Annotated in this window: 204 protein-coding genes and 3 tRNA genes; 69 read left to right on the top strand and 138 right to left on the bottom strand. The window is 31.7% G+C overall.

Annotated features, from left to right (window positions below; all coding sequences use genetic code 11):
• Positions 1-124: 124 nt before the first annotated feature.
• The 10 genes from K8Z87_RS01035 to K8Z87_RS00990 all read right to left on the bottom strand — a co-directional run bounded on the left by K8Z87_RS01035 (position 125) and on the right by K8Z87_RS00990 (position 8,549).
• Positions 125-1,813 carry an FG-GAP repeat domain-containing protein gene (locus tag K8Z87_RS01035; protein ID WP_227475579.1) on the bottom strand — a complete coding sequence of 563 codons (1,689 nt, stop codon included), beginning with the start codon at positions 1,811-1,813 and terminating at the stop codon, positions 125-127.
• Positions 1,813-2,472 (bottom strand): DUF6796 family protein, encoded by a 660-nt coding sequence (locus K8Z87_RS01030; RefSeq protein ID WP_227475578.1) that lies wholly within the window; start codon positions 2,470-2,472, stop codon positions 1,813-1,815. Before K8Z87_RS01030 ends, K8Z87_RS01035 begins: the two co-directional genes overlap by 1 nt.
• Positions 2,469-2,948 (bottom strand): DUF2062 domain-containing protein, encoded by a 480-nt coding sequence (locus K8Z87_RS01025; RefSeq protein WP_227475577.1) that lies wholly within the window; start codon positions 2,946-2,948, stop codon positions 2,469-2,471. The genes K8Z87_RS01030 and K8Z87_RS01025 overlap by 4 nt, the downstream gene beginning before the upstream one ends.
• 93 nt (positions 2,949-3,041) lie before the next feature.
• Complete coding sequence (locus K8Z87_RS01020; RefSeq protein ID WP_227475576.1) at positions 3,042-3,605, bottom strand: TetR/AcrR family transcriptional regulator; 564 nt, start codon at positions 3,603-3,605, stop codon at positions 3,042-3,044.
• A gap of 69 nt (positions 3,606-3,674) precedes the next feature.
• Positions 3,675-4,337 carry a Crp/Fnr family transcriptional regulator gene (locus K8Z87_RS01015; RefSeq protein ID WP_227475575.1) on the bottom strand — a complete coding sequence of 221 codons (663 nt, stop codon included), beginning with the start codon at positions 4,335-4,337 and terminating at the stop codon, positions 3,675-3,677.
• Between the two features lie 295 nt (positions 4,338-4,632).
• Positions 4,633-5,148 (bottom strand): PepSY domain-containing protein, encoded by a 516-nt coding sequence (locus K8Z87_RS01010; protein ID WP_227475574.1) that lies wholly within the window; start codon positions 5,146-5,148, stop codon positions 4,633-4,635.
• A gap of 125 nt (positions 5,149-5,273) precedes the next feature.
• Positions 5,274-6,227 (bottom strand): hypothetical protein, encoded by a 954-nt coding sequence (locus tag K8Z87_RS01005; RefSeq protein ID WP_227475573.1) that lies wholly within the window; start codon positions 6,225-6,227, stop codon positions 5,274-5,276.
• Between the two features lie 12 nt (positions 6,228-6,239).
• Positions 6,240-6,848, bottom strand: coding sequence for a HEAT repeat domain-containing protein (locus tag K8Z87_RS01000; RefSeq protein WP_227475572.1), 609 nt, complete (start codon positions 6,846-6,848; stop codon positions 6,240-6,242).
• On the bottom strand, positions 6,845-7,327 hold the full coding sequence (locus K8Z87_RS00995; protein WP_227475571.1) for an RNA polymerase sigma factor: 483 nt from the start codon (positions 7,325-7,327) through the stop codon (positions 6,845-6,847). Before K8Z87_RS00995 ends, K8Z87_RS01000 begins: the two co-directional genes overlap by 4 nt.
• Before the next feature lie 208 nt (positions 7,328-7,535).
• A complete protein-coding gene (locus K8Z87_RS00990; RefSeq protein ID WP_227475570.1) occupies positions 7,536-8,549 on the bottom strand; it encodes a VPGUxxT family thioredoxin-like (seleno)protein, type 2 in 1,014 nt (337 codons plus the stop codon).
• Between the two features lie 220 nt (positions 8,550-8,769).
• Between K8Z87_RS00990 and K8Z87_RS00985 the strand changes: the two genes are divergently transcribed.
• From K8Z87_RS00985 to K8Z87_RS00935, 11 genes are all read left to right on the top strand, one after another.
• Positions 8,770-9,105, top strand: coding sequence for an arsenosugar biosynthesis-associated peroxidase-like protein (locus K8Z87_RS00985; protein ID WP_227475569.1), 336 nt, complete (start codon positions 8,770-8,772; stop codon positions 9,103-9,105).
• A gap of 33 nt (positions 9,106-9,138) precedes the next feature.
• Entirely contained in the window at positions 9,139-10,203 is a 1,065-nt protein-coding gene (gene arsS / locus K8Z87_RS00980) for an arsenosugar biosynthesis radical SAM (seleno)protein ArsS (RefSeq protein WP_227475568.1), read from the top strand.
• Between the two features lie 82 nt (positions 10,204-10,285).
• Positions 10,286-10,957: a TIGR04282 family arsenosugar biosynthesis glycosyltransferase gene (locus tag K8Z87_RS00975; RefSeq protein WP_227475567.1), complete on the top strand. Its 672-nt coding sequence runs from the start codon at positions 10,286-10,288 to the stop codon at positions 10,955-10,957.
• Positions 10,958-11,106: 149 nt separating this feature from the next.
• Positions 11,107-11,616, top strand: coding sequence for a rhodanese-like domain-containing protein (locus tag K8Z87_RS00970; protein WP_227475566.1), 510 nt, complete (start codon positions 11,107-11,109; stop codon positions 11,614-11,616).
• A 2-nt stretch (positions 11,617-11,618) separates the two neighbouring features.
• Entirely contained in the window at positions 11,619-12,242 is a 624-nt protein-coding gene (locus tag K8Z87_RS00965; RefSeq protein WP_227475565.1) for a TIGR04282 family arsenosugar biosynthesis glycosyltransferase, read from the top strand.
• 22 nt (positions 12,243-12,264) lie between these two features.
• Complete coding sequence (locus K8Z87_RS00960; protein ID WP_227475564.1) at positions 12,265-13,077, top strand: purine-nucleoside phosphorylase; 813 nt, start codon at positions 12,265-12,267, stop codon at positions 13,075-13,077.
• Positions 13,078-13,110: 33 nt separating this feature from the next.
• Positions 13,111-14,079, top strand: a complete 969-nt coding sequence (arsM, locus tag K8Z87_RS00955; RefSeq protein ID WP_227475562.1) for an arsenosugar biosynthesis arsenite methyltransferase ArsM — start codon at positions 13,111-13,113, stop codon at positions 14,077-14,079.
• A gap of 235 nt (positions 14,080-14,314) precedes the next feature.
• Positions 14,315-15,208, top strand: coding sequence for a sterol desaturase family protein (locus K8Z87_RS00950; protein WP_227475561.1), 894 nt, complete (start codon positions 14,315-14,317; stop codon positions 15,206-15,208).
• An 18-nt stretch (positions 15,209-15,226) separates the two neighbouring features.
• Positions 15,227-16,186: a DUF547 domain-containing protein gene (locus tag K8Z87_RS00945; protein WP_227475560.1), complete on the top strand. Its 960-nt coding sequence runs from the start codon at positions 15,227-15,229 to the stop codon at positions 16,184-16,186.
• A 66-nt stretch (positions 16,187-16,252) separates the two neighbouring features.
• A complete protein-coding gene (locus K8Z87_RS00940; RefSeq protein WP_227475559.1) occupies positions 16,253-16,966 on the top strand; it encodes a TIGR04283 family arsenosugar biosynthesis glycosyltransferase in 714 nt (237 codons plus the stop codon).
• A 183-nt stretch (positions 16,967-17,149) separates the two neighbouring features.
• Positions 17,150-18,673, top strand: coding sequence for a carboxypeptidase-like regulatory domain-containing protein (locus K8Z87_RS00935; RefSeq protein ID WP_227475558.1), 1,524 nt, complete (start codon positions 17,150-17,152; stop codon positions 18,671-18,673).
• Positions 18,674-18,683: 10 nt separating this feature from the next.
• Here the strand turns inward: K8Z87_RS00935 and K8Z87_RS00930 are convergent, their stop codons facing one another.
• The 6 genes from K8Z87_RS00930 to K8Z87_RS00905 form a co-directional block, all read right to left on the bottom strand.
• Positions 18,684-19,964: a BamA/TamA family outer membrane protein gene (locus tag K8Z87_RS00930; protein WP_227475557.1), complete on the bottom strand. Its 1,281-nt coding sequence runs from the start codon at positions 19,962-19,964 to the stop codon at positions 18,684-18,686.
• Positions 19,965-20,009: 45 nt separating this feature from the next.
• Complete coding sequence (locus K8Z87_RS00925) at positions 20,010-21,296, bottom strand: POTRA domain-containing protein (RefSeq protein WP_227475556.1); 1,287 nt, start codon at positions 21,294-21,296, stop codon at positions 20,010-20,012.
• Positions 21,297-21,327: 31 nt separating this feature from the next.
• On the bottom strand, positions 21,328-22,068 hold the full coding sequence (locus tag K8Z87_RS00920; protein WP_227475555.1) for a hypothetical protein: 741 nt from the start codon (positions 22,066-22,068) through the stop codon (positions 21,328-21,330).
• Entirely contained in the window at positions 22,065-23,027 is a 963-nt protein-coding gene (locus tag K8Z87_RS00915) for a glycoside hydrolase family 113 (protein WP_227475554.1), read from the bottom strand. Before K8Z87_RS00915 ends, K8Z87_RS00920 begins: the two co-directional genes overlap by 4 nt.
• A gap of 84 nt (positions 23,028-23,111) precedes the next feature.
• Positions 23,112-24,029, bottom strand: coding sequence for a hypothetical protein (locus tag K8Z87_RS00910; RefSeq protein WP_227475553.1), 918 nt, complete (start codon positions 24,027-24,029; stop codon positions 23,112-23,114).
• Between the two features lie 35 nt (positions 24,030-24,064).
• Positions 24,065-24,775 carry a DUF547 domain-containing protein gene (locus tag K8Z87_RS00905; RefSeq protein WP_227475552.1) on the bottom strand — a complete coding sequence of 237 codons (711 nt, stop codon included), beginning with the start codon at positions 24,773-24,775 and terminating at the stop codon, positions 24,065-24,067.
• Between the two features lie 202 nt (positions 24,776-24,977).
• Here K8Z87_RS00905 and K8Z87_RS00900 point away from each other — a divergent pair, with 202 nt between their 5' ends.
• The 5 genes from K8Z87_RS00900 to K8Z87_RS00880 are packed head-to-tail and all read left to right on the top strand — an operon-like array spanning position 24,978 to position 30,819.
• Positions 24,978-26,276 carry an NAD(P)/FAD-dependent oxidoreductase gene (locus K8Z87_RS00900; protein ID WP_227475551.1) on the top strand — a complete coding sequence of 433 codons (1,299 nt, stop codon included), beginning with the start codon at positions 24,978-24,980 and terminating at the stop codon, positions 26,274-26,276.
• An 11-nt stretch (positions 26,277-26,287) separates the two neighbouring features.
• Positions 26,288-27,880, top strand: coding sequence for a 4Fe-4S binding protein (locus tag K8Z87_RS00895; protein WP_227475549.1), 1,593 nt, complete (start codon positions 26,288-26,290; stop codon positions 27,878-27,880).
• A gap of 1 nt (position 27,881) precedes the next feature.
• Positions 27,882-28,643 carry a toxin-antitoxin system YwqK family antitoxin gene (locus K8Z87_RS00890; protein ID WP_227475547.1) on the top strand — a complete coding sequence of 254 codons (762 nt, stop codon included), beginning with the start codon at positions 27,882-27,884 and terminating at the stop codon, positions 28,641-28,643.
• Entirely contained in the window at positions 28,640-29,332 is a 693-nt protein-coding gene (locus tag K8Z87_RS00885; RefSeq protein WP_227475546.1) for a glycosyltransferase family 2 protein, read from the top strand. The genes K8Z87_RS00890 and K8Z87_RS00885 overlap by 4 nt, the downstream gene beginning before the upstream one ends.
• Positions 29,329-30,819 carry a cellulose synthase family protein gene (locus K8Z87_RS00880; protein WP_227475545.1) on the top strand — a complete coding sequence of 497 codons (1,491 nt, stop codon included), beginning with the start codon at positions 29,329-29,331 and terminating at the stop codon, positions 30,817-30,819. Before K8Z87_RS00885 ends, K8Z87_RS00880 begins: the two co-directional genes overlap by 4 nt.
• 3 nt (positions 30,820-30,822) lie before the next feature.
• On the opposite strand, the gene K8Z87_RS00875 is transcribed toward K8Z87_RS00880, so the two are convergent.
• The gene (locus K8Z87_RS00875; protein ID WP_227475544.1) at positions 30,823-31,251 is read right to left on the bottom strand and encodes an SRPBCC family protein; all 429 of its coding nucleotides are present in this window, start codon (positions 31,249-31,251) and stop codon (positions 30,823-30,825) included.
• Between the two features lie 86 nt (positions 31,252-31,337).
• On the opposite strand from K8Z87_RS00875, the gene K8Z87_RS00870 reads away from it, so the two are divergent.
• Together K8Z87_RS00870 and K8Z87_RS00865 are read left to right on the top strand one after the other, a co-directional pair.
• Positions 31,338-32,702: a glycosyltransferase family 58 protein gene (locus K8Z87_RS00870; RefSeq protein ID WP_227475543.1), complete on the top strand. Its 1,365-nt coding sequence runs from the start codon at positions 31,338-31,340 to the stop codon at positions 32,700-32,702.
• A gap of 89 nt (positions 32,703-32,791) precedes the next feature.
• Positions 32,792-33,502 (top strand): membrane or secreted protein, encoded by a 711-nt coding sequence (locus tag K8Z87_RS00865; protein ID WP_227475542.1) that lies wholly within the window; start codon positions 32,792-32,794, stop codon positions 33,500-33,502.
• A gap of 45 nt (positions 33,503-33,547) precedes the next feature.
• Here the strand turns inward: K8Z87_RS00865 and K8Z87_RS00860 are convergent, their stop codons facing one another.
• Positions 33,548-33,844 carry a hypothetical protein gene (locus tag K8Z87_RS00860; RefSeq protein WP_227475541.1) on the bottom strand — a complete coding sequence of 99 codons (297 nt, stop codon included), beginning with the start codon at positions 33,842-33,844 and terminating at the stop codon, positions 33,548-33,550.
• Positions 33,845-34,112: 268 nt separating this feature from the next.
• Here K8Z87_RS00860 and K8Z87_RS00855 point away from each other — a divergent pair, with 268 nt between their 5' ends.
• Together K8Z87_RS00855 and K8Z87_RS00850 are read left to right on the top strand one after the other, a co-directional pair.
• A complete protein-coding gene (locus K8Z87_RS00855) occupies positions 34,113-34,535 on the top strand; it encodes a carboxypeptidase-like regulatory domain-containing protein (RefSeq protein ID WP_227475540.1) in 423 nt (140 codons plus the stop codon).
• 59 nt (positions 34,536-34,594) lie between these two features.
• A complete protein-coding gene (locus tag K8Z87_RS00850; RefSeq protein WP_227475539.1) occupies positions 34,595-35,611 on the top strand; it encodes a transglutaminase domain-containing protein in 1,017 nt (338 codons plus the stop codon).
• Here K8Z87_RS00850 and K8Z87_RS00845 read toward each other — a convergent pair.
• The 9 genes from K8Z87_RS00845 to K8Z87_RS00805 all read right to left on the bottom strand — a co-directional run bounded on the left by K8Z87_RS00845 (position 35,608) and on the right by K8Z87_RS00805 (position 42,915).
• Positions 35,608-36,444 (bottom strand): pseudouridine synthase, encoded by an 837-nt coding sequence (locus tag K8Z87_RS00845; RefSeq protein WP_227475538.1) that lies wholly within the window; start codon positions 36,442-36,444, stop codon positions 35,608-35,610. The two genes, K8Z87_RS00850 and K8Z87_RS00845, sit on opposite strands and share 4 nt — an antisense overlap.
• Positions 36,445-36,643: 199 nt before the next feature.
• Complete coding sequence (locus K8Z87_RS00840; RefSeq protein ID WP_227475537.1) at positions 36,644-37,591, bottom strand: carbon-nitrogen hydrolase family protein; 948 nt, start codon at positions 37,589-37,591, stop codon at positions 36,644-36,646.
• Positions 37,591-38,493 carry a geranylgeranylglycerol-phosphate geranylgeranyltransferase gene (locus K8Z87_RS00835; RefSeq protein WP_227475536.1) on the bottom strand — a complete coding sequence of 301 codons (903 nt, stop codon included), beginning with the start codon at positions 38,491-38,493 and terminating at the stop codon, positions 37,591-37,593. Before K8Z87_RS00835 ends, K8Z87_RS00840 begins: the two co-directional genes overlap by 1 nt.
• A 51-nt stretch (positions 38,494-38,544) precedes the next feature.
• Complete coding sequence (locus K8Z87_RS00830; protein ID WP_227475535.1) at positions 38,545-39,474, bottom strand: mevalonate kinase family protein; 930 nt, start codon at positions 39,472-39,474, stop codon at positions 38,545-38,547.
• A gap of 62 nt (positions 39,475-39,536) precedes the next feature.
• Positions 39,537-40,616 carry a diphosphomevalonate decarboxylase gene (gene mvaD / locus K8Z87_RS00825; RefSeq protein ID WP_227475534.1) on the bottom strand — a complete coding sequence of 360 codons (1,080 nt, stop codon included), beginning with the start codon at positions 40,614-40,616 and terminating at the stop codon, positions 39,537-39,539.
• Between the two features lie 4 nt (positions 40,617-40,620).
• Positions 40,621-41,151, bottom strand: a complete 531-nt coding sequence (locus tag K8Z87_RS00820; protein ID WP_227475533.1) for a DUF1697 domain-containing protein — start codon at positions 41,149-41,151, stop codon at positions 40,621-40,623.
• 3 nt (positions 41,152-41,154) lie between these two features.
• Positions 41,155-41,427: a hypothetical protein gene (locus K8Z87_RS00815; protein WP_227475532.1), complete on the bottom strand. Its 273-nt coding sequence runs from the start codon at positions 41,425-41,427 to the stop codon at positions 41,155-41,157.
• A complete protein-coding gene (locus K8Z87_RS00810) occupies positions 41,417-41,662 on the bottom strand; it encodes a hypothetical protein (protein WP_227475531.1) in 246 nt (81 codons plus the stop codon). Before K8Z87_RS00810 ends, K8Z87_RS00815 begins: the two co-directional genes overlap by 11 nt.
• Before the next feature lie 44 nt (positions 41,663-41,706).
• Positions 41,707-42,915: a BaiN/RdsA family NAD(P)/FAD-dependent oxidoreductase gene (locus K8Z87_RS00805; protein WP_227475530.1), complete on the bottom strand. Its 1,209-nt coding sequence runs from the start codon at positions 42,913-42,915 to the stop codon at positions 41,707-41,709.
• A gap of 277 nt (positions 42,916-43,192) precedes the next feature.
• Between K8Z87_RS00805 and K8Z87_RS00800 the strand changes: the two genes are divergently transcribed.
• Entirely contained in the window at positions 43,193-43,957 is a 765-nt protein-coding gene (locus K8Z87_RS00800) for a hypothetical protein (protein WP_227475529.1), read from the top strand.
• Between the two features lies 1 nt (position 43,958).
• On the opposite strand, the gene K8Z87_RS00795 is transcribed toward K8Z87_RS00800, so the two are convergent.
• The 8 genes from K8Z87_RS00795 to msrB form a co-directional block, all read right to left on the bottom strand.
• Positions 43,959-47,657 carry a metallophosphoesterase gene (locus tag K8Z87_RS00795; RefSeq protein ID WP_227475528.1) on the bottom strand — a complete coding sequence of 1,233 codons (3,699 nt, stop codon included), beginning with the start codon at positions 47,655-47,657 and terminating at the stop codon, positions 43,959-43,961.
• A 46-nt stretch (positions 47,658-47,703) separates the two neighbouring features.
• Positions 47,704-48,642 carry an L-histidine N(alpha)-methyltransferase gene (locus tag K8Z87_RS00790; RefSeq protein ID WP_227475527.1) on the bottom strand — a complete coding sequence of 313 codons (939 nt, stop codon included), beginning with the start codon at positions 48,640-48,642 and terminating at the stop codon, positions 47,704-47,706.
• Between the two features lie 3 nt (positions 48,643-48,645).
• A complete protein-coding gene (gene egtB / locus K8Z87_RS00785; protein WP_227475526.1) occupies positions 48,646-49,815 on the bottom strand; it encodes an ergothioneine biosynthesis protein EgtB in 1,170 nt (389 codons plus the stop codon).
• A 2-nt stretch (positions 49,816-49,817) separates the two neighbouring features.
• The gene (locus tag K8Z87_RS00780; protein WP_227475525.1) at positions 49,818-51,041 is read right to left on the bottom strand and encodes a bifunctional alpha/beta hydrolase/OsmC family protein; all 1,224 of its coding nucleotides are present in this window, start codon (positions 51,039-51,041) and stop codon (positions 49,818-49,820) included.
• A complete protein-coding gene (locus K8Z87_RS00775; RefSeq protein ID WP_227475524.1) occupies positions 51,038-51,571 on the bottom strand; it encodes a peptide-methionine (S)-S-oxide reductase in 534 nt (177 codons plus the stop codon). The genes K8Z87_RS00780 and K8Z87_RS00775 overlap by 4 nt, the downstream gene beginning before the upstream one ends.
• 146 nt (positions 51,572-51,717) lie before the next feature.
• Positions 51,718-53,280: a protein adenylyltransferase SelO gene (locus K8Z87_RS00770; protein ID WP_227475523.1), complete on the bottom strand. Its 1,563-nt coding sequence runs from the start codon at positions 53,278-53,280 to the stop codon at positions 51,718-51,720.
• A gap of 15 nt (positions 53,281-53,295) precedes the next feature.
• Positions 53,296-53,838, bottom strand: coding sequence for a peptide-methionine (S)-S-oxide reductase MsrA (gene msrA / locus K8Z87_RS00765; RefSeq protein WP_227475522.1), 543 nt, complete (start codon positions 53,836-53,838; stop codon positions 53,296-53,298).
• Entirely contained in the window at positions 53,831-54,283 is a 453-nt protein-coding gene (gene msrB, locus K8Z87_RS00760) for a peptide-methionine (R)-S-oxide reductase MsrB (RefSeq protein ID WP_227475521.1), read from the bottom strand. The genes msrA and msrB overlap by 8 nt, the downstream gene beginning before the upstream one ends.
• 149 nt (positions 54,284-54,432) lie before the next feature.
• On the opposite strand from msrB, the gene K8Z87_RS00755 reads away from it, so the two are divergent.
• The gene (locus K8Z87_RS00755) at positions 54,433-55,632 is read left to right on the top strand and encodes a Pycsar system effector family protein (RefSeq protein WP_227475520.1); all 1,200 of its coding nucleotides are present in this window, start codon (positions 54,433-54,435) and stop codon (positions 55,630-55,632) included.
• A gap of 3 nt (positions 55,633-55,635) precedes the next feature.
• On the opposite strand, the gene K8Z87_RS00750 is transcribed toward K8Z87_RS00755, so the two are convergent.
• Both K8Z87_RS00750 and K8Z87_RS00745 read right to left on the bottom strand, forming a co-directional pair.
• Positions 55,636-58,011: a GAF domain-containing protein gene (locus tag K8Z87_RS00750; RefSeq protein ID WP_227475519.1), complete on the bottom strand. Its 2,376-nt coding sequence runs from the start codon at positions 58,009-58,011 to the stop codon at positions 55,636-55,638.
• A gap of 338 nt (positions 58,012-58,349) precedes the next feature.
• Positions 58,350-58,431 (bottom strand) — tRNA-Leu (locus K8Z87_RS00745).
• 190 nt (positions 58,432-58,621) lie between these two features.
• On the opposite strand from K8Z87_RS00745, the gene K8Z87_RS00740 reads away from it, so the two are divergent.
• Together K8Z87_RS00740 and K8Z87_RS00735 are read left to right on the top strand one after the other, a co-directional pair.
• On the top strand, positions 58,622-60,010 hold the full coding sequence (locus tag K8Z87_RS00740) for a dipeptidase (RefSeq protein ID WP_227475518.1): 1,389 nt from the start codon (positions 58,622-58,624) through the stop codon (positions 60,008-60,010).
• 4 nt (positions 60,011-60,014) lie between these two features.
• Positions 60,015-61,265, top strand: a complete 1,251-nt coding sequence (locus tag K8Z87_RS00735; protein WP_227475517.1) for a DoxX family protein — start codon at positions 60,015-60,017, stop codon at positions 61,263-61,265.
• 133 nt (positions 61,266-61,398) lie between these two features.
• Here the strand turns inward: K8Z87_RS00735 and K8Z87_RS00730 are convergent, their stop codons facing one another.
• Both K8Z87_RS00730 and K8Z87_RS00725 read right to left on the bottom strand, forming a co-directional pair.
• Positions 61,399-62,028: a peptidylprolyl isomerase gene (locus K8Z87_RS00730; protein ID WP_227475516.1), complete on the bottom strand. Its 630-nt coding sequence runs from the start codon at positions 62,026-62,028 to the stop codon at positions 61,399-61,401.
• A gap of 111 nt (positions 62,029-62,139) precedes the next feature.
• Complete coding sequence (locus K8Z87_RS00725; protein WP_227475515.1) at positions 62,140-63,060, bottom strand: carboxypeptidase-like regulatory domain-containing protein; 921 nt, start codon at positions 63,058-63,060, stop codon at positions 62,140-62,142.
• A 197-nt stretch (positions 63,061-63,257) separates the two neighbouring features.
• Between K8Z87_RS00725 and K8Z87_RS00720 the strand changes: the two genes are divergently transcribed.
• The 7 genes from K8Z87_RS00720 (at position 63,258) to K8Z87_RS00690 (ending at position 71,467) form a co-directional block, all read left to right on the top strand.
• Complete coding sequence (locus K8Z87_RS00720) at positions 63,258-63,623, top strand: BlaI/MecI/CopY family transcriptional regulator (protein WP_227475514.1); 366 nt, start codon at positions 63,258-63,260, stop codon at positions 63,621-63,623.
• A 55-nt stretch (positions 63,624-63,678) separates the two neighbouring features.
• The gene (locus K8Z87_RS00715) at positions 63,679-67,512 is read left to right on the top strand and encodes a T9SS type B sorting domain-containing protein (protein WP_227475513.1); all 3,834 of its coding nucleotides are present in this window, start codon (positions 63,679-63,681) and stop codon (positions 67,510-67,512) included.
• A gap of 244 nt (positions 67,513-67,756) precedes the next feature.
• The gene (locus tag K8Z87_RS00710) at positions 67,757-68,059 is read left to right on the top strand and encodes a hypothetical protein (RefSeq protein ID WP_227475512.1); all 303 of its coding nucleotides are present in this window, start codon (positions 67,757-67,759) and stop codon (positions 68,057-68,059) included.
• A 12-nt stretch (positions 68,060-68,071) separates the two neighbouring features.
• The gene (locus tag K8Z87_RS00705; RefSeq protein WP_227475511.1) at positions 68,072-69,130 is read left to right on the top strand and encodes a TlpA family protein disulfide reductase; all 1,059 of its coding nucleotides are present in this window, start codon (positions 68,072-68,074) and stop codon (positions 69,128-69,130) included.
• Positions 69,131-69,272: 142 nt separating this feature from the next.
• Positions 69,273-70,373 (top strand): DUF4407 domain-containing protein, encoded by a 1,101-nt coding sequence (locus K8Z87_RS00700; protein ID WP_227475510.1) that lies wholly within the window; start codon positions 69,273-69,275, stop codon positions 70,371-70,373.
• A 35-nt stretch (positions 70,374-70,408) separates the two neighbouring features.
• Positions 70,409-70,876, top strand: a complete 468-nt coding sequence (locus K8Z87_RS00695; RefSeq protein WP_227475509.1) for a YybH family protein — start codon at positions 70,409-70,411, stop codon at positions 70,874-70,876.
• A gap of 180 nt (positions 70,877-71,056) precedes the next feature.
• Entirely contained in the window at positions 71,057-71,467 is a 411-nt protein-coding gene (locus K8Z87_RS00690; protein ID WP_227475508.1) for a hypothetical protein, read from the top strand.
• A 108-nt stretch (positions 71,468-71,575) separates the two neighbouring features.
• Here the strand turns inward: K8Z87_RS00690 and K8Z87_RS00685 are convergent, their stop codons facing one another.
• From K8Z87_RS00685 to K8Z87_RS00665, 5 genes are read right to left on the bottom strand one after another with little or no spacing between them, the layout of a single operon-like run.
• Positions 71,576-72,139 (bottom strand): PhnA domain-containing protein, encoded by a 564-nt coding sequence (locus K8Z87_RS00685; protein WP_227475507.1) that lies wholly within the window; start codon positions 72,137-72,139, stop codon positions 71,576-71,578.
• Between the two features lie 34 nt (positions 72,140-72,173).
• Positions 72,174-73,424: an NAD(P)/FAD-dependent oxidoreductase gene (locus tag K8Z87_RS00680; RefSeq protein WP_227475506.1), complete on the bottom strand. Its 1,251-nt coding sequence runs from the start codon at positions 73,422-73,424 to the stop codon at positions 72,174-72,176.
• Positions 73,425-73,429: 5 nt separating this feature from the next.
• Positions 73,430-74,437 (bottom strand): 4-hydroxyproline epimerase, encoded by a 1,008-nt coding sequence (locus K8Z87_RS00675; protein WP_227475505.1) that lies wholly within the window; start codon positions 74,435-74,437, stop codon positions 73,430-73,432.
• 10 nt (positions 74,438-74,447) lie between these two features.
• Positions 74,448-76,031: an aldehyde dehydrogenase (NADP(+)) gene (locus K8Z87_RS00670; protein WP_227475504.1), complete on the bottom strand. Its 1,584-nt coding sequence runs from the start codon at positions 76,029-76,031 to the stop codon at positions 74,448-74,450.
• A gap of 41 nt (positions 76,032-76,072) precedes the next feature.
• Positions 76,073-77,029 (bottom strand): dihydrodipicolinate synthase family protein, encoded by a 957-nt coding sequence (locus K8Z87_RS00665; protein WP_227475503.1) that lies wholly within the window; start codon positions 77,027-77,029, stop codon positions 76,073-76,075.
• A 153-nt stretch (positions 77,030-77,182) separates the two neighbouring features.
• Here K8Z87_RS00665 and K8Z87_RS00660 point away from each other — a divergent pair, with 153 nt between their 5' ends.
• Positions 77,183-78,034, top strand: a complete 852-nt coding sequence (locus K8Z87_RS00660; RefSeq protein WP_227475502.1) for an AraC family transcriptional regulator — start codon at positions 77,183-77,185, stop codon at positions 78,032-78,034.
• Between the two features lie 11 nt (positions 78,035-78,045).
• Here the strand turns inward: K8Z87_RS00660 and K8Z87_RS00655 are convergent, their stop codons facing one another.
• Genes K8Z87_RS00655 through hemW form a run of 3 tightly spaced genes read right to left on the bottom strand, consistent with a single transcriptional unit; the run spans position 78,046 to position 80,348 of the window.
• Entirely contained in the window at positions 78,046-78,411 is a 366-nt protein-coding gene (locus K8Z87_RS00655; RefSeq protein ID WP_227475501.1) for an MmcQ/YjbR family DNA-binding protein, read from the bottom strand.
• Positions 78,412-78,441: 30 nt separating this feature from the next.
• Entirely contained in the window at positions 78,442-79,191 is a 750-nt protein-coding gene (locus K8Z87_RS00650; RefSeq protein WP_227475500.1) for a cyclase family protein, read from the bottom strand.
• A gap of 29 nt (positions 79,192-79,220) precedes the next feature.
• Positions 79,221-80,348: a radical SAM family heme chaperone HemW gene (gene hemW / locus K8Z87_RS00645; protein ID WP_227475499.1), complete on the bottom strand. Its 1,128-nt coding sequence runs from the start codon at positions 80,346-80,348 to the stop codon at positions 79,221-79,223.
• 104 nt (positions 80,349-80,452) lie between these two features.
• Here hemW and K8Z87_RS00640 point away from each other — a divergent pair, with 104 nt between their 5' ends.
• Positions 80,453-80,863 (top strand): DM13 domain-containing protein, encoded by a 411-nt coding sequence (locus K8Z87_RS00640; RefSeq protein WP_227475498.1) that lies wholly within the window; start codon positions 80,453-80,455, stop codon positions 80,861-80,863.
• 61 nt (positions 80,864-80,924) lie between these two features.
• Here the strand turns inward: K8Z87_RS00640 and ruvC are convergent, their stop codons facing one another.
• Positions 80,925-81,479, bottom strand: coding sequence for a crossover junction endodeoxyribonuclease RuvC (ruvC, locus tag K8Z87_RS00635; protein WP_227475497.1), 555 nt, complete (start codon positions 81,477-81,479; stop codon positions 80,925-80,927).
• A gap of 68 nt (positions 81,480-81,547) precedes the next feature.
• On the opposite strand from ruvC, the gene K8Z87_RS00630 reads away from it, so the two are divergent.
• Genes K8Z87_RS00630 through K8Z87_RS00620 form a run of 3 tightly spaced genes read left to right on the top strand, consistent with a single transcriptional unit; the run spans position 81,548 to position 84,549 of the window.
• The gene (locus tag K8Z87_RS00630; protein WP_227475496.1) at positions 81,548-82,519 is read left to right on the top strand and encodes a flippase-like domain-containing protein; all 972 of its coding nucleotides are present in this window, start codon (positions 81,548-81,550) and stop codon (positions 82,517-82,519) included.
• Between the two features lie 47 nt (positions 82,520-82,566).
• On the top strand, positions 82,567-83,655 hold the full coding sequence (locus K8Z87_RS00625; protein ID WP_227475495.1) for a glycosyltransferase: 1,089 nt from the start codon (positions 82,567-82,569) through the stop codon (positions 83,653-83,655).
• A 42-nt stretch (positions 83,656-83,697) separates the two neighbouring features.
• Positions 83,698-84,549 carry a hypothetical protein gene (locus K8Z87_RS00620; RefSeq protein ID WP_227475494.1) on the top strand — a complete coding sequence of 284 codons (852 nt, stop codon included), beginning with the start codon at positions 83,698-83,700 and terminating at the stop codon, positions 84,547-84,549.
• 4 nt (positions 84,550-84,553) lie between these two features.
• On the opposite strand, the gene K8Z87_RS00615 is transcribed toward K8Z87_RS00620, so the two are convergent.
• From K8Z87_RS00615 to K8Z87_RS00595, 5 genes are all read right to left on the bottom strand, one after another.
• A complete protein-coding gene (locus K8Z87_RS00615; protein WP_227475493.1) occupies positions 84,554-85,030 on the bottom strand; it encodes a hypothetical protein in 477 nt (158 codons plus the stop codon).
• Between the two features lie 95 nt (positions 85,031-85,125).
• Positions 85,126-86,280, bottom strand: a complete 1,155-nt coding sequence (locus K8Z87_RS00610) for a tetratricopeptide repeat protein (protein WP_227475492.1) — start codon at positions 86,278-86,280, stop codon at positions 85,126-85,128.
• A complete protein-coding gene (locus K8Z87_RS00605; protein WP_227475491.1) occupies positions 86,264-86,761 on the bottom strand; it encodes an energy transducer TonB in 498 nt (165 codons plus the stop codon). Before K8Z87_RS00605 ends, K8Z87_RS00610 begins: the two co-directional genes overlap by 17 nt.
• Positions 86,762-86,889: 128 nt before the next feature.
• Complete coding sequence (locus tag K8Z87_RS00600) at positions 86,890-88,491, bottom strand: M56 family metallopeptidase (protein WP_227475490.1); 1,602 nt, start codon at positions 88,489-88,491, stop codon at positions 86,890-86,892.
• Positions 88,492-88,493: 2 nt separating this feature from the next.
• Complete coding sequence (locus tag K8Z87_RS00595) at positions 88,494-88,853, bottom strand: BlaI/MecI/CopY family transcriptional regulator (RefSeq protein WP_227475489.1); 360 nt, start codon at positions 88,851-88,853, stop codon at positions 88,494-88,496.
• Between the two features lie 132 nt (positions 88,854-88,985).
• Here K8Z87_RS00595 and K8Z87_RS00590 point away from each other — a divergent pair, with 132 nt between their 5' ends.
• Positions 88,986-89,483 (top strand): DUF456 domain-containing protein, encoded by a 498-nt coding sequence (locus K8Z87_RS00590; protein ID WP_227475488.1) that lies wholly within the window; start codon positions 88,986-88,988, stop codon positions 89,481-89,483.
• 221 nt (positions 89,484-89,704) lie between these two features.
• On the opposite strand, the gene K8Z87_RS00585 is transcribed toward K8Z87_RS00590, so the two are convergent.
• From K8Z87_RS00585 to K8Z87_RS00540, 10 genes are all read right to left on the bottom strand, one after another.
• Positions 89,705-90,373: a response regulator gene (locus tag K8Z87_RS00585; RefSeq protein WP_227475487.1), complete on the bottom strand. Its 669-nt coding sequence runs from the start codon at positions 90,371-90,373 to the stop codon at positions 89,705-89,707.
• 89 nt (positions 90,374-90,462) lie between these two features.
• Positions 90,463-92,487 (bottom strand): tetratricopeptide repeat-containing sensor histidine kinase, encoded by a 2,025-nt coding sequence (locus tag K8Z87_RS00580; protein WP_227475486.1) that lies wholly within the window; start codon positions 92,485-92,487, stop codon positions 90,463-90,465.
• A 106-nt stretch (positions 92,488-92,593) separates the two neighbouring features.
• Positions 92,594-92,818, bottom strand: coding sequence for a hypothetical protein (locus K8Z87_RS00575; RefSeq protein ID WP_227475485.1), 225 nt, complete (start codon positions 92,816-92,818; stop codon positions 92,594-92,596).
• Positions 92,819-93,478: 660 nt separating this feature from the next.
• A tRNA-Asp gene (locus K8Z87_RS00570) sits at positions 93,479-93,552 on the bottom strand.
• A gap of 76 nt (positions 93,553-93,628) precedes the next feature.
• Entirely contained in the window at positions 93,629-94,558 is a 930-nt protein-coding gene (locus K8Z87_RS00565; RefSeq protein WP_227475484.1) for a DUF58 domain-containing protein, read from the bottom strand.
• Positions 94,558-97,107: a M1 family metallopeptidase gene (locus tag K8Z87_RS00560; protein ID WP_317207414.1), complete on the bottom strand. Its 2,550-nt coding sequence runs from the start codon at positions 97,105-97,107 to the stop codon at positions 94,558-94,560. The genes K8Z87_RS00565 and K8Z87_RS00560 overlap by 1 nt, the downstream gene beginning before the upstream one ends.
• Positions 97,108-97,231: 124 nt before the next feature.
• Positions 97,232-97,549 (bottom strand): thioredoxin, encoded by a 318-nt coding sequence (gene trxA, locus K8Z87_RS00555; protein WP_227475482.1) that lies wholly within the window; start codon positions 97,547-97,549, stop codon positions 97,232-97,234.
• Between the two features lie 118 nt (positions 97,550-97,667).
• Positions 97,668-102,053: a DNA polymerase III subunit alpha gene (dnaE, locus tag K8Z87_RS00550; protein ID WP_227475481.1), complete on the bottom strand. Its 4,386-nt coding sequence runs from the start codon at positions 102,051-102,053 to the stop codon at positions 97,668-97,670.
• 137 nt (positions 102,054-102,190) lie between these two features.
• Positions 102,191-102,688: a DUF6252 domain-containing protein gene (locus K8Z87_RS00545; protein ID WP_227475480.1), complete on the bottom strand. Its 498-nt coding sequence runs from the start codon at positions 102,686-102,688 to the stop codon at positions 102,191-102,193.
• 53 nt (positions 102,689-102,741) lie between these two features.
• Complete coding sequence (locus tag K8Z87_RS00540; RefSeq protein ID WP_227475479.1) at positions 102,742-103,203, bottom strand: hypothetical protein; 462 nt, start codon at positions 103,201-103,203, stop codon at positions 102,742-102,744.
• Positions 103,204-103,337: 134 nt separating this feature from the next.
• On the opposite strand from K8Z87_RS00540, the gene K8Z87_RS00535 reads away from it, so the two are divergent.
• The 5 genes from K8Z87_RS00535 (at position 103,338) to K8Z87_RS00515 (ending at position 107,405) form a co-directional block, all read left to right on the top strand.
• A complete protein-coding gene (locus K8Z87_RS00535; protein ID WP_227475478.1) occupies positions 103,338-103,823 on the top strand; it encodes a 30S ribosomal protein S16 in 486 nt (161 codons plus the stop codon).
• A gap of 100 nt (positions 103,824-103,923) precedes the next feature.
• Positions 103,924-104,457 carry a ribosome maturation factor RimM gene (gene rimM, locus K8Z87_RS00530; RefSeq protein WP_227475477.1) on the top strand — a complete coding sequence of 178 codons (534 nt, stop codon included), beginning with the start codon at positions 103,924-103,926 and terminating at the stop codon, positions 104,455-104,457.
• 33 nt (positions 104,458-104,490) lie between these two features.
• The gene (locus K8Z87_RS00525; RefSeq protein WP_227475476.1) at positions 104,491-105,204 is read left to right on the top strand and encodes a tRNA1(Val) (adenine(37)-N6)-methyltransferase; all 714 of its coding nucleotides are present in this window, start codon (positions 104,491-104,493) and stop codon (positions 105,202-105,204) included.
• Between the two features lie 59 nt (positions 105,205-105,263).
• Positions 105,264-106,442 carry an acyl-CoA dehydrogenase family protein gene (locus tag K8Z87_RS00520; protein ID WP_227475475.1) on the top strand — a complete coding sequence of 393 codons (1,179 nt, stop codon included), beginning with the start codon at positions 105,264-105,266 and terminating at the stop codon, positions 106,440-106,442.
• A 66-nt stretch (positions 106,443-106,508) separates the two neighbouring features.
• Positions 106,509-107,405 carry a metallophosphoesterase family protein gene (locus K8Z87_RS00515; RefSeq protein ID WP_227475474.1) on the top strand — a complete coding sequence of 299 codons (897 nt, stop codon included), beginning with the start codon at positions 106,509-106,511 and terminating at the stop codon, positions 107,403-107,405.
• Positions 107,406-107,408: 3 nt separating this feature from the next.
• Here K8Z87_RS00515 and K8Z87_RS00510 read toward each other — a convergent pair whose 3' ends face one another.
• The 8 genes from K8Z87_RS00510 to trmB form a co-directional block, all read right to left on the bottom strand.
• Positions 107,409-107,747, bottom strand: a complete 339-nt coding sequence (locus K8Z87_RS00510) for a hypothetical protein (RefSeq protein WP_227475473.1) — start codon at positions 107,745-107,747, stop codon at positions 107,409-107,411.
• A 55-nt stretch (positions 107,748-107,802) separates the two neighbouring features.
• On the bottom strand, positions 107,803-108,138 hold the full coding sequence (locus K8Z87_RS00505) for a 2Fe-2S iron-sulfur cluster-binding family protein (protein ID WP_227475472.1): 336 nt from the start codon (positions 108,136-108,138) through the stop codon (positions 107,803-107,805).
• 50 nt (positions 108,139-108,188) lie between these two features.
• Positions 108,189-109,244, bottom strand: a complete 1,056-nt coding sequence (locus tag K8Z87_RS00500) for an NAD(P)/FAD-dependent oxidoreductase (RefSeq protein WP_227475471.1) — start codon at positions 109,242-109,244, stop codon at positions 108,189-108,191.
• Between the two features lie 66 nt (positions 109,245-109,310).
• Positions 109,311-109,553 (bottom strand): NifU family protein, encoded by a 243-nt coding sequence (locus tag K8Z87_RS00495; protein ID WP_227475470.1) that lies wholly within the window; start codon positions 109,551-109,553, stop codon positions 109,311-109,313.
• Positions 109,554-109,561: 8 nt separating this feature from the next.
• Complete coding sequence (locus K8Z87_RS00490; RefSeq protein WP_227475469.1) at positions 109,562-110,698, bottom strand: Mrp/NBP35 family ATP-binding protein; 1,137 nt, start codon at positions 110,696-110,698, stop codon at positions 109,562-109,564.
• A gap of 126 nt (positions 110,699-110,824) precedes the next feature.
• The gene (locus K8Z87_RS00485; protein ID WP_227475468.1) at positions 110,825-111,166 is read right to left on the bottom strand and encodes an MGMT family protein; all 342 of its coding nucleotides are present in this window, start codon (positions 111,164-111,166) and stop codon (positions 110,825-110,827) included.
• On the bottom strand, positions 111,166-111,795 hold the full coding sequence (locus K8Z87_RS00480; protein ID WP_227475467.1) for a LysE family transporter: 630 nt from the start codon (positions 111,793-111,795) through the stop codon (positions 111,166-111,168). Before K8Z87_RS00480 ends, K8Z87_RS00485 begins: the two co-directional genes overlap by 1 nt.
• A 3-nt stretch (positions 111,796-111,798) precedes the next feature.
• On the bottom strand, positions 111,799-112,473 hold the full coding sequence (trmB, locus tag K8Z87_RS00475; RefSeq protein ID WP_227475466.1) for a tRNA (guanosine(46)-N7)-methyltransferase TrmB: 675 nt from the start codon (positions 112,471-112,473) through the stop codon (positions 111,799-111,801).
• Positions 112,474-112,586: 113 nt separating this feature from the next.
• On the opposite strand from trmB, the gene K8Z87_RS00470 reads away from it, so the two are divergent.
• Entirely contained in the window at positions 112,587-113,663 is a 1,077-nt protein-coding gene (locus tag K8Z87_RS00470; RefSeq protein ID WP_227475465.1) for a glycosyltransferase, read from the top strand.
• Here the strand turns inward: K8Z87_RS00470 and K8Z87_RS00465 are convergent.
• Both K8Z87_RS00465 and K8Z87_RS00460 read right to left on the bottom strand, forming a co-directional pair.
• Positions 113,646-114,686, bottom strand: coding sequence for a sensor histidine kinase (locus K8Z87_RS00465; protein WP_227475464.1), 1,041 nt, complete (start codon positions 114,684-114,686; stop codon positions 113,646-113,648). The genes K8Z87_RS00470 and K8Z87_RS00465 overlap by 18 nt on opposite strands.
• Positions 114,686-115,372 carry a response regulator transcription factor gene (locus K8Z87_RS00460; RefSeq protein WP_227475463.1) on the bottom strand — a complete coding sequence of 229 codons (687 nt, stop codon included), beginning with the start codon at positions 115,370-115,372 and terminating at the stop codon, positions 114,686-114,688. The genes K8Z87_RS00465 and K8Z87_RS00460 overlap by 1 nt, the downstream gene beginning before the upstream one ends.
• A 229-nt stretch (positions 115,373-115,601) precedes the next feature.
• On the opposite strand from K8Z87_RS00460, the gene K8Z87_RS00455 reads away from it, so the two are divergent.
• From K8Z87_RS00455 to K8Z87_RS00445, 3 genes are all read left to right on the top strand, one after another.
• On the top strand, positions 115,602-117,320 hold the full coding sequence (locus K8Z87_RS00455; protein ID WP_227475462.1) for a T9SS type A sorting domain-containing protein: 1,719 nt from the start codon (positions 115,602-115,604) through the stop codon (positions 117,318-117,320).
• Between the two features lie 86 nt (positions 117,321-117,406).
• Entirely contained in the window at positions 117,407-118,387 is a 981-nt protein-coding gene (locus K8Z87_RS00450) for a long-chain-fatty-acid--protein ligase (RefSeq protein ID WP_227475461.1), read from the top strand.
• A gap of 45 nt (positions 118,388-118,432) precedes the next feature.
• Positions 118,433-118,882 (top strand): YHS domain-containing (seleno)protein, encoded by a 450-nt coding sequence (locus K8Z87_RS00445; RefSeq protein WP_227475460.1) that lies wholly within the window; start codon positions 118,433-118,435, stop codon positions 118,880-118,882.
• 88 nt (positions 118,883-118,970) lie between these two features.
• Here K8Z87_RS00445 and tyrS read toward each other — a convergent pair whose 3' ends face one another.
• The gene (tyrS, locus tag K8Z87_RS00440; protein WP_227475459.1) at positions 118,971-120,281 is read right to left on the bottom strand and encodes a tyrosine--tRNA ligase; all 1,311 of its coding nucleotides are present in this window, start codon (positions 120,279-120,281) and stop codon (positions 118,971-118,973) included.
• 131 nt (positions 120,282-120,412) lie between these two features.
• On the opposite strand from tyrS, the gene K8Z87_RS00435 reads away from it, so the two are divergent.
• Positions 120,413-121,426, top strand: coding sequence for an NAD-dependent epimerase/dehydratase family protein (locus K8Z87_RS00435; protein ID WP_227475458.1), 1,014 nt, complete (start codon positions 120,413-120,415; stop codon positions 121,424-121,426).
• Positions 121,427-121,428: 2 nt separating this feature from the next.
• Here the strand turns inward: K8Z87_RS00435 and K8Z87_RS00430 are convergent, their stop codons facing one another.
• The 3 genes from K8Z87_RS00430 to K8Z87_RS00420 are packed head-to-tail and all read right to left on the bottom strand — an operon-like array spanning position 121,429 to position 123,962.
• Complete coding sequence (locus K8Z87_RS00430) at positions 121,429-121,884, bottom strand: DUF4296 domain-containing protein (protein ID WP_227475457.1); 456 nt, start codon at positions 121,882-121,884, stop codon at positions 121,429-121,431.
• A 3-nt stretch (positions 121,885-121,887) separates the two neighbouring features.
• Positions 121,888-123,231: a dihydroorotase gene (locus K8Z87_RS00425; RefSeq protein WP_227475456.1), complete on the bottom strand. Its 1,344-nt coding sequence runs from the start codon at positions 123,229-123,231 to the stop codon at positions 121,888-121,890.
• Between the two features lie 8 nt (positions 123,232-123,239).
• The gene (locus K8Z87_RS00420; RefSeq protein WP_227475455.1) at positions 123,240-123,962 is read right to left on the bottom strand and encodes a polyprenol monophosphomannose synthase; all 723 of its coding nucleotides are present in this window, start codon (positions 123,960-123,962) and stop codon (positions 123,240-123,242) included.
• Between the two features lie 117 nt (positions 123,963-124,079).
• Here K8Z87_RS00420 and K8Z87_RS00415 point away from each other — a divergent pair, with 117 nt between their 5' ends.
• The 4 genes from K8Z87_RS00415 to K8Z87_RS00400 all read left to right on the top strand — a co-directional run bounded on the left by K8Z87_RS00415 (position 124,080) and on the right by K8Z87_RS00400 (position 126,834).
• The gene (locus K8Z87_RS00415) at positions 124,080-124,733 is read left to right on the top strand and encodes a DUF4271 domain-containing protein (RefSeq protein WP_227475454.1); all 654 of its coding nucleotides are present in this window, start codon (positions 124,080-124,082) and stop codon (positions 124,731-124,733) included.
• A gap of 15 nt (positions 124,734-124,748) precedes the next feature.
• On the top strand, positions 124,749-125,498 hold the full coding sequence (locus tag K8Z87_RS00410; RefSeq protein ID WP_227475453.1) for a uroporphyrinogen-III synthase: 750 nt from the start codon (positions 124,749-124,751) through the stop codon (positions 125,496-125,498).
• 156 nt (positions 125,499-125,654) lie between these two features.
• On the top strand, positions 125,655-126,434 hold the full coding sequence (murI, locus tag K8Z87_RS00405; protein ID WP_227475452.1) for a glutamate racemase: 780 nt from the start codon (positions 125,655-125,657) through the stop codon (positions 126,432-126,434).
• A 37-nt stretch (positions 126,435-126,471) separates the two neighbouring features.
• Entirely contained in the window at positions 126,472-126,834 is a 363-nt protein-coding gene (locus K8Z87_RS00400) for a GTPase (protein ID WP_227475451.1), read from the top strand.
• Here the strand turns inward: K8Z87_RS00400 and K8Z87_RS00395 are convergent.
• The 4 genes from K8Z87_RS00395 to K8Z87_RS00380 form a co-directional block, all read right to left on the bottom strand.
• Positions 126,814-127,329 (bottom strand): gamma carbonic anhydrase family protein, encoded by a 516-nt coding sequence (locus K8Z87_RS00395; RefSeq protein WP_227475450.1) that lies wholly within the window; start codon positions 127,327-127,329, stop codon positions 126,814-126,816. The two genes, K8Z87_RS00400 and K8Z87_RS00395, sit on opposite strands and share 21 nt — an antisense overlap.
• Positions 127,330-127,428: 99 nt before the next feature.
• The gene (locus K8Z87_RS00390; protein WP_227475449.1) at positions 127,429-128,163 is read right to left on the bottom strand and encodes a LytR/AlgR family response regulator transcription factor; all 735 of its coding nucleotides are present in this window, start codon (positions 128,161-128,163) and stop codon (positions 127,429-127,431) included.
• 1 nt (position 128,164) lies between these two features.
• Positions 128,165-130,324, bottom strand: coding sequence for a tetratricopeptide repeat-containing sensor histidine kinase (locus K8Z87_RS00385; RefSeq protein ID WP_227475448.1), 2,160 nt, complete (start codon positions 130,322-130,324; stop codon positions 128,165-128,167).
• Between the two features lie 219 nt (positions 130,325-130,543).
• Positions 130,544-131,554: a PorP/SprF family type IX secretion system membrane protein gene (locus K8Z87_RS00380; protein ID WP_227475447.1), complete on the bottom strand. Its 1,011-nt coding sequence runs from the start codon at positions 131,552-131,554 to the stop codon at positions 130,544-130,546.
• Between the two features lie 240 nt (positions 131,555-131,794).
• Here K8Z87_RS00380 and K8Z87_RS00375 point away from each other — a divergent pair, with 240 nt between their 5' ends.
• The 4 genes from K8Z87_RS00375 (at position 131,795) to K8Z87_RS00360 (ending at position 135,307) form a co-directional block, all read left to right on the top strand.
• Complete coding sequence (locus tag K8Z87_RS00375; protein ID WP_227475446.1) at positions 131,795-132,697, top strand: NifU family protein; 903 nt, start codon at positions 131,795-131,797, stop codon at positions 132,695-132,697.
• Between the two features lie 159 nt (positions 132,698-132,856).
• Positions 132,857-133,540, top strand: a complete 684-nt coding sequence (locus tag K8Z87_RS00370) for a hypothetical protein (protein WP_227475445.1) — start codon at positions 132,857-132,859, stop codon at positions 133,538-133,540.
• Positions 133,541-133,621: 81 nt separating this feature from the next.
• Positions 133,622-134,434: a mechanosensitive ion channel family protein gene (locus K8Z87_RS00365; protein WP_227475444.1), complete on the top strand. Its 813-nt coding sequence runs from the start codon at positions 133,622-133,624 to the stop codon at positions 134,432-134,434.
• A gap of 192 nt (positions 134,435-134,626) precedes the next feature.
• Complete coding sequence (locus K8Z87_RS00360) at positions 134,627-135,307, top strand: hypothetical protein (protein WP_227475443.1); 681 nt, start codon at positions 134,627-134,629, stop codon at positions 135,305-135,307.
• A gap of 4 nt (positions 135,308-135,311) precedes the next feature.
• Here the strand turns inward: K8Z87_RS00360 and tsaB are convergent, their stop codons facing one another.
• The 15 genes from tsaB to cyoE all read right to left on the bottom strand — a co-directional run bounded on the left by tsaB (position 135,312) and on the right by cyoE (position 148,534).
• Positions 135,312-135,983: a tRNA (adenosine(37)-N6)-threonylcarbamoyltransferase complex dimerization subunit type 1 TsaB gene (gene tsaB, locus K8Z87_RS00355; protein ID WP_227475442.1), complete on the bottom strand. Its 672-nt coding sequence runs from the start codon at positions 135,981-135,983 to the stop codon at positions 135,312-135,314.
• Positions 135,984-136,005: 22 nt separating this feature from the next.
• A complete protein-coding gene (locus K8Z87_RS00350) occupies positions 136,006-137,322 on the bottom strand; it encodes an efflux RND transporter periplasmic adaptor subunit (protein ID WP_227475441.1) in 1,317 nt (438 codons plus the stop codon).
• A gap of 2 nt (positions 137,323-137,324) precedes the next feature.
• The gene (locus K8Z87_RS00345) at positions 137,325-138,647 is read right to left on the bottom strand and encodes a TolC family protein (protein ID WP_227475440.1); all 1,323 of its coding nucleotides are present in this window, start codon (positions 138,645-138,647) and stop codon (positions 137,325-137,327) included.
• Between the two features lie 52 nt (positions 138,648-138,699).
• Positions 138,700-139,863 (bottom strand): efflux RND transporter periplasmic adaptor subunit, encoded by a 1,164-nt coding sequence (locus tag K8Z87_RS00340; protein WP_227475439.1) that lies wholly within the window; start codon positions 139,861-139,863, stop codon positions 138,700-138,702.
• 22 nt (positions 139,864-139,885) lie between these two features.
• The gene (locus K8Z87_RS00335) at positions 139,886-141,145 is read right to left on the bottom strand and encodes an ABC transporter permease (RefSeq protein WP_227475438.1); all 1,260 of its coding nucleotides are present in this window, start codon (positions 141,143-141,145) and stop codon (positions 139,886-139,888) included.
• Between the two features lie 2 nt (positions 141,146-141,147).
• On the bottom strand, positions 141,148-142,392 hold the full coding sequence (locus tag K8Z87_RS00330; RefSeq protein WP_227475437.1) for an ABC transporter permease: 1,245 nt from the start codon (positions 142,390-142,392) through the stop codon (positions 141,148-141,150).
• Positions 142,385-143,086 (bottom strand): ABC transporter ATP-binding protein, encoded by a 702-nt coding sequence (locus tag K8Z87_RS00325; protein ID WP_227475436.1) that lies wholly within the window; start codon positions 143,084-143,086, stop codon positions 142,385-142,387. The genes K8Z87_RS00330 and K8Z87_RS00325 overlap by 8 nt, the downstream gene beginning before the upstream one ends.
• 132 nt (positions 143,087-143,218) lie before the next feature.
• Positions 143,219-143,446 carry a hypothetical protein gene (locus tag K8Z87_RS00320; RefSeq protein ID WP_227475435.1) on the bottom strand — a complete coding sequence of 76 codons (228 nt, stop codon included), beginning with the start codon at positions 143,444-143,446 and terminating at the stop codon, positions 143,219-143,221.
• 2 nt (positions 143,447-143,448) lie between these two features.
• Positions 143,449-143,988 (bottom strand): DUF420 domain-containing protein, encoded by a 540-nt coding sequence (locus K8Z87_RS00315; protein WP_227475434.1) that lies wholly within the window; start codon positions 143,986-143,988, stop codon positions 143,449-143,451.
• 54 nt (positions 143,989-144,042) lie between these two features.
• Complete coding sequence (locus tag K8Z87_RS00310) at positions 144,043-144,798, bottom strand: SCO family protein (protein ID WP_227475433.1); 756 nt, start codon at positions 144,796-144,798, stop codon at positions 144,043-144,045.
• The gene (locus K8Z87_RS00305) at positions 144,791-145,507 is read right to left on the bottom strand and encodes a hypothetical protein (RefSeq protein ID WP_227475432.1); all 717 of its coding nucleotides are present in this window, start codon (positions 145,505-145,507) and stop codon (positions 144,791-144,793) included. Before K8Z87_RS00305 ends, K8Z87_RS00310 begins: the two co-directional genes overlap by 8 nt.
• A gap of 68 nt (positions 145,508-145,575) precedes the next feature.
• Positions 145,576-146,022, bottom strand: a complete 447-nt coding sequence (locus K8Z87_RS00300) for a cytochrome C oxidase subunit IV family protein (protein ID WP_227475431.1) — start codon at positions 146,020-146,022, stop codon at positions 145,576-145,578.
• A gap of 22 nt (positions 146,023-146,044) precedes the next feature.
• Entirely contained in the window at positions 146,045-147,046 is a 1,002-nt protein-coding gene (locus K8Z87_RS00295; protein WP_227475430.1) for a cytochrome c oxidase subunit 3, read from the bottom strand.
• A gap of 37 nt (positions 147,047-147,083) precedes the next feature.
• A complete protein-coding gene (locus K8Z87_RS00290; RefSeq protein WP_227475429.1) occupies positions 147,084-147,674 on the bottom strand; it encodes a cytochrome c oxidase subunit 3 in 591 nt (196 codons plus the stop codon).
• A gap of 2 nt (positions 147,675-147,676) precedes the next feature.
• Positions 147,677-148,534 carry a heme o synthase gene (gene cyoE, locus K8Z87_RS00285; protein ID WP_227475708.1) on the bottom strand — a complete coding sequence of 286 codons (858 nt, stop codon included), beginning with the start codon at positions 148,532-148,534 and terminating at the stop codon, positions 147,677-147,679.
• 195 nt (positions 148,535-148,729) lie between these two features.
• Between cyoE and K8Z87_RS00280 the strand changes: the two genes are divergently transcribed.
• Positions 148,730-149,605 (top strand): MBL fold metallo-hydrolase, encoded by an 876-nt coding sequence (locus K8Z87_RS00280; RefSeq protein WP_227475428.1) that lies wholly within the window; start codon positions 148,730-148,732, stop codon positions 149,603-149,605.
• Positions 149,606-149,672: 67 nt separating this feature from the next.
• Here K8Z87_RS00280 and K8Z87_RS00275 read toward each other — a convergent pair whose 3' ends face one another.
• The 8 genes from K8Z87_RS00275 to K8Z87_RS00240 form a co-directional block, all read right to left on the bottom strand.
• Positions 149,673-151,793: a gliding motility protein RemB gene (locus K8Z87_RS00275; RefSeq protein ID WP_227475427.1), complete on the bottom strand. Its 2,121-nt coding sequence runs from the start codon at positions 151,791-151,793 to the stop codon at positions 149,673-149,675.
• A 116-nt stretch (positions 151,794-151,909) separates the two neighbouring features.
• Positions 151,910-152,695, bottom strand: coding sequence for an energy transducer TonB (locus K8Z87_RS00270; protein WP_227475426.1), 786 nt, complete (start codon positions 152,693-152,695; stop codon positions 151,910-151,912).
• A 116-nt stretch (positions 152,696-152,811) separates the two neighbouring features.
• A complete protein-coding gene (locus tag K8Z87_RS00265; protein ID WP_227475425.1) occupies positions 152,812-153,534 on the bottom strand; it encodes an energy transducer TonB in 723 nt (240 codons plus the stop codon).
• A gap of 56 nt (positions 153,535-153,590) precedes the next feature.
• Positions 153,591-153,914: a VanZ family protein gene (locus K8Z87_RS00260; protein ID WP_227475424.1), complete on the bottom strand. Its 324-nt coding sequence runs from the start codon at positions 153,912-153,914 to the stop codon at positions 153,591-153,593.
• 49 nt (positions 153,915-153,963) lie between these two features.
• A complete protein-coding gene (gene gcvH / locus K8Z87_RS00255) occupies positions 153,964-154,344 on the bottom strand; it encodes a glycine cleavage system protein GcvH (protein ID WP_227475423.1) in 381 nt (126 codons plus the stop codon).
• A 60-nt stretch (positions 154,345-154,404) separates the two neighbouring features.
• Positions 154,405-161,673 (bottom strand): T9SS outer membrane translocon Sov/SprA, encoded by a 7,269-nt coding sequence (gene sov, locus K8Z87_RS00250; protein WP_227475422.1) that lies wholly within the window; start codon positions 161,671-161,673, stop codon positions 154,405-154,407.
• A gap of 5 nt (positions 161,674-161,678) precedes the next feature.
• A complete protein-coding gene (ruvA, locus tag K8Z87_RS00245; RefSeq protein ID WP_227475421.1) occupies positions 161,679-162,260 on the bottom strand; it encodes a Holliday junction branch migration protein RuvA in 582 nt (193 codons plus the stop codon).
• Positions 162,261-162,338: 78 nt separating this feature from the next.
• Entirely contained in the window at positions 162,339-164,618 is a 2,280-nt protein-coding gene (locus tag K8Z87_RS00240) for an NADP-dependent malic enzyme (protein ID WP_227475420.1), read from the bottom strand.
• Positions 164,619-164,788: 170 nt separating this feature from the next.
• Between K8Z87_RS00240 and K8Z87_RS00235 the strand changes: the two genes are divergently transcribed.
• Positions 164,789-165,691, top strand: a complete 903-nt coding sequence (locus K8Z87_RS00235) for a DUF6268 family outer membrane beta-barrel protein (RefSeq protein WP_227475419.1) — start codon at positions 164,789-164,791, stop codon at positions 165,689-165,691.
• A gap of 5 nt (positions 165,692-165,696) precedes the next feature.
• On the opposite strand, the gene queG is transcribed toward K8Z87_RS00235, so the two are convergent.
• From queG to K8Z87_RS00165, 14 genes are all read right to left on the bottom strand, one after another.
• Complete coding sequence (gene queG / locus K8Z87_RS00230; protein WP_227475418.1) at positions 165,697-166,623, bottom strand: tRNA epoxyqueuosine(34) reductase QueG; 927 nt, start codon at positions 166,621-166,623, stop codon at positions 165,697-165,699.
• A gap of 31 nt (positions 166,624-166,654) precedes the next feature.
• The gene (locus K8Z87_RS00225) at positions 166,655-166,966 is read right to left on the bottom strand and encodes a GIY-YIG nuclease family protein (RefSeq protein WP_227475417.1); all 312 of its coding nucleotides are present in this window, start codon (positions 166,964-166,966) and stop codon (positions 166,655-166,657) included.
• A gap of 115 nt (positions 166,967-167,081) precedes the next feature.
• A complete protein-coding gene (gene ruvB, locus K8Z87_RS00220; RefSeq protein ID WP_227475416.1) occupies positions 167,082-168,104 on the bottom strand; it encodes a Holliday junction branch migration DNA helicase RuvB in 1,023 nt (340 codons plus the stop codon).
• A gap of 187 nt (positions 168,105-168,291) precedes the next feature.
• On the bottom strand, positions 168,292-170,268 hold the full coding sequence (locus tag K8Z87_RS00215; RefSeq protein ID WP_227475415.1) for an OmpA family protein: 1,977 nt from the start codon (positions 170,266-170,268) through the stop codon (positions 168,292-168,294).
• 18 nt (positions 170,269-170,286) lie between these two features.
• Positions 170,287-171,243 carry a PorP/SprF family type IX secretion system membrane protein gene (locus K8Z87_RS00210; RefSeq protein ID WP_227475414.1) on the bottom strand — a complete coding sequence of 319 codons (957 nt, stop codon included), beginning with the start codon at positions 171,241-171,243 and terminating at the stop codon, positions 170,287-170,289.
• A gap of 31 nt (positions 171,244-171,274) precedes the next feature.
• On the bottom strand, positions 171,275-175,429 hold the full coding sequence (locus K8Z87_RS00205; protein WP_227475413.1) for a gliding motility-associated C-terminal domain-containing protein: 4,155 nt from the start codon (positions 175,427-175,429) through the stop codon (positions 171,275-171,277).
• A gap of 290 nt (positions 175,430-175,719) precedes the next feature.
• Positions 175,720-177,513 carry a cytochrome c oxidase subunit I gene (locus K8Z87_RS00200; RefSeq protein ID WP_227475412.1) on the bottom strand — a complete coding sequence of 598 codons (1,794 nt, stop codon included), beginning with the start codon at positions 177,511-177,513 and terminating at the stop codon, positions 175,720-175,722.
• 27 nt (positions 177,514-177,540) lie between these two features.
• Positions 177,541-178,602, bottom strand: a complete 1,062-nt coding sequence (locus K8Z87_RS00195) for a cytochrome c oxidase subunit II (RefSeq protein ID WP_227475411.1) — start codon at positions 178,600-178,602, stop codon at positions 177,541-177,543.
• Positions 178,603-178,626: 24 nt separating this feature from the next.
• Positions 178,627-180,051, bottom strand: coding sequence for a quinol:cytochrome C oxidoreductase (locus K8Z87_RS00190; RefSeq protein ID WP_227475410.1), 1,425 nt, complete (start codon positions 180,049-180,051; stop codon positions 178,627-178,629).
• A 22-nt stretch (positions 180,052-180,073) separates the two neighbouring features.
• Positions 180,074-180,628 (bottom strand): c-type cytochrome, encoded by a 555-nt coding sequence (locus K8Z87_RS00185; RefSeq protein ID WP_227475409.1) that lies wholly within the window; start codon positions 180,626-180,628, stop codon positions 180,074-180,076.
• A gap of 1 nt (position 180,629) precedes the next feature.
• Complete coding sequence (locus K8Z87_RS00180) at positions 180,630-181,169, bottom strand: DUF3341 domain-containing protein (protein WP_227475408.1); 540 nt, start codon at positions 181,167-181,169, stop codon at positions 180,630-180,632.
• An 8-nt stretch (positions 181,170-181,177) separates the two neighbouring features.
• The gene (nrfD, locus tag K8Z87_RS00175; RefSeq protein ID WP_227475407.1) at positions 181,178-182,920 is read right to left on the bottom strand and encodes an NrfD/PsrC family molybdoenzyme membrane anchor subunit; all 1,743 of its coding nucleotides are present in this window, start codon (positions 182,918-182,920) and stop codon (positions 181,178-181,180) included.
• Between the two features lie 28 nt (positions 182,921-182,948).
• The gene (locus K8Z87_RS00170) at positions 182,949-186,071 is read right to left on the bottom strand and encodes a TAT-variant-translocated molybdopterin oxidoreductase (RefSeq protein WP_227475406.1); all 3,123 of its coding nucleotides are present in this window, start codon (positions 186,069-186,071) and stop codon (positions 182,949-182,951) included.
• Positions 186,072-186,158: 87 nt separating this feature from the next.
• Positions 186,159-187,463, bottom strand: coding sequence for a cytochrome c3 family protein (locus K8Z87_RS00165; RefSeq protein ID WP_227475405.1), 1,305 nt, complete (start codon positions 187,461-187,463; stop codon positions 186,159-186,161).
• A 212-nt stretch (positions 187,464-187,675) separates the two neighbouring features.
• On the opposite strand from K8Z87_RS00165, the gene K8Z87_RS00160 reads away from it, so the two are divergent.
• Entirely contained in the window at positions 187,676-188,065 is a 390-nt protein-coding gene (locus tag K8Z87_RS00160) for an SPOR domain-containing protein (protein WP_227475404.1), read from the top strand.
• A 63-nt stretch (positions 188,066-188,128) separates the two neighbouring features.
• Here the strand turns inward: K8Z87_RS00160 and infB are convergent, their stop codons facing one another.
• From infB to K8Z87_RS00140, 4 genes are all read right to left on the bottom strand, one after another.
• Positions 188,129-190,894: a translation initiation factor IF-2 gene (gene infB / locus K8Z87_RS00155; RefSeq protein ID WP_227475403.1), complete on the bottom strand. Its 2,766-nt coding sequence runs from the start codon at positions 190,892-190,894 to the stop codon at positions 188,129-188,131.
• A gap of 59 nt (positions 190,895-190,953) precedes the next feature.
• A complete protein-coding gene (gene nusA, locus K8Z87_RS00150) occupies positions 190,954-192,186 on the bottom strand; it encodes a transcription termination factor NusA (RefSeq protein ID WP_227475402.1) in 1,233 nt (410 codons plus the stop codon).
• 12 nt (positions 192,187-192,198) lie between these two features.
• Positions 192,199-192,663, bottom strand: coding sequence for a ribosome assembly cofactor RimP (gene rimP / locus K8Z87_RS00145; RefSeq protein ID WP_227475401.1), 465 nt, complete (start codon positions 192,661-192,663; stop codon positions 192,199-192,201).
• Positions 192,664-193,008: 345 nt separating this feature from the next.
• Positions 193,009-193,081, bottom strand: a tRNA-Gln gene (locus K8Z87_RS00140).
• Between the two features lie 153 nt (positions 193,082-193,234).
• Between K8Z87_RS00140 and K8Z87_RS00135 the strand changes: the two genes are divergently transcribed.
• Positions 193,235-196,654: a glycosyltransferase family 117 protein gene (locus K8Z87_RS00135; protein WP_227475400.1), complete on the top strand. Its 3,420-nt coding sequence runs from the start codon at positions 193,235-193,237 to the stop codon at positions 196,652-196,654.
• Positions 196,654-197,307 (top strand): polysaccharide deacetylase family protein, encoded by a 654-nt coding sequence (locus K8Z87_RS00130; RefSeq protein WP_227475399.1) that lies wholly within the window; start codon positions 196,654-196,656, stop codon positions 197,305-197,307. The genes K8Z87_RS00135 and K8Z87_RS00130 overlap by 1 nt, the downstream gene beginning before the upstream one ends.
• A 33-nt stretch (positions 197,308-197,340) precedes the next feature.
• Here the strand turns inward: K8Z87_RS00130 and K8Z87_RS00125 are convergent, their stop codons facing one another.
• The 5 genes from K8Z87_RS00125 to K8Z87_RS00105 all read right to left on the bottom strand — a co-directional run bounded on the left by K8Z87_RS00125 (position 197,341) and on the right by K8Z87_RS00105 (position 204,499).
• Positions 197,341-197,637 carry a thioredoxin family protein gene (locus tag K8Z87_RS00125; protein WP_227475398.1) on the bottom strand — a complete coding sequence of 99 codons (297 nt, stop codon included), beginning with the start codon at positions 197,635-197,637 and terminating at the stop codon, positions 197,341-197,343.
• Between the two features lie 143 nt (positions 197,638-197,780).
• Positions 197,781-199,016, bottom strand: a complete 1,236-nt coding sequence (locus K8Z87_RS00120) for a metallophosphoesterase (RefSeq protein WP_227475397.1) — start codon at positions 199,014-199,016, stop codon at positions 197,781-197,783.
• Positions 199,017-199,058: 42 nt separating this feature from the next.
• A complete protein-coding gene (locus tag K8Z87_RS00115) occupies positions 199,059-201,527 on the bottom strand; it encodes a beta-mannosidase (RefSeq protein WP_227475396.1) in 2,469 nt (822 codons plus the stop codon).
• On the bottom strand, positions 201,517-202,206 hold the full coding sequence (locus K8Z87_RS00110) for a copper homeostasis protein CutC (protein WP_227475395.1): 690 nt from the start codon (positions 202,204-202,206) through the stop codon (positions 201,517-201,519). The genes K8Z87_RS00115 and K8Z87_RS00110 overlap by 11 nt, the downstream gene beginning before the upstream one ends.
• Before the next feature lies 1 nt (position 202,207).
• Positions 202,208-204,499, bottom strand: a complete 2,292-nt coding sequence (locus K8Z87_RS00105) for a beta-N-acetylhexosaminidase (RefSeq protein ID WP_227475394.1) — start codon at positions 204,497-204,499, stop codon at positions 202,208-202,210.
• A gap of 40 nt (positions 204,500-204,539) precedes the next feature.
• Here K8Z87_RS00105 and K8Z87_RS00100 point away from each other — a divergent pair, with 40 nt between their 5' ends.
• From K8Z87_RS00100 to K8Z87_RS00090, 3 genes are all read left to right on the top strand, one after another.
• Positions 204,540-207,467, top strand: coding sequence for a GH92 family glycosyl hydrolase (locus K8Z87_RS00100; RefSeq protein ID WP_227475393.1), 2,928 nt, complete (start codon positions 204,540-204,542; stop codon positions 207,465-207,467).
• 22 nt (positions 207,468-207,489) lie between these two features.
• Positions 207,490-209,163, top strand: coding sequence for an MFS transporter (locus K8Z87_RS00095; RefSeq protein ID WP_227475392.1), 1,674 nt, complete (start codon positions 207,490-207,492; stop codon positions 209,161-209,163).
• Between the two features lie 61 nt (positions 209,164-209,224).
• Entirely contained in the window at positions 209,225-210,238 is a 1,014-nt protein-coding gene (locus K8Z87_RS00090) for an isoaspartyl peptidase/L-asparaginase family protein (RefSeq protein WP_227475391.1), read from the top strand.
• A gap of 39 nt (positions 210,239-210,277) precedes the next feature.
• Here K8Z87_RS00090 and K8Z87_RS00085 read toward each other — a convergent pair whose 3' ends face one another.
• Positions 210,278-211,690 (bottom strand): aldehyde dehydrogenase family protein, encoded by a 1,413-nt coding sequence (locus tag K8Z87_RS00085; RefSeq protein ID WP_227475390.1) that lies wholly within the window; start codon positions 211,688-211,690, stop codon positions 210,278-210,280.
• Positions 211,691-211,863: 173 nt separating this feature from the next.
• Between K8Z87_RS00085 and K8Z87_RS00080 the strand changes: the two genes are divergently transcribed.
• On the top strand, positions 211,864-212,121 hold the full coding sequence (locus K8Z87_RS00080) for a hypothetical protein (protein WP_227475389.1): 258 nt from the start codon (positions 211,864-211,866) through the stop codon (positions 212,119-212,121).
• 128 nt (positions 212,122-212,249) lie between these two features.
• On the opposite strand, the gene K8Z87_RS00075 is transcribed toward K8Z87_RS00080, so the two are convergent.
• Positions 212,250-213,791, bottom strand: a complete 1,542-nt coding sequence (locus K8Z87_RS00075; RefSeq protein WP_227475388.1) for an Rne/Rng family ribonuclease — start codon at positions 213,789-213,791, stop codon at positions 212,250-212,252.
• A 317-nt stretch (positions 213,792-214,108) separates the two neighbouring features.
• Complete coding sequence (locus tag K8Z87_RS00070) at positions 214,109-214,399, bottom strand: HU family DNA-binding protein (protein WP_227475387.1); 291 nt, start codon at positions 214,397-214,399, stop codon at positions 214,109-214,111.
• 134 nt (positions 214,400-214,533) lie between these two features.
• Between K8Z87_RS00070 and mutY the strand changes: the two genes are divergently transcribed.
• The 4 genes from mutY (at position 214,534) to gldD (ending at position 218,026) form a co-directional block, all read left to right on the top strand.
• Positions 214,534-215,574 (top strand): A/G-specific adenine glycosylase, encoded by a 1,041-nt coding sequence (gene mutY / locus K8Z87_RS00065; protein WP_227475386.1) that lies wholly within the window; start codon positions 214,534-214,536, stop codon positions 215,572-215,574.
• An 84-nt stretch (positions 215,575-215,658) separates the two neighbouring features.
• Entirely contained in the window at positions 215,659-216,093 is a 435-nt protein-coding gene (locus tag K8Z87_RS00060) for a single-stranded DNA-binding protein (protein ID WP_227475385.1), read from the top strand.
• Positions 216,094-216,117: 24 nt separating this feature from the next.
• On the top strand, positions 216,118-217,449 hold the full coding sequence (gldE, locus tag K8Z87_RS00055) for a gliding motility-associated protein GldE (protein ID WP_227475384.1): 1,332 nt from the start codon (positions 216,118-216,120) through the stop codon (positions 217,447-217,449).
• A gap of 1 nt (position 217,450) precedes the next feature.
• Positions 217,451-218,026, top strand: coding sequence for a gliding motility lipoprotein GldD (gene gldD / locus K8Z87_RS00050; RefSeq protein WP_227475383.1), 576 nt, complete (start codon positions 217,451-217,453; stop codon positions 218,024-218,026).
• Positions 218,027-218,107: 81 nt separating this feature from the next.
• On the opposite strand, the gene K8Z87_RS00045 is transcribed toward gldD, so the two are convergent.
• The 8 genes from K8Z87_RS00045 to K8Z87_RS00010 form a co-directional block, all read right to left on the bottom strand.
• The gene (locus tag K8Z87_RS00045; RefSeq protein WP_227475382.1) at positions 218,108-221,305 is read right to left on the bottom strand and encodes a TonB-dependent receptor; all 3,198 of its coding nucleotides are present in this window, start codon (positions 221,303-221,305) and stop codon (positions 218,108-218,110) included.
• 163 nt (positions 221,306-221,468) lie between these two features.
• Positions 221,469-223,109, bottom strand: a complete 1,641-nt coding sequence (pgi, locus tag K8Z87_RS00040; RefSeq protein WP_227475381.1) for a glucose-6-phosphate isomerase — start codon at positions 223,107-223,109, stop codon at positions 221,469-221,471.
• Positions 223,109-224,407: a M23 family metallopeptidase gene (locus tag K8Z87_RS00035; protein ID WP_227475380.1), complete on the bottom strand. Its 1,299-nt coding sequence runs from the start codon at positions 224,405-224,407 to the stop codon at positions 223,109-223,111. The genes pgi and K8Z87_RS00035 overlap by 1 nt, the downstream gene beginning before the upstream one ends.
• A 9-nt stretch (positions 224,408-224,416) precedes the next feature.
• The gene (locus K8Z87_RS00030; protein WP_227475379.1) at positions 224,417-225,349 is read right to left on the bottom strand and encodes a tryptophan 2,3-dioxygenase family protein; all 933 of its coding nucleotides are present in this window, start codon (positions 225,347-225,349) and stop codon (positions 224,417-224,419) included.
• A gap of 35 nt (positions 225,350-225,384) precedes the next feature.
• Positions 225,385-226,167 (bottom strand): DUF3108 domain-containing protein, encoded by a 783-nt coding sequence (locus K8Z87_RS00025; RefSeq protein ID WP_227475378.1) that lies wholly within the window; start codon positions 226,165-226,167, stop codon positions 225,385-225,387.
• Between the two features lie 131 nt (positions 226,168-226,298).
• Positions 226,299-227,459 (bottom strand): 4-hydroxyphenylpyruvate dioxygenase, encoded by a 1,161-nt coding sequence (gene hppD / locus K8Z87_RS00020; RefSeq protein WP_227475377.1) that lies wholly within the window; start codon positions 227,457-227,459, stop codon positions 226,299-226,301.
• Positions 227,460-227,502: 43 nt separating this feature from the next.
• On the bottom strand, positions 227,503-227,853 hold the full coding sequence (locus K8Z87_RS00015; RefSeq protein WP_227475376.1) for a four helix bundle protein: 351 nt from the start codon (positions 227,851-227,853) through the stop codon (positions 227,503-227,505).
• Between the two features lie 118 nt (positions 227,854-227,971).
• Positions 227,972-229,129, bottom strand: coding sequence for a homogentisate 1,2-dioxygenase (locus K8Z87_RS00010; RefSeq protein ID WP_227475375.1), 1,158 nt, complete (start codon positions 229,127-229,129; stop codon positions 227,972-227,974).
• Positions 229,130-229,543: 414 nt separating this feature from the next.
• Here K8Z87_RS00010 and K8Z87_RS00005 point away from each other — a divergent pair, with 414 nt between their 5' ends.
• Complete coding sequence (locus tag K8Z87_RS00005) at positions 229,544-230,257, top strand: GLPGLI family protein (RefSeq protein ID WP_227475374.1); 714 nt, start codon at positions 229,544-229,546, stop codon at positions 230,255-230,257.
• Positions 230,258-230,686: the final 429 nt, after the last annotated feature.

The raw sequence follows: 230,686 nt of genomic DNA, 5'->3' as shown, positions 1-230,686 counted from the left end.
TACTATAATTTTATTACTTGTAGATTAAGAGACAAGTTAATGTCTTATATTATTTGGGGAAAGCTTTATTTTATCAATAGTTACTTAATACGACACTTATAAAAAGTTCCTATATCCTTTAATTTTACTGTGTGTTTTCTTCAAAAGTATTAATAATTATTTTATGTTTTTCAACTTCAACTTTTAAATCAATAATAGTATTGATTTTTGGGTTATCAATACTAATTTCTTTGTCATTTGTTAACCAGATTTTAATGTTTGAAACACTAGTTTCTTCACCCAATCCAAATTGTAGTAATGCGGTTTGATCGCTGGCCAAACCTTCGCCTGTCACCAACCATTCTGTTAACGTCTTGGTTGGTGTAGTCACGGTTACTTTTGCTCCTTGGGCATGTACATATTCCCCTAAATCTACTTGAAGGTAGTTGTTAGCTCCACCTTTATTTATATAGGCTAATGATGGTGTATCTATATTTACCCAAATCATATCTAGATAGCCGTCTTGATTAAAATCACTTACTAAAGAAGTAATCGCATAATGCGGATTTACAACACCACTTTTCTCTTCAGTTGGCGCAAACGTGCCATCTTCTTTTTGAACTAAAAATCTACTTTTTAATCTAAATAATTTATTAGGTGCTAGATCTACATAGTTTTCCGCAACCATTAAATCTTGTAAGCCATCATTATTCATATCGGCAAAGGTACAACCCCAAGAAAATTCGTAATCTGCTATTTTAGTTTCTTCAGCAGTATCAGTAAATTTAAAATCGCCATCGTTTCTAAATAAAATCCATTTTTCATTAAATAAGGATGCATCTTTTATATCTCCTTTTGCTAATGCTCTTGGTAGTGTGCTTCCTGTATTTGAGAACATAAAATCTACCAAGCCATCATTATTATAGTCACCAACTGCTAATCCCATTGGGTAGGCAAATTTTTTGGTTAATGGGTTTGGTTTCATTGTATACGTTAAATCTCCATTATTTTTATAAGTTCTCGCTTCTCCTGTATCGTGTACCACCACTAGATCTAACCAAGAGTCATTATCAATATCTACTAATGCGCCTTGAAATGTATTGTGTATATAATCTAATCCAGCAGATTTGGTAATACTTATGTAATTTTCATCTCCCGTATTTAAAAGCAACTCACTTGTAGATCCATAGGTGTAATCTTCAAAAATGGTTTGACCTTCCATTAATTCTTTTTTAATATATGTAGACATGAAAATATCTAAGTCACCATCTTTATCAATATCACCAACGGTTAATCCGGCTGGTGTTGATTTTTCATTCATTGGCGTGTCAATAATCTTTTCTGTGAATTTTCCGTTTGTATTATAATAGATACGTAAACCATCTTCTCTTCCTAAAATAATATCGGTAAAGCCATTATTATCAAAATCTGCAGAAACAACACCTACTGTTGTTGTTGTACTACCTTTTCTAGGCAGATTCACTTCTGAAGAGATATCGACAAATTTGTTATCTCTAAAAGCGAAAACAGCATCTTCTTGATCCATTCCTCCTCCAAAAAACACTTCGTCTACATTATCATTGTTAATATCAATTAAAGCTGCAGGTGCTATAGGTAGCGATTTTTCACCATTGTACTGGTGATCAAATTCTAACGCAACTTTCTCAAATACAGGGATTTTTTCTTCATCTATTGTTATGTCGTATTTTTCTGAATTAGCATCATCCCAGAAAAACCAAATAACCAATGCTACTAATGCGACTATTATTAGTCCTAAAACAATAAAGGTTTTTTTGAATAGACTTAAAAGGTTTCTTGTGTTTTTACTTAACATTATTCTTGACTTTTAGTTAGTTTATTTAGTTGATATAGCGATAATACAAAAAGAATAAAATGAGTGACGTTCATTAAAATTGGCAACATGTGTTTTCCTATGGAAGGAATTAATCTTCCTAAAACAACTAGTAATATAAGTATAACGATGGGGTTGAAAATAGCCATCCATTTTTTATAATAGGTGCCTCCTTTTATAATAGTGATAGCGAAAACAACAGATAGTGTTGCTATAACTATGCGAAGCGCTTTTACCAATATTTCCATATGGTCTGTGTAATGTGCTAATAGGTTTTGGTAAGTTGATGTATCCATTGCATCTTTTAAATGCACAATATTACCAATAGATGCGCGCGAACCAATCCAAATACCACCTACTGCAAAAGCGATAAAACCAATGCCAAGTACTATCCTTGCTAAGGTTTCATTCCCTGATTTTAGCATTCTGTAAATGTGTATGTATCCTGCAAAATAAAATGGCAAGCCAATAACAGCTAAGAAATGTCCTGTGGTAAGATTCTTTAATGGTACAAACTGGAAAAATTCATAATTTTCAGAATGACCTAATATATTAACCGAGTAGTGTAAAAAGTATTCGCCTAATCCTACAAGAATAGAAGCTATAAGACCTAAATAGCCTAGCGTTTTGGTTAGTTTCATTTTGTTGTTAGTCGGTTAATTTTCAGTTTGTCGAAATGTGTTAAAATACCTTTCAAAATAAAATAAAGTCCTATACCTAATGGGATTGCTGTTAGCAACCAACCTACAGTTCCGCAAAGCAATTCGTAAGACAATGCTTTAGCGGTATCAAAAAAACTAGTTTCGTAACTTGTTTTAATAGCTTCAAAAGTGAGTAATGTATGTTCAGTACCAAATACATATGCACCTATATTAATAAAAGGTATAAGTACTAAAAATTTAATTGGACCAACAATGTAACTAAATGCAATCATTATTGGTAAGTTGAGTCTAAATGGTAATGCTATGCAGGTTAAAGCTATCGTTGTTATTCCAAATATTGGAAAAATAGAAACCAATGTTGAAACTACTAAACTTATTGCCAATTGTTTGGGAGTTAAGCCTTGTTTAAGTAACGCCTTAAATTTATTCCAAATTTTAATAAATTTAGATTTCATTATCCAGTTTTATTTTAAATAGTGCATACCTTGTATACAATTTAGCATAATTTCAATTAAACTAAACAATCGTTTAGTATTGAGGTAAAAAAATTATATATTATTAAATGTATTTTCTATATAGTTCACCATCAGGTCGTTATTATACACTTTGGATGCCGATGATAAACCAATCATAGAAATCACTAAATAATCTGCTTGTTTTTCTACAAACTTTGAGACTTTACCTTTTTCAAAGATAAGCTTTTTTAAAAACACTTGCCTTATATCATCACTAAACTCTTCTATTTGCTCTCTTACTCTAACGTCTGTTTTATTATCTATTTCATTCATGGTATTTGATATAAAGCAACCTTTACTAAAGCCTTTTCCTGCTGACAGTTTTAAAAATTTATAGAAATATTGTTTTATAGCTAAAATTCCGTCTGAAGACGCTTCGAGTTCCTTAGTTATAGCACTTACCTTTTTTCTGTAAAGTTTTAAGCTTTCTATAAAAAGTTCGTTTTTACTTCCAAAACTTGAGTAAATAGAAAATTTATTAATCCCCATTTCTTTTTCAAGCATTTGCATTGAAGTGTTTTCATAGCCTTTTACCCAGAATAAATGCATCGCTTTTTCAACTACTACCTCTTCATTATATTGTTTTTTTCTTGACATTTTCAGAATATAAACTTCAAATTTAGGCAATCCGTTAGTTAACCGCAATATTTTTTATAACGCTAATGTTTATTTAGTATCTGAAATAAAAAACTTAACATTATAATCTATTACTCCTTCTTTTCGCATAGTACTCAATACATTGCTAACGGTTTGCCTTGAGGTATTGGTGAGATTTGCAATTTCTTTATGCGACAATAAGTTTTTAGCAATTGATTTTCCGGCCTCATTTGTCTCTCCAAACTCATCTAGATATTCTGAAATAAACTCTCTAATTCTCGTTGAGCTATCTTTATATAACAAATCGTGAAGTCTTCGTTCTAACTTCTGAATACGTAATCCATAAACTTTAAGCACCCCGTTTTTAAGTGACTTATGTTTTTCCATAAGTTGCTCCATTTGCTCTGGTTCTATGTAACAGATTATACAATCTTCTAATGCATAAGCAATCTCTTTAGTTGCAGCTTCTTGATCATAAAGTGCAAGTTCCCCAAAAATATTACCGTGTTTTACAATATACTTGACACTATCATTTGTAGTGTTTACAATTTTTACACTACCTCTTTTTAGAAAAAAGATACTATTTCTATGTGCTTCATTAAGGGCAATAGGGTTTCCTTTTTCAATATTATCCATCTCTAGAAGCTCACATATTTTCATCATATTGAGCCTTCCTATTTTTTTAAAAAGGTTAAACCCTTCTAAAAACCAGTACTTTGTAATTGCTTTCAAAATGCTTGTTTTATTAAAACGAAATCAAAGATAGATAAATTAACATTTGAGTGATTGTGTTAAATTTATAATAGTTCCTCTAGGCGACAGTTTTAGTTATTAAAGAGGTTTGTAATCTAAATGCTCTAAATTAAAACTATTGTATATCTATATGTATATCTATATGTATATCGGCGTAAATGTCTTCAGTTTGTTATCTCCTTTAAAATACAAATACATTACTATTAGTGATCAAAATAAATCAAAAAACCCAATGCAAATGCATTGGGTTTTTTGGTTTATTCTAGCTTACTTATTAAATAAATAATAGTATTAACGTTAATAGCATACCTGCTAAGGTGAAATACAATCCTTTTTTAAAAATTGGCGTTTTTGGCAAGTACATCCAAAATGCGGATATCACAAAGAATAACAACGATAGTCCAAAAAATATATTTAAGAAAAATAGAGGCTCTGCAGATTTAGATTTGTGCAAATGTGTCATTTTATCTAAAACATAAGGCAATCGTTTTATTGTGTAATTAGCCTCACCAGTATCTGCATTGTATGTCCCGTTTTTGAAATGATAGATATTCCCTTCTACACGATCAACTTTAAGTCTTCTTATTTTTAATGCAGCACCTATCTCTGAGGCATCAAGCTGAATGGCTATTTGTTTTTCAACAGTTATGGTTTTCTTAAAAATATCAGTATCTCTAAAAATTAGTACAATTCCACTTAACGCATACATTGCCATAATCCCTACCAGAAAGAATCCTAAATACCTGTGCATTATACGCATACTTGCAGAAGTCGATTTTTTGCGTGCCATATATAAATTTTACGACTGCAAAACTGACTAACATTTATATAATTTCAAAGTATTTTAAGTTTTTATTTAGAAAAAGTCTAAATAAGAATGTACCTGAATCTTATAGCATTGATTATGAATAGCTATTATTTCTTTCTAAGATACACATTGCCTGAACCTGCATCAATTTTCATTCTTGTATTGCCAGAATTTAATCGCAATTCCATCCCTTTTGTGCCATTGACAATGGTTTCATTTAAAATTATAAAATCAATATCACTTAAAATACGTTTTCCTATAGCACCTACATTTATATTAGCGCTTTGTGGTATGGTTATATCAATATAACCATCATTACTGATTAAAGAATAAAGTTGATTCGGAGATTCTTTATCAAAAATCACTTTTATATCACCTCCAAGTGTGTTAACTATTACTGGCCCAGAAACATCAATTAGTGATAAACTAGAATACGATGAAGATATTTCTACTTCTCCTTTAAAATTTGATAATTGCCACGGGTTACCTGAAGAATTCACGAAGAAGGTGTTCTTTTTTGTTTTTTGACAATTTTCAACATTCCATAATAACTTCAATGCATTTGGAATTAGCAGTTCGTACTTATTTGATTGATCTAAAATCCAAGCATCTATTTGTTGCCCTTTTGGTTTATAATCTCTAATAATTAATTCCCCTGATTTTTCTTCAATATCTAAATATAAATTATCTCTTGGATCTGTTGACTTATTCCCTAATGGTTTTAAACCCTTTTCTAATTTTTTTTCGTTTCTACTATTCACTATATATCCAAATACATTTTGAGACGTAGAATCAAGCAATCTTGTTCCTGTTTCAGTATCTACATTAAAATTAACTCTATCAGTTGTACCTAATGATTGTAATGAGCTTCTTAATAATTGATAATTACTATTAAGACTTTTAATAATCACCTCATCACCATCATATCCTGTAATTTTCATATGAGATGAAGAGCATATTTTTAAAGTGCCTTTATTAAATTTAATTCGTTTTTCTTTGTCTTGCGAATAACCAATCCCTACGATTAAAAGGATAGTTATCAATGTTGTTATTTTTTTCATTTTGTTCGTTTTTTAATTATTTAACATGGCTAATAAAGCAGATGCATTACCTTTAACTAAAGGCAAAGATTCATCGTCTTCAATAATAGTTTTTAAAGATTTTTTTGCGCGTTGTTCTCTTAGAATAGCCACAGATTTTATGAGCTTTAATTGCACTAAAGGCTCTTTTTCATTACCAAGCGCTTCAATAAGGTTATCTCTTACCTGTTGATTGTTAGGGAATTTTAAAAGTGCATCTATAATTGCTATTTTAGAATTACTATTTGATTTCGCTTTTAAGATTTTAAAATAGGCATTCAGTATTTTTTCATCTTCCGCTTTATACTCATCTTCAATAGTATAAATTGCTTCTAATTGACTACTGTTTGTTTCTTCACCTAAAGCAAGGACTAAACTATCTCTAAATTCTAATTGTTGTTTTCGATTTTCGTTATATAAATATCCAAGAGTAACCAATAGCGTAAAGCTAGCTGCTATAGATAAATTTCTAATAATCTTAAAGCGTTTTGGCTTGCCCAATTCTTGTTTTAAACGGTTTTCAAAATTAAAATCGATATCACTTGGCATACGTTTGTCATCGAATTCCGTTTTGTTATCTTTTATAAACTTTTCTATACTCATACTACTAACTTACTTTGCAATTTTTGTTTTAAAAGTTGTTTACCTCTTATGTATTGGTTACGCACTGTTCCTTCTTTTAGAGACAATTGCTCTGCAATTTCTTTATGCGTATAATCTTCTATAAGATATAATACTAATACAATTCGGTACTTTTCTTTTAATGCATTAATTGCCTGTTTTACATCTTTAGCATTTAAAGGAAAATCTACTAACTCTTCTGTTTCTTGTTCACTAATCTGAACATCTTCTACGTTTTGCAACCAACCTAATCTCTTTTTTTGTCTTAAAAAGTCAAAAGATTGATTGATTGTTATACGTTTTAACCAGGCGCCTAGGTTAAGGTCATTATCTAACTTAGATATATTTTGAAATGCTTTAATAAATGCATCTTGAACCACATCTTGCGCATCGTGTTCATTTTTTACAATTCTACAGCTTGTATTGTAAAGTATATCCTTGTACAATTGATATACTTTCATCTGAGCTTTTAAATTATTTTTTTTACATGCTTTTATTAATTCCGGATGCTCCAAAAAAATATCTTATCATTAGTTTATATAATAACTCACGTTTCTGTAAAGTGTCACAAAAAATGTAATAAAAAATACTAAAATTAATTTTGAAAGTTTATTCCATAAAAAACCCGATGGTAATGCATCGGGTTTTAATCTTATATTTTTAATCGTATTATTTTGAAGCTAATTTATTTTTTGACTTCCAAGCCATAACAAAATCCTTATTAAATAACACTTCATTCCTTACACTAGAATTATTTAATGACTTTAACCATTTTAGTTGTTTAGGACTCAGATATTGTTCTGCCCGTTTCCCAGTCCCTAAAGCACTATTAATCTTAGTTTTCTGAACTTCTGTTAATGGCAAATATTTATAATTGGTATGCTCTAAATAATATTGAATATCATTTTTAGCCGTTCTATAATTACTTTTAGCTATTGGTGTAAAATTAACTTGACGCACATATTTAGCTATTTTACTTTTATCAATAACTTCATCATCATATTTTACTTTTACCACTTCATGACCTCCCATAAAACCTGCTTCGGTACCCAATACACCTTCAATCTTTCCAAGTTCTTTTTCTCCTGTCCAGAAGCAATACATTTTAAAATACGTTTCTTTAGCTGACTTGTTATTTGAAGCAAATAACTCATCACCTAATAATTTAAAATATCCAGGAATGGGTTTGTTTGCGTTAAACAAGGATTCATTCATAGCTTTATATAATGCAATAGCAGAATAGTTTCCTGAGATTCGATTTACTGTATTGTCACCATCTTTATTTACAATTCTAACCACAGGATTATTCCAACTCGGTTCTTTATATTTTTGAAGAATTTGCTTGTCTTTTCCTCCTTTGTTATTGTATATAGCTAACGGTATAAATAAATCTTCTATAGCTTCAACCATTAATGGATGACTCAATACATTATGCCCATAATTTCTACATGTTGCACAGCCTGGCACTTCCTGAAATAATATTAAAACCTCTTTACCTTGTTGTTCCGCAAGTTCTAATGCCGTATCGTAATCTCTATACCAACTGACTTCTCCTAATTCTTCACTTTGATTACCAGGTGTCGTTTTTTCTTGAGCACTTATAAAAGTTACTGACATTAGTATTGTAATAATGAATAGTATTTGATGATTGATGGTTCTATTTTTACGAGCATTATTTTTCATAAAAAACTTATTTATATTTGAGTTACACTTATATACTAGTCTAAGTAATATACTATACATTTCATTGATTTCTGTTAAATTTTTTGGAAGCATCATTTTTGTATCATAAAAAAATCGGTAATTTGTTCTTTATAACCTTTATAAACGTTTATATGTTTTAACTTATTTTTTGTAAGCAACACATATTTTTACGTCTATTAAATTTATCAACAATTACATTATGTCTAAAACATATTACGATCCTGCTGATTTAAGAAAATTTGGAAAAATAACAGAATGGAGTGAAGAATTAGGTAATAAGTTCTTTGAGTACTATGGAAAAGTATTTGAAGAAGGTGCACTTACTGCTAGAGAAAAATCCTTGATTGCATTAGCCGTCGCTCATACTGAACAGTGTCCATATTGTATTGATGCTTATTCTAAAGATGGACTTCAGCGTGGTGTTACTAAAGAAGAAATGATGGAAGCTATACATGTTGGTGCAGCAATTAAGAGTGGTGCAACTTTGGTGCATGGTGTACAAATGATGAATAAGGTAAATAAATTAGACGGTTAATAAAAAAGATTCTCGTTTTTGCGAGAAATGAATATGGGTAAACTAAAAACACAATCGCTACAGAAAAGACATAGCGATTTAGCAAATACAAATAAACAATTAGAAATTTTATCTGGAGGCATTTTTGCCGATGGAGAACTTCCTACATTTAAGAGTAAAATCTCTGAAACCAGTCAATTTCCATTAACAGCAAAGAAATTAGAAATTTTACAAGTTAATGTTGGTTATATGTGTAATCAAGTTTGTGAGCATTGCCATGTAGATGCTGGACCTGATAGAAAAGAAATAATGACACAAGAGACTATGCAACAAATCTTAGATGTCATTAAAATTACTGGTGCACATACTCTCGATTTAACTGGTGGAGCTCCAGAGATGAACCCTAATTTTAGATGGTTTGTTGAAGAAGCTTCCAAAATAGGAGTTAAAGATTTTATTGTACGTTCTAACCTAACCATTATTAGAGCCAATAAAAAATATTACGATTTACCTGATTTCTTTAAAAAGCATAATATCCATGTTGTTTCTTCTATGCCACACTGGACAAGAGGAAAAACAGACAAACAACGTGGAGAAGGAGTTTTTGATATGTCTATAAAAGCATTACAAGAACTTAATGCACGTGGTTATGGCATGCCTGGAAATGATTTAAGGTTAGATTTAGTTTACAATCCATCTGGTGCATTTTTGCCAGGTGATCAAATGGCTATGGAAAAAGATTTTAAAAAGGCTTTAATGGAAGATTTTGGCATTGAATTCCATAACCTTTTTGCAATTACCAATTTACCGATAGCACGTTTTTTAGATTACTTAATCGCTTCAGAAAATTATGAAGACTATATGTATGCTTTAGTTGAAGCCTATAATCCTTCTGCGGTTGCAAATGTAATGTGTACCAATACACTATCTATAAGTTGGGATGGTTATTTGTTTGATTGTGACTTTAATCAAATGTTAGAATTACCTGTTAATAGTAAAGCTAAGCATATTTCAGAATATAATAAAGACCTTTTAGAAGGTAGAAATATAGTAATATCACAACATTGTTACGGATGTACTGCTGGCGCAGGAAGTAGCTGCCAAGGTGTTGTGGCATAAACTTTTAAAAAAATAAAACAGAATAGTTTAGCGAATTTCTATTAAAAAATATTCGCATATTTGTAAAAGAACAAGATAAATTTTGAATAAAAATACGGCCATATTAATTTTTGCAAATTCAGCTGAAAAAGATGCTGCGCTTAAACCGTTGCAATCTCGGTCTTTATTTAAAACACTTAACAGTGATGTTATTTCTTGTGCTCAAAAAACTGGGCTCCCTTATTTTCATTATTCTGAAGATGAACAAGTAGGTCTTACTTTTGGAGATCGGTTTACTAATGCTATTCAATCTATTTTCGACAAAGGCTTTAAATCTGTTATTGCTATTGGTAATGATACACCTCATTTAAAAGCGAAGCATATTCTTAAAACGAAGCAAAAATTAGAAACACATCAGTGTGTTTTAGGACCTTCAAAAGATGGTGGCTTTTATTTAATGGGACTAAACAGATCGCATTTTAATACTGAAGCTTTCTTAAAACTACCTTGGCAAACTAAACATTTAAGCCGCAGTGTTTTTAAAATACTTCAATCTAATAATACATCAACTTATTTTTTAGAACAACTTGTAGATATTGACTCTAAAAAAGATATTAAGTATATTCTTGATAGTTTTAAATCGTTTTCAAAAACATTAAAAACACTTTTAATTGCTTTAATTGGTTTAGACAAAACCATCTATAGCAATTATATATTATCTCTTCAAAGAGTTACAATACAAAATCCCCATAATAAAGGTTCTCCTTTTATTTAATTACACCTCAATACTTAAAATTCTGATTTTTTTCAGAGTATTTTAAATCTGTATCAATTCATGAACTGTCATTTTTGTGTGTAACACTGAAATTTCATTTTTCTTATACAGACAGTAATTATTAAAATTTTCAACATTTAAAATAAAATATGAAACAGCTACTATTAATAGTTTTTTCTATTATAGCATTTAAAGCTTCTTCTCAAGAATCATTATCTGAATTGCTCAAAAAAAGCAATACAGAAAGTGTCCCTTATATTTCTGTACAAGAACTCGCAATGCCAAAAACGAAAGCTGTTTTATTAGATGCTAGAGAATTTGCAGAATATAAAGTAAGTCATCTAGAAAATGCTATCCATGTAGGGTATGACTTTTTTGACATCAATTCTACTCAAAAAAAGTTAACTGATAAATCTGCTACAATTGTAGTCTACTGCTCACTTGGCATTAGGTCTGAAGATGTTGCGGAACAACTTAAAAAATCAGGCTACACCAATGTATTTAATTTATACGGAGGCATTTTTGAATGGAAAAATAAAAACAGAAAAGTCTATAGTTCTGAAGGAAAACCTACTGAAAAAGTCCATGTGTTCTCTGAAGAATGGGGAAAATGGTTAACCAAAGGCGAAAAAATATACAACTCAAATCCAAAAAATTAATTTTGAAAACTAAAAATCTCATTATTGTTTTAACTCGAAATCCTGAACTGGGCAAAGTAAAATCTCGCCTAGCTAAAAGTATTGGTAAAGAAGCTGCTTTAGAGGTTTACATTCAACTTATAGCACATACCGAAAAAACAATAAGACATATAGATGCAGATAAAGCGATATACTATTCAGAAACCATAGGTATTAATGACATTTGGGATGAATCGATCTATCAAAAATATTTACAGACAGATGGCGATTTAGGTGAACGTATAGAAAAAGCTTTTAAAAATGGTTTTGAAGCTGGCTATCAAAATATTATCATAGTAGGCAGTGACTTATACGATTTAGCACCTAACCATATTGAAACTGCATTTGAAGCCTTAAAAACATATGACACAGTTATTGGTCCTGCTGATGACGGAGGTTTCTATCTTTTAGGTATGAAGACACTACATTCTGCTATTTTTAAAAATAAAGAATGGGGTACTGAAACCGTTTTTGAAGCCACTATAACAGACCTAGAACAGTACAGCACGTATGTTTTAGAATCATTAAATGATATCGATTATGTTGAAGACCTTAAACCTCATAAAGAATTTAACTATCTCTTTTCAACTAAAGATCAATTTATATAAGATACTAATTACTTAAAATCGCATGATAAAATATATTAAAGAAAGTACAGAATATTTACAAAACAAAGGTTTTGACAACCCTGAAATTGGCATCATATTAGGTACAGGCTTAGGACAATTAACTAATGAAATAGAAATAATTTCTGAAGTAAGTTATAACCATATTCCTAACTTTCCTACGGCAACCGTAGAGTTTCATAAAGGAAAACTTATTTATGGCATTTTAGCTGGTAAAAAAGTTGTTGTTATGCAAGGTCGGTTTCATGTTTATGAAGGCTACACATTACAAGATGTTACGTTCCCTGTTCGTATTATGAAACAATTAGGCATTAAAACCCTATTAGTTTCTAATGCTGCAGGCGCTATAAATTTAGATTTCAAAAAGGGAGAATTAATGCTTATTGATGATCATATTAATTTACAAGGCAGTTCTCCTCTCGCATTCAAAGGCGTAGAAGAATTAGGAGAACGTTTTACAGACATGAGCGCTCCATATGATACCGAGATTAATTTAAAATTTAAAGCTATAGCAGCTGAAAAAAATATTCAGTTACACAAGGGAGTTTATGCCTCTGTTGTTGGTCCTCAATTAGAAACTAGAGCAGAATATCGTATGTTAAAAATTATTGGTGCAGATGCTGTTGGTATGAGCACTGTTCCAGAAATAATTGTTGCCAACCATTTAGGGTTGAGAGTTGCAGCAGTATCTGTTTTAACTGACGAATGCGATCCAGAGCATCTTAAACCTGTTAACATTGCAGATATTATTGACATGGCTGCAAAAGCAGAACCTAATATGATTACACTATTTAAAGAATTAATACAAAATATTTAACGTCATTAAAATGACACTATTTACACTAAAATTATGAGTTATTTAGAAGCTACAAACGATTTATACAAAGAAGCAGCCTTAACACCAGATGTTGGCTTATGCTGTACCACTAATCCTATTTGGGAGTTACCTGGTTTAAAAATTCCTAAAATAATGCAAGAGATGAATTATGGTTGCGGAAGCACTGTAAACGCTCGCGACTTAACCAATAATCCAAAAATGTTATACGTAGGAGTTGGCGGTGGTATGGAATTATTGCAATTCTCTTACTTTAACCGTCAAAAAGGCGGTGTTGTTGGTGTTGATGTTGTAGATGAAATGTTAGAAGCCTCTCGTAAAAATTTCATTGAAGCCGAAGCACAAAACGATTGGTTTAAAAGCGAGTTTGTAGATCTTAAAAAAGGAGATGCGCTAAACTTACCTGTTGAAGATAATAGTATTGATGTTGCAGCGCAAAATTGCCTTTTTAATATTTTTAAAGCAGAAGATTTAAAGAAAGCCATTGAAGAGATGTATCGTGTATTAAAACCACACGGACGTTTGGTAATGAGTGATCCTACTTGCGAGCAACCAATGAATGATACGTTACGTAATGACGATCGTTTACGTGCATTATGTCTTAGCGGAAGTTTACCAATTGATGAATATGTAAAAGCATTAACTGATGCTGGTTTTGGAACCATAGAAATTAGAGCTCGTAAACCTTACAGAATTCTAGATCCTAAAAATTATCCTACAGAAGAATTAATCTATATAGAATCTATAGAAGTTGCTGCAATTAAAGACCCAATGCCAGAGGATGGCCCATGTGTATTTACGGGCAAAGCTGCTATTTACTATGGAGATGAAGATTATTTCGATGATAAGAAAGGACATGTATTATTAAAGAATCAACCAATTGCAGTATGCGACAAAACTGCTGGTGCTTTAGCTGATTTAGGCAGGAATGATATTCATATTAGCGGTTCTACTTTCCACTATGATGGAGGTGGTTGTTGTTAATTTGTTTTAGAGATAGATTTAAAATAGCCTCTTATTAAAGAGGCTATTTTTATATTAAATTTTAATTTTTAATCTGTCATACAAATGGCTCATAATCCAAGCAGGACCAATCATTAAAAATTGTACATCTTTTAAAAAGGATGGTTTTTCACCTTTGTGACTATGAATCATTCCGAGATAAAAAATTATTTAATTATCTTATTTTTACTTTAGAATTATTAGCTTATTTAATATCATGGAAAAATACATAGACACCTTTATAAGTTCATATTCAAACTACTGGAATTACTTAAAATACGAACTTATTGATCTTAATCACTGGGATAATTTTTTTTATGGTTTAATCGTAATTTCTATCCTAGTGTGGATCTTAGAAATTGCATTTCCTTGGCGAAAAGAACAATCTGTTTTTAGAAAAGATTTTTGGTTAGACACCTTTTATATGTTCTTTAATTTTTTCTTATTAAACCTTATTATACTCATTGCACTTTCTAATACTGTTTCAGAGTTTTTTAACGACCTATTAAAAAGTATCGGTATTTCTATTACAAACTTTCAAATGTTTGATGTTGATGATTTACCGAAGTGGTTAGGTCTACTCGTTTTCTTTTTAATATCCGATTTTGTACAATGGAATACACATCGTTTATTACACCGTGTTCCTTTTCTATGGAATTTTCACAAAGTTCACCATTCGGTTAAAGAAATGGGGTTTGCAGCGCATCTGCGTTACCATTGGATGGAACCTGTAGTCTACAAATCGTTATTATACATTCCTTTAGCTATAATTGGTGGGTTTGATGCTCAAGATGTTGCTATTATATATTTCTTTAGTATAGCGGTTGGTCACCTAAACCACGCTAACTTAGGTTGGGACTATGGAATTTTAAAATACATTTTTAACAATCCTAAAATGCACATATGGCACCATGCTAAAGTATTGCCAAAACATGTAAGGTATGGCATAAATTTTGGACTTACCTTGAGTCTTTGGGACTATCTTTTTAAAACCAATTACGTGCCACATAATGGACGTGATATTGAATTAGGTTTTGAAGGAGACGAAACATTTCCTAAAGATTTTATACATCAGGAGTTATACCCGTTAAAAAAAAATAAATACAATTAACGAAATAACATCTGAGTAATGAATAATAACAAAAGAATTATACAGATGAAAAATTTAAGCATAGTAATCATAGTTGTCTTATTAGCTTCTTGTGGTTCCTCTAAGGGCGCAATAAAGAACAACTCTAGCACAAACAAAGACATCGCTCAGGTTAAACAACCTGAATCGACTAAAGTAGATACTCCTACAAAAATTGTTGATGCCGTTTCAAAGGATGAAATGACCAAAGAAGATATCATGATCAAAGAAGGTACCATGACTAAAGAAGAAGTTATGGTTAAACCTGAAAGAGCAGAATCTGTAAAAGATGTTATGGTTAAAGAAACATCACCTGAAGCTTTTAATCACGCCAGTTTTAACGATTTACTACAAAATTATGTATCTAATGAGGGCAATGTTGATTACGATGGTATTAAGACCCAACGTGCTGTTTTAAAAAACTACATCACTTCATTAAGTGATAATATGCCTACAGATGCTTGGTCTAATGAAGATAAATTAGCATATTGGATGAATGCATACAATGCATTAACCATAGATCTTATACTAAGAAATTATCCGGTAAACAGTATAAAAGATATTAAAAATCCATGGGATCAGCGTTTGTGGAAATTAGGAGACAAATGGTATAACCTCAACCAGATTGAGCACGATATTTTACGTAAAATGAATGAACCGCGTATACATTTCGGAATTGTTTGTGCATCGTTCTCTTGCCCTAAACTTCAAAACAAAGCATTTACGGCTACTAACTTAGACGCGCAATTAACTGCTGCAACACGAGAATTTTTAGCAGATGAGAAACGCAACTCTATCTCTGAAGATAATTTAAAGCTTTCAAAGATCTTTAAATGGTTCTCTTCAGATTTTACCAAAAATGGTAAGTTAGTAGATTTTATAAATACTTATACTGATGTGGATATCTCTTCAAAAGCTAAAAAAAGTTATAGAGAATACAACTGGGATTTAAATAACTAATTTAAATTTGTAGCATTTAAAACTAAAGCAGATATACTTACATATTTGATTATGTAAGTTAAGACTATGAATCACCAATTATCTATCATTATTCCAATATTTAATGAAGCTGAGATCATTGGTGATTTACTTAAACATCTTATTACACATTCCGAAACAAATTTAATTAAAGAGATTCTTGTTGTTGATGGTGGAAGTACAGACACATCTTCTTCTATAGTTAACCATTTTATTTCTGAAAGTAAAGAAATACCTGTTCGTATTTTAACTTCTGAGAAAGGAAGAGCCAAACAAATGAATTTTGGTGCTCAACATGCTAAAGGAGAGATTCTTTATTTTTTACATGCCGATTCGTTTCCTCCGAAAGGTTATGATCAATATATTATTAATGAAATAAAAAAAAGGAATTTTGCAGGTTGTTTCCGTCTTCAATTTGACCATAAGCATTGGTGGCTACGCATAGCCAGTTGGTTTACACAATTTAGTTGGCGCGCTTGCCGTGGTGGAGATCAAAGTCAATTCATTACAAAATCACTTTTTAAAGATATTGGTGGTTTTGACGAAGCTTATATTATCTACGAAGACAATATACTTATCAACGAACTTTACAGTAGAAAAGAATTTGTGGTTATTAATAAAAAAATTAGAACCTCAGCACGACTTTACAAAAAACATGGCATATGGAAACTACAGTATCATTTCTTGGCTATCTATGTTAAACGCTGGCTTGGAGCTTCTGCTGAAGAATTATATGCTTATTATAAAAAAAACATTTGTTAACGACACCTATAATGGCTGTTTTTGATTTTAAATCTATTAATATTACGTTAAGGTGAAACATTTTCTATCTTAAATAGTCTTAAAATTGTTAAGCTTAAGATAAATGTTACTTAATAAAATTTTAAAATGAGTAATCGATTTTTTTCAAACCTATACTTTGGCATCAAATATCAATCAAAAACCATGAAAACAAAATTAACCATCATCACACTTTTTTTATCACTGTTTACTTTACATGCGCAAAACACGTATACTTCTAAAGTCTTAGATTCATTATCACAAAAACCCATTGAATATGCTTCTATATTTTTTAATTCAAAAAATGGAGTTATCACAAATGCCAATGGCGAATTTAATATCACTATTAAGCAAACTATAAAACCAACAGATTCTTTAGTTATAAGTTGTTTGGGCTATGAGGAAAAAAGAATTGCTTTATTAAACTTTAACGAAGACATTATTTACTTACAACAGAAAGTTGTTGACTTAAGCGAAGTTGTAATTACTAATAAAGAATATACTGTAGATGAAATTATTGAAAAAATAAAAGAAGGCTTTGCTACTAATTATCATACAAATTATGCAAAACGCAAGCTTTTCTTTAGAGAATCTTATTATACAGAGTTAGATAAAGGTGAAGTTAATCTTAAAAAATCTACAATTCCAGAATTTAACCAAAAACTTATAGATAGTTTAATTGATTTAGCACCAAAAAACACAAGTAGCCATACCGAGTTATTAGGAGAGCTCTATGGTAAAGTTGAAGCCAATCAACCTCAAAAAATGGAGGTTTTAAAAGCGGCACGTTTGTATGATAAAACTGCTGATATAAATTTTGAAAACTACGAAAAGCGATTTAATGAAATCTTTAGAAAGTATATAAAACGAGATTCTTATTTTAAAATAAAATCGGGTTGGTTTAGTACTAAAGAAGAAATTGATTCTTCTTTATTTGGAGATGAAAAGAAACAAGAAAATAAAGCTACTGAAGTTTTAGTTGCACAACAGAAAAAAAGAGATTCTATCCGTAAAGTTAACTTTTTAAAATATAGAAAAGCTAACATACATAAGCTAGAGAATGATAATTTTATTGATGAAGATAATGACCTTAATTTTATACATAAATCTAACAGGTATGAATTTGAAATATTAGATTATGCCTTTATTAATGACAACTTTGCCTATGTTATAGCGTTTAAACCAAAACGTCGTGAGGATTGGTCAGGAACTATGTATGTCGACACTGAAGATTTTGCTATTGTAAGGTTAGATTATAAAAATGTAAAGCCTCTAAGAAAATTTGGGTTGCTAGGAATTTCTTTAAAAGAATACTTAAAAGAAGGAACAATGATTTTTCAGAAAAACGATAATGAAAAATATTCTCTAAAGTATATGGATGAAACTTTTGGTCAGCAAGTTGGTATTAAGCGTCCTATAAAAATTGTTGAAAAAAATAAGAATGTAAAAGGTCGTCGTAAACAAAATGAACTCAATGGTGATTTTCATTTTATCGTAAAAAATATTGAAAAAATTGAACTTATCGTTTTTGAAACTAATCTTATTGCAGAAACAGATTTTAAAAACTTTAAGGAAAATCCAAAAGTAAAACCAACTTATCTTAGTAAATACGACCCAGAATTTTGGAAAGGTTATAACATTATTGAACCTAATCAAATAATAAGAGATTTTAAAGCAATTGAAAATTGAGACGTATTAATTAAAAATACTGTCCAATACCAAAGACAAATCCATTTGTAGAGTCTCGTGTTACACCATAACCATAATCGATTCTAAACGTAGCATTAAATATTTTTTTATGAATAAAACGCAAACCTACTCCTGGATAGATACGTATGTTCTGAGAATCACCAAAATCACCAAAATCACCGCCAGGATTTCGCCAACTGCCTCCATCTACAAACACATTGCTCTGCATAACAAACCAGTCGTTATCTGCTAAAGTATGTCGATATTCTGTATTTAAAAGAATAACACCTGTACCTCTATCAATAGTATTACCGACTCCTCTTACATTAAGATTGTTATCCACAGAAAATGGCGCAAAAGGAGAGTTAGGGTTGGAGGCTAAACCTATTCGTAAACGATTTGCCCAATTTCCCTTTTCCCCTATTCTTTGAAAATATAAAAAATCATTCCAAAAAATAAAGAAATCTGGAAGTACACTACCATTTTCTTGCCCACTAGTTACAGTTACATACTGCGTATTAAGTGTACTCTTATAGCCTTCTACATATTGGTAATAATAATCAAGGTTATTATACTCATAAACTAGTTTAAGAAGCATTTTATCTAAGGCAAAATCTAAAGGTATTGAGGCTTCAGTTGCTCCCGATATAAATTTATAATCCTCGTTAAAGAAAGTAACTCCTGCTTCAATACGATGATGAAAATTAAAGGTATACAATCCTAAAACTTCAAAAGACGTATTATTGTATTTATAATCTGCACTACCACTATCTAAAAAAACAGGTTCTTGAGTTGTCAGGTCTTGATAGTTTAAAGCCAATCCTATTTTATTACTAAACAAAAAAGGAGCTCTAAAATTAATGCCGAATGAATCAAAAATATCGTGTTGAAAAAACCCTCCAAATGTAATATTACGGCCTAAAGTATTAAACTCATACAATCCTGCTCTAAAAGCAAATTCATCATCATTAGTCGTATAAACATTTAATTGCGGGTTTAATGTAAAATTCTCTTCAATATCAAAGAAAACATTGTATTTGTTTTCATGAGAGTAGTATACTAAGTAATATGCATGAGAAACTGCAGGTAAACGTTTTAAACGAATTATATCTTGCTCTAAACTTGCAGAGTCTAATTTTGCTCCAATTTTAGTTTCGCTTAATAATCTAATAAAAGACGTTTTAAGTCTTTTGTTTCCTCTAATCGTAAAATCTGCAACTGTAGCTTCTTCTTGTGTATAACCGAAGAAACATGTTATACATAATAAAAATAAAAGAAGCTTTTTTAACATTTATACACAATCATTCATATCCGTGCTGTAAATGTAAGATTTTTATTAGAAAAACTGACCTATTCCAAAAACTAGTCCATTAGTAGAGTCATTGCCTATTCCAAAGCCATAGTCTAAACGAATTACTGCATTAAAAATACGTTTATGAATAAATCGAATTCCTACTCCCGGAAAGAAACGTATTGCATCTCCATCAAACAATTGACTAAAATCATTACCAGGTGTACGCCAGGTACCTGTATCTATAAATGTATTACTCTGTATAACAAACCAATCTTTTTCGTAAAGCGTATGTCTATACTCTGTATTTATTACAATTGAAGCTGTACCACGATCGACCTTATTACCAACACCTCTAATATTAACTTGGTTATCTAACGAGAAAGGTGCAAAAGGAGAATCATCATTTGAGGTAAATGACAAACGCAATCTATTAGCCCAGTTTCCTCGTTTACCTACACGTTTAAAATATTCTAAATCGTTTGTTAATACTATGGCATCTTCTAAAAAACCTTCGCCTCCAGAATTGAAAACATACTGAATATTACTTTGGTTTCTATACCCTGATGTGTATTGATAAAAAATATCTAAGTCATTATACTCATACTCACCTGTTATACTAAAATTAGTTGCTTCTAATTGATTTGGTAATTCTGGAATATCAATTTGATCTTCTTGTAAATCGTAGGATTGATCACCTATTAAAAATCCTAATTCAGCTCTGTTATGAAAATTAAACTCGTAGCTTAAAAAGGCTTGAAATGTTTTATTTTGAAATCTATAGTCATTTCCATTATCTAAATCATCATTAATAAAGATCGGTTCAAATGTTATATTATCTTGATAATTTATACCAAATCCAAACTTATTAGAAAACAAAAAAGGTGCTTCCCAAAATAGTCCAAAAGAATCAAAGACATCTCTAGCATAAAACCCACCTATAATTTGATTTCTTCCAAAGAGGTTAAACTCAAATACGGATAGCCTAAACGCTACATCGTCATCATTATTAGCGGTAGATAATCTAACTCCTGGTATAATAGTGAAATTTTCTACTATTGTATATGTTAATGTATATTCTGAAGGCGCGTTTTCTTCTAACTTAGAAGTAGCATTAGCAATGCCTGCAATTCGATTTAAACGATCTACATCAGTTGCTATTTTTATAGAATCATACGTGCTTCCTTCTTTAACTTTAATTAATCGACGTAAAAATGATTCTTTTGTTTTTTTTAACCCTTCAATATTTATTTTTGATATGGTTTTCTCTTGGGCATAGCCATTAAAACCTATTGCTAGTATTAAAATTAGTATTGATATTGTCTTCTTCATATTTTTTATTTTTTTATAATTGAATTTTATCTTATTCAACTATAAAGCTTTCGTTTAGAGTTAACACATTAACCCAATTATCTTCGCTAACGTCCATTAATGTAAAATTATAAGCTTCATTTACCATAAAATCTGGTGGAATTCCTTCTGTAACATTAAGCACAACGTTAGACGTATTATAATATTGAAAATTACTTTCAAATGTATATGTTGCTGATAAAACTGTATCATTTATATCTGAAACAATTTGAAAGTATATTGCATTATCACCTACAAGGTCATTTTCCCAAGAAAAAAGAGGCATTGTAGATGTATTTTGATTTATTGTAATTGTTTGATTAAAAACAGATGCTTTAGAAAATTGTTTGCTTCTTATAGGATTAGAAATTTTAATGTCTTCGCCTAAATTATAGGTGACAATAAGCCATTTTTCGGTATCTATAACTCTAGAATATTGCCTTAAAAATCCATTAAAAAATGAAGTATCAATAATATCAACTAATGTATAATTTGAAAAATCATTTGGGTTTACATCTACTGATACAGTTTCATACAATTTAAAATTAGTAGCATTGTTTTCTGGGTAGAAATAAACATTAACTTGACTTACTGTATTTACATCACTTGCAGCACAGGCTATAACTGCACCGACTTCAAAAGCACTGCCTTCTATAACTTCGGACAAAATATTACTCTCTATAGGTTCTGGCGTATCATCAGATCCACAAGACACCAATAAAAATAATATACTCAATGCTTTTACTAATTTCATTTAGAATATTGTTTATAGTATTGTTTTATAACAGCTTCTACAGGTTTATTCTGAGGTGTAAATTGAGAATTACTCTCACCTCCACTTGTTGAATAATTGTAAAACCATTTCCATATAAATCCGCCTGCAAACCAATCCTCATCCCAAAACGTTTCATAAAGTGCTTTTGTGGTGTTAACTTGAGCCTGCATATTAACCTGATTTAATTCTCTATCTGATCTCCAAGGCTCTTTTCCTGAAAAATCTACACTTCTATAACCATATTCTGTAAATAAAATAGGCTTATTATATTTTAAAGCATATTCTTTTATTACGGCTTTATGGGTTTTCCATCCTTCAATACAAGCTTCTATTGTAGGTGTTTGCTCTTCACTAACTGGAAAATAAGCATCAATACCAATATAATCGAGTTCGCTCCAAAATGGTGTTCGCTTAAACTCGTCCCAATTAGCAGCATAAGTTAGTTGCCCTTTATAGATCGTTTTAATTTTTTTAATTAACGATGTCCAATATGCTGGACGCATTTTCACAAAATTTTCTAACTCTGTACCTATACAAAATAATGGGGCATTGATCTCTTGTGCTAATTCAGCATACTCTAAAATAAATGCTGTATAAGAAGTTTCAAACTTAGACCAATCGTCTTCAGTAGTCATATTTATAAAACCGGTATACTGACCACGAGCAATCCATAATTGCGGTTTAATCATTATCTTAAGGTTCTGTTCTCGTAATGCTAAAGCATATTGTTTTGCTCCAGCTCTTCGCTCACCAACCCATTGACGTCGTCCATTAAATGCTATTTCTGGGGTACTTATAGTGCTTACAAACCCAAAAGGCATAACCGTTGCATAATTGGCACCTAATGTCGTAACTACAGGTTTAGTATGCGTACTATCAATTTTTACTCTTGAAGACACAAAGCTAACCCCGTTAATCTTAGAATTCTGCCCCGACATTATTTCAATCAGGAGCAGAATACTAAAAAACATTGCGTTTTTTAAAACGCTTTTATATGTTTCTAAACTTATATTCAATTAAAACTATTTTGAAGTAACATATCTAAGTCCTATATTATAAGACTCACCTAATCCTGTATCATTACCTCTTGCAAAATAAGATCCTAATACTTCAATGTTAAGTTGTTTTGTTATTTGATATTTTGCGCCTAAACCAACAGCTGTTAGATCTTGCTCAAAATCATTTCCTAAATCTATAAGTTGAAAATGTTGAACAAATCCTTGAACTGTAAATTTTGATGTTGGAAAATAACTTAGAAAAACTCCTGGAGTTAAACGTAAGCTTTCATTAGCAAAACTACCTTCAGATCTACCATCTGATCCAAAAGAAAGCTCATCACCAAAATTATATTCTGTATTTAAATCAAAAAACAATTGCCATTCATTACTACTTCCTAATGGTAAATCGTAAAAGAATCTATTTTGAATTGTAAATCCATCTTGGTCAAAGAAAACTCCATCATCAAATTCACTCTCTATAATTGGAATAACTATAGACGATTGAATTGAAAAATTACTTACACTTTTAAATGGCACAAATTTAATACTAGGCGCTATACTTGTAAGACCACTTCTTGCTGTACCTGATTCACCATCAAATTGAAAAACATCAAAAGCTCCTCTTCCGCCTATTGTATTAGATCTAAATTCAAATAAAAGACCTAAGTTAACTCTTTTATTCTCTGAAGCGCCAATAAACACATCTAATGTTGATGTAAAAAAGTTTTCTCTTGGCGCTGTAGATACATCTCCGCTTCCATCTGCAATTCTAGTTTGAGTAAACAAATTATTAAACCACTTAGCATCTATTTGCCCTTTTGCTATTAATTTAGATGGTGTTAGGTTTTGGATTACAGATCCTGAATCATCTTGATCATCATCTTGAGAAAATCCTGTAAAAGAAATGGCTAATGCTATAATTCCTATAATTAACTTTTTCATTATTTTTTGGTTGTTTTAGTTTTTATTCGTTTTTGTTATTGTTTGTTTAAACTCCAGTTATAAGTAAAGTAGCTTAACTTATAATCACTTGGGATTTTTTCTGTTCTATATTTATTGATAAAATCAAATTCTTTAGTACCATTCATAGTAAAATCTCCTTTATACCATTTTAATATTTCAGAGCCTTCAACACGTTTTTTCTTTGTATTTACTTTTAAAAATGTACCATTTAATGCAATCTTAGTCTGTTTCTCTAATTGTGCTTCTAATGTATTTGGTAAATAAGCTTTACTGATTAACGGTGGACAACCTACAGCACCACAAACCAAAACAAAATGGAATCGTGCATCATTAAATTTTGCTCTAAGTAGTTTATTTTCTATATCATTTAGAGTGATTTGTTTTCCTCCTAAACTGTATGTCGTTTTATCAAAAAAACCAGCGTTGTCTAATGGAGATTTTGTTGGATAATTATCTACAATACCTTTTATTACAGAAAGGTTATAAGCGTTAATCCAAAAGGCTTGATAATTATTTGCATCACTTTCTGACACAGAAATACCTTTTGCCAGTTCTAAAAGTGAATTTAAGTCTCCTTGATTTTTATGAATTGTTGAATATGCAACTCTTCCATTTTTAACGTTAGCTTTAAAAAAAGCATCAGACTTGCTGAAGAATGAGTTTAAATCTTGTGCCTGTATGGTTACAGAAATTAATACTGTTACTATTAATATATATTTTTTCATAATTTTTAAAATGTTAAATCTTTGTAATGGCAATTAGGTCGAGCTCAAAACCATCTACTTACATAAAATGCAAAAGATTTTTAACGTCTCTGCTTTTATAAATTCATTACAACTCCTCTTTAATTTAAATTCTTTCTAAATTAAATATTCTATTTAAGTTATTACCTTTATCGGCGACATATCAACTAAATACTTAAAATATATGGAGCATATCGTTATTATCGGTAATGGAATTTCTGGGGTAACTGTTGCAAGGCACGTCCGAAAACTATCTGATAAAAAAATTACTATTGTTTCTGCTGAAACCGATTATTTCTTTTCACGTACAGCACTTATGTATGTATATATGGGGCACATGAAATTTGAACACACTCAACCTTATGAAGATTGGTTTTGGAAAAAAAACAGAATAGAGCTCAAAAAAGGATATGTAAAAAACATAGAAACAAAATCTAAAACACTTCATTTTGCTGAAGGTGACACTTTACAATACGATAAGTTAGTTATCGCTACAGGCAGTAAACCAAACAAATTTGGTTGGCCAGGGCAAGATTTAGACGGAGTTATGGGCATGTACCACAAACAAGATCTAGAAAATCTTGAGCGTCATGCACCTAATAATAAAGTTTGTAAACATGCTGTTATTGTTGGTGGTGGTTTAATTGGTATTGAATTAGCAGAAATGCTAAACTCTAGAAACATACCTGTAACTTTTTTAGTAAGAGAAAATAGTTTTTGGAATGGTGTTTTACCAGAAGGTGAAAGCGCTATGATAAATAGACATATAAAGAATCATCATATAGATTTAAGACTCTCTACAAATCTAAAAGAAATAAAATCTGATGAAAATGGTAAAGTAAAATCTATAATCATAGAAGAAACAGGCGAAGAAATTCCTTGTAACGTTGTAGGTTTAACTGCTGGTGTTTCACCTAATATCGCTTTTATTAAAGATTCAGAAATAGAAACAGGTAGAGGCGTAAAAGTTAATCGCCTTTTAGAAACTAATATAAAAGACATTTATGCCATTGGTGATTGTGCAGAACAGCATGAAGCTATAGGAGATAGAAGGCCTATTGAAGCTGTTTGGTATACAGGTCGTATGATGGGAGAAACTTTAGCACACACGTTATGTGGAAATCCTAAAGAATACAAACCTGGTCACTGGTTTAATTCTGCTAAGTTCCTAGATATAGAATACCAAACGTATGGTTGGGTTTTTTCTAAACCTAGAGAAAATGAAACTCATTTTCATTGGAAACATAGTGATGATACTAAGTGTATTACAATTAACTATAATCAAACAACAAATGCTTTTATAGGCATAAATACTTTTGGCATTAGAATGCGACATGAAACTTTTGATCGATGGATAACAGAACAAAGAGATGTTGATTATGTAGTTCATAATCTAGCAGAAGCAAACTTCGATCCTGAATTTTACAAAACTTTTGAAAAAGAAATTCAATCCGCATTTAAAAATCAATTACAAACAGCATAACATTATATATAATGAGTAATAAGTTAAATCATAGCATGTCTTTGGCAAAACCAGATCCACAAGACATATCAAATACACAAAAGATAGCTTTAGCCTTAGGAATTGTAGGTCTATTTATCCTAGTATTAGCATTAGCTAATGTTAATCTTCCTAACCAAGCTTTATTTTTAACTGCATCTTTAGGTTTAATTACTATAGGAACCGTAATCTATTCTAGAGACATGTATCTTGCCAAATTAGAAGGTATTAAAAATGATGGGCTTTGGTTTAAATCTATTTCTTCTCGTGGTGTATGGGGTTGGGTTTCTGGCATTTTATTAACCGCATTTTATATTGTATTATATTTTAAAGCAGAATTACTAGGTTTAGGCCAAGGTGTAGATGGAGCAAATACGGGTCTCGTCTCTTTATTTGATCCTTTGAGTCAGCTTTTAGCAGGTAGAGATGCAAGTCAATGGTTTGTATATGGAGTACTATATACTTTAGCCATTTTTGCCTTTGGTTATAAATTTATGCTTAAATATAAGCATAATAGATACCAGCAATTACGTACGGCTTCTGTGATGTTTTTTCAATTAGGTTTTGCTTTTTTAATTCCAGAATTTATGTATCGCCTAAATTCAGATTTACCGTATAACAATTTAGCAAACATGTGGCCGCTTAATTATTATAATTTTGATCAATATAGAATTGATGGATTTATAAATAATGGGTCAATAGGTATGGCATTCTTAATTTTTGGAATCGTTTCAATCTTTGTCATCTCTCCATTTTTAACATACAAATACGGAAAACGTTGGTATTGTTCTTGGGTTTGTGGTTGTGGTGGTTTAGCCGAAACTGCTGGAGACTCATTCAGACAACTATCTTCTAAGAAAATGTCTGCTTGGAAATTAGAACGTTGGTTAATACATACTGTTTTAGTATTCTCTGTAGTAATGACAATTGCTTTAGTTTATACATATTTAGGATATGACCCAAATAAATATTGGTTGACTAAAGGTATGTTTTTATTACTTTCAGGTATATTTTTAACTGCTGTCTTTGCCGTAGTAATGATTTTTAAACGACAAGAATTAGGTAAAGATGCACGCTATGGTGCTATTGGTTATTTTGTTGTAATGGCATTATTAGTAGCATTACATCTTACAGGGACAACCAATGAAGTATTTTTTATTAACAACGGTGCTCTAAGATCTACTTACGGAGTCTATATAGGCTCAATATTTTCTGGTGTTATTGGTACAGGTTTCTACCCAATTTTAGGAAATAGAACTTGGTGTAGAATGGGTTGTCCTATGGCTGCTATTCTAGGATTCCAGCAACGTATGTTTTCTAAGTTTAGAATAACCACTAATGGAGGGCAATGTATCTCATGCGGTAATTGTTCTAATACCTGTGAAATGGGTATCGATGTACGTGCTTATGCACAAAAAGGTGAAAATATTATACGTTCTAGTTGTGTAGGCTGTGGCATTTGTGCAGCAGTTTGCCCAAGAGGTGTTTTAAAATTAGAAAACGGACCTTTAGAAGGGCGTATAAACCCTACTGATGTATTGTTAGGTAACGATGTAGATCTAATAGATTTAGTAAATCAAAAATAGAATGCGCTTTTTAACCATCTTATTTTTATGTTTTAGTTTTTCTGCATTTGGGCAGAAAACATACCATAGGACATATTACGATGATGGTAAAGTAAAATCCGAAGGTTGGTTAGAGAATAATCAAAAAATTGACTATTGGATTTTCTATCATAACAATGGCGAAAAACAAAAAAAAGGGCATTTCATAAAGGATAAAAAAGAAGCCTATTGGGAGTTTTATAATACCAGTGGTGCTGTTATAGAAAAAGGAAATTTTAAAGCTGATCAAAAAGCAGAACATTGGGTATCCTTTTATGATAATGGTAAAGTAAAATCTAAAGGCAATTATAATGCTAATAAAAAAACTGGCTTTTGGAAATTCTTCTATAAAAATAGTGTTGTAGAAAAACAAGGGAATTTTAAAGCAGGTCTAGAAAATAGGTACTGGGAATTTTATTACGATAACGGAAAACTATATAAGTCTGGATTATTTTCTAAAGGAAAAGAAACAGATTATTGGAAATTGTTTAACAGTAACGGCACTAAACAGAGCGAAGGCCGATTTGTTAATGGTGTTAAGGATAATTGGTGGTTGTTTTATGACAATATGAATATTGTTAACCACAAATGCCAAATAAAAGGGGATCAAAAAAACGGATATTGTTTACGTTACGAAAACAAAAAATTAGTAAAAGCAGAAAAATACCAAAATGGCAAAAAAATAAAAGAGTGGACAGATTACGCAACATTTAAAAAAGAAAATAAATTCTCAGACCTTAAATGACCAAAATAAAAGTAATCATCCCTGCTTATAATGAGGCCGATTCTATAACACATGTCATCAATGATATTCCAAAAATTGTTGAAGAAGTTATTGTAGTTAATAATAACTCTAATGATAATACCGAAATTAACGCAAAAAATGCTGGCGCAACAGTTTTAACTGAAACAAATCGCGGCTATGGTTTTGCGTGTTTAAAAGGCATGACATACGTTGCTGAACAAAAAGAACTGCCAGATATTATTGTGTTTTTAGATGGCGATTATAGCGATTACCCAGAGGAGTTAACCAAAATAGTAAAACCTATTATTGAAGACGATATTAATTTTGTTATCGGAGCTAGAGATAAAAAATTAAGAGAAAATGGCTCTATGACTGGACCACAAGTCTTTGGGAACTGGTTAGCCACTACATTAATGAAGATAATGTTTAGATCTACATTTACAGATTTAGGGCCGTTTAGAGCTATTAAATACAATTCCCTTTTAGATCTAAAAATGGAAGACAAAACTTATGGTTGGACTGTAGAAATGCAACTCAAAGCATTGAAGCAAAAATTAAGTTATGTTGAAGTGCCTGTAAATTACAGAAATAGAATTGGTGTCTCAAAAGTTTCAGGAACCGTAAAAGGTGCTATCTTTGCAGGCGTAAAAATTCTAACATGGATTTTTAAATATAGTTTTAAGAAATGATTTTTGAGTCAATTATAATTATTGTTTACACTGTAGCCATCATACTTATTTTTATGTATGCATTAGCACAGTTAAACCTGTTAGTCAACTACTTGTCTTCTAAAAAGAAATCCGAAAATTGTAAAACTTTTGATCTATCTAACCCTGAAGAAATTCCATACGTTACCATACAATTACCTGTCTATAATGAAATGTATGTTATGGAACGTCTTTTAGAGAATATAGCACGTATTGATTATCCTAAAAATAAATTAGAAATTCAAGTCTTAGACGATTCTACAGATGAAACTGTAAATTCTACGCGTGAGCATGTTAAAAAACTTGCTGCAACAGGATTAGATATTACACATATTACTCGCACAGATCGTACAGGTTTTAAAGCTGGTGCCTTAAAAGAAGGCTTAGAAATTGCAAAAGGAGAATTCATTGCTATTTTTGATGCAGATTTTTTACCGCAACCCAATTGGTTAAAACGCACTATCCCATTTTTTAAAAATGAAAAAATTGGTGTTGTACAAACACGTTGGGGCCATATTAATAGAAATTATTCGCTTTTAACTAAAATACAAGCTTTTGCTTTAGATGCGCATTTCACTTTAGAACAAGTAGGGAGAAACTGTAAAGGCCATTTTATAAACTTTAATGGAACTGCTGGTGTTTGGAGAAAAGAATGCATAATAGATGCAGGTAATTGGGAAGGTGATACGCTTACCGAAGATTTAGACTTAAGTTACAGAGCACAACTAAAAAACTGGGAATTTAAATATCTAGAAGATGTTGAAACTCCTGCTGAACTTCCTGTAGTGATTAGTGCAGCAAGATCTCAACAATTCCGTTGGAATAAAGGAGGTGCAGAAAATTTTAGAAAAATGCTTTGGAAAGTTATAAAATCTAAAAACATTTCTGCAAAAACTAAAATTCACGGTCTACTGCATTTACTAAATAGTACTATGTTTTTAAGCATATTTACTGTAGCTATTCTAAGCATTCCAATGTTGTATATTAAAAATGAATACGCACACCTTAGAATGTACTTTTACTTTATGAGTTTCTTTGTTGTAAGTACTATTATATTCTTTGTATGCTATTGGTTTATGTATCGCCAAATCTATGGTAGTGGTTTTAAAAAATTCTTCAACTACATTGGCATGTTTTTTACTTTTTTCTCTATAGCTATGGGCTTTTCTCTACATAATTCTATAGCAGTTATTGAAGGACATATTGGTAAACGTAGTGAGTTTGTACGTACACCAAAATTTAATATTAGTACTTTAAAAGATTCTTGGAAAGGCAATAAATACTTACGTAAAAAACTATCACTTAACGTTATTGTTGAAGGTATTTTAATGGTTTATTTTGCATTTGGTTTGTATAGCGCATTTATTGTTGGTGATCAAGGTGGTGACTTTGGGTTATTCCCTTTTCACCTTATGTTATTTATAGGCTTTGGTTATGTGTTCTTTAAATCTTTAGCCTCTAAAGTTTAGATCTTATTCACGATTTTCAAACGAAATAACAGTTCCTTTTTCTAAATAATTTTTTAACTCTTGAAGTAATATTGCCCAGCAATAAGATGATTGCTTAAATTCAGCATTACATGTTTGCCAATCCTTATGCCAAAATTCTATAGTAATAGTATTGTTTTCTGCCTTTAAATCAAACCCAAACGTGGTTGTGTTCCAATCTTTGTCAGATGCTTTCATCTTATAATAAATATGATTGTTGGTTTCACAACTTATTACTTCAGCAAACCAATTATAAGTATCTGTAAAATTAAAGTTATAGATTTCTCCTTTTTCAGGAATTCCTTTACAATACAAAGGCCACCAGTTTATTAAATGCTTAGGTTGTGAAATTGCGTTATAAACGTCAGTTATTTTAGCCTTTACGACTAAGTTATGGTAAATAGAAAAACTCATTTACAAGGATTAATATCCATTAAATTTATTGAATCTTTTTCTGTTTTCTACAATTCATCAACTTTAAATAATAGTACCTTTGATTTATGTCTTCAGAATCTACGTTTTTGAAATACCATAAAATGCCATTACTTTTTATGGCATTAAGCAGTGTATTGTATCTGTCTTTTGCATATGACCTTGTCCGAACGGATATTACTAAATTAATACTTCTCTATATCGCATTATTTGCATTTGCATTTCAATTAAAAAAAATAGCTGGTTTTAATTTTAGCATATTAGCATTATCCGCAATACTCTTTAGATTCCTTTTTATTAATGCTATACCTAATCTGTCTCAAGATTTTTATCGCTTTATATGGGATGGTCGTATGATTTTTGAAGGTTTTAATCCTTATCTCTATACACCCGATTCTTTTATTAATAACGGGCAATTCCCAGTACATGAAGCTCAAGAACTTTATAATGGTATGGGCAGCTTAAGTTCTGGTCATTTTACCAATTATCCGCCATTAAATCAATTGTGCTTTTTCATTGCCGCTTTATTTGGTGGCAAAAGTATTATGAGTGCAGCTATTGTAATGCGACTTATTATTATTTCAGCAGATATAGGTACATTATATTTTGGAAAAAAACTTTTAGAACGTCTACGTTTACCATCTAGCAGAATTTGGTGGTACATTTTAAATCCTTTTATAATTATAGAGCTTACTGGTAATCTTCATTTTGAAGGTGTTATGGTTTTCTTTTTAGTATGGAGTCTCTATCTGTTACATAAAGGTTATTTTAAATGGGCAGCTGTTGTTTTAGCGTGTTCAATATCTGTAAAACTTATACCACTGATGTTTTTACCTGTATTCTTTTGGTGGTTTTTGTCTAAGAGTAATACCGTTAAAGGTGGACTTTTAAATTTAATTATTTTTTATAGCATAGTTGGTGCCACCATATTAGCATTATTCCTTCCATTCTTCTCTATGGAATTTATAAATAACTACTCTAAAACTGTTGGACTTTGGTTTGGTAATTTTGAATTTAATGCCAGTATCTATTATTTAGCGCGGGAAATAGGCTATGCAATTACCGGTTATAATGAAATTGCTATTATAGGTAAAATCCTTCCTGTTATTAGCTTAATATGTATTCTTAGCTTTTCATTTTTCAGAAAAAACAAAGAACTTACTACACTGACTTCATCACTAGTTTTAGCTTTTGGCATCTATTTGTTTTTAAGCACAACTGTGCATCCATGGTATATTGCCACGTTATTAGTTTTGAGTCTTTTTACTAACTACCGTTTTCCACTAATATGGAGTGTTGTGATTATCTTAAGTTATTTGGCCTATTCTAATTCTAGCAATTCTGAAAACTTATGGATTATTGCTCTAGAATATATCATTGTTTTTAGTGCTTTTATATGGGAAGTCTTTCTAAAAAAGAAGATTAAAATATAAACCCCGTTTTTGGTTCTCTAAACTAAAATCATAGTAATTCAGTATATTAGTGTGTGATTAATATATCTCTTAAACCAAATTATAACGCTATGAAAAATGTCATTTTTTTACTCATCTTTATTCTTTCTTGTTTAACTATTAACGCACAAAGTGTTATTGGTGGCTGGGAACGCTATCATACTTCTGAAACGGGCGAACCTTTAAAAAGCGTTGTTATTTTTTCTGAAGGTTATCAGGTACTCACCACCTATAATGCTAAAACAGGAAAATTTATACATAGTAATGGAGGCACATGGAAATTAGAAGGAGACATGATGACTGAGAAAGTAGAATTCCATACAGATAATGCTGAGCGTGTTGGTACAGAAGTACGTTTTAAAGTTATTATTACTGATAATACTATTGAAGTTGTTGGTAGTGATTTAAAGCTAACCAGAATAGATAATGGTACTCCTGGAGAACTACAAGGTGCTTGGTTAATCTCTGGACGAAAGCGTAATGGAGAAATACAAGAGATGGATACTAATCGTCCAAGAAAAACTATGAAAATCTTATCTGGAACTCGATTTCAATGGATTGCCTATAATACCGAAACCAAACAATTTATGGGAACAGGAGGCGGAACTTACACAACAGTGAATGGAGATTATACAGAACATATAGAATTCTTTTCTAGAGACGAGTCTAGAGTTGGTGCAAGCCTAGCTTTTAATTTTGAATTAGTAGATGGACATTGGCATCATAAAGGATTATCTAGTAAAGGTCAACCCATTCATGAAATTTGGAGTATTAGAAAATAGAACCTAATAACATACTTACACAAGATTCATAGAATCAATACCTTTTTAATCCTCAAGCGCTTCAGGTGCTTGTTCTGATTCTGTAACATCAATTCCGAAATCTTCATGATTATCTTCATCATAATTAGACATTGTCGCAGCTAATTTAGAGCTTATTTTTACTAAATACTTTGTGTCTTCGGTAACGACTTCTACGGCTTCAATTAATTCGTTTTTGGCATTTTTAAATGATATGATATTGTTATCATCATAACCATCTGGGTATTTAGCTACAAGTAAAGCTAAAATCTCTGGAGTCAGTTTTTTAAAATCTACTATAACGCGTTTAAGAGCATCTTTCATATCTTAAATTATGTTAGTTAATTGTATGACTAAGATACAAATGAAAATAAATTTCTAAAAAAATTAATTAATAAATTCGACTTATTTAAATCTATAAATAAGAATTATTAAATGTTAAGTATTGCTTTTTGTTTGAATAACTATTTTTTAATTATTACTTTAACTCACTGAAACATACATCTTACGTATTAAAAAGCAGTGTTAACTCATTTTCTGTTTTAAAATAATGCGTTTGCTAATAGATTTGATAGAAACAAAATATATTATTATGAACACACAAGTAACACAAGCTCAAAAAAAATCTAGCCGAGTTATTGGCTTTATTGGATTATTTATGATAGCATTAATTGCTTTTAATCCTATCTACGGACAATCGACACAATCTAGAACAATTAAAGGTACTACTAGTGATGAAGCTGGCCCATTAGCTGGTGTAACGATTGTATTAAAAGGTACTAACGTTGGAACTTCTTCTAATGAAGATGGTCTATTTACATTTCCAAGAGCATTAAGTAACGGAGATACTTTAGTTTTCACTTTTATTGGTTATGAAACACAAGAATTTAAAATTCAACCAAGTACAACATCTGTAAAAGTAGTTATGCTAGAAGATTTAATTGAAATTGTTGGTGCTTTAAATACCGAAAAGCCATATAAATCTAAACGTCCTAAGACTAAGAAAAAACAATAAATATAGGTGCATATAACTCACCATACGTATTCTTATAAAAAAGCAATATATAGAAACACATGAAAAACGTGTTACATATATTGCTTTTTCTTATTGCATTACAGACTGATGCACAAATCTCTGATTTTAAATCTATAGATTTTAAAAAAGCAGATCTCAATGCTTTAGAATGTGATATTAAAAGTTTAGATAACTTACCTAAATTAGTAGAACAACTAACTTTAAACCTAACCACAGATGTTGAGCGTTTTAGAGCAATCTACATGTGGGTATCTACAAACATAGCCAATGATTATTCTCTCTATAACAAAAACATGTATAATAGAAGACGTTTTAAAGACAAAGCTCAAAAGCTTGAATCTTGGAACAAACGATTTAATAAAACCCTTTTTAATACGCTTACAGAAGATAAAAAAACCATATGTACAGGTTATGCCTACATCATTAGAGAACTCGCCAAAGTTGCTAATTTAGACTGTAGAATTGTTAACGGTTATGGAAAAGTCAGCACCACCATAGATCAACTAGATACTCCTAATCATTCTTGGAATGTAGTTAAGCTTAATGGCAAATGGTATTTCTGTGATGCTACATGGGCTAGTGGTATACCTGATCCTGAAACTAACTTCTTTACATTTAATTTTAATAGCGGTTATTTTTTAACAGATCCAAAGCTGTTTGCAATCAGTCATTATCCTATAGACAAGAAATGGTTACTCTTAGAAGATACAGATTATTCGTTTGAAGAATTTACTGAATCTCCGTTAATTTATAATAATGCTTATAAACATTTACAAGTGCATATTTTACCAGAGAAGATGCATAATATTATTCTTAAAAATCAAAAAATAGTCTTTGATTATGTATTGAAAAGTTCTTTAAGTGCTAATGATGTGCATTTTTTAATTGATGATGGTTTTGGCTCTTTAAAAACCAAACCGACATCAATTTCTATTAAAGAACAACAATTAACATTAGAACATATTTTTGAAAGAACAGGGTTTTATGATGTCCATCTCTATATTAAAGATGATTTAATATCAACGTATACTTTTAAAGTAAAAAGTAAAATTTAAAGCATTTTAAGCGTGTTAACTTCTTGCTCGGTTAAATGCTTCCAATGTCCTCGTGGAATATCTTTTTTAGTCAAATGACCAATAGTTACACAATCTAATTTTAAAATATCGTATTTTAATTCGTCAAAAATAGTTCTAAGAATAGTGTTTCCTGTGTTCTTTATTTTAATTCCGATTTCATTTTTAGAAGCTCCTTCAATATAACTCGCTTCTTCAACAGCAATAAGCTTTCCATCTACTTTAAAGCCATCTCTAATTTTTTTAAAGTCTTCAAACTTTAAATTCTTATCCAGTTCAACATGAAACAATCGTGCTACACCATTTTTAGAATTAGTGAATTTTTGAACAATATCATCATCATTAGTAAACAATAATAACCCTGTTGAGTTTCTTCCTAAACGGCCAATAGGTTTTATATTAGCAGTAGTAGCATTAGCTACTAAATCCATAACTGTTCTTCCTTTTCCTTCAGATGTTGTTGTCGCAAAACCTTTTGGTTTATTAAGCAATACATAGGTTTTTGCTTCAGGTATAATTCGGGCTCCATCAAAACGGACTTCATCTGTACGTTTTACTTTATAACCCATTTCTGTAATGACTTTGCCATTAACAGTAACCAAACCTATAGCAATATTCTCATCAGCTTCTCGACGAGAGCATATCCCAGAATTAGCTATATACTTGTTTAAACGAATCTCATCTGAGTTAGATGTTTTCTTAGTTGCAGATTTCTTTTTAAAAGCTGTATTTCGTTTTGCAAAAGGTGCTTTACGTGCATCGCCTCCTTGCTTTCTCAACTTACCATTACCTTTATGCCCTTGCTGCTTAGCCATCACTTATTTTTTTGCAAAGGTAGAAGAATAGTTTACATTAACTATTTAAATTCCACAGTAGTTTATCACTCTCTATTTACGGTTAACTTAGAGTAAATTTATATCCTGCAAGGTCTTACCGACTTTGTAGGTATAGAATCTTTTTAAATACTATACCTACAAGGTTTTAGAAACCTTGCAGGATTATTTGATTATATTTCTATTTAAACTCAACGGTACTTTGACGTTCAGTATTTACAGTAAGTTTAGTTACATCTGGACGAGAATAATGACCTACAGCATCAAAATTTTGACGTTCTCTTAATACATTATTAAAATCTATGGTCTGATATATTAAACCTTCTTCATTAATTATAGGCTCAACAACCCATTCTCCATCAGGACCAGCAATACAACTACCACCATTAGCTAATGTCTCTGGAGCATTTTTAAGAATAGCATCTAAATGCGGTGTATGCGATGGAAAATCTGATGTGGTCATTAAACTCGATACAGAAACAACGTAAGATCTCGATTCTCTTGCAATGAAACGTGTAATATCTTTTGTATTTACCAAATTACCTGGCCAAACTGCAATATGCAAATTTTCTCCCAATCCATATAACGCTGTTCTTGGTAATGGCATCCAGTTTTCCCAACAATTTAGTCCTCCTGCCGTAAATGCTTTTAAAGGATGTACTTTTAGTCCGTTTCCATCTCCAGGAGCCCAAGTTAATCGTTCGTCGTATGTAGGCTGTAATTTTCGATGTACAGATTTTACCTCTCCATTTTCATTGATATAAACTAAAGAAGCATAGATACTATGACCACCACGATCTGTTGGACGTTCCATAATACCTAAGTAAACAGCTATTTTATGTGTTTTAGCAAGTTCGCAAACCGAAGTTAAATCTCCTTTTTCTATACAAACCGAATTACTCACATAATGTGCATGGATGTCTTTATTTACATCTTTATTCCATTCTGCACCTCCTGTTAGTGCCAACCAAAACGGATAACCTGGCAATAGAGCTTCTCCAAAAACGATGAGTTCTGCATTTTCTCTTGCGGCATCAATGATTGAGTTTTCAATTTTTTTTAAAGTCTCTTTTTTGTCTAACCATACAGGTGAGATTTGTGCCATTGCAATCTTTAAAGTGGTATCCATTATATTCGGTTTAATACAAGATTAATATCAATTAATAATATTGAAAAAACTCCTGCCACAATAATAAATTTAAGCATATTATGTAGTAAGAGGTATTGTGTTTTGGTTTTAGATTTACTGAGTAATAGTAGAAAAATCAGTAATAACATTACACTGAGATAAAAGAAGTAATACATATGACCGATCTCGTAATAGAAAATTAAAATAAAACCAGAAATTATAGTTGTAAAACTTAAAACAACAAGCATTAATTTTGAAAGTTTTACTCCATAAACTACAGGTATAGTTCTATAATTGAGTGCTAAATCTCCTTTAATATTCTCTAAATCTTTGGTAAGTTCTCTCATAGAAATTAGAAGAAATAAAAATAACGCATGCATAAAAATAACAGCTTCAAAATTTTTATAATAAATAAAGATGGCAAAAAATGGAGTTACTGTTAAGATCGCAGAAACTAAATTTCCTGTTATTGGTTGTTTTTTCAATTTGTGAGAATACAACCAAATCGCAAAAATATATACTGCAAAAAACAGCACTGCTCTAAATGACACATAACTTGCAAAAATGACTGCTAAAAAATTTAAGCTAAAATAAAAGGACAACTTGGTATTCTGACTTACCAAACGATCTAGCATTGTTTTATTTGGTCTATTAATAAGATCTTTTTCAGAATCGTAAAAATTATTAATAATATAACCTGCTGCTATAGTTGCCGAAGATGCCAAAACAAGCATTAATAGGTTTATATCAAACAATACAGATTTTAGTTGTATGTCGTGAGCAAAAATGTATACCGAAGCTAAATATTGCGCAATAACGACAATAAGTATATTGTAGCCTCTAACGACAGAAAACAAACTAAAAAACTTTAGTGCAATATGTTTCTGTTGTCTCGATAACATAAACTAAATTTTAATGAAATCTATTCTAAAATGAACTTAGAATAATTAAAGCTAAAAATTATAAACCACTTCTAATTTGTGGTTTTTTAAAGCCTCTTGTGCTTTATCTATATTTTCGGTAAAACCTAAAATATAACCTCCACCACCAGAGCCACATAACTTTAAATAATAGTCATTGGTTTCTATACCGTTTTTCCAAAGTTCATGAAATTGCGAGGGAATCATTGGTTTAAAATGATTTAAAACCACTTTAGATAATTGCTTTGTATTTTTAAATAACGATTTAATATCTCCTTTAAGAAAATCTTCTACACAAGCATCTGTATGTTTAATAAACTGATCTTTAAGCATACTTCTAAAGCCTTCTTGCTTCATGTTTTCCATAAAAATACGAACCATTGGCGCTGTTTCTCCAATAATTCCACTATCTAATAAAAATACAGCTCTTTTCCCTTCTGTTCCTTGAGATGGAATACCAGTTGCTTCAATATTATCTTTTGAATTGATTAAAATAGGAAGACTTAAATAACTATTTAATGGATCTAATCCTGAAGATTTACCATGGAAAAACGATTCCATTTCAGAAAAAATTGCTTTTAACTTCAGTAGTTTTTCTCTGGTTAAATTTTCTAAAACTGTAATTTTACTTGATGCATATTTATCATAAATAGCAGCAACTAAAGCTCCGCTACTACCAACACCATAACCTTGAGGTATACAAGAATCAAAATACATCCCTGAATTAACATCACGTAGTAAGCACTCTATATCAAAAGTCACTAAGTTTTTATCGATAGTTTGTAGATATTCAGCAAAGCGCTTTAAACTCTCATTAGATTTTAAGGCTTCATCTGATACATTTTCATCTAACTTTAAGGCGCCATTATAAGAATTATATGGAATGGAAAGGCCTTTAGAATCTTTGATTATTCCGTACTCTCCAAATAATAATATTTTTGAATAAAAAAGTGGTCCTTTCATACTTTGCTCTACTATTTCAGTTAACTATTTACAGTTAGTTATTATACAAATATACGTATTATTTATAGGATTTGGTTTGCTCCAAAACCAATTTGATCACAAATAAAATGTTGATTTTGGCAATATTCTACCAATTCTGTTTTTATAAATTGTAACACACTATTTGTTTCGCTTTTTGGGTATAGCACATGTACATTAGCTCCAGCATCTAATGTAAAGCAAACATTAGATGCTGTTTGCTTTCTATACTCCCATATTTTATTAATAATTTGTAGTGTATTGGGTTTCATTAAAATAAAATAAGGATTACTTGTCATCATCATGGCATGAAGTGTTAACGCTTCGCTTTCAACGACACTTATAAATGTTTTAAAATCTCCCATTGTCAATGCATTTTTCAATACATCAAGATTAGTATGCGCTTGCTTAAAACGTTCTTCGGCAAATGGATGTCCATACATTAAATTATGACCTACTGTACTACTCACCTGCTTTTCTCCTTTATCAACTAACAAGATGGTGTCTTGGTAGTTTTTAAAATTAGAATGAATTTCACCTTCATACTTTACACCATATAAATCAGAACTATCCGTACTTTCATTTTGTCCCCAAACCACAAGTTCACCTTCTATACTTCTACATGCGCTACCAGAACCTAAACGTGCCAAAAATGATGCTTTTTGATTGAAATAAGGTTTTTCAATTTTACTTGAAGAGAGTTCTTGTTCTATACTCATTAGGCACAATGCCAAAGCACTCATGCCAGAGGCTGAAGAAGCAATACCTGAACTGTGCGGAAATGTATTAGAAGTCTCTATCTTAAAATGATAATCTCTTAAAAAAGGCATATAGACTTCAATACGCTCAAAAAACGTTTGAATTTTTGGTTTAAACGCTTCATTATTTTCACCTTCAAAAATAACATCAAAACTAAAGTTAGCATTCTCTTTCTTAGAAAATGTAACTTCTGTAATCGTTTTACATTCACTTAGCGTAAAACTAATTGAAGGATTTTCAGGAATTTGATTTTTCTTTTTTCCCCAATATTTCACTAAAGCAATATTACTTGGAGAAGCCCATTTTACTGAACCTTTTTCTAAATTGGCATTGTAATTTTTTATGATAAAATCTGACTCTGTCATAGCTTTAATTCTCGGACAAAGATAATAACTTCAACATTGTTTTATAGTTTCTGGCTGTAGCATTTACATTCAACGTTTTTTCAAACCAGTTCAAATTAAACTTTGCATTTCCATAGCCTTTTTCCGCGTAGAAATAAATACAATCATTTAATATTTGGTATTCTTCGTTAGGGTACGTTTTTTCTGAGGCTATTTTCACTAAATCAATATCTGGTTGGTGACTTAACAATGTGTAATAACTGTTTGTTTTTTTAGTTTCAGGAAACGGACAATTATCAAAAATTGTTTTTATATCTGCTCTCGTTTTTACTATAACAGGCACATCAAACCCAAAACGATTTGCAATTGCTTGTTTAATTGTTATCTCTAACGTTTTAGTGTCTTTAGAAGATTGAAAGATTACATTACCACTTTGAATATAAGTTTGCACATTATTAAAACCCATTTTTGTAAGCAAACCGCGTAAATCTGCCATAGGTATTTTTCTATGACCACCGACATTTATTCCTCTTAACAAAGCTATGTATATCTCCATCTTCTAAAACTCTTGGGATTTTTGTAAAAATCTATAAACAACTATTCCTTTTGATTTTATTGTGTAATGAATTGAATAATCAAATTTTTTAAGAAATACGATTCTTATCATTTTGTAACGAACTTGAAAAGCTTCTGGATATTGTCTAATATATTCAATTTGCTGGTTGACTTCTTTCCAAAATTCTTCAGATTTTCCGATATAATCCATATAGCATTTTACTTTATGAAATTCTAATTCTGCTTCATTCGAAAACTCGACAAATCTATCTTCCATATTTCGCTTTTATACTCTCCCATGATGTTGTTTCTAGAGTACCATTTTCGTCGCGTTTAATCATGTCATCCATCATCTTTTTATAGGCTTCTGAAGGTTCACTAAAACGCAAAGCTTCGTCTTCTAAAGTATATTCTATATAGTTTTTAAGAGAACGTTTCTGAAGTTTTGCTTGTTTTTCTAAAATAGCGATAGCCCTATCGTCTAATTCTATAAGTTTTTTTGTTTTTCCCATGTTATATAGATTTTATATAACTAATATATATAAAATATATTAAATTAACAAATATGTTTTGCTACTATATATGCTCCTGTCCAAGCATTCTGAAAATTAAATCCACCTGTCACTGCATCTACATTAATCACTTCTCCTGCAAAATACAGGTTAGGTATTAACTTGCTTTCAAACGTTTTAAAATTAATCTCCTTTAAGTTTACACCGCCAGCAGTTACAAATTCTTCTTTAAATGTACTCTTTCCATCAATCTTAAAAACAGCCTTTGTTAATTGTTTTGCTAAAGTCTCCATCTCTATTTTATTTACCTCAGCCCATCGCATATCTTCTTCTAATCCTGTTGCCAAAACTAATTGTTGCCACAAACGTTTTGGTAATTGAAACTGAGGAAATTTATAAATGGTTTTTTTAGCTAATTCTTGCTTATGATTTTTTAAGTCATCTAAACAACTTTTGTAATCTCGATCGATAAAATTAATTTCAATATCAAATTTATAATTGCGTTTTGCTAATTCTATAGCTCCAAAAGCTGATAGCTTTAAAATAGATGGTGCACTAAAACCTACATGTGTTATTAATAATGGTCCTTTAGAAATTAAATTGGTGCCCAACACTTTTACGGTAACTTGTTTTGCAACTACTCCTGGTATGGCTTTAATTCGTTTATCATCACAATTAAATGTAAATAAAGATGGTACAGGTGGCACAATACTATGACCTATAGTTTCTAATAATTTCCATAGTTTTGGGCTACTTCCTGTTGCTATAATTACCTTATCTGACTTAAAAACAGATTGTGTAGTTTCTATATTAAAACCTGAAGTGTTGGGCTTAATTGTTTTTACATTTTCACTGTATAATACATCTACATTATGTTTTTGTGCTTCTTGTAAAAAACAATCAATAATGGTTTGAGAAGAATTAGATTCAGGAAAAATTCTACCATCTTCTTCTATCTTTAATGGCACACCTCGCGCTTCAAACCAAGCCATAGTATCACCAGTCATAAACGTATGAAAAGGACCTAATAATTCTTTTTCGCCTCTTGGATAGTTCTGAGTTAGTTCTGAAGGTATAAACTCAGCATGTGTTACGTTACATCGACCTCCTCCAGAAATTTTAACTTTCTGCAAACCTTCTTTTCCGCGTTCTAAAATAGCAACTTTAAGTAATGGATTTAATTCTGCTGTATTAATTGCTGCAAAAAAACCTGCAGCTCCTCCTCCAATAATTATAACATTATATTGCTTCATCTATAAGATCCCTGATTTCAAAGGAATGACAAATGTATTGAAATCTCAATGCATAAACATTGAGAAGAATTAACTTTAATCGTAAATTTCTTCTGTAAGAAACAAAATTTAATTTATAAATGTATATGAAATTTTATTTCAAATCAGCAACTGCTTTACTAGTCTATATAATCTTTTATTTTTATAAATTTTCAAATGAAAAAAATCATGTACTTTTAACATTAATTAAGCGCTTTATATGATGTACAGGTTATTGTCTATTTTATTATTGGCCACCATGAGTTGCGACACTGGAAATTTAACAGTTGTAGCAGATTTACCTAAAACATTAAATGAAGTTTCTGGGATTGAAACGGTTTCTAATTCAGATCTAATATGGATGTTAAATGATAGTGGTAATGCATCAACGTTATATGGTTTAAATACCATTGGTAAAATTGAAAAAGAAATTAATATTAATGCTAAAAATAAAGATTGGGAAGATTTAACATCTGATACTAAAGGCAATCTATATATTGGTGATTTTGGAAACAATGCTAAAAAACGAAAACAGTTTTCAATTATAAAAATCAATGTATTAGAAGAGCAATCACCTCAATCTGTTATACCAAAAGTTATCCATTTTAAACTTCCTGAGAATATGTCTCCAAAAGATTTTGAGGCCTTCTTTTTATTTCAAAATCACTTTTATGTATTTAGTAAAGAATCTAAAAAATTCAAGGTTTTAAAAATTCCGAATAAAGCTGGAGAACATATTGCTGAAATTGTATCGGAATACAATTTTAAAGAAAAGAAAAGTTTAATAACTGCTGCTGATATAAGTGATGATGGTAAAACTATTATGCTATTAAACCATAATAAAGTCTGGGTATTACGTGATTTTAAAAATGATAATTTTTTCTCTGGAAGTATTGAAAAACTATCTTTCGAGCACTCATCTCAAAAAGAAAGTATTTGTTTTAAAAACAATACGGAAGTCTATATTGCTGATGAAAAAACCAAACATGGTGGCGGAAATCTTTATAGTTTTATATTAAAATAAACTAGAACCCAAATCCTAAAGCAAAGGCTAATCGTAATTCGTCATCACTACTAAATGCTGAGATATTTCCTGTTATTTTATTTGCTGCATTGATAAAAATTCCACCGCCGACAGATGTGTTCCAAGTATCAGAATTAAAAAGTGGGTTGGCTACAAACTCATCATCGATCCATACACGCCCGTAATCAAAACCTCCATAAACACCAATGTTTAAAGGTAATATTCCTGTTTTAGTTTTCCTTAGATTTAAACGGACATCTGTAGTTTGATAAAATGCTCTTTTACCTGTAAAACGTTCATTTCTATAACCACGCAAACCGTTATTAGCGCCAATAGAAGCTGCTTGATAAAACTCAAAATCGTCTCCTATATTAATGTGACCTTTAACTTTTGTTGCTAATACCAATTGACCACTAGGTATTAACTTGTAATCGAAACCAAGCGAAGGTATAACATAGCCGTAACTATTAGACTCGTCTATATTTGCTTTATAACCTGCTTCTAAATTAAATTCCATTCCTAACGTAGGAAAGGCTTCGTTATCCTTATTTCTATATGAATATATTGCATTAACTCCTAAGAAATCTTGTCCATCAAAGATTCTTGCTGGTAACATACTTGCTGTTTCTATAAATCGGCCTTGTGTATTTTCTATTTCAATAGATTCATAACTAGCACCTACTTTAAATGCAGCTCCTGATCGTCCTCTCCAAATCAATGCTGGAGATACATTAAAATTTCTAATCCTAACACGATTAAAATCTAAATTAACAACGTCATCGGGTTCAAAATTAGGTGTACTATTACCTAAACCAAAAAAGTTTCTGCTAAAATTAGGACTTGTATAAGCGACTTTAACACCTAAACTCCAATTTCCTTTAATTCTAGAAAACTCACTATTAAGTGCAAAATCATAACCGCTTGTAGCAAAATAATATGCTCCAGACAACGTGTGTTTAGAAATAAATGGATTACGCTGAAAATTGTAAGTGGATACGGTGTACGTATTTACAAAACCTAATCTAAATCCATCATCTGGATTGGCTCCAATAGTTGGTATAAACTGATTTGAGTTGTTTTTAAATTTAGTATAATCATAGGTGTTAACCTCATAATCATCAGTCAACTTTTTTATCCCTTTATTGGTTGTAAACTTACTTTCCTTAGATTTATAATCATAGAGTTTTACGCGTTTTCCGTTTACAATATTATAAGTATCTTTATTTTGCCCTCCTATTAATCGTAATCGAATTACCTTGTCTCCATCTCCTTTTACATTAAAAATATCTTTATCATCTAATGCATAAATCCATATTTCTTTAGTTTGATCTTTTATAAAGGTTCTATCAAAAAACAATTCGCCTTTTTCTCCTTTTATATTTCGGTATGCTAACACTCTAGTTTTACCATTTGGCAAACGCTCAACATCAAATATGTCATCTTTATTTGTTCCTTTTATGATGGCATATTTATTTATATGGTTATAATAAGAGTCTGAAATTTTTTGAAGGTTTGAACGTCTTCCTTTTAATTTTCTTTTTATTTCGCCAATAGTTTCATCATTAACCTCCTTTGGCATATTTGCAAATGCTTCATCAATAACTTCATCCGTTACATTATCTATAATGCGTTTTACCTGATCATTCCATATACCTTGATCTGACTTATTTATTAAAGCAATGTCTAATGGATAAGGCTCTAAATTAAACCATTTAACACTTTTAATATCTTCTTTATAAGATCTAAGTAATCTAATATCTGGAATTATTGTGGTAGCAAAACTCAACAATGCACCATCGGACATAACTGAAAATGCTTGATCTCTGTCTCTTGGTACTGGTCTATATATTGTTTTACCATCTTCTTTAAATATTGCCCAACGCCATTGATCTTGATGTCTATCCCAATCGCCAATAAGCATATCAAATAAACGCGCACGTATATATGAGACTTCATCTAGTACATGATCTTCATTTTTTTGAAGCTTCTTTAACATGTCATTAGTACTTATAAGCTCATTAGAAAACCCAAAGCTTGCTTTGTCTCCATGATTATCCGCTGCTCGTTCTTCGAGCATATACAATTCATCTCCAAAATCTTCATTAAATTCTCCTAATGCATTTTGTTTAGGCACATAATACAAAACAGGGTTTGTGTGGTATACGCCTGCAGCATCTGCTAATCTACCAACTGCCAATGGTGCATATGGATGCGAGCCCGTAAAAACATCTAGTAATAATCCTTCTGTGTAAGTGTTGTTAAACTGACCTTCAATATATTGATCTTTAAATACAACTGCCTGAAGGTATTGTACTGCGTTTTTACGTAAGGCACGCATTACGTACTCTCGCCCTTTAGCATCTTCTAATCGTAAAGATTTAGATTGATGACCGCCTCCTTTTCTAACAGGTTTTAAACCACCAAATAGTGTATCTAAACTTATCGTAGGCACTTCTACATTTGTGCTAAAATATTCTCTATAGCGTTTACCCCAAAGTTTTTTGTAGAATCTGCTTTTGCTCGTTTCTTCTTCACTATAAATCGATGTCGTTTTAGTTGGCGCAAACGATGAATTATAATTTGTAGATGTAATGTCTTTATCAGGGTTTAATACTTGAGTCTGAAAAACAATACTCTTATCTTCTGCATTATAAAATCTTACATGAGATGATCCGTCTGAGAAAACATCTAATCTTGCATATCCTTGGTGACTTGCCAAAAACAACCCATTAGCTGTCATTTTTGTAGGGTTTTCTTTTGAGCCAGATCCACTTACAATTTGCGGTAAATTATCTTGAACGATATATTGTAAACTATGTTCATGGCCCGAAACAAAGATGACCTTATCATTTTCTTGAGATAATGTAATTACACGTTTTTTAAATGTATTATATATTTTATTCTGTATATCTTGAGGTGAAACTCCACCTGATTTTCTTATTACATTTTTAAGAGTTCCTAAAACTGGTAGAGGAGTCATATGTTGCGAAAACGAAAATTGCCCTCCATGAGGTCCATTAGAAAACATTGGATGATGCATTGCTATCAGAGTCGTCTTTCCTCTAGCTTTTTTTATCAATCCTTCTAACTCATCGAAAAAACCATTTCGCGTTATAATTTCACAATCATCATTAATTTTAGGATGCTTATTCCAATCTGCTAAATACCACTCGGAGTCCACTATTATCATAACAACATCATCACTAATATCTACCTTTTCAATTGGGCAACCATTTTCTGGTAAAAATGTGTTTTTTCCTAATGCTGCTTCAACAAATTTTTCTTGACGTTTTAAACCATCTAATCCACTATACCAATCGTGATTTCCTGGAATGAAAATAGTATTACCTTTAAAATCCTTAACCGCGTCTACTTGTACTTGAAGACGGTGCTCTGCTAGAGCTCTATCTTCGTTGTTCTTTTCTGGAAAACCATTATCGTAAATATTGTCTCCTAAAAAAATAGCTGTGCTTTGTTTTGGAGCGTTACTTAATGCGGACTTAAATTGTTGTATGGCACTTGTACTATTCTCTATAGATGAGTTTCCGGCATCTCCTAAAAGATAAAATGAATGTACTAACTCTTTTTCTTCTGGATAGCTCTTAACCGCAGAATCGTTGACTTTTACTTTTAGTGTTGCACAAGATGTGACTATAAATATTAACGCCACTAAAACAATTGGTTTATAATACTTTTTCATTGGGTTAATTTTAATTACTTAATAAAAGTACATAATATGATTGACTTTATTTTTTCCAAAGACTGTCTGTGAAGTAATGCTTAGTATCTAAAAAATTCTGAACAATAGAAAACTTAGATTCTGAGGCTAAATTATTTATTTCGTTAAAATCATATTTCTTAGAAAGTTCTGTCCAAATAAGTTCGTTATAATTAAAATGAACAGAGAGACCTATCTTTTTAATATCAACTTGCTGCTGTTTTAAACTTACTATATAACTATTTAGTTCTCCATTGTCTGGATTATAATAGCAATAAAAATCGAAATTATTTATATTAAAGTTAGCTCCTAATTCTCTATTAATTCTTAATAACAAATTTAAATTAAAACGTCTTGTTATGCCATGAACATCTAAATAAGCATTATGAATAGTTATTGGATTTTTCTTTAAGTCTATACCTATCAAAAGTTTATCCCCTTTTTTCATGTTATCGTTAAATAACTTTAAAAGTTCTATTGCATTTTTATCTGAATAGTTACCAATATTGGCACCTAAAAACAATAACAAACTTGGGTGATTATCTTTTTTAAATGCTTTTAGTATCTCGAAATAGTCGCCAATTTTTGGGATAACATTAAGACTTGGAAGTCTTTTTTTTAGTTGAGCTATTAACATATCCATGGCTTCTTGAGAAATGTCAATAGGCACATAATTTACTTCGATACGTTCTTTTACTAAATACTCTAAAAGTTTAAATGTTTTAAAACCATCGCCAGCACCAAGTTCTACAATATTAAATGGTCTAGAAAAGTCTAATGCTTCTATAATTTGTTTAGCTTGTATGGATAGAATTTCAAATTCAGCATCTGTAAGGTAATACTCAGGCATATTCATAATCTCCTGAAAAATACGACTCCCATTATCGTCGTAAAAGTACTTTGATAATAAGTATTTTTTTTCAGCAGTTAACCCAGAACGCACATCTTCTGCAAAGCTGCAATCCATATATTATTTAGCCAATCTAATACCCGAGAATTGCCACTGACTTTCTGGAGTAAAAAAGTTTCTATATGTAGGTCTACTATGATTAGATGCTGTAGCTAAACAAGATCCTCGTAATACCATTGTATTAACCATAAATTTACCGTTATATTCTCCAATAGCTCCATCAGCTTTGGCATATTTTGGATATGGTAAGTAAGCACTATTTGTCCACTCCCATAGCTGACCATAATTTAGTTGACTTGAAGCGATTTCCCATTCAAATTCTGTTGGTAGACGCAAATCTTTCCATTCTGCATATGCCCATGCTTCATAAAAGCTAACATGGTTAACAGGTAAATTGGCATCTATTTCTTTAAGTCCTTTTAAGGTATAATACATCCATTTACCATCTTGCTTATGCCAATACATTGGTGAGGTAATATTATTTTCATTAATGTGTGTCCAGCCATCTGCATGCCAATAGTTAAAATTACTATAACCTCCAGCTTCAATAAACTCAATATATTCAGCATTTGTAACTAGTCGATTTGCAATTTTATAATCATTAAGGTAAACTTTATGTACTCCTAACTCATTATCAAAACAGAATGTTTCATTACATTTATGACCTATCTCATAAATACCTTCTTTAACTGAAATAAATTCTATATCATCTTCTTCTGACTTTAACTGAATTTCTGTGTCTAATACAGGAAATAAAGGTTGATGTCCGAAAATATATTTTATATCATAAACTAGTAACTCTTGGTGTTGCTCTTCATGCTGCAGTCCCATTTCTACTAAACCTTTAATCTCTTCAGAAATTTCAGTTTCTAAAAATTCAGCCAGATGAGAACTGACATAGCTTCTATAATTATATATTTCGTCAACTGTTGGACGCGTCATATTACTTCGATTAACTCTTAGTATACGACTACCAACATTATTATAATAACTATTAAAACAATAGGAAAAATCTTTATGGAAATTTTTATAACCTGGTTTAAATTGTGACAATACAAATTGTTCAAAAAACCAAGTTGTATGTCCTAGGTGCCATTTAGGCGGAGATACTGATGCTTCTGGTTGTACCGAATAATCATCTCTTTCTAAGGATTTACAAATAGTTTCTGTTGTATATCTAACCGCTAAAAATCGATCTTTTAATGTCTGTTGAGTAATTAAAGTTTGCAATTTTAATGTTGTATTATTTGTGTGTTAAAAATAACGTTACTTTCTATTGTTTTATGAACTGGGCAACGAGATGCTATTTCTTTTAATCTTTCTTTTTGCGAAGCGTCTAAGTTACCAACAAATTTCAATTTCTTACTGATATGGTCTAAATATTTTGGTTGATCTACTTCTATTTCTAAATCGTTACTATGAACACGGGAGTGTGATATGTAAACAAATACTTCTTCTAAATCCCATTTTTTACGTGCAGCATACATTTTTAATGTCATTACGGTACATGCTGCTAATGCTGCGTTTAAGTACTCGTAAGGAGATGGTCCAAAATCACTTCCGCCTACAGAAGCAGGCTCATCAGCAATCATTGTATGCTTTTTTGTCTGTATGGATGTTGTAAAATTATCTTCTAAAATATTAAGATGACCAACTAATTGTTCTCCTTCAGTACTGATCATTCTATGGTCTACACTAGGGAAATAACGTTTTACCCATGTTCCTATTACTGATCCTACATAATTACTATCCGTATCTCTAGTTAATAAATGATCTGCTCCATCTAAACTTACAAAACTTTTTGGGTGATGCGCATTATGATATAACTCTTGTGCATTGTTTACACCAACTGTAGTATCGGTTGGTGAATGTAAAATTAAAAGTGGTTTTCTTAATCCCTTTACCGTTTGAGGCAAATCCGTTTTATCAAAAGCTTCGACAAAATCTTGATTAATTACAAATGGTCTCCCTCCAATATTTACCTCTACTTCTCCCTTTTCTTTAACTTCTTCAATACCATGAGAAAATAAGTGTTTTACATGGCTTACAGTTGCAGGCGCTCCTACTGTAGCTACTGCTCTTACAGCTTCAATTTGTGATGCGGCTACTAAGACTGCAGCACCACCTAAAGAATGCCCTACCAATAGCGAAGGAGCATTAAAATTAGAAGACATATAGCTATGAACATCAATTAAATCTTCAACATTAGCTGAAAAATGACTGTCAGCAAATTTACCTTCACTACGTCCTAAACCTGTAAAATCGAAACGCACAACAGCAAAACCATCTTTAGTTAATGCTCTACTTACATTACGCACAGCACTTAAGCTACTACTACATGTAAAACAATGCGCAAAAATAGCATAGTAATTAGGTTTTTGATTTGCAGGTAATTCTAATTGTGCATTTAAAACTAAACCTTTTCTATTTGTTATTTTTAATTTAGTACTTTTCATATGTTGATATGTTGATCATTTAAATGCGCTACTTTTTCCTTATTAAGCGCAATTGAGTATTTATCTATCAAAAATCGAAGTTTTGGATTAATAAATGTCTCACAAAATGGTTTGTTTGGATTTTTTTGATAATAATTTTGAATGGCTTCTCTAGAGGCTTTAAATTCCGAAAACGGTATTACTTGTGTTATTAATTTATTTTCAAATTTATTTTGAAAATCATTTATTACTAATTTTGATTCTTGTTCTTGTTCTAACGAAAACGTATAAACTGCTGAACGGTACTTAGCTCTCATTGAATGATTACTGGTACTTTTATGCGTGTGTAAATGAATTTCTATTAACATCTGCAATGTAATCATTTGCGCGTTAAAATACACAATAACCGCTTCTGAAAATGTATTGTTTTTGTCTATTGAGGCTACATAACCTTGTTCTACAAACTCAACACCTTTTAATGATTGAAAGATTGCCTCAGTGCACCAATGACAACCACCTCCTAATGCTATTTTATCTATTCTATTTTTCAATTTTAACTTCTCACCAAAAGGCTACTCTATTTTTTATACTTGTAGCTAATTCTAATACTTCTGGACAAAACCAAGCTGTATCTATATTTTGTTTTCCGCTTTCTCATTATAATTCCTTCAATTCATATAGCGATTTAAACAAAACTTTAAGAACTACACGATAGCATTGAACAGCCTACCTTATGCCTTGCCCAATCTGGTCGTTTTGCAAACCAATGTTGATATTCTGGTTGTTCCTTATATGGGTTTTGTAACATATTAAAAAACGTTTCTATTAAGCTATAATCTTCTTCGTCTGCTTTATCTATAGCCAACTGAGCCATATAATTTCTAAGAACATATTTAGGGTTTACAGCATTCATTTTTTGTAAACGCTCTTCATCTAAAATTGTTTCTTTCCCTAATCTTGAGTCGTAAGCACTAAACCAACCTTTCCATTTTTCTTGTATGACTTCTGAAAATTCTTCGGGCTTATAAAATGCATCTTTTATACATTCAATCCCTTTTTCTGAATTCCCTTTTTTGTAGTTAGACAATAATCTAAAAAAGATAGTCATATCGGTTTCTAAAAGTAAAAGACAATCTTCTAAATCTGAAATCAGTTGCTTATCGGAATTCTCTTTTAACTCTAACCCTAATTTAGAACGCATCATTTGTAGCGATTCTATATCAAAATTTGTTTTATATGTGTTTAATATATCTTCTAGAGGAGTTGTATCTTCAATTAATGGATACAATGCATTTGCCAATTGGTATAAATTCCATAATCCAATATTAGGTTGATTACCATATCTGTATCTTTTATTTTGTGCATCCGTAGTATTTGGCGTCCAACCAAAATCAAAACCTTCTAACCAACCGTATGGCCCATAATCTATGGTTAAACCTAGAATAGACATATTATCGGTATTCATTACTCCATGCACAAAACCTACACGTTGCCAATCTACAATCATTTTTAAAGTACGTTCCGAAACCGTTTTAAAAAAAGCGATATAAGTAGCTTTTGAAGGCTTACCCAATTCAGGGTAGAAATGTTTAATTGTATAATCTGTTAATACTTTTAAATTTTTTAGCTCTTTACGAGCTGCAAATAATTCGAAATTTCCAAAACGTATAAAACTCGGAGCTAAGCGTGTAACTATTGCACCTTTTTCATAATTAGCATTACCATCATAAAGGATATCTCTAAGTACTTTATTACCAGATAACATTAAACTTAATGCGCGAGTTGTTGGTACGCCTAAATGATGCATAGCTTCACTGCATAAATATTCTCTAATCGAAGATCTTAGTACTGCCAAACCATCTCCCTGTCTTGAATACGGTGTTGCTCCTGCTCCTTTTAATTGTAATGCCCAACGTTTTTTGTTATGACTAACCTCAAATAGATTTATAGCTCTTCCGTCTCCCAATTGCCCTGCCCAATTACCAAATTGATGACCTGCATAAGCCATAGCATAGGGTTTAGTTTGCGGGTATACCTTTTTACCAGAAAATATATTAAAAAAATCTTCAGACGTCATGCTTTTTTCATCTAAACCTATGTCGTTTAGCATGTCTTTTGATACATGAACAATCTTTGGATCTAGTGGTATTTGAGGAGTTACATAAGAATGTGTTGCCTCAAAAACCTTTCTCCGTGTATTTTCCATAACAGGATCTGCTGGCAGTTCTTTATTAAAAGTATCACTGATATTTAATTGCATCTTGTCATTTTTTGCTTAAGACGTTTTTAGTTTATCAGCATGCAACTTTCGTAATTTTTGCAGTTTTGGCGTAATTACAAAACTACAATAACCTTGAGTTTGGTTTTGATTATAGTAATTATGATGCTCTTTCTCTGCTTCATAAAACACATCTAAAGCACTAACTTCAGTAACTATTTTATTTTCAAAATGAGAGCTTAATTCATTTACTACAATCTCAGCAATATTTTTCTGACCATCATTATGATAAAAAATGACTGAACGATATTGCGTACCTCTATCCGCACCTTGACGATTTAATGTTGTAGGATCGTGTGTTGTCATAAAAATGATAAGAATGTCTTCATAAGAAATAATATCCGCATCAAATGTAATTTGTATTACCTCCGCATGCCCAGTTAAGCCTGAACAAACCTCACGATATGTTGGATGCCCAGGAACATTTCCTCCTGAATATCCTGAAATTACTTTCTCTACTCCATTAACCTCTAAAAAGACCGCTTCTGTGCACCAAAAACAACCTCCACCAACTGTTGCTATTTGAATATTTTTAGTCATTTATTTTTTCAATTTTAATAGACTCTGAATTTACACAATAACGCAGACCACTTGGTTCTGGTCCGTCCGGAAAAATATGTCCTAAATGAGCGTCACAAGTATTACACATCACCTCAACGCGTATCATCCCATATGAGGTATCTTTTTTATATTTAATGGCATTCTCTTTTATGGGTTGTGTAAAACTAGGCCAACCTGATTTACTTTCGTATTTTATTGTAGAATCAAAGAGTTTTGTATCACAGCAAATACAACTATATATACCTGCATCATGTGTGCTACATAATGCTCCTGAATGTGGTGCCTCCGTTCCTTTTAATCTTGTTATTCTATATTGTTCTGGTGTTAATTGATTCTTCCATTCTACTTCAGATTTTTCTACTCTTCTATCTGGTTTTGGATTACCGTTTACCGTAAAATCCATGATATGTTTCCAATTTAGCATAAAGTTTAGTCATTTTTTTAAGTGTTGTGACCTGAATTTTGTCGAAAAACCTTCTTATAAATTCCATCAAAACAAATTGTTAGCTAAGTTACTGCATTACCGACTGATTAGGTAATAAATTATTCTTAAATTAGTCTATTATTTTTTTTATGGAAAACATTATATCAAAAGCAGAGAAACATGTCGTCAGTCTTTTAAATGACGAATTAGACACTCCATTTATATATCATAATTTACCGCATACACAACGTGTAGTTTCTAAATCAATAGAGCTTGCTGAACTGTCTAATATTGATGATAAAGACAAGGAATATTTAATACTTGCGGCTTGGTTTCATGATACTGGATATACTAAAACTATAGATAAACATGAAAAAGCTAGTATTGCTATAGCTGAAGCATTTTTAAATACACATAATTATAATGCTGATGGTATTAAAATGGTTTCTAAAATAATTTTAGCTACTGAAATACATCATTCTCCAGCAGATCTATTAGAAAAGATTATCAAAGATGCCGATTGTTCTCATATTGGCAGTAAAAATTATTTTGAAATCTCAGATCTTTTAAGGAAAGAATGGGAATTGACCTGCAAACGAAAACTATCTGAATCTGATTGGTTGAATGAAAATATTGACTTTTTAGCTACTAAGCATCGATTTTACTCGGATGCGGCTTCTTCTATTTGGGACAAAACCAAAGGCAAAAATTTATCGCAATTAATAAAATTAGAAAAGAAAACTAAAGACGATAAAAAGAAACTAACTCAAAAAAAAGAAGAACTAACTTTTAAGAAAAACAAGCTTGGTTTACCAGAACGTGGTATAGAAACCATGTTTAGAGTCACTCTAAAAAACCATATTACACTGAGTGACATTGCTGATACAAAGGCCAATATTTTACTTTCGGTTAATGCTATTATTGTATCTTTAGTTCTCTCTAATTTAGTTTCTAAATTAGATAATGCTTCTAATACATACTTAATTTGGCCTACTGTTATTTTTGTATTGTTTACAGTAGCATCTATGATTTTATCTGTTTTAGCAACACGACCTAACGTTACTAGCGGAAAATTTACTAAAGAAGATGTTGCCAATAAAAAAGTGAATTTATTATTCTTTGGAAATTTCCACAAAATGAAATTAGATGAATTTGAATGGGCTATGGGAGAAATGATGCAAGACAAGGACTATCTCTATTCTTCTATGAAAAAAGATTTATACTTTTTAGGACTAGTATTAAACCGAAAATATAATATTCTTAGAATAACCTACACTGTATTTATTGTAGGTATAATTGTTAGTGTTGCTGCTTTTGCTATTGCATTTCAGTTCTCAGGTGCCGTTTAAATCTTAAGCATTAATCTCTTTCATTAAATCATCATAAGTATAGAATTCTTTATCATTATCATCTCTATGATAAAGCACACTTACTCGCAATGCTTTAAGTCCTGTTACCGCCTGTAAATCTTGTAGCTCTACTATTTCTACATCTGTATCTAATAAGTGCTTAGATTGTAAAAACTTAATATATCTTATATATTCTTTCTCATCTTCTTTCTGAGAATAGATAATACTTATTTTCCCTTTTTGAGTAACACGTTCGGTTGTCCCTTTTATGTAGGCTTTATCTACACGTTTTTTCACAATTTCGTAACGCGCATTATATGTACCATCAACATCAAACTGTTTCTCGTCCATTCTAAAACTAACAGATAATGGTTGATTAAACACTAATATCATTGAAGCTACATCTAATGCTACAGGGAAATTAGAACGCATATTATAATAGGCATTCTCCATCTCGCACATAACTTGCAATTGCCAAAGTCTTAAATTATAAAGGTACATTAAATTAAAACTTTCTTCCTTAGTAATAGACTCACCAACATACATATTGTGTTCTACACCATCCGTTTTATAACGTTCAAAGTAATGCGGATACATTAATTGTGCATCTTGCTGCTTTTTATCTAAAAGCGAAGCCATTTCTTTATTTATATATGCAATAGTATCGTCGTATTTTTTTCTATGATGATAGACTGCATTTACCTTAGTGTGAATATTTTCAAAATAAATAGCTATTTCAGAAGCCATGATATTAGATTTACCAATATGTCTTAAAATAGGATGAATATCATTATTAAAAAAGAGAGAGATTTGTTGTTCGCTATCTACCTGAAAATGTAAATCAATTTCGTTTAAGTACTCATCGATTTGATATATATATTGCTCATAAATTGGCAATTGTTGTACCTGATTAACTTCTTCTAAAATATCTTTTGCAGCAGTTAATTGTGTTTTTATATCTTGTTGTGTTGCCCAATTTCTAGCATTAGAAGATCCTTTAATATCTATCTGCCCGTATAACGGATACACATCGTCAAATGCTATTTTATTAAAACTAGGTTTTTGACCTTTTAATTGATCTTTAATGAAATTACGAGCTTCTTTTTCGAACTTCCAATGTACACTTGGATGAATCGATGTACATTCTTTTTGTATAATCGCTTCAATAAGGTTGACTTCTTCGTTTTTAGAACGTTCTACCGCAGATACAATAAAAGGCATTACATCAACCAACTTATTGGCGTTAATACTATTTAGTACTTTAGGCTCATGAGATACTATTTCTAAAATCCCCATTAAGCCTTCATCATTAGCTATTGGTGCTAAAATGGCACTTTTTATATTTTGATCTTGCAATGTTTTATACTGAGGTGCTTTACCTTTAGAAATCTTATAATACTTATCTACGTCAGATACAGTATAGAACTTCTTTTCCTTTAACAATGTATTATAAGATCTTCCACATAATGCGCCTGTACAACGATTAGCATCTAATTGATTTAGTAAATAGCTATTCATCCCTGCACCATAAACACGCTCAAAAGTATCTTCTTCTTTATTATATATAGAAAAGCCTACTTTAATATCTTTTAAATCTAATAGAGATCTGAAAATTTCATGGAAATCTTCCATAAAACTTTCATCATTTCTTTTTTCTTCACCAATAAGTGTAGACTTAACATTTGATATGGATTGATCGTCTGTAACATCAAAAATATTAGAAATTACAAATCCCTTAACTATGTAACTGTTTTGAGGGAACTTTTCTTTCCAAAGTTCAATGTTTTCAAAATTATCTAAAAGCGTATCAAAATCTTCTTCTGTTATTTTAGGAGTTCCTTCTTTAGGGATTATTTCTATAAAATCTGCATTAAGTAGAATTTTATAGTAATGCATTATACCTTTAGCATCTGGTATTTCGTAAAAGAATGGTCGTTTTATATTAATATTATAACCATAACATCTGCTAAGAATAATCGTACACATAATAATGTACATATCATCTTTTGGCATGTTTTTTATTTCGAGCTCAAAATCTTTTCCAGCTACATTTATAATATTATCAAAACGTTCGGTAGAATTAAAAATAACCTGATGAAAAGGAGCCGAAGCTGTCTTAATTTCATTAAGTGTTAATAGTGGATTAAAAACATCTTGAAGAATTTCTTGTATCTCTTCTTTATAGGTTTTTAAATATGATAAATCACTAAACCCATCTCTAAGTATTGGGTTTTGCTTTGCAATATCTAACTTACGGCGCGCATTAACCCTAACTATTTCATTATCAGATTGTATTAATTTTTCAAACTGATTGAGATACTTATTAAAGCTCAACTTTAGAAAAAAAGGAGATTCTAAATTATCGTTTAAGTCCACCATTGTTAATTTATGATATTGCAAAGATAATAATAATTGATTTATTTTATACTTATAAGACTGAATAACATCTAGTTTTGTTACAAAAAACTCAAAATAAATAAAATGTTATTTGTAAGGTTTTTCTAATATAGAATATTGGGTTAAATTAAATTTAGGAATACACATTGTAGAATCATATAAAAAAAGACCCTTCAAATTAATGAAGAGTCTTAACTCTCTGTGCGGGCGGGGAGACTCCCTTCGACTTCGCTCAGGGTAAACTTCTCGTCTCCTCTTCATCTCATAATTTTATATAAAAAAAAAGACCCTTCAAATTAATGAAGAGTCTTAACTCTCTGTGCGGGCGGGGAGACTCGAACTCCCACACCTCGCGGCACTAGATCCTAAGTCTAGCGTGTCTACCAATTCCACCACGCCCGCATTCTTTTTAGTATTGCGTGTCTATCATCCCGATAGCTATCGGGACCACCACGCTAGCAATACATTTTCGATTATATCTATTAATAATCGGGATGCAAATATAAACAATAGTTTCAATATTCAAATTGATTTTAATTAAGAAATAATACCGCTTGTTTTTATTATTTTTGTTTCAAACAGAAACCATATTATGAAATCTATTGAAGCCTATATTCAAGCAAATAAAACACGTTTTATTAACGAGCTGATTGATCTATTAAAAATTCCTTCAGTAAGTGCAGATTCCGCTTATGCAAATGATGTACTTAAAACTGCTGAAGCTATAAAATCTAGACTCGAAGAAGCAGGTTGTGATCTCGTTGAGATTACTCCAACAGATGGACATCCTATTGTTTATGGCGAAAAGATTATAGACACCAATCTTCCTACGGTTTTGGTTTATGGACATTACGATGTTCAACCTGCTGATCCTATTGAACTATGGGATTCACCACCATTTGAGCCTATCATAAAATCTACTGAACTGCATCCTGATGGCGCAATTTTTGCAAGAGGTGCTTGCGATGATAAAGGTCAAATGTACATGCATGTTAAAGCTTTAGAATTTATGGTCTCGCAAAATGAGTTACCATGTAATGTAAAGTTTATGATTGAAGGCGAAGAAGAAGTTGGAAGTGTTAATCTTGCAAAATATGTAGCAGAAAACAAAACGAAATTAAGTAACGATATTATACTTATTTCTGATACCGGTATGATTGCTAATGACGTACCATCCATTACAACAGGATTAAGAGGATTAAGTTATGTTGAAGTAGAAGTTACAGGACCAAACCGTGATCTCCATTCTGGTTTATATGGAGGTGCTGTTGCCAACCCTATTAATATACTTACTAAGATGATTGCTTCACTCCATGATGAAAATAATCATATTACCATACCAGGGTTTTACGGTAAAGTAGAAGAACTTTCTAGTGCAGAACGTGCGCAAATGGCAAAAGCACCATTTTCATTAGACGCTTATAAAGAAGCTTTAAATATAGAGGCTGTATATGGCGAAAAAGGATATAGTACTAATGAGCGTAATTCTATAAGACCAACTCTTGACGTTAACGGTATTTGGGGAGGCTATACTGGCGAAGGAGCTAAAACAGTAATTGCAAGTAAAGCATATGCAAAAATCTCTATGCGTTTAGTACCAAATCAAGATTGGAAGGAGATTACTCAGTTGTTTAAAACTCATTTTGAAACTATTGCTCCAAAAGGAGTGACAGTAAACGTTACACCTCATCATGGTGGGCAAGGTTATGTAACACCTATAAATACTGTTGCTTATCAGGCAGCTTCTAATGCTTATGAGACTACTTTTGGACAAACCCCAATACCTCAACGTAGCGGAGGTAGTATTCCTATTGTATCTTTATTTGAAGAAGAATTAGGGAGCAAAACTATTTTAATGGGCTTTGGTTTAGATAGTGATGCTATTCACTCTCCTAACGAACATTTTGGCATTTGGAATTATCTTAAAGGCATTGAAACTATTCCTTATTTTTATAAATATTTTACAGATTTAAAACAGTAAATAAATGTTATTACATCAAACTTATAAAGAACAATGGACTGAGAAAAGCAAACTCATATTTCGGTTTATTTTTTCTTATGTCGTTCTGTATATCGTTTTAATGTTTACGAGCGGGCTACTTGAAACTCCTTTTCGTTGGATAGGTAAGGCTATTCTTGGTTTTAACTACAACTTTGATGTTAGTGGCTACGGAAGTGGCGATAACACTTATGCCTATATTACACTCTTTGTCAATTTCGCTCTTGCTATATTATTAACTATAATCTGGTCTTTTTTTCAGCGCCATATAAAAGATTATAACAAAGCGTTTTATTGGCTAATCGTTATCTTAAGAGTATTCATATTTGCAGCAATGTTACTCTATGGAGTTGTAAAAGTATTTCAGATTCAATTTGGGCCTCCATCTTTTGTAAGACTATTACAACCTTTAGGTGAATTTTCACCAATGGGCCTCGCATGGACTTACATGGGTTACTCTAAAGGTTTTGGTATGTTTGCTGGTGTTATGGAAATTTTAGGCGGAGTACTTCTTGTCTCTAGACGTACCTCTACGCTTGGAGCTTTTATTGTTATGGGAGTGATGACACAAGTGGCTATGATGAATTTAATGTTTGACATTCCTGTTAAACTGTTTTCAATTCACCTTATCTTTATGGCCTTAATTATTTTTATGACGGACATTAGTCGCTTTACTAATGTTTTTATAAAAAATAAAGCTGTTGAACACTCTAATTTTTACCATCCTAATACCTCTAAAGATTATCATAGAATTATAGGCAATGTTAAAAAAATACTAGTTCCTATTATTTTAGTTGCTAGCTGTATTTTAGGATGTTTAGGCGAATTAAACATTAGTGATAAAAACCATCGCCCGCATCTTTATGGCATATGGGAAACCGAAACTTTTATAAAAAACAATGATACGCTTCCTCCTATAATTACAGAAGCCGAACGCTGGAGATATCTCTTAATAGAAAATAAAGGAGGCGCCGTAATTAAGTCTATGAATGATGATTTATCTGGTTATATTTTTGTTACAGATACCATAGCAAATAAAATTACGATGTATGACGATAGCGTTTCTAAAGATAGTCTTAATCTAGAATTCAGCTATATAAAACCCAACTACCTTAAGTTAAGCGGAACTCTAGAAAATGATAGTATCACTGTAGTGTTATCTAAAAAAGAATTAGATAGTATAACGCTTATCTCTCGGAAATTTCGTTGGATTAATGAACGCCCATATAATAGATAAAAATTAATCTCTCTATCAGGTTCTGTTTAAAATAAGAAAGCTTTAATGACCTTTCGACTGCGCTCAAGGTGACAAATCCTGTTTTTTATTTAAATCTTGTGGCTAAATATTGAATTTTTAAGCCAAATTCACATTATTTAATGATATATGCTTTTTTAATAAAATCTATTTCAGGATAATTTTTTCTTATAAACGCATTTCCATACCTGTGAATTGAGTCTTGTCGTCTACCTAATTTATCTCCATATTCACCATAAAACTTTAAAACATTGTCCATGCCAGAAGTAATTTTGGCAATAGCAGGAAACCCAACAACTCCTCCCGAGGATATGTCATCTAAGCGGTTATTATCTTTAAGGTTAATAAATATTTGTGTACCCCGAGTTCGTCTTCCTCCTCTTGCAAAAGATATAGTTAGAGAATCGTTTTTTAAAACTACAGGTTCATCATTTAACTTATAACTATCCCAACTTTTATTGACTTCATCATTATCATGAATTCCAAATTGTGCTACAAAATTTGGCACAACTCTAAACACAGCAATGTCATCATAAAACCCTTTTTTAATTAAAGTATATAATCGGTCCACACCTTCTGGAGACCACTCTCGTTTTGAGATAATATCAAAGTTACCTTGAGTCGTTTCAAAACGTGCTTTAAATTCTTCTGGTGCTTCTTGTTTTGTCCATTTCTCGCTAAATAGTTTTTTACTACAGGAAACTAAAACAACAAGAACTAAAAGGTAGATAAATCTCTTCTTCATGAGGTATAATGATTTTAAAGACTCAAAAATAATAAAGAATTAGTTAAATCTACAAACAAAGAAATTAAGTTGAAATTTATAGCTTCTAATGAAGCTTAATTTACTCTCAATTTAAAATTCAGCTTCTCTGGCATGAACTTTTATAGCAACAGTATGCGGCTCATTTACTACCCAATTATCTTGATTATGTTGCCGTATATAACACCCAGAATTAAAAGGCGTAGATATATATTTTTCATCCTTTATATCAATACCTTGCTCAACCATTTCTTTAAGCATCTGATTCTTTGTTTTGCTGAAAGAATACTCTCCTTGAAGTGTAAATTGGCCTTCGCCGACTTTATCAATAGCTTCAAAAGTGATCAAAAAATGGTGATCTATTTTTAGATTATAATCCGAAACATCAATGGTAAACTTGCCTTTTTTATTAATATCTACAATGATTGGCTGGTCTAACTCTATTCGTTCAGTAGGTTGTCTATACTTATTCAACTCATAAAAATTTAATCTAACTTTTATAGATGTAAATGTGTTTTCTTTTATAAAAAGGTCAATTTTTTCAATTAGAATGGGTGTTTCAACTTCAATTCGCCTCCCTATTTCATTCCCTTTTTGGTAATTATTAAAATTATATTCTAACTTATTATGTACAACATCTAAACCTAATTTTACTTTCTTCTTGTATATATAATTATCTAGAACTACAGCATCTAACTCCAGATTAGCAGGAGTCATTAAAAATTCTTTAAATTCAATTTGTGATGTAATAGGTAGTTGTATTGATTTATAACCCAAATAGGATATGATTAATGTATCGTTTTTAATTTGTGATTTGGTTTCAATTAAAAACTCTCCCTTTTCATTTGATATGGCCCCTTCTTTAGACAATTTCAATCCAATATTAGCATAAGCTAAAGGCTGTTTTGTTTCTTTATCTTTTACTATACCTTTTATAGTTATTTGGCTAAAGCTAAAACAACTATAAAACAAAAGTGCATAGAACAAGTATTTGCATTTTATAAGTAAAATCATTTTCGTATTTCTGATTTAAATATATAATTGGGTGATTCTCTGAGCAACTATTTAACAACTTATCTTAAAACGAAAAAGTACGTAAAAGCATATTCTTATGAGCCTCCTAGTTTCATTATCCTAAATTTAACACTTCTACATTTGTAGAATTATAATTATTGTTCTACATTTGTAGAGTTAATTCTAAAAACGTAGAGATGCAACTATCTAAAACCGAAGAACAATTGATGCAGTATTTATGGAAGCTAGAAAAAGCTTTTATGAAAGATTTACTCGACGCTTACCCTGAACCTAAGCCAGCAACAACCACTACAGCAACACTATTAAAACGAATGATAGATAAAGGTTTTGTAGCGTATGTAACTTATGGAAAGTCTCGTGAGTATTTTCCTTTAGTTAAAAAGGAAGATTATTTTTCTAAACATGTTAATGGGTTGATTAAAACTTTTTTTAACGATAGCGCATCGCAATTTGCATCATTCTTTACCACAAAAACAGATTTATCTAAATCTGAATTAGAGGATTTAAAAGCCTTAATAGATAAAGAAATAAAGAAGAAGTAAATTATCTATAGCTCTATTAAAACTTTTCAAAAACATATAAACGAAACATAAAATTATGGGTTTATACATCTTAAAACTAACGGCCATATTAATCATCTTCTGGCTTATCTACGTTTTTGTTTTAGAACGTGAACAGATGCATACATTTAAGCGGTTTTATTTAATTACCTCAATATTAGCAGCTATAATTATTCCTTTATTGCGTCTTACAGAATATGTATATGTTGCCCCAATAGACGATAGTTTTGAGTTTTCATCATATACACTTCCGCTAATACAAGAAACTATTATAGAGGAAACTCCGTTTTTTACTTTAGATAGAATATTGTGGACGATTTATATAATTGGAGTGGTTATTTTTGGATTACGTTTTCTAAAAAACTTAGGAACTTTGTTCTTTACTATTAGGCAAAATGAAAAAATTAAACAGTGGTCTTTTACCTATGTTCTACTAAAAAAAGCCATAAATCCGCACACGTTTTTCAACTATATCTTTTTTAATAAATCGACTTTTGAAAACAAGTCATTGCCAAAAGCGGTAATACTCCATGAAGAAACTCATGCCAAACAAAAACACAGCATCGATGTGCTTTTTATTGAGTTATTTCAAGTGATTTTTTGGTTTCATCCTTTGGCTTATTTATATAAGAAGAATATAAAATTGAATCACGAGTTTTTAGCAGACCAAGCCGTATTAAATAAAGGTATTGAAGCCACTAATTATCAAAATATATTACTAACATTTTCATCACAAAATGAGAATTATCAGTTAGCTAATGCCATAAATTATTCATCCATCAAAAAACGATTTACAGTTATGAAAACAACAACATCAAAAACAAAAACTTGGATTACAAGCTTGCTTGTATTGCCATTATTAGCTGTTTTATTTTACAGTTTTAGCTCTAGAGAAATTATAGAGATAGAAAAAGAACCAGAGTTAATTGTAGAAGAAGTTAGTGGACCAAATACAGTATTGTCAGATTCAGTTGATTTAAACAAAATTGCAGAAATTAACTATTATGTAAAAAATAATTTTAATGTTACAGATGAAAATGGAAACTCTGTTATTAAAAAGTTTTATGATTTAACCGAGCAACTAAAAAAAGAAAAACTGTATGTGGCTCCTATACCATTTGAAAGAAAAAAACTAACACCAAAAACTCTGAATGACTTTAAAAATGAAGCTATATATGTTCTTAAAATAAATGATCGGGTCATTAATAAAAATGAGTTAAACAATTATAGTGCATCTGATTTTACAACTTACTCATTAACACCAATATCAGAACTTGCTAAAATGCAACAAAGTTATGTTTGTCATTTAGTACGGGAAGAAGCTTTCTTATCTAATATAGAAGATAATATTTCTCATTATCAAAACATATATACTCATTATGAAGAAGAAAGAAGTACATTTAAAAATAAAAATGATTCTGCTAGCTTACATAAATTTGTAACTACTTACGATTATCTAAAAAATCTTTATGATAGATTTACACCAGAACTTATCTCTAGGTATGAGCTATCAGCTCCTACTGTAATAGATAAAGACATTATCAAATCTGTATATGATGAAATTTTAGATACTAGTCTAAACACCCCAACATTATATATAGACGAATTCGATAATTTGTTTTTAAATAATAAACCGACTTCATTAAAAACCATTAAAGATGATTTTAATGCCCTAACCAACTCTAAAGCGTCTGGCTTAAATTTAGAAACTAAAGATTTAGTCAGCGAAACATTTGTAAATCAAATATGGAAAGCGATAGGGAGTAATTTAAAAGGTATTGCCTTACGAGATGCTAAAGTTTTTGTTGAAGACTATCCTGGTAAAGATTTAATCCCATCCATACTAATAAATGGTACACCATGCCAACAATGCACTTTACCTATAGAGGTTGTTAAACAATTAGAATTAACATCTAAAAGTGGTAACCCTGTAACTTCATTTTCTGCAAAAACACCAGGACATCCAACACAGACAATAATAGGAAATACTTTAAATAACAATATAAAATCTTATTTAAATGATCATCCTGAAGCAAAGAGCATACAATTATTAAATATTAAAGTAAAAGGTAATGAAAAAATTAGCCCTGCTTTAATTACAATTACTCAAGAAAAAGCTACCGCCAAACAAATTGCAGAATATAATACCTGGGCTAAAAAAGTTAACGAGGGTTTAAAAGCACCAGAGGATAGCCCTAAGAAATTAAACACAATGATTAAATCTAAAGATTTAAAAAAATATAACCATATATACAGCATAATGACTGCTGAGCAAAAGAAAAATGCTGAGCCATTTCCAAATATTCCGCCACCGCAACCGCCTGCTAGACCCAAAGTCATTGAAGTAAAGGAAAACAAAAAAACAAAAAAGAAGGCAAATGAGACTCCTGAAATTGAAGAAGTTAAATTGCAAGATGGAATAGAACATGGTCCTATAGAAATTAAGGGTAAAGACCATTATTATTACAAGGAGAATGGTGAAATTAAATTTTACAATAAATATGGTAAAGTTGTTAGCACAAATACACTTTTTCCATCAACTGAAGCTGCAAAAAAGTTTGTGAAGAAGTATGAAAAAGAGATAATAAAAACACATCAAATATATGTAAAAGCCAATCCAAAAAGCATCAATAAAGGTAAGATAGAAGGCTCTGATAAAGAAATTGAAATTTATGAGATTCCTTCAGACTTAGCAGGCTATATAGAGGTCAACGGCGAACAATATTATTACACTAAAGAAAATGGCAAAAAAACATATTACAACAAATTTGGCAAAGCAGTAGATATCACAAAAATTAAAAAAGCTTCTGGTAATAAAACTTCTAAAGGAGGTCCAAATGCCGACCCTATAGAAATCGTTTTTATAGATAAAAAACCAGAGAAACTAATCAAGGAAGGTTCTGTAGATTATAAAATTAGACAGTTAATACTAAGAGCAAGTAAAAATCAGACTCAACCATTAATTTATATGCTTAACAATAAAGTTAGTGATATTACCTCGATAGAAAACTATCTTAAAAATAATCAAGAAGCCAATGTAAACTTTAAACAGGGTGATAAAAATACATTATATTTTTATGATAAACGTATTTCTAAAATGAGCCGTGAAGCTTTGCAAAAAGTCTACTCACAGCTTTTTAAAACACATACTCAACCAGGTAATGTTGTTTATGCCTGGAAGTTATCTGAGGCAGAAAAATCTAAGAATTGCCTACAAATCCCAACTTCTTTTTTAATACAAAATAATAATACATTTAAAATTAAATGTATAGATGAATTCTCTAAAAATAAATTTAGGGTATATAATAAATGGGGAGCACTTATTTACTCTAAGGAGAATTATAATAATAATTGGGATGGTACCGTAGATGAATCTTTTGCTGTAAAAGGGACTAACAAAATTAAAGCTGGCACATATTACTATGTGTTCGATCATTCTAAATTAGAAAAACAGATGGCTGGCCCTTTATTAATAAACACTAAAAAGTCTGATGCTGTAGAAATTAAAAAAGTAAACTCATCAAAAAAAGGAAAAGGTGGACCTAATCCTATCAATCAACAAGCATCTATTAATTATACAAAAGGCATTAATACAAAAAATAGCGAAATAAAAGGGAAGTCTATAAAAGATATATTAAGAGAAGTTGCTATGAAAGAACGTCTTAAACGTCTTAAAAATATATATGATTACGTTCCTGCAGAGAAATCTAAGGTCTCAAAAGAGCAAATTGCTAAAAGTCTTAAAGCTTTAAATGACTATGCTACGACTAATACTTTCGAAAAAGTGATCAACCTGGATTCTAAAGAAAAACTAATAATGAAAACACATCTTGAAATTATAAATGAATACGCTGCGACTAATTCATTATAAATAATGTGAGTTTGATATAACTATTTAATTTTAGGATTGACTATCAATTAATTTAAAAAAAGATCTGGTTGAGCGCAGTCGAAACCTATTTGAAAAGTGGAATTTTAAAAACCTTTCGACTGCACTCAAGGTAACACTCCATTTTTATTGTTATAAACAGCCAATTACTGAATCCTTACATCGAACTCATGTTAACTAATAATGTAATCTTATTTTAAATCTAATATTCATCAAAATCAAAACTATGAAAAGAAAAATCATTACATTAACACTAGCAAGTATGGCATTCTATACTTGCTCAGAAACTACCGAAGTCACAATAGAAGAAAATTTAATTATAGAAGAACTTGAAACTATTGTTGAACAAGAAGATCAATATAAAAATAATATTAACGTTAGAGAAATTGTAGAAATCGTCGAAACTATAGAAAGCAATCCTCTTTTAGAAATTAAAGGCTCTGAAGTTGAAATTATCGAAGTGATTGAATACATAATAGAAAAAGAAGAATCTATTGTAGAAATTATCGAAGACGTTAGCAACAATTAACAACACCATTATATGTCAACTATTCATTTTAGAAAAAGCCGTATCGTAATGGTTATGGCTTTTATATGTTTATTCTCTTGCCAACAAAAAGAAAGCGAATCTTCTAAATTAGGGGATTTAAATATTTATATTAAAACCGATCAAGTCATAGATAGTGTCTTTGTCTCTAATATTACACAAGATCGAGAGTTTCAATTTTTACCGTATTCCGATACGCTTCATATTAAGTTTAACGATAGTATTAATGACCTCTATAACATCTGGTTTTACTCAAAAGGCAAACAACATGCCGGACTTGATGGGCAATTATGGTTAAAAGGTAAAAACATCATCGTTAAAGGCACTTTTAATGATGGCTTTAAATTAGATACTATAATCGGAACTGACTTACATTATAAAGCACAAGAATTTAGAGCTAAATTAAGTGAGCTCTATAAAAATAAAACGGATAGTACTACCATTGACAATTTTCTTTTAAGCGAATTAAAGAAGAACATTAACAGTCCTTTATCTATAGAAATGTCTCAAAACTATTTCTTCAGAAATCAAGGAAACAGAGAAAAAATACAAACAATATATGATGTTACTAAAACACAAAGCGATGCCATAAAAACCCACCTATTTAATTATTTTGATAAGTTTGAAAACATCTTAACTGTAAATAAAATTGATATATCACAGTTTCAATTTTTAAACATTAAAAATGAGCTGTCAAACATTACATTAGATTCCAATAAAAAGCATCTCATAGATTTTTGGTTTGTAAACTGTCCGCCATGTATTAAAGATCATAAACTGATTAAGAAAGAAAAATTAGATCTCCTAAAAAAACATAATGTTGAACTTGTTGGTATTTCAACAGATTCTGATCAATATTTATGGAGTAATTATTTAAAAAACGCTGATTATCCTTGGAAAAATTACAGAGAAACTAACGATTATGATAATCGTTTGTCTGAAAACATGCTAATCTCAGTATTTCCGACATACCTATTAGTCGACCATGAAGGTAACATTTTAAAACGCTCTAATGCCTTTTATGAAATTGAAAATTTCCTAGTTTATAACTGATACCTTTATAAAATACAGTAAGGTATTTTTGAAATTTTGTAACAAATAACAACTTTTAGCGTTCTAATAGTCAACCAATCCTAAGCGTTACACTAAGTTTATAGAAGTGTATTGTCTAAGGGTCAATCAAAAAACAATCATTATGTTAAAGCAATTCTTCATTATTTGCTCTGGCGCTGACACCGATATACTTAAAAAATGTTCTGTAGGTGAGCAAAATAAATTTGCTGGTATTGGCGCTACTGTTTTCTTTACTGCTGTTATGGCTACTATAGCTTCAAGCTATGCGTTATACACCGTTTTTGACAATTTGTATTCTGCTATTTTCTTTGGCTTAATATGGGGTTTACTCATATTTAATCTCGATCGTTATATTGTATCTACTATAAAAAAACGCGATAGTGTCATGGATGAGATTCTACAAGCTACTCCTCGTATTTTCCTCGCTATAATTATTGCTATAGTTATTTCTAAGCCTTTAGAATTAAAGATTTTTGAAAAAGAAATCAATCAGGTTTTATTAGAACAAAAAAATGATTTAACCTTAGCCAATCAAAATCAGATTGCAGAACAATACACACCTAAAATTGAAGAATTACAAAATAATATTACGACACTACAAACTGAAATAGCTACCAAAGAGACTGAAGTCAATACTTTATATGACACATACATTTCAGAAGCTGAAGGTACAGCCGGCACTAAACTTTTAGGAAAAGGTCCTGTATATAAAGAAAAGCGAGAAAAACACGATGCGGCTTTAGCCGAACTACAACAGCTTAAAGCTGATAATAACACTAAAATTGAAGCTATAGAAACTGAGATTGTAAATCTTCAAACTACTCAAAAAACCAATGTTGCCGATTCACAACCTATTATTGACAATTTTGATGGTTTAATGGCACGTGTTAATGCATTGGGCGAACTACCTTGGCTGCCGTCTTTCTTTATTTTTCTTTTGTTTTTAGCCATTGAAACGTCTCCTATCTTTGCTAAACTTTTATCCCCAAAAGGTGAATTTGATTATCGCTTACAAGACCAAGAAACAACAATTAAAACGTGGACTACTCAAAAAGTTAATGAACGTCAACTCCTTTTAAAAACAGATAACGCCATTAACAATAAAGTATATAATGAAATTGCTGATGAAGAAGAAGTTATGAATTATAAGCGTAAAAAAGCAAAAGAGCTAATGCAATTACAAGCAGACGCCTTTTTTAAGAATCAGAAAAGTGCACTTTAATTAGTATTTTTAGACTAAATTTTAAATTTAGTCTCATGAAAAAAGTTTATGTTTTAGTTATAGCAACTATACTATCTTTTGGATGCATTAGCATCAAAGCAGATATTGACACCGATTCGCATTCCTCTTCGTCTTACGAAAATGACAAGGCTAATATTCTTAAAGTATTAGAAGTTCAAGAAACCGCATGGAACAATGGAGATCTTGAAGCGTTTATGGATGGTTACTGGAAAAGTGACGAGCTTAAATTTTATGGTGCTAATGGCTTAACCAAAGGTTGGCAAAATACACTAGATAATTACAAAAGAAATTACCCAACTAAAGCCGATACAGGCACGCTAAATTTTGTGCTCAACGATATTTCTAAAATTGAAGGCAACAACTATTGGGTTATGGGCGAATATCATCTAAAACGGGAAGTTGGAGATGCTGATGGTGTGTTCATTATCATTTTTAAGAAGATCGATGGAGAGTGGAAGATTATAGCAGATATGTCTTGTTAGGTGTTAGGCACTTCGACAAGCTCAGTGTGACATATTAGGTGTTTGGTGTTTGGCACTTCGACAAGCTCAGTGTGACATGTTTGGTGTTTGGTGTTTGGTGTTTGGTGTTTGGTGTTAATCAATAAAAATTATAATTTTAGTTATTATTAAATAATCATCTTTGATATTAAATCGAGTTTTATGAAAAAAATCATTTTAATCATATTTTCTATTCTAACTATATCTTGTGCTAAAACAAAAAATGAGAAACAGATTACATTAAACGGAAAGTATTCTATAGTTGATTTTCGAATGACTCCAGAGTCTTCAAAAGATGCTATAGATCAAAAAGAATTAATAGTAATTTTAGAAGGTAGTGATTATAAATTTGATTTTTCACCAATAGATGGTATAGTAAGAATTGATTCAGCATTTGGAATGGAGTACTTTGGAGATTCAATTTTTGAATATAAAATAGACAGTAAATTTATTGCCCTAAGTAATCCTGATAAAAAAATACACTTGCCTTACAGAAATGACGATGGCATTTTAAGATTATTAATTGATAAGAAAGGGATTGAATTATTTACAATTACACCTACAAAAAAATAAAACAAATTTGTGTTTAAGATCATTAGCAATTGTTATTCACTCATGTTAACTATAATTGCACATTAATTAGGTCGTAAGACATAGACAATTACATCTGAATTAGAAGTCCTAAATCTTCTTTACATATTTAGTAATAATTACAGTTAATGTTGGACCAACTTTACCTTCAATATACTCTGCATTATCTCTGTCTAATCTAATATTTCTTACAGCAGTACCTTGTTTAGCTACCATGCTTGAACCCTTAATTTTTAAATCTTTGATTAAAACCACAGAATCTCCATGATTTAAAACAACACCATTTACATCTTTATGTACAATTTCATTTTCATCTGCTTCTCCATCTCCTGCAGCTTTTGCTAATTCTAAAATTTCATTTTCTAGATACATCATACCTATTAAATCTTGTGGCCAATCTGCATCAATTCTATTAAGCATTCTCCAAGCCATAATCTTTACAGCATCATATTCACTCCACATACTATCGTTAAGACAACGCCAATGATTTACATCAATTTTATCTTCATCATTCATCTGTTCTATACAATTTGCGCAAGCATACAACATTAGCTCGTTTGCTTTTGGCACTATATAAATTAATAAGTCTTCAGCTGAACTGCATAATTCGCATTGATTACGACTGCGCTGTTTTAATTCTTTTTCTGTTATCATTTTTAGCTATTCTATGTAATACGCAATAATAACACTAATTAAACTTTCTGTCAGGATGAAAGGGTTTTATGTCTAAAGATGTTTGTTTTTCTGAAATAATTTCCGAAACCAATTTCCCTGTTGCTGGCCCAAGACTCCAACCCATCATGGCATGACCTGAAGCTATCGTTAAATTTTTATACGCTTTTGATTTTCCTATATAAGGCAATCCATCAGGAGAACACGGTCTTAGCCCACATGCCGCATTGGTAATCTCCGAAGATTTTATTTTTAAATCTTTATAATACGATTCTGCTGCATTAGCAATTGCTTCTACTCTATTTGTTCTAATTTTATGATTAATACCTCCTAATTCCATAGTGCCTGCAAATCGAGTAAACCCTTGCATAGGTGTCACAGCAACTTTACGTTCTATAAGTATTGCTGGCATGGTAATTCCTGTAGGTCTTTCTACATTGATACGATAACCTTTACCTGCCTGAATAGATAATTTTAGATTTAATTTTTTAGCCAATAATCCACTCCAAGAGCCAGCAGCCAATATAAATTCATCAGCCTTTAGTGTTCTCTTAGAGCTTTTAATTTCAGTAATCTTATTTCCAGAAATTATAATATCCTCTACACTTTCGTTAGTGTAAAATGTAACGCCTTGAGATTTCAAGAATGCATGTATTTTTCTCATAAATTCTTGTGGTGTCATATGCGCATCACACCCATAATATATGGCGCCTTTTATGTTTAAATCTAAATCAGGCTCATAAGCTTTGACTTCATCTTTAGACAGATGCTTCACATCAAAACCTTCTAAAATTCCTCTTTGTCCAACAATCCATTCTTCTTCTCCAGCCTTTTCAGTTTGATAATACATCAGCAAACCTTTATGTTCATAATGAAAATCAAACGCATCCGAAGTCTTAATATCTTCATATAATTTTCTTCCTAAAAGATTAATATCTTTAATTACAGGAATGGCTTTTTCAACTTTAAAAGCTGTAGCAGATCTTTTAAATGCCCAAGCCCATTTTAAAAAATCCATGTCTAAACGTGGTTTCACATAGAATGGACTCGAAGAATTAAACATCCATTTTAAGCCTTTAGTAATCATTCCAGGAGATGAAAGTGGAATAAGGTGACTTGGGGTAATATAACCTGCATTTACAAAAGAAGCTCCTTTAGTGATATCGGATTTATCAATAACGGTAACTTTATGACCTTCTTTATGAAGGTAATATGCTGAACATAACCCTATAATTCCACCTCCTATGATTACTATTTCTTTATTCATAGTTTTTAAATAACTTGAAAGCCATGTGCATAAGGATCGTCTTCATCATCAATAATAATAGTATTATAACCATAAATTTTAGCCCAACCTTTAATGCTTGGTATCACAGCTACTTTTCCATCTAAAGTCGTTACTTTTTCTACACAACCTATAAATTTACTCCCTATAAAACTCTCATGAATATACGCTTCTTTTTCCTTTAGCATACCTTTAGCATACAATTGTGCTAACCGTGCAGAAGTACCTGTTCCGCATGGCGAACGATCTATAGCCTTATCTCCATAAAACACAGCATTTCTCCCTGACGATGTTGAATCTATCGGATCTCCACTCCATAACATGTGAGATACATCTCGTATGGTGTTATCTTCTGGATGAATAAACATGTCTGGGTATTTTTCATTGATTCTACCTCTAACCACCTGAGAATATTGCACAATTTTACTTGCTGTAAAATTATGTACACCAGAGAAATTGTTTTGTGGGTCTACAATAGCGTAATAGTTACCGCCATAAGCGACATCAAATATAATTTCACCTAATTCAGGACAATCTACCGTTAAACCTTCAGCCGCTAAATAGCTTTTTACATTAGTCAATTTTACCCAATCTACTTTTTTATCGGTTTGTTGGTAATCAATTAATACTAATCCGGCTGGTGTTTCCATTTTTATTTTTCCAGGTGTTTTTGGCAACACTAAACCTTCTTCAATAGCAATAGTAATGGTACCAATGGTACCATGACCACACATAGGCAAACACCCTGATGTTTCTATAAACAAGACGGCAAAATCATTTTCTGGATTATGAGGCTCATATAAAATAGAGCCACTCATCATATCATGCCCACGAGGCTCAAACATTAATCCTTTTCTAATCCAATCGTATTCTTTTAAAAAGTGTTGGCGTTTTTCGCTCATGGTATCACCTTTTAAATTTGGGCCGCCACCAGAAACAACTCTTACCGGGTTTCCACAGGTATGGGCGTCAATACAAAAAAATGTTTTTCTCATTGATTTGTATTTATAATTTAACTCTAGTTTTTACATTATCCACTAACCTTAAAATCTCTAAAGGGTTTTCATTTTTAAGTGCATCTGGCAAAATACTATTTGGCCAGTTTTGAAATGTAAATGGACGCACCCAACGTTTTATTGAATCTACACCAACTGCTGTAAATCTTGAATCTGTTGATGCAGGATACGGACCTCCATGCTGCATCGATGGGCAAACTTCTACGCCAGTAGGAACACCATTAAAAATAATGCGTCCTACTCTATTTTGTAATGCAGAAACTATTTTTTTATTTGAAGTAATATCGGTATTGTTTCCTATAATAGTTCCTGTAAGTTGACCTTCTAATTGATTTAAAATATCTTCTAATTCTTCATCATCTTCACATTCAACGATTATTGAAAATGGCCCAAATACTTCTTGATGCAGTGTTTTATTCTCTAAAAATGTGGATCCTTTTACCTTTAAAACTACTTGCTGTGCAAAATTAGATTGTACTTCGTCACCGTATTCGGCTAGTACGTTTAACTCTGGTTGTTGTAACACCTTAGCTTTATTAGATTGATATGCATTACTAATGTTAGGGTGCAACATACAAGTAGGTTTAATTTTAGATATTTCTTCAGCTAATTCTGAAGTAAACACATCTAGATCTTCACCTTTAAGACCTATAATTAATCCTGGATTGGTACAAAATTGGCCAGAACCTAAAGTAATAGATCCTGCATAGGTTTTTGCCCAATCTTTTCCTTTTTCTTTTAAAGCTTCAGGCAATAGAACTACCGGGTTTATGCTTCCCATTTCTGCAAAAACAGGAATAGGTTCTTTGCGCTGTGCTGCTATATCAAAGAGTGCACGACCACCTCTAATACTGCCCGTAAATCCGACCCCTTTAATTTGAGGATGCTTTACTAATTGCTGACCTACTTCTATACCGCTACTGTTTATATTAGAAAACACTCCGTTAGGCATTTCTGTTTTCTGAGCAGCTTTTACCACTGCAGAAGCAACCAGCTCACCTGTGCCGGCATGCATTGGGTGAGATTTAACTATTACTGGACATCCTGCTGCTAATGCCGCAACTGTATCTCCACCAGCCGTTGAAAATGCTAATGGAAAATTAGAAGCACCAAACACAACTATTGGCCCTAATGGAATTAACATTTTACGCAAATCTACTTTTGGTAAAGGTTGACGTTCTGGTTGGGCTTTATCAATACTAGCTTCTACCCAAGAGCCTTCTGAAATATGTGCTGCAAAAGCACGTAACTGACCAATTGTTCTTCCTCGTTCTCCTTTGGCTCTGCCTTCTGGCAACCCACTTTCTGATCGGTACGTTTCTATCAATTCATCACCTAAAGCTTCTATCTCATCAGCGATAGCATTTAAAAATTCTGCTTTCTTTTGCCCCGAAATATCACGATATGTTTTAAATGCTTTAGATGCTAACTGTACTGCTTGATCTATTTCATTTAAAGTCGCCTCAGTAAACACCGTTGTATTTTCAATATTTAATTGAGGATTAAAAGTTTTGTATGTTTTATTGCCTTCAGCTATAAGTTGATTGCCTATATAATTTTTTCCTGTAATCATTCTTACTTATTTTTTAAATGTTTTTTTAATATTTGAAAGGCTTAACCTATTAAGTCAAGAACTTCAAGTCTTTCTTTTGCCAGAATATATCTTGCTCGGACATCATCAATTTGCTGTTGAGTTAATTTCTTACCAAAAGTACGAAGACCTCCAGCAATATCATTATGATGAATTCCCATAGCAAGCTTAAGATATTCCATAAGCAACGGCTGAGCATCAAGATATGATAATGAATTTAAAGCCTGAGAAATTTTGTTTGCCTCAGCCCATTCTCCATTTAAAATATACTCCTGCATAGTAACACTTGCTTTTGGAAAGATACAACCTACACCTGTAATTCCGCCACTAGCTCCAGCGAGTCCTGCATGTACAGTGACTGTATCTACTCCTGCCAAAATTTTTAAATCTTTGTTAGCTAACATCATCGTTTCAATAATTGAAACATCGATAGTTGATATTTTTAGTGCAGTTACATTAGGAAGCTTAGCAAGCTTTAGAAGGAGCTCAGTTGAGAGCGCATGATAACCAGCTGCATCAGGGTTGTTGTAAGGCATAATTGTTATGCCTACATCTTTTGCAGTTGCTTCAGAAAATGTATAGTACTCATACATTTCTTTTTCAGAAGGAACCTCCTTAGTTTTTGGTGGCATAACCATGACTGTATCAACTCCAACTGTTGCAAGTCCTTCAACGATTTTAGCAAGTTCTTCCTTAGTTTCTGCTGCTGCTCCGCTAATCAACGGGACATTGTATTCTTTAGCAACCTCAGAAAGGGATTTAAGTAACGAAAGACGCTGCTTGGTGCTTAGGTAGCTATTCTCACCAAGAGTTCCAGAACCGACAAGTCCGCTCATTCTGCTTCCTCCCTTTCCTTGAGTTTTTAAAATACTTGCTGCTTGTTTTTGTGTTGCATCAAGGTCAATTTCAAGAGCGCCTGATTTTGATTCTTTCAACCATGTAAACACGGCTGGCATTACGCCATTCCATTGTAAACTCATCGTTTTATTTTTTTGTAAAGTTACCTTAAGAAATATTCATTTTTATAATCTCTTTTTATCCATTAATTATACTATATTATCCTATTATGCTATTTTTTTTATTTCTATGAATAGTATTTGCGTATTTTTATATAGCTGATAGTTTATAAACACATGAAAGTATTACCTTTTATAATTCCTAAACCCGAACAAACTGCTCTTATTTATCAAGAGGATTACGAGTTTGTATTTTATGATAAATTTCATCAGCATGAAGAAATTCAGATCAGTTTAATTGTTGAAGGCGAAGGCACTTTAATTGTTGGTGATACTATTAATTATTACAAATCTGGCGATATATTAGTGATTGGAAGTAATTTACCTCACGTCTTTAAAAGTGATATTAAAACCAATAAAAAATCGCATATGCTGAGTTTGTTTTTTACCGAAGATGCTTTTGGTAGTGATTTTTTTAGCCTCGAAGAATTAAAAACACTCCGCCCATTTTTTAAACGTGCGTCTCACGGTTTTAAAGTTAATACGTCTAAAAAGAAGCTTCGTAATTTATTTTTAAAGCTTCAAAAAGCTTCAAGACTATCTCAATTTATCTCACTATTAAACATTTTACAAATAGTTTCTAAAGCTTCTTATCAGAATTTATCGTCGTTTATATATAACAAAAAATATAGTGATACAGAAGGCAAACGTATGCGTGCTATTATGGAATATACCATGAATAATTTCAATGAAAACATTACGCTAGATAACGTCGCCACGATTGCTTCAATGACTAAAAATGCATTTTGCAAATACTTTAAAAAACGAACCAATAAAACCTATTTTCAATTTTTAAATGAATTGAAAATTGAGAACGCCTGTAAGTTATTATTAACTAACCAAGATTATACTATCTCTGAAATTGCAGAACAATCTGGGTTCAATAATATTTCAAATTTTAATAGGCAGTTTAAATCTTTAAAACAGATGAGCCCAAATGCATTTAAAAAGCGTACGCTCAGCAATTAGTAAAATGATTATCACTTATTTAATGTTTCTCTCACCTTTTTAGGTAATCCTTTTACTACCATATCATAGGAATGATCAATTAACTTAGTAATTAATTGTATTGAAAGTTCACCTGTATGAATATAAACACTATTCCATTGTTGTTTATGCATATGGTAACCTGGTTGTATACTTTCGTGTTCAGCACGAAGTTCTTGTGCATACTCTGGGTCGCATTTAAGATTGATAAACGCATTACCTTCTTCCCATTTTTTAAGTGATGCTAACGCAAACATTTTATTGCAAACTTTAAAAACCAACGTATCATTATCAAAAGGAAAATGCTCGGTTACCTGTTTTTTATTCATGCAATAATTTCTGTAATCTTCGATATTCATATTTTCTTTCTTAAGAAAGTAGGATTTCTATCATTCTATTATTTTATACAAAATAGGTTTACTCGGTGAAGCATCGTTTTCAAAAGGTGCTATCTGTAAATTTAACATATAGTGACCATCTTCTACTTTATTAGGCACATATATAAATTCTGTAATGGTAGCATCTAAACGTAAGTTGCCTTTAGTATTCCAAAACGCATTATGGGATAACAATTCTCCATTATCTTTTTCTTTGTCTACACTTGGTAAATCTATGAGCAAATGTTTTACTCCTTTTTCTCTAAGATGGATAGCGGATTCCTCTAATAAATAAGTAGGATTGGTGTTAGAATATTGCCTACTTTTTTTGTCTTTTGTATTAGGAATAGTACGTATAATAATCGCTTCTCGTTTTTTATTTCCGATAGCAAATTGTAGCTGTTTTTTAGAAATGACATAATCATCACCTAATTTTTCTGGCGCTACCGTTATCACCTCAGCCTGAAAAAAAAATTGCTTTAAATGTTTATTAATGGAATGTACTTCTTTTGTTATATGACCTGCCGTCTCTGTATGGGTTCCATGAGAATGCGGATTAAACGTAATAGAGTTAAAATTAACTACAGCACCTTCAGCAACGCTTACAATATCATTATCAATACGTTCTGGTGTTATTTTAGGTGGATCTATATACCAGGCATTAACATTTTTGTTGCCATCTTGGATAGGAATAGAAATATCTAAAGGTTTTGATAAATCTATTTTTACTTTTTTAGTTTTTAATTCTATTGTTGCTATCAAGATTAATTAAATTTATAAAGGTGTTGAAACTAGTTCAGCATAAACAATTCACTAGCAATACCATCACTTAAAAATTGTCCTTTTTTAGTAACGTGTAAATGCTCAGCATCAAGATACAACAAATCTTGATTTATAAAAGACTGTGAAGCTTCTAAAAGGTGTTTTTTATACGATTGACCAAAATCTGCTTCCACTTTACCCAAAGACACTCCCCACATAGTTCGTAAACCTGTCATTATATATTCGTTATATCTATCGATATTAGTTAAAGTTTCTATTTCTATCGGCAACTTATTCTCTGTAATTGTTTTTATATATTTTGAATTGTTACGTAAATTCCATCCGCGTTGAGTGCCATTAAATGAATGCGCAGAAGGCCCAATTCCCATATATGGTTTACCTTGCCAATAGGCTGAATTATTTTTACTATAATAATTAGGTTTTCCAAAATTAGAAAGCTCGTAATGCGTATATCCTGAAGCTTCTAATTTATCTTTTAGAATGTGGAATTGGTCGTGAGCTTGCTCATCATCTACATCTGTAATTATACCTTTTTGGATAAATGTAGCTAGTGCTGTTTTTGGCTCTACGGTTAAAGCATAGCTAGAAATATGAGGCACATTATAATTTAATGCCATCTTAATATTTTCGATCCATTGTGTATTGGTCGCTCCAGGAATACCATAAATTAAGTCGATAGATATATTACTAAAATATTGCGTAGCTACTGACAAACAATCTTTTGCTTCTTGTGCATTATGCGCACGATTCATCAATTTTAAATCAGCTTCAAAAAAGGATTGAATACCAACCGAAAGGCGATTTATTGGACTGCTTGATAATTGGATGATACGATCTTTAGACAAATCATCTGGGTTAGCCTCTAAGGTAATTTCTGGATCTTTTGAGACGTTATAATTTTTATATATGGTGTTTAATATTAACTGTAGTTCTTCATTTGTTAATATTGAAGGTGTGCCGCCTCCAAAATAAATGGTTTCTACAGTTATATTGTTAAATTCATTTTTTCTTAATTCTAGTTCGCCTACTAATGCATTAATAAGTTTATCTTTCTTTTTTAAAGACGTAGAGAAGTGAAAATCACAATAATGGCAAGCTTGTTTACAAAATGGGATATGGATATAGATGCCGCTCATTAAATGTCTAATATATAATTATTAAATATATAAATGTAAGTTGTATTTTTTTATTAGTAATGATGTATTTTTGTTATCGACTAATGATTTAAATAAAATGTATCATGAAAAACACAATATTATTATTCGCTTTATTAATTACAGGAATTGCTTCTTTAAATGCTCAAACTACTCATAGTGGCAAATGGGAAGCTGACAGCTATTTTGTTTCTTTTAAAGGCTCTTGGAAAATTGTAAAAGAAGATGCTAAAACATATGTGGTAATGGGAGATGATTTTTCAGCTAAGAAAGGGCCAGATTTAAAGATATTTCTTTCTAAACTAAACTTAAAAGATATTGATGGAGACAATGCCAGCGCAAAGGGTCAGTCTGTATTTATAGCCGAACTAAAATCTTTTAAAGGCACCAATAAATACTTAATTCCATCTAATATTAATGTTAGTGATTACAAAACTATACTTGTGCACTGTGAGAAATACGCAAAGTTCTGGGGTGGTGCTCCTTTAAATAAATAAGAATTTTATTAAACAAAGTCTTATTGACTTTACCCTTAAATTATAAAATGAAGATGGAGTTTTATTTCTTTACTCTATCTTCATTTTGTTTTACAAAAGCAGACCAGCCTGTATAACTTTTACCTATTTCAACTCTACCTTGATTATAGAAATGACATACCGCTGCTGCTAAACCATCGGTGGAATCTAAATTTTTTGGCAGTTCTTTTAGCTGCAACAGGCTTTGAAGCATTTTTGCCACTTGCTCTTTACTGGCATTTCCGTTACCTGTAATCGCCATTTTTATTTTTTTTGGAGAATATTCTGTAATAGGTACTTCTCGAGATAAACCTGCTGCCATAGCTACACCTTGAGCTCGACCCAATTTTAACATACTCTGTACATTTTTCCCAAAGAAAGGAGCTTCAATTGCAATTTCATCTGGGTGATGCGTATCTATAAGTTCTATAGTACGTTCAAAAATGAGTTTTAACTTTAGATAATGATCATCGTATTTTTTAAGTTGTAATTCATTAAGTTGAAGAAACTCCATTTTTTTTCCTATCACTTTAATAAGTCCAAAACCCATAATAGTGGTTCCCGGGTCTATACCTAAAATAATTTTTTCTACACTCATTAATAAATTGCTATATCACCAATAATAATCTTAATTTGTAAAGTCTTTAAAATTTAAGATCAGATTATATGTTTGATAGTCGTTATCACAAATCTAAACAATTCTTTTTTGTAATAATTAAACTCAGTATTGTATTCGGAGTTGGTTATTTCATTTATTTAAAATTGCTTAAAAATGAACATTTAGATTTTGACACATTTATAACGATTTTAAACAAAAATGGGCTGTTTTCGTTCGAAAACGTCTTTTTTTTAATCTTTTTAAGCTGTTTTAATTGGTTTTTTGAAATTTTAAAATGGCAAAATTTGGTAAAATCCATTAAACCAATTTCGTTTTTCAGTGCTTTAGAGCAAAGTTTAGGAGGTTTAACTGCTTCATTAATTACACCAAACCGAATTGGAGAATATGGAGCTAAAGCTATTTATTTTAAAAAATCATATAGAAAACAAATTGTACTCTTAAATTTTATTGGTAATACTGCACAAATGACCGTAACCACAATCTTTGGAAGTTTGGCTTTTATTCTCTTTATAAATAATTATAATATTGGCATTAGCACTTATAAATTAATACTATTTAGTATAATTATTGTCTCTATTGGTATATTTGCCTTTTTAAGTTTAAAACGAATACCAATACATATAAAAGGGTTTTCTATAACTCGTATTATTACCTTTATTAAAAAAGAGGTTTCCGTAGAAATACATCTAAAAAATTTTAGTTTTTCACTTATCCGATATGTTATTTTCTCTTTTCAATTTTATTATCTACTCTTATTTTTTAATATAGATATCGATTATTTTACGGCAATGACAGCCATATGCAGCATGTATATTTTGGCATCCATTATTCCTTCTTTAGCCTTATTTGATGTGGTTATAAAATCTGGAGCTGCCGTTTTTATATTTAGCTACTTAGGAATTGATGAGTTTATTATACTCTCTATAACCACATTAATGTGGCTACTAAATTTTATACTCCCTAGTGTATTTGGCAGCTATTTTGTGATTAATTTTAACCTTCCAAAATCTAAAAGATAATGCTCTCTATATGTATCATTACAATTATTATTATATACTTGAGTCTTATGATTTGGTTAAATATTGGTTTTAATAAAGTAGAGTCATTTTCACTCCAAGATTTATCTAATGAAACTAAGTTTTCAATTGTTATTCCGTTTAGAAATGAAGCTGAAATGTTACCTCAATTATTACAATCTATAGTAAATTTAAATTATAAAAAAACATATTTCGAAATCGTATTTGTTGATGATGATTCAAATGATTCCTCGATAAGATTAATCAATGAATCTCTAAAAAACACCACTATCGATTTTAACATCATTAATAACATAAGGTCATCTAATTCACCTAAAAAAGATGCAATTACTACTGCTATTAAATACGCAAAATACGATTGGATAATAACAACTGATGCTGATTGTATACTGCCAAAATACTGGCTAGATTGTTATGATGAGTTTATACAAACACAAACATGTATTGCTATTGCCGGACCTGTTAAATTTATTGGATCGTCTTCGTTTTTTACTCGTTTTCAAATTATGGATACTTTGAGTTTACAAGCTGCTACTATAGGAGGTTTTGGACAAAAAAAGCCATTTTTATGTAATGGAGCTAATTTTGCCTACCAGATATCTGCATTTAACACTGTAAATGGCTTTGATGGAAATACTAGTATTGCTAGTGGAGATGATATTTTTCTTTTAGAAAAATTTATCAAATTCCAAAAAGAAAATGTGCATTACCTAAAGTCTGATAAAGCCATTGTCACCACTGCTGTCAATACTAATTTAAAAGCCTTAATCAATCAACGTTTACGTTGGGCTTCTAAAACGGTAAATTACAAAGCATGGTTGCCAAGAATTATTGGTTTAATTGTTTTTATCACTAATTTCTCTATTATAACTTTAATCCCTTTAACTCTATTTTATCTTATATCGCTTAAAACAGCATTACTCATTTTTTTAATAAAGGCAAGTATAGACCTCTTACTTTTATTTAAAGCATCACGCTTTTTTAAGCAAGAGCCTATTTTATTATCTTATGTCTTTGCAAGCTTGCTTTATCCTTTTTTTAATAGTTATATTGCTATAACTTCTAGTTTTACATCTTATCAATGGAAAGGAAGAACATTTAAAACTGTAAAACGATAACAGATATTTTTGTAGTTTTACTAAAACCAAATCTTAACGCTCATGAAAAAAGTTGTTTTAATTTTCTTATTGTTATTTGTAACTAACAGTATTTATAGCCAAGAAACCTATACTATTAATAGCGAAACTTTAGAGTTGAAAACAGCAACTAAAGGAACTTTAGGATTACTTTGGTCCTCAGAAAATGGCAATTACCGCTACTTTGTTAGAACACAAGAAAATACCTATATAGAATTAAAAGAAGACGATTACAAAACCATTTTAAAAGAGCTGACTAGTGATGCTGATGTTTCATTACATCGTGTGAAATTTACAAAACGTAGCTTCAAAAATTTTATTAGCTTTTATAATTACAAAAAAAGTATTGAAACCGAAGATGGTAACAAAACATACCCTGTGAATTTTAGATTAGGTTTTTCTGGTGGCGTTACAAATAACCCTTTTATTATTAATCCTGAAAATTCCACATCACTCTTAGCTGGAGCTGAGTTAGAATTGTATGGAGACACAGATAATCCTAGACACTCTGGTTTTTTACAAGCACGTCACAGTTTTTCATCAGATGAATTTGATTTTTCTACCACAGAATTCTCATTAGGCTACCGCTATAGAGTTATTAAAAAATCTAAGTTTAACCTATATATCCAAACTAAATTTGCCACATATAATTTTAGAGATAATCTACTTCCTGAAGAGATGAATGGTATTATTGAGTTAACAAATATTAAAGAAAATGAATTTGATATTCCTCTTATTTTTGGAGTTGGTGCAGATTTTAAAGTTTCTAAAAACGGTTATATTACTTTTATTTATGGTGAATTGTTTGGTTTAAACAGAGAAAATAATGGTAATTTTTCCACAGATATTTCTATAGGTTATAAATTTAATTTGTAAAAAGTTATTCTATTAAAATCGCTACAGGCAATACAAACTCTGTATCTACTTGTTGCCCTCTTTTTATCGCTGGAAATATTTTAGGCAATGTTGTTATACTATAGCGTAATAAGCTATCAATTTTAGGTATAGCAGATCGTGTCTCTGTTTTAGCCTTTACATCTAAAATCTTAATTACTCCTTTTTTATCTATAGCTAACTTTAAAGCTATTGTATCTTCAATATCTTGAGATACCACTATCTTTTGTAAGGCTAAATATTGATTAACATGTTTTAGTAAAGTTGTTGTAAAACACGTTTTTCGTTCAACTTTTGCTGAAAGTGAATCACACAATGAAAAGCTCGGATATTCATCTACTGAATTCCAATCTATGGTCTGCAACTCCTCATTAAGCAAATCTTCAGAATAGATTTTCTTATTTTCAAAATAATTGCAAGAATATAGGACAACAACACAAAAGAGATAGAGTAAGCGTTTCATCTATATAATTATGAAACCGAAAAGTACGATATTTTTAGATTATTATTACTATAGTTATTGGTCTGTAAAAATACGCGTCTTCTGTTAATACACTATCAATCTTTTTTTAAGAATTCTTCTTCTTTCAGTTCTTTAATTCGTCCTTCGGCAAATGGCTTAAAAGGATTTTTTTCGTGCTTATCAACAAAATCTTCATAGAGTTTTATTACGGCTAATTTATCTGCATAATATTCATCTTTTGTACGAATGATAAAAAATTCGGCAAATAGATCAGAAGGATCTTCTTTTAACGCTTTTTTAAATGCTTTTATCGCTTCTTCTCGTTTCTCTAAACGATTTAAAACGACACCTAATGTTCTATATTCTACATTTAATGGCGCATCCATTAATTCTAACGCAGCAGAAATAAACTTTTCAGCATTTTCAAAATCATTTAAAATCTCGTAGTACTTACCAATAACATACATAGCAATACTATCTGTTGGGTTAAACGCTAAAGCCAATTTTCTATGTTTAATTGCAGGTACATAATCTGAATTTTGACTGTAGCAAAGGCTTAATTTTTCATGAATAAACTCAGAGTTCTCTCCTAAATCTAAAAGTTTTTGAAACCATGGAATTGCAATTGTATAATATTCTTGATGGTAATAATTTTGTGCTTTAAGGCTTATTAATTCTAAGTTATTAGCATACGTTTTTAAACCTGTATCTATATAACTGTGTGAGGTTTCAAAATTACGTTTTTGAAGATGGTGTTTGGCGATTTTAAAAATTGCTTTTTGATGACTATTATCCAACTCATATGCAGTTAAATAGCGTTGTAAGGCTAGAGTATCTCTTTGTTTTTCTAATATAATTCCTGCTTCATAATGATAGTTGGGGTTTGTATCATCTTTAAGAATAAGCTCATTAAAAATCTTGGATGCATCCTCATACTTTTTTGCTCTACTTAATAATTTGGCATAATCAAATTTTAACAACGCATCATTAGGATTTGTTTCTACACTTAATTTGTAATGTTCTAAAGCTGCATCATAATTACCAATGGCTATATAAGCCTTAGCTATTTTATGATATACTTCTTTCTTATTATTATATGTTTTGTATGCCGTTATTGCCTTTGTGTAATTTCCATGAGCATATAAACTGTCTGCAACTAATAATGCCGAAGACTGTGCCTCGGCATTAAATTGTATAAATACTAATAGTACTAAAAGTTTACTTATTACTCTATTAATTTTTGTTTTCATCTTTATTTTCGTCTTCTGGCAAGACATTAAACATTATAGGTAATGTATAGATAACTTCTACATTTCTACGTTTATGCCTGCCTGGTGTAAATTCTGGCAATAATTTTACAACACGCTCTGCTTCTGCTTTTAAAGCTGGATGCGGTGCGCTAACCTGTATATCTTTAACACCTCTATATTTTCCAAATTTAAATAATACAACAACACGTTGATGGCCTTTTAAATTTAACTCATTACATAAATTAAAATTAAAATTGCCATGTACTACCTTATCAATCTCAGCTCTTACACATTCTTTACGTTCTTCTTCTGTATTTCTTTTATTACATGCAATAAATAATGGCGCCTCATCTACCATATCAAAAGGCACTTCTTTTTTCTTTTTTTGAGCATTTAAAGCAGTGAATCCGCCTATAAAAAGCATAAATATTAATCTATAGCTTACACCTCTTTTTCTCTTTAATCCTAGATTTAATAACATCTTAATCTGTTTTAATATTGATTTGTTGAAAATAATATCTAAGATAATAATTTATGCGAGATTGTCTAAAATGCTATGTTTAAATTCTATATTCTTTTTTTAAAAAACTAAAAGAGAGCTAACAACTATTATTCTTGAATTTGAAAAACAATAGGTAAAGCATATGGTACTGTAACGGTTTTCCCTTTTTGTTTGCCTGGTTGCATTTTAGGCAGTAAATTTAAAACACGCTCAGCTTCTTCTGCTAAGCCTTCATGTGGAGCTCTAGCTAATATTTCGACAATATTTCCTTCTTTATCTATTTTAAATGCACAACGTATAACTTGTCTTCCTGTTAAGCCTAAATTAGCTGCTAACTCAGTATTGAATTTTTTATTAATAAGTTTAGCAATACTTTCAGACATACACTTTTTACGATCTTTTTCAGTCGCAACACCTTCACAACCTGGAAATACTGGCACATTTTCAATGACACTAAATGGGACTTCTATATTATCATCATATGCTTCTCCACTATTCTTTTGTGCATTCTTTAAATTTCCTTCATCCCAAAATAATCGCATATAGGTTTTCATACCTTTTTCTTTTTTAAAACTGTTCACTGCAATCTCAGCAACATTTTCTGGCAATTTTTCTCCTATAGGATGTATTGAAAATGTAATGTTATTTTGATCTTTATTCACTTCTGCCCAACTCACATATTCGGAATAATTTGTTTCTAAAAATGCTTCATAAGCATCTTTTTTTGATTGAATTTCAAATGAAAGTTCAATTGGCTCTTCACTTAATAATGGTATAGAATACGATAGTTCATTTATATCTATTACTTCATTCTCTGGATTGTTTCCTATTTCTTTAGTACAAGACACATAAAATAACATCCCAAATATTACAGGAATTAATAATGCATATTTTAATAATTTAATTTGTTTAGATTTTGATTTTTGTAACATCGCTATTCGTTTTTTAATTAATGTTTTATTGAAAAAAGTGTTGGTAAATGATAGATTATTGGTTTCAAATACCTGATTTAACAAACTTTGGTAATACTCAACTTTATTGTTTTGTTTTACGGCTTTAGCATCCGCGATATACTCATGCAGTGTTTTAATTCTATTTTGATACATATAAACTAATGGGTTAAACCACATGAGAATTTTTAAGGTTTCAAAAAACAGCAGATCTATAGTGTGCATTTCTTTAACATGTACTAGCTCATGCTTTAACACCATAGGCTGTTCTTCTTTACCTATTTTATCTCCTATAAAAATGTTGTTGAAAAAAGAAAACGCCAATTTGCTGTTTAATAGATTTACAACAAGCACGTTATCTCTCCATCGCCTTGGATTTTTAAATCTTAACAGGTATAGTTTTATTATTTTAAACACAAAAATTAGTGCTGCTATTATTACTCCAACCCAAAGTAAGGTTTGCCATAATGGAGTTTGAGGTTGAGCTAAAGTAATTCCTGCTAAGTCAGCTACTTCAGCTTGGTATACCGTTGGTGTTATTTTACCAATAACAACTTCTGGTAGGTTAATTACAAAATCTTTTGGAGTTAGTGCCTTGATTGCGTTAAGCTTTATAAATGGAAGTATTAACGACAATGTTGCTGTTCCTAAAAGATAAAATCGATTCCAATTAAAAAAGGTCTCTCGCTTTAAAAACAAGTCATAAACCAGTAAAAAGAAGACTTGAAACGCTGTAACTTGTAGTATATAATGTAACATATCTAGTCTTTTTTGTTAATCTCATTTAAAATGGCCTCGATGTCATTTAAGTCTACATCATTCTTTTTTACAAAAAAAGACACCATACTTTTAAAAGAACCTTGAAAATAGTTGTCTACCAATTTATTTATGGATTGATTGCTATACATTTCTTTAGCTACAATAGGAAAATAAACATGTCCTTTACCTTGTTTTTCATAATCTACAAAGCCTTTAGACTCTAAAATTCTAACAATAGTAGATACCGTATTATAGGCAGGTTTAGGTTCTGGAAGTCCTTCTATAATTGTTTTTACATTCGCTTTTTCTAACTGCCATAAAGCTTGCATAATCTCTTCTTCTGCCTTTGTTAATTGTTTCATGTCCTCTATAAATTAATTGTATATATTTTTCAAATATAACTAAAATTTTAGTTTAAACTAAGTTTTTAGTTTAAAAAATTGTAACAATGTGTTTCAGATTGCGTCCAATAGTTAAATTAAGTAGTTAGTATTATGGATATTTTTTTAGTGATTATTTCACTGTTTTTAATGGTTTTAGGCCTAGTAGGTAGTTTTCTTCCTGTTTTACCTGGTCCGTTAACGAGTTGGGTTGGGCTTTTAGTCTTACATTTTACAAATGGCATAGAGCTCTCAAAAACACTTATTTTTACAACATTAATCTTTGCTATTTTTATATGGTTGCTAGATTATGTTATTCCTGCTATTGGCACTAAACGTTTTGGCGGAAGCAAATCAGGAATGGTTGGCACAACTCTTGGTTTAGTTATTGGGCTAATATCACCGATACCATTTGGCATCATTATCGGTCCTTTTGTTGGTGCTTTTATAGGCGAAATGCTCCACAAGGAAGATGTAAACAGAGCATCAAAAGCTGCTTTTGGTTCTTTCTTAGGGTTTATTACATCTACATTTTTAAAGTTTATAGTTGCTATAGTATATTTTGGATTCTTTATAACAAAACTCGGCACACATACTGGACCATGGTGGTAAACAAAAAAACCTAATAGAATCTTTTCGGTCGGTCATCTATTAGGTTTAACTTGCTATTAATTCAACAAATTGTAAAGGGATTAATCAATTATTGTTGATTGTGGTAAATGTATGCATCCTTTTTATTTTTTAGTTACGGAAAAACCGCAAACTTGATGCGGAAAAACCGTAGTTTGTAGAAATAACAGTAGCTACAACAAGTTATGCTTTAGGTTAAAAAACTATAAAAATCCTTTTTCTTTAGCTTCGTGTAATAAAGTTTCGTCTTTGCCGTCGTATACAGAAAACAAAATTTTGAGTTGTTTTTTACGTTTTTCTATGGCACTCATCGATAGTGGAATATATTCTAAAAGACTACGTGTTTTAATTCCTTGAGATAATAAATGAAGTATTTTACGATTGATATCGTCTACATATATTTCGCTAGTAATTGTCTTTTTTACATAATTATTAACCGTACTACTATAGTATGGTGGAGATTTTAAAATCTGTTGAAACGCATCTGCAAGTTCCATAGAAGTTAAATCGCTTTTTATTAAAAAGCCATCCGGATTAATCTCTTTAATAATATTATGTATACGAAAGGTTTCATTAAACATGGTTAATATAATAATCTTAGCCTCCGGAAGAAGTTTTTTAGCAAGCATTGCTAAGTCTTCACCAGAAGCATATCTACCATCTTCAGAACCTGGTAAACTAATATCAAAAAAACAAACATCGTACGGTGTAGTTTTAGCAGCTCTAGTAATCATTATTTGCGCCATATCGCAGTCATTGGCTGTATCTATAAGCAAGGTTTGATCCTCATCTTTAGTAGCCATAAGTACGTTTTGGTAACCTTCGATGATTATAGGGTGATCATCAACCATTAAAATGTTTAAATGTTTCATGCGTCTATAAATTTATTATATAGGGTCACACGGAATTTGCAAATAGAATTTCTTTTGCTATTAAATTATCTATACTGCGCATTTCAGTGTTAAGTGATATAGGGAATCTTAACTTTAACTTCTGTGCCTTTATTTACTTGAGATGCAAATTCTATTTTACCGTCAATATCTGCAACTCTAGATGTCATGTTTTTAAGTCCAATACCTTTTTTTCCTTTTGAGGTATCAAAGCCTTTTCCGTCATCAGCAATGTATAAGCAAATTACATTATTTTTAAGTAAAAAGCTAATATTTATATGTTTTGCTTCTGCATGTTTATAAATATTTTGCATCGACTCTTGTACAATTCTATAACTATTAATCTTGGTTTTATTAGTTACCATATCCCAATTTATATCGTCGGTATAATTAAAATTGTACGTTAAACCATAAGCTTTAGTTTGGTTTTCAATAAGTTCTGAAACAATATCCATAAAACCAGAACCCGATACAAAATCGGCATTCATCTCATGCGAAATTTTACGGATGTCTTCTTCTATGGTTTTTAGTTGCCCAATATAATTGGCTCTATTTTGTATGGCTTCTTTGCCTTCTACAAAATTGAGACTATCTAAACTAAGACGCGTGCCAAACAGACGGCCTAAAACGCCATCATGCAACTCTTTTGATACTCTTATTTTTTCTTGAGCTCTTGCTTCTTCTACTTTGTCTTGTTGATTAAGCATTAAGTTATAAATCTCTTCATTGGCTTCTTGTTGCGCTTGCACTAAACGTAATTGCCTGTTTTTAGCACGTTGGGTAATGACTACATAAGTTAAGAGCCCAAGCAGTAATAATGCGCCTGATAAAATTAAGAGATAACGGTTTTCTTTAGAGATTTGTTTATTCTCTTTTTCTATCTGGTCGGTTTCTAACTCTATACGTGCATATTTATTTCTTACAGCTCGTTCTACTTGCAATAGGCTATCTGTAAGCTTTATATGTTCATTTAAATGTGCTTTTCCCAGTTCACCTGCTTCAATTTTTGATAATAAAAGAAGAGATTCTAAAACCGCTTCATTCTCCGACAATTTCTTCCCTAAATCATAAGCTTCTTTAGCATGTTTATGCGCCAAATCTTTTTGCTCTAATATTAGATAGAACTTAGATAAAACTACATCAACACTCATTTTAGCATATTCGTCATCCAAATCTTCACTTATCTTATATGCTTCTCTAAATATATCACCTATCTCATTATAATTTGTATCACCCGATTCAATTCTAGTATCGGCTATATTAGCTATAATGATGGCATAAAAAGAAGGATCATACTCCTCGTATTTAGGTCTAAGAGGCAATAAACTATTATATAAGTCTACTGCAACTTTATAATTACCCATTTGCCTATATACATATGCCTTATTATTTATAGTATAAATTTCATTATAAAATCCATCTTCCATTTGCTTTGCAAAATCAATAGCTCTATCATTAAATTCAATTGATTCTTCAAAATTCTTAAGTTCTCTAGATATAATCCCTAACAAATTGTACACACTCCATAAATTGTAAAGATTATCTTCATTTTCTGGTAGTTGTTCAAATATCCTAACAGCTTTTATAGCATCTTCTTCAGCTCCAGTAAAATCTCTTTCTTCTTCTTTTATTTCAGCAATAATATGAAATGCAGTACCTCTTTTCTCTGTAATTTCGTTAGATTTCAGATACTTCAAAGAATTTAAATAAAAAAAATAAGAGCTGTCGTTTTGTCTAATAAACTTATAATAAGAGCCTAAATTACCTGAAGCTACAGTAATTGCCGAAGTATCTTTCAATTTATATGCCAGATTCAAATTAGATCTATTCATTCTAACATACTTTTCATATTTTTCAGCATTTAAATATAGAAAAGCTAAGTTCCTATTAGTAAGCAAAAGGATTGAATCATTATTAACTGAAGTAGCAATTGAAGAAGAACTAATAGCATATTTAAGCCTTTCTTCTATACTATAATCTGAGTTTTTAGATAACTCTATGAAACTATATATAGAATCAAGTTGTTTAGATTTTTCTTGACTTTTACATACATTTAAAAGTAAGAATGAAATAATAATAAAAGGAATCTTATTCAAAATCGGATTCTATAATTTATACAGATTCCAATATAATAAAATGCTTTCAACAGAAAAAGCTCTTAAGTAAATAAGAGCTAATATTTTATTAAATTATATAAGTTATTTATGCAGCGCCTTTTAATTTAGTCAATTTTCTATCAATAGCTAACAAGCTTTTATTATGTGATTTTTTAATTGTCGTATTCTCATCTTGAGCAATGGCTTCTTTAGATTGTACACCAGATACGGTTAACAATAATACAGCTGCTAGTAATAATGTAATTTTTAAAGCTTTCATAAGTATTCTATTTTTAGGGTTAAAACAATAGTCAATTAATAAATGTGCCATACAAACGATGACGTTGAGGGAAGGGAATGGATTATTAACTATCTTAGGTAAAACCTAAAATTTATACTAAAAAAAACGAGGGACGTTTTTAAAACACAAAATTGTGTTTTGAAAGTAAAATGGATTAAAATTTTCTTGAATAAGTGATTTTGGGGCTTATTTAAGAACCTCAAATATATAGGATTAAAAATCAGCCAACAAACAATTATCGATTAAATGTATTATTTTATCGATAAAACGCTTTTATTGAGATATGCCTTACAAAAAAACAGTATAAAAACAACCTAATTTTACATCATTGTAATATAATTAGTGACTTTTATTAAAAAACGGTGTCTTAATAATATATAGCATTGAGTAACACGTTTAATGAAACATAAAGTAAATCCATAGAAGCTAGAGCTAGTAAGGATCACTAAAAAGAAACATTACAAAGAATTACTCAACACAATGGTTATTATAAACTTCTACAAAACAAAAAAAGCATCCCGATTTTCTTATTCCCGATAGTTATCGAGAGAAAAAAGGAAAGCCTTTCATCGGCAAGTTTCCAAATTTATTGGAAATCTTACAACTACTCCAAGATTACTCTTGGAACAACACAACATCTTTGTATTGCTAAAAAAAGCTTCAAAAAAATTGAAGCTTTTGCAATTTTAGCGGTCTGGACGGGACTCGAACCCGCGACCTTCGCCGTGACAGGGCGACATTCTAACCAACTGAACTACCAGACCGTTGCTTAATTGCGAGGGCAAATATACATTGCATTTTTAATTCAGCAAACAAAAAACATAAAAATATAGTGTTTATCTACACAAATTTTTGTCGCTCTATCATATATGTTGTCAATACCGTATTAAAGCCTGCATTAATATCTGCCTCGACATACTTTATTCTGTACTGTACACATTTTAATCTCAAATTATCAAAATAGGTTTTTACAGCTTCTTCGTAATTCTCTTTAATATTATCTGGATATAAATCTATAGTTTCTCCAGTTTCTACATCTGTGAATCGTTTAGGACGATTATCGAAATTAAACGTCAATTCTTTGTCTTTATCAAATACATGAAATAAAACCACCTCGTGTTTATTATGTTTTAAATGACGAAGCGCTTCAAACAGTTTTTCATCTTCTTCAGCCGTTTGAAACATATCTGTAAATACAAATATTAATGAACGTCGATGCATTTTTTCTGCAATTTGATGCAAATACCTATACGTTTCTGTCGTTTTTCCTTTAGGCTTTGATATTACAGCATTGCTGAGTTGACTTAACAACATTTGGTGATGACGTTCGCTCCCTTTTTCAAGTGAATAAAAATCGTAATTATCGCTATATATACTCAAGCCAACAGCATCGCGCTGTTTTTTTAAAATATGCATTATAGAGGCCGAAGCCAAAGCGGAAAATGCTACCTTATTTAAATTATCAATATTAGTTCCACTTGTTTCTGGATAATGCATTGAACTACTATTATCTAAAATAAGATGGCATCTGAGATTGGTTTCTTCATCATAACGCTTAGTATACAAACGATCTGTACGCGCAAAGAGTTTCCAATCGATATGCTTAGTACTTTCTCCTTGATTGTAAATTTTATGCTCTGCAAATTCTGAAGAAAACCCATGGAATGGACTTTTATGCATACCAGCTATAAAACCTTCAACCACTTGTTTGGCTAATAGTTCTAAATTTTTAAACCCTGATGCTTTATGTAATTCGTTTTGTATATCCATTACTTTACCAAATTTATAGTTTTAGCACGGTACAATCCATCTGCAGACTGCAATAATTTATTTTTTAGTACTGGATTAAAATCTGGGTTTTCATTTAAAAATGTTTCTAACACAGTATATGCATAAGGCGAACTATAATTACCAATAGTACTATTTAGCCAACCCTTCGGAAAAAAGATATCTCCAGTTAACTGAATTTCTTCTAATAGTTCTAAACTCATTTTTAAATGCTGCTGTGCTGATGTTTGACGTAACGGATGATGAATATTTCCTAAAGCAGCTAATACCCATGATTCTTTTTCGCGATATTTAGCATCTGATAAACTTTGCATAAATGCATTTCTTTCTGCCTCATCAGAAGATAATGACGGCAATAAAAATTCAAAACGCGCTTTACGATCTGGGTTAGAAATTGCATTTTTAGCGGTTTCTAAAATAACTTTACTATCCTTATGCTCAAATATAGCTAGTGAACTTGCTATACCTGTATAATCCGTCTCATTCAGTTTTAAATTTGGTATACTAATCTTTTTAGACCATAACTGGTATAAAAACTCTTTTCCTGAATCGGAATAAGCTAAACCTCTATAGAAATTAAAAACCGTCTTTTTCATTCCTACAGAAAGTTGCTCGTGCAATCTGTTCTTTAGTCTCGATTCTAAACTTAGGATATGAGTTAAACGTTCTTTTTCACTTAAATACTTCCAAAAAATATCTCGTGCATAACCCGAAATCATACTAGCTATTAGCTCTTCATCTTCATTAATAAATCCATTAGACAAAACTTTAAATGCTGTATCTGGATGAATAGCTCCACTAAGTGTATTTTCATATAAATTGATATAACTATAACCACGCGCTACTTCATTTTTTATCGCCGGAATGCTTTCTATTTTATTAGCGTCTGTTGGAAAAATACCATAACCAAATCCATTATAATTGTATATAATTGTTTCAGGTATTGGCAAACCTTCAGCTTCTTTTAAATGTGTGTCTTTTTCATTTAATTGTACAGAAATAACTTTAGTTTCATTAGGATATATTAAGCCTATGTCAAAAGATTGCGTCCATAAATTAGCACTGCCATTTTCTGCGGATTGACTAATTTTAAAATTGCTAATTTTTCCATTGGCATAGGTTACATCTCCATTTATAATAGGACGCCCAGGTTGATTCACCCAAACATCACTCCATGCTTTCATATCAACATCTGTTTTACTATCTAAAATATTAACGAGTTCGTTCCAATCCGCATTACCATTTGCAAATGTTTTTATATATTCTTGAATGCCCGTTTTAAATTTTTCTTCTCCTATAACGGCTTCTAACTGACGCATCATTATTGGAGCTTTGTTATAGATAATACGCCCATAAAGCGTACCTGCATTTTTTAAATTGTCTAATTTTTGACGTATAGGATTTGCCCCTTTTGTTCGGTCTTCACTATAGGCACTTGGATAATGCGTGGTCATAAATTGCAAAGCATGATTGATCTCTGGAAATGTTGGATTTGCAATCTTATCTGCCATAAAATTGGCAAAGACTTCTTTCATCCATACATCATTAAACCATTTCATAGTCACCAAATCACCAAACCACATGTGCGCAGTTTCGTGCGCAATAAGCTTACAACGTCCTAATTTTCTACTATCTGTTGCATTATTATCTAAAAACAATGAAGTAGATCTGTATTGTATAGCTCCAACATGCTCCATACCTCCGTATTGAAATCCTGGGATGCATGCAAAATCTAATTTTTTAAACGGGAATTTTTGCTGTGTATAATCTTCTAAAAAATTAACTGCATTATGGTGCAATTTAAAAATCTCATCCGTACTTGCATCAATCTTTTCTTCACTAGTCTCACGATGAAGCATCTTCATTTCTAATTCTCCTAATTGCTGAATATCTTCTTTAAAATCACCAGCTACAAACGAAAACAAATAGGTGCTCATTTTATCTGTAGCTTCGTACTTATAAGTTGCTAATCCGGCTGTTTCTGCCTTTGTTTCTATTGGCGCGCCACAAAGTACTTGCCAGCCAATTGGTGCTGTAATATTTAGTTTATACGTTGCTTTTAAATCGGGTTGATCAAAACAAGGAAACGCTGTACTTGCACGATCTGGCACAAATAAAGTGTAGAGATAATCATCATTTCTATTTAATGATAACTCACCTGCATTAAAATTAATCTCTAAAGTATTAGCTCCTATTTTTAAATGATTTTGATCTATAATTACATGTTCTTCTTCGTGTTTAATTTTAGTTGATTTTCCATTAACTGAAACACTAAGTATACGTGATTTATCTACATTAAAGTCTAAAAATAAAGGCTGTTCTAAATCTGTTAAATTGACTTCTAAATTTAAAATCGATGCAATAGGAGTCTGCTTATCCTCGGGGATTTTAAAATCAAGGTTGTATATAATATTTTGAACTTGCTGTTTCCTATATTGGGCCAGTTCTAGAGAAATTCCTTTTTCTAGCGCAAGTTCTGTCTTCTTTTCAGAAGTACAAGACAAGATACAAACTACTATAAAAGTGCTCAATAAATATTTAATGGAAATCAAGGATTTAAAATGCATTATCCGACGGTGGTTTTATTTATTAGCGTAAACTAAAAAAGGTTTGCCATTACGGCAAACCTTTTATCATTTCTTTTAGAGTTTTTGACTATAAAAGTGCGTCTAAAGCTTCTGCATAAGCATTTTTAGGAGCAACTCCTACTTGACGACCTACAACCTCTCCATTTTGAAACACTAATACTGTAGGTATATTTCTTACACCATATTTAGCTGCAAATTCTTGGTTTGCATCAACATCTACTTTACCTACAACAGCTTTACCGTCATATTCAGTACTAATTTCATCAATGATTGGTCCAACCATACGACATGGCCCACACCAAGCTGCCCAGAAATCAACCATTACTGGTTTGTCACTGTTTAATACTGCTTCTTCAAATGTTGCGTCTGTTATTTCTAATGCCATAATATTTATTCTTTTAATTGTATTCTACTTTGTTTTAATATACAATATTAGTCAAAAAAAAGTCTAAACCTTACAATCTAAGTATTGGATTTGACTATGGTTGTATTGGTTAGATTTATCAATTTAGTTTATACTTTACTTCTTTATCATCAAGAGCATAAAGTAATTCTTGAGAAATTTTAATCTTTTGTTTTCTACTAATCATCTGTAATTTCAATTTCTCTTTATTATCATAAACCAAAAAGTTGAGAGTATTATTACCATCATGCATTCCTAATAAATCTTGGAGATCTGTAATTTTATCTTTTTCTAAATCTTCTATATTAACTTGTATAGATAACTTTTTAGCATAAGTATCCATAACATCATGCAATAACTGAAAGTTGTTAAACTGTATTCTAGGCTCTCCTTTTTTACCTGTATCTCTATTTACCCAACCTTCTTTTATAAATGCACGAACGTAAACAAAAGAATTTTGAACCAAGAAATGTCTATACTTTAAATAATCTTCACCAAAAATTCTAAAATCAAAACTATCTGTATAATCTTCTATAGTAAACATAGCCCAACCTTTACCTTGTTTACTTATACGATGTTGAATTTCTGTAACAACTCCTCCAAATGTGATTTCGCGATTTAGAACACTTTCTAAATCATTAAATACACTTATATTTCCATTACAGAAGGTTTGCATTTCTATTTTAAAATCATCTAATGGATGCCCTGAGATATAAATACCAACGACTTCTTTTTCACGAGATAGTTTTTCCATCGTTCCCCAATCTTCACATGGCGGCACATTAGGCTCCGAAATTTGCACATCACTTGCCGCACCAAACAAACTTACTTGCGCTGAGTTTTCGTTCTCTTGGTGTTTGGCTCCATACTTTACCGCTTTTTCTAAAAAGGTAATACCATCACCATCGTGCGCAAAATATTGTGCACGATGCGTATCTGTAAAACAATCAAATCCACCTGCATTAGCTAATCCTTCAAATGCCTTTTTATTAGCAGCACGCAAATCTATACGTTTCGCCAAATCAAAAATCGATTTGTAATTTCCGCCTTCTTTTCGACCTTCGACAATCGTCATAACTGCTCCATGACCAACACCTTTAATTGCTCCCATTCCAAAACGGACGGCATTATCCTTATTTACCGAAAATTTGTAATAACTCTCGTTAACGTCTGGTCCTAATACGGGTAAACGCATTCGTTTACATTCTTCCATAAAGAAGGTGACAGATTTAATGTCATTCATGTTATTAGACAATACGGCTGCCATATATTCTGCAGGATAATGTGCTTTTAAATAAGCCGTTTGGTAGGCAATCCAAGCATAACAGGTTGAGTGCGATTTATTAAAGGCATAACTTGCAAAGGCTTCCCAATCTTTCCAGATTTTTTCCAATTTTTTAGCATCTAATCCTTTTGCACTCGCTTGTTCAATAAACTTTGGTTTCATTTTATCCAAAACCGCAATCTGCTTTTTACCCATAGCTTTTCTCAAGACATCAGCTTCACCTTTAGTGAAATCTGCCAATTTCTGAGACAACAACATTACTTGCTCTTGGTAAACCGTAATACCATAAGTTTCCTTAAGGTACTCCTCCATTTCTGGTAAATCGTATTCAATCTCTTCATCACCATGCTTACGCGCAATAAAGCTTGGAATGTACTCCATAGGACCAGGACGATAGAGTGCATTCATGGCAATTAAATCATCAAAAACCGTAGGTTTAAGATTCTTCATGTGTTTTTGCATGCCTGGAGATTCATACTGAAAGATCCCAACGGTTTCACCACGTTGGAAAAGAGCATAAGTCTCTTCATCGTCTAACGGAAAGTTATCAGGATCTAAAAGAATATCATGTTTTGCTTTTACAATTTTAACTGTATCCTTAATTAAGGTTAAGGTTTTCAGCCCCAAGAAATCCATCTTCAACAAACCTGCGTCTTCAACAACAGAGTTGTCAAATTGGGTAACATATAAATCGGAATCTTTAGCCAAGGCTACAGGCACATAATTGGTAATATCACTTGGTGTAATGATAACACCACAAGCATGAATACCTGTATTACGAACTGAGCCTTCTAATACTCTTGCCTGATTTACGGTTTCGGCTTGTAAATCTTCACCATCTGAAATATTAAGAAGTTCATTTACTTTTTCTAAATCTTCAGCTCTAAATTTCTTCGCTAAGTCTTTTTCTGAAAGTCCAAATATCTTTCCGAGCTTGGACATGGTAGGAATTAACTTAGAAATACGATCTGCATCACCTAAAGGCAAATCTAAAACTCTGGCTGTATCTCTAATCGAAGATTTCGCAGCCATCGTTCCATAAGTGATGATCTGTGCTACTTGATTAGAGCCATATTTGTCAATCACATAATCCATTACACGACCACGACCTTCATCATCAAAATCGATATCGATATCTGGCATACTTACACGATCCGGATTTAAGAAACGCTCAAAAAGTAAATCGTATTTAATTGGGTCTATATTGGTAATCCATAAACAATAAGCCACTACAGAACCTGCTGCAGAACCACGACCAGGACCAACGGAAACGTCCATATTTCTGGCTTCGCGAATAAAATCTTCTACAATTAAGAAATAACCAGGATAACCTGTATTTTCAATAACACTCAATTCAAAATCGAGACGTTCTTTTATTTCCGGTGTAATGTCTCCGTAGCGTTTTTTCGCTCCTTCGTATGTGAGATGTTTTAAATAAGCATTTTCACCACGTTTACCTCCATCAGCTTCGTCATCTTCATGCTTGAATTCATTTGGAATATCGAAAGCAGGTAATAATACATCACGAGCTAATTCGTAAGGTTCAATTTTATCGACTACGTCTTGCACATTCACTATCGCTTCTGGCACGTCTCTAAACAGTGCTTTCATCTCTTCCGAAGACTTAAAATAGTATTCTTGATTTGGTAGTCCGTAACGATAACCACGACCACGACCAATAGGAGTCGCTTGCTTTTCTCCGTCTTTTACACAGAGTAAAATATCGTGCGCATTAGCATTTTCTTGTTCTACATAATAGGTATTATTAGTTGCAACCAATTTAACATCATGCTTTTTTGCAAATTGAATCAATACAGGATTGACACGATTTTCATCTTCCTGATTATGGCGCATTAATTCAAGATATAAATCCTCTTGAAAAGTGGCTTTCCACCACAATAAAGCTTCTTCAGCTTGATTCTCACCAACATTTAAAACCTTACTTGGCACTTCGCCATATAAGTTTCCTGTTAAGCAAATAAGATCTTCTTTATATTGTTCTATGAGTTTTCTATCTATCCTTGGCACATAATAAAACCCATCTGTAAACGCCGCAGAAGATAACTTCGCTAAATTGTGATAGCCCTTTTTATTCTTAGCCATTAACACAACTTGATAACCATTATCTTTTCTGGTTTTATCTGCATGATTTTCACATACAAAAAACTCACAACCAATAATTGGTTTTATAAGTTTCCCTTTCTTTTCTTCTCCGTTTTCTTCAGCTTCAGCATGTTGTGCTTTCACACCTTTATTATGATTACCAACAGCACTAACAAAATGAAAAGCACCCATCATATTACCATGATCTGTTAAAGCTACGGCTGGCATGTTTTCATTAGCTGCTGCTGTTACTAAGTCTTTAATACTGATGGTAGACTGAAGAATGGAAAACTGTGAGTGATTATGCAAATGCACAAAATCTACATCAGCTAACTTTGAAACTGCTTCTTTATTGGTTTCCGTAGGAACAGCTTCTGCTTGTTCTTTTTGAAGTCGTTCATTAATCTTTGCACTTTCTCGCTTTAGATTAACATGTTTTAATCCAATAAGCTGAATTGTATCTGGATTCCCTTGAGAAAACTTCTGAAAATAATCGGGCTGTACATCGAGTTGCTCTTTGGTGTATTGCTCGCGTCGCACCAATTCAAAAAAGCAACGGGTTGTTGCCTCTACATCTGCTGTCGCATTATGTGCTTCAGAAAAAGGCTTATTAAATAGAAATTGATGTAACTCAGTTAGGGTCGGTAACTTAAATTTCCCATAACGTCCACCAGGAATTTGACACAAACTTGCCGTATGTTCTGTACAGGTATCTAAAACAGGTAATTCTTGTAAAGGATTAGCAACATCTTCCCGAACAAACTCCGCTCCCATAATATTTAAATCGAACTTTACATTTTGCCCAACAACAAACTTTGTTTTTGATAAAGCCTCATTAAATTTTTCTAATACCTCGGCTAAAGGTACTCCTTGTTCTTGCGCTAATTCCGTAGATATACCATGAATTTTTTCGGCATCATACGGTATATTAAATCCTTCTGGTTGAATTAAATAATCTTGATGATCAATACAAACACCCATATCATCATGTAATTGCCATGCAATTTGTATGGCTCTCGGCCAATTATCTACATCTGTAATTGGTGCGTTAAAACGTTTAGGTAAACCCGTAGTTTCGGTATCGAAAATTAAGTACATTATGCTTAGTTAGATTTAAAAAATCAGAACTTTAAAAATAAACAATTAGTCTACTTTTTTAAAATGAAGTTATAAACAGTTGTAAACAAAAAAACCACGCAAAATGCATGGCTTTATAATTGTAAATTTTTAATATTTTAATCCTCAATGGCTTCTAAACCTCCATCTAAAGATATTCTAAAAAACACACCATTAATAAAATTAACCGATTGTAAACCATCTTCTGAAAAAGCTGTAAATCTAAAAGTACCTGTTACACGCATAGGAGAAGAATTATCAAGGCTCTCAACGACTATTTCTCCTTCAGGCGGGAACAATGTAATACTCGGATCTGGAAGATTAGCAGTAGAAAACACTGTACCAATTGCATCTCTAAAAATAGCTGCGGATTCACTTTCTGGACCTAAAGTATAAACTCCACGTCGATCATCAGACGGAATTAATTGCAAAACCTCTATACCATCTCGGCCTTCAAATAAAAATTTGCCAAAATCTATATCTGCCGCAAAAAAGTCTGCTTTCCAAGTGACTCCTTCTCTATTAGCCTGAAATGCTGGGTTATTAAACTCAATGGTGTCCGAACAACCTAAACATAATAATACAACAACGATTATTAGAAGTATGTTTTTTCTCATGATATATTTTATTATTTAGAAATTAGGATAATAATTAGCCATGAATTAACTAACTATCTTTCAATCTGGATAATCCCATTAGTTAAGGCTACCTCAGGTAATTGTGGCATTGAAGCATCAAATTCGTTTGCTAATCCTCCTGAAAAGACACCTGTTAATCCAGTAGAATTATTTAAAGATATTGTCGATGTAAATTCTCCTAAAGGACTCATTGGTGAAGGAATAAAATTAATCCCGTCCATATTAAGTATAAAATCTCCTATAAAATCTGTTCCGACTAAGTTTTCTGCTATTCTAAAAGAAATCCAATCGTCTGAATTATTGTCTTCTAATCTATAGTTTAAAGCATTTTCGACTAAATCAATAGTCACATTATCATCGAACACCCTAGATACACCATCAACATTAACAGAAACAAATTGAACAATAACTGGTAAATCATCATTATTATCATCATCACTCCCACAACTAAAAATTAAAAATGACAAAAAAACTAAAAACAATACATTCTTCATAAAGATAAATTTAAAGGTTGTATCAAATATATAATAAATTCTAAATTAAAGTCTTTACTATTAAAACGAAAAAAATATATTATATTTGCGCCCTCATTAATAACAGAGGTCGAGAACCTCACTAATTAATTATTATGCCTGTAAAAATTAGATTACAAAGACACGGTAAAAAAGGAAAACCTTTCTACTGGATCGTAGCAGCGGATTCTCGCGCTAAAAGAGATGGTAAATTCTTAGAAAAATTAGGAACTTACAATCCAAACACTAATCCTGCAACTGTTGATTTAAATGTAGACGGAGCTGTACAATGGTTACAGAACGGTGCACAACCAACAGATACTGCAAAAGCTATTTTATCTTACAAAGGAGCGATGTTAAAAAATCACTTAGTTGGTGGAGTTAGAAAAGGTGCTTTAACTGAAGAACAAGCAGAAGCTAAATTCAATGCTTGGGCTGAAGAAAAAGCAGCTAAAATTCAAGCAAAAACTGATGGCTTATCTAAAGCTGATGCAGATGCTAGAACTAAAGCTTTAAAAGCTGAAAAAGCTATTAATGAAGCACGTATTGCTGCAGCTGCTCCAGTAGCTGAAGAAACTGAAGCTTCAAACGAAGAAGAATAAAAAATTAATTTTTATACTTTTAATCCCGACGATAATCTGTCGGGATTTTTTTTGATTAGTATTTTCGTGTGATACTGAAACAACAAATGCAAGATTTGTTTTGAAAAAAGAAGACTGTTTTTATTTAGGGAAAATTGTAAAGAAATATAGCTTTAAAGGAGAGTTATTGGCTAAGTTAGATACTGACGAGCCTGATTTATACGACAACTTAGATGCTATATTTTTAGATTTAAGAGGTAATCTCGTTCCTTTTTTTATAGAAGCTTCTCAGCTACATAAGTCTGATTTATTGCGTCTTAAATTTGAAGATGTAGATACTGAAGCTGACGCAGATGCGCTTATAAAAACAGAATTGTACTTACCACTTAAACTACTTCCTAAATTAGAAGGTAATAAGTTTTATTTTCATGAAGTTATTGGTTTTGTTATCGAAGACAAAAATTATGGAACCGTCGGCACACTTTCTGGGATTAATGATTCTACCGCGCAATCACTCTTTGAAATAAATAAAAATGGTGTTGAAATTTTAATTCCTATGAATGATGAATTCATCGTTAAAGTTGATCGCGATAATAAGACAATCATTGTAGAAACGCCAGAAGGTTTAATTGATTTGTATATAAGCCCATCCTAAATCCTTCCCAAAAGGAAGGACTTTCTAATAATCATGGATAAACCTTTTCAATTTAAACAATTCCAAGTAAGTCAAAATAGATGCGCTATGAAAATTGGTACCGATGCTGTTTTACTTGGTGCTTGGACTTCACTTAAAAACAATCTGTTTTCTGCTTTAGATATTGGTGCAGGGACTGGCGTTTTAGCTTTAATTTTAGCACAGCGAAGCGCTATTGAAACTATAGATGCTTTAGAGATCGATACTGATGCTTACGAGCAATGCTCAGAAAATTTCGAAAACTCTCCATGGGCTGACCGTTTATTCTGTTACCATGCTTCATTATTAGAATTTGCAGAAGAGATTGATGACAACTATGATCTAGTCATTTGTAATCCTCCATTCTATTCTGAAGATTATAAAACAAATAATGCTTCAAGAGATCTTGCACGTTTTAACGATGCTATGCCATTTGAACACTTAATATATGCTGTGAGCAAATTACTCTCAGCAGACGGTGTTTTCTCAGTTATTATTCCACATAAAGAAGAAGCTTCTTTTATTGATTTAGCCTTAAAAGTTGGTTTATTTCCTAATCGAATACTACATGTTAAAGGAAACCCTGAATCCGAAATCAAGCGAAGCTTATTAGAATTTTCATTTCATAAAACTGAAATTAACAAAACAAAATTAGTTATTGAAACGTCTCGCCATCAATACACTGAAGCTTATATAAATTTAACTAAGGCTTTTTATTTGAAAATGTAATTTTCATTGAGCAATACAATCGTTTTTGTACTTTTGTTTTGTATACAAAAACAAAACAAATGAAGCCAGATTTATTTGAAGCTCCAGATTATTATAATCTTGATGAGCTTTTAACAGACGAACATAAATTAGTACGTGATGCTGCTAGAGAATGGGTAAAACGTGATGTTTCTCCCATTATTGAAGATTATGCTCAAAAAGCAGAATTCCCAACTCAAATTGTAAACGGACTAGCTGAAATTGGCGCTTTTGGCCCATACATACCTGAAGAATATGGTGGTGCTGGATTAGATCAAATTTCTTATGGTTTAATTATGCAAGAAATTGAACGTGGAGATTCTGGTGTACGAAGTACAGCTTCTGTTCAATCCTCTTTAGTGATGTACCCGATTTGGAAATATGGCAACGAAGATCAACGTAAAAAATATTTACCAAAATTAGCTTCAGGAGAATGGATGGGATGTTTTGGACTTACCGAACCTGATCATGGTTCTAATCCTGGTGGTATGGTTACTAATTTTAAAGATATGGGAGATCATTATCTTTTAAATGGTGCTAAAATGTGGATTTCTAATGCTCCATTTGCACAAGTTGCTGTTGTTTGGGCAAAGAATGAAGAAGGTCGTATACACGGATTAATTGTTGAGCGTGGTATGGAAGGGTTTTCAACTCCTGAAACTCACAACAAATGGTCACTTAGAGCATCAGCTACTGGAGAACTTATTTTTGATAATGTAAAAGTACCTAAAGAGAATTTATTACCTAATAAATCTGGTTTAGGTGCGCCACTTGGGTGCTTAGATTCTGCACGTTTTGGTATTGCTTGGGGAGCTATTGGAGCAGCAATGGATTGTTACGATACCGCACTTAGATATAGTAAAGAACGTTTACAGTTTGGCAAACCGATTGGGCAGTTTCAATTGCAACAAAAAAAATTAGCTGAAATGATTACAGAAATTACTAAAGCACAATTATTAGCATGGAAACTTGGCGTCATGCGAAATAATGGCACAGCAACTTCAGCTCAAATTTCTATGGCAAAACGTAATAATGTAGATATGGCAATTAATATTGCGAGAGAAGCTCGACAAATGCTAGGTGGTATGGGTATTTCTGGAGAATATTCTATTATGCGTCATTCTATGAATCTTGAAAGTGTAATTACTTATGAAGGCACGCACGATATTCATCTCTTAATTACAGGACTTGATGTTACTGGTCTAAACGCTTTTAAATAAGTTTAAAAATTTAGTTTATAAAAAATGCTTCTAATTTAGGAAGCATTTTTTGTTTACATTTACTCTATGTCTTCAAAAACCAGATTAGATCGTGCATATAAAAACGCAAAACGAATTGCGTTTGATGATACTTCTAAATTTATATTATTTAGTGATTGCCATCGTGGCGATAATAGTTTTGCTGACGATTTTGCAAATAATAGAAATATTTACTTCCATGCTCTTAAACATTACTACAATGAGGGTTTTGAGTATTGTGAATTGGGCGATGGAGATGAGTTATGGGAAAATATAACCTTTCAATCTATTTTTTATGCCCATAAAAATGTATACATGCTAATGAAGCAGTTTCATGATGAAGAGCGCTTGCACATGATCTGGGGAAACCATGATATGGTATACAGAAATGAGAATTATATTCGCAAACACCTCAACACCTATTTTGATCCAAAAACTGGTGAAAACAAAGATTTATTTTGCGATATTGAATACCATGAAGGCATAATTTTAGAACATAAAGACACTAAGCAAGAGTTGTTTTTAGCACATGGTCACCAGGCAGATTGGTGGAACTATTTGTTCTGGAAGTGGAGTCGTTTTATGGTACGTATACTTTGGAAGCCTCTAAATGTTATGGGTATTGCAGACCCAACTAGCCCTGCAAAAAACTATAAAGAGTTGATTAAAATAGAACGTCGTATTAAAAAGTGGATTTCAAATAACAATAATTTAATAACTGTAATTGGCCACACACATCGCCCTCGTTTTCCTAAACCTAACGATATTCCATTTTTTAATGATGGTAGTTGCGTACATCCGCGAAGTATTACTGGTATAGAAATAGAACATGGCAAAATTTCGTTGATTAAATGGCATATAGATTCATCTGAAGATGGTTCTTTAAGGATTGTTAAAACGTTATTAGAAGGTCCTCAAAAATTATTAGAATATAAAGTAAACTAAGTATTACACTGAATACATTTTAGAATCTAATTTTGCACATGCAGTTTCTAATTTCATTATTTCAATTTTAGAATTTAGCATGTTATCATTTATGTAGAGCATACTTTCACCTAATTCTTTATTATATGATTTATCAACCAATTTAAAGTAAATACTTCCGCAATCAGATGTCTTTTTTATATATGATGAAGCTAATTCAGAAATTTTTCTGATTATTTTTATGAGATAGTAGCAATCATATTTAGATTTTTGACGACTACTAATAAATTCTATCTGTGAATTTAGTTTTAATAGTATTCTAAAATCACCAGATTTTTCTTGATATATTTTGAAAAGTGCCATTATATTATATAAGACACACTAATATTAAAGAAGTCACTCTCTTGTGGCTAAGTTTTTAACTTTCTGGTGCAATTTCAATCTTTAGACCTTCCATTTCTGGTGTCATTTGGATTTGACAACCTAAACGGGAATTGTCTTTTACATAAAATGCCTCAGACAACATGGCTTCCTCATCATCTTGCAGTACCGGCAACTCATTTTCACTCAAAACATAACATTGACAAGAGGCACACATTGCCATACCTCCACAAACACCAATAGTCCCTTCTGGAGCTAACTCATAAGATCGAATTATTTCCATTAAATTCATATTCATATCGGTTGGAGCTTCAACTTTATGAATTACACCATCACGATCGATTATTGTTATGTTTATGTCAGTTTTACTCATATTTAAGATGTTTCGACAAGCTCAGCATAACATCCATTTATATATTGCGTTTACTCAATTGCTTTTACCACTGCCTTAGGAGCTTCTTTACGTGTACCGTCAAAACCATCAATACCACTAACCGTTGTATATTTTAATACGTAACGTTTTCCTGGGTTAATAATTTGATAGGCTGCTTGGCACATTAATGTTGCTTCATGAAATCCACAAAGAATTAACTTTAATTTCCCTGGGTATGTATTAACATCTCCAATAGCAAAAATTCCTGGAATATTAGTTTGATAATCTAACGCATTATTAACTTTAATCGCATTTTTTTCTATCTCTAAACCCCAATTGGCAATAGGACCTAGTTTTGGTGACAACCCAAATAATGGAATAAAATGATCCGTTTCTACAATTATTGGATTTTCATCTTTCTTTGTAACCTCTATGCCTTTAACTTTATCATCACCAATTATAGCTGTAACCTCTGCTGGTGTAATTAAATTAATCTTACCTGCATTTTTTAGTTCTTGAACTTTTTCAACAGAATCTAAATGTCCTCTAAATTCATTTCTTCTATGAATTAATGTTACCTCAGATGCTACATCACTTAAAAAGATACTCCAATCTAACGCTGAATCTCCTCCTCCTGCAATAACTACTCTTTTATCTCTATATAGTTCTGGATCTTTAATAATGTATTCTACTCCTTTATCTTCAAAATTCGTTATATTTTCCAGCAATGGTTTTCTTGGCTCAAAACTTCCCAAACCTCCAGCAATAGCAACAACTGGCGCTTTATGTTTAGTGCCTTTATTAGTCGTTATTATAAAACTACCATCTTCTTGTTTATCAATAGTCTCAGCTCGTTCTCCAAGCGTAAAACCAGGTTCAAACTGCTTGCATTGTTCTAATAACTTATCTGTAAGGTCACCTGCTAAAATTTCGGGATAAGCAGGAATATCATAAATGGGTTTTTTAGGATAAATCTCTGAGCATTGTCCGCCAGGTTGTGGTAAGGCGTCTATTAAATGACATTTAAGTTTTAATAAGCCTGCTTCAAAAACTGTAAATAACCCTGTAGGTCCTGCACCAATTATTAATATATCGGTAGTAATCATATCTGTAAAATTGGGAACAAAATTACTAATGTATTTTTATTAAAAATGCGATGAAAATCACATTAATTATTCTTCTACATTAATTACATTCTCTATTTGCGGAGCATACTTTTTAATGGTCATTTCAACTCCAGATTTTAAGGTCATTTGATTAACGCTACAAGATGTACATGCACCTTCTAATTGTACTTTAACAAACTTATCGTCCTCTATAGATAAAAGAGAGATGTCTCCTCCATCACTTTGTAAAAATGGACGAATCTCTTCTAAAGCTTTTTCTACATTTAGTCTAATCTCTTCTGAACTCATCTTGTTAATTATTTTTTAACAGCAGAACATCCTGCCATTGTTGTAATCTTTATTGCTTCAGTTGCTGGTAAATCTTTATTTCTATCTACTACTTGTTGTACAACATCTCTAGTAATTTCATCAAAAGCATTTTCTATAGCATTATCTATTTGTAATGCTGCTGGCCTTCCTACATCTCCTGCCTCTCTAATACTTTGTACTAATGGAACTTCACCTAAAAACGGTACTTCTAAATCTTCAGCTAAATGCTTAGCTCCTTCTTTTCCGAAAATATAGTATTTATTATTAGGTAATTCTTCTGGAGTAAAATACGCCATATTTTCTATTATTCCCAAAACTGGTACATTAATACTCTCTTGTTCAAACATGGCTACGCCTTTTCTTGCATCAGCTAAAGCTACGTTTTGAGGAGTACTTACAACTACAGCGCCAGTAATTGGTAATGCCTGCATAATACTTAAATGTATATCTCCTGTTCCTGGAGGCAAATCTAATAATAAGAAATCTAATTCTCCCCAAGCTGCATCAAATATCATCTGGTTTAAAGCTTTTGATGCCATAGGACCTCGCCATATTACAGCTTGATCTGGTTTAGTAAAAAAGCCTATAGATAATAATTTAACTCCATAATTTTCTACAGGTTTCATTTTAGATTTTCCATCAATAGTTACAGATAATGGTCGCTCTGAAGCCACATCGAACATAATAGGCATTGAAGGCCCATAAATATCTGCATCTAAAACACCAACATTAAAACCCATTTTAGCTAAAGTTACTGCCAAATTTGCTGTAACTGTTGACTTCCCTACACCTCCTTTCCCTGAGGCTACAGCAACAATATTTTTAATACCAGGAATTGCTTTTCCTTTTATCTCATTCTTTGCTGGTGCTACAGGAGCATCTACTTTTATATTAACTTTTATTTTTGCTTTTTCGTAAACCTTTCTATGGATGGTTTGTAAAATTTCAACTTCTGTTTTTTTACGTGCTTGTAGACTTGGATTTTTTATAGTTATATCTACAATCACTTCATCTGCAAAAGTTACAACATTAGTTACTGCACCACTATCCACCATATTTTCTCCTTCACCAGGAGCTGTTATCGTTTTTAGGGCATTATATATATCTTGTTTATTTAACTTCATATATGTTTCGGTAAAAAGGAATTTCTTTATTAAGATTAATTCTAAATGCAAAGATACTGCGAAATGTTTAGATATTTGTTAATGAAAATAAAATGAAATTACATGAATTTTATATGATGATAGCAGCTATATATGAGATGATAATTCTTTGGAAGGATCCCAATAAATTGATTCTAAATTTTGAATTTGATTATCTACAACTTCTATGCCTTCACTCTCTAAAAGTTGCTGCATAAGGTTAGTCCCTTCAAAATGATGTTTGCCTGTTAGCAATCCTTTTCTATTTACAACACGATGTGCAGGTACATCTTTTCCAAATGACCCATTCATTGCATAACCAACAATACGCGCACTTTTTGCAGCTCCTAAATATTTAGCAATTGCACCATAACTCGTAACTCGTCCGTAAGGAATAAGCTTAGCTACTTCGTAAACACGATCAAAAAAACCTAGAGTTTCTGGTTTCATTAGAGTTCCATTAAAATATTAATAAGTGTAATTAAAGCAACTATGCCTGTTACAGATCCTATGATATAATTCATGTTCTTTTGAGACGTAAATGCTTTGTCTTTTATTTTATCAAAGAAGAAGATATAGACATAGAGCATCACAAAAGTACCCATTGATGCACCCGTTACATATGTTATAATACTTAAACGTTCAAAATCCATAACACCAAAAGATGCTAGTGTAATGGTCATATAAGCTTGATATGGAATAGGAAATACATTTAACACCGAAAGAAACATACCATTAAAAAATCGGCTGTGTTTACTTTTAATTTCAGCCTCTATTTTTGGCTCAGTTTCTTTGGAAGCCAATAGAAAAAAATAAATAGTTATTAGTACAAATATTACAAATGCAACGCGCTGAAGGATCTCCACTATATCTGGACGATTACTTAAATAACGTGCAAAAATAGCTGCAATATATGTTTGTACAAATACTACCAAACAAACACCGGTAGAGAACATTATACCTCTACCAGCTCCTTCTCTAAGGCTAATTTTAGCAGCAGTCATATTGAGTAATCCTGGCGGTATAACACCTACCAATGCCACAATTAAGCCTAAAAAAAAGATAACAGTAATACTCAAGTTTTAGTTGATTTTAAATCGAATATACGTAATTGCTTTGTTATGTTCTAAATATTGGTTTTCATAAAAGGTTTGTATCTCTGTAACTTCCTCTGGGCTACCTTCTAATTTGTATACATTATGGTTGGCATATAGCACTTCATGGTTGGCGCCATGTAACAATCCTAGAGTATAACCATGCATAAACTCACTATCCGTTTTAAGGTGCATTATTCCTTCTTTTTTAAGAATCTTTTTATAGCGTTCTATAAATTGAAGGTTGGTCATTCTATGTTTGGTACGCTTATATTTAATTTGAGGATCTGGAAATGTAATCCAAATTTCATCTACTTCATTTTCATCAAATATATACTCTACCAATTCAATTTGTGTTCTTATAAAACTTGCATTAGGTATCTGTTCTTCTATAGCGGTTTTTGCTCCTCTCCAAAAACGCGCACCTTTAATATCTATACCTATAAAATTTTTATTTGGATACCGTTTGGCTAATTCTACAGTATATTCTCCTTTACCACAACCTAATTCTAATACTATTGGGTTATCATTTTTAAAAACACTTTTGTTCCATTGCCCTTTATATTGATATCTGGCATTGACCAATTCGTCTCTAGTTGGCTGATATACATTTGAAAATGTTTCGTTTTCCTTAAAGCGTTTTAATTTGTTTTTGCTACCCACAATAATTTAATCTTTCGGCAAAATTAAGGAAACATTTTAGGATTATCTTTGCCTATAATTGGGATTTTAAAATTTACCTTATTTTAACTTTAATTATAACCCAATACTATTAGATGTCTGAGTTTGTAGCTTACTCTATAAAACAAAAAAAACGAATTTTAGTCGCCCCATTACATTGGGGATTGGGGCATGCAACGCGCTGTATACCAATAATAAAAGCTCTTATCGATAATGAGTTTGAACCTATTATTGCTTCAGATGGCGTTGCTTTATCACTTTTAAAAAAAGAGTTTCCTAATCTAGAAACTTTAGAATTACCTTCTTATAACATATCGTATCCTAAAAAAGGAAATCAAATTAAGCTTAAACTTCTAAAAAATTCATTTCATATTTTAAAAACCATTAAAAAGGAAAGACGTTTCATTGAAAAATATATAGAGAGTACTAAAGTTGATGGTATTATTTCTGACAATCGTTTTGGTATACGACATAAATCTGTTCCTTCTGTTTTTATAACACATCAGCTTAAAGTATTGAGTGGTAATACCACTTGGTTAAGCAGCAAAATTCATCAATCTATTATTGAAAAATTTGATGAATGCTGGGTACCTGACCATAAAGGAAGTTATAATTTAAGTGGTGATTTAGGACATACACAAACTAAGAATCTTAATGTTAAATATATTGGTTCTTTAAGTCGGTTACAAAAACAAAACATTAAAAACGCATATGATATTATGGTTTTGCTTTCTGGCCCAGAACCTCAACGTACAACTCTAGAGAAAAAGCTCATTCATGAATTAACACATAAAGAAGTATCTGTTATATTTATTAAAGGTGTTATTGAAGCAGATCAATACCGTAAAGAAATTAACAACATTACATTTTATAATTTTATGACCACTGACGAATTAGAAACCGCTATAAATAATAGTGCTATTATACTAGCTCGATCTGGTTATACAACCATTATGGATTTATCTAAACTTGAAAAAAAAGCATTTTTCATTCCAACACCAGGACAGTTTGAACAAATTTATTTGGCAAAAAAATTAATGAAAGATAAGATTGCTCCATTTTGTCACCAAGATGAATTTACTTTAGACCAATTAAAATCTATAGATAACTATAACGGTTTTACTAAAATAAATTATAAATTAGATTATAAAGATTTATTTAGCCTTTTCTAAAGTAAAAGAAAACTCACTACCCACTTCGAGTTCGCTTTCTACATAGATACGCTCTTTATGCGCTTCTATAATATGTTTTACAATTGAAAGTCCCAGGCCCGAGCCTCCTTGTCTACGAGAGCCACTTTTATCTACTCTATAGAAACGTTCAAATAAGCGTGGTAGATGTTCTTCATCAATACCTTCGCCATTATCTGTAACTCTGACAATAACTTTATTTTTTATTAAGTTTTCTATACTAACTTCTATCGTTCCATTTTGGTGTCCATATTTAATAGAGTTAACAACAAGATTTGTTAATACTTGCTGAATACGTTCTTTATCTGCCTTGACGTAAATTGGTTTCTGGTATTCTGTATCAAAGGTGAATGTAATTTTACTTTTGGCTGCTTTCATTTCAAAAAGATCAAATACATTTTGAACTAATTCTACTATATCAAAAACTTCAATATTTAAACTAAGATCGCCAACTTCTAACTTAGTTATCATATCTAAATCTTTAATGATATAACTTAATCGTTCTACTCCTTTACTTGCTCTATTTAAATATTTATTTCTAAGATTTTCATCTTCCATTGCTCCATCTAGCAAAGTCTCTATATAACCTTGAATTGTAAACAGTGGAGTTTTTAACTCATGTGAAACATTACCCAAATATTCTTTTCTATATTCTTCTCTTACTTTAAGTGTTTCAATCTCTATCTTTTTATTTTTAGCATACTCGTCTATTTGCTGAGTTAACGTTTTCATATCAGTAGTGATATGTTTTTGACGTAAATCTGAAGATTCTAAGAGTGTAAGATCATCATATATTCTTTTTACTCTTCTATAAATAAAATACTCTACACGGAACTGAATAACTATAAAACAAGTAATATAACAAGCAATAGGAAATATAACAAACTCCCAATCTAAGGTGTGAAAAACGTATAAAAAGACACTCATTAATGTAGACGCTATTAGCGTTACATATAATGCCGTTTTAAAAGCAAATCGGTAAGATTTTTTAAGATTTCTTTGCATTAGTCGACAAACTTGTAACCAACGCCTTTTACAGTTTTAAAAGATTTATCACCTATTTTTTCACGCAGTTTTCTAATATGAACGTCTATGGTTCTACCTCCAACAATAACTTCGTTTCCCCAGACTTTATCTAAAATCTCGTCGCGCTTAAAAACTTTACCAGGCTTGGTTGCTAGTAAAGATAATAATTCAAATTCTTTTCTAGGTAAAACAATTTCTTGGCCTTCATTAATAACTTTATATTCTTCTCTATTAATAACAAGATTTCCTATTTTTAATATGGAGTCAGAAGAATCATTAGTTTCTTTAAGGCGTCTTAACAAAGCCTTGACTTTACTAACCAATACTTTTGGTTTTATTGGTTTAGTAATATAATCATCTGCGCCAGCATCAAAACCTGCAACTTGAGAGTAATCTTCACCTCTAGCTGTTAAAAACGTAATAATAGTATCTCCAACATCTGGCAATTCTCTAATTTTTTCGCAAGCTTCAATACCATCCATTTCTGGCATCATTACATCTAAAATAATTAAATGAGGCTTATGTTTTTTTACTTTATCAATAGCTTTTAATCCATTTTCGGCTGTTATAACTTGATATCCTTCTGAAGACAAATTATAGCCTACAATTTCTAGTATATCGGCTTCATCATCAACTAGTAATATCTTTATATCCTTTTTTTTCAAACCTTGAGGTATTTATTACAATGTAAATATAAAGTATATCTACTTTAATTGCTACTAGGATAAAATTGATAACAATTCGCTAACATAGAAATTACAATTATAAAATCTTTCTTGTATTAAAGTCATATCTATTAATAAATTGTAAAATTGAGTCAAAAATCTAAAAAACAGCTAAGTATATCTAATAATTTCTTATTATATTTATGGTCAACTTTAAAATCAATTAACTATGAAAAAACTTTACTTTTTACTTTTTACTTTTTTAACTACTTCTGTCTCTTTTGGGCAAGATATGCTTATATCTGGGGCTTTTGATGGACCTCTGTCTGGTGGATTACCTAAATTGGTAGAAATATATGTTATCAATGACATAGCTGATTTATCTGTCTATGGTTTTGGATCTGCCAACAATGGTGGCGGAACAGATGGAGAAGAATTAACCTTTGCTGGTTCAGCTAATGCAGGTGATTTCATTTATATTACTTCGGAAGGACCATCTGTAATGACTTATTTTGGAGTTACTGCAGATTATATTGATTCATCCGCAAATATTAATGGAGATGATGCTTTAGAATTATTTTTTAACGGTGCAGTTATAGATACCTTTGGAGATATTAATACTGACGGGACAGGACAGCCATGGGAATATTTAGATGGTGGAGCTTATAGAATAAGTGGAACTGGACCTGATGGCAGCACTTTTGATATTAATAACTGGTTATTTACTGGACCTAATGCTGTTGATGGATGTACCACAAATGCTACTTGTGATGAAGAACTCCCTATTGGTTCATTTTCTACAACTGCTACTGCTTTTATTTCGATTTCATCACCTTCAGACATGGAAGAACTTCCGCCAGGAACTACAAGTGTAGATGTTGTTTTTACTGCAGCAAATTTACAATCTGGTGATGAAGTAAACATATTGGTTTCTACTAATGGAGGTATGGCAATGACTTTTACTAATCAAACCAGTCCATTTACTATTAACTCTACTTCAGATGGGGATACATTTGAAGTTACTGCTGAAATTGTTAACGGCGGAAGTCAAATAGACTTTGAAATTATTGATTTTAGCATTGGATCTGCTACTCAAGTTGCGGATATTGCAACACTTAGGGCTAGTCCCCAGGATGGAACTTTTTATGAATTGACTGGTGAAGTTTTTTTAACTTTTCAACGAGAAAATTTTAGAGGGCAAAAATATATTGAAGACGCCACTGGAGCAGTTTTAATTGATGATGATAATGGTATTATTACTACTTCATATACTGTAGGAGATGGCATTACAGGCATTCTTGGAAGGTTAGGTGAATTTAACGGCACAATACAATTTGTGCCTTCTGTAGATCCTGGAGCTCCAAGTTCTACTGGAAATACAATAACCCCACAATCTGTTTCTTTGTTAGATTTAACCATGAATCCTGAAACTTATGAATCGGAATTAGTTACAGTTACTGCTGTAACTATGGATAATTCTACTCCTACTTTTATTAGCAGTACCGAATATGGAATGACTCAAGGCCCAGATGCTTTTACATTTAGGTCTACTTTTTTTGAAGCTGATTATATTACTCAAGGAGGAGAAGTACCAACTATGCCTACTGATATTACAGGAATTATAAATGAACGTAGTGGTAATGAATATTTTCTCACTGCTAGGAATACAGATGATTTTAGTTTAGCCATAGTTTTATCTAACGATGATTTTAATGTTACTAATTTCTCATTATATCCTAATCCAACTTCTACTGGAGAAGTAACTATATCTACAGTAAATTCTGGAGCAATTTCTATTATGGTTTACGATATTTTAGGAAAACAAGTAAAGAATGAAGCTTTACCGTCTAATGGTCGCTTAAATGTTTCTAGTCTAAAATCTGGAGTTTACATCATGCGTATTACACAAGATAATGCTACGGTGACTAAAAAATTAGTGATTAGGTAATCTTCTTTTCTTATTAATCTATTTAAAAGTGCTACAGTTGTAGCACTTTTTTATTTTTATAATACTTTTGCGTTATTATAATTGGTATGATAAACCCAAATACTATTTTCAATATTTCTAGCGCTTCAGAATTTGAAGCCGCTGCTCTTAATGTTTTTAAATATCAGTTTGAAAATAATCCGGTTTACCGTTCGTTTTGTGATTTATTATACAAACACCCAAGTGATATAACATGTATTGAAGAAATTCCTTTTTTGCCAATTCAATTTTTTAAATCACATATTATTCTTAGTGATAAAAAGCCTATAGAAACTATTTTTTCTAGTTCTGGCACAACAGGAAGTTTAGCTAGCAAACACCACGTTACAGATTTATCTTTATATGAGAAGAGTTATAATAAAAGTTTCAGACATTTTTATGGAGATGTTAAAGATTATGCAGTACTCGCCTTACTGCCTAATTACTTAGAACGTGATGGCTCTTCTTTAGTTTATATGGCTAATGATTTAATCACTCAATCTAATCATCCACAAAGTGGGTTTTATTTAAATAATCTTCAAGCTTTAGCCGAAACATTAAAAATCTTAGAATCTAAAGGACAAAAAACATTATTAATTGGTGTTTCTTTTGCTTTACTAGATTTGATTGAATCTTTTCAATTCAATTTAAAACACACCATTGTTATGGAAACTGGTGGTATGAAAGGAAGGCGAAAAGAAATGATAAGAAGTGAATTACATACCATCTTAAAAAAAGGGTTTGGGGTTAAAAAAATTCATAGTGAGTATGGAATGACAGAACTTTTAAGTCAGGCTTACTCAAAAGGTAACGGTATTTTTAAATGCCCACCATGGCTAAAGATTTTAACACGAGACACAGAAGATGCATTAACAATACAAACTTCAAATAAAACTGGTGGTATAAACATTATTGATTTAGCCAATATAAACTCGTGCTCCTTTATTGCTTCACAAGATTTAGGTAGAGTTTACAATGATTATAGCTTTGAGATCATTGGTCGTTTTGACAACTCTGACATTAGAGGTTGTAACCTAATGGTTTTGTAAGAAAGCTTTTTACAAGCCGACAAATTTATATAAACAACAAATATTATGAGATATTTAATTTTTGCATTTTTTATTGGAGTTTCTAGTATAAATGCACAATCTATTGACTATAATCTAAAAAAAGGATATGTAGCAGAAGGTTACGATGTTGTCGCTTATTTTAATAATGAAGCTATTGAAGGTGATAAAAAATACTCCACAACTCATGATGGTGTAAATTATAAATTTTCATCACAAAATAATTTAGATGCTTTTTTAAAAGCTCCTGAAAAATATATTCCGCAATATGGTGGCTATTGCGCCTATGCTATTGCAGAAAAATCTAAGAAAGTTGGTATTAATCCTAAAACTTTTGAAATCCGAAATGGCAAGCTATACTTATTCTACAACAAATGGGGAACTAATACTTTAGAGCTATGGGAAAAAAATATTTTAAAAGATGTGAAAGGTTATGTAAGTAAGGCCGACTTAAATTGGGAAGCTATAAAAAATTAGCATTTTCTGTGAAAAAGAAAAAGTAATTATAGTTTTAAAGTTGATTGGTTGGTTAAGAGCTTAGGAGAAGTCCTAGGCTCTTTCTCTTTTAAATCAGTTTAATAATGTAAGTGTTCTTTTTACCCTTATTAATAATAATATAACTGTCATTAATAACATCATTAGAAGATAATATATAATCTTCTTTTACCTTTTCTTTATTGACAGCTACTGAATTCTCTTTTAAAGCACGACGTGCTTCACCATTAGAATTTAAAAAATTAGTTTTTGCAGATAATGCAGCAATCATATCTAATCCTTTTGCCAAGTCTTCCTTAGGCAATTCAGCTTGTGGCACTCCTTCAAAGACATCTAAAAATGTACTTTCATCTAAAGTTTTTATATCATCTTTAAACGATTTACTAAACAGAATATTTGATGCTTTTTCTGCATTTTCAAAATCTGCTTTAGAATGCACAAATGTAGTGACTTCTTCAGCCAGGCGTTTTTGTAATACACGTCGGTGTGGTGTTTCATTATGTTCATTAACTAAAGATTCAATAGTCTCTTTATCTAAAAACGTAAAGATTTTAATATACTTTTCGGCATCGGCATCGGTTGTATTTAACCAAAATTGGTAGAACTTATACACAGATGTTTTAGTTGCATCTAACCAAACATTTCCTCCTTCACTTTTCCCAAACTTAGAGCCATCAGCTTTTGTAATCAATGGGCAAGTCATTGCATAGGCTTTAGCTTGCTCGTCACCAACATTCATTCGCCTTACCAATTCTGTACCAGTAGTAATATTTCCCCATTGGTCACTTCCGCCCATTTGTAATTTACAGTCTAAAACTTTATGTAAATGGTAAAAATCGTAACCTTGTATTAATTGATATGTAAACTCAGTAAACGACATGCCTACATTACCTTCTTCGCCAGACAAACGTTTCTTAACAGAATCCTTTGCCATCATATAATTAACCGTAATACGTTTACCTACATCTCTAGCAAAATCGATAAATGAAAAGTCTTTCATCCAATCGTAATTATTAACTAAAACAGGTGCGTTCTCTGTAGTGGCATTAAAATCTAAAAAGCGAGATAATACATTTTTTATTCCTGCTACATTATGTAATAAAGTGGCTTCATCTAATAAATTACGTTCATCACTTTTACCAGATGGATCACCAATCATTCCTGTAGCGCCACCAACAAGAGCTATGGGTTTATGGCCTGCTTTTTCTAGATGTACTAATAAAATTATAGGCACTAAACTTCCTATATGTAAAGTATCAGATGTAGGATCAAAGCCTATATAAGCCGTTGTCATTTCTTTATTTAACTGCGCTTCTGTTCCTGGCATGATATCATGAACCATACCTCTCCATCTTAACTCTTCTACTAATTTATTAGCCATTTCTTTTAAGTTTCAATCTTTAAACTTTAGCAAAGATATGTTTCCATAGTAAAAGAGAAAAGACAATTGTAAAAAAGACTACATTTACTTCGGCTATACCGAGTAACATAGCCTAACGAAATATTGAGTTTATGATTTTAGTTACTGGAGGAACAGGTTTAGTTGGTTCGCATTTGTTATATAAACTTGCTTCTCAAAAAAAGACGATTAGAGCAATCTATAGGAGACCTCATAAATTAGAGACTGTAAAACATGTGTTTTCTTATTACTCTGAAGATTGGGAAACTCTATATAATACTATTGAATGGATTGAAGCTGATATTACTGATATTCCAAAATTAGAAACTGCATTTACTGGAATAACTCACGTATACCATTGCGCTGCTTTTATTTCTTTTGAACCCGATAAATACATAACATTACGTAAAATAAATATAGGAGGCACTGCTAATATTGTAAATTTATGCATTAGTCATGCTATTAAGAAACTATGTTATGTGAGTTCTATCGCTACGATTGGGCGTCATATAAATGAAGAAACTTTAATCACTGAAGAAACGCATTGGAATCCTGAGGAGGATAATAGTGTTTATTCTATTACAAAATATGGTGCTGAATTAGAGGTTTGGCGTGGCACTCAAGAAGGTTTAGACGCTGTTATTGTAAACCCAGGTATAATTATTGGACCTGGTTATTGGAGAGGTGGAGGCAGCGGGAGTTTTTTTCGTCAAATTTATAAAGGCAAAAACTACTACACCAAAGGTACAAGTGGTTATGTCGATGTCTATGATGTTGTTAATGTAATGCAACAACTTATGGATAGCACTATTAAAAATGAAAACTATATTGTTGTTTCAGATAACCTATCTTTCAGATCTTTTAATGAGAAAGTATCTGAAAATTTAAATATTACAAAAAAATCAAAAGAGATAAAGTCTTGGCAACTACAATTGGCTTGGCGTTTAGATTGGTTGAATCATAAACTATTTGGTAAACGAAGAAAATTATCTAAACAGCTTGCAAAAACTATTATTACCAAAACGGTTTATGATAATTCTAAAATTAAAAATGCTTTAGAATTTGAGTTTAGTTCAGTAGATGATTCTATAAAAAAAGTGTCTCAATTGTTTTTAGAGGATCTATAATTTTAAGATTTTATTTTAAGGGTAGCCCTAATACTATCTTCATTTATAATTCTTCCATTTTTTTTCTGCGCAGCTTTTATAGAATCTCTACGTCGATTTGCTTCTTCTTTTTCTTTCTTTTCAATCTCTTCAAACACTTTTCTTTGTGTTGTGATTTTCTCTTTCACTTCTTCGATTATTGTTTTATAAGTTTCTATATCGTGTGCGTAATAATTATTACTTTGTGCAAACTGTAAACTATCTATCTGATATTTTTCTAAAATATATTTTTCTGGAGAAACGCCTTTTACTTCTAATAATTTCTTGTTAAGGCCTTTTGCTGAGTTTACTACAAACATATCAAACAACACATTGGTCATATCCTCTTTTGGGATTAAGTTTTCTGGTTTTTTGGGTTTAATATTAGACTCACAACTTGTTATAAAAACCAATAGAAATATTCCATATATATATTTCATATTTTATCTGTTAAATGTTAAACGTTTTCCGGCTTTTACGTTTTTTACTTTAAAATTCTGATAACATAATTGACCATTGATAAACGTATGTGTAATTCTACTTTTAAATGTATTACCTTCAAATGGAGACCAACCACATTTATACATTATATTCTCTTTATTAACTGTCCACGGATTATTTAAATCTGCTAAAATTAAATCTGCATAATAGCCTTCTTTAATATACCCTCGTTTTTCAACATCAAATAATATGGCCGGATTATGTGCCATCTTTTCTGCAATCTGTTCTAGCGAAATTTTATTTTTATGATATAGTTCTAACAAAGCAACAAAAGCATGTTGTACTAATGGACCGCCAGATGGAGCTTTAGTATAAACGTTATTTTTTTCATCTATAGTATGCGGCGCATGGTCAGTTGCTAACACATCTATTCTTCCATCTAATAAAGCTTTTAATAAGCCATCTCTATCTGATGCTTTTTTTACTGCTGGATTCCATTTTATTAAGGAGCCTTTTTCTTTATAATCTTCTTCTGAAAACCATAAATGATGAATACAAACCTCTGCTGTTATCTTTTTATCTTTTAATGGAATTTTATTAGTAAATAATGCTGTCTCTTTAGCTGTTGAAAGATGAAATACATGCAAACGTGCTCCTGTTTTTTTAGCTAACTCTATAGCTTTAGATGAAGAAATGTAACACGCATCTTCGCTTCTAATTATAGGATGAAACTCCATAGGAATGTCATCTCCATACTGTTCTTTATATTTTGCTAAATTCTTACGTATGGTAGCTTCATCTTCGCAATGCACAGAAATAACCATATCTGTACTTTTAAATATCGTTTCTAAAACTTTTGGATCATCTACTAACATATTTCCTGTAGAAGATCCTAAAAATAGTTTTAACCCAGCTACAGTTTTGGGATCTACTTTTAATATTTCTTCTAAATTATCATTTGTTCCTCCAAACATAAAGGAGTAATTAGCATAAGACGATTTTGACGCTATTTCAAATTTCTCATCTAACTTTTCTACAGTAGTCGTTTGAGGGTTTGTATTAGGCATTTCAATAAACGAAGTAATACCTCCAGCAACGGCGGCTCTAGATTCAGACTCTATATCGGCTTTATGAGTTAATCCTGGTTCTCTAAAATGAACCTGATCATCAATCATTCCTGGAAACAGATATTTGCCTTCGGCATCTATAACATTTATATCTGCAGACTTAACACTAATTGAAGTCTCAATAGCCGAAATTATTTCATTTTCAATAAGTACATCACCTTCAAAAATGACTCCTTCATTAACTATTTTTGCATTTTTTATTAGTGTTTTATTATTCATTCTTTTATTTATTTTTTAAAGAGACTATTTAATTTTAAACTTATAACACCAAAAATGGCTTCAGAAATAATGCCTCCAGACATTTTTGACTTTCCTTTTGTTCTATCTGTAAATATAACGGGTACTTCTACAATACGAAATCCTTTTTTATACGCTTTAAATTTCATTTCAATTTGAAATGCATATCCTATAAATTTAATAGCGTTGAGATTTATTGTTTCTAAAACAGAACGCTTATAACATACAAACCCAGCTGTTGTATCTTGTATTTTCATTCCTGTAATTAACCGAACATACTTAGAAGCTCCATAAGACAACAATACTCTAGACATCGGCCAATTAACCACATTCACTCCTTTAATATAACGTGAACCAATAGCTAAATCTACATTATCCGTTTTACAAGTTTTATACAGTTTATTTAAATCTTCTGGATTATGAGAGAAATCGGCATCCATCTCAAATATATATTGATACTTTTTTTCTAGACACCATTTAAAACCAGAAATATATGCAGTCCCTAAACCGCTTTTTTCTTCTCTTGATAGTAAGAATAAACGTTCTGGATAAATGGCTTGCATTTCTTTAGCCCTTTTACCAGTTCCATCTGGTGAGTTATCATCAACAATTAAAACATCAAACATATTAGGTTGCGCAAAAACAGCATTTATTATTGCTTCAATGTTTTCTATTTCATTATACGTTGGGATGATGACAACAGCATCAGTCATAAATTTCTAATTTTAGCAAAAGTAAAATTTTTAAGTGATAATACAGATTTAATTAACCTTTTGCATTTAATCTGTTGTAGATTCTTTCGCTTTAATTTTTCTTTATAAATTAGCCTTATGATACGTGAGTTTATAACATACGAATGGTTTACTCTACTTTGTATAACTAGTCTATTGTTTGTTACTGCGGCTAAATATTTGTTTGGACTTCGCTTTAATGATTTTCTATTAGTTTTAGGAAATTCAAAATATCTCAAGATATATTCAAAAGAACAAAAATTTATAGATGCTTTTGATGGTTTATTGTTTGCCAACTTTACCATTGGATTAAGTATCTTTATTCATATATCATACTCACATCTTGTCTCTCCAATAACCTTTGATATCTTAAGTTTTTTAAAACTTCTCTTTGCTGTAAGTGCGCTATTTCTTATAAAAGTATTAATAGAACGCTTAATAAGTAGTCTTTTTGAAATTGATGCTATTATTGATAGCTATGTCTTTCAAAAAACAACTTTCAAAAATTTTTCTGGCCTTGTTTTACTTATTGCAAATTTAATTTTACTATTTGGTCTAAATGTTTCTAATATTGCCATATGCGTAGTAATCATCGTTTTTTTATTGATTAATAGCATTGGCTTTATCACTTCTTTTAAGAATTATCAAAAATTAATATTAGCTAATTTTTTCTATTTTTTATTGTATCTTTGCGCACTTGAAATTGGACCTTATATTATTTTGTATAAGGCAATTAAAGATTACTTAGCTTAAAAAAAGTGTTTGTGTATGAAAGTGAAAACGATATTAGTATCACAGCCAGAGCCTAAAATAGAGAACTCTCCTTATTTTGATTTACAAGAGCGTCAAAAAGTAAAAGTTGATTTTAGGCCATTTATTCATGTTGAAGGAGTAGAAGCAAAAGATATTAGACAACAAAAAATTGATTTAAGCAAGTTTACTGCTATTATACTTACGAGTAGAAATTCTGTAGATCACTTTTTTAGAGTTGCCGACGAAATGCGTTTTAAAGTACCAGATTCAATGAAGTACTTTTGTCAATCTGAAGCTGTTGCTTACTATCTACAAAAATATGTTGTTTACAGAAAACGTAAAATATATGTAGGCAAACGTAATTTTGAAGATTTATCTCCATTAATTAAAAAATACAAAGACGAAACATTTTTATTACCTACTACGGATAAAGTAAAACCTATTATACCTAATACATTAGACAAGCTAGAAGTTAATTGGAAGCAATCTACATTCTATAAAACGGTAATCAGTGACTTATCTGATTTAGCTAATGTATATTACGATATATTAGTTTTCTTTAGTCCTTCTGGTATTGAATCATTATTTCATAATTTCCCAGACTTTAAACAAAATAATACACGTATTGCTGTTTTTGGAAACACAACAATTAAAGCTGTTGAATCAAAAGGTTTGAGAGTAGATATTGCTGCGCCAACACCAGAAACACCATCAATGACAATGGCGTTGAAAAAGTATATTAATGAAGTAAATAAAGGAAAGTAAAAGAAGTTATTAGAACATACAATAATATTAAGACCACATTTGAGTCTTAACTATAAAACACCTAATTTTATACACAACAAAAATGCAGTTAAAACACCTTCACTGCATTAATATAAATTTATTATTAATCGTCAACTTATTTTAGGACGACTCATAATGTGTAAAGAACCTATAGGTATATTTGATTCGGGTATTGGCGGTACATCTATCTTTAAAGAGATAAATACCTTATTACCTTACGAGGCAATTATTTATTTAGCAGATAGCAAAAATGCTCCTTATGGTAATAAATCTGCCGAAGATATATTACAGCTTAGCATTAAAAATACCGAGTTACTTATCAATAAAGGCTGTAAAGTTATTGTAGTTGCTTGCAATACGGCTACTACAAATGCTATAGACTATCTTAGAAAAAATTACAACACCCCTTTTATTGGTATTGAACCAGCTATAAAGCCTGCATCTTTAAAAACAACTACAAAATCTATTGGCATACTAGCTACTAAAGGCACTTTAAGTAGCTCTCTGTTTCATGAAACATCTAATTTATATAGTAAAGGGATTACCATTATAGAACGAATAGGCGAAGGCATTGTTCCTCTTATTGAAGCTGGAAAAATAGATTCTGACGAAATGAGAAACTTGCTTTTAACATACACTCAACCTATGCTTGATGCTAATATCGATTATCTAGTATTAGGCTGTACGCATTACCCGTATTTAATTCCGCTTCTTACTAAAATTTTACCACAACATATAAAAATTATAGATTCTGGTTTGGCAGTTGCTAAACAAACTAAGTCAATCTTAGAGCAAGCATGTCTATTAAATAAAGATAGATCTATCCCTAAAATAGAATTATATACAAATAAAGACACTACGATTTTAGAGAACATTTTAAATCATAAATTTAAAGCCACTTTCTTAGACTTCTAAACCGTAAGTTTATGTGTAAAATAGCAACTAATTATAAATGAAGCTCATATTTGTATATAATGCTAAATCGGGTAAATTAAATGCACTTTTAGATGCTGGTCATAAACTGATAAGCCCAAAGACCTATCAGTGCAGTTTATGCACATTAACACATGGCACTTTTTCTGAAAATAAAATTTGGAAAGAATTTAGAACCCAAAGTTCTATTGCTATGGAATTTCTTCATACGGATGAATTTGAAAAAACACATCCGAACAAAAATTTCAGCTACCCAATAATTCTAAAAGATGATAATGGTGTTTTATCAACCTTTATTGATTCTAAAACCTTAAATAGAATTGACGCTCTTGAAGAATTAATAACGCAAATTAATAGCTTATTAATTTCTAAACCAGCTTGAGTATTCTAGATAGTTATTAGCAATTCGATCTATCTGATCTGAAATTAATTCTTGACTAATATCTTTTACCTTCTTTGCTGGCACACCAGCATATATTGTTCCTGACTCAACAATTGTATTTTTAGTTACTACTGCACCAGCGGCAATAATACTATTACTTTCTATAATGCAATCGTCCATAACAATACTTCCCATACCAATAAGCACATTATCATGTATGGTGCAGCCATGTACTATAGCATTATGTCCTATAGAGACATTATTGCCTATGTTAGTTGGTGATTTTTGGTATGTAGCGTGGATCACTGCTCCATCTTGCACATTGACCTTATTTCCCATTTTAATATAATGCACATCGCCTCTGATTACTGCATTAAACCAAACGCTACATTGCTCACCCATTGATACCTCACCAACTATAGTGGCATTTTCGGCAACATAACAATCTTCTGGTATTTGTGGGTATTTACCTTTTACTGGTTTTATTATTGGCATATTATTCCTTTGAAAAAAAGGAATCTCAAAATTGTTAGTTAAGATTCCCTTTTGATTAATTATTTAAGACATAAAAATAAACTTATTCTCAGTATCATTTTATTTAAAATAAGATAACAAATCCGATTTCTTAGAAGCAGATACCATAATTTCTTTGCCATTACTTAATACCACACTACCACCTTTACCTTTTAGGTACTTTACAACTTCATTAACATTAACCAAATAACTTTTATGGACTCTTGCAAAATTAGCATCTACCAATGCTTCTTCAATATATTTTAATGTTTTACTTACCAATTTCTTTTTATTGCTCTTTAAATAAATTTCGGTATAATTATCATCAGCCTTACAATATAATATGTCTTTAGTTTCAATAACTTCAAAACCATCTAATTGCGGAATGGTTATTTTACCTTCTACAATATTAGTTTTAGGAATTAAAACTTCATCCTGTAGAGCTTCTTCTTTTGCTCTAATTTCGGTAACATAATCTACTGCTTTTATAAGTTCATCTATAGAGATAGGTTTCATTAAATAATACGAGGCATGTGCATTTAAGGCTTCTATAGCATAATGGTTGTATGCCGTTACAAATATGGTTTGAAAATCGACATGCCCAACTTTCTCTAATAAATCAAATGCATTACCAAACGGCATTTCTACATCTAAGAACACTACATCTAAATCGTGATTTCTAATTAATATTAAAGCATCTTCAACATTAGCTGCTTCACCTATAATTGAAATACTAGGGCAATATTTAGTTAAATAGTTTCTTAGTATTTCTCTACTTTTTTCTTCGTCTTCTACAAGTATTGCTTTTAATTTCATACTAGTCTTTCTTTAAGGTTACTACAACTTTGGTTCCTGTATCTTCAGAATTTTGATAATCTTCTATTGATACATCTACTTTATCTTTATACATGTCATTTAAAATGGCAACTCGTTTTTTTATGTTACTTAATCCTTTAGAATTGTGTTTCTTTTGATTATCTGTTTTTAAGGTTTTAGATCTTACTCTTCCTACTCCATCATCAATAATGCTAATTATTATCTCATCTTTGCTCCTAGAGGCAATTAAAATTTTCAACAATCCCTTTTCTGTTTTGTAACGTAAGCCATGCCAAACTGCATTTTCTATATAAGGCTGTAATAACATTGGTGGAATTTTAAATTTTTCAACATCTACAGTCTTCTCTACTTCTATAGCGTAATCAAATTTATCTTGAAATCTAAAATGTTCTAGTTTAACATAAAGTTCTAGCAGGTCGATTTCTTTTTGTAAGGGAATAAAATCTTCTTCGCTATTTTCTAAAACAGCTCGCATTAAAAATGAAAAATCAGATAAATATCTATTTGCCGTGCGTTCGTCATTTGTAGCTATAAAACTATTTACAGAATTTAAAGCATTAAAAATAAAATGCGGATTCATCTGACTTCTCAGCGATTTTAAGGCCAATAGATTATTAGCAAGACGCTGTTGTTTTATATATTTATAGGCAAAATAACTTCCTATAAGCAGTAATAATAATCCTCCTGAAAGTGAATAAATAATAATTTGCTGATTACGATTTGTAAGATCGTATCTTATTTGATTGAACTTTCTATCATTCTCTAAGCTTGTAATACGGTTTTGTGTTTCAATAATATTTCTTTGAGAACGCGCCGCTTGGTATATCTCTTGCTCTTTTTTTGTATAAAGTTCGTCTACAGATGCTATATATTCTTGAAATTTTTGTTTTGCTTTATCAAAATCTCCTTTATTTTCATAAACATCTGCAATGCGTCTAAGTGCATTGTTTTTTATAATTAAATCTGCTCTACTATCTGCTTCTTGTATACTCTTTTCAAGGTACGGAATTGCAGAATCGTAATCCTTTTGAAGATAGTACGCATTTCCTATTTTATAATTTTGTTTTTGTGGTGTAATATTACTCTCATTAGATATAAACGAATCCGACTCTATTTCTTTTATATCTTCTACTGCTTGTTTGCGCAATGAAATTTCGTCTGTGTAATTCTTAGCTGTATTATTGAATTCTGCTACTGTTATTTTTTCTTCTAATGCCCTTTTTTTATTTTCTTTTTCTGCCAAACTTAATGAGCTATTAAAAAAACCTTTAGCTTTTATTATATTTCCATCTAAATTATAGGCTTGAGCTATTTTAGAGTTTAAGTCTGTAGTTTTAGAGTTTATTTTATAATCCTTAGCAACTTTTAATCCTTTTTCATATATAGATATAGCAGACTTATAATCTTTTGTTCCTATATAAGTGTCCCCAAAATTTTCATAGTATTCTATCTCTTGGAAATTCGATAAATCTTCTATATTAAAGTTTGAATAAATTTCTAAACTTTCTTGGTAATTTTTATTGTTTTTATATGCTTTTGCTAGTTTTAATTGTGTTTCGTTTATTTTAGAATTCTGAAGACTAATTCGGTAATTACTAATCGCCAAATCAAATTGTTTCCAATGCATATACAAATCTCCTAGTGTTTTATATGCTTCGGCATTTTGATCTTGAGATGTACTTTCATTGAGTGCATCTGCAATAAAATGAATACTCTGTTCTGCGTCAGTTTTGAGATAAAAATTGGCAGAATCTATTAATTTATTAAATGTTTGTATACTTTGCTTAAGCCTTTCCTTACGGGATGGTTTAGGTTGTTCTGGTTCTACTTCTATTACTACACGTTCATCACTTTCTATAGTATAATAAACCGTTTCAAAATCTTTATGTCTTACAACAAGTTCGTCTCCGATTTTAACTTTAATTCTAAAAGAACCATCACTTCCTGTAACGGCATAAGCACCTCCATTAACTTCTATATTAACTAAGTTGATTGGATCGTTTGAGTACTTGTGGTATACAGAACCTCTTACCGTAAAAATAGCACTGCTCTTTTTTTTCAGCTCGCTATTTTGCCCTAACCCTGTATATGAAATACAAAGTAGTATAAAAATTACTATATGTTTGCTAGTTGCTTTCAATGATATAAAATGTATAAACTAGAATAAACATACATACTTTAATTGGTTTCAAAAAATCAAAAAAATCAAAATCCTTATAATATCTTTAAAAATAGGCTATAATACTAAGTCATATATCTCATTTACGCATTGAAATGATAGATTCACGTATTCTTGGTTTTTTTAGAATTAAAATGAAATACAAATAAAAAGCCTCGAATATTTTCGAGGCTTTAATTATTAGTTTATTGCAGGGCAATCGCAATCATATTTTTCTCGCTTGCAATTAAAGTTGTACCCAAGTGTTATTTGGTGGAAACCACCTGTATTGAAATTTATTGTATTGGCTTGATAAGAAAATGTATATGCAAATGTTAATTGATCAAAATCCACTCCTACAAATGGTGTGAAAATTTGTAGTTTTTGACTACTTACGTCATTACCTTCTAAAAATTCTGCTCCATCTAAACTACGTCTGTAAGATAGACCTCCCCATATTTTTCCAAAATCCATTTCTCTATAGACTTTAGCATTTACATCAATTGAGTTTTCTCTTGTAGCATCTCTATAAAAGTATAATAATGAAGGCTCAAAACTCCAATCACTTCCATACTTATGAAACACATTTCCAACTGATACTAAATAACTTCTCAAGTTATTAAAAGCAAAGCCTTGCTCATTAAAGTTAATTCCCTCATTTTCAAGTATATTCTTAGCAGTAGCAATTGCATAGAAATTTAGAAAATGATAAGAAAAACCTACATCTATATTAAAATTTGTTGCACTTTGCTCTATTCCCGCTATTAGTTGGTCAAATTCACCAGGAGCTAAAAACGAAGATTCATCTAATTTATATTGGTTAAAACCTACACTTAATCCAAAAGACAACATATTTAAATCTACTTCATTACGTGAAAATAATAAATGATGAGCGTAAGTTACTTGCGCTCCTGTTGTAGAATGAAATCCATTAGCATCATCATATACTATTGCACCAACAGCAGATTGCGAATCACCTATTCTGCCATGAGCACTTAATGTTTGTAAGTTAGGCGCATCATCTATACCAAACCATTGCTGGCGCGCTGTAAGTCTTATCTTAGCACAATTAGCAATCCCTGCCATTGAAGGGTGTAGTAAATAATAATTATCTGTTAAATAATCTGAATAAATAGGTAGACCTTCTTGAGAAGATCCAATAACAGGTATTAAAGTAATTAAGATTATTAAACAAATTTTCTTTAATCTCATATGTCTAGTTTCAAAGTGAAATGGGCTTTGTATTCAATATTTAATACAATTGTGTAATTAAATTTTAAACAATTTCTATTGTAAAAAACATCTCTTACTGCCAAATATATAAATTTTTATGATAGATAACCTATCAATTACATTAATGACTAAGTAAAATTAAGCCATAGACGATTAGTAAAACTTAGTTAAACACATAACGTTTAATATTGTTATTTCATATTTTTGCAAAAAAAAAGAATGACTCCTACTGATATTAAAATTCAAGAAACATCAAATAATACTATATTAAAATTTGAAGCCGATCGATTTTTAACCGAGCATAATAGTTATGAATTTAATAATATTGATGATGCCAAGAATTCTCCTTTGGCTCAACAATTATTTCATCTTCCATTTGTAAAAAAAATATATATAGCCTCTAATTTTGTGGCTATAGAACGTTATAATATTGTTGAATGGTCAGATGTGCAAGAAGAAGTAGCTGAACAAATAAAAAACTATTTAAATAGTAATAAAACTGTTGTAAAAGAGGAAGTTTCTAAATCTAAAACTGCTGTAACTGTTTATGCTGAAAGCACTCCAAATCCGAGTGTGCTAAAATTTGTATGTAATAAAGCTTTGGTGGCTCAACTTTGTGAATTTTCTTCAATAGATGAAGCTAAAGTATCTCCTATGGCTTCTGAGTTATTTCAATTCCCATTTGTTAAAAATGTTTTTATTGATAAAAATTACATTTCCATAACAAAATATGACATTGCTGAATGGAGTGATATTACTTTTCAATTAAGAGATTTTATAAAAAACTATGTCGAAGCAGGCAACCCTATTTTAAATACACCTATTTCTCAACAAACAAAAACTGAAGAAAAAAAAATAGAACGTCATTTTGAATCTTTAGATGACACCTCTAAGACTATTATAAATATAATTGAAGAGTACGTAAAACCTGCTGTTGCAAGTGATGGAGGAAATATAGAATTTCAATCCTATAATCCCCATACTAAAAAAGTAGAAGTTTTACTACAAGGAGCTTGTAACGGTTGTCCATCATCTACTTTTACTTTAAAAAATGGTATAGAGAACATGTTAAAAGAAATGCTTAATGACCTAGACATTTCTGTTACAGCAATTAACAATTAGTTAACATTTTTTGTGTTTTTATTATCATATATAATTTATAGATTCGCATCTTTTAATGTAAGAAAAATTAATTTAAAGCGACTTTAGATACTACGTAAATAATCCTTTAGATCAATATAGATACTGTATAATATAAAAATAGATATAGATTATAAAATTATGAAACTAACAAAGAATATATCAGCAATAGCAATAATAGTATTAGGAGTAATCAATTTTGGTTATAGTCAAGGAGCAACAAGCATAGACGTAGCTACTGAAAAGTTGAGAATGTCGGCTGACGCCAGTAAACCAATTGATGCGCAAGGATCACCTTATGTAGATGATAATTTCTTGCCTGTAAAAGTTAAAGGCTTTGACAATCAAATATTTACAGGAAGATTTAATGCATACAATGGTGAAATGGAGGTTAATCTAGGTACAAAAATAATAGCCTTAGATAAAAGTTCTGATTACGAAGTTATTTTTACTCAGACCAATAAAATATATCGTACATTTTCTTACCAAACAGAAAAAGGAGTTTCTAAAAATGGATTTTTAGCCGTTGTAGATGAAAGTGAAGATTTTGCAATTTTAAAACAAGAAGTTGTCAAGTATTTTGAAAGAATTGAGCCTTTATCATCTTATCAACAACCTAAGCCTGCAAAATTTAAAAGAGAAAATGATTTTTATTACCTTAAAAAAGGAAACAAAATTACATTTTTACCAACAAAAAAGAAGACTCTTTTAAAAGCTTATCCTAAGCAAGCAAAAGCTATAAAGGCTTTTATTAAAGAAAATAAACTATCTACTACTAAGGAAGAAGATTTAGTTAAAATTGCTAAACACATAAGTACCTTATAAAATTATAATATATAAAATTATAAAAAGCCTAATTCTTATTAAAATTAAGAATTAGGCTTTTTGCATAGATTTACGTAAAGTATGAACATTAAATTATGGATAGATAAGGGTTTTGAAATTCTCTTAGATTATGGGCCTAAATTAATTATGGCATTTCTGATATGGGTAATTGGTAATTTCGTGATTAAATTGATTACCAAAGGTCTTAAATCTGCAATGAAAAAAGCCAAGTATGATATAAGTTTAAGTAAATTTTTATCTGATTTGTTAAACTGGTCATTAAAAATTCTTTTAATTATAGTTGTATTAAGTACTGTTGGTATAGAAACCACTTCATTTGCTGCTATATTAGCTGCAGCAGGTTTAGCAATAGGCTTAGCTTTACAAGGTTCTCTAGGCAACTTTGCCGGAGGAGTCTTAATAATGATTTTTAAACCTTTTAAAGTTGATGATCTTATAGAAGCTCAAGGAGAACTTGGTATTGTGAAAGAAATATCAATATTTACTACTAAACTTAGAGGTTTATCCAATAAAGAAATTATAATTCCAAACGGATCATTATCCAATGGAAATATTATAAATTATAACACAGAAGGTACTAGACGTGTAGATTTAACATTTGGAGTTAGTTACGATTCGGATATAAAAGAAACTAAATCTATTTTAATGTCTGTACTTATTAATCATCCATTAGTTCTTAACGACCCAGAACCAACTGTTAATGTTTCTGAGTTAGCAGATAGCTCTGTAAATTTTGCTGTCCGTCCTTGGTGTAAGGCAGATGATTACTGGACAGTTTATTTTGATATCACTGAAAATACTAAAATAGCATTAGATAAAGCCGACATAGAAATACCGTACCCTCATCAAGTAGAAATACATAAACAGAATTGACAAAATGATTTCTTAATTATAAGATATTTAATACAATTCTTTAAGCAATGCATAGCATTGCTTTTTTATTTAATACGATTAAAATTTTACATTATAAAAAATAATTGTATTTTAGAAATGTTCGAAAATATTAAAAATCAAATAATTGGCATGATTTTGGATATTTCTATTTTAAAATCAACTATAGAAATTATGAAGACAATAAAAAAAATTACATTGATTACTGGATTAATATTAGGTGGATTTAATTTTATATATGCACAAGGTGTAACGAGTATAGATGTTGCAACAGAAAAATTAAGAATGTCTGCTGATGCAAGTAAAAGAATTGATGCGCAAGGTTCTCCTTATGTAAATGAAGCTTTTCTGCCTATAAAAATAAAAGGACAGAATAATATATTTACTGGTAGGTATAATGCGTATAATGGCGAGATGGAAATCAATCTAGGCACAAAGATTATTGCTTTAGATGTAAAAAATGATTACGAAGTTATATTCACTCAAACTAATAAAATTTACAAAACTTATTATTATCTAACTAAAGATGGTGTTTCAAAAAAAGGGTTTTTAGCAGTTGTTAGTGAAAATGATTCTTTTTCTTTATTAAAACGAGAAAATATTAAATACTATGACACCGTAAAAGCAACTTCAACTTATCAAAAAGATAAACCTGCTAAGTTTAAACGAGAGAGTGATACTTACTTCATAAAAAAAGGAGATAATATCTCTTTTATGCCTACCAAAAAGAAAGAGCTTTTAAATGCATTTCCTAAACACGCAAAAGCAATTAAAACATATTTAAAAGACAATAAATTATCTACAAATAAAGAAGAGGATTTAATTAAAGTTGCACAGTATATAACATCCTTATAATTTTTTATTTAGCTTTTATAGCTACAAAATCTTTTAAATAATAAGGTTCAAAATAGGCGAGATTTTCAAATGCGCTTATTTTGAACTTTTTATTTGCTATAAATCCCATTGTAGATGCAGATGGATACTTATTATCAATAAAAACCGCATTAGGATGATTTATAATAGATTTCATTTTCTCTGCACCACTCCCAATAAAGTATAATTTATAGCTTTCTAATAAACTTGAAAAACTAAATTTATCAATAATTTGTGCTTCTATTTCTCTATAAATTGAAAAATCAGGATTATATATTGCTGAGTATACTTCCATACGCCTAGCGTCTAACATAGGTACTATTAATTCTTTTTCTTTTACATTGATTTGATGAGCTAAAGACAACAATGTAGATATAGATATTAATGGTTTATCTAATGAATAACACAAGCCTTTAGCCGTAGAAACTCCAATACGTAGCCCTGTATATGAACCTGGTCCTTTACTAATTGATATAGCATCTATATCTTTAGCTCCTATTTTTGCTAATTCAAAGATATCTTTAATAAATACATGCAATTTTTCTGCATGAGAAAAACCAGAATCATTATTCTCTTTTAAAACTAAAGTCTCTCCATCTTGCGATAAAGAGACTGAACAATTAGTTGTTGTCGTTTCTATATTTAATATAATAGCCATAAATAGCTTTTAATAATGTCTACTATTCTGATGTGCCTTCTCCTTCTTCTTGGTTTGTTCTATTATTTTTACCTTTAACTTCAATTGCGTCTCCAGGTTTCAACGTTTTAGAAACTATATTATAAGGTCCAGTGATTATTTCATCTCCTTCTTTAAGTCCAGAGATGATTTCAATATTAGTATCGTCTTGTATTCCTGTTTTTACAACTCTAAGTTTTGCCTTACCATTTTCATTGACAAAAACACATTCAAACTTTTCTTCATTTGCAGGTGTAGCATCATCATTAATTTCGGTACTTGACCCATAAGGTTTTTTTACTGAGCTTGTATCTGTTTTAATAACAATAGCACTAATAGGGGCAGATACAGTTTTACTTCTTTTATTTGTTATAACATCTACTGTAGCAGTCATACCTGGTCTAAATGGTGAGTATGACTCTGGCTTCCCTTCTGTAAGTTCGTTATAAGATTCTTCAATTATTCTAACTTTTACTTTAAAGTTAGTTACTTGATCTGCTGCTAAAGCACCTGCAGCTGAATTTGCAATTTCTGTAACAATTCCACTAAATTCTTTCTTTAAATAAGCATCTACTTCTACTATAGTAGTATCTCCAATATTAACTTTTACAATATCATTTTCGTTAACATCAACTTCAACTTCCATATTGTTTAAGTTGGCTACACGCAAAATCTCCGTTCCTGTCATTTGCTGCGTTCCTACAACACGTTCTCCTAACTCAACCCCTAACATAGAAATAGTACCACTCATTGGGGCATATATTGTTGTTCTACTTAGATTATCTCTAGCTTCATTTACAGAAGCTGCTGCACTTTTTACATTGTAATACGCTGAACTTTTAGAAGCTACAGCAGTCTCGTAACTAGCAACCGAACGGTCCCAATCTGCTTTAGATATAACACCTCTTTCAAACAAATTTTGATTACGCTCATAATCTGCTTTTGCTTGTTTTAAATTTGCTTCAGCTTGTTCTAGACCTGCTCTTACATTTTGGTAAGATGCTTGAGTTCTATTTAAAGCTGATTGAATTAAATCTGGGTTTACCTTAACTAATAGGTCCCCTTTTTTAACTTGTTGACCTTCTTTAAACGGTAATTCTATAATTTCTCCTGAAACTTCACTAGAAATTTTCACTTCTACCTCGGGTTGAATTTTCCCTGTTGCAGAAACCTTCTCAATGATCTCTTTTAATTCAACTTTCTTCGTAGAAACTGTTTTAAAATTTCCTTTTTTACCGAACGCTCCCATTTTTGATCCCACAATTAATGCGATCAAAACAAAAACTACAATTCCTAAAACTATTTTTACATTTTTACTCATAATTAAAACTTTAATTCAGAAGCTGGTATGCCAAAATATAATTCTAATATCTTTAATTTAAAAATATAGTCGTACTTGGCTCTATTAGCATTAATTATTGCATTATCATATCGTAATTTAGATTGGCTAAAATCAAAAGCATTAGTTAAACCAACATCATAACGATCTTTAGCATATTGGTACGCCAATTCTTGTGATTCTACTGATAGTTGAGCTGCTTCATAAGACTTTAAAGACCCTTTAGTATCTACATAAGCTTGGTAAACTGTAGATTCTAAGTCTAATTTTGCTTGTTCTAATTGAAACTCAGAACGTAATACATTAATCTTACTCCTTTTTATATTAGCCTTGGTATTAAAACCATTAAGTATAGGAACATTTAAGTTTAATCCATAACTAATACCATCATTTAATGATAGCTGATCTATAAAAGAATTTAGCTCATCTCTATCAGTATATCTGGTATTATAACCAAAGAATGCTGAGATTGAAGGTAAGTTTGCTCCTCTAGCAATTTGTACATCTTTTTTAGATAACTCTAAATTTTGTTCGGCAATCTTAATTTCACTTCGATTTGTTTTAGCTGCATTAATTACTTCATCTACATTTTTAGAGGCTATACCTTCATCAACGATATTGTAAGTGCGCTCTTCGATATCAAAATTTTCGTAATCTGTAATCAATAATAGTTGAGCCAAATTAATTAAAGAAAGTTGCACACTATTTTCTGCACCGACTATAGATTGTAATTCGCTAGCATCTGTTGCCTTAATTTCTAACAAATCTCCTTTAGGCAAAACACCTGCATCTACCAATTCTTGAGTTCTTTTAATCTGTTCTTTTGTCACTTGATTTTGTGATACTAAAACTTCTAAGTTTGCCTTATTTAATATCACTTGCAAATAAGCATTTGCCACAAATAAAGAAATATCGTCTTTCATTTTAGACAAACGATACTGACTTGCTATATTTGAAATTTTTGCACGCTGTACTTGTCTAATATTTCTTAATCCATCAAATACATTATATCCAGCATTTATAGATCCATTGGCAGACAAAAATGTTTCTGTTTCTGCCTGGTTTGTTGTTGGGTTGAAACTTAAACCTGTGTTTTCTTGTACGCCTGCACCAGCTCTTAATGTTGGAATAAAATTACCAATAGCTGTTAATTTTTCAATTTCAGTTACTTCTATATCTAATTCACTCTGTTTTATAGATATATTATTCTCTATGGCATACTCAACACATTCCTTGAGTGTCCATTTTTTTTGTGCTTGTGCAAATACCCCACATAGAAGTAATGCTATGATGATTGATTTTTTCATAATATGTGTTATATGTCTATGCAAATCTATAAGTGTTACAAAATTTAGAAAATTAATTTCTTCCACTATATTTTGGTGGTCCTTGTAATTGATTCCAAACTTTTATTTTATCTGTTTTAGATACTCCTTTTTTTACCTCAACAAATATTCCATTACTAATCCCTAATTCTACTTCTCTTCTTTCAAATCGTTGATCGCTAACTTCAACTTCTACAAAAGATTCTTTAGTTTTAGGATCGTATTGAACTAAAGCTTCTTTAATGGCTAATACATTTTCTGCTTTATCTAAAATAATGGATGCATTTGCGCTTAAACCTGCTCTAATAAATGTAGAGTCAATTTTTCTTAAAGAGCCTTTTATTTCAAATTGTATTGCGCCATTTTCGGCAATACCTTTAGGTGCTATGTAATCTAGTACTGCATCAAATTCTTCGTTTTCTATAGCTCCAACTGTAATTACTAATGGTAATCCTTCTTTTATCTTTCCTACTTCACTTTCATCAACTTTACCTTCAAAAATCATCTTTTTTACATCCGCAAGAGAAGCTATAGATGTTCCTTCATTAAAATTATTGGCCTCAATTACCTGATTCCCTTCTTTTACTGGCACATCTAAAACCATCCCAGATACTGTAGCTCTAACTTGTGTCTGTGCAATATTACCTAAACCACTTGTAGTACCTGTTTTAATAATATCATAGTTTTGACGTGATTGTTGTAGATCAATTTTTGCTTGATCTACACGCTGCTTTGCTTGTAAATATGTATTATTTATAGCATCAAAATCATTAACAGAAATAACTCCTTTATCATATAATGCTTTTTGCCTATCAAAAGTTGCTTTTTGAGCATTAAAATTTATTTCTGCAGTTCTTAATGCATTTTGATTAGAAGCAATATTGTTTTTTGCACTTGTTAAAGAAGATACATTAGGAATTACTCTAATTTTAGCAATAAGATCTCCAGATTTTACAAACTCGCCAGCCTCAATATATACCTCTTCAATAACTCCAGAAATATTTGGTTTAATAAGCACCTCTTCTTCTGGCACAATACTTCCGGTGGCTACTGTATTAACTATAATGGTTTGTTCGGATGCAGATTGTGTTGTATACGTTACTGGATCTTCCTGGTTTTTCTTCCATAAATAATATAAAGCTGCCGAGAATATTATTACGATAGCTATTAATACAATTACAGTTGTTGTTCTTTTCATTTTTAATATATAAATAGTTGATTTATTCTATCCTTAAAGCATCTACAGGCTTCATTTTTGTTGCACTATTTGCCGGGATTAATCCTGCTAGCACACCTGAGATTACTAATATTGTTAATGCCACAAATACTACCTGCATGCTAACCGATGGATTAGAGAAATTCTCTACAGGTCCACCAGCATCTAAAATGGAATTCATAATCCAAATGACTAAAGCAGAAAATGAAATACCAACCATACCAGATAATATGGTTAGAATTAAACTTTCTTGCAGAATTTGACCTTTTATTGCCCACGGTGTAGCTCCTAAAGCACGCCGTACTCCTATTTCTTTTGTACGCTCTTTTACAACAATGAGCATAATATTACTAATGCCTATAATACCTGACATTAAAATTAGTGCACCTACAAAATAGCCTACAATAGAGAGTATATCAAACAACCCATTAATTCGTTGAAACTGCTCTGCTATATCTCTGTGACCTATTGCTCTTTGATCTGCTGGTGCTATATTATGCCTCGATTTTACAATATCGAAAACACGTTCTTTAACTTGGGTAATACTTGTCTTATCTTCTGCTGTAATTGCCATCCAACCAACACGATCTCCGTAATTAAACGCTTGATTAAAAGTTGTAAATGGTATAAAAACAGTATTGGCTTCTTCTTCAGTATCTCCTTGAGAATTAGTTATTTTAAATGTGCCAACTACCAAAAAATTAACTCCGTTAATTTTAATATACGAACCCATAACCTCTTCATCTTTATCATATAGTCCTTTAACTACATCTGGGCCAATAACACATACTTTTCGTTTTGCATTAATGTCTGAATAACTCAAAAAACGCCCTTCTAAAATATCCATAGGTTTCTGCTTAATAAACTCTGGATAATCCCCGTAAATTTGAAAAGCACCTGTCTTAGTATTTCTTGTTACATTATTAGCACCGTTATATCCACCTAAAGAATTCCTAGGTGACACATATTTAAGTTCTGGAATCTCAGCTTTTATGGCTTCTATATCAGAAACTTTATACTCTAATCGTCTTCCTTTTGGAAGTCCTTTATAGGATATAGAACTTCTTTGTCCCCACATAAACATAGAATTGGTTGCGAAATTGCCAAAATCTGCAGTAACTCCTGCTCGAAGTCCATTAGTTAAAGCAAGTAATAGAACTAATATTGTTATTCCCCAAAATACACCAAAGGCAGTAAGAAAAGTTCTTACTTTATTAGCATTTAAAGCCTCTATTATTTCTGTCCAGCGATCTTTATTAAACATAACTATTCGTCTCTTAATGCTACAATTGGTTTAATTTTCGCTGCTCTATACGCAGGTATAAACCCTGCAAAAGCGCCTGCACCGACTAAAATAAATACAGTCGTTATTGCTGTTCTAAAATCTACTTGTGGATATTTGATAAACGGACTATCTACCTGCGGACCTACTATTTCTAATAATCCTAGACCTGCAATAAGTCCAAATAATCCAGATAACATGGTTACAAAAATAGCTTCTTGAAGAATCATCGCTATAATAGAACTTGGCACAGCTCCTAAAGCTTTACGGATGCCAATTTCTTTAGTACGTTCTTTAACTATAATAATCATAATGTTACCAACACCTACAATTCCAGCCACGATAGTTCCAATACCAATAAACCAAAAAACAGCTTTAATTGTATCTATTAAAGAATATATTTTTTGTGCTTCTTCTAAGGTGTTATTAACTCTTATAGCTGCGACATCATTTGGCGCAATTATATGCTTCTCTTTTAGATCATTTTCAATTGCTAGAGTAATATTTTGAGAACGTTTTACAGCTTCATCAAAGTTATCTGACATTTTAACCGTAAAAACCATATCTCTAATATTATCACCTCCATTAAATGCATTTCTTGCAGCTGTTAATGGTAAAAATATTTGACTTTCTTCACGTTCTCCTCCTGGGTCATAATAAACTCCTATAACTTTATAATTAATTCCGAAAATGGAAATGTATTTACTTATTGGATTTTCGTCTTTAAATAAATCTTTTTTTACCTTGTTTCCTATAACAGCAACCTTTTTACTTTCATCTATATCAGAATTATTTAAAAAACGTCCTCGGCCTATATCTGCATTTTCAATAAATTGATTATCTGGTAAAACCCCTTGAACGCGATAATTTCCTGTTTCATTTTTATAAGCTACTTGTCCACCCCAAATACTAAAACTTGCTGATCGGTATTCTAAGTACTCATCATAATTATTTGAAAGCGCTAAAAAATCTTCATCTTTTAATTGAATGCGCCTTCCTGGGTTTAATCCTTTATATCCTTTTGTTGTTCGTCGTGTTCTTACAGAAACTCTATTGGTAGCATCTTGTTGAAACTCGGTAGTAACCCCGTTTTCAATACCAGAACTAAAACCAAGAAGAATAACTAAAATAAATATTCCTGAAGCTACAGACAACCCAGTTAAAAACGTACGAAGTTTATTTTTTCTGAGTGTTTCAAATATTTCTTGCCAACGTTCTACATTAAACATATTGTTGTGCTCTTACTTGTTCTACTGTGCTATCGTCAATAATTAAACCATCTTTTAGGTTTACAATACGCTTAGTCATGTGTGCAATATCGTCTTCATGCGTTACAACTAGTATTGTTTTACCTTCGTCATTAATACCTTGTATTAAATCCATAACTTCATATGAGGTTTTCGTATCTAAAGCTCCTGTTGGTTCATCTGCTAGTAACACTTTTGGTTCACTAGCTAATGCTCTTGCTATTGCAACACGCTGTTTTTGTCCTCCAGATAATTCACTTGGTAAATGATGAGACCATTCTGCTAAACCTACTTTTTCTAAATAGTGAGCAGCTTTCTCTGAACGTTCTTTACGGGTAATTCCTTTATAGAATAATGGCAAAGCCACATTATCTAATGCAGATTTATAATTAATAAGGTTAAAGGATTGAAAAACGAATCCTAAAAATTCATTTCTGTAGCGTGCCGCTATTTTTTCATTTAGATTTTTAATAGGCACATTATCTAAAGTATAACTGCCTTCATCTGCTTCGTCAAGCATTCCTAAAATATTAAGTAATGTTGACTTACCCGAACCTGAAGATCCCATAATTGAAACCAACTCTCCTTCTTTAACATTAAAGTTTATTCCCTTTAATACATGAAGAGAATTACTCCCCATATGGTAAGATTTATGTAAATCTTTAATTTGAATCATAGCATTTTCGGTTAGCGAGTACAATTTTAAGGAAATATCTACGTTTTCTATGCCAATAAACTGTTAAGACTTCCTTTGCAATAATCTATGATTAAGACTACTAAACACAAGGATTGTTACAACAATTAGAAATTATTTTATTTCTTTTTTAGGATTGTTGAATTTTCTATAAATAATAAAACCTATAGTACCAACGATAATGTATGGTATAGCCATTAAATATACAATACCATCATTAACTCCTTCAGCTGTAGATTGTCCTTCTTCACTTTCTAAAACAGCTCTACACATTGCACATTGGGCATTTGTCTTTAGAAAAAAAAGAAAAGAGAAAAGAGAAAAGAGAATTTTACGTTTCATAATTAAGCATAATACGGTGATATCATCATATATACAATAACGCCAGTAATTGCAACATACAACCATAATGGAAATGTAATCTTTGCTATTTTTTTATGACGTTCTATATTATTTGTTATGGCACGGACATAGGTAATTAACACAAATGGAATAATAATTATAGATAAAATAATATGTGTAATTAAAATAAAATAATAGACATATTTAATTGCTCCTTGACCACCAAATTTAGTAGAATCACTCGTCATATGATAAGCCACATACATGGCTAAAAATGCTATAGAAAGCATTATGGCAAATTTCATTAAACGCTCGTGTAATTTTCTGTTTTTATTTTTAATAGCAACAAATGCGAAAATTAAAACCAAGGCTGTTATACCATTTACAGTTGCGTAAATAGGCGGCAAAAAAGTTAATGGCTCTACATTAAAACCTAATCTACGAAGGTTAACACCAAATAAACCTGCGACAACTAAAGGAATACCAATAGATAGTATTACAATCCATTTATTATATTTCTTTTCAGATTCTGTAGTGTTCATTTATATTTGGTTTGAATGTTTAGATTCTTCACTTTGCTCTGAATAGCAAAAACATTACTCTTTTAGTAGTTTTGCTATATCTTCTTTTAAAATAGAAATCTGCTGCGGAATACCTTCATCATCAATTCCCTCTTCCTCAGATACAATACCATTATAATAAATCAACGGATTGTCTGGTGATGTTAATCTTGAACGAATAAAACCTTTTTTATCTATTAACGCAAAATTACCAGAATGCTCAAAACCTCCTTCTACATTTTCTGCTTCTGCTGTATATAAATAAAACCCTTCATTAGACAGTTTATATATAGTTTCTCTATCACCTGTCATTAAATGCCAGTTTGGGTTTGTAATACCATAATTCTCCGCATAGGCTTTTAAAACTTCGGGAGTATCTGTCTCTGGAAATATACTGAATGATGCTACCCCAAAATCTTCAGATGTTGAAAAATGGTTTTGAATTTGCACTAAATTTTTACTCATTCTCGGGCAAATAGTTGGGCAAGTGGTAAAGAAAAATTCTACCAAATAAACTTTACCTAAATAATCTTCATTGGTAATGGTTTTTCCATCTTGATTAGTAAAACTAAAATCTGGCACTTTTCTATTTCCTCCATCTACAGAAGGAATATAAACCAAATCTGATGTATAATCTTGATTATCTGATGTCCCTAAAGATTGACTTCTACTTTCTTCTCTTGTAATATCTTTATTAGTGACTCTGTCTATAATCTTTGGAATAAAAATAATACCAAACACCAAAATGACTAGGGCAATACCTATATATGAATAGTTTGTTTTTTTACTCATCGCTTTCTTTTAAATCGTTAGCACGTCTTGTTGTAGAATCAAAATTTCCTTTTCTTTTTTGACGATATTCTGTGAATAGAACGCGCATATCTTCACTCATTTTGTTTTTTATAATTGCTACTTCTATACAATCATAAGCACTTAAAGTTGTTATTGGTTTATTTGCTTCCACCTCTTTTTCATCTCTTGCGTCTATTCGTCCACGTTGATTAAGGTCTTTATCAATAATAAATACATCATTAGTAGATAAATCTTCTTTTAAAGCCGTTTCTATTTTTAGACTATTATACAATTGCTTAATTGCACTATCGGAACCATAAACATAATGCCAAAATCTAAGATCTTCATAAGAAGAAATTTCTTTTTCTAAAGTCTGAACTTCAGCTTCTGTACCAGAAGGCATAACAATAACTATTTGAAACTTTTTAAAGCCTTTAAATTTATCGTACACCAACTCTTTTAAGTTTGAAGCGGCTATACTGTTACTTAAGGGTTGTTTTCCTAAAAACCCTATAACTGTAATATGATCTTGAAGTGTTATTTTTTTGTTATCAACAGACTTAAACGCATTCAATTCAACTACATTGTCGTTAATAATATCTAACGGAATATAATTATGTTTCGCTGGGTAAAGCATTAATAAAAATGCAACCGGCAAAAAGAATAAAACACCTAAAATTAGATTACGCTTACTCTTATTTTCCTTCATACTGCAAAAATAAAAAAGGTGGCTTTAAAAAACCACCTTTTGATATCATTTAACTCATAAATATGAGTTTAAAAATCATTTTTAATTAGTGCATCATCGGTATTATATACATCGAATACATAACCTCCTTCTTGTAATAATATAAATATTAAATAACAGATAAGAAAGACTGCTGTCCATACTACCATGCGTCTTAATGCTTTTGTTTCATCACGCATGTGCATAAAATCCCAAGTGATATAATATGCTTTTACTATGGTTAATAGAATAAATATTAAGTTTAAAGGTTTCATGTATATAAAGCCTGAAAAAATAATGTTTCCTAGTGTTGCTAAAAACCCTCCTTCAAAAGGCGTCATCCATGCTGTTGCTAAGACATCTGGTTTATAAATACCTAAAACAACTTCTATCGCTGTTACAATAGTTAAGAATAATAATACACCCCAAATTTTTTGCGTGTTAGATTTAAACTTAACTAAACCTTGAAATATTTCTAATTTATGTTCGTGTGCCATTTCTAAAAATTATCATTTATTTTTAAACGAGGTAAAAGAATGTAAATACAAATACCCAAACTAAATCTACAAAGTGCCAGTATAAACCAACTTTTTCAACCATTTCATAACTTCCTCTTCGCTCATAAGTTCCTAAAATAACATTAAAAAATATTATAATATTAATTACTACACCTGAGAATACGTGAAATCCGTGAAAGCCCGTAATAAAGAAAAAGAAATCAGCAAAAAGAGATGTTCCGTATTCATTAACATGAAGATTGGCTCCTTCTACAACTAACTTTCCGTTATTTTTTATTTGATTAATCGATTCTTCTCTAGATAATACTGTTTTTTCACCTTCATCATTGATAATTTGAGTCCTTACCAAAATATTAGAATGCGATTCTAATCCTTTTGTTACTTCTGCTACAGTATATGTTGGCAAAGTCCCTTCACTAGAGAACCAAAGTCCGCTTTTGCGTTGGTGCTGCGTTCTATCTTTAGCTTCTGCAGTAACAAAGTCTGCTAAAGCTATACGTTCAAATTTAGTTTCACCATCATGCTCAACATATTCTCCAAATTGAAGAATATTACCACCTTTTGTCTGTATTGCACCATAATCTCCTTTGATAAATGTAGCCCATTCCCAAGCCTGTGAACCTACAAATATTGCTCCACCAATAATGGTTAAAAACATATATATAGTGACTTTAGCTTTATTCATGTGGTGACCTGCATCTACAGCTAAAACCATAGTTACAGATGACATAATAAGAATAAATGTCATGAATGCTACATATATCATTGGCAACTCCTGTCCATGTAAAAATGGCACGTGAGTAAACACTTCATCTGCAATTGGCCAAGAATCGATAAACTTAAATCTAGAAAAACCGTATGCTGCTAAAAATCCTGAAAAAGTTAAGGCATCTGATACGATAAAAAACCACATCATCATTTTACCATAACTTGCTTTTAGAGGCTTATTTCCTCCACCCCAAGCTTTACCTTCTGTTCCAGTATTTGCTACTGTAGTATCCATATAAACTATTTAAACTTTTAAGATTCGACAAAAATAATCAAATTATATATCTAAAAAAATATAAAAACAAAAAGAGACCGAGCCAAAGTAAGTCTACAAAATGCCAGAAATTTACCGCCAGTTCAAAGCCCAACATATTATTGGCATTATACTTTTGTTTAAAATGATTATAAATTACAACTAATAAACATATTAAGCCAGCAATAACGTGGCCTATATGCACCATGGCTATTAAATAAATAAATGACATGGTTACATTACTTGTTGGCCCCGTAAAATTATAACCTTGTTCTATAATTTGACCAAAACCTGTAAACTGATTAACAACAAAAAAAAGTCCTAATCCAAAACCTAGTAACAACCAAACTGTAGCCTGTTGCCTATTCTTTATTTTTAATGCTCGTTTTGCTAAAATTAGTGCAATACTACTCAATAATATTACAATAAGACTGATGTAGAATGCGCTAGGTAATTCAAAATCATTTAACCAATCTTCACGTTTACGGCTTACTATAAAAGCACTCGTTAATCCTGCAAAAGACATAATTAAAGAACCTATACCAAACCAAAGCATCATTTTTTTTGAACGCGCCTGTTTTTCTTGTTGAGTGCCTTGAGTTAAATCCATAATTAACTTAAAAATTTATCTACTACATATATAATTTGTAGTAATGTAATATATGATACACTAGATAGCATTAATTGTTTTGCTGCTTTAGATGTTCTTAATTTAAATAAACGCAATGCATAATATAACATTACCATTCCTAATAGAAACACTATTATCGCACCGATGATTGAGAGTTTTAAATCTCCTGTAAAACCAAACACAGGTATTATTGATGCTATAACTGTCCAAACAGTATACATTATAGTTTGTACTGCGGTACCTTTATCTCGTTTTCTTGTCGGCAACATAAAAAAGCCTCCTTTTTTGTAATCTTCAAATAAAAACCATCCTATAGCCCAAAAGTGAGGAAATTGCCAAAAAAACTGAATTGCAAATAATGTTCCTGGCTCTATTCCAAAATCATTACGTGCAGCCACCCAACCTAACATAAATGGTATGGCACCAGGAATTGCACCTACAAAAACAGCTAAAGGAGTTTTTGTTTTTAATGGAGTATAAACACAGGTATACAAGAAAATTGAAATAGCCCCATACATTGCTGTTTTAGGGTTAATAATATACAATGTTATTATACCTAGCAAAGTAAAAGTTGCAGCGATAATAAAAGCCATATTTACAGACATTCTGCCAGCAGGTATTGGCCTATTTTTGGTTCTATCCATTAATGCATCTAAATCTTTTTCTATAATTTGATTATACGCATTAGATGCACCAACCATAAAATAACCACCAAGACTTAAAAGAACTACAGTATAAAAATCTACTGTTTCTGCACCTAATAAATAACCCGCTACAGAAGAAAAAACAACACTAATGGATAATCCCATTTTTGTAATTTCTTTAAAATCGGTTAGCATTGCTGCTACTGAAAAAGAAGGTTTAGTTGTGTCCAATTAAATTGCTGTTGTATTGCTTTATTTTGCGAGTGCAAAGATAGTCTGAAAATTACTTATGAGCAATGGAAAGCTCTAGTTATTAACGAAACTATAGACTTGTTGTAAGTTCAGATCTTTTTATTCGACAATGAATTCTTAAACCATTCAATAATTATTATGAAATCGTTATTCTCTTTAATTGCTTTATTCTTTATATCACTTACGTTTGCTCAACGTTTTGATAACATTAAAATTGAAACCACAAAACTTTCTGATCATGTATATATGCTTGTTGGCGCAGGTGGAAATATTGGAGTTTCTATAGGTGAAGATGGTGTTTTTGTTATCGATGATCAGTTTGCACCACTTTCAGAAAAAATATTAACTGCTATAAAAGCACTTAGTGATAAACCTTTAAATTTTTTAGTCAATACACATTGGCATGGTGATCATAGTGGTGGAAATGAAAATATGGCTGAAGCTGGTGCTACAATCATTGCCCACGATAATGTTAGAGTACGCATGGAAAAACCAAGACGTGATGGTAGCAAAAACCCTAAAGAAGCTTTACCTATTGTTACATTTAATGACAAATTAAATATTAACGTTAACGGTGAACCTATAGCTGTATTCCATGTAGAAAATGCACATACTGACGGAGATGCCATTTTATATTTCACAGAAAGTAATGTTTTACACACCGGTGACACTTATTTTAAAGGCAGATATCCTTTTATAGATTTAAATTCTGGCGGAAGTGTTAATGGTTATATCGAAGCCGCTAAACGAGGCTTGATGGTTATTGATAATGACACCAAAATTATTCCTGGTCATGGCGCACCTTCTAACAAATCTGAGTATAAAGCCTTTTTAGAAATGCTTGAAGAAATTAAAGCTAATATAAGTAAAGCTATTGCTGAAGGCAAGACTGAAGAAGATGTTGCTAAAGACGGTTCACTTACTAAAAAATATGACGATTTAGATTTTGGAAGTGGATTTATTAATAGCGAGCGTATACGAGTTACTTTTTATAAAAGTTTAAAAGGAAAATAAATAAATTACCTTAATAGATATTTAAAAGCAATCTATAATTATTATAGGTTGCTTTCTTTTTTATAAATTAAAAGTCCGTATACCAATTAAACAAATCGGTACGTAGACCTATATTAAACCAAACAGTATTACTACGCCTTGTAACATTAGTTTCTTCTGTTGGATCAAAATTTCTATAACTAATATTGGTGAAAATTTTTAAATTACTTACAGGATTAATAATATAACCTGCTTGTAATTCTCCATGAAATACAGTGGTTCTGTTTCCTTGCCCAATTCTAATACCTGTATCAGATGGTCTATTATTTTCTGAAGTAAAAATATCTCCTCCATAACTAAAACTATCTTCTGGCGTATTAAAATCTAGTCCTCGCTCTCCAAAAATCAATTTACCATCAGCAAACCATCGTTTATAATTGTATCTTCCTATTAATATAAACTCCCTAAAGTTTGCTCCCCAAAGATGTGCTACGGATTGATTATTATGTCCGTAATTTAAAACTATACTATTGTGTGAAAACGTATATGGACGTACCTGATTATATTCTGCTTGTAGTAATAATCCATCTACATTAAAGGCATTAAAATATTTAGCACCTAGCTGAAAACCAAATTTATTTCTAAAACTTTGATTTCCTGCTCTTACATCGCTTATAGAAAATTCATCTATTATAAATTGTCCATACAAATTAACTTTATTGTTATACTTGTATTTAGCAGATAACCCAACAACTGCATTACCTGCATCTTGCCCTGTTTCAAATTCTATTGCTCTAAAAATGATTAAAGGGTTTAAATAATTAACATCAAAACCCCGATCGTTAGCATTGTTCCAAACTACAGATTCAAAAAGCCCAATATTTAAACGTTTAGAAACATTCCAACTTAAATAATGATTCGCCATATACTTCGGCAGAAATGCTCCATCTTCTACAACCTCATCCCTAACATCTCTTAAAAACAACCATGTACTTGTGTATTTAATTTTCCAGAATTTAAGATTGGTTTTTAAAAACGGTGAAGGACTAGCCACATCACTTAAAAATAAAGATCGGTAACCATCTCCAATAAAATTTTTACCATGACCAAATTGAACATTAAATACTCTAGATGGCGAATAAGACAAATAAGCTTCTGCAACAGGATAATCGAAAGCATCGTCATTAAAACGTTTAGCTATTCCTCTTCCTGGAATAATTGCAGGATCTGGACCAAATGGCTTTAAACTCTCTGCAAACTCATTAAAATACTGTGCAAAACGACCTTGACTCTCAAAGACCGAAGCTGTGAAATTTAATTTTTTACCAATACCTGCTTGTACATATAAACCTCTAGTATTATTAAACGTAGATCCAAAATCTGCCTCTGTATCTTTGCCAACTTGTAAATCTAAAACAGGATCTATTGTAAACCAGTAATCTTTACCTTGAACAGCTACCATATGCTCATTCCATAATTTACGTCCTACCCAGCTTTCTACATCTTTAGATAAACTTTCCTTTTCAGCTTTAAAATCGTAATAAGGTGCCACATCATCATATAAGTATGGTTTTGATGCCGTATGGCTATTTGTACCTAATGCATTTAAATTAGCATCAAAACGCGCATAGTAGGTGTGCGTAAATGGAATATTAAGTTGACTATTATATTCTAATTGTTTATACGGCACTAATGACGCGTTAATGCTATCTAGTTCATTTGAGATTACTGCATTAAGGTCTGGATTTGGAGTCTTCTTCTTTTTAGTTTCTTTAATAACCTCTAACGTTTCTTCTTCTTGTGATGGAGATTGTAGTGGTATATTAATTTTTGTAGAATATTGTACAAACGTCGGATTTCCATTATAACTTGCAGGAGTTATTTTTGGTAGATTATCAAAAACACGCTGAGTTTCAGTTTTTAACTCCTCGTAGGCAGCATCTGTATATATAAGTTGAAAAGCACCTTCTTTATCAACTTCAAAAAGTAATTTTATCTCTCCTTTATAATTAGCCTTTGTAACTACTTCGGGCAATTTAAAATTTTTATAGATAAAACTATTTAATTGAAACCTAAAACAGGTTTTTAAATTTTCTTCAGATTGACCAGCACATTCAGCAAATACAGGAGGTTTTTGATAAGCTTGAGATGTTTGCCCAGAAAGATGAACACTACATGAAAAAAGTATTAAAAAAATAAAATATTTCATATTTATTTTTACCATTTGACGTGAGAAAGATACTATTTTTTTGTTGCCCTATAAAAACAAAAAACCGTTATTAAAAAATAACGGTTTACTGCTCGTTTTATGATGATAAGTGATGATTAATTTTCTACTTTAAATTTTATAGGTAAGGTATAAATTACATTTACTGGTTTATCTCCCATTTTACCAGGTATCATTTTTGGAATTTTGTTAATTGTACGTTCCGCTTCTTCACCTAATTTAGGATGTGGAGCTCTAGTTTGAATCTCTGTAACCTCTCCTTTTTTATTTACCTTAAATTGTACATTAATTTTTTGAATACCTGATAAACCATATTCCGAAGCTAGTTCTGCATTAAATTTCTTTTGAACTAACTTTTTTATTTTATCGTTAAAGCATTTTTTTCGCTTACTGTTCTTTTTATATTTTTCACAACCTGGGTATACAGGAGCAAACTCAACAGAAGCTATAAAAAAATCTTCTTCAACTGGAGTAACTACAGGAATATCATCTGCTTTTATAATCTGATTAGGTATTGGATCTGGCTCGGTAATTAAGGTCTCTAATATTTGATCAGGAGCATCATTCTTAATAGGTTTAACATCATCTATTATAATTTGCTTCTTAAGTACACTCTTCTCTTTTGTAATTTCTTTTTTATACTCTTGCACTTGGGACATTGCAATTTCATAAATTTCTTCGTTAAGCTCTGGTTTCTCAGGCACATAATTCTTACTCTCAAATTGCATTTCTAGTAATGCAAATGTTCCCAACAGACATAAGATTAAACCCACCTGAAAGTATAACGTGGAGTTTTTTTGTAAATTGGCATCATGCTTTTGTGATTTTCTCACTTCAGTTCTGCTCTGGTCAGCATTACTGTTGTTTTGGATTAAATTTTTCATAATACTTATAATTAATATGTTAATATTATGTAAAATTCACAATAAGCATACCAAAACGAAAATCCCGTCCAATTAATTTTGAACGGGATTTTTATATATTTAAAGTAATTACTTTATTAATCTTGTACTTGGAATACTATAGGTAATGCATATGGTACAGTTACTGCTTTACCACGTTGCTTACCTGGTTGCATTTTAGGTAATAAATTTAAAACACGCTTTGCTTCTTTTGCTAAACCAGGATGGGGAGCTCTTGCAAACACAGCAACAATATTACCTGTTTTATCTATTTTAAACGAACAACGTATTACTTGTCTACCTGACAGACCTAAATCTCCCGCTAAGTCTGTGTTAAATTTTTTATTAACAAACTTTGAAACTTTATCTGACATGCACTTTTTCTTAGCTGCATTAGTCTTTTTTCTTTCACAGCCTGGAAAAACTGGTACGTTTTCAATAACTGAAAAAGGTACTTCTATATCTTCTTCCACTGCTTCCACAGCAATATCTTCAACTTCTGCAATTTCTGCATCTTGTTCAGTTTCTGTAGATTCAATTACTGTTTCTTCGATTTCCTCCTCATCTTCTACCTCTTCAATTTCTTCTGGGATAACTGGTGGTGGAATATCTGGTGGTGGTGGCTCTACTTCTTGTACTACTGTAATCTCTTCTTCTAACTCGTCATCTAAATTTAAACTATCTAAAGCGATATCGCTTTTATCATACGTCTTGTAATTAATAGTTAAATTAGTAACAAGTAGCATCAACGCCAAACCAACTGCAAAGTAAATTGAGCTGTTACGACTGACGTCTGATTTAGGATTCTTTTTTGGTTCCATATACTTATTATTAAAGATTGCTAATTTAAATAAATTCTTATTAAATAAACAAAAGATTAGTTTATTTTAACTTTATATTTCATATAGTAGTGCACAATTACTGTACCAATAATAACACCTAAACAATTTGCTATAAGATCCATGGTGTCATATGTTCTAAATGGACTTACTATTTCTTGAATGCTTTCTAATATAATTCCAAAAATAAAAGTAATTATAAATGAAATCCACAATCTCTTTTTTACTCTTGATTTAAGCGCATATAAACCCCATATTATTGCTAAAAAAATATAAATTAAAAGATGAAATACTTTGTCTTGATTTTTAAAAAAAGCCTTTTCTGGCAAATAACTATCAGCATCTGCAAAACTAATATACAAGACAAAACATGTATATATTACTGCAAAAAAAAGTATTCTTTGACTGTTTTTAAGCACTAATTAGTGCTTTATAATCTTCGGCAGAAAGCAAAGTATCTAATTGACTTTCGTCTGTAAACTTAAGTTTTATCATCCAACCATTATCATAAGGGTCTGAATTTACTAACTCTGGTTCGTCTTCTAAAGTTTCATTAAACTCTATTATTTCGCCACTTAAAGGCAAAAACAAATCTGAAACTGTTTTTACAGCTTCAACTGTTCCAAAAACTTCTTCTATATCTAGAGTTTCGTCAACCGTTTCTACTTCTACGTATACAATATCACCCAATTCTCCTTGAGCAAAATCAGTAATTCCTATAATAGCTGTATCACCTTCTATTTTAACCCATTCGTGGTCTTTAGTGTATTTTAAATCTGCTGGAATATTCATTGATTATTTATAATAATTATTAAAGTAACAAATGTATTTTTTAATTGAAGGATATCAAAATTAATTACCAAAATTATAACGAATCGTTAAACCAGATCTAATTTGAGTTTGTGGGAAAGATGTTGAGATAGCAAAATCAGAAAAACTATAATCGAATCTAAAAATCCCTGTAAGTGCATTAGTAAAAGCATATTCTGCATTGAATTTTAAGCCCCAAATCGTTTGCCCAGCAGTAATTTGATTGTTATCTAAATCTAATGACCTAATAATAGTAAGGTTATCGCGCACATTTACATCTAAAGTCATATTTAAATCACTTCTAATCACTTGCCTTGCTCCAGCTAAACTTGATCTAATTGGCAGGTCTTTAATTCTATAACCTAAACCTAATGTGTATTCTTTTCCTTGTATTTCGGTAACTAAATTATTATCGAAACTTAAAGACAATGATCGATCTCTGGCAACTTCAGCATTAATTTGAAGCGAATTCTTCATAGTCGCTTCAATTCTAATTAATGGACTAAATCGTTCTTCTAAAAAGATATTACTATATAAAACTTCGCTTTTAAAATTACCTCCTTGATCTAATTCTGAAGGATCTTCTCTATTAAAGTCTAAATTGGTTCTAAACTGAGTAATTGAATAATTAGAACGATACCCATGTCGCATAGAAAAACGTCTAAAATTCTTTCTAAACCATGGTAATTTCATTAAACCTGTATATTGAATGGTCCAATTAGGGAGTGGAAAACTTCTAAATGCACCTAACTCTACTTTATCTGCACTAACACCTTGATAAGCTGAAAGAAATGCTGGTAGTAAAACACGCTGACTATTTCTACCAAAACCTACAGGAAATCCATCTGGATCTCTAGCAAAACTGTCATTGCCAAAAAAGTCTCTCGCTAAACGGTTTGCTACAGCCAAACGATTTTCTCTAAAATCATTAAATACATTAGAGCCATTTTCATCACTTTTACTAAATGCCGTCTTAAATAATATTGTGGATATATTAAAATTACCAAAGGTATTAGGTGTTAAAGGCCTATAATCTAAGACGCCATCTGATCCAGGTTGACCTGTTGCGTCTAAGAAATCTTCTATTCTAAAGTTCTCTGTTGAGTTTTCTTGAAAAGCTCTATTTCCTACCAAATCGATAGTTAAATCGCTAATAGGCTCAAGATCCGCTGAAAAATCTATATTTCGTGTTGTTTGCTCATTATATTGTTGGTTAAAATCTGGAAATACAGTTAAATATCCATTACCTGCAGCTAAACTTCTTATATCACTTTGGCCTCCAAACGTATATCCTAATGTAGGTCTTAATGTTCCTATAAATCCTGGAGTTGGAAGATAACCAGGTAAAAATGTTCCTTTATTTTCTGAATAATTAATTCTAACATTCTTTACCATAGTTAGAAGACCTAATAGGGTATTTCCTGTTTTTTTACCAAAGCTGACTCTATTTGCATTTTGGTTAGTATTTGCACCTCCTCTTGTATTAGCAGGTTGTCTTGTATTTCGTCTTCTATTGGTATTTGCTTTTACAAGTCCTAAAGATCTATATAAAGTTTCCATATTCAATGTAGTGTTTAATGTGTGCACTCCACTATTTTGAATATTATTTCCTAAATCAAACACTCCGGTTACATTACCATCAGCATCTGTAGCTTCGAAATTCTGATTTAAATCAGATCCTTTTTGCCATTGAAATGTTCCTCTATATGTATAATCTGACCTTATAAAGCCTAAGCCTGGAATCTTATCTAGCGGTAATTGGTAATTTAATTGAAGCTCTTGTCGTTGAATATTTGGATCGCCTAAATCAAAGAAACCATCCCAAACATCTAATGTTGGATCTTGTCTTCCATTTATTCTATCATCAATAAAGTAATTACGAACGATATTACTATTAGATGCCGTAAAATTAAAACTTAAAGATTCTGTTAAATTATAATTGATAGCATATTGAAAATCAAAAGCATAATTACGTCTAAACAATTGCTCTATTCCAATATTATCTCCTCCTAAAGCTACTTCTCTAAACTTTTGACTGTTGAATTGACGAATAATATCTGTGTTTATAGAGAAATTAGTTGGTAATAAATTAAGGTTAAAGTCTTTAATGAATTTCCAATATTTCCCTGTAAATAAAGAATCATTCTTTTTAAATGGTTCAATCTTTTTAGGTTCAAAACTAAAGGCATAATTAACTCCTGCTCTAATATTTTGATCTAAGGCATTTTCTATTTCAAAATCGCGATGCTCTGTTTTATTGTAAGAATAATTAAACGTTAAATTCTCTACGTCATAAAACTGTGGTTTAGCATCACCTGTACGTTGTTTACCTACTCCAATAAAATTAATACTTTTCCGTTTTGTAAAACTTTCTGACTGACGCTCTATTCTATCTGCTTCTTCTTGAGATTCTGCGGCTTCAATCCTTGAGTCTAAAGTAAGGTCATTAAAAAACGCATCGTATTCTGGTGTAATTAATTCTTCGCTTTGCGAATAATTAAACGGTAATTTAATGCCCCATTTTTCTGGAAATAATTGTCCTAATTGAATATTAGTAACTACATCGTATTGTGTTACATCTTCTCGGCTTCTTTCATTAGGAGATTGTTCAATACCTCCAAAACCGACTGTACTACGTCTACCTGATGCACTCACAGTTGCAAAATCAGCAAAATTTGTGTCTACAGCCAATATTGCTGCATAACCGCCTTCATTGTCTAAATCTGACATTCTAAGCTCATTAAACCAAACTTCTCCGCAAACTGGTGTTTTGTTTTTCCCTGAATGCTTAAGACCAACCATTAATACTCTTATATTACCAAAATTGGGGTTTCCTTTAACTGCTACACGTTGATTAGCGATACCATTTGCTGGAAATTCGTCAGCCGGATTATCACTTAATACACCGTCTACAACATCATAAAACGTAGGACTTTCATTAGTTAAGGTTTGCGTAGAAATCCCTCTAGATTTTATCTCTTGTAAAAATTGTAATTCAATATTAATTTCATTTTCTTCTGGCCATATTTGCCGTTCTATTGACTCGGCGCCACTTATTAAATCACTATTAAGTAATGGGATTTCTACTTGATAAAAATTATCGGTAAAATCATTACCCATTCTAATAAAAGCGACTAGCTCATCGTCTTCTAAAGGTTGATTTTCTTGGGCTTGAGCATGTAGAAACATCCGTAGCTTTTTATACTGACGCATATCTAAATTTACATTTTTAAACACTCCTCTAGAATCTGTAAAGTCAAGATCACAAGTTTCTAGGACCAAAGATTGCTCATTTTGTCTTACAATGGTGTTATTGTTATTTAATTCTTCTCGGCGAACGCCTGGAGGAATTACATAATTACCGTCATTTTCTTGAATTCCAATAATAGCAACATTAAACTCAGCATTGGCGCTATTATTTGTTGCATCAGTATCTAAATCTTGAGTAAAACGTCTCCAATCGCTACGAACCAAATCTAAAGTTGCAAAACGCAATACCGTATTCTGCGTAAATTCTGTTAAAAACAATCTAGCAAAACGTACAGATCTAATATCCGTAATACCACCAACTGCGCGAGTTGGGTTAGATATTGGCAATCTAAATTGATACCATGTTACTTGTCTTACATCTCCGTTAGGTAATGTTACATTTTCAGTGGTAATATCATTAATTTGAGGATTTGCTGCATTTAGTGTACTAGGTGTTATATCAATTTCATATTCAAAATAACTATCAATGGTATTCATTGTGTTATCTCTATTGATATCTTCTACATCGGGTTGTGTTGTAGATCCTCTATTTGTTTGGGTAAATAGGTCTGGCGTATTTCCTTGTTGACCGTTAAATTGTCTGTAACGATCAAAAATATTTCCTGTAGTATTTAAGAAAAATGTATAGTTATCATTTGATGGGTCAGAGCCAAAGTCTAAAGTCTGTCCTGTTTGTTGCTGTAAAAAGTTAACAATATCTTGTTCTTCTTCATCATCGTAACCATCGAAACCTACATCTTGATTGGTACGCTCTTGTCCTGTAGTTCCAAATGTGTAAATTAATGATTGGTTTTGAGGCACAGCATAAGGTGACGAAGCTGTTATGTTTTGTAAAAAATCTATATTGCCATCTTCTGGCAATCCATTTTCGTATTGTTTTTTTCCGTCCTTTAAAATGTCTTCAGAAATATTTCCTAGATTAATAGTTAATTTTCCTCCTTGATTGTTCGGTTCGTCTAAAAATGGATCTTGAACCCAGAATTCAATAAACTCTACATTAGCTTGTTCAAAGTCGGTAGACGTAATTTGTCTGGTAATACCTGCCCAACTATCATTTGGGTTTAGTGGTGTATTATTTGCTGCTGATGGATCAAAATTATAAGGACCTCTTTCTGTTGGATAATATGCTAAATCTAACGTATTAATAACTGATGTTTGTCCTTGAACTATATCTACTTCAGGAAAGATTTCACTAATAAAAACACGACGTGTATATAAATCTGAAACATCTTCATCTGTAATACCATCTGGTCTTTGGTTTCCATAAAAAATAGGATCTATTGAATACCAATTTAATAATGCTCTATCAAATCCGTTTTGTATGCCTGTATCGTCCTCATTACCTAAAGCATATACTCTACCTAAACCTAGAGGTCTACTTGCTAACGACCATGTTAATGGGGACAATAATTGTATGTTTCCTTGTGTGCCTTCAAAATCATCTATATATGCTGTAGCTTCTCCTTCAAAATCTGTACCTCTTGGAGCACCTGGTGCTAAATATGCAAATTCACCTCTAACAGATAAATTTGATGGCGCATCAGTGTCTATATTAGGAAGTTTATTGACTAAACGTGTAAAAAACGGAACCTCTGTAGCAAAATTTCCATTGAACCCAAAAATGGTGTTGTTAATAGGTTCTGCATCAAAATTAGCTTTCTGCGTAATAGGCCTTTCATTTAAGTTTAATAATGTTGCTCCTAATAAAAAGTTATCGTTAAATTGATGCTCAACATTTATACCTGTAAAACGACGTGTTTGTTGACCAAATAAGGCGTTATTTTCTACATCTACACTAATAGGTGTATTAGATGCTATTAAAGCCTGATCTAATATCTCAACACGACCGGCAGCATAATTTACCGTATAATCTATACCTTCTACTAATAACTGTCCATTAGCTGTAACTCTAACCGAACCTCGAGTTGCATTAAATGGAATTGGAATACCTCCACCACCGCTACTTTTAAAAAGTCCTTTAATTTGAAACTTGTTTTTTTCTACTTCTTCTAAAGCCCCTGTTTTTGTTGATTTGTACATTAAATCATAAACATAGAGTTCTTGGTTTGCATTTCCAAAGACATCTTGTTCATAATCTAATTCATTATTATTAGGGTTATTATCATCATCTAGAATATCGAATAAATAGCGCCCAAATGGTTCTACTTTTGTAAAAATAATTTTACCATTTTGCGTTAGCACAGTCAATCCCGGCACAAAATCGAAAAATCCATCACCTAACTCTTGAGGATCATTATTAAAGTTTAATCGGTCTAAATGAAATAAACGAATTAAAGGGGTTTCTTGTATTTCTGTATCGTCATTTGGGTTTGATGCTGTGTTATTACCAAATATTGGAAATGTAGTACCTTCAACAGGTGTAATAAAATTTAAAGGAGATGCTTCGGTATAGAAGATGTTTAATCTAAAATCTTGTTGTTCTAGTTGAAATGCTCCTGTATCATAAATGTTTTTCATCATTAAGTCCCAAATCGGTTGCTCAACAGCTGTTACAGCACTCTTTAACATTTTTAGAACTAAACTTTGATTATTAACTATTTGATTTCCATTATTTCCATCTTGAACATCTGCTGATTCAACCCCATCATTAGCAAATTCACCAACTTGAAATACCTCGCCACCAACAGTATATTGAAACGCTACAGCTAAAACTTCATCATTAAGTAAACGTTGACTTAAAGACACATAACCCAATTGTTTATTTAAAAAATAATCTTGGCCTTCTACTAACTTTCGTGCACTTTCTAATCGTCCATAATCAAAACCTTCATTAACAGGCACATTAATTCCTGCTTCAATATTTGTAATATCTCTTACAGCATCTGTTAATAAAGATCCTGGGCCTTGAATATTTGTTGGATCGAAATCATTATTTGAATTGTCTGGAAAACTACCATTTGGTACATTTATAAAACCTGCTGGTGGATTAGGTAATCCTATACGGTCAGATTCCCCTAAATCTTGAAATGCTACTACGTTTCTAACATCGTTTGTTTGATTATTTCTATTAGTAACCCATATTTCAGCCCTTGTAATTTGAATATTGTTATTGAGATATGGATAAGTTAGCATTGACCTATCATAAGTATCTCTAAAGTATTGCGCTAAAAAGTAGTGTCTATTTTCGTCATAATCTCTTGCAAAAAATTCAAAGTCTTCTAAAGTACCACCTCCTTGAGCTGTTACTGATCTTGATTGTGATTGCTGTTCTGAAAATACTGCTGTTACAGTAGTTTTACCAAATTGCAATTGTGTTTTTACACCAAATAAGCTTTGAGCACCTGTGATTAAAGAACTATTTAATGGCATACTAACATTACCAACTTCTATCTTTCTTATAATATCATCATCGTCTGGTGTATATTCTAACTTTACAAGATTTTGGAAATTTTGCGTGCTTTCAGTATCATAATTGGCAGTAACTTGTAAACGCGTTCCTACTGTTCCTAATAAACTTAAACTAATTCTCTGATCAAAATCAAACGTGAAATTACTTCTATTTCTTGGGGTAAAACTTGGGTTGTCTTGCTGCGAAAAAAGAATCCCTAAATCAATATCTACAGACCCTAATGGTTTTACTGAAATCGTATTACCACCAAATATTGTTTCGAATAAATCTGAATTTACATAAAAATCTGGCAGTAGATTCTTTTGTGCATCTGCACTACCATCTTTTAATCCATCAGCCGCGTCAATCTTCTGCTTGTAATAAGCGTTTAAACGTTCTTTAAGTACTAATTTCTGAAATTCTGCAGGTGTTAATATTAGTGGAAAATTAATATTAAAACCTCCTATTTTTTCTGAATAAATATAACGGTCTAAAATAGGATCGTACTTATACTTAGATTCTATACTTCCTGGCTTAGGTAATTTAATGTCTCCTAAAGCGAATGTGGTTTTAGTAGAATCCGCTTGTTGCGTATTATCTTGCGCATTACTGATGCCACCTATTAATAAGATTATTATTAATACGCGCCATTTCAGTTTTAGTAAGGAAATATTAGCGTTGGTTATGTTCAATGGTGCTATAAATTTTTTAATGCGTCTTTAATTATTTTTTCAACATTGGCATTTGGTTCTTGAGCTAAAATTTTATCTACGACTTTTTCGGATTGTTTTTTATTAAATCCTAAAACTTCTAAAGCTGATAACGCTTCACTTTTGTTAGTATTGTTCTCAATAGTAGAAACTTCATCAATTCCGTAAACCTTTAACACTTTATCTTTTAAATCTAAGATGACCCGTTGTGCTGTTTTAGCACCAATTCCTTTTATAGATTGAATTAAACCTACATCACCACTAGCAATTCCTTCTTTTACTTGTTGCGGAGTTAATGATGATAACATGGTACGTGCAATACTAGCGCCTACACCACTTACAGAAATTAATAATTTAAATATTTCGCGTTCGGTCTGAGAAGAAAATCCATACAATGTATGGGCGTCTTCTCTAACTTGTAAATAGGTGTATAATTTTAAGTTTTCTTGGTCAGGAATTTTAGAATAGGTATGCAATGATATGTGTAATAAATAGCCTACACCATTGCAATCTATAACCACGTCTGTCGGATTCTTTTCAACAAGTTTTCCTTGAAGGTGCGTTATCATGCAGTATTAAAAGTTAGTGCTTCAAATGTAATAAAATTATTTACATATAAAAGCACTTTAAAGGTCTAAAATAAAGGCTTACGAATGTTTTTTACCTTTCTCTTGTGCATCGATTACAGCTATAGCCGTCATATTAACAATTTCATCTACACTTGCATCTAGTTGAAGGATATGAACTGGCTTGCGCATTCCCATCATAATTGGCCCAATAGAGTCTGCTTTATTCAATTCTTTTAAAAGCTTATACGTAATATTTGCAGCATCTAAATTTGGAAACACCAACGTATTAACTTTTTTACCAACCAACTTAGAAAACGGAAATATATCTTGAAGCATTTCAGAATTTAACGCAAAATCGGTTTGTAATTCTCCGTCAACAATCATTTCTGGATATGATTTATGTAAATAAGACACTGCTTCTCTTACTTTACTAGCTCTATCATTTTCTGACGACCCAAAGTTAGAATACGATATCATAGCCACAACAGGCTCCATTCCAAACATTTTAACTACACGAGAAGTCATCTGTGCAATTTTAGCCAAATCTTTTGCTGTAGGCTCTATGTTTATTGAAGTATCACTCAAAAATAAAGGACCTCGTTCAGTCATCATAACATTAGTTGTTGCTATACGAGATACACCATTAGCCATACCAATAAGCTCTAGCATCGGTTTTACCACACTAGGATAACTACGTGAATAACCAGAAATTAAACCATCTGCATCTCCTTGGTTTACCATCATAGCTGCAAAATAATTACGCTCTCGCATAATTTTACGAGCAGAATACTGTGTTACTCCTTTACGATGTCTTCGTTTCCAATAAGCTTCAGCGTATCTATTTCTTCGTTCATTTTCTTCTTCAGATTTTGGGTCTATAATTTCTAAATCTGCTTCGAATTCTATCTCTTCCATTAATTCTAAAATGGTATCTCTACGGCCTAATAAAATAGGGATAGCAACTCCTTCGTCATAAACAATCTGTGCCGCTTTTAGCACATCTAAATGATCTGCTTCTGCATATACAATACGTTTAGGATTTGTACGCGCTCTACCAAGTAATAATCGTACCAATTTATTATCTGAACCTAAGCGTTCTAAAAGTGTAGTTTTGTATTTATCCCAATCTGTTATAGGCTCTTTTGCTACACCACTTTCTATAGCTGCTTTTGCTACAGCTGGTGGTACTTCTGCAATTAATCTAGGATCGAAAGGCTTAGGAATAATATAATCTTTACCAAAAGTTAATCGTGTTTCATCATAAGCTATATTTACTTGTTCTGGCACAGCTTCTTTAGCAAGTTTAGATAACGCCTTTACAGCTGCCATCTTCATAGGTTCATTAATTTTTGTTGCTCTTACATCTAAAGCTCCTCTAAAAATAAATGGAAATCCTAAAACATTATTAACTTGATTTGGATGATCACTACGACCTGTTGCCATAATAATATCATCTCTAGTATCTATTGCTAATTGGTATTTTATTTCTGGATTTGGATTTGCCATAGCAAAAACAATAGGATTAATTGCCATTGTTTTTAACATTGCCGGTGTAACTATATCTGCTTTAGATAACCCTATAAAAACATCAGCGTTTTGCATAGCTTCATCTAAAGCATCTATTTTTCGATGTGTAGCAAATTCTGATTTTTCATCTGTTAAATTCTCTCGATCTTTTCTTATTACACCTTTACTATCGAGCATTACAATATTTTCACGACGTGCTCCAAATGCTTGATATAATCGTGTGCACGAAATAGCCGCCGCACCAGCTCCACTTACTACTATACTTACATCTTCTATATTTTTATCTGCAATCTCTAAAGCATTTAATAAAGCCGCAGCAGAGATAATTGCCGTACCATGTTGGTCATCATGCATTACAGGAATATCGAGCTCATCTTTTAAACGACATTCTATCTCAAAAGCTTCAGGAGCTTTAATATCTTCTAGGTTTATACCACCAAATGTTGGCGCAATATTTTTTACCGTCGCAATAAATTCTTCAATATTTTCGGTATTTATTTCAATATCAAAAACATCAATATCAGCAAATATTTTAAAGAGCAAGCCTTTTCCTTCCATTACTGGCTTAGAAGCTTCAGGGCCAATATTACCCAACCCTAATACAGCTGTTCCGTTAGAGATTACTGCTACAAGATTCCCTTTTGCAGTATATTTATAGGCATTATCTTTATCTTTTTCAATCTCTAAACAAGGTTCTGCAACTCCTGGAGAATATGCTAAAGCTAAATCGCGTTGCGTTGCGTATTTTTTTGTTGGAACGACTTTTATTTTACCTGGAGTAGGTTTTGCATGATATACTAATGCTTCTCTACGTTTGCTTTGTTTACTCATACCTATAGTTTGAACTTACAAAGGTAAGTTCTAGATTTTATATATCTAATTTTAAACAATTATTCTTAATAAATGTCGTTATAATCGCTATAATTTAACAACGCTTTTTGATTTTCATACCATAAAAAGGTTTTGATTTTTCTACTTTTGCAATCTAAAATGATTTGTTCTTGAAACAATACCTCATACTTATTCTCTTTTGTTTTCCTGTTTTCTCTGGGGCGCAAAATTATATCGACTTATTTTCTATAGCATATGGGCATTCATTTAACAATGATTTTGAAAGTGATTTAGGTAGCACAACTGTTAGCTACTTAGATGTAGATTTAACCATTCCTATTCCTATTAACGATAAGTATACGATTATTACTGGACCTATACATAATTCTAATCGTTTAGAGTTTTTTCCTAATAATGGATTTTCCAATGTTTACAGTACAACATTTAAAATTGGTTTAGCTACAAACCACTCTGATAAATGGACTAGTAATTTCATTTTTTTACCTAGATTGTCTTCAGATTTTCAAAACATTACCTCTAATGATATACAATACGGTGGCATTGCTATTATAAATTATAATAAATCTAAAAACTTCTCTTATAAATTTGGAGTTTATAGTTCTACCGAAGCTTTTGGTGTTATCATTTCTCCTTTTTTTGGATGGAATTATCTCAGTAAAAATGGACGTTTTGCTATGGATGTTTTAGCTCCTATCTCATTTGACATTAATTACAGTTTCAACAAATTTACGCTTGGTGTAGATTATAATGGAGTTGGACGTTCTTATAATATTAATGAAGATAATGCTAGACTGTATGCACATCAAAGCTCATTAAAATACACAATATACACTCAACTAAATGTATTAAATAAAAGCGTATTATTGAGAGCTAAATGGGGTTTTGCTTCTAATAATTTTGAACTATACCAGCAAGGAGACCGTGTAGATTTAGCGCTTCCTGGGTTTCAAATTGGTGACAATCGCACACAGTTAAATAAAGATATACAATCTAGTTTTTTGGTTGAGTTTGAAGCGATATACCGGTTTTATATTCCGCAGAAGAAAAAATGATTTTTTTAATCTTTTAGAAAATCAACGTTTCGTTTTAATCCTGAGAACTTTGTACGCTTTACAGCAGATTTTTTAAACACTTTTTTAAACGTATCTTCAGTAATTTCCTCCCAATCTTTTTTTGTCATAGAAAGTAATTCTGGATGCGGATTAAATAAAGGTTCATTATGTGATTGACTAAAGCGGTTCCATGGACAGACATCTTGGCAAATATCGCAACCGAACATCCAGTCATTAAATTGACCTTTAAATTCTGATGGAATATTGTCTTTTAATTCTATAGTAAAATAACTAATACATTTACTGCCATCTACTACATAAGGTTCTGTTATCGCTTCCGTAGGGCAAGCATCTATGCACGCTGTACACGACCCACAATGATCTGTTACAGAAGTGTCGTAATCTAATTCTAAATCGATAATAAGCTCCGCTATAAAATAAAACGAACCTACTTTTTGAGTTAATAAATTGCTGTGTTTACCTATCCAGCCCAAACCCGATTTTGCTGCCCACGCTTTATCTAAAACAGGTGCAGAATCTACAAAAGCACGCCCGTTAACCTCCCCTATTTCGTTTTGAATACAGTGTAAGAGTTCTTTTAGTTTATCTTTAATTACAAAATGATAATCTGTACCATAAGCGTATTTTGACAGCTTATAGCTATTAGCTGTTTGCTCTTGGCTTGGGTAATAATTTAATAACAGAGATACCACACTTTTAGAGTCTTCAACCAACAACGTTGGATCTAAACGTTTATCAAAATGGTTTTCCATATAACGCATTTCTCCATGACTATTATTATTTAGCCATTGCTCTAACCTTGGTGCTTCTGCTTCTAAAAATTCGGCTTTGCTAATTCCACAAGACAAAAAGCCTAGGCGTTTGGCTTCGGTTTTAATGAATTCCGTGTATTTAATTTTATTGTTTATCATTTGTATTGTCACACTGAGCGCAGTCGAAGTGCTAATTATTATATTTATAATGAGTCACATTTCTACATTCTGATAATATTTGGAGCATATCAAAATCCCCACTTATTAATGCTCTTTTTTTAGCTTTAGTCCATCCTTTTATTTTCTTTTCAAAATATATGGCTTGTAAGACATCATTAAATTCTTGATAAAACTCTAATTTTAATGGTCTCCTCTTATAAGTATAAGAATCCTTTTTATAACCTGATTGATGCTCTATAAATCTTTTGGATATATCATTTGTAATTCCTGTATAGTAAGAATTATCTGTACATTTTAAAATGTAGACATAATATAAATACATAAATATTGAATGTTTAAGGCTTCGACTGCGCTCAGCCTGACATTAAATATACTATTCTCAAATCTTATATAGAGTTTATCTTGAGACTAGTCGAAAGACTCAGTCTGATAAAATGTTAAAACAATCCTCCTTGTGTTGGCCCTTTTATTTTTCCTAAATGTTTATAAGCTAATTCGGTAACTTCTCTACCTCTTGGCGTACGCATAATAAAACCTTGTTGTATTAAAAAAGGCTCGTAAACTTCTTCAATGGTTTCTGTACTTTCACTTACTGCAGTTGCTATTGTTGAAATCCCTACTGGACCTCCTTTAAATTTTTCAATAATTGTAGTTAAAATTTTATTGTCCATTTCATCTAAACCATGAGCATCTACATGTAGAGCTTCTAGCCCAAATTTTGCAATTGCAATATCAATACTTCCATTGCCTTTAATCTGTGCAAAGTCTCTAACACGTCTTAGCAAAGCATTAGCAATACGAGGTGTTCCTCGGCTACGTCCAGCAATTTCAATAGCAGCTTCCATTGTAATTGGCATATTAAGTATGGCTGCGCTACGTTGCACAATTGTAGTTAATAATTCTGTACTGTAATATTGTAAACGACTTTGTATACCAAAACGTGCACGCATTGGTGCTGTTAACAATCCTGAACGTGTAGTGGCACCAACTAAAGTGAACGGGCTTAAATTAATCTGAACTGTTCTGGCATTTGGCCCAGACTCAATCATGATATCAATTTTATAATCCTCCATTGCAGAATACAAATATTCTTCTACAATAGGACTTAAACGATGAATTTCATCTATAAAAAGAACATCTCTTTCTTCTAAATTAGTAAGTAAACCTGCTAAATCTCCTGGCTTATCTAAAACAGGTCCTGATGTTACTTTTATACCAACATCTAATTCATTTGCTAAAATATGTGCTAAGGTGGTTTTCCCTAAACCTGGCGGTCCGTGGAATAAGGCATGATCTAAAGCTTCTCCTCTTAGGTTAGCTGCCTGAACGAAAATCTGCAAATTTTCTAATACTTGATCTTGACCTGTAAAGTCTTCAAAAGATAGAGGTCTCAATTTCTTTTCGACATCGAGCTCTTCGGGTGTAAAGTTTTCGTTTGTAGGATCTAAGTTTTCGTTCATGTTACTTCCCACGAAAGTGGGAATCTTTTATTAATAATTCATAAATAAGATTCTTCGTTTCAACTTCGACAAGCTCAGTCTGACAACTCTGAATGACATTCAGCAATAAAACAAATATAAAGAAAAAGCCTTTCTAATCCTGATAATAATCGGGAAGAAAGGCTTTTGAGATAAGCAGTAATAAATTTTAGTTTATAACCTTAAATTCGCAGCGTCTATTAACTTCATAATCTGCTTTAGAGCATATTCCTGGTTTATCACAATGATTTAATGGTTTTGTTTCACCATAACCTTCGCTAGTTAATCGGCTACGTTCTATGCCTCGGCTTACTAAATATTCTAAGGTTGATGCCGCACGTTTTTTAGACAAGTCTAAATTGTATTGATCTCTACCTCTTACATCGGTATGCGCAGACACTTCTATAGACATTGACGGGTATTTTTTCATTAGATCTACTAATACATCTAACGTTTTAGCAGCGTCTTCTCTAATTTTTGATTTATCGAAATCGAAATAGATTTTATCTAACTCTACTTTTACCACACCTTCTTTATCTTTATTTACACGCTCTTCCGCATCTGCAAAAGATTCTAATGATAAATAGATGTTATGGCTTATTTTTCCTTGACTGTCCGTAGAGAACTCAACATCTTGAGGAATATATGCTTTTAGCGTTCCTCTTACAATGTATTTTTTATTTGGTTCTAATTTGAATAAATACTTTGCATTATCATCAACTGTTTGTTCTTGTATTATATTACCAGAATCATCTAATAATATCACTTTAGCTCCTGGTAATATAGCTTTGCTATTTTTATCTTGAACCACACCATCTACTAAATACTTAGTAAGGATATTTTCTTCTCTATCGTAAGTATACAATCTATCGTTACCTGCTCTATTTGATGAGAAGTAGCCTTTGTCATTTTTTTCGTCTATTACAAAAGCAAAATCATCAAGATTACTGTTAATTCCATCTCCTAAATTAACAGGTGCGTCATAAACTCCATTAACATTATTGCTCCTATACACATCTAAACCTCCATAACCAATATAATGGCCATTAGATGAATAATAAAGAACATCTTTATCACTTACATAAGGAAATTGTTCTCTATGTTTTGTATTAATATTACTTCCTAAATTTTCTGGTTCACCATAAGTACCATCATCATTTATAGCTACTTTATAGATATCGAAACCACCTAATCCACCTGGCATGTCACTTGCAAAATATAACGTTTTACCATCTTTACTTAAACTAGGATGCTCTGTACTATATTTATTTGACGTAAATGGTAATGCTTCAATATTTGCCCATTGGTCACCAACTAATTCTGCCTTATAAATTTTAATATGAGCTATACGTTCTTCTTCATCAGTTTTAGATTTAGACTTAGATGTATTTGTTCTATTAAAATACATGGTTTTACCATCTGCAGAAAGTACAGGATTACTCTCATGAGAATCTGTATTTATAGCATCTGAAAACGGAGTTATATTTTCTAATTTACCGCTACTGTTTATCGTTGCAGAATATAGGTCTAAATATGGTTGATCATTCCAGGCAAAAGCAGGATTCTCAGTGTTTCTCGTAGATGCAAATGCGACTTGGTTATCCCCAAAAAAGGTTAACCCAAAATCATTTGATGTACTACCATCATTAAGTTCGTTTATTTTAAACGTATGTGGTGTCGCCTTTTTATTTGCATCGATAAAACTCTGTGTATTAATTCTTTTATTGAAATACTGACTTAAATACTCATCTGCTAACTTATAATTTTTAACTCCTTTTAATGCTTGTGCATATCTAAAATAATATTCTATATCTATAGAATCTTTGTATGTTAAAATAAGTTCTCTATAAGTTTTTATAGCGTTCTGCATATTACTATTGTAGTAATAACTATCCCCTAAATTTTGAAGCACTTTTTGATTTGGCTCTTTTGCTTCATATAACTCTGCAGCTTTTACATAAGCTTTCATTTCAAAAAACTTGTCTGCGCGCTTTAGTTTTTCAGTCTGAGCAGTACTAAAATTAAAAACAAATAGCATGCAAGCAAAAAGATGTATATATGTTTTCATATGTCTGTTTTTTATAATCTTAACTCTAGATTTAAGATTAATTGTTGTTTTAAATACGTTAGATAGATTTGGTTTCATAAGTATAGTATTTAAAGTTTAGAAAAATCTAGGTGAGCGATCATAACCACTCTTTAATCCAAATAAATCGATATCGAAAAGAATAATAATTTCGTGTGAACCAGAACTGAAACTACTTAGATTAGATCTTGTATAATCGTAACTATATCCAATTCTTAAATCTGGTGCTATTCTAAAATTAACAATAGCACTAACAGCATCTTCTAATCGGTAACTAGCTCCTACTTCTAACTTTTCATTGATTAAAACATTTGCTGTAAGATCTAAAGATATTGGAGCACCTGCAACTCCTCTAGCCATAAATGCCGGCTTTAGTTTTAAATTCTCATTAATATCAAACACATAGCCACCTGTTAAAAAATAATGCACATTCTCTTGTCCGATAGCTCTAACACCATTCTCAGACTCTAAATGTCTTGTGGTTAATAGGTTTGGTGCAGATAAGCCCACATAATAATTATCTGAGAAGTAATATGCACCTATCCCTAAATTAGGAAAGGTTTCATTAATGTTTTCATTAAAAGCGAAATCAGTACTTGGTCCTCCAGATTGTAATACAAATCCATTAAAATCCGTATTAAAAAAGGTAACTCCCGCTTTTAAACCAAGCGATAATTTACTCTGTTCTCCTACTGGTAATACATAAGCAAAATCTGCAAAAACATTATTCTCGTCTACAACATCACCAATATTATCGTTTGTAAATGAAATACCTATTTCAATTTTTTCGTTAATTGGAGTATGCGCAAAAAAGGTTGCTGTCTTTGGAGCTCCTTCTACGCCTACCCATTGTGATCTGTATAAACCACCAAGATTTAATATGCCTTGATCTGCTGTTGCATAAGCTGGGTTAATGATGCTCATATTATACATATATTGTGTAAATAGAGGATCTTGTTGTGCGTAACTCTGTAATGAGAAAAATGTCATTAAGGCTACAATCACTGCTTTTTGAGATATATTTAATTTTTTCATGTTCTTAAAATTTGTGTGTTTAGCCAAAATGTTATCTACTTAAATATAAACGTCCTTGAATAGGTCTATTTTCTCCATCGTTAAATGTGAATACATAGAAGTATACGCCAACAGGCAATACCTGACTTCCTAAACTTGATTCAGTAGATCTCCCATCAAAACGAGGGCTAGAAGCATTACCTCTATATACTGTATTTCCATTTCGGTTAAAAATCTCCATTTCGAAATTTGGATATAATATTTCTAAATTATCTATATCAAAAGTATCATTTACTCCATCTCCATTAGGCGAGAACCCATCTGGAATTATTATATCACCACAAGATGTTAGATCTGGTGTTACGGCTAATCTTAAAGAACCTTCGCATCCTGTAACTACATCAATTAAAGCAGCATAATAGGTGTTTCCATTACTTAATAATGTTGAACCTGATACTACATTTCCTCCTGTTGCCGCATCGTACCAAATTACTTCAAAAGCCGCTGAGTTATTCTCTACAATGTTTAATGATAAATCATTTATAGTTGGACTATCATTAATACAATACTCTTCATCAATGTTTATTAATGTTGGCGGAGGTGAATCACTAATAGTTACAATAAGCATAACACTTAAAGAAGATTCACAACCTCCTGCTAAAGTTTGAGTGGCAAAATAATCTTCACCATCAATTAAAGCATCCGCTTCATCTAATAATGTTGCTAAAGTGTCATCTGTATACCAATTAATAGTTCCTGTAAAAGATAACGAACTGTTTAAATCTGCAACAGTAGGATTATCTATAGCACAGAATGAAGGTGTTGCATTTACCACAGTTGGCTCTACAGTATCTTGTACGGTAATTGTTATTTCGGCAGAAGCATCTGTAGAACAAGGTGACGTTGCTAAAACTGTGTACGTATAAGTTCCACTTACGTCTATCGCAGGGTCAAAAATATTAGATCCGCTCGCTAATAGAGGCGACCATGTTCCGTTAGAATCTGGTGTTCCTGTTAAAACAGTTGTTAAATCAAAAGCTCCATCTATTACACAAACTGAACCCGTGTTATCTCCTCCTGCATTAGCTGGCTGTGTTATTGTAACTACAACATCACTTGAAAAAGTACCACAAGCATTAGTTAACTCATAAGTATACGTTCCAGCAGCATCTATTGTTGGATCAAAAACTCCTGTTCCGCTTGTTAATGCCGGTGACCAAACGCCTCCTAGATCTGCGCCTCCTAATAATGGAAATAAATCTATAGTTCCATTATCAGCACATATATTTGTTGAAGCATCAGAGCCAGGATTTAAAGCCTGTTCTATAGTTACCGTAATTGTTGTACTGGCATCTATACATGGTGCATTTGCAGCAATAAAATAAGTAAACTGATATGTTCCTGGTGCAATACCAGAAGCATCAAAAATATTCCCTGTTACTCTACCTGTACTGTCATCATCTTGCCATACACCACCTGAATCTTGAGTACCATCTAAACCTAAGTTTAAATCGATACTATTGTTATCATTACATTCTAATAACCCAGGTGTAATTGGATTTCCTGAAATTGGAGTTGTAGAAATTGTTACTGTTACTTCTAAACGTATAGAAGATTCACAGCCTGTTATATCATCCGTTTGTGTAGCATAATACGTTTCTCCATCTATTAAATCTGTTGATGGATCTAACGGTGAGCCTCCAGTTGGTTCTTCATACCATTGAATAGTTGTTCCTGTAGCTATAAGATCTGCTACAGTAGCACTATCACAAAATGTTTGAGTTATAGCTCCCGTAGGTGTCGTTGTATCATTTATTGTAATACTTACTGTTACTAACACATCATCACATGTACCAATAGCATTAACATCGTAAGTAAAATTAAATGTGCCCGTAGGCAAAGCATCTAAAGTTACTGTATTACCAGATAATGCACCTGAAGCATCATCATCTGTCCAAACACCTGATTGATCTTCACCATCTAATAAATCGAATAAATCAAAGGTTTGTCCTGCAATAATTTCTGCAGCACAAAATACTGCTGGTGCATTTACTGTTCCTGATTCTGGTGCTTCTAATATTGAAATAACTACTGTACTGCTATTAGAACAACCTTCTGGTGAAGTTATACTATATGTGAAATTATAAACTCCGATAGGAAGTATTATTAAGTCTACATCACTACCCGATAAAGCTCCTGTAGCATCATCATCTGTCCATGTTCCTCCAGCATCATTTCCTGTCAATTGGCCAAATAAATCTAATGGCGAATTTGCCGCAACATCATTTTCACAGAACGTAGCAGGAGAAGCTGTACCTGTATTTGGCAATGGGTTTATTGTTATCGTTACTGTTACTAAACTGTCATCACAACTTCCTATAGCATCTACATCGTATGTATAAGTATAAGTGTTTGGTGGTAGTACTGATAAATCTATAATATTTGAAGTCGTTGTACCTGTATTATCGTTACCTATAAACCAAGTACCTGCTTGATCTTCTCCGTCTAATAAATCAAATAAATCAAAAGTTGCAGAACCTTCACCTTCACAAAATTCTGGTGAACTATTTACTGTACCAGATTCTGGTGCTGGTTCTACAGTAATAGATACCGTTTCCATATCGCTACATGCACCATTGTCAATAGTATACGTAAATTGTGTTGTTCCGACAGGAAATACTGTAATGTCTAAGTTTGTTGGATCTGTAACTGTATCTCCGTTAGCATCTGTCCATGTTCCATTATTATTATCTTGAGATCCATCTAAAGTATCAAATAAGTTAAAAGGTGAATTTGCAGCTAAATCATTTTCACAGAATGTCGCATTAACAGCTAAACCTGCATTTGGATCTGGTAAAACAATCACCTGTACCGTAGTTGATTCTTCTGGGCAAGGGTTAGGTAATAGGTTTTGAGTATATGTATAATTGTAAGTCCCTGGGATAAACCCTGTAAAATCTATAGTAGAACCTACAATAGGATCTGTACTTAAGGTTCCTTCGGTCCATTGTCCTCCAGCATCTTCACCTTCTAACAATGTAAACAAATCGAATGCAGATGGTAAGCCAGATTCACAAAACGATGCTGGATTATCCGCCGATGGCGTTCCTGAGGTAAAATTATCGAAAACCGTAATGGTTACTGTAGATGTACCTTCTGGGCAAGTACCATTTGTTGGCACTGTGTATGTAAACACGTAGGTGTCTGGTGTTGTTAAAGTTGAAATATTTACTGTTCCTAAATGACCATTAGTTGTTGTTAATGGGCCAGACCATGTTCCTGTTGTTACTGGCATTCCTGATAATTCATCAAACAAATTAAAATCGGTTGATGGCAAACTATCAAAACAAAAATCTAAATTTGCTGAAGTCCCTGGTTCAGTTGGAGTATCTATAATAACTGTTACAGGAATTGGATTACTATCACAAAAAACATCTACTGCCTGAACGTAGTAGGTATTTCCATCTACTAAAAGACTTGTTGTTGGCAAAGGTGGCTGAATAGGATCACCTGAACTATCAATATTATCGAACCATACAAAAGCATCCGTTGTTCCTGGATCTAAATCTGCAATTGTAGGATTATTAGCCGCACAGAACATTTGTGGATCTGTTGGTGTTGGATCATCAGGAGCTTGAAAAGTCGCTGTAGTTCCTATTTCTATTTGACTTCTACAACCGCCATTAACAAATACAATAAAAAAATTACTACCTCCTATTGGTATAATATCTGTACCATTAGCCAAATTAGTTAAGGCAAAATCTGTATAAACTTCTACCGAACCACCAGAGGGAATAACTGGAGATAAGGTTTGATCTATATACAATTGAATGGTAGGATTCTCATTACTACAATATACGGCATCTAAATTTTGACCTGACGCGTCTACTACAAAGTCAACGGTTAAAGATTCACGTGTTCCACAAGTTCCAGAATCATCACCAGCAAAATATGTGCCTTCACTAACAAGTTCATTGTCATTAAATGGCGCACCACCTGTTGCAGTACTATACCATCTAATACCATTACCTGCATCGTTAGCGAATGTATTTAAATCACTAAATGTAAAACCAGCAGCGTCACATACAGATGGCGCGGGATCGTTAATTGTAGGACATTGTGCATAAGCAGAATAAGATGTCCAAAGTAATACCAAAATATAGAATGTAGTTTTTACTACAGACCCTATCAACGGTTTTGTTCTCATAATAAGTCGGTTAATCAATTTTATTTCTTTAAAATCAAGTAGAATTCTGAATAAATAGAAGTATCAGAATTTTATTTGGGTTCGTTTTACGGTGCAAAATACACTTTTTTTTGTATTTCGTCGTGTTTTTTTTGCGTTTAGTCTGATATTTTTTAAATTTTAACAGTAAAAAGATGATTATTTTTATGTTAAATTGAGGTTATAATACAAACTATAGACATCAAAAAACCTCTTTAATTCTTTATAATTTAAGAATTAAAGAGGTTTTTTGATGTCTAAAAAATTATGTGCTAATGATGGAGTTCTTCTTCTCCTTCTTTCATTGGTACATTTTGCGGCACAAAATCTTCATCATGCCCTGGTTTACTATAATCGTAAGACCAACGGTATACATGAGGAATTTTACCTGGCCAGTTACCATGCATATGTTTAACAGGCGCTGTCCATTCTAATGTATTAGATCTCCATGGGTTTTGTTCAGCTTTTTTACCGTAAAATATGCTTCTAAAGAAATTGTATAAGAATACTAATTGAAAAACACCTCCAATTAAAGCAAACATTGTAATTACAACATTAGCATCCGCGGTATCATCAAATAATGGAAAATTACTGTTAGTATAATAACGTCTTGGCAAACCTGCCATACCTATAAAGTGCATTGGAAAGAAAACTCCATAAGCACAAATAGCAGTTACCCAAAAGTGTAAATACCCTAGATTTTTGTTTAACATACGACCAAACATTCTAGGAAACCAATGATATATTCCTGCAAACATACCATATAATGCTGAAATCCCCATTACTAAATGAAAGTGAGCTACAACAAAATACGTATCGTGTACATTAATATCTAAAGCACTATCCCCTAAAATAATTCCTGTTAAACCACCTGTAATAAATGTTGATACCAGACCTATAGAGAATAACATTGCGGGATTAAGTTGCAAATTACCTTTCCAGAGTGTGGTTATATAGTTAAATGCCTTTACCGCAGAAGGAATGGCAATTAATAGTGTTGTAAATGTAAATACAGATCCTAAGAATGGATTCATACCCGAAATAAACATATGGTGACCCCATACAATTGTAGATAAAAATGCAATAGCTAAAATTGAAGCGACCATGGCACGGTATCCAAAGATAGGTTTACGTGAATTGGTTGCAATAATTTCTGAGGTAATACCTAATGCCGGTAATAGTACAATATATACTTCTGGATGTCCTAAGAACCAAAATAAATGTTCAAATAATACTGGAGATCCACCTTGGTAGTGCAGTACTTCACCTTGAATAAATATATCTGATAAGAAGAATGATGTACCAAAACTTCTATCCATTATTAATAATAATGCTGCAGATAGTAATACTGGGAATGAAATAACACCAATAATAGCTGTTACAAAGAATGCCCATATTGTTAAAGGCAGTCGCGTCATTGACATTCCTTTTGTACGCAAATTAATTACAGTAACAATGTAATTTAATGATCCTAGTAAAGACGATGCTATAAATATAGCCATAGATACGAGCCAAAGTGTCATACCCATACCTGAACCACCTTGAGCCATTGGTAATGCTGATAATGGTGGATATATAGTCCATCCTGCTGCTGCAGGACCAGCTTCTACAAATAATGAAATAACCATTATAACACTAGATAGGAAGAATAACCAATATGAGATCATATTAAGGAACCCTGATGCCATATCTCTTGCTCCAATTTGTAATGGAATTAATAAGTTACTAAACGTACCACTTAAACCTGCCGTTAATACAAAGAATACCATAATAGTACCATGTATTGTTACTAAGGCTAAATAGATATCTGCATCCATTACACCTTCTGGAGCCCACTTACCTAATAAAGCTTCAAATAATACATTTGGCTTTTCTGGCCATGCAATTTGCATACGGAACATTAAAGACATTAATACACCTATAACTCCCATAATAGTACCTGTTATAAGGTACTGTTTTGCAATCATTTTATGATCTTGACTAAATATATATTTAGTTACAAAAGTTTCTTTGTGATGATGTACGTCGTGATCGTCGTGATCGTGTATTTCTGCTGTTGCTGACATAATCTTTATCTAATTCTTAAAACGATTTTAGTTTAATAATGAATTTGGAAACGTTTTCTGTGTCGCCATCCATGCATCATATTCTTCTTGAGTTTCTACAATAATTTTCATTTGCATATTGAAGTGCGATTTACCACAAATTTTATTACATAATAATAAGTAATCAAACTCGTATCGCAAATCTTGGCCGCGTTCTTCTATCTCTTCTCTATTTTCTAATCGCAGTTCGTTAATATTTGCAACCTTATCTTGAATATCTGGATTTTGACGCATCTCCGCAGTTGTAACTGTAGGTGTAAAACCAAATTGTGTAACCATCCCTGGAACGCAATTCATCTGTGCTCTAAAGTGTGGCATATAAGCCGAGTGCAATACATCTTGCGAACGCATTTTAAATAGCACAGGCTTATCAACTACTAAATGCAATTCTGTAACAATAACATCGTCTTGCGCATTGATATCATCTTCTGCAACACCTAAAATATTTGCGCGGTCAATATCAATTAATCTTACATTAGCTTTCCCTAATACATTATCTGCGCCACTATATCTTGCTTTCCAATTAAATTGTTGCGCATATAATTCTATCACCATAGGATCTTCGTCTTCGTCGATATTCATAATATCATTCCAAGTAAACAATCCATAGATAATTAACCCCGCTAAAACAATTACGGGAATAATAGTCCAAATGGCTTCTAAAGTATTATTATCTGCATAAAACAATGCCTTACGTCCTTTTTCGCCTTTGTATTTAAAAGCAAAATAGTGTAATAAAAATTGAGTGATCGTTTGTACTATAAAAATGAGTATCATAGAGATAATCATTAAGTTGTCTAAACCTGGACCATGTGCTGATGCCGAGTTAGACACTAAAGGTAGATCACCTAAATACACAAAGCTAGCTATAGTAATAGCATAGATGAAGATTAAAAAACCTATCATCATATACCCATTAAACGTATTATCCTTGTCGCTTGCTACTTGATTACTTGATCCTCCTATTTGAGCTAAATCAAAAATCTTTACCATTTGCCATATAGCAATGGCTACAAATAGTACTATTATAAATATTAACAAAGTTGTCATTATCGTTTCAGTTCTAATTTAAAATTAATAATGAAAGTGTTCACTCTCTTTAATAAATGGGTTTCGTTTTGCTAACAATGGTGCTTTACTTAAAGCTGTAAATACAAATAACATAAACAAGCCTGCAAATAAGCAAATTGCTCCTACTTCTGGGATACCAATAGACCATCTATCTCCAACCGTAGCTGGCATAATCATATTAAAGATATCTAAATAATGTCCGCAAAGTATTACAACACCTGCCATTACAACAAACCATGGAATACGCTTGTAATCACTATTCATTAATAGTAATAATGGGAATATAAAATTCATAGCGACCATTCCAAAGAATGTTAGTTTATAATCTTCAATACGTGTTACAAAATAAGTGACTTCTTCTGGAATGTTTGAATACCAGATTAACATAAATTGAGAGAACCATAAATAGGTCCAAAAAATACTAATCCCAAACATAAACTTAGCCAAGTCATGTAAATGACTGTCGTTTACAAACTCTAGTAAACCTTTAGATTTTAAGTAAATTGAAATTAATGCAATAACAGTAATACCACTTACAAACATACTTGCAAACACATACCAACCAAATAATGTAGAGAACCAGTGTGGGTCTACAGACATGATCCAATCCCAAGACATCATAGACTCTGTATAAATATAGAATACTAAGAATGCTGCTGACCAACGGAATAACTTTTTAAAGTTTTTATTATCATCTGACTTATCTTGGGCTAAAGACAACCTACGAGAGATCATTCTATATGCTACCCAACCTCCTAAGAAAATTAAGCCTCTAATTATAAAACCTGTTTTGTTTAACCAACCTTTCTTTCCAGCTACAAGAGCATCATAATGACTACTATTTGGATCTACCATATCTGGATTCATCCAAACAAAAATATGGTCTCCTGCTAAATATGCTATTGCCAACACTATAAGTCCTCCGGGCAACACATAAGCAGTAATCCCTTCCATAACTCTAAATAATACTGGTGACCAACCTGCTTGAGCTGCATATTGAATGGCATAAAATGCTAATACACCTAGTGCAATCATAAAAAAGAAAAATGCTGCTACATATAATGCAGACCAAGGTCTGTTATGGATTTGATGTAACACATGTTCTTCATGGCTCATTTCATGACCTTCAACTTCATCTCCATGACTTGCTGATTCTTCATGTTCATCACCATGCGATGTTTCTGCATGCTCTTCGTTGTAAGATTCTTTAACATGTTCTGAGGCTTCTCCATGTGACATTTCTGTTCCATGTTCATTATTAGCTTCTTCTTCGTGCCCACCATGATGTTCACTTGCCAAAAGTTCCTTAACATCATCTACAGTTTTATAATGATGAGAGTCCCAAAAACCATAACCAACACCTAATATGCCTAAGGCTATTAAGATGATAGCTCCTGTTCTTAATCGATTTGAAATTTTATATTCCATTTATATAATCTTTATCTAAATCTTACTTTTCTAAATCTGCTTTAAGTTTCTCAACATAAGCTACAACTTGCCAACGTTCGTCTTCACTCAATTGGTTTGCATAAGAACCCATAGTGTTTTTTCCATATTGAATAACATGGTAAATACTACCTGTTGTAATCGCTCTACCTGCATCATCATAACTAGGCACACCAAGAATTTTCTCGCGTTGTACTAATTTACCTTTACCATCTCCTTTATTACCATGGCAAATACCACAATAAATATCATATAGAGCTTTACCTGTATTATAATCTATAGCCGTAGAATCTATAGGACTGGTTAATGTTGCTTTAGCTAACTCATAACCTTCGTTAGTATCTTCAATTTCATATAAAGAGTAACCTCTAGGAAGTGTACCTTCTACAGGAAGTTGCGCTTCAACTCCATTTTTAAAAGCATCTGATCCTTGATATGTTTCATAACCAACAGACTGATACATGTTAGGCATATATTGATAGTTTCGTCTCGATTTTTTATTACAAGACACAATACTTAATAGCATTACAAATACTACTGTTAATTTAAAAGTCTTCATATTAATGTGCATCTTCATCTTTATCAATACTATTAATTTCTACTGCTCCAGTACCTTTAAGAAGGCTGATTAGTTCATCTTCATTATCATGTACAGCAATCTCCATTAAAAAATGGTCATCAGTAGTTCTCGGATCTGGGTTCTCAGCTTTTTTAAATGGCCACATTCTACTACGTAAATAAAATGTAATTACCATTAAATGGGCTGCGAAGAATACCGTAAGCTCAAACATAATTGGCACAAAAGCCGGCATGTTTTCTAAATAACTAAAACTTGGCTTACCACCAATATCTTGTGGCCAATCTTTAATCATTATAAAATTCATCATTGTGATAGCTACCGTTAAGCCAACACAACCATACATAAATGCAGTAATAGCAATACGTGTTGGTTCTAAACCCATAGCCTTGTCTAGTCCATGAACAGGAAAAGGTGTGTATATCTCTTCAATGTGATGTTTTTCTGCCTTTACCTTTTTAACGGCAGACATTAATACATCATCATCGGTATAAATAGCATGAATTACTTTTGAAGCTTCCATAGACTATATTAGTTATTTAATAAATTTTTAGCTTGTCCTGCCCAATCATCACGTTCTGCTCTCCCAGGGAAAGATTCAGTAATTGAGTCTAACAAGTCGTATTCTTTTTTTGTCATCTTACTTACTTGTAAGAATGTGTAAATTCCTATACTGTTAAGTACTTCTTCCATTTTAGGTCCAACTCCACTGATTTTCTTTAAATCGTCAGCAGTATCTGAAGCAGCATCAAATGTTCCTATAGTTCCTAAAAGGTTATTTACTTTTTCAGAATTGTTAGAAGAAGCATCATCGTTACTAGATGAACTTTCTACATTTGTTACAACTCCATTAGAGGTTCTAGAATCCGATCCAGTTCCTACTAAACTATCTCCACGTTCTCTAATTTTCTTATAACGTTCACCCGATGACTTTAAAATTGTTTTTACTTCTGCTTGTGCTATCACTGGGAATGTACGTGAGTATAATAAGAATAGTACAAAGAAGAATCCTATAGTTCCTATAAAAATACCTATATCTACAAATGTTGGTGAGAACATTGACCAAGATGATGGTAAATAATCTCTATGTAATGACGTTACAATAATTACAAAACGCTCAAACCACATTCCTATATTTACTATAATTGAAATAAAGAATGAAAACATAATACTTGTACGCAATTTTTTAAACCACATAAACTGAGGTGAGAATACATTACAAGACATCATTGCCCAATATGCCCACCAGTAAGGGCCAGTTGCTCTATTTAAAAATGCATATTGCTCATACTCTACACCAGAATACCATGCAATAAATAGCTCAGTAATATATGCAACACCTACAATAGAACCCGTAATCATAATAACGATATTCATCAGCTCTATATGTTGCACTGTGATATAATCTTCAAGACTACATACTTTACGCATAATAATAAGAAGCGTATTTACCATAGCAAAACCAGAGAAAATAGCCCCAGCAACAAAGTATGGTGGAAAAATTGTAGTATGCCAACCTGGAATTACCGATGTTGCAAAATCAAACGATACAATGGTATGTACAGAAAGTACTAATGGTGTTGCTAAACCTGCAAGCACCAAGGATACTTCCTCAAAACGTTGCCAATCTTTAGCTCTACCAGACCAACCAAAACTAATTAAAGAATATATTTTCTTTTGAAATGGTCTAACAGCTCTATCTCTAATCATTGCAAAATCAGGTAATAATCCTGTCCACCAAAATACTAATGACACTGATAAATATGTAGAAATTGCAAACACATCCCAAAGTAATGGTGAGTTAAAGTTTACCCATAATGATCCAAATTGATTAGGAATTGGTAATACCCAATATGCTAACCATGGACGACCCATGTGAATGATTGGAAATAAACCGGCTTGCACTACAGAGAATATTGTCATCGCCTCTGCAGAACGGTTAATGGCCATTCTCCATTTTTGACGGAATAATAATAATACAGCAGATATTAAGGTTCCTGCATGACCTATACCAACCCACCAAACAAAGTTAGTAATATCCCAAGCCCAGTTAACAGTCTTGTTAAGACCCCAGACTCCGATACCAGTTGATACGGTGTAAATAATACAACCTATTCCCCAAAGGAATGCCACAAGTGCAATACTGAAAACAATCCACCAAGAGCGATTTGCTTTTCCTTCAACGGGTCTAGCAACATCGACGGTAACGTCGTGATAAGATTTTTCTCCTGTTACTAAAGGTCTTCTAATAGGTGCTTCGTAATGAGACGCCATAATTATATAATTGATTCTTTAATTAGTCTTATGCTTTTTTTGTATTTCTCACTTTAGTTTGGTAGAACACATTTGGTTTTGTACCTACACTTTCTAATAAATGATACATACGGTCATCTTCTTTTAATTTTGCTACTTCGCTAGCTTTATCATTAACATCTCCAAAAATCATAGCTCCGCTTCCACAAGCAGCAGAACATGCTGTTTGGAATTCTCCATCTTTAATTTCACGTCCATCACGTTTAGCATCAAGGATTGTTTTTTGTGTTTTTTGAATACACATAGAACATTTTTCCATTACACCACGAGAACGTACAGTTACGTCTGGGTTTAATACCATACGCCCTAAATCATCATTCATAAAGTAATCGAACTCATCATTTTGGTTGTATAAGAACCAGTTGAAACGACGTACTTTATATGGACAGTTGTTTGCACAGTAACGTGTACCTACACAACGGTTATATGCCATATGGTTTTGACCTTGACGACCGTGAGCTGTTGCTGCAACAGGACAAACTGTTTCGCAAGGTGCGTGATTACAATGCTGACACATTACAGGCTGGAATGCTACCTGAGGATTATCTGCAGGATCTTCCATTCTTCCAAAAGTGGATAATGAACCATTTCCTTCTCTATCACCAAACAGATAATTTCCTAATCCTAATCCATCTGCATTATCTTTTTCATTATCATCTCCTTCAAACGTATCATTATGAGAATAATATCTATCAATACGCAACCAGTGCATATCTCTACTTCTTCTTATTTCAGATTTACCAACTACTGGTACATTATTTTCTGCGTGACATGCAATAACACAAGCTCCACAACCTGTACATGCATTTAAATCAATAGATAAATTGAAGTGATGTCCAACAGAACGATCAAACTCATCCCAAAGATCAACATCTGGAGATGTAACTGGTGTTTCAATATGGTTTAAAGATACTTGAGGTACTTCATTCCAATAGTGTTTATCTTTAGTATTGAAAATCTCTAAAGTCGTTTCTTTAATAATATCACCACGACCCATTAACGTATTATGCAACTGTACACATGCAAACTCATGCATACCTGAAGCTTTAGAAATACTTACTTCTTGAGTTGTATTAAAGTTTTGATATAAAGGATAGGCATTTACACCTGTCTGTAATTCTTCTTTTAAACCTGCTGTTCTACCATAACCTAAAGATAAACCTACAGATCCTTTAGCTTGACCTGGTTGAATAATAACTGGCACATTATTAATAGTAACTCCATTAACCGTAACATCTACTTTACTACCATTAAGTCCTCCATTAGCAACATTTTCATTAACTAATCCTAGACTTTCAGCATCTGCTTTAGATACAGTAACATAATTATCCCAAGATGTTCTTGTAATAGGATCTGGAAACTCTTGTAACCATGGGTTATTGGCTTGTTGACCATCTCCCATACCCGTTTTAGTATATAATGCCAATTCCATAGCTCCACTTTTAGCAGAAGCTACAAGTGCACTTGCCGCATTATTAGAAGGAGTTTCTAAATCAGTATCATCAGTACTAACTTCTGATGAAGATGCGCTTACAAAAACACCATCATGTAAAGCTTGGTTGTAAGATGCACCATTAAGAATGGTTTCTTTCCAATTGGCTTTTATATAATCATTATAAGTACTTGAATTATCTGTCCAAGTTAATAATGCGTCTTGAAATTGCTTTGTGTCAAATAATGGACGTATTGCAGGTTGCATTAAAGCAAAATGACCTGTTTTTATTTCTACATCACCCCAAGATTCTAAATAATGTGGTGCCGCTGCAACATAATTACAGTTAGAAGCCGTCTCGTCTTCTTTCATAGAAAACGCTATTGACATAGTATTTTTTAATCCTTCAGCAAAATCTGAAGCATTTGGTAAGGTATACATTGGATTTACACCACTCATTACAAGTGCACCTACTTTACCAGCTTTTAAATCTGCTATAAGTTGAGTCACTGCGCTATCACTACCTTGTTTTGTATGTATCGCTGTTTTAGTATCAAATGCTTTACTAGATAACGTTTGGTTAATATCTAATACTAAAGTTTGTGCATTAACGTCTTGAATACCCGAAACCACAACTCCGTTGCTTCCTGCTTTTCTTAATTCTTCAGCAGCTTTGCGCACTGCAGCATCTAATGGCTGAGAAAGTTGTGCTCCACCAGCAGAATTACCAGTGATATAACTGTATAATTTTGCTAAAGCTAATTTTTGTTCGCTTGGTTTTAAAGGCACACGCTTATCTGCATTAGCACCAGTTAAAGACATGTTAGACTCAAACTGAATATGACGCGACATTTTTCCATGATCTGGAACACGTTTTGAAGCATAACCCGCATCAAAACCTCCTCCTTGCCAATCTCCTAAGAAATCAGCACCAATAGAGATTATAGTCATTGCTTTAGAGAAATCGTAATTTGCTAAAGCACGTTTACCATATTTTGCTTGAAACGCATCTAATGCGGCAGATTCAGAAATGGCATCGTATTGTACATGACGTACGTTTGCGTAGTTATTAGAAAACTCTTCAATTAATTTACTTGTTGAAGGACTTGCAAAAGTTTGTGTTAATAACACTATATCTTTACCAGATGCGCTTGCATCATTTAAAGCTTTCTTTGTTTCAGAATTAAATACAGACCAAGAAATATCTTCACCTCCTTTTTTAGCATTTTTAACTCTTAAGCTATCATATAATCCTAAAACCGAGGCATTAACTCTGGCATTGGCATGGCCATTTGCTTTTGCTAAATTGTTATTCTCAATTTTTATAGGACGACCTTCTCTTGTCTTCACTAAAACACTTGCAAAATCGAATCCATTAGCAATAGTTGTAGCATAGTAATTAGCAACACCTGGAATAATTTCCTTTGGTTGATTTACATAAGGAATAGATTTAATAACTGGTCCTTCGCAAGCAGCTAATGATGCTGCTGCGGTACTAAAACCAACATATTTTAAGAAATCACGACGCGTTGTCGACGAAGATTCTAAAGTTTCTTTGTCGCCTAAAAACTCATCTGTTGGTATTTCTTCAACAAATTCATTCTGTTGTAGCGTCTCAACAATAGAGCTATTTTCATTTAGCTCTTCAACACTTTTCCAGTATTTCTTGTTTGATGACATATGATTCTGAATTACTTCTTATTATATTATAATTAAATTAATCTCTTAAAAGAGATTTCCACTTACGTGGTGCTACTAAAGCAATGTTTAATAGTGACATTTACCACATTCTAATCCACCCATCTGTGCTGCAGTTAACTGCTCAACTCCATATTTTTTAGACAGTTGTTCGTGAATTTTAGTATAGTAAGGATTATCTTTAACTTTAACGTTTGTCTCTCTATGACAATTAATACACCAGCCCATTGTTAATGGTGCATCTTGGCGCATTATTTCCATTTCTTCTACAGGTCCATGACAAGTTTGACACTCAATACCTCCAACAGTAACGTGCTGTGAGTGATTGAAATATGCAAAATCTGGAAGATTATGAATACGTATCCATTTTACCGGACTAGCATCTCCTGTATATTCTTGCTCAGTATCATCCCAACCTGCTGCTTTGTATAGTTTTTGAATTTCTAGATTGTAATCTACTCCATATGTTTCACCTTCAGCTAATGTTTCTGGTGCTACTTCAGAAATTGATTTATGGCAGTTCATACATACATTTAAAGACGGAATACCAGACGTTTTACTTACTCTAGCAGAAGAGTGACAGTATTTACAATCAACACCATTATCACCAGCATGTATTCTATGTGAAAAATGTATTGGCTGTACAGGCTCATAACCTTGATCGACACCTACTTGCATTAAATAACCATAAACAAAGTAACCACTAGCTAATAAAAAGAAAATTGCAGTAACTAGTACTAAGAATTGATTTTGCACAAATGCTTTCCAGATTGAAGTTCCTTTAGGTGTTTCTTCTATAGCAATGTCTTTAGCTTCTGCAAAACGCTTTAATGTACGTTTTACCAATATTAAGGCTAAAGCTAATAATGCAAACAACAATGCTAATGCTGCAAGAATTAATGTGTTTGAACCTTCTTTAGGTTTTGATTGATCACATCCAGGCCCACCAGGATTTGCAATACAGGGATCTTCAGGTAGAGGTGGCAATGGAGCAGCGGTATAAGCCAAAATATTAGAGATATCATCATCACTTAACTGCGGAAATGGAGTCATCGCTGTTTGGCCATACTCATTATATATTTTGTTAGCGTATGCGTCTCCAGATTTAATAACAGCAGGACTATTTCTTACCCATGCATAGATCCAATCTCTATCTAAACCTTGCTCATCGGCTAGTCTCGCTTCAATATTACGTAGTGCAGGTCCTGTAGATTTTTTATCTAATCTATGACAAGATGCACAATTGGTATTAAATAAACTTTTACCTTTTTCTGGGTCTTCTTGGGCCAAAAGTGTGGTTGAAAACGTAAGTAATAAAATAAAACCTAAATGAAGAATTTTTGAGGTTAAATTACGGTAGATAACGTGTTTCATATTGTTAGTTGAATTATCTTCTAAACTTTGGTACGATTTTTTCATTTAAACTGAAAAAAGTGATTTTAAAAACTCATGCAAAAGTAAGATATAAAAGTCGATTTCAGAAATGTTACAGAAGTCTTAATAACTAATTTATAAAGGTTCTAAATAACAATATAAATACCAATTTCGTTAATAAAATATACCTTTGCAATTAAATAGAATACACCATGAAACAAAACACTCTTAAAAACCTGATTTTCTTAACATTATTACTGTCTTCTTATTTAGTTTCTGCCCAAGAAGCTAGTGTTACTGTAATACAAGACAAATCTATTGATCGCCTTTTAGAGTTTAAAAAAGATTTAAGGACATTAGATATTTATAAAATTCAAATATTTTCAGGCGATCGTTCTACGGCTGAAAAAACAAAATCTGAATTCTTGCAAATTTTTAAAGATTGGAAAACTACTATGGAGTTTAATACTCCTAATTATAAAATATGGGTTGGTAATTTTAGAGAACGCCTTGAGGCAGATAGAGCATTAGCAAAAATTAAAAAAGAATATAGTGGTGCTTTTATTTTTCAGCCCAAAAAAGATAAAGTGTCAAAAAAATAAGGCTTAATATAAAGCATAAAAAAAGCCGCAAAATGCGGCTTTTTTTATGCTTAAAATTCTCAATTATTTAAGTTTCTTTTTTACTTCTACCTCTTGGAAAGCTTCTATAACATCATTCTCTTTAATGTCATTATAGTTTTTAATTTGCATTCCACAATCGTAACCTTTAGAAACTTCTTTAACATCGTCTTTAAAACGTTTCAATGATGTTAACTCTCCGGTGTAGATTACAACTCCATCTCTAATTAGACGAATACCTGAGTTTCTATAAATTTTTCCGTTAGTTACCATACATCCGGCAATGCTTCCAACTTTAGATACTTTAAAGATTTCTCTAATTTCTGCATTACCAGTAATCTCTTCTTTAAGTTCTGGAGACAACATGCCTTCCATAGCATCTTTAAGATCATTAATAGCATCGTAAATAATAGAATATGTACGGATGTCGATTTCTTCTTTATCAGCTATTTGACGTGCATTACCCATAGGTCGTACATTAAACCCAATTATAATAGCATCTGATGCAGTTGCTAATAATACATCACTTTCGGTAATTGCTCCAACTCCTTTGTGAATAATATTTACTTGAATTTCTTCGGTAGATAGTTTTTGGAACGAATCTGTTAATGCTTCAACAGAACCATCCACATCTCCTTTAAGAATAATATTTAATTCTTGGAAATCTCCAAGAGCAATACGTCTTCCTATTTCATCTAATGTAATATGACGTTGTGTTCTTACCGATTGCTCACGTTGTAATTGCGTACGCTTGGTTGCAATTTGTTTTGCTTCACGCTCATCTTCAAACACATTAAATTTGTCACCAGCTTGTGGAGCTCCATCTAAACCTAATATAGATACTGGTGTTGATGGACCAGCTTCTTTTATTTCATTTCCACGCTCATCATGCATGGCTTTTATTTTACCACTGTTTTTTCCAGCCAATACATAATCTCCAATTCTTAAAGTTCCTGCTTGAACTAAAATTGTAGACACATATCCACGTCCTTTATCTAAAAAGGCTTCAACAACAGTACCATTAGCTAATTTATTTGGGTTTGCTTTAAGCTCTAATAACTCGGCTTCAAGTAATACTTTTTCTAAAAGTTCTTTTACACCAGTTCCCATTTTAGCTGATATATCGTGAGATTGTATTTTACCTCCCCAATCTTCAACCAGTAAATTCATTGCTGCTAATCCTTCTTTTATCTTTTCTGGATTGGCATCTGGTTTATCAATTTTATTAATAGCAAAAACAATTGGCACTCCTGCTGCTTGTGCGTGAGAAATGGCTTCCTTAGTTTGCGGCATAATATCATCATCAGCAGCTGCAACAATAATTGCTATATCTGTAACTTGAGCTCCACGAGCACGCATAGCTGTAAAAGCTTCGTGACCTGGTGTATCTAAAAATGCGATTTTTTGTCCATTTTCTAACTCGACACCATATGCTCCAATATGCTGTGTAATTCCTCCTGATTCACCGGCTATTACATTTTCTTCACGAATATAATCTAACAATGAGGTTTTACCATGATCTACGTGACCCATTACTGTTACAATAGGTGCACGAGGTTTTAAATCTTTAGGATCGTCAACAATTTCTTCTATTGACTCTTCAATATCTGCAGTAATAAACTCTACACCATAACCAAACTCTTCAGCAACAATTGTCAATGTTTCAGCATCTAAACGTTGGTTCATGGTTACCATCATACCTAAAGACATACATGCTGAAATCACCTCAGTAACTCCGACACTCATCATGGTTGCAATTTCACTAACAGTTACAAACTCTGTAACTTTAATGGTTTTGCTTTCTGCTGCTGCAATTTCTTGATCAATTTCAGTTTGTTGACGGTGTTGATCTCTTTTCTCTCTACGATACTTAGCCCCTTTTCCTTTATTACTCTTTCCTTGAAGTTTTTCTAAAGTTTCTCGGATTTGCTTTTGTACATCTTCTTCACTTGGCTCTTCTTTAACCACTTTAGGGCGATTAGCTTGGCCTCCTTTTTTAAATCCTCCTTTTCTTCTATCGTTAGAAAAATTAGGTTTTGTTCCAGGATCTCCAGGTTTACTAATACGACGTCTTTTACGTTTATTAGCATCTGCATTAGCTGCAGGTTTTTTATCTTCTTTTTTCTTTTTAGGCTTATTAAATTGAGTTAAATCTATTTTTTGACCTGTGTTTTTAGGGCCAGAAAGTCTTTGATACTGTGTTTTAATCTTTTCATCTACTGGCTCATTAGTAGTGTTAGCTTTTTCTTCAGTCTCTTCTTTTTTAGCTTTTGGTTTTGGCTTTTCAGTTTTAGATTCAGCTTTAGGAGTTTCTGCCTTAGGAGTCTCTTCTTTTTTCTCAGCAGTTTTAGATGCTTTAGGAGCTTCTTTTTTTGCAGCTACTTTAGGCTTATCTTCTACTTTTGGAGTTTTCTCAGGTTGCTTTGGTGCTTCTTCCTTTTTAGGTTTAGAACCTTCTAAATCAATTTTACCAACTTGCTTAGGTCCTGATAACTCAGCCTTTGCTTTAAGAACTGTTTCTCGAGCTTCTTCTTTAGCTTTTTCTTCTCTTTCTTTTTCCTCAAGTTCTCTTTCTCGCTTTTCTCTTAATGCTTCTTTTTCTTTTAGTTTAGCCTCACTAACTTCTTGAGCTTTTTCGCGCTTGGTAGCGTCTGTCTGAAACTCATCAGAAAGTGTATCGTAAACTTCTTGAGAAATTTTAGTATTAGGGCTTTTTTCTATTTCAATGCCTTTAGATTCTAAAAAATCTACAGCACGATCAATAGAGATATTAAGTTCCCTAAGTACTTTATTTAATCTAGTTTGAGCCATAAATGCTTTTAATATAACTTAAATATATAGTTTACCAATTGATTTTCAAAAATTGGTATTTAGTCTTCAAATTCTTCTTTAAGAATTCTAAGAACTTCTTCTATAGTTTCTTCTTCTAAATCTGTACGTTTTACAAGATCTGAAACATCTTGTTCTAATATACTTTTTGCGGTATCTAAACCGACTTTACTAAACTCTTCGATAACCCATCCTTCGATTTCGTCAGAGAATTCAGATAATTCTACATCTTCTTCAGCTCCTTCTCTAAATACATCAATCTCGTACCCTGTTAATTTGCCTGCTAATCTAATATTATGACCTCCACGACCAATAGCTTTAGAGACTTCCTCTGGTTTTAACAACACCTCAGCACGCATGTTCTCTTCATCTAATTTTAAAGATGTTACTCTTGCTGGGCTTAACGCACGCGTTACAAATAATTGAATATTATTAGTATAGTTGATAACATCAATATTCTCATTCCCTAATTCACGTACTATACCATGTATACGTGATCCTTTCATACCTACACAAGCTCCAACTGGATCAATTCTATCATCATAAGAATCTACAGCTACTTTTGCTTTTTCACCTGGAATACGCACTACATTTTTAACAGTAATTAAACCATCAAAAACTTCTGGAATTTCTTGTTCAAATAATTTCTCAAGGAATATTGGCGAAGTTCTAGACATTATAATTGCAGGTTTACTCCCTTTTAATTCTACACTTTCTATAATTCCTCTTACATTTTCACCTTTACGGAAAAAATCTGATGGTATTTGTTTGTCTTTTGGCAGTATAATCTCATTCCCTTCATCATCTAATAAAATAATAGCTCTATGACGAATATGATGAACTTCGGCGGTATATATCTCACCTTCAAGCTCTTTAAACTGCTTATAGATATTTGTATTATCGTGTTCGTGTATTTTAGATATAAGATTCTGTCTTAATGCTAAAATAGAGCGCCTACCTAAATCGATAAGCTTTACTTCTTCTGCAACATCTTCTCCTACTTCAAAATCTGGTTCTATTTTTTGAGCTTCGGACAATTCAATTTCTTGATTTGGTTCTTCAACTTCTCCATTAGCAACAACAATTCTATTTCTCCAGATTTCTAAATCTCCTTTATCTGGATTAATAATAATATCAAAGTTATCGTCATCACCATATTTCTTTTTTAATGCATTACGTAATACATCTTCTAGAATCGCCATTAGCGTAACTCTGTCTATTAATTTATCATCTTTAAATTCTGAAAATGATTCAATTAACGCTACATTTTCCATAATTGATATGAATTAAAATTTTATTTTAACTTTTGCTTCTTTTATATTCTCATAAGCTACCGTTTCTTCTTTAATCACAGTAACTTTTCCTTTACCTACTGGTTTAGGTTCTCTGGCTTTCCATGTTAATTGAATGTCTTTCTCATCAGCTTCAACTAACTTACCTTCTATCGTTTTATTATCATTTGTTTTTACCTCTAAATCTCTACCTACATTTTTTTTATATTGTCTAGGTAAAGTTAAAGGCGATGCTGCTCCATTAGATAATACTTCTAGAGAGAAATCTTCTTCTTCTCTATCTAGATTATGCTCAATAGCACGGCTTACAAACATACAATCTTCTACTAAGACTCCATTATCCCCATCAATAACAATTTTGATGGCATTATCAGCTCCAATAGAAAAAGAGATTAGAAATAGATCTTCTCGTTCTTCTAAGCCTATATTTAATAAGTCCTCAACCTTTTTTTTGAACATTTTCTAGTATAAAAAGAGGGGACTTTACGTCCCCTCTCTTATTCATTTTCTTAAACAACGCTGCAAATATACGATATATATTGATTTAAACAAGGTCTTTAGCTCCTAATATTTAAAGGTCTTAAGCCAAAAATGATTGCTTTAAAAAAAATAGAATTCAATCTATAAAAAAATCCTCACTCTAAAAAGAATAAGGATTTAAAATTATGTTGGCCTATACTTCGACAAGCTCAGCACATCGCTAGGGCTCACTTCGGCTACGCTCAGCATAAACTTCTCGCCCTAAATTAAATAGCAAAAACGAAAAAATCCTCACTCTAAAAAGAATAAGGATTTAAAATTATGTTGGCCTACTAGGGCTCGAACCTAGACTCTTCTGGACCAAAACCAGACGTGTTGCCAGTTACACCATAGGCCATCATCTCAAAATGAGGATGCAAATTTATAACAAAGTTTCAGTTGGACAAAAAAAAGAAGAGAAAATAATTTAAAAACCTTAACGTTTGTTTAAAAAGCATAGCAAGTCTATTATTTATTAGTAAATTCGCCAGCACCTAAAGCATACTATTTTATGAATAATTTCAACTTTAAAAAGTGGAACACTATAACTGGTTGGTTTGCATTCACTATAGCACTAATCACTTATGCATTAACTATAGAGCCTACTGTAAGTTTCTGGGATGCAGGTGAATACATCTTAACCTCATCTAAGTTACAGGTTGGTCATCCGCCAGGAGCACCATTATTTCAAATGTTTGGAGCTTTCTTTTCTATATTCGCTTTAGAACCTTCTCAAATAGGTATGATAATGAACATGATGAGTGGAACGGCTAGTGCGTTTACCATTTTATTTATGTTTTGGACTATTACAATATTACTTCAAAAACTTACTAAATATAATTCTTCCGAAAACAATAGCTCTAAAGGTATTGCTATACTAGGTAGTGCTTTGGTAGGAAGTTTAGCGTTTACATTTACAGATTCGTTTTGGTTTAATGCTGTTGAAACTGAAGTGTATGCTATGGCGACTTTAATTATGGCTGTGATGTTTTACTTAGCATTACGCTGGGAACAAGAGATGAATGCACCTAGAGGAAATCGTTGGCTAATTCTTATCGCTTTTATTATTGGCTTATCTTTTGGAGTTCACTTTATGGGTTTATTAACCATACCTGCTATTGGATTAATCTATTATTTCAAAAATTATAAAACCATAACTGTAAAAAATTTCATTATTGCTAATGTGGTTTCTGCCGCTATTCTATTATTTATCTTTAAATTATTATTACCAAATGCATTACGTTTTTTTGGTTGGGCAGAAGTAACCATCGTTAATACTTTTGGTTTACCATTTCATTCAGGAACAATAATCGCTGGCTTATTGGTTATTGGAGCCTTCTATTATGGGCTGAATTATACTCGCAAAAAGGAACTAAAACATATCAATACATTAGTATTATGTTTAATGTTTATTTTTATTGGGTTTTCGTCTTGGATGATGCTACCTATCCGTGCCAATGCGCATGTTGTTATTAATGAAAATGATCCTTCTGATGCTCGTGAACTTTTAGCATATTATAACTTAGAACAATATCCTGAAACGCATTTGTTTTATGGCCCACAATTTACAGAACTATATTCTGGGCAAGATGAAGACCAGCCTTTTGTTGACGACAAAAAAAATTACGAAAAAGATTATGAAAAAGGTGAATACGTTATCATTAACGAATGGAAAAATAGTAAACAAAACTATAATTCTGAACATGCTGCACCATTACCAAGAATGTGGAGTACTGAGCATGCTGAAAATTATATGATGTTTACCGGTTATATTGATTTTAAAATAAAACCAAGTTTAGGTAACGATATACGTAATGAGTATCTCTCAGCCGGATACCCTGAAGAACTAGCCACTCAAGCTGCAAGTCAGCAAGTTTCAGATTTAAATCAATTGGTGAGAGAATTCAAACTCAATGTTGCCCAAGGTAAAGTAGATTACGAAACTTATCATAGATTTTTAACTGATGAAGGAAGAGCACAAAGTTACTTTGACATAGAAAAACCATCATTTTTAGATAATACCATGTATATGCTACAATACCAGTTTGGCTATATGTACTGGCGTTATTTTATGTGGAATTTTACAGGTCGACAAAATGACAAACAAGGAAAGTATGATGACTTTAATGGCAATTGGATTTCTGGAATTAATTTTATAGACGAGATGCATTTAGGTATGCCTCAAGATAATTTACCTAGCGATATTAAAAACAATAAAGCAAGAAACACATACTATTTCTTGCCTCTTCTCCTAGGTCTTATTGGATTTTTGTTTTTACTAAATGTAGATAAAAAGCGCTTTTGGGTATTATTAGTTTTCTTTTTACTTACAGGTTTAGCTATTCAGTTTTATACCAACGTTAGACCTTTTGAACCACGTGAACGTGACTACTCTGTTGTAGGCTCTTTTTATGTTTTTGCCATTTGGATTGGTTTTGGTGTTTATGCCATATACGATTTATTAAAACTCAGTATTAAATCTAAATTTCTAGGTCCGGCAGTAACTTTAGCGTGTTTAATATTGGTTCCTGGTATTTTAGCGGCTAATAATTGGGATGATCATGATCGTTCTGGTAAGTACACTGCAAATGCTATGGCGCGTAAATACTTAGAGTCTTGTGCTCCAAATGCTATTTTGTTTACCATTGGTGATAACGATTCATTTCCGTTATGGTATCTTCAAGAAATTGAAGGCGTTCGCAGAGATGTAAGAGTTGTAAATACTAGTTTATTTCAAACCGATTGGTATATCGACCAGATGAAACGTAAGGCCTATAGTAGCGATCCTGTACCATCTCAATTAACACATAAACAATATCGTGCTGGAACTCGTGATTTTGTATTCTATAGACCTATTAATGAAGAGGTTTCTAAAGACACATTAGACATTAAAGTTTTTATGGATTTTGTAAGCAGTGATAATCCTACAACCAAAATAAAACATCTTTTAAAAAGCCAAGGACAAGATCCAGATGGTTTTCCTAAATACTACGTTAATTCAAATTATTTCCCATCTAAAAACATTCGTGTTCCTGTAAATAAATCTACGGTTTTAAATAATGGAATTGTTAAACCTAAAGATGAAGACAAAATAGAACCCTATGTAGATTTGCGTATTACCACTAGTAACATCTCTAAAGGACGTTTGTTAATGTTAGATATTATAGCGAATAATAATTGGGAGCGTCCAATTTATTTTAGTGGTGGTGCGTTTGGTGATGATGATTATATATGGATGAAAGACTACCTTCAGCTAGATGGGTTGTGTTATAAGTTAGTACCTATAAAAACACCTGTAGACAGAGCAAATCCTTATGATATGGGTCGTATAGATCCAGATTTAATGTATGACCAAGTTAAACAATGGGATTGGGGAGGCAGTGGAGAAGATATTTACCACGATGTAGAAACACGAAGAAATGGCATTACATATAGAGGTAATATTGCACGCCTTATAGAGCAATTATTAAAAGAAGATCAATTAGACAAAGCAGAAGAAATGGCTGATTTAGCTATGGATAAAATGCCTGTTGATGATTTTGAATTTTACACACTATTAGAGCCATATGTTTCTTTCTACTATGAAGTAGGTAATAAAGAAAAAGCACGCCAACTTTACAAAGACGTTGTTAAAAAACATCAAGAAAGATTAACCTATTTTGGCGATTTTGATGTGATAAAACAAAGAGAAGTCGGTGACGAAATTCTTTTAGCCATTCAAAAATATAGAGGTTTAATAGATGTTGTTGTCGGCTATGACGATGAGAGTTACGCTCGTGAAGAAACAAACCTTTACAATCAATACTTGGATTTGTTTTCTCGTTTAATGGGAGATGATCTTCCTACAGAACCTTTAGAAGAAGTTGATGATTTAGACCTACTACTAAATGATACTATTAAATCTCCGATTACGGCACAAGATGAAAACTAATGCAACTAATCCCTGCTAAAACACCAGGATTTGTAAAGTCTATATTTCCAAATTTTATATGGGATATTGAAACGTCTCAACAAGAATTGTATCTTACCTTTGATGACGGACCAGCACCTGAAATCACAGATTGGGTTTTAGAACTTTTAAAAGCTTATAATGCCAAAGCTACTTTTTTTTGTATTGGCGATAATATTGAAAAACACCCTCAAATATTTAAAAATATAATTGAGAACGATCATTCTATTGGAAACCATACTTACAACCATTTAAAAGGTTGGAAACACAAAACCAAGGATTATATAAATGATGTTGAAATAACACAACGTGTTATTGAGCAGCACCTCTCAACTTCTATAAACAGGAAAAACTTTTTTAGACCGCCATACGGGAAATTTAAATCTAAACAAGCAAAAAAACTTCAAAAACAAGGCTATAAAATTGTTCTATGGGATGTATTATCTTTTGATTGGGATGCTTCTATTTCTCAAGAAAAATGTTTAGACAATGTTCTCAATTCAACTAAAAATGGAAGCATTATTGTATTTCACGATAGTGTAAAAGCAGAACAACATCTTAAATATGTGCTCCCTAAAGTTTTAGAATATTATACAAAAAAAGGGTATGTGTTTAAATCGTTGAAAAACCTATAATTTAAAGTAAAAGATTTCTGCTTGCGCAGAAGTTTAGACATATTCTTGAATAATACCAATCAGTGTATTAGCATCTTGTTCACCACTGTAGCGCCATTTCATTTCACCATTTTTATAGATAATAAGTGTTGGCAAGCCTTTTACTCGTAAGGCTTCTGCTAATTCTTGGTTTTTATCAACATCAATTTTTATCACTTTAGCTTTATCGCCAAGTGCTGCTGCTACATCTCTAAGTACTGGATGCATGGCTGTAGATTGATCATTCCATTCGGTAAAAAAGTCCAGTAGAACTGGGATATCTACATCTATTAATTCCCCAAATTTTGACATGTCTATACTGTTTTGGTCAAATATTGCAATACAAACCTAAGCATTTTTTTTATACTATACTTTAAATAGAATATTCTATACTATTCAGTTTGAATTATATATAAAGATACTAATTAGTAAGCAAACACACTAAAATGTTACAACTAAGTATTTTTCGTTCCTTTTTTAAGTTCTATAACTGTAATCTCTGGCCAAATACCAACGCGTCCCGGAAAAGCTAAATACCCAAACCCACGGTTAACATTAATGTATTGCCCAAGCTCTTTATAAATACCTGCCCAATGTTTATAGCGCCACTTTACAGGACTCCATTTAAACCAGCCTGGTATCTCTATACCAAATTGCATACCATGTGTATGTCCACTTAATGTTAAATGATAATGATAATCATCTTTAATCACTTCCTCATCCCAATGACTCGGATCATGGCTCATTAATATTTTAAAATCTTTCGCATCAATTTTACTTGCCGCCTTTTTTAAGTCACCTGCTTTTTTAAAACCGCCTTTTCCCCAATTTTCTACACCAACTAAAGCAATGCGTTGTCCATTTTTTTCAATGAAACGGTTTTCATTCAATAATAAATCGAAACCAATATTTTTTTGGAGGGATTTTAAATCTTCTAAATTTTGAGTTTTAGCTTCTGGATTTGACCAACTTATATAATCACCATAATCATGATTTCCTAAAACCGAATACATACCGTCTTTTGCATTTAATTTCTTGAAAATATCGATATATGGCTCCATTTCTGACGCCTTATTATTTACCATATCACCAGTAAATAAAATAACATCACTTTGTTGCTCATTTATTAAATCGATGGCGTATTCTACTTTTTTTATATTATCAAAACTACCAGAATGTATATCGCTAATTTGAGTTAAACGATACCCATCAAAAGCATCTGGTAAATCTTCAAAATGCAATGTGTAATTCAGCACCTTAAAATTGTATTTTCCTCTGTAAATACCATATAATATTGAAGCAAACGGAATCGCTGCCAAGCCTAATGCTATTTTGCTCACAAAGGTTCTACGCGATGGAAAATGCTTTACTCCATCGCCAGAATTCTGTGTAAAAAAGCTATATATCGCTTGCGGAATTCTTATCACATCTTCACCAAGCATTATTGCAATTAAAATTAGCTTAGGCACAATCATAGCTATTAAAAGACCAATAGCATAAGAGTTAGCATGAGAGAATCCGTCACTACGGCTAAAACTATAAAATTGAATTACAAAATTTGCTAAAACAGCAATAGTAAATACCCAATAGAGTATATGCCACCAATTGTTTTTTGTAATTGTTTTTAGAGACTGGAATGCATAATAATCTGCAACTCCAACAATGACAACAAATATTAACCAACGAATCATAGGGTAATTTTAATTTACGAATTTACAAATATGCTTTCACACTTATTTTACAAAATTGTTAAAGCTTTTAAATTGCAAATCATCTAAAGAAGACGCTTCGGTTTTAAAATGAATTGTCACCTTTTCTCCCGGTAAAATATCAAAGTAATTGTCTGAAAAGTGTCCCTTTATAGTGGTGTATAAAAACACATCTTTTTGAAGTGTTTTACTAGACAATATAACCTTAAAGCCATTACTAGACTTTGTTACTGTTTTTTCAATCTCTTCTTGTTTTAATTTTAAATCTTTCGGTTTTGAAAAGTAAAAATTCGATGTTAAGTCTTTAAATTTTGAAACTAAAACTACTGCTTCTTTTTGAAACGAAATCGTATTTAAATCCATTTGAAATTTAACTTCACTTGAGTTTGGAACAACCTCAACATCTTTATAATTCTCCCAGATAACCTTACCCTCAAAATCTAACAGTTGTAATGACAGTATTCCATTTTCAGGTTGAAGATTATCATTAATCAACCAAGTCTTTAGTTTATTGTTTTCTACTCGTGAGGAAATTAAAACATTGCTAAATGCATTTTTAGTTTTATAATGTAGAGCCTTCCAATTTCCCATAAAATCAATGCTAGACCAAGATGTTACTGGCCAACAATCGTTAAGTTGCCAATATAATGTCCCCATATTATAAGGTTTAGCTCTGCGTTGCGCTTCAAAACCCATAACCAAACCATGGGCTTGCACTAATTGACTCATATATACATAATCTTCATCCTTATCTGGGATTGGATAATCGCGTTCCATATAATTTTTAATGATAGAAAATCCTCGCGAGTGTTTTTGATGGGTTTGAAATGCTTTTGAAGTAATTGAAATGCTATCGTTCTGATTGATATATTTTATCGCTTCATAACTCGGAAAGGATTGAAAACCAAACTCGCTCATAAATCGTGGTACATTATCCGGAAGATGTTCAAACGGATATTCATCATGCCAAATCCACCAATCGTGTGCATCTCCTTGGGCTTTATATTTTGGGTTGCCTCTTCCATAGCTTGGTGAAGATTCCCAATAACTGGTATTACTATATTTACTAACCGTTTGCGGCAATATACTATCGAAGACTTTAAGGTAATTATCCCAAATCTCCTCTTTTTCGGCATCACTTCTATCTGTTTGCCAACCCCAACGGTGCCAGCCTTCAGAATTCTCATTATTACCACACCATAAGGCTATTGAAGGATGATGACGTAAACGTTTTACATTATCAATTGCTTCTTGCTGTACATTATCTAAAAATGCTTGGTCTCCAGGATACATGGCGCAGGCAAACATAAAATCTTGCCACACTAAAATACCTTTTTCGTCACATAAATTATAAAAAATATCATTCTCATAAATACCACCTCCCCAAACTCTAAGCATATTCATATTAGCTTCAACAACATCATCTAACAATTTATTATAATGTGAATCTGTAACTTGACTTTGAAAGCTGTTTTGCGGAATATAATTCGCTCCTTTTGCATAAACGGGAACATCATTCACTTTAAAATAAAACGACTCTCCAATACTATCTTTTTCTGTAACCAATTCTATGGTTCTTAATCCTAATTTTTGAGAATATGTATCTAAAATGGTATTGCCATCTTTAACCACAACTTTTACATCATATAAATACGGTTCTCCAAGATTATGCGGCCACCAGCGTTTTGGGGTTTTAATTTCAAAAGGAATATTCATCGGACTATATTGAAATCCATCTTCGGATATAGCTACCAAGGAATCATTAACAAAAACTTCAAAAGTGTAACCATCAGTTCTATTGTAAGCTAAATTCATATGCAAATTAAGTTTACTTATAGAATCATTAAGTTCATTTTGTATGATATAAGCATTTCGGATTCTTAAATCATTATTAGCAATTAGTTTAATTGGTCTCCAAATCCCAGAAGTGATAAACTTTGGTCCCCAATCCCAGCCATATTGAAATTGTGGTTTTCGTGTAAAAATGCGATTCCCTTCTGGCAATTGATATGGTAATTTTGCCTTCTCTATATTTTCTTTCTTTGCTGTGTTTTTAAAAACAAGTCGCAACTCGTTTTCAAGCTTTATAATAGATTTGACATTAATATTCCATTCTCTAAACGCATTATTTGCCTTTAAGATTAAACTATCATTTAGATAAACATTAGCGTAGGTATCTAAACCTTCAAAATTAAGTTCTAGGTGTTTTTTTGATAGTGTTTCTTTATCTACAAAAAAATTGGTTGTGTATTCCCAATCGGTTTCAGAAATCCATTGTAGATCTAATTCATTATTACCTACAAAGGGATTTTCAATTAAATCATTTTTTAATAAATCGGTATGGACTTGTCCTGGAACTTTAGCATTATACCAAATAGAATCTGACACCTGCTTAAACTGCCAATTGTCACTTAACTCAATTACTGCTGGAACATCATGTTTTGACTTACAGCTAAATACCAATAATATAATTACTATAATACTATATCGCATTAATAATGGATTTTATTTTTTCTGGATCTGAATAAGATAACTCTATTGAAAATAAAGACTCTTCTTTTTCTCTTACAGTTGATGCTGAAGCATGTATTTCTTTTAATGCTAAATCTTTAAATTTTCTTGCATTTTCAGAATTTATACCTCCACCAGCTAATAGTATTATTCTATTATTAGCAATGCAATTAAGTTCTTTTAGCAATTCTATTCCTTTTTCTGCAGAAGTTTCTTGTCCAGAAGTCAAAACACGTTCTACTCCTAAATCAATTAAATCTTCTAAAGCTTCTTTAGGGTTTACGACCTCATCAAAAGCCCGATGGAAAGTAAACGGTAATGGTCTTGATAACTCTACTAATTCTTTTGTTCTTTTAATATCAATAGTTTTGTCTCCTCTTAAAACACCTGAAACAATACCTGTACAACCTATTTCTTTACAGGTTTGAATATTCATTTTCATAATTTCAAACTCAATATCTGTATATACAAAATGACCGCTTCTTGGACGAATTAACACAAATACAGGGATGTTTAATTTTTTTATGACTTGTTTTAATAAACCATAAGATGGTGTTACACCACCAACTGATAATTCTTGGCACAGTTCTATACGATGTGCTCCTGCTTTTTGAGCGTTAATAGCAGATTGGTATGAATTAGCACAGACTTCTAACAGCATATTAGTTCACAATAATTTCATCAATAAACGTCCACGCTTTATTTCCTGCACCTTGTTTCCCTTCTGGAATTTTTCCGTAGTTAGGGATTTTCAATGTAAAAGATTTTACTTTCACATTTAAATCTTCTGGTGTTATAAAATCATAATCTAATTTTATAAGTAATTTATCTTTGCTTTGTAGTTTTCGTTTATCACTAACCTTAGTTCCTTCTTCAAGTGTAAATTCAAAATTAACTTCTTTTGGTGAATAAATCCACTGACCATTTCCATTGTAAAATCGTGTTTTAATTGAATTAATCTTTATTGGTTTCTTAAAATCAATCTTAATCTCAATATCTTCTCCCCAAAAGCCTAACCATTCTTTATCACCGTAACGAGAATCACTTCCACGAATACCATTGATTAAGCCTTCTGATCCACTTCCTGAATACGCTATATGTGGTTGTTTGTTTATGTAGATTTTAGCACCTACTGCTTTATGAAAATTAATATTTTGAGTAAAATTCTTACCAAGCTGCTTGTCAGAATTAAAGACTGCTGCTTTTATAATTGTACTTTCTACTATTGGAATTCGGGATTTATAGATTTTTGAACTTACATTAGGCGCACTTCCATCTAAAGTATAACGAATTGTTTTTCCTTCGGTTAAAGTTATTAAGTCATAAAATGCTTTACCATCTTCTGAAAGCATGTTACCTTCAATCTCATATAAATGATTGGCGTAATTAATATCAAGCGCATCTAATCGTTTATGGAAATTTTCTAGTCGTGATACAAAATTCTTATAGTTTTTGTTTTCAGGCTTTGACCAAAGTACTTCGCTCATCGCCAACATCCTCGGAAATGCCATATACTCTACCTGCTCTTCGGTAGGCATATATTCCGTCCAAATATTGCCTTGTGCACCTAAGACGAATTTAGCATCTTCTTTAGTAAGCTCTTCGGGAATTGGATTAAAACCATACACTTTTTCTAAAGGTAAAAATCCGCCAATAGCTAAAGGTTCGTCTTCATTATCGGATTGGTAATAATCAAAATAACAATGTGAGGTTGGTGTCATAACCACATTATGCCCAGATTTTGCTGCTTCCACAGCACCACTAGTTCCTCTCCAAGACATAACCGTTGCATTTGGAGCTAAACCTCCTTCTAGAATTTCGTCCCAACCAATGATTTGTCGGCCTTTAGAATTGAGATATTTCTCCATTCTGGTAATAAAATAATTCTGAAGTTCATGCTCGTCTTTTAGACCTTCATCTTTAATTCGTTTTTGGCAATCTTTACAAGTCTTCCATCTGGTCTTTGGTGCTTCATCACCTCCAATATGGATATACTTGCTTGGAAATAGTTCTAAAACCTCATCTAAAACATCTTCAAGAAAGTTAAATGTTTCATCTTTAGTACAATATATATCTTCAAAAACTCCCCATTTTGTAGCCACCTCAACTTGTTCTCCTGTACAGCCTAATTCAGGATACGCTGCTATTGCTGCTTGACTATGACCTGGCATTTCAATCTCTGGAATAATGGTTACAAAACGGTTTTGTGCATAAGCAACGATATCTTTTATTTCTTCTTGTGTATAATGGCCACCATAGCGTTTACCATCAAACTGATGTGGTTGATCACTGTAATGACCTACTAAAGTTTCGTCTCTATAGGCTGCTACCTCCTGAAGTTTTGGATACTTTTTAATCTCAATGCGCCAACCTTGATCTTCTGTTAAATGCCAGTGAAAAGTGTTCATCTTTAACATGGCTATAGCATCAATATATTTTTTAATGAAATCTACCGAGTACATGTGGCGACCTACATCTAAGTGCATGCCTCTGTATGAGAATTGTGGTGAATCTTTAATATTGACGAATGGAATTATAATCTCATTGTTTTCACCTGCGTTTTTAGGAAATAATTGAAATAAACTTTGTACTGCATAAAATGCACCTCTAGAATCTCTTGCTTGTATAGAAATACCTTTTTTTGAAACGTCCAAGTAATACTCTTCTTCTTTAAGATTTAAGTTCTCTATAAATTCGATTTTGCTTTTATGCTTTGGATTTAATTTGATGTCAATTAAACCATCAATTTGATTCATTAAATAAATTGAAGCATTGTCGAGATCATTCTCTGCACTGACAGCATAAAAGTCTTTTAATATAAACTCACCAGATTTAGAGATTTGCTCTGAGGGTTTTGGAATAATTGCTTCTGGTTCAATTTCATTATACTTCTCTTCACAGCAAAAAATCAAAAAGAATAAAATGACAATGTTAATTAATTTCTTGAAATGCATTTTAGTATATTAGATGCATTAAAATTAGTAATCTTTTTTGATGCGTTCTAAACTAACCTCTTTTTTAATTCTGCTCGTTATATTTTCGAGTTGTAAAGATTCTACTTCAATCCAAGAAGCGAAGAAAGATCAACAGCTTACAAACTACGTCAACACATTTATTGGTACTGGTGGACATGGCCATACCTATCCTGGTGCAACTCTGCCTTATGGCATGATGCAACTGAGCCCAGATACTAGACTAAATGGTTGGGATGGTTGTTCTGGTTATCATTATACCGATAGCTATATTTACGGGTTTTCGCATACACATCTTAGCGGAACAGGGATTAGCGATTATGGTGATGTGCTTTTAATGCCAACAAACGAACATAATTTTAATAATGGTGCTGATGGAAAAAAAGGGTATCGTGCTCATTTCTCTCATGATAACGAAATTGCAGAACCTGGGTATTACAAAGTACATTTAGATTCAACAAATATTGATGTGGAATTAACAGTGTCTTTACGTAGTGGTCTTCATAAATATCAATTTCCTTCCTCTGAAAATCAATTTGTGATTTTAGATTTAGTGCATCGTGATAAAGTTTTAGATGCAAAAATTGATAAAATCTCAGATACCGAAATTGTTGGTTATCGCCATTCTCAAGCTTGGGCAAAAGACCAACGCTTATTCTTTGCTATTAAAACTTCGCATCCATTTAATGATATGTTACAATCGCCTCCTAAAACAGGAATGCCTGGAGCTAGAAGATCCTCTTTGAAGTTTGTAAACCCAGATAACGAACCTATTATAATTAAAATCGGAATTTCTGCAGTTGATATTGACGGAGCTCGCAAAAATTTAGATGCTGAAATAGGCAATAAAGATTTTAAAACTGTAAAAAAAGAAGCGCAAACTTATTGGGAATCGCAACTCGAAAAAATTGTCATTGAAAGCAATGATGTAGATAAAAAGACTAATTTTTATTCAGCTTTATATCATACCATGTTAGCACCTCAACGCTACCAAGATGTTGATGGTCGTTACAGAGGTATGGATTTAAACATCCATAATGCTGATTTTGATTACTATTCTGTGTTTTCACTTTGGGATACTTACAGAGCTGCGCATCCACTTTACACGATTATTGAACAAGAACGTACAAATGATTTTATCAATACGTTTTTAGCAAAATACGATGAAGGTGGTATTATGCCTATGTGGGATTTGGCAGGAAATTATACCGATTGCATGATTGGTTATCATGCCGTTCCTGTGGTTGCCGACGCATATTTAAAAGGCATTCGAGGTTATGATACTGAAAAGGCTTTTGAAGCCATGAAGCATTCGGCTACGCGAGATAAGTTTGGACTAGAAGCATATAAATCATACGGATTTATTCCTGTAGATGAAGAAAGCGAATCGGTTTCTAAAACTTTAGAATATGCCTATGATGATTGGACGATTGCACAGATGGCAAAAGACATGGGTAAGTCCGAGGATTATAAAACTTACATTCAGCGTGCGCAGTACTACAAAAATGTATATGATCCTGAAACCCAATTTATGCGTGGTCGATTTAGGAATACATGGTTTTCACCTTTCGATCCTTATGAGGTAAATTTTAATTATACAGAAGCCAATTCTTGGCAATACAGTTTTTATGTTCCGCAAGATGTTTCTGGATTTATAAAATTGCTAGGTGGAAAAGATAAATTGGAAACTCAACTTGATGAATTATTCAGTGCAAAAACTGAAATTTCTGGTCGCAATCAATCTGATATAACAGGTTTAATTGGGCAATATGCGCATGGTAATGAGCCTAGTCATCATATGGCGTATTTGTATAATTTTGTCAATAAACCACATAAAACTCAAGAAAAAGTACATCAGATTTTAACTGAATTGTACAAAAATGATCCTGATGGAGTTTCTGGTAATGAAGACTGTGGGCAAATGAGCGCTTGGTATGTTTTAAGCTCTATGGGCTTTTATTCAGTGACACCTGGAAGTAACACCTATATTATTGGCACTCCACTTTTTGATAAAGCTACGGTTAACTTAGAAAATGGTAAAACATTTACTATTGTAGCTAATAATCTTAGCAACACTAACATCTATATAGAAAGTGCGACACTTAATGGTAAAACTTTAAATCAAAGTTTTATTAATCATAGTGATATTGTTACAGGAGGAATTCTAGAATTTAATATGACCGATAATCCTGCGATTTGGGGAAGTAAAGATGGTCAAGAACCAAAGACTGAAATCACTGAACACATTATATTACCATCACCATTTATTGCTAAAGGCGATATAACATTTAGAGAATCTACAGAAGTTGTTTTAGGCACCTCAGAAGAAAACACAAAAGTATATTACGCTTTAGATAATGATGATTTTAAAATTTATGAAAAGCCATTTATAATAACAAAAGACACTAAAGTAAAGCTCTATTCAGAAAAGGAAAATTTAAAAAGCCCTGTCTTAACAACACCTTTCTATAAAATAGATCCTAACTTAAGTATTACTCTAAAAAGTGACTTTGCAAATCAATATAGCGCAGGCGGAAATGATGCACTTATTGATGGTATTAGAAGTACTAAAAATTACAGAACAGGCAGTTGGCAAGGCTATTGGGATCAGGATTTGGTTGCTATTGTTGATTTAGGCGAAATAAAACCAATTTATAATTTTAAAGTCAATTTTTTACGTGACCAAGGCGCTTGGATATTCTTACCTAGAGAAGTAGATATTTACACTTCTATTGATGGCAAGAGCTTTACTAAACATATAACGTGGAAATTTAAAACAACAGAGAAAAATCAAACAATAGATATTGAATCAGTAAAACTTTCAAAATTAGGGGAAGCAAGATATGTAAAAGTCATTGCTAAAAAATTAGGAGCACTTCCAGAATGGCATATAGGCTATCCATTAGATGGCAAGAGTTGGATCTTCGTTGATGAAATTTCGATAAAATAAAAACTAACTAAAATAACTATAAATGAGTAATCAAAACAACAAATCTGCATTAACGACTTTAGTTACGGTGTTTTTCTTCTGGGGATTTATTGCAGCATCTAACGGTGTATTTATTCCATTTTGTAAAACGTATTTTAATATTGATCAGTTTCAATCGCAATTAGTAGATTTTGCTTTTTATGGTGCATATTATATTGGTGCTTTATTATTATTCATAATCTCAAGTGGTATAAAAAGAGACATTGTAAATACTTGGGGTTACAAAAAAGCGATTGTCTATGGCTTATTATTATCTGCTATAGGTGCTTTTATTATGTATCCAGCAACAGCTGGAGCTGAACAAGGACAGACAGGAGTCTTTTATTTTGTGCTAATTGCTTTATTTATTGTAGGTCTAGGATTTTCATTGCAACAAACTGGTGCAAATCCGTTTGCAGTAGCTTTAGGCGAACCAAAAACAGGGTCTCACCGTCTTAATTTAGCTGGTGGTATTAACTCTTTCGGAACCACTATTGGTCCTATTGTCGTTAGTCTCGTTATTTTTGGAGCTGCGAGTTGGTCTACTGACGAATTAGCAGTTATGATTGCTAATAATGAAATTACTTTAGTTACAGTTCAAGGACTTTATATGGGAGTTGGTGTTCTATTTTTAATAGCTGCTGCTCTATTTCATTTTTCAAAAAAATTACCTGCTTTAAAATCTGATACTCCTTTTGAATCTGCTAATAAAGCAAGAAACCTACTCATAATTCTCACACTTATTATCGTAGGATGTTTTGGTTACATTTTTAGCACATATTCTGGTTCTGAGGTTGTTACTAAAGATTTAGAACAAACCCGATTAATTGTTTTATTCATTGCGCTTTTTGCTGTTATTGCGGCAGTATTTATTGCCAATTCTAGCGCTAGTAAAAATGAAAAAGGTTGGGGCGCTATGAAATACCCTCAATTGGTTTTAGGCATGTTGGCTATATTCACATATGTTGGTGTTGAAGTCACTATTGGAAGTAATTTAGGAGAATTATTAAAACAAGGTTCAGGAGAATCAGGTTTAAATGCGCTTGGATTAGCTGTTTTAAACGATTCTGAAATTGGAAAATACATTTCACTGTATTGGGGAGGTTTAATGATTGGACGTTGGGTTGGTGCAATTACCGTTTTTAATCCAAGTAAAGGTTTAAAGAAGATATTACTTATCGTTGTACCGTATATTGCATTCGGAGTCATTATAGGTGTCAATTGGATTGCTGGTAGTACGTATTCGATTAACGAGATTCTCTTTTTTGCCATTTGTGTTGCGGTTCAAATTTTTGGATTCTTCTTAGCAAAAGACAGACCTGTTAAAACACTTAAATTGTTTAGCATGCTAGGCATTTTAGGAATGCTAATTGGATTATTTGCTTCTGGAAATGTCGCTTTATTTGCATTTTTATCTGGTGGTTTATTCTGTTCAATTATGTGGCCATGCATTTTTACATTAAGCATTGCTGGTTTAGGAAAATATACATCTCAAGGTTCGGCCTTTTTAATTATGATGATCTTAGGCGGAGCAATTATTCCACCTGTACAAGGAAAATTAGCTGACGTATTTACCATTCAATCGTCGTACTGGATTGCTGTAGTTTGTTTTGGGTATTTATTATTCTATGCGTTTAGAACAAAAACAGTTTTAGACAAACAAGGAGTAGATTATTAAAAATAATTAAAGACGCTTCAGGGTTTAAATTTAAAAGATCCTGAAATAAATTCAGGATAAAATGAAACGAAGGCAATTTATAAAAAACGCATCATTAACAGGAGTAGGCATTGCCGTTGGCAGTAGTATAACAGCCTGTAATGATGGTACTGATGGAAAACCAATTAAAAAAGACGACGTAAAACCTATGGCTATAGATACATCAAAATTTCCGATTGCAGTTTGTACTTGGGCCTTTTCTAAAGCAAATGAAACTGCAGGTAATGCATTAAATAGTGGAAAAAAAGCACTTGATGCAGCCATTGAAGGCGTTGCTATTGAAGAAGAAAATTTAAAGAACACCACTGTTGGAAAAGGCGGAGCACCAGATCGTGAAGGTAATGTAACATTAGATGCTTGCGTTATGGATTCTAATGGAGATTGTGGCGCTGTCGTTTATGTTAATACTATAACTAATGTAGCGGCACTTGCTAAAAAGGTTATGGAAAACACTCCACATGTTATGCTTGCTGGTGAAGGCGCAGAAGCATTTGGATATTCTCAAGGGTTTGAAAAAGAAAATTTATTGACTGAAGAATCTCGATTGGCTTGGGAAGAATGGAAAAAATCTCCGGAATATAAACCTATTATTAATATCGAAAACCACGATACTATTGGGATGCTATGTTTAGATAAAGACGGTGATATTGCTGGTGCGTGCACAACATCTGGTTTATCTTATAAAATGAAAGGACGTATTGGAGATTCCCCAATTATAGGCTCTGGATTGTTTATAGATAATGAAGTAGGCGGAGCTGTTGCTACAGGAATGGGTGAAGAAGTTTTAAAAACCGTAGGAAGTTTTTTAATTGTAGAATTGATGCGTAATGGTATGTCGCCACAATCCGCTTGTGAAGAAGCCATACGACGTATCGTTTCTAAAAACGACCGTTATAAAGATTTTCAGATTGCTTATGTAGCTATGAATAAAGCTGGTGAAATTGGTTCGTATTGTATTCATAAAGGGTTTACCATTATGAAATATCAAAATGGCACCAATAAAAATGTCAAAGTTGATTTTTATAATAAGGCATAAGATTACTTCCCGATAGCTATCGGGATTAGAAGAAATGCCTTAAAGCCATTTTACAACTATTCGTGCCAATAGTGCTTTAAAATTTGTGTACGGTGGATATAGTAATCGTATTGGTCCAATAGCATAACGTTTTAATATACCGCGTTGGTTAGAAAATTCCTGGAAACTATAAAATCCATGAGCTTTACCTATTCCGCTGGTGTTACTACCTCCAAAAGGCAAATTATGGTTAGAAAATTGTAGACCATTATTATTAATACCTGTAGTTCCTGCTTTTGTATGCTTTATAATATAATTAATAATTCTTCTACGTTTGGCATAAATATAAAGTGCCAGAGGTTTAGGTTTTGACTTAAGGTATTCAATAACCTCATCGATTTCATTATATGTTTTAATAGGTAGTATAGGTCCAAAAATTTCTTCTTGCAACAGTAATGATTCTTCAGGCAAATTTGTAATGACAGTTGGCCCTATAAATAAATCTGAAGCATTTGTAGGCCCTTCAACTTCAAAATGAGCATTATGTGTTCTAGCATCTTCAAGATAACCTATAAGGCGATTGTATTGCTTTTCATTGATTAACCTACCATAAGTTGATGATTTAGATGCATCTTCGGTATAAAACTCTAACAAAGCCATTTTATATAATCTTATAAATTCATTCTTTATAGATTCATGTACAAACACATAATCTGGTGCAATACACGTTTGCCCATTATTAAAATGCTTAATCCAAGCAATGGCTTTAGCCGTTAACTTTAAATTTGCAGAGACATCTATAATCACAGGAGATTTTCCTCCTAACTCTAAAGTTACAGAGGTTAAATGTTTTGCAGCAGCCGACATTACTATTTTCCCTACTTCAATAGATCCAGTAAAAAAGATATGGTTAAAAGGGAGTTTTAATAATTCTTGAGCCGTTTCTACACCGCCTTCAATAACTGCTACTTCGTTTTCAGTAAAAACAGAATTAATAATTTCTGCTATCACTTTAGAACAGTGTGAGGCAATTTCTGATGGTTTTAATATTACTGTATTTCCTGCGGCTATTGCAGCAACTAAAGGTGATAGTGCCAGATTAATAGGATAATTCCATGGTGAGATAATTAAACATACACCTTTGGGCTCATAGATATACCAAGATGTTGTGCCTAAAAGTGTAAACTGTGAATCTACAGGCTGTTTTTTAAACCATTGCCTTAAATGCGCTTTAACATGCTTTATTTCTTTAACTACGAGATATACAGCAACTAAATCCGATTCTACAATTGGTCGTTTTAAATCTTTGTGTAAAGCGTCTTGTATTTTCTCTCTATAGGTGACCTCTACGGCTCGTTGAAGTGCATTTAGTTTAGAAATACGCTCTCTATAACTGGTGTTAGCCACGATATGTTGATGCTTCTCTTGTTTATTAAATAAGCTAAAGTGCTTATTATCTGTATAATTTATCATTTAATCGTTGTTGTATTTATTGGGCTGTGCGCTGTTTTTGTGTATTTCACCGATATTTTCAACATTAGTGCTCCGTTTATCTATTTCTATTCCTATTTCATCTAAAAATAGAAGTTACATTATATATCTGTCGTTTATTTGACCCGAAGTTAAAACAAATAACTTTAATTAAAATGAAAAAAATAATAGTAATTATAGCCATCTTAATCTTACCTGTAGCAGGTTTTGCTCAGAGTACAGATACGACTATAGCTACTATTACTACTGAAATCATTGCTGAGAAAGTAGAAGAGGTAAAGCCTAAAAAGGCATCTTCAGTTATTAAAGCAAAATTAATTAGATTAAATCATAGAAAAAGTAACGATATTATAAGTGTTAAAGCTTATCGCAAAAGTCTTCATGTAAAAATGAGAACAAAAAAATTGTGTTAAGAATTATTTATTGAATTTAGGTTAAATAGTTTAAAGCCCTTATAACGTAATGTTATAAGGGTTTTTTCAATAAATTATAAATAAAAAAGCCCAATTGAAATTTTCAATTGGGCTTTTACTAATAGATATTATTTGATTTTGTTACCATTTTTATCGTAAAAATGATATTCAAGATAAGTGTAAGCATCTCTAGGTAAAACTTTTACCCATTTTTTATGTTCAAAAAACCATTTTGAACGTACTGACGGAAACCCTTTGGTTAAAAAGGCCGCTATAAAAGGATGTGCATTAAGGGTTACCTTTTTATAGTCTTTTTTGTAAATCCTTTCGAGATCTTGAGAAATGCGCTCTACCACTTTAATTGGTGCTTCAATCTCACCTCCTACTAGATTAGGATTTTCTTCTTTAGTTTTAATATTACGTTCTGGCCTAACGCGTTGTCTGGTAATTTGTATTAACCCAAACTTACTCGGCGGTAATATTTTGTGTTTTGCTTTATCATCTTTCATCTCATCTCTAAGATAATTGAAAAGCTTTTTTCTGTTCTCAGCGCGTCCCATATCGATAAAATCAATAACGATAATGCCTCCCATATCACGTAAACGTAATTGACGCGCAATTTCTTGGGCTGAGATTAAATTAACCTCTAAAGCAGTATCTTCTTGGTTCTTCTCTTTATTAGAGCGATTACCACTGTTTACATCTACAACATGCAATGCCTCTGTGTGTTCTATAACTAAATAGGCTCCTTTTGCCATTGATACAGTTCTGCCAAATGATGTTTTAATTTGACGTTCTATACCATACTTTTCAAAAATGGGAACTCCATTTTTATAGTATTTAACTATAGACTCTTTTTTAGGTGCAATTTGTTGTACATAATCTTTTACTTGCGTGTACATGTCTTCATCATCCACTACAATACCAGAGAACGAATCGTTAAAAATATCTCTCAAAATTGAGGATGCTTTATTCATTTCTCCTAAAACTTTTGTTGGGTGATGTGCTTTGTACAGCTTTTTACACATTGCTGTCCATCGATTCAGCAAATTTTGTAAATCACTATCGAGCTCGGCTACTTTTTTGCCGTCAGCTACTGTACGTATAATAACTCCAAATCCTTTAGGTGTGATACTTTTTACTAAGCGTTTTAGGCGGTTTTTTTCTTCTTGAGATTCAATTTTTTGAGAAATTGAAATACGGTTAGAAAACGGCACCAAAACGATGTATCTCCCTGCAATAGACAATTCTGAACTAATGCGAGGCCCTTTTGTAGAAATAGGTTCTTTTACAACTTGTACTAATAGTGATTGATTAGATTTAATGGCATTTGCAATACTGCCATTTTTATCTAAATCTTTTTCTAATGGAAAGTTTTTTAAAGAGTAATCTCTTAATTTCCCTGTGCTTACACGTTTAATGAATTTTAAAAGTGAAGGTAATTGTGGTCCTAAATCATGATAATGCAAAAACGCATCTTTTTCATAACCTACGTTAACAAACGCAGCGTTAAGACCAGGAACAACTTTGCGGATTTTAGCAATAAATATATCGCCTACTGCAAAATTGTTATCCTCTTCATCTTTATGTAATTCAATAAGTTTTCCATCTTTTAATAAGGCAAAATCAACAATATCTGAACTCGATCTTACGATTAATTCTTTGTTCATGTTGTTAATTTATATCTATCTCTTCGTTGAGACAGATGGATTTCACTTAATTTTTTGACACAGGATGTTCCGATATTTATTCGGAATTTCCAGCAAATTTAGTGTGCAATCTATTAAATACAGCACTAAATTATATATCAAAGAACGTTTTTTTAAAGCGAAAAAGTAGTTTTAAAAACTACTTTTGGCTTATTTCTTTTTGTGACGATTAGCGCGTCTACGTTTTTTACGCTTATGCGTCGCTACCTTGTGTCTTTTTCTTTTTTTACCACTTGGCATAAATAAGATGTTTTAAATTAATATTTTATTTTAATGTTTTAATTAACTTCAACATTAGACTTTACTCCTTCTAAAAACACTTTAGCAGGCTTAAATGCTGGTATGTTGTGCGCTGGTATTTTAATTGTTGTATTCTTAGAAATGTTACGTCCAGTTTTTTCTGCTCTTGTTTTAACTATAAAGCTTCCAAAACCTCTTAAATAAACATTATCACCACTTTCTAATGAAGTTTTTACTTCTTCCATAAAAGACTCTACAGTTGCTTGTACGTCTCCTTTTTCAATACCTAATTTATCAGATATTTTAGCTACTAAATCAGCTTTTGTCATTTTGCTATTATTTTATTTTACTATTAATTATAAGGGATGCAAATATATGTAATTTATATTCAATATTTCAAGCGTAATTAATTAAAATTTAACGTAATAAAGATTTAATTTAGCCTCTACAATTTTTCATTTGAATGAATTTTAGCAAAACGATAACTTATTGGTATTCAGAAAATAAAAGAGATTTTCCTTGGAGAAAAACCAAAAATCCATACTTTATATGGCTGTCTGAAATCATTTTACAACAAACACAAGTGAAACAAGGGCTGCCTTATTACGAAGCTTTTGTTTCTACATTTCCAACTGTTTTTGATTTAGCAAAAGCCCCCGAACAAGACGTACTAAAACTTTGGCAAGGTTTAGGTTATTATTCTAGAGCAAGAAATTTGCATTTTACCGCAAAGCACATTGTTAGTGAATTAAATGGTGTTTTTCCAAATACCTATAGTGATATTATAAAGCTAAAAGGTGTTGGAGATTACACAGCTAGTGCTATTGCGTCTATTGCTTTTAACGAGCCTGCCGCTGTTGTTGATGGGAATGTCTATAGAATACTATCGCGTTTTTTTGATATCAATACTCCTATAAATTCTACAAAAGGAATTAAAGAATTCAAAGTTTTAGCTTCTACATTAATAGACAAAGAAGCACCTGCTATTTTTAACCAAGCTATTATGGATTTTGGTTCTAGACAATGCAAACCTAAAAATCCTAATTGTAATATTTGCCCTCTAAACAACTCTTGTTTAGCATTAAAAAAGAATAAAATACAAGCATTACCTGTTAAGTTAAAAAAGGTAAAGGTTACTCAGAAATATTTCAACTTTTTAGTCTGTATCGATTCTAATAATAATGTGCTTTTTGAACAACGTGTAAAAAAAGGAATATGGCAAAACTTATATCAATTTCCATTAATAGAAACCGAAAAGAGTATTTCTGTTGATGAATTTCATCTTTTAAAGGTTAAAACCTATCTTTTAAAAGATATTGATTTTGATTATAGTTTATATAATAAAACCGATAAAATCCACAAGTTATCTCATCAACACTTACATACTAAATTCTGGATTATTGAGACTAAAGCGTTACCAAAAGAAGCAATTCCGTTTTCAAAATTAAAATCTTATCCTACTCCTGTATTGATTAGTAATTTTATAAATGAATTCAATTTTTAAATTTAAAAAATCGCAATTTTTTCTTAATTTTAAAGAACCGATTATAAAAGGTTTAATTTTGTATTTCAATTAAATAGAATAATTATGTCAGGAACATTAAATAAAGTGATGCTTATTGGGCATTTAGGAGATGAAGTAAAAATGCATTATTTTGATGATAAAAACTGTGTTGGTCGTTTTCCACTAGCAACAAACGAGACTTATACTAATAAACAAACCAACGAACGTGTTTCTAATACCGAATGGCATAATATTGTAGTTAGAAATAAGGCTGCTGAGATCTGTGAAAAATATTTGAGCAAGGGAGATAAAGTATATATTGAAGGTCGTATAAAAACTAGAAAATGGACAGATGATAAAGGAACTGAACGTTATTCTACTGAAATACAATGCTCTGATTTTACATTTTTGACCAATAAAAATGAACAGCAAAATTCTACTCCGCAACAAAATACACCTCAAACTCAACCTACTTCATCTGATATAGCAAGTAATGACAATGATGATTTGCCATTTTAATACTATTAATTTAAACGTTTAATTTTGGATCTTGAGCCCGCAAGTTTATTAATATCATTTATTCTTTTAAACACATCCTTACTATCAAGTATAATTATACTTATTCTATTATTATTATGCTCTGCTTTAATTTCTGGCTCTGAAGTTGCATTATTTTCATTAACAAAAACAGATATTGATAAAGGTTTAGAAGATGGCTCTAAGAACATGTCTATTATTGCCAAATTATTAGAATACCCTAAAAAACTTTTGGCTACAATATTAGTTGCAAATAACTTTATTAATATTGCAATTGTTATTTTATTTGCTTCAATTGGAGATATTATTTTAGCCGATGTCAATTATACTATTGACTTCTATTTTTTTAAAATTGATTTCAACTTTTTCTTAAAAGTTATCCTAGCTACGTTTTTAATTCTTTTGTTTGGAGAGATTATTCCTAAAATATATGCGCGTAGAAATAGTGTTAAGTTTTCAACTTTTATAATACGGCCTATAAAGCTGTTAGATGTTCTTTTTTCTCCCTTAAGTATTCCTATGCAGTTTTTAACTTTAAAAATTCAAAATACATTAGGCAAACAACGCTCTAATATTAGTGTTGACCAATTATCTCAAGCACTTGAACTTACCGATACTGAAGATACCACACAAGAAGAACAAAAAATTTTAAAAAGCATTGTATCCTTCGGAAATACAGATACTAAAGAAGTTATGCGTCCTCGTATGGATATCTTTGCTTTAAATATTGAAGAAGATTATACTGCTATTATTCCTGAGATTATAAATAAAGGCTTTTCTCGTATTCCTGTTTATAAAGACAATATTGATTCTGTTATAGGCATATTATATGCTAAGGATTTATTACCTCATTTAAGTAAGAAAGCATTTGATTGGACATCAATACTTAGATCTCCTTTCTTTGTTCCCGAAAACAAAAAGTTAGATGATTTAATGCAAGAGTTTCAAATAAAAAAAGTACACTTAGCTATTGTTGTTGATGAGTATGGAGGCACATCTGGCTTAATATCATTAGAAGACATTATAGAAGAAATTGTTGGGGATATAAGTGATGAGTATGATGATGACGATTTAAATTACACTAAAATAGACACTAATAATTACAGGTTTGATGGTAAAACTCCATTAAAAGATGTTTATAAAATAATAGAACTAGAAGACAGTTCTAATTTTGAAGCAAAAAGAGGTGAAGCCGAAACTATAGCAGGATTCGTATTAGAGATTTCTGGTGGTTTCCCTAGAATAGGAAGTAAAATAAATTTTAAAAACTACGTTTTTATTGTAGAATCCATTGAAAAAAAACGCATTAAGCAAATTAAATTAACCATTTTAAATTAAGATGAAACGTATTATAATTCCATTATTCTCTTTATTTCTTATCGGTTGCGGAAATGATCCATTACCTAAACCTAAAGGCTTCTTAAGGTTAGAATATTCAAGGCCTAAATATAAAAAAATCAATCTTCCTTTACCTTTTTCTTATGATCAAAACAATAAAGCAAAACCTGTAGCATCTATAAAAAAAGAAAACAATGGAGAATCTTATGGTATTAATATTGAGTATCCCGATTTAAAAGGGACTATCTATTTAACTTACAGAAAGGTAAAAGCTAATAATTTGGATAGTTTACTAAGAGATGCTCAAAACTTAACTCAAAAGCATACTACCAAAGCCGATGAGATACAAAGTAACCTTTATGAAAACCCAAACAAGAGCGTTTACGGCATGTTTTATGAAGTAGGAGGTAATGCAGCCTCTCAATCTCAGTTCTACGTTACAGATAGTATAAATCACTTTTTAAGTGGTTCTTTATATTTCTATGCAAAACCAAATTATGATTCTATATATCCGGCTGCTATTTATTTAAAAAATGATATTAGACAAATTATGGAAAGTTTAGAGTGGAAAGATTAAAACTAGTTTTTACCTGAAAAGTAAAAAGCGCAATCATAATGATTGCGCTTTTTTAATTACACTTTAATTAGTAGTTAAAATCTAGAAAGAATATCTAACTCCAAACTGCATTTGCCATCTTGATGATTGTAAACCTGCATCATCAATTTGATTTATTGTACTAGCTACTCTGTCATTATATGTAAACTGAGGTGTTGTACCGTCTGCTGCAAAACCTTCAAAATTTAATAATGTAGCGGTATCAAATCCACCTGTAAAGAAACGTCTACCCCAATCTTCATTTAAGAAGTTAGTGAAGTTAAAAATATCTGCAGTAAATGCTAATGTATGTTTTTTATTATTAATATTTAATGAAAACTCTTGCTCAAACTTTAAATCTATAATATGACTCCAATCACTTCTAGATCCATTGCGCTCAGCAAACTGTCCTCTTCTTTCTCTTAAATGCTCATCACTAGAAATAAAAGCGTTTAAAGCCTCCCATTGCTGTGCTGCTGTAAAATCTCCATCATCTATTAAATTAGCTTCTTCAAAAGATGAAGGAACAAATGGTAAAGCTAAAAACCCTTCGCCTGTATCATCAATTAAGTCTTCAGATCCTCTTCCACCAATTACATAAGAAAATGGTCTCCCTTCTCTACCTTCATAAAACAATCCTAACCTAGTTTTTATATTCGGCGTCCATTTAAAATCAACAACAGCATTACTAATGACTCTACTTCCAGGATCAAAATCAGAGGTTGAAATAGGTAAGTTATTTGAACCATTGACACTTTCGTTAAATGCCCAGTTAGAAATAATTTGAGATGATGTCCCGTCAAATAAAACATCTGACTCTCCGTAAGAAAATGTGGCGCTAATATTAGCATCTATAAAAGATGAGTTGAAATTTTTAGTTGCAGAAAAATTAGCATTCCATGAGTCTCCTGCAGAAGTATTAGAGACTAAGAAAATACCTTCATAAGTATCATCTATTAAATTACCATCACTAAACCCAAAGTTTTGTCTACCTCCTGCTCCAGTTGTAGAGAATGTAGAGTTGCCAAGGTTAAGGTTTTGAAAATTTACCGCATGAATACTTTCATTGAAAATAATTTCACCTGAAAGTGTTATACCACCCCAAATTTTTTGATCTACAGCTATACTATATTTAAATACTTGTGGTAAACGCAAATCTTCAGCTAATAAATCTACATTTCCTTGGAAAGGATCGTTTGGTCTTTGTTGCGTATTAACATCTGGGTTAAAATCAGGTATCAATGCATCATCAAATGTTCTAAATGCACCCACTGTAGTTCCTGTATTATTAAATGCACCTCCAGGCCATACTAATGGAATTCTTGAAGTAAAAATACCTAAACCACCACGGATTTGAGTTTTATTTTCTCCGTTAACATCCCAATTAAATCCTAATCTTGGAGAAACATGAACGGTATTGTCTGGTCCTTGTCCTACGCGTGCACCTTGTAAATCTCTACCTGAAGCTTCTAATAAACCTACGGTTCTTGTATTGAAATCTGTATTCTCTCTACCATCAGACCAGAAAGGCACATCAAAGCGCAAACCTGCTGTTAACTTAAAATCATCTGAAAATTGCACCTCATCTTGCACATAAAGTCCTAATTGAAATACATCAAACTCAGCTATACCTTGAGAGTTATCTCCTACACCTCCAATAAGCGAATATCCAATTCTATACTCGTTAGCATCATCATTTAAAAAGTCCTCCAGACTGTTATATGTATATTCTCCAAAATTTCTTCCAAAGAATGTATTAGCGACATCTGTATATTCATTGTGTGTCCCTAATGTAATTGTGTGTCTTCCTGAATAAATTTCAAAGTTATTAGTCAACGTGAATGTATCTGTATCTAATTTGTTAGCCGTAGAAAAAGGTTCTGACCCAGCAAAAATTCGTGTTCCATTATCATCTCTAATTTCAATTGTTGGAAATGGATCACCAAGGACATTTCTATCATCTCTAACATTTGTATATCCCAAGATTAAATTATTTGCGGTGTTTTTTCCACTATAACTCCACTCAAAAGTTGTTGTATTCGTTTTTGATTCGAAAATTCTTCCTGAATTGGCAAAATTTATAGTTCCTGTCGATGAACGACCAGTGCTTGTTTGTAAAGCATCAATGTAGTTATTTCTTAAAGATAATTTGTTTTTATCATTAATGTTATAATCTAATCTCAAGAAAAATTTATCACTCTCTAATGAGTTAGTACTGTTAGTTACACCTGTTTCGTAACCAAAATTGTTAAAAAGGAAATTTCTAACCGTGTCTACTGCTCCTGGTGTACCATTAAACGTACTTTCATCAAATGGTTGTGGTGTTTCATCATCCTGTCCTTCATAATTTAGGAAAAAGAATAATTTATCTTTTATAATTGGGCCACCAACACTAACACCATAAGTCTGCGCTGTAAAATCTGCTAATCTCTCCCTGTCATCTACATCTCCAGGTGTTCTACCTGCTAAATCTTCATTTCTCAAAAGATAATATGTCGTACCTGACCAATCATTTGTTCCTGAACGTGTAACGGCATTAATTGCTCCACCTGCAAAACCTCCAATTTTAACATCGTATGGGGCTACACTAACTTGAAACGATTCAATTGCATCAATACTTATAGGATTAACACCTGTCTGACCTCCATTAGTACCTGAACCTGCTAAACCAAAAACATCATTATTAATAGTACCATCAACATAGAAGGAATTAAATCTATTATTCTGACCTGCTATAGATATTTCATTATCGTCTATAACCTGAGCCTGTGGTGTTAATCTAGCAAAATCTGCTATACCTCTAGATAGGTTTGGAAGTGCTTCAACTTGCTTTCTGGTAATTTTAGTACTGGCACCTGTTTTATTAGTATCAAAAGCATCATTAGATGAACCAACTATTAATATTTCATCTAACGCTGTAGCTGACTCAGAAAGAGCTGTACTTATCCTTTCTGATTGCCCTAATTGTAAAAACACGTTTTCTTGAACATAGTCTTTAAACCCTACGTAAGATATCGTTATTTTGTACGGTCCGCCAGATCTCATGTTTGAGATTCTGTAAAACCCATCATCACCTGTAGCTGCACCATACTTAGTCCCTGTTTGAACATGGACTGCAACTACTGTGGCACCTGGTAATGGCTCACCTGCATCATCTGTTATTTTCCCTCCTAATGACGAGGTCGTAACACCTTGTGCAAATGACATAGTTGCAAATAATAGTGCAACCGTCAATACTAAAAATTGATTAATTTTTTTCATTTGTTTTAAAGTTGATTGTTTTAATAATGCCGTAAAATTACGACTCATGTTTGTTATAATATTAACTAAATGTTAATAAATTTAACACACTAATTTAATTATAAAATCAATATGATTTTATAATATTTATTACATATATCTAAAACTTTTTAACAAAAAAATGCTAATCTTTATAAAAATTAACAAGGTTTTGGGTTGAAGTATCATGCTTAGTTTGGCTTTTATCACTAGAAAGTTCTTCTAAAATAGTTTTTGCGAGTTGTTTTCCTAGCTCAACACCAAATTGATCATAGCTGAATATGTTCCAAATAATGCCTTGTACAAATATTTTATGCTCGTACATAGCAATTAATTTACCTAAGCTTTTAGGAGTTAATTGATCTATAAGTATAGATGTAGTTGGTTTATTGCCTTCAAAGATTTTGAATGGCAAAAGGTTGTTAATAACTTCTTGAGCCAAATTGTCCTTTGTAAGCTCTAAAAGAACCTCTTTTTCGGTTTTACCATTCATTAATGCTTCGGTTTGTGCAAAATAATTGGACATCAATTTATCATGATGATCTTTATTGCCATGCAATGATTTTTTATACCCTATAAAATCTGCAGGAATTAACTTAGTGCCTTGATGAATTAATTGAAAAAAAGCATGTTGCGAATTTGTGCCAGGTTCACCCCAAATTAAGGTTCCTGTTTCATAATTAACTCTGTTTCCTTGTCTATCTATGCTCTTGCCATTACTTTCCATAATTCCTTGTTGCAAATAGGTTGCAAACTGATTGAGGTATTGTGTATATGGAATTATAGCTTCACTTTCTGCATTGAAAAAATTATTATACCAAATCGTTAATAGTGCTGCTATTACAGGAATGTTTTTATTGAAATCTTCGGTCTTAAAATGATTATCCATACTTTGAGCTCCATTTAATAAAGCTTCAAAATTTGAATTTCCTACTGCTAAACTAATAGACAAACCAACAGCGCTCCATAATGAAAAACGACCTCCTACCCAATCTTTCATTGGAAAGATATTTACTTCATCTATACCAAATGCTTTTACACTTTCAATATTTGTAGATACTGCAACAAAATGATTAGATATGGCTTCTTCTGGCATTGCTTTTAAAAACCAAGACCTTATAGAGTTTGCATTAGATAAGGTTTCTTGCGTTGTAAATGTCTTAGAAACAATGACAAAAAGTGTAGTCTCTGGATTTAATTGTTTTACAACCTCTTGATAATGATCTCCGTCTACATTACTAACAAAGTGTGTGTTTAAATGGTTCTTATAATATTGTAATGCATCAACGACCATAGCTGGCCCAAGATCTGAACCTCCAATGCCAATATTTACAACATCCGTTATGTCTTGCCCTGTAAAACCTTTATGTTCTCCGCTAACTACAGCATCAGTAAACATTTTTATTTTATGCCTAACATTATATACTTCTGGTATTACATTTTCACCATCTACAAATACCTCTGTATCGTCTTTTGCTCTTAATGCCGTATGTAAAACTGCTCTTCCTTCCGTTTTATTAATAATATCCCCATTGAAATATTTTGAAATAGCATCTTTTAAATCTAACTCATTGGCTAAATTGAGTAATAAATCTAAAGTTTTAGAAGTCATTCTATTTTTAGAAAAATCTACATAAAAATCCTCCCACTTAATTGTAAAATCATCAGCTCTACCCGGATCATTTTTAAATAATTCTTTAAGGTGTATGTCTTTTATTTCTAAAAAATGAGATTGTAATTTTAGCCAGGCTTCTGTGGTTTTAGGATTGGTTGATTTTAAGGCCATTATTGTATCTCTGGAGTTATTTCGGTTTCAAGATTTGGTTCTGTAATTATACCTTCATCAAAAGAAACAGCATCTAATTGTAATTTAACAGCAACTTTATAATCTAAAAATTTTGCCTTTAGTGTTTCTGAAATTGGTTTTGCTTCTGGTAATTTCTGCTTAAACGGATCTACTTGTATTCCATTTTTCCAAAAACGATAACAAACATGATTACCTGCTGAGCTTCCTGTATTACCCACTAAACCTATAATATCACCTTGTTTCACAAAATCACCAACTTTTACTTTTCTCGTAGACATATGCAAATACTGAGTTTCATAGGTTGCATTATGCCTAATTTTGACATACTTACCATTACCTCTTGTATACGATGATTTTGTAACTGTACCATTAGCTGTTGCCATTATAGGCGTGCCATTTGGTGCCGCAAAATCGGTACCTCTATGTGCTTTAACTCTATAGCCGTAATGCGCAATTCTTCGCTTTAAATTATACCTTGAAGAAAGTCTACCAAACTTTAAAGGCGATTTTAAAAATGCACGTCTTAGGTTCTTAGCTTCATCATTAAAATAGTCTATAATTCCGTTAATACTATCTGTTTCAAATTGAAAAGCGTAAATCGGTTCTTTATTATGTTCAAAATAAGCAGCCTTAATATTATCAACTCCAACATATACGCTGTCATCAATATACTTATCAGTGTATATGACTTTAAATCGATCTCCTGGTTGCAAACGGTTAAAATCTATAGTCCATGCATAAATTTCGTCTGCCATTTTAAATGCAAGTTGCTGACTTAAGCCTTTCTCTTCTAAAACTAAAGAAATACCACTTCCTTGAGGAATAACACCAGACGCTGTGCGTTCTACATAGGTAATGGGTTTCTTTTCGGTATAAGCATGAATAGAATCTTGAAAATTTATAACTACATACTCTTCTTTGTTAGGTTGATATATAAAACATTTTGGTTCTTGAAGACTGTCTTTAGAGCATAACAATGTATAAGGTTTGCCTGCTTGTAATTTTCTTATATCGAATGAATCTTTTGTTTTTTCAGCGATTTGAAAAATTTTGGGATAACCGATTCTATTTCTTTCTAAAATCTCCCCAAAGCTGTCTCCTTGTTTTATTGTATCTCTTTTAACGGTATAATCATTTAAGTTAAATCCAAATTCTTTTTGTTCTTTGATTTGTTCTATCGCAGCAATCTGAATTTCTTCTTCATTAGCTTTATCACTTTTACAAGCGCTTAGGCTTAATGTTATTAATACAAGTGCTATTAATTTTTCTATTCGCATTAGCAGTATTTATATATTATTTCCCCAATTATTTAATTCTTCTTTTGTCCATAAATCTGGAAAGAAAATACGTTTTTGATACTTAGGATGCATGTATTTTTTCCAATCGCTTCCTCCTGTAGCTTCACCATCACCTATGCCACTTTCTATATAATGTTTAGCCGCATTGTAATGTGCCATTACCCAGGTTACATTTACTGTATAATCGTAATGACGCATGGACTTTACTAAATCTGCATCTTTTTGATCTTCTTCAGGTAATTCTTTAAAACGCGTCCATAAATTTTTAGTATTGTAGGTTTCCATGAACTTTAAAAAATCCCCTTTGTACCTATCTTCAAAATTAACTAAAAGTGTTGATTTTTTTCCTGTTTTATGATCTTTTCCTGCTGCTTGCCAATACAAATGCTCAAAGGCATGCGTAAATGGAGTATCTCTATTGATATTTTCTCTAAACCTATAATCTATAAGATTAATCAATTCTGTAGATGCAAATTCAATTAAACGATATTGTGCACTTTGAAAACCACTTGCTGGTGTTAATGTATACCTAAATTTCATATACTGTTCTACCTCCATACCTTCTCGCATAATATTAAAAGAGGTTGTTAACATATCGAAATAGCGCGATATACGCATTATTTTACTTTCAAAAAACGTGACCGTTAACTCTTCTTTTTCTGCAACCTGACTAATTTCCCAAAGAATCATCTTAAAAATTAACTCGTTAATTTGATGGTAACAGATAAATACCATCTCATCTGGTAATGTAGTACGTTGTATTTGTAAATTTAATAAGGCATCTGGTTGAATATAATCCCAATAGGTTATAGGCTTACTATATAGTAAACCGTATAAATGGTCATCAGTATCTTGATCTATTTTTATGTACTTCTCTTGAAGTGCTTTAATGATGTCATCATATTTTGGTTGGTCTGACATGTTTTTGTTTATCTATTTATATTAAAATAAATGTTTTAATTTTTTACCACTATCTTAAATGAATGCTTTAATCCTTTAAATGCTTCTAAGTCGGCTCTTAGTGAACCAACAGCTAAATCGGCTTTTACTTTAAGTGGAATTTTATTTTCATCTGCACTTACCCATAATGTTAAACTTTCTTGTTCTTTAAAAACTCTACCTGCCAAAACATAAGGTCTAAATTTTAATGTTTCTATACGTCCAAATTTTGTTTTTATAGTTTCCCTTCCTAAAAATTTGAGTCTAAACAAATAGTTTTCTTCATCAAAAAACATATTGAGTTTTACCTCATCTCCTACTTCTATCTTATCCGTTTCGTAATTATTTCTCAAATAATAAAATGCAGAAACCATATCTTGAACATTAGCTTTGGTTGCTATTGTAGATACTTTTTTTCGTTTTTTATTATTGACTTTTGCTTCTCTAGTTTCTTGATTAAAAACAATCTCAATATCTTTGGTGTGTCCGCCTTCATCAATTTTTCTAATAAACTTATAAGGCAAATTAGAGTTTTTATCGAAATAGCTTTCATAAAGGTCTTCTACCTTAAAAAACCATTTTATAGCACCAGTTGTCCATCCTTTCCCTACAACATGGTAAACGTCTCTCTCATCAAGACGAGTCTCGTTAACCGTTAGCGTAGCATTACCTGCTTTTAACCAACCACTATAACTCATTTTAAATTTAAACCATTCTCCGTCCTGAAACGCAGAATTGTTTTGAGCTAAACTAACTTGAAAGCTAAAAATAGTAATAAGTATAAACAGGGGCTTTTTCATAATATTATAGTATTGCAAATGTAACTTTTATATCACTGTTTTATTGTTCTATAGATATATTTGCAATTACTATTCCAAAAGTATTAAAAGAAAAATCACCATCAAATTATGATGGTGATTTTATAATTAATTTATAATGTTCCTCGTTTTTGTTGTTCACGTTCTATGGATTCAAATAAGGCTTTAAAGTTACCTGCACCGAAACCTTTGGCACCCATACGTTGAATAATTTCAAAAAATAGAGTTGGTCGATCTTCTACTGGTTTTGTAAAGATTTGTAATAAATAACCTTCTTCATCAGCATCTACTAAAATCGATAGTTTTTGGAGTGTTTTAATATCTTCTTTCATCATATCTCTATGTGCTCCTAAACGCCCTGGTATTTCATCATAATACGCTTGTGGCGGTGGCGGTAAAAACTCAACACCTCTTGCCTTAAGTTGTGCTACGGTTTTAATAATATCATCGGTTGCCACGGCTAAATGTTGTACTCCTGGTCCTTCATAAAAATCAAGATATTCTTCTATTTGCGATCGTTTTGCCGCTTTGGCAGGTTCATTTATAGGAAATTTTATACGTCCATTACCATTACTCATTACTTTACTCATTAAAGCCGAATATTCGGTATGAATTTGTTTATCATCGAAGGACAAGAAATTAACAAACCCCATAACTTTCTCATACCAATCTACCCATTGATTCATTTCTCCCCAACCAACATTACCTACCATATGATCGATATATTTAAGACCTACAGGTTCTGGGTTATAATCGCTTTTCCACTCTACAAAACCTGGCAGAAAAATACCTTTATAATTTTTGCGCTCTACAAACATATGCACCGTTTCTCCATAGGTATAAATACCAGCTCTTACGACTTCACCATACTCATCAGATTCTACAACAGGTGCCATATATGATTTTGCTCCACGTTTTGTAGTTTCTTCATACGCTTTTTTTGCATCTTCGACCCAAAGCGCTACCACTTTTACTCCATCTCCATGTTTAACAATATGATCGTTTATTGGAGATGTACTATTTAGCGGTGTTGTTAATACGATTCGGATTTTGTCTTGCTTTAACACATAACTTACCTCATCTTTAGAGCCCGTTTCTAGGCCTCTATATGCGTAAGATTGAAATCCGAAAGCGGTTTTATAAAAGTGAGCAGATTGCTTTGCATTACCGACATAGAACTCAACATAATCTGTACCTAAAAGCGGTAAGAAATCTTGAGCTCCTTCGAATATTTTTTCTAATCCGTAGTCTACTGATTTTACTTGTTTACTCATATTTTTATAGAATAGAGAAGATAGAAAACAGATACAAGATAGCTTATAGTTTATTTTGAAAACTCATCGCCATTTTTTGAAATTCTGTTATTTTCTCTCCAATTATTTGTAATTGTTCTTTTGTTATATAATTTCTTTTATTTGCTATAATTAATTGCGTTTCTAATTCAAATGATGAACCTAGAGAAATATCAATAAAATGTGAAAATGATTTATCGGTTCTTGACGATCCTTCTGCAATATTACTTGGAATTGACACAGAGCATCGATTAATCTGAGATATTAATCCAAACTTTTCTTCATTCGGAAAACCATTCGTGATTTTAAATACATCGTCTACAATCTCAATTCCTAGTTTCCAAATTTTAAGATTCTTATAATTATGTCTTTTCATGTGTTCACTTTTATTATTTTTCAATTGTCACATGTAACCTTTGATGGTAAAAAATAATTATTTCTAATATGTCGGTTTCATTTTCTCTTCTCTAATCTCTTGTTTCTCTTTTGAAATATTATTCTAACCACGATTTATAATAATCACTATCCGCTATTTTTAAGGCTTCTTCTGTTACCTTTAATGGCCTAAATGTATCTACCATAACAGCTAGTTCATTGGTTTTAACTTTACCTATACTTCGTTCCATGGCTCCTGGATGCGGACCATGAGGAATTCCTGCTGGATGCAATGAAATATGACCGGCATCAATATCATTTCTACTCATAAAATCTCCATCGACATAATACAACACCTCATCACTATCTATATTACTATGGTTATATGGAGCAGGAACTGCTTTTGGATGATAATCGTATAAACGTGGCACAAAACTACAGATTACAAAGGCATCTGTTTCAAAGGTTTGATGTACTGGCGGCGGTTGATGTACGCGACCTGTAATAGGTTCGAAATCATGGATTGAAAACGCATATGGATAATTGTAACCGTCGTAACCCACAACATCAAACGGGTGCGAGGCATAAACCATATCAAAAATCTCATCTTGTTTTTTAATTTTAATTAAAAAATCCCCAGATTCATTATATGTTTCTAATTCTTGTGGTCGGCGTAAATCGCGCTCACAATAAGGAGAGTGTTCCAACAACTGACCAAACCAATTGCGATAACGTTTTGGTGTATAAATTGGTCTGTACGATTCTACAATGAATAAACGATTATCTTCCGTATCAAAATCGAGCTTATAAATAATGCCTCTAGGTACAACCAAATAATCTCCATATTTAAAATTGAGATTTCCGAGGTGTGTTCTCAGTTTTCCCGAACCTTTATGTATAAAAATAAGCTCGTCAGCATCAGTATTTTTATAAAAATAGTCTTCGGTTGAAGATTTTGGCGCCGATAATATAATATTACAATCGGTATTAGATAACACTATTTTTCTACTCTGTAAATAATCGTTTTCTGGTTGTACTTTAAACCCATGCAAACGATAAGATTGCATGTTGTTAGCTTTTGCAATTTTGGGCGCTACGCTATATTGATTTTTTATCTCCTTAACCTGTGTAGGACGTTGCTCATGATAGCTATTCGTAGACATACCATCAAAACCAATAGTACCAAAGAGTTGCTCGTAATAAAAACTACCGTCTGGTTTTTTAAATTGTGTATGTCGTTTTGGTGGAATTTCACCTAATTTATGATAAAATGGCATTGTTTTAATGTTTAGTTGTTAAACTGTTTAATCGTTGATCTGTTTTACGAAATTATTCTTCGACTGCACTTGGTTGTTGGCACAGACACGATTAAAGTGACATTTAATTAATTTATACTAAAATACTGAAAATAAAGAGATTTCCATTTTAATAGATATATTGAGAGATACTGAAATACTGAAACAATCCCGATAGCTATCGGGACAACACAGGCAGATTCAGTATAGCAAAGCTATTCTGGATTTCGCTTTATAAGGAAATGAAGATGAAGTTTTAAATCTGCCCAGAATGCAATCATAGTGTTACAAAGTTGGGGATTTCTTTATGAATTGGCAAAAATAATTGATGCAAAATGTTAAAATTTAAACTATTGTATTGCAATATCTATAACTTAGAGTTTCAAAAAACATTTTATGAAATTAAATACAGGCTTTCTTATTCTTATTAGTATCCTCGCTTTTAACACTGTCTATTCTCAAAATGGTTATGCTTATTATCAAAAACAATTACTTACTGAGAATGATGACACTACTAATGATTATATGAAACAAGCAATAAAACAACTTGAGACTCAAGAGTATCAATTATCATTTAATAAAACATATGCATCATATAAACTAGTAAATTCACCAAACAAATCAGGTGATCTTGTTGTAAATTCTTATACGGATGCTATAGCAGGTTTTGATGGTATAATTTATTTTAACAGAAATTCAAAAACATCTATTCATAAAAAAGAATTTTCTGGGCATACTTATTTAATTACAAAAGATCATATAAAATGGACATTAACTAACGATACCCTTAAAATAAACGATTACGTATGTTACAAAGCAACCACTACTCGTATTATTGAAAATTCTGAAGGCAAGCACTCCATAAAAGTATCTGCTTGGTATACACCAGGCATAAAACTTCCATACGGTCCTGACGGTTATGGAGGGTTACCAGGTCTGGTTCTTCAATTAGAAAATAACGGAACTTTAACAACATTAAAAAAAATAGAATTTCTAAAAACAAATTCTGTAGCAACTGTATCGCCCAAAGATGGGAGATATATTATAGAAGAGGAATTTAATGCTATAGTTGAAAAACAGTTTAAAAATAGAGGTAGCTATAAGAATTAAATTTACTTTATCCTTTATTGTTATATTTAAGTTGAGTATAAATTGCCGTTGATTTATCTGGTTGAGCAAAAATCTTTATTTCTATTTAATATAGAGGTTGCTGTTTAAGTTTATTCGAACATAGCCGAGAGGCAAAAATGATAAAGATGCATACTCATTCTTCAGGATCTCGCTTTATAAGGAAATGAAGGTGAAGTTTTATATCTGCCCAGAAAGGTGTCATAGTGTTTTACAAATATCTGAAAAAAATTGTTATCTCTGTAAAAATTTAAGCTATAAAATATTTAAAAAGCTAATTTAACAAAATTACAAAATGTTAAATTTTATACTTTAACAATCAATGAATTACGGTTTTTCCGTAATTAAAAATTTTTTCGAAAAATTTCAAATTTTTCTTACATTTTTTTGTTGGCTCTATTTTTTTTTTTT

Origin of the sequence: Winogradskyella immobilis (assembly GCF_021887715.1) — a bacterium.
Classification (GTDB): domain Bacteria; phylum Bacteroidota; class Bacteroidia; order Flavobacteriales; family Flavobacteriaceae; genus Winogradskyella; species Winogradskyella immobilis.
This window is presented reverse-complemented; position numbering and strand designations above follow the sequence as displayed.

Bases quoted from the DNA above. Each gene is read 5' to 3' on its own strand.
- K8Z87_RS01035 (WP_227475579.1), bottom strand. From the start codon at position 1,813: ATGTTAAGTAAAAACACAAGAAACCTTTTAAGTCTATTCAAAAAAACC.
- K8Z87_RS01030 (WP_227475578.1), bottom strand. From the start codon at position 2,472: ATGAAACTAACCAAAACGCTAGGCTATTTAGGTCTTATAGCTTCTATT.
- K8Z87_RS01025 (WP_227475577.1), bottom strand. From the start codon at position 2,948: ATGAAATCTAAATTTATTAAAATTTGGAATAAATTTAAGGCGTTACTT.
- K8Z87_RS01020 (WP_227475576.1), bottom strand. From the start codon at position 3,605: ATGTCAAGAAAAAAACAATATAATGAAGAGGTAGTAGTTGAAAAAGCG.
- K8Z87_RS01010 (WP_227475574.1), bottom strand. From the start codon at position 5,148: ATGGCACGCAAAAAATCGACTTCTGCAAGTATGCGTATAATGCACAGG.
- K8Z87_RS01005 (WP_227475573.1), bottom strand. From the start codon at position 6,227: ATGAAAAAAATAACAACATTGATAACTATCCTTTTAATCGTAGGGATT.
- K8Z87_RS01000 (WP_227475572.1), bottom strand. From the start codon at position 6,848: ATGAGTATAGAAAAGTTTATAAAAGATAACAAAACGGAATTCGATGAC.
- K8Z87_RS00995 (WP_227475571.1), bottom strand. From the start codon at position 7,327: ATGAAAGTATATCAATTGTACAAGGATATACTTTACAATACAAGCTGT.
- K8Z87_RS00990 (WP_227475570.1), bottom strand. From the start codon at position 8,549: ATGAAAAATAATGCTCGTAAAAATAGAACCATCAATCATCAAATACTA.
- K8Z87_RS00985 (WP_227475569.1), top strand. From the start codon at position 8,770: ATGTCTAAAACATATTACGATCCTGCTGATTTAAGAAAATTTGGAAAA.
- arsS (WP_227475568.1), top strand. From the start codon at position 9,139: ATGGGTAAACTAAAAACACAATCGCTACAGAAAAGACATAGCGATTTA.
- K8Z87_RS00970 (WP_227475566.1), top strand. From the start codon at position 11,107: ATGAAACAGCTACTATTAATAGTTTTTTCTATTATAGCATTTAAAGCT.
- K8Z87_RS00960 (WP_227475564.1), top strand. From the start codon at position 12,265: ATGATAAAATATATTAAAGAAAGTACAGAATATTTACAAAACAAAGGT.
- arsM (WP_227475562.1), top strand. From the start codon at position 13,111: ATGAGTTATTTAGAAGCTACAAACGATTTATACAAAGAAGCAGCCTTA.
- K8Z87_RS00950 (WP_227475561.1), top strand. From the start codon at position 14,315: ATGGAAAAATACATAGACACCTTTATAAGTTCATATTCAAACTACTGG.
- K8Z87_RS00945 (WP_227475560.1), top strand. From the start codon at position 15,227: ATGAATAATAACAAAAGAATTATACAGATGAAAAATTTAAGCATAGTA.
- K8Z87_RS00940 (WP_227475559.1), top strand. From the start codon at position 16,253: ATGAATCACCAATTATCTATCATTATTCCAATATTTAATGAAGCTGAG.
- K8Z87_RS00935 (WP_227475558.1), top strand. From the start codon at position 17,150: ATGAAAACAAAATTAACCATCATCACACTTTTTTTATCACTGTTTACT.
- K8Z87_RS00930 (WP_227475557.1), bottom strand. From the start codon at position 19,964: ATGTTAAAAAAGCTTCTTTTATTTTTATTATGTATAACATGTTTCTTC.
- K8Z87_RS00925 (WP_227475556.1), bottom strand. From the start codon at position 21,296: ATGAAGAAGACAATATCAATACTAATTTTAATACTAGCAATAGGTTTT.
- K8Z87_RS00920 (WP_227475555.1), bottom strand. From the start codon at position 22,068: ATGAAATTAGTAAAAGCATTGAGTATATTATTTTTATTGGTGTCTTGT.
- K8Z87_RS00915 (WP_227475554.1), bottom strand. From the start codon at position 23,027: ATGTCGGGGCAGAATTCTAAGATTAACGGGGTTAGCTTTGTGTCTTCA.
- K8Z87_RS00910 (WP_227475553.1), bottom strand. From the start codon at position 24,029: ATGAAAAAGTTAATTATAGGAATTATAGCATTAGCCATTTCTTTTACA.
- K8Z87_RS00905 (WP_227475552.1), bottom strand. From the start codon at position 24,775: ATGAAAAAATATATATTAATAGTAACAGTATTAATTTCTGTAACCATA.
- K8Z87_RS00900 (WP_227475551.1), top strand. From the start codon at position 24,978: ATGGAGCATATCGTTATTATCGGTAATGGAATTTCTGGGGTAACTGTT.
- K8Z87_RS00895 (WP_227475549.1), top strand. From the start codon at position 26,288: ATGAGTAATAAGTTAAATCATAGCATGTCTTTGGCAAAACCAGATCCA.
- K8Z87_RS00890 (WP_227475547.1), top strand. From the start codon at position 27,882: ATGCGCTTTTTAACCATCTTATTTTTATGTTTTAGTTTTTCTGCATTT.
- K8Z87_RS00885 (WP_227475546.1), top strand. From the start codon at position 28,640: ATGACCAAAATAAAAGTAATCATCCCTGCTTATAATGAGGCCGATTCT.
- K8Z87_RS00880 (WP_227475545.1), top strand. From the start codon at position 29,329: ATGATTTTTGAGTCAATTATAATTATTGTTTACACTGTAGCCATCATA.
- K8Z87_RS00875 (WP_227475544.1), bottom strand. From the start codon at position 31,251: ATGAGTTTTTCTATTTACCATAACTTAGTCGTAAAGGCTAAAATAACT.
- K8Z87_RS00870 (WP_227475543.1), top strand. From the start codon at position 31,338: ATGTCTTCAGAATCTACGTTTTTGAAATACCATAAAATGCCATTACTT.
- K8Z87_RS00865 (WP_227475542.1), top strand. From the start codon at position 32,792: ATGAAAAATGTCATTTTTTTACTCATCTTTATTCTTTCTTGTTTAACT.
- K8Z87_RS00860 (WP_227475541.1), bottom strand. From the start codon at position 33,844: ATGAAAGATGCTCTTAAACGCGTTATAGTAGATTTTAAAAAACTGACT.
- K8Z87_RS00855 (WP_227475540.1), top strand. From the start codon at position 34,113: ATGAACACACAAGTAACACAAGCTCAAAAAAAATCTAGCCGAGTTATT.
- K8Z87_RS00850 (WP_227475539.1), top strand. From the start codon at position 34,595: ATGAAAAACGTGTTACATATATTGCTTTTTCTTATTGCATTACAGACT.
- K8Z87_RS00845 (WP_227475538.1), bottom strand. From the start codon at position 36,444: ATGGCTAAGCAGCAAGGGCATAAAGGTAATGGTAAGTTGAGAAAGCAA.
- K8Z87_RS00840 (WP_227475537.1), bottom strand. From the start codon at position 37,591: ATGGATACCACTTTAAAGATTGCAATGGCACAAATCTCACCTGTATGG.
- K8Z87_RS00835 (WP_227475536.1), bottom strand. From the start codon at position 38,493: ATGTTATCGAGACAACAGAAACATATTGCACTAAAGTTTTTTAGTTTG.
- K8Z87_RS00830 (WP_227475535.1), bottom strand. From the start codon at position 39,474: ATGAAAGGACCACTTTTTTATTCAAAAATATTATTATTTGGAGAGTAC.
- mvaD (WP_227475534.1), bottom strand. From the start codon at position 40,616: ATGACAGAGTCAGATTTTATCATAAAAAATTACAATGCCAATTTAGAA.
- K8Z87_RS00820 (WP_227475533.1), bottom strand. From the start codon at position 41,151: ATGGAGATATACATAGCTTTGTTAAGAGGAATAAATGTCGGTGGTCAT.
- K8Z87_RS00815 (WP_227475532.1), bottom strand. From the start codon at position 41,427: ATGGAAGATAGATTTGTCGAGTTTTCGAATGAAGCAGAATTAGAATTT.
- K8Z87_RS00810 (WP_227475531.1), bottom strand. From the start codon at position 41,662: ATGGGAAAAACAAAAAAACTTATAGAATTAGACGATAGGGCTATCGCT.
- K8Z87_RS00805 (WP_227475530.1), bottom strand. From the start codon at position 42,915: ATGAAGCAATATAATGTTATAATTATTGGAGGAGGAGCTGCAGGTTTT.
- K8Z87_RS00800 (WP_227475529.1), top strand. From the start codon at position 43,193: ATGAGTTGCGACACTGGAAATTTAACAGTTGTAGCAGATTTACCTAAA.
- K8Z87_RS00795 (WP_227475528.1), bottom strand. From the start codon at position 47,657: ATGAAAAAGTATTATAAACCAATTGTTTTAGTGGCGTTAATATTTATA.
- K8Z87_RS00790 (WP_227475527.1), bottom strand. From the start codon at position 48,642: ATGGATTGCAGCTTTGCAGAAGATGTGCGTTCTGGGTTAACTGCTGAA.
- K8Z87_RS00780 (WP_227475525.1), bottom strand. From the start codon at position 51,041: ATGAAAAGTACTAAATTAAAAATAACAAATAGAAAAGGTTTAGTTTTA.
- K8Z87_RS00770 (WP_227475523.1), bottom strand. From the start codon at position 53,280: ATGCAATTAAATATCAGTGATACTTTTAATAAAGAACTGCCAGCAGAT.
- msrA (WP_227475522.1), bottom strand. From the start codon at position 53,838: ATGACTAAAAATATTCAAATAGCAACAGTTGGTGGAGGTTGTTTTTGG.
- msrB (WP_227475521.1), bottom strand. From the start codon at position 54,283: ATGCTAAATTGGAAACATATCATGGATTTTACGGTAAACGGTAATCCA.
- K8Z87_RS00755 (WP_227475520.1), top strand. From the start codon at position 54,433: ATGGAAAACATTATATCAAAAGCAGAGAAACATGTCGTCAGTCTTTTA.
- K8Z87_RS00750 (WP_227475519.1), bottom strand. From the start codon at position 58,011: ATGGTGGACTTAAACGATAATTTAGAATCTCCTTTTTTTCTAAAGTTG.
- K8Z87_RS00740 (WP_227475518.1), top strand. From the start codon at position 58,622: ATGAAATCTATTGAAGCCTATATTCAAGCAAATAAAACACGTTTTATT.
- K8Z87_RS00735 (WP_227475517.1), top strand. From the start codon at position 60,015: ATGTTATTACATCAAACTTATAAAGAACAATGGACTGAGAAAAGCAAA.
- K8Z87_RS00730 (WP_227475516.1), bottom strand. From the start codon at position 62,028: ATGAAGAAGAGATTTATCTACCTTTTAGTTCTTGTTGTTTTAGTTTCC.
- K8Z87_RS00725 (WP_227475515.1), bottom strand. From the start codon at position 63,060: ATGATTTTACTTATAAAATGCAAATACTTGTTCTATGCACTTTTGTTT.
- K8Z87_RS00720 (WP_227475514.1), top strand. From the start codon at position 63,258: ATGCAACTATCTAAAACCGAAGAACAATTGATGCAGTATTTATGGAAG.
- K8Z87_RS00715 (WP_227475513.1), top strand. From the start codon at position 63,679: ATGGGTTTATACATCTTAAAACTAACGGCCATATTAATCATCTTCTGG.
- K8Z87_RS00710 (WP_227475512.1), top strand. From the start codon at position 67,757: ATGAAAAGAAAAATCATTACATTAACACTAGCAAGTATGGCATTCTAT.
- K8Z87_RS00705 (WP_227475511.1), top strand. From the start codon at position 68,072: ATGTCAACTATTCATTTTAGAAAAAGCCGTATCGTAATGGTTATGGCT.
- K8Z87_RS00700 (WP_227475510.1), top strand. From the start codon at position 69,273: ATGTTAAAGCAATTCTTCATTATTTGCTCTGGCGCTGACACCGATATA.
- K8Z87_RS00695 (WP_227475509.1), top strand. From the start codon at position 70,409: ATGAAAAAAGTTTATGTTTTAGTTATAGCAACTATACTATCTTTTGGA.
- K8Z87_RS00690 (WP_227475508.1), top strand. From the start codon at position 71,057: ATGAAAAAAATCATTTTAATCATATTTTCTATTCTAACTATATCTTGT.
- K8Z87_RS00685 (WP_227475507.1), bottom strand. From the start codon at position 72,139: ATGATAACAGAAAAAGAATTAAAACAGCGCAGTCGTAATCAATGCGAA.
- K8Z87_RS00680 (WP_227475506.1), bottom strand. From the start codon at position 73,424: ATGAATAAAGAAATAGTAATCATAGGAGGTGGAATTATAGGGTTATGT.
- K8Z87_RS00675 (WP_227475505.1), bottom strand. From the start codon at position 74,437: ATGAGAAAAACATTTTTTTGTATTGACGCCCATACCTGTGGAAACCCG.
- K8Z87_RS00670 (WP_227475504.1), bottom strand. From the start codon at position 76,031: ATGATTACAGGAAAAAATTATATAGGCAATCAACTTATAGCTGAAGGC.
- K8Z87_RS00665 (WP_227475503.1), bottom strand. From the start codon at position 77,029: ATGAGTTTACAATGGAATGGCGTAATGCCAGCCGTGTTTACATGGTTG.
- K8Z87_RS00660 (WP_227475502.1), top strand. From the start codon at position 77,183: ATGAAAGTATTACCTTTTATAATTCCTAAACCCGAACAAACTGCTCTT.
- K8Z87_RS00655 (WP_227475501.1), bottom strand. From the start codon at position 78,411: ATGAATATCGAAGATTACAGAAATTATTGCATGAATAAAAAACAGGTA.
- hemW (WP_227475499.1), bottom strand. From the start codon at position 80,348: ATGAGCGGCATCTATATCCATATCCCATTTTGTAAACAAGCTTGCCAT.
- K8Z87_RS00640 (WP_227475498.1), top strand. From the start codon at position 80,453: ATGAAAAACACAATATTATTATTCGCTTTATTAATTACAGGAATTGCT.
- ruvC (WP_227475497.1), bottom strand. From the start codon at position 81,479: ATGAGTGTAGAAAAAATTATTTTAGGTATAGACCCGGGAACCACTATT.
- K8Z87_RS00630 (WP_227475496.1), top strand. From the start codon at position 81,548: ATGTTTGATAGTCGTTATCACAAATCTAAACAATTCTTTTTTGTAATA.
- K8Z87_RS00625 (WP_227475495.1), top strand. From the start codon at position 82,567: ATGATTTGGTTAAATATTGGTTTTAATAAAGTAGAGTCATTTTCACTC.
- K8Z87_RS00620 (WP_227475494.1), top strand. From the start codon at position 83,698: ATGAAAAAAGTTGTTTTAATTTTCTTATTGTTATTTGTAACTAACAGT.
- K8Z87_RS00615 (WP_227475493.1), bottom strand. From the start codon at position 85,030: ATGAAACGCTTACTCTATCTCTTTTGTGTTGTTGTCCTATATTCTTGC.
- K8Z87_RS00610 (WP_227475492.1), bottom strand. From the start codon at position 86,280: ATGAAAACAAAAATTAATAGAGTAATAAGTAAACTTTTAGTACTATTA.
- K8Z87_RS00605 (WP_227475491.1), bottom strand. From the start codon at position 86,761: ATGTTATTAAATCTAGGATTAAAGAGAAAAAGAGGTGTAAGCTATAGA.
- K8Z87_RS00600 (WP_227475490.1), bottom strand. From the start codon at position 88,491: ATGTTACATTATATACTACAAGTTACAGCGTTTCAAGTCTTCTTTTTA.
- K8Z87_RS00595 (WP_227475489.1), bottom strand. From the start codon at position 88,853: ATGAAACAATTAACAAAGGCAGAAGAAGAGATTATGCAAGCTTTATGG.
- K8Z87_RS00590 (WP_227475488.1), top strand. From the start codon at position 88,986: ATGGATATTTTTTTAGTGATTATTTCACTGTTTTTAATGGTTTTAGGC.
- K8Z87_RS00585 (WP_227475487.1), bottom strand. From the start codon at position 90,373: ATGAAACATTTAAACATTTTAATGGTTGATGATCACCCTATAATCATC.
- K8Z87_RS00575 (WP_227475485.1), bottom strand. From the start codon at position 92,818: ATGGCACATTTATTAATTGACTATTGTTTTAACCCTAAAAATAGAATA.
- K8Z87_RS00565 (WP_227475484.1), bottom strand. From the start codon at position 94,558: ATGGATATACAAAACGAATTACATAAAGCATCAGGGTTTAAAAATTTA.
- trxA (WP_227475482.1), bottom strand. From the start codon at position 97,549: ATGGCATTAGAAATAACAGACGCAACATTTGAAGAAGCAGTATTAAAC.
- dnaE (WP_227475481.1), bottom strand. From the start codon at position 102,053: ATGTACTTAATTTTCGATACCGAAACTACGGGTTTACCTAAACGTTTT.
- K8Z87_RS00545 (WP_227475480.1), bottom strand. From the start codon at position 102,688: ATGAGAAAAAACATACTTCTAATAATCGTTGTTGTATTATTATGTTTA.
- K8Z87_RS00540 (WP_227475479.1), bottom strand. From the start codon at position 103,203: ATGAAGAATGTATTGTTTTTAGTTTTTTTGTCATTTTTAATTTTTAGT.
- K8Z87_RS00535 (WP_227475478.1), top strand. From the start codon at position 103,338: ATGCCTGTAAAAATTAGATTACAAAGACACGGTAAAAAAGGAAAACCT.
- K8Z87_RS00525 (WP_227475476.1), top strand. From the start codon at position 104,491: ATGGATAAACCTTTTCAATTTAAACAATTCCAAGTAAGTCAAAATAGA.
- K8Z87_RS00520 (WP_227475475.1), top strand. From the start codon at position 105,264: ATGAAGCCAGATTTATTTGAAGCTCCAGATTATTATAATCTTGATGAG.
- K8Z87_RS00515 (WP_227475474.1), top strand. From the start codon at position 106,509: ATGTCTTCAAAAACCAGATTAGATCGTGCATATAAAAACGCAAAACGA.
- K8Z87_RS00510 (WP_227475473.1), bottom strand. From the start codon at position 107,747: ATGGCACTTTTCAAAATATATCAAGAAAAATCTGGTGATTTTAGAATA.
- K8Z87_RS00505 (WP_227475472.1), bottom strand. From the start codon at position 108,138: ATGAGTAAAACTGACATAAACATAACAATAATCGATCGTGATGGTGTA.
- K8Z87_RS00500 (WP_227475471.1), bottom strand. From the start codon at position 109,244: ATGATTACTACCGATATATTAATAATTGGTGCAGGACCTACAGGGTTA.
- K8Z87_RS00495 (WP_227475470.1), bottom strand. From the start codon at position 109,553: ATGAGTTCAGAAGAGATTAGACTAAATGTAGAAAAAGCTTTAGAAGAG.
- K8Z87_RS00490 (WP_227475469.1), bottom strand. From the start codon at position 110,698: ATGAAGTTAAATAAACAAGATATATATAATGCCCTAAAAACGATAACA.
- K8Z87_RS00485 (WP_227475468.1), bottom strand. From the start codon at position 111,166: ATGAAACCAGAAACTCTAGGTTTTTTTGATCGTGTTTACGAAGTAGCT.
- K8Z87_RS00470 (WP_227475465.1), top strand. From the start codon at position 112,587: ATGTCTGAGTTTGTAGCTTACTCTATAAAACAAAAAAAACGAATTTTA.
- K8Z87_RS00465 (WP_227475464.1), bottom strand. From the start codon at position 114,686: ATGCAAAGAAATCTTAAAAAATCTTACCGATTTGCTTTTAAAACGGCA.
- K8Z87_RS00455 (WP_227475462.1), top strand. From the start codon at position 115,602: ATGAAAAAACTTTACTTTTTACTTTTTACTTTTTTAACTACTTCTGTC.
- K8Z87_RS00450 (WP_227475461.1), top strand. From the start codon at position 117,407: ATGATAAACCCAAATACTATTTTCAATATTTCTAGCGCTTCAGAATTT.
- K8Z87_RS00445 (WP_227475460.1), top strand. From the start codon at position 118,433: ATGAGATATTTAATTTTTGCATTTTTTATTGGAGTTTCTAGTATAAAT.
- tyrS (WP_227475459.1), bottom strand. From the start codon at position 120,281: ATGGCTAATAAATTAGTAGAAGAGTTAAGATGGAGAGGTATGGTTCAT.
- K8Z87_RS00435 (WP_227475458.1), top strand. From the start codon at position 120,413: ATGATTTTAGTTACTGGAGGAACAGGTTTAGTTGGTTCGCATTTGTTA.
- K8Z87_RS00430 (WP_227475457.1), bottom strand. From the start codon at position 121,884: ATGAAATATATATATGGAATATTTCTATTGGTTTTTATAACAAGTTGT.
- K8Z87_RS00425 (WP_227475456.1), bottom strand. From the start codon at position 123,231: ATGAATAATAAAACACTAATAAAAAATGCAAAAATAGTTAATGAAGGA.
- K8Z87_RS00420 (WP_227475455.1), bottom strand. From the start codon at position 123,962: ATGACTGATGCTGTTGTCATCATCCCAACGTATAATGAAATAGAAAAC.
- K8Z87_RS00415 (WP_227475454.1), top strand. From the start codon at position 124,080: ATGATACGTGAGTTTATAACATACGAATGGTTTACTCTACTTTGTATA.
- K8Z87_RS00410 (WP_227475453.1), top strand. From the start codon at position 124,749: ATGAAAGTGAAAACGATATTAGTATCACAGCCAGAGCCTAAAATAGAG.
- murI (WP_227475452.1), top strand. From the start codon at position 125,655: ATGTGTAAAGAACCTATAGGTATATTTGATTCGGGTATTGGCGGTACA.
- K8Z87_RS00400 (WP_227475451.1), top strand. From the start codon at position 126,472: ATGAAGCTCATATTTGTATATAATGCTAAATCGGGTAAATTAAATGCA.
- K8Z87_RS00395 (WP_227475450.1), bottom strand. From the start codon at position 127,329: ATGCCAATAATAAAACCAGTAAAAGGTAAATACCCACAAATACCAGAA.
- K8Z87_RS00390 (WP_227475449.1), bottom strand. From the start codon at position 128,163: ATGAAATTAAAAGCAATACTTGTAGAAGACGAAGAAAAAAGTAGAGAA.
- K8Z87_RS00380 (WP_227475447.1), bottom strand. From the start codon at position 131,554: ATGAGATTAAAGAAAATTTGTTTAATAATCTTAATTACTTTAATACCT.
- K8Z87_RS00375 (WP_227475446.1), top strand. From the start codon at position 131,795: ATGACTCCTACTGATATTAAAATTCAAGAAACATCAAATAATACTATA.
- K8Z87_RS00370 (WP_227475445.1), top strand. From the start codon at position 132,857: ATGAAACTAACAAAGAATATATCAGCAATAGCAATAATAGTATTAGGA.
- K8Z87_RS00365 (WP_227475444.1), top strand. From the start codon at position 133,622: ATGAACATTAAATTATGGATAGATAAGGGTTTTGAAATTCTCTTAGAT.
- K8Z87_RS00360 (WP_227475443.1), top strand. From the start codon at position 134,627: ATGAAGACAATAAAAAAAATTACATTGATTACTGGATTAATATTAGGT.
- tsaB (WP_227475442.1), bottom strand. From the start codon at position 135,983: ATGGCTATTATATTAAATATAGAAACGACAACAACTAATTGTTCAGTC.
- K8Z87_RS00350 (WP_227475441.1), bottom strand. From the start codon at position 137,322: ATGAGTAAAAATGTAAAAATAGTTTTAGGAATTGTAGTTTTTGTTTTG.
- K8Z87_RS00345 (WP_227475440.1), bottom strand. From the start codon at position 138,647: ATGAAAAAATCAATCATCATAGCATTACTTCTATGTGGGGTATTTGCA.
- K8Z87_RS00340 (WP_227475439.1), bottom strand. From the start codon at position 139,863: ATGAAAAGAACAACAACTGTAATTGTATTAATAGCTATCGTAATAATA.
- K8Z87_RS00335 (WP_227475438.1), bottom strand. From the start codon at position 141,145: ATGTTTAATAAAGATCGCTGGACAGAAATAATAGAGGCTTTAAATGCT.
- K8Z87_RS00330 (WP_227475437.1), bottom strand. From the start codon at position 142,392: ATGTTTAATGTAGAACGTTGGCAAGAAATATTTGAAACACTCAGAAAA.
- K8Z87_RS00325 (WP_227475436.1), bottom strand. From the start codon at position 143,086: ATGATTCAAATTAAAGATTTACATAAATCTTACCATATGGGGAGTAAT.
- K8Z87_RS00320 (WP_227475435.1), bottom strand. From the start codon at position 143,446: ATGAAACGTAAAATTCTCTTTTCTCTTTTCTCTTTTCTTTTTTTTCTA.
- K8Z87_RS00315 (WP_227475434.1), bottom strand. From the start codon at position 143,988: ATGAACACTACAGAATCTGAAAAGAAATATAATAAATGGATTGTAATA.
- K8Z87_RS00310 (WP_227475433.1), bottom strand. From the start codon at position 144,798: ATGAGTAAAAAAACAAACTATTCATATATAGGTATTGCCCTAGTCATT.
- K8Z87_RS00305 (WP_227475432.1), bottom strand. From the start codon at position 145,507: ATGAAGGAAAATAAGAGTAAGCGTAATCTAATTTTAGGTGTTTTATTC.
- K8Z87_RS00300 (WP_227475431.1), bottom strand. From the start codon at position 146,022: ATGGCACACGAACATAAATTAGAAATATTTCAAGGTTTAGTTAAGTTT.
- K8Z87_RS00295 (WP_227475430.1), bottom strand. From the start codon at position 147,046: ATGGATACTACAGTAGCAAATACTGGAACAGAAGGTAAAGCTTGGGGT.
- K8Z87_RS00290 (WP_227475429.1), bottom strand. From the start codon at position 147,674: ATGGATTTAACTCAAGGCACTCAACAAGAAAAACAGGCGCGTTCAAAA.
- cyoE (WP_227475708.1), bottom strand. From the start codon at position 148,534: ATGCTAACCGATTTTAAAGAAATTACAAAAATGGGATTATCCATTAGT.
- K8Z87_RS00280 (WP_227475428.1), top strand. From the start codon at position 148,730: ATGAAATCGTTATTCTCTTTAATTGCTTTATTCTTTATATCACTTACG.
- K8Z87_RS00275 (WP_227475427.1), bottom strand. From the start codon at position 151,793: ATGAAATATTTTATTTTTTTAATACTTTTTTCATGTAGTGTTCATCTT.
- K8Z87_RS00270 (WP_227475426.1), bottom strand. From the start codon at position 152,695: ATGAAAAATTTAATCCAAAACAACAGTAATGCTGACCAGAGCAGAACT.
- K8Z87_RS00265 (WP_227475425.1), bottom strand. From the start codon at position 153,534: ATGGAACCAAAAAAGAATCCTAAATCAGACGTCAGTCGTAACAGCTCA.
- gcvH (WP_227475423.1), bottom strand. From the start codon at position 154,344: ATGAATATTCCAGCAGATTTAAAATACACTAAAGACCACGAATGGGTT.
- ruvA (WP_227475421.1), bottom strand. From the start codon at position 162,260: ATGATAACGCACCTTCAAGGAAAACTTGTTGAAAAGAATCCGACAGAC.
- K8Z87_RS00240 (WP_227475420.1), bottom strand. From the start codon at position 164,618: ATGAGTAAACAAAGCAAACGTAGAGAAGCATTAGTATATCATGCAAAA.
- queG (WP_227475418.1), bottom strand. From the start codon at position 166,623: ATGATAAACAATAAAATTAAATACACGGAATTCATTAAAACCGAAGCC.
- K8Z87_RS00225 (WP_227475417.1), bottom strand. From the start codon at position 166,966: ATGTATTTATATTATGTCTACATTTTAAAATGTACAGATAATTCTTAC.
- ruvB (WP_227475416.1), bottom strand. From the start codon at position 168,104: ATGAACGAAAACTTAGATCCTACAAACGAAAACTTTACACCCGAAGAG.
- K8Z87_RS00215 (WP_227475415.1), bottom strand. From the start codon at position 170,268: ATGAAACCAAATCTATCTAACGTATTTAAAACAACAATTAATCTTAAA.
- K8Z87_RS00210 (WP_227475414.1), bottom strand. From the start codon at position 171,243: ATGAAAAAATTAAATATATCTCAAAAAGCAGTGATTGTAGCCTTAATG.
- K8Z87_RS00205 (WP_227475413.1), bottom strand. From the start codon at position 175,429: ATGAGAACAAAACCGTTGATAGGGTCTGTAGTAAAAACTACATTCTAT.
- K8Z87_RS00200 (WP_227475412.1), bottom strand. From the start codon at position 177,513: ATGTCAGCAACAGCAGAAATACACGATCACGACGATCACGACGTACAT.
- K8Z87_RS00195 (WP_227475411.1), bottom strand. From the start codon at position 178,602: ATGACAACTTTGTTAATATTTATAATAGTACTATTTGTAGCCATTGCT.
- K8Z87_RS00190 (WP_227475410.1), bottom strand. From the start codon at position 180,051: ATGGAATATAAAATTTCAAATCGATTAAGAACAGGAGCTATCATCTTA.
- K8Z87_RS00185 (WP_227475409.1), bottom strand. From the start codon at position 180,628: ATGAAGACTTTTAAATTAACAGTAGTATTTGTAATGCTATTAAGTATT.
- K8Z87_RS00180 (WP_227475408.1), bottom strand. From the start codon at position 181,169: ATGGAAGCTTCAAAAGTAATTCATGCTATTTATACCGATGATGATGTA.
- nrfD (WP_227475407.1), bottom strand. From the start codon at position 182,920: ATGGCGTCTCATTACGAAGCACCTATTAGAAGACCTTTAGTAACAGGA.
- K8Z87_RS00170 (WP_227475406.1), bottom strand. From the start codon at position 186,071: ATGTCATCAAACAAGAAATACTGGAAAAGTGTTGAAGAGCTAAATGAA.
- K8Z87_RS00165 (WP_227475405.1), bottom strand. From the start codon at position 187,463: ATGAAACACGTTATCTACCGTAATTTAACCTCAAAAATTCTTCATTTA.
- K8Z87_RS00160 (WP_227475404.1), top strand. From the start codon at position 187,676: ATGAAACAAAACACTCTTAAAAACCTGATTTTCTTAACATTATTACTG.
- infB (WP_227475403.1), bottom strand. From the start codon at position 190,894: ATGGCTCAAACTAGATTAAATAAAGTACTTAGGGAACTTAATATCTCT.
- nusA (WP_227475402.1), bottom strand. From the start codon at position 192,186: ATGGAAAATGTAGCGTTAATTGAATCATTTTCAGAATTTAAAGATGAT.
- rimP (WP_227475401.1), bottom strand. From the start codon at position 192,663: ATGTTCAAAAAAAAGGTTGAGGACTTATTAAATATAGGCTTAGAAGAA.
- K8Z87_RS00135 (WP_227475400.1), top strand. From the start codon at position 193,235: ATGAATAATTTCAACTTTAAAAAGTGGAACACTATAACTGGTTGGTTT.
- K8Z87_RS00130 (WP_227475399.1), top strand. From the start codon at position 196,654: ATGCAACTAATCCCTGCTAAAACACCAGGATTTGTAAAGTCTATATTT.
- K8Z87_RS00125 (WP_227475398.1), bottom strand. From the start codon at position 197,637: ATGTCAAAATTTGGGGAATTAATAGATGTAGATATCCCAGTTCTACTG.
- K8Z87_RS00120 (WP_227475397.1), bottom strand. From the start codon at position 199,016: ATGATTCGTTGGTTAATATTTGTTGTCATTGTTGGAGTTGCAGATTAT.
- K8Z87_RS00115 (WP_227475396.1), bottom strand. From the start codon at position 201,527: ATGCGATATAGTATTATAGTAATTATATTATTGGTATTTAGCTGTAAG.
- K8Z87_RS00110 (WP_227475395.1), bottom strand. From the start codon at position 202,206: ATGCTGTTAGAAGTCTGTGCTAATTCATACCAATCTGCTATTAACGCT.
- K8Z87_RS00105 (WP_227475394.1), bottom strand. From the start codon at position 204,499: ATGCATTTCAAGAAATTAATTAACATTGTCATTTTATTCTTTTTGATT.
- K8Z87_RS00100 (WP_227475393.1), top strand. From the start codon at position 204,540: ATGCGTTCTAAACTAACCTCTTTTTTAATTCTGCTCGTTATATTTTCG.
- K8Z87_RS00095 (WP_227475392.1), top strand. From the start codon at position 207,490: ATGAGTAATCAAAACAACAAATCTGCATTAACGACTTTAGTTACGGTG.
- K8Z87_RS00090 (WP_227475391.1), top strand. From the start codon at position 209,225: ATGAAACGAAGGCAATTTATAAAAAACGCATCATTAACAGGAGTAGGC.
- K8Z87_RS00085 (WP_227475390.1), bottom strand. From the start codon at position 211,690: ATGATAAATTATACAGATAATAAGCACTTTAGCTTATTTAATAAACAA.
- K8Z87_RS00080 (WP_227475389.1), top strand. From the start codon at position 211,864: ATGAAAAAAATAATAGTAATTATAGCCATCTTAATCTTACCTGTAGCA.
- K8Z87_RS00075 (WP_227475388.1), bottom strand. From the start codon at position 213,791: ATGAACAAAGAATTAATCGTAAGATCGAGTTCAGATATTGTTGATTTT.
- K8Z87_RS00070 (WP_227475387.1), bottom strand. From the start codon at position 214,399: ATGACAAAAGCTGATTTAGTAGCTAAAATATCTGATAAATTAGGTATT.
- mutY (WP_227475386.1), top strand. From the start codon at position 214,534: ATGAATTTTAGCAAAACGATAACTTATTGGTATTCAGAAAATAAAAGA.
- K8Z87_RS00060 (WP_227475385.1), top strand. From the start codon at position 215,659: ATGTCAGGAACATTAAATAAAGTGATGCTTATTGGGCATTTAGGAGAT.
- gldD (WP_227475383.1), top strand. From the start codon at position 217,451: ATGAAACGTATTATAATTCCATTATTCTCTTTATTTCTTATCGGTTGC.
- K8Z87_RS00045 (WP_227475382.1), bottom strand. From the start codon at position 221,305: ATGAAAAAAATTAATCAATTTTTAGTATTGACGGTTGCACTATTATTT.
- pgi (WP_227475381.1), bottom strand. From the start codon at position 223,109: ATGGCCTTAAAATCAACCAATCCTAAAACCACAGAAGCCTGGCTAAAA.
- K8Z87_RS00035 (WP_227475380.1), bottom strand. From the start codon at position 224,407: ATGCGAATAGAAAAATTAATAGCACTTGTATTAATAACATTAAGCCTA.
- K8Z87_RS00030 (WP_227475379.1), bottom strand. From the start codon at position 225,349: ATGTCAGACCAACCAAAATATGATGACATCATTAAAGCACTTCAAGAG.
- K8Z87_RS00025 (WP_227475378.1), bottom strand. From the start codon at position 226,167: ATGAAAAAGCCCCTGTTTATACTTATTACTATTTTTAGCTTTCAAGTT.
- hppD (WP_227475377.1), bottom strand. From the start codon at position 227,459: ATGAGTAAACAAGTAAAATCAGTAGACTACGGATTAGAAAAAATATTC.
- K8Z87_RS00015 (WP_227475376.1), bottom strand. From the start codon at position 227,853: ATGAAAAGACATAATTATAAGAATCTTAAAATTTGGAAACTAGGAATT.
- K8Z87_RS00010 (WP_227475375.1), bottom strand. From the start codon at position 229,129: ATGCCATTTTATCATAAATTAGGTGAAATTCCACCAAAACGACATACA.
- K8Z87_RS00005 (WP_227475374.1), top strand. From the start codon at position 229,544: ATGAAATTAAATACAGGCTTTCTTATTCTTATTAGTATCCTCGCTTTT.